General features: G+C 73.0%; 177 protein-coding genes and 1 pseudogene (1 of these 178 only partly in view). 80 read left to right on the top strand and 98 right to left on the bottom strand.

Translation table 11 applies throughout. The features are described from left to right. On the bottom strand, positions 1-306 hold the start of the coding sequence (locus ISP_RS17060; RefSeq protein ID WP_013225014.1) for a UbiA family prenyltransferase. Its footprint begins 594 nt before the window's first position; 306 of the gene's 900 nt are visible here — the first part of the coding sequence; its start codon is at positions 304-306; its stop codon lies off the left edge, out of view. 411 nt (positions 307-717) lie between these two features. On the opposite strand from ISP_RS17060, the gene ISP_RS17055 reads away from it, so the two are divergent. Further along, positions 718-1,542: an AfsR/SARP family transcriptional regulator gene (locus ISP_RS17055; protein ID WP_235190565.1), complete on the top strand. Its 825-nt coding sequence runs from the start codon at positions 718-720 to the stop codon at positions 1,540-1,542. Positions 1,543-1,594: 52 nt separating this feature from the next. Here the strand turns inward: ISP_RS17055 and ISP_RS17050 are convergent, their stop codons facing one another. Further along, positions 1,595-2,800 carry a serine/threonine-protein kinase gene (locus ISP_RS17050; protein ID WP_013225012.1) on the bottom strand — a complete coding sequence of 402 codons (1,206 nt, stop codon included), beginning with the start codon at positions 2,798-2,800 and terminating at the stop codon, positions 1,595-1,597. Between the two features lie 202 nt (positions 2,801-3,002). Here ISP_RS17050 and ISP_RS17045 point away from each other — a divergent pair, with 202 nt between their 5' ends. After that, complete coding sequence (locus ISP_RS17045; RefSeq protein WP_013225011.1) at positions 3,003-3,743, top strand: ribonuclease activity regulator RraA; 741 nt, start codon at positions 3,003-3,005, stop codon at positions 3,741-3,743. Positions 3,744-3,752: 9 nt separating this feature from the next. Here the strand turns inward: ISP_RS17045 and ISP_RS17040 are convergent, their stop codons facing one another. The 3 genes from ISP_RS17040 to ISP_RS17030 all read right to left on the bottom strand — a co-directional run bounded on the left by ISP_RS17040 (position 3,753) and on the right by ISP_RS17030 (position 8,210). Continuing rightward, complete coding sequence (locus tag ISP_RS17040) at positions 3,753-5,762, bottom strand: ABC transporter permease (protein WP_013225010.1); 2,010 nt, start codon at positions 5,760-5,762, stop codon at positions 3,753-3,755. Next, positions 5,759-7,183, bottom strand: coding sequence for an ABC transporter substrate-binding protein (locus ISP_RS17035; RefSeq protein WP_013225009.1), 1,425 nt, complete (start codon positions 7,181-7,183; stop codon positions 5,759-5,761). The genes ISP_RS17040 and ISP_RS17035 overlap by 4 nt, the downstream gene beginning before the upstream one ends. Positions 7,184-7,463: 280 nt before the next feature. Beyond that, entirely contained in the window at positions 7,464-8,210 is a 747-nt protein-coding gene (locus ISP_RS17030) for a FadR/GntR family transcriptional regulator (RefSeq protein ID WP_230468799.1), read from the bottom strand. Positions 8,211-8,284: 74 nt separating this feature from the next. Between ISP_RS17030 and ISP_RS17025 the strand changes: the two genes are divergently transcribed. From ISP_RS17025 to ISP_RS16985, 9 genes are all read left to right on the top strand, one after another. After that, positions 8,285-9,442 (top strand): mandelate racemase/muconate lactonizing enzyme family protein, encoded by a 1,158-nt coding sequence (locus tag ISP_RS17025; RefSeq protein WP_013225007.1) that lies wholly within the window; start codon positions 8,285-8,287, stop codon positions 9,440-9,442. Positions 9,443-9,616: 174 nt separating this feature from the next. Then, positions 9,617-10,378, top strand: a complete 762-nt coding sequence (fabG, locus tag ISP_RS17020) for a 3-oxoacyl-ACP reductase FabG (protein ID WP_013225006.1) — start codon at positions 9,617-9,619, stop codon at positions 10,376-10,378. Positions 10,379-10,382: 4 nt separating this feature from the next. Then, positions 10,383-10,835 carry a MaoC family dehydratase gene (locus tag ISP_RS17015; protein ID WP_013225005.1) on the top strand — a complete coding sequence of 151 codons (453 nt, stop codon included), beginning with the start codon at positions 10,383-10,385 and terminating at the stop codon, positions 10,833-10,835. Between the two features lie 126 nt (positions 10,836-10,961). Then, positions 10,962-11,987 (top strand): phosphotransferase family protein, encoded by a 1,026-nt coding sequence (locus tag ISP_RS17010; protein ID WP_013225004.1) that lies wholly within the window; start codon positions 10,962-10,964, stop codon positions 11,985-11,987. Next, a complete protein-coding gene (locus tag ISP_RS17005) occupies positions 11,988-13,211 on the top strand; it encodes an acyl-CoA dehydrogenase family protein (RefSeq protein WP_013225003.1) in 1,224 nt (407 codons plus the stop codon). Next, positions 13,208-14,392 carry an acyl-CoA dehydrogenase family protein gene (locus ISP_RS17000; RefSeq protein ID WP_013225002.1) on the top strand — a complete coding sequence of 395 codons (1,185 nt, stop codon included), beginning with the start codon at positions 13,208-13,210 and terminating at the stop codon, positions 14,390-14,392. The genes ISP_RS17005 and ISP_RS17000 overlap by 4 nt, the downstream gene beginning before the upstream one ends. Beyond that, on the top strand, positions 14,389-15,495 hold the full coding sequence (locus ISP_RS16995) for an acyl-CoA dehydrogenase family protein (RefSeq protein ID WP_013225001.1): 1,107 nt from the start codon (positions 14,389-14,391) through the stop codon (positions 15,493-15,495). Before ISP_RS17000 ends, ISP_RS16995 begins: the two co-directional genes overlap by 4 nt. A 144-nt stretch (positions 15,496-15,639) precedes the next feature. Then, the gene (locus ISP_RS16990; RefSeq protein ID WP_013225000.1) at positions 15,640-17,154 is read left to right on the top strand and encodes a hypothetical protein; all 1,515 of its coding nucleotides are present in this window, start codon (positions 15,640-15,642) and stop codon (positions 17,152-17,154) included. A gap of 137 nt (positions 17,155-17,291) precedes the next feature. Then, entirely contained in the window at positions 17,292-18,170 is an 879-nt protein-coding gene (locus ISP_RS16985; RefSeq protein WP_013224999.1) for an alpha/beta fold hydrolase, read from the top strand. A gap of 314 nt (positions 18,171-18,484) precedes the next feature. Here ISP_RS16985 and ISP_RS16980 read toward each other — a convergent pair whose 3' ends face one another. The 4 genes from ISP_RS16980 to ISP_RS16965 are packed head-to-tail and all read right to left on the bottom strand — an operon-like array spanning position 18,485 to position 21,825. Beyond that, positions 18,485-19,111: a TetR/AcrR family transcriptional regulator gene (locus tag ISP_RS16980; protein ID WP_013224998.1), complete on the bottom strand. Its 627-nt coding sequence runs from the start codon at positions 19,109-19,111 to the stop codon at positions 18,485-18,487. 14 nt (positions 19,112-19,125) lie between these two features. Continuing rightward, positions 19,126-20,106 carry a phosphotriesterase family protein gene (locus ISP_RS16975; RefSeq protein ID WP_013224997.1) on the bottom strand — a complete coding sequence of 327 codons (981 nt, stop codon included), beginning with the start codon at positions 20,104-20,106 and terminating at the stop codon, positions 19,126-19,128. A 4-nt stretch (positions 20,107-20,110) separates the two neighbouring features. Next, entirely contained in the window at positions 20,111-21,217 is a 1,107-nt protein-coding gene (locus ISP_RS16970) for a class I adenylate-forming enzyme family protein (RefSeq protein WP_013224996.1), read from the bottom strand. Then, positions 21,214-21,825 (bottom strand): AMP-binding protein, encoded by a 612-nt coding sequence (locus tag ISP_RS16965; RefSeq protein WP_013224995.1) that lies wholly within the window; start codon positions 21,823-21,825, stop codon positions 21,214-21,216. Before ISP_RS16965 ends, ISP_RS16970 begins: the two co-directional genes overlap by 4 nt. A gap of 343 nt (positions 21,826-22,168) precedes the next feature. On the opposite strand from ISP_RS16965, the gene ISP_RS16960 reads away from it, so the two are divergent. Beyond that, positions 22,169-23,002: a hypothetical protein gene (locus ISP_RS16960; protein ID WP_013224994.1), complete on the top strand. Its 834-nt coding sequence runs from the start codon at positions 22,169-22,171 to the stop codon at positions 23,000-23,002. Positions 23,003-23,045: 43 nt separating this feature from the next. Here the strand turns inward: ISP_RS16960 and ISP_RS16955 are convergent, their stop codons facing one another. After that, complete coding sequence (locus ISP_RS16955) at positions 23,046-26,120, bottom strand: glycoside hydrolase family 2 TIM barrel-domain containing protein (protein ID WP_176742150.1); 3,075 nt, start codon at positions 26,118-26,120, stop codon at positions 23,046-23,048. 171 nt (positions 26,121-26,291) lie between these two features. Between ISP_RS16955 and ISP_RS16950 the strand changes: the two genes are divergently transcribed. Both ISP_RS16950 and ISP_RS16945 read left to right on the top strand, forming a co-directional pair. Further along, on the top strand, positions 26,292-27,071 hold the full coding sequence (locus ISP_RS16950; RefSeq protein ID WP_013224992.1) for an enoyl-CoA hydratase-related protein: 780 nt from the start codon (positions 26,292-26,294) through the stop codon (positions 27,069-27,071). Between the two features lie 55 nt (positions 27,072-27,126). Continuing rightward, positions 27,127-27,672, top strand: coding sequence for a dihydrofolate reductase family protein (locus ISP_RS16945; protein ID WP_013224991.1), 546 nt, complete (start codon positions 27,127-27,129; stop codon positions 27,670-27,672). A gap of 80 nt (positions 27,673-27,752) precedes the next feature. On the opposite strand, the gene ISP_RS16940 is transcribed toward ISP_RS16945, so the two are convergent. The 3 genes from ISP_RS16940 to ISP_RS16930 all read right to left on the bottom strand — a co-directional run bounded on the left by ISP_RS16940 (position 27,753) and on the right by ISP_RS16930 (position 30,347). Beyond that, positions 27,753-28,523, bottom strand: a complete 771-nt coding sequence (locus ISP_RS16940) for an SDR family oxidoreductase (RefSeq protein ID WP_013224990.1) — start codon at positions 28,521-28,523, stop codon at positions 27,753-27,755. Next, positions 28,520-29,272 (bottom strand): SDR family oxidoreductase, encoded by a 753-nt coding sequence (locus ISP_RS16935; RefSeq protein ID WP_013224989.1) that lies wholly within the window; start codon positions 29,270-29,272, stop codon positions 28,520-28,522. Before ISP_RS16935 ends, ISP_RS16940 begins: the two co-directional genes overlap by 4 nt. Before the next feature lie 112 nt (positions 29,273-29,384). Further along, on the bottom strand, positions 29,385-30,347 hold the full coding sequence (locus tag ISP_RS16930; protein ID WP_013224988.1) for a quinone oxidoreductase family protein: 963 nt from the start codon (positions 30,345-30,347) through the stop codon (positions 29,385-29,387). Positions 30,348-30,479: 132 nt separating this feature from the next. Between ISP_RS16930 and ISP_RS16925 the strand changes: the two genes are divergently transcribed. Continuing rightward, complete coding sequence (locus ISP_RS16925; protein ID WP_230468798.1) at positions 30,480-31,088, top strand: SGNH/GDSL hydrolase family protein; 609 nt, start codon at positions 30,480-30,482, stop codon at positions 31,086-31,088. A gap of 43 nt (positions 31,089-31,131) precedes the next feature. Here ISP_RS16925 and ISP_RS16920 read toward each other — a convergent pair whose 3' ends face one another. The 3 genes from ISP_RS16920 to ISP_RS16910 are packed head-to-tail and all read right to left on the bottom strand — an operon-like array spanning position 31,132 to position 33,080. After that, complete coding sequence (locus ISP_RS16920; RefSeq protein ID WP_013224986.1) at positions 31,132-31,863, bottom strand: metallophosphoesterase family protein; 732 nt, start codon at positions 31,861-31,863, stop codon at positions 31,132-31,134. After that, positions 31,860-32,669: a nucleotidyltransferase family protein gene (locus ISP_RS16915; RefSeq protein WP_013224985.1), complete on the bottom strand. Its 810-nt coding sequence runs from the start codon at positions 32,667-32,669 to the stop codon at positions 31,860-31,862. Before ISP_RS16915 ends, ISP_RS16920 begins: the two co-directional genes overlap by 4 nt. Before the next feature lie 30 nt (positions 32,670-32,699). Next, positions 32,700-33,080, bottom strand: coding sequence for an STAS domain-containing protein (locus ISP_RS16910; RefSeq protein WP_013224984.1), 381 nt, complete (start codon positions 33,078-33,080; stop codon positions 32,700-32,702). Between the two features lie 114 nt (positions 33,081-33,194). Between ISP_RS16910 and ISP_RS16905 the strand changes: the two genes are divergently transcribed. From ISP_RS16905 to ISP_RS16880, 6 genes are all read left to right on the top strand, one after another. Further along, a complete protein-coding gene (locus tag ISP_RS16905) occupies positions 33,195-33,659 on the top strand; it encodes an SRPBCC family protein (protein ID WP_013224983.1) in 465 nt (154 codons plus the stop codon). An 8-nt stretch (positions 33,660-33,667) separates the two neighbouring features. Next, positions 33,668-34,495, top strand: coding sequence for a MerR family transcriptional regulator (locus ISP_RS16900; RefSeq protein ID WP_013224982.1), 828 nt, complete (start codon positions 33,668-33,670; stop codon positions 34,493-34,495). A gap of 78 nt (positions 34,496-34,573) precedes the next feature. Beyond that, on the top strand, positions 34,574-35,527 hold the full coding sequence (locus ISP_RS16895) for a hypothetical protein (protein WP_230468797.1): 954 nt from the start codon (positions 34,574-34,576) through the stop codon (positions 35,525-35,527). After that, entirely contained in the window at positions 35,527-35,955 is a 429-nt protein-coding gene (locus ISP_RS16890) for a phage holin family protein (RefSeq protein WP_013224980.1), read from the top strand. Before ISP_RS16895 ends, ISP_RS16890 begins: the two co-directional genes overlap by 1 nt. Further along, positions 35,952-36,563 carry a DUF3618 domain-containing protein gene (locus ISP_RS16885; protein WP_013224979.1) on the top strand — a complete coding sequence of 204 codons (612 nt, stop codon included), beginning with the start codon at positions 35,952-35,954 and terminating at the stop codon, positions 36,561-36,563. Before ISP_RS16890 ends, ISP_RS16885 begins: the two co-directional genes overlap by 4 nt. 87 nt (positions 36,564-36,650) lie before the next feature. Further along, positions 36,651-37,457, top strand: a complete 807-nt coding sequence (locus tag ISP_RS16880; protein ID WP_013224978.1) for an MBL fold metallo-hydrolase — start codon at positions 36,651-36,653, stop codon at positions 37,455-37,457. A 226-nt stretch (positions 37,458-37,683) separates the two neighbouring features. Here the strand turns inward: ISP_RS16880 and ISP_RS16875 are convergent, their stop codons facing one another. Beyond that, the gene (locus ISP_RS16875; protein ID WP_071831616.1) at positions 37,684-37,968 is read right to left on the bottom strand and encodes a hypothetical protein; all 285 of its coding nucleotides are present in this window, start codon (positions 37,966-37,968) and stop codon (positions 37,684-37,686) included. Between the two features lie 407 nt (positions 37,969-38,375). On the opposite strand from ISP_RS16875, the gene ISP_RS16870 reads away from it, so the two are divergent. The 3 genes from ISP_RS16870 (at position 38,376) to ISP_RS16860 (ending at position 40,601) form a co-directional block, all read left to right on the top strand. Further along, entirely contained in the window at positions 38,376-39,035 is a 660-nt protein-coding gene (locus ISP_RS16870) for a lytic polysaccharide monooxygenase auxiliary activity family 9 protein (protein WP_013224977.1), read from the top strand. 101 nt (positions 39,036-39,136) lie between these two features. Continuing rightward, positions 39,137-39,727 carry an HD domain-containing protein gene (locus ISP_RS16865; protein WP_013224976.1) on the top strand — a complete coding sequence of 197 codons (591 nt, stop codon included), beginning with the start codon at positions 39,137-39,139 and terminating at the stop codon, positions 39,725-39,727. A gap of 1 nt (position 39,728) precedes the next feature. Next, positions 39,729-40,601, top strand: coding sequence for an NADP-dependent oxidoreductase (locus tag ISP_RS16860; protein WP_013224975.1), 873 nt, complete (start codon positions 39,729-39,731; stop codon positions 40,599-40,601). Here ISP_RS16860 and ISP_RS16855 read toward each other — a convergent pair. From ISP_RS16855 to ISP_RS16845, 3 genes are all read right to left on the bottom strand, one after another. Further along, positions 40,585-41,361 (bottom strand): sugar phosphate isomerase/epimerase family protein, encoded by a 777-nt coding sequence (locus ISP_RS16855; RefSeq protein ID WP_013224974.1) that lies wholly within the window; start codon positions 41,359-41,361, stop codon positions 40,585-40,587. The two genes, ISP_RS16860 and ISP_RS16855, sit on opposite strands and share 17 nt — an antisense overlap. 238 nt (positions 41,362-41,599) lie before the next feature. After that, a complete protein-coding gene (locus ISP_RS16850; protein WP_013224973.1) occupies positions 41,600-42,409 on the bottom strand; it encodes a hypothetical protein in 810 nt (269 codons plus the stop codon). A 43-nt stretch (positions 42,410-42,452) separates the two neighbouring features. Continuing rightward, a complete protein-coding gene (locus ISP_RS16845) occupies positions 42,453-43,013 on the bottom strand; it encodes a CGNR zinc finger domain-containing protein (protein WP_013224972.1) in 561 nt (186 codons plus the stop codon). A gap of 72 nt (positions 43,014-43,085) precedes the next feature. Here ISP_RS16845 and ISP_RS16840 point away from each other — a divergent pair, with 72 nt between their 5' ends. Then, complete coding sequence (locus ISP_RS16840) at positions 43,086-44,243, top strand: MFS transporter (protein ID WP_013224971.1); 1,158 nt, start codon at positions 43,086-43,088, stop codon at positions 44,241-44,243. A 151-nt stretch (positions 44,244-44,394) separates the two neighbouring features. Here the strand turns inward: ISP_RS16840 and ISP_RS16835 are convergent, their stop codons facing one another. Genes ISP_RS16835 through ISP_RS16810 form a run of 6 tightly spaced genes read right to left on the bottom strand, consistent with a single transcriptional unit; the run spans position 44,395 to position 86,410 of the window. Next, positions 44,395-45,600: a cytochrome P450 gene (locus ISP_RS16835; protein WP_013224970.1), complete on the bottom strand. Its 1,206-nt coding sequence runs from the start codon at positions 45,598-45,600 to the stop codon at positions 44,395-44,397. Then, positions 45,597-46,850, bottom strand: a complete 1,254-nt coding sequence (locus ISP_RS16830; RefSeq protein WP_013224969.1) for an MFS transporter — start codon at positions 46,848-46,850, stop codon at positions 45,597-45,599. Before ISP_RS16830 ends, ISP_RS16835 begins: the two co-directional genes overlap by 4 nt. Then, positions 46,847-66,787: a non-ribosomal peptide synthase/polyketide synthase gene (locus ISP_RS16825; RefSeq protein WP_013224968.1), complete on the bottom strand. Its 19,941-nt coding sequence runs from the start codon at positions 66,785-66,787 to the stop codon at positions 46,847-46,849. Before ISP_RS16825 ends, ISP_RS16830 begins: the two co-directional genes overlap by 4 nt. Positions 66,788-66,837: 50 nt before the next feature. After that, a complete protein-coding gene (locus tag ISP_RS16820; protein WP_230468796.1) occupies positions 66,838-68,196 on the bottom strand; it encodes a serine hydrolase domain-containing protein in 1,359 nt (452 codons plus the stop codon). Between the two features lie 53 nt (positions 68,197-68,249). Then, the gene (locus tag ISP_RS16815) at positions 68,250-68,450 is read right to left on the bottom strand and encodes an MbtH family protein (RefSeq protein ID WP_013224966.1); all 201 of its coding nucleotides are present in this window, start codon (positions 68,448-68,450) and stop codon (positions 68,250-68,252) included. Positions 68,451-68,482: 32 nt separating this feature from the next. Next, positions 68,483-86,410 carry a non-ribosomal peptide synthetase gene (locus tag ISP_RS16810; RefSeq protein WP_013224965.1) on the bottom strand — a complete coding sequence of 5,976 codons (17,928 nt, stop codon included), beginning with the start codon at positions 86,408-86,410 and terminating at the stop codon, positions 68,483-68,485. A 2,206-nt stretch (positions 86,411-88,616) separates the two neighbouring features. Here ISP_RS16810 and ISP_RS16805 point away from each other — a divergent pair. Together ISP_RS16805 and ISP_RS16800 are read left to right on the top strand one after the other, a co-directional pair. After that, a complete protein-coding gene (locus tag ISP_RS16805) occupies positions 88,617-89,015 on the top strand; it encodes a histone-like nucleoid-structuring protein Lsr2 (RefSeq protein ID WP_013224964.1) in 399 nt (132 codons plus the stop codon). Between the two features lie 254 nt (positions 89,016-89,269). After that, positions 89,270-90,682: an alpha/beta hydrolase gene (locus ISP_RS16800; protein ID WP_013224963.1), complete on the top strand. Its 1,413-nt coding sequence runs from the start codon at positions 89,270-89,272 to the stop codon at positions 90,680-90,682. Positions 90,683-90,688: 6 nt separating this feature from the next. Here ISP_RS16800 and ISP_RS16795 read toward each other — a convergent pair whose 3' ends face one another. From ISP_RS16795 to ISP_RS16775, 5 genes are all read right to left on the bottom strand, one after another. After that, complete coding sequence (locus tag ISP_RS16795; RefSeq protein WP_013224962.1) at positions 90,689-92,704, bottom strand: AMP-binding protein; 2,016 nt, start codon at positions 92,702-92,704, stop codon at positions 90,689-90,691. 218 nt (positions 92,705-92,922) lie between these two features. Continuing rightward, complete coding sequence (locus ISP_RS16790; protein ID WP_230468795.1) at positions 92,923-93,804, bottom strand: substrate-binding domain-containing protein; 882 nt, start codon at positions 93,802-93,804, stop codon at positions 92,923-92,925. A 261-nt stretch (positions 93,805-94,065) separates the two neighbouring features. Then, on the bottom strand, positions 94,066-95,088 hold the full coding sequence (locus ISP_RS16785) for a LacI family DNA-binding transcriptional regulator (RefSeq protein ID WP_037374328.1): 1,023 nt from the start codon (positions 95,086-95,088) through the stop codon (positions 94,066-94,068). A gap of 615 nt (positions 95,089-95,703) precedes the next feature. Next, a complete protein-coding gene (locus tag ISP_RS16780; protein WP_013224959.1) occupies positions 95,704-96,255 on the bottom strand; it encodes a TetR/AcrR family transcriptional regulator in 552 nt (183 codons plus the stop codon). Next, positions 96,252-96,671, bottom strand: a complete 420-nt coding sequence (locus ISP_RS16775; RefSeq protein ID WP_013224958.1) for a nuclear transport factor 2 family protein — start codon at positions 96,669-96,671, stop codon at positions 96,252-96,254. Before ISP_RS16775 ends, ISP_RS16780 begins: the two co-directional genes overlap by 4 nt. A gap of 175 nt (positions 96,672-96,846) precedes the next feature. Here ISP_RS16775 and ISP_RS16770 point away from each other — a divergent pair, with 175 nt between their 5' ends. Then, on the top strand, positions 96,847-97,560 hold the full coding sequence (locus ISP_RS16770) for a FadR/GntR family transcriptional regulator (protein ID WP_013224957.1): 714 nt from the start codon (positions 96,847-96,849) through the stop codon (positions 97,558-97,560). A 46-nt stretch (positions 97,561-97,606) separates the two neighbouring features. Here the strand turns inward: ISP_RS16770 and ISP_RS16765 are convergent, their stop codons facing one another. The 7 genes from ISP_RS16765 to ISP_RS16735 are packed head-to-tail and all read right to left on the bottom strand — an operon-like array spanning position 97,607 to position 106,463. After that, positions 97,607-99,856, bottom strand: coding sequence for an alpha-L-fucosidase (locus tag ISP_RS16765; RefSeq protein WP_013224956.1), 2,250 nt, complete (start codon positions 99,854-99,856; stop codon positions 97,607-97,609). A gap of 50 nt (positions 99,857-99,906) precedes the next feature. Continuing rightward, positions 99,907-100,764, bottom strand: coding sequence for an aldo/keto reductase (locus ISP_RS16760; RefSeq protein ID WP_013224955.1), 858 nt, complete (start codon positions 100,762-100,764; stop codon positions 99,907-99,909). Further along, positions 100,764-101,789: an ABC transporter permease gene (locus ISP_RS16755; RefSeq protein ID WP_013224954.1), complete on the bottom strand. Its 1,026-nt coding sequence runs from the start codon at positions 101,787-101,789 to the stop codon at positions 100,764-100,766. Before ISP_RS16755 ends, ISP_RS16760 begins: the two co-directional genes overlap by 1 nt. Continuing rightward, complete coding sequence (locus tag ISP_RS16750; protein WP_013224953.1) at positions 101,782-103,281, bottom strand: sugar ABC transporter ATP-binding protein; 1,500 nt, start codon at positions 103,279-103,281, stop codon at positions 101,782-101,784. Before ISP_RS16750 ends, ISP_RS16755 begins: the two co-directional genes overlap by 8 nt. A 25-nt stretch (positions 103,282-103,306) precedes the next feature. After that, on the bottom strand, positions 103,307-104,374 hold the full coding sequence (locus ISP_RS16745) for a sugar ABC transporter substrate-binding protein (RefSeq protein ID WP_013224952.1): 1,068 nt from the start codon (positions 104,372-104,374) through the stop codon (positions 103,307-103,309). Further along, complete coding sequence (locus ISP_RS16740) at positions 104,371-105,144, bottom strand: SDR family NAD(P)-dependent oxidoreductase (RefSeq protein WP_013224951.1); 774 nt, start codon at positions 105,142-105,144, stop codon at positions 104,371-104,373. Before ISP_RS16740 ends, ISP_RS16745 begins: the two co-directional genes overlap by 4 nt. After that, the gene (locus ISP_RS16735; RefSeq protein ID WP_013224950.1) at positions 105,141-106,463 is read right to left on the bottom strand and encodes a mandelate racemase; all 1,323 of its coding nucleotides are present in this window, start codon (positions 106,461-106,463) and stop codon (positions 105,141-105,143) included. The genes ISP_RS16740 and ISP_RS16735 overlap by 4 nt, the downstream gene beginning before the upstream one ends. Before the next feature lie 183 nt (positions 106,464-106,646). Between ISP_RS16735 and ISP_RS16730 the strand changes: the two genes are divergently transcribed. The 6 genes and pseudogenes from ISP_RS16730 (at position 106,647) to larE (ending at position 111,500) form a co-directional block, all read left to right on the top strand. Beyond that, complete coding sequence (locus ISP_RS16730) at positions 106,647-107,498, top strand: fumarylacetoacetate hydrolase family protein (RefSeq protein WP_013224949.1); 852 nt, start codon at positions 106,647-106,649, stop codon at positions 107,496-107,498. Continuing rightward, positions 107,495-108,337 carry an amidohydrolase family protein gene (locus ISP_RS16725; protein WP_013224948.1) on the top strand — a complete coding sequence of 281 codons (843 nt, stop codon included), beginning with the start codon at positions 107,495-107,497 and terminating at the stop codon, positions 108,335-108,337. The genes ISP_RS16730 and ISP_RS16725 overlap by 4 nt, the downstream gene beginning before the upstream one ends. Continuing rightward, complete coding sequence (gene larA, locus ISP_RS16720) at positions 108,334-109,614, top strand: nickel-dependent lactate racemase (protein WP_013224947.1); 1,281 nt, start codon at positions 108,334-108,336, stop codon at positions 109,612-109,614. Before ISP_RS16725 ends, larA begins: the two co-directional genes overlap by 4 nt. Further along, positions 109,611-110,282, top strand: coding sequence for a nickel pincer cofactor biosynthesis protein LarB (gene larB / locus ISP_RS16715; protein WP_013224946.1), 672 nt, complete (start codon positions 109,611-109,613; stop codon positions 110,280-110,282). Before larA ends, larB begins: the two co-directional genes overlap by 4 nt. After that, a pseudogene (larC, locus tag ISP_RS16710) lies at positions 110,279-110,686 on the top strand (nickel insertion protein); the annotation flags it as partial. The gene larB and the pseudogene larC, both read left to right, overlap by 4 nt. 25 nt (positions 110,687-110,711) lie before the next feature. Continuing rightward, on the top strand, positions 110,712-111,500 hold the full coding sequence (larE, locus tag ISP_RS16705) for an ATP-dependent sacrificial sulfur transferase LarE (protein ID WP_013224945.1): 789 nt from the start codon (positions 110,712-110,714) through the stop codon (positions 111,498-111,500). A 19-nt stretch (positions 111,501-111,519) separates the two neighbouring features. Here larE and ISP_RS16700 read toward each other — a convergent pair whose 3' ends face one another. Continuing rightward, positions 111,520-112,503, bottom strand: coding sequence for a helix-turn-helix transcriptional regulator (locus ISP_RS16700; RefSeq protein WP_013224944.1), 984 nt, complete (start codon positions 112,501-112,503; stop codon positions 111,520-111,522). Positions 112,504-112,615: 112 nt separating this feature from the next. On the opposite strand from ISP_RS16700, the gene ISP_RS16695 reads away from it, so the two are divergent. Continuing rightward, positions 112,616-113,080, top strand: a complete 465-nt coding sequence (locus tag ISP_RS16695) for a VOC family protein (protein ID WP_013224943.1) — start codon at positions 112,616-112,618, stop codon at positions 113,078-113,080. A 63-nt stretch (positions 113,081-113,143) separates the two neighbouring features. Here the strand turns inward: ISP_RS16695 and ISP_RS16690 are convergent, their stop codons facing one another. Continuing rightward, the gene (locus ISP_RS16690) at positions 113,144-113,653 is read right to left on the bottom strand and encodes a hypothetical protein (RefSeq protein WP_013226264.1); all 510 of its coding nucleotides are present in this window, start codon (positions 113,651-113,653) and stop codon (positions 113,144-113,146) included. A gap of 337 nt (positions 113,654-113,990) precedes the next feature. Here ISP_RS16690 and ISP_RS16685 point away from each other — a divergent pair, with 337 nt between their 5' ends. The 5 genes from ISP_RS16685 to ISP_RS16665 are packed head-to-tail and all read left to right on the top strand — an operon-like array spanning position 113,991 to position 118,879. Next, positions 113,991-114,569, top strand: a complete 579-nt coding sequence (locus tag ISP_RS16685; RefSeq protein ID WP_013226265.1) for a papain-like cysteine protease family protein — start codon at positions 113,991-113,993, stop codon at positions 114,567-114,569. 2 nt (positions 114,570-114,571) lie between these two features. Further along, a complete protein-coding gene (locus ISP_RS16680) occupies positions 114,572-115,333 on the top strand; it encodes a hypothetical protein (protein ID WP_034285439.1) in 762 nt (253 codons plus the stop codon). A gap of 49 nt (positions 115,334-115,382) precedes the next feature. Beyond that, positions 115,383-116,441, top strand: coding sequence for an Lrp/AsnC family transcriptional regulator (locus tag ISP_RS16675; protein ID WP_235190571.1), 1,059 nt, complete (start codon positions 115,383-115,385; stop codon positions 116,439-116,441). A gap of 35 nt (positions 116,442-116,476) precedes the next feature. Next, positions 116,477-117,592, top strand: coding sequence for a serine hydrolase domain-containing protein (locus tag ISP_RS16670; protein ID WP_013226268.1), 1,116 nt, complete (start codon positions 116,477-116,479; stop codon positions 117,590-117,592). A gap of 33 nt (positions 117,593-117,625) precedes the next feature. After that, positions 117,626-118,879 carry an FAD-binding protein gene (locus ISP_RS16665; RefSeq protein WP_013226269.1) on the top strand — a complete coding sequence of 418 codons (1,254 nt, stop codon included), beginning with the start codon at positions 117,626-117,628 and terminating at the stop codon, positions 118,877-118,879. A gap of 129 nt (positions 118,880-119,008) precedes the next feature. On the opposite strand, the gene ISP_RS16660 is transcribed toward ISP_RS16665, so the two are convergent. Then, a complete protein-coding gene (locus ISP_RS16660; protein ID WP_013226270.1) occupies positions 119,009-119,992 on the bottom strand; it encodes a LacI family DNA-binding transcriptional regulator in 984 nt (327 codons plus the stop codon). Between the two features lie 301 nt (positions 119,993-120,293). Here ISP_RS16660 and ISP_RS16655 point away from each other — a divergent pair, with 301 nt between their 5' ends. From ISP_RS16655 to ISP_RS16590, 14 genes are all read left to right on the top strand, one after another. Further along, entirely contained in the window at positions 120,294-121,490 is a 1,197-nt protein-coding gene (locus ISP_RS16655) for a Gfo/Idh/MocA family protein (RefSeq protein WP_014467111.1), read from the top strand. Between the two features lie 211 nt (positions 121,491-121,701). Beyond that, entirely contained in the window at positions 121,702-122,994 is a 1,293-nt protein-coding gene (locus ISP_RS16650; protein ID WP_230468906.1) for an ABC transporter substrate-binding protein, read from the top strand. A gap of 3 nt (positions 122,995-122,997) precedes the next feature. Further along, positions 122,998-123,972 (top strand): carbohydrate ABC transporter permease, encoded by a 975-nt coding sequence (locus ISP_RS16645; RefSeq protein ID WP_013226273.1) that lies wholly within the window; start codon positions 122,998-123,000, stop codon positions 123,970-123,972. After that, positions 123,969-124,814 (top strand): carbohydrate ABC transporter permease, encoded by an 846-nt coding sequence (locus ISP_RS16640; RefSeq protein WP_013226274.1) that lies wholly within the window; start codon positions 123,969-123,971, stop codon positions 124,812-124,814. The genes ISP_RS16645 and ISP_RS16640 overlap by 4 nt, the downstream gene beginning before the upstream one ends. Before the next feature lie 4 nt (positions 124,815-124,818). Continuing rightward, the gene (locus ISP_RS16635; RefSeq protein ID WP_013226275.1) at positions 124,819-125,436 is read left to right on the top strand and encodes a DUF624 domain-containing protein; all 618 of its coding nucleotides are present in this window, start codon (positions 124,819-124,821) and stop codon (positions 125,434-125,436) included. Further along, the gene (locus tag ISP_RS16630) at positions 125,433-126,566 is read left to right on the top strand and encodes a Gfo/Idh/MocA family protein (RefSeq protein WP_013226276.1); all 1,134 of its coding nucleotides are present in this window, start codon (positions 125,433-125,435) and stop codon (positions 126,564-126,566) included. Before ISP_RS16635 ends, ISP_RS16630 begins: the two co-directional genes overlap by 4 nt. Then, positions 126,566-127,798, top strand: coding sequence for a Gfo/Idh/MocA family protein (locus ISP_RS16625; protein WP_014467112.1), 1,233 nt, complete (start codon positions 126,566-126,568; stop codon positions 127,796-127,798). Before ISP_RS16630 ends, ISP_RS16625 begins: the two co-directional genes overlap by 1 nt. After that, positions 127,795-128,736 carry a DUF6807 domain-containing protein gene (locus ISP_RS16620; RefSeq protein ID WP_013226278.1) on the top strand — a complete coding sequence of 314 codons (942 nt, stop codon included), beginning with the start codon at positions 127,795-127,797 and terminating at the stop codon, positions 128,734-128,736. Before ISP_RS16625 ends, ISP_RS16620 begins: the two co-directional genes overlap by 4 nt. 10 nt (positions 128,737-128,746) lie before the next feature. Further along, entirely contained in the window at positions 128,747-130,033 is a 1,287-nt protein-coding gene (locus ISP_RS16615) for a pectate lyase family protein (RefSeq protein WP_013226279.1), read from the top strand. A 238-nt stretch (positions 130,034-130,271) separates the two neighbouring features. Next, positions 130,272-131,042: a pectate lyase gene (locus tag ISP_RS16610; protein ID WP_013226280.1), complete on the top strand. Its 771-nt coding sequence runs from the start codon at positions 130,272-130,274 to the stop codon at positions 131,040-131,042. A 67-nt stretch (positions 131,043-131,109) separates the two neighbouring features. Next, positions 131,110-132,138 carry a pectinesterase family protein gene (locus ISP_RS16605; RefSeq protein WP_013226281.1) on the top strand — a complete coding sequence of 343 codons (1,029 nt, stop codon included), beginning with the start codon at positions 131,110-131,112 and terminating at the stop codon, positions 132,136-132,138. Positions 132,139-132,273: 135 nt separating this feature from the next. Beyond that, on the top strand, positions 132,274-133,260 hold the full coding sequence (locus tag ISP_RS16600; protein ID WP_013226282.1) for an arabinan endo-1,5-alpha-L-arabinosidase: 987 nt from the start codon (positions 132,274-132,276) through the stop codon (positions 133,258-133,260). 44 nt (positions 133,261-133,304) lie between these two features. Then, positions 133,305-136,193, top strand: coding sequence for a beta-galactosidase (locus tag ISP_RS16595; RefSeq protein WP_013226283.1), 2,889 nt, complete (start codon positions 133,305-133,307; stop codon positions 136,191-136,193). A 161-nt stretch (positions 136,194-136,354) separates the two neighbouring features. Continuing rightward, positions 136,355-136,717: an STAS domain-containing protein gene (locus ISP_RS16590; protein ID WP_013226284.1), complete on the top strand. Its 363-nt coding sequence runs from the start codon at positions 136,355-136,357 to the stop codon at positions 136,715-136,717. Here ISP_RS16590 and ISP_RS16585 read toward each other — a convergent pair. Further along, positions 136,704-138,824 (bottom strand): AfsR/SARP family transcriptional regulator, encoded by a 2,121-nt coding sequence (locus tag ISP_RS16585; protein WP_013226285.1) that lies wholly within the window; start codon positions 138,822-138,824, stop codon positions 136,704-136,706. The genes ISP_RS16590 and ISP_RS16585 overlap by 14 nt on opposite strands. Positions 138,825-139,015: 191 nt before the next feature. Here ISP_RS16585 and ISP_RS16580 point away from each other — a divergent pair, with 191 nt between their 5' ends. Next, a complete protein-coding gene (locus tag ISP_RS16580; protein ID WP_013226286.1) occupies positions 139,016-139,459 on the top strand; it encodes a DUF6294 family protein in 444 nt (147 codons plus the stop codon). 121 nt (positions 139,460-139,580) lie between these two features. Here ISP_RS16580 and ISP_RS16575 read toward each other — a convergent pair whose 3' ends face one another. The 3 genes from ISP_RS16575 to ISP_RS16565 form a co-directional block, all read right to left on the bottom strand. Further along, positions 139,581-139,760 carry a hypothetical protein gene (locus ISP_RS16575; protein ID WP_155258931.1) on the bottom strand — a complete coding sequence of 60 codons (180 nt, stop codon included), beginning with the start codon at positions 139,758-139,760 and terminating at the stop codon, positions 139,581-139,583. Positions 139,761-139,851: 91 nt separating this feature from the next. Then, a complete protein-coding gene (locus ISP_RS16570) occupies positions 139,852-140,274 on the bottom strand; it encodes a hypothetical protein (protein ID WP_013226287.1) in 423 nt (140 codons plus the stop codon). A gap of 61 nt (positions 140,275-140,335) precedes the next feature. Further along, on the bottom strand, positions 140,336-141,196 hold the full coding sequence (locus tag ISP_RS16565; protein ID WP_013226288.1) for a universal stress protein: 861 nt from the start codon (positions 141,194-141,196) through the stop codon (positions 140,336-140,338). A gap of 319 nt (positions 141,197-141,515) precedes the next feature. On the opposite strand from ISP_RS16565, the gene ISP_RS16560 reads away from it, so the two are divergent. Beyond that, positions 141,516-142,295 (top strand): prepilin peptidase, encoded by a 780-nt coding sequence (locus ISP_RS16560; RefSeq protein ID WP_013226289.1) that lies wholly within the window; start codon positions 141,516-141,518, stop codon positions 142,293-142,295. A gap of 4 nt (positions 142,296-142,299) precedes the next feature. On the opposite strand, the gene ISP_RS16555 is transcribed toward ISP_RS16560, so the two are convergent. The 11 genes from ISP_RS16555 to ISP_RS16505 are packed head-to-tail and all read right to left on the bottom strand — an operon-like array spanning position 142,300 to position 151,512. Next, a complete protein-coding gene (locus ISP_RS16555) occupies positions 142,300-144,309 on the bottom strand; it encodes a hypothetical protein (RefSeq protein WP_013226290.1) in 2,010 nt (669 codons plus the stop codon). Further along, a complete protein-coding gene (locus ISP_RS16550; RefSeq protein ID WP_013226291.1) occupies positions 144,306-144,932 on the bottom strand; it encodes a prepilin-type N-terminal cleavage/methylation domain-containing protein in 627 nt (208 codons plus the stop codon). The genes ISP_RS16555 and ISP_RS16550 overlap by 4 nt, the downstream gene beginning before the upstream one ends. Further along, positions 144,926-145,396, bottom strand: a complete 471-nt coding sequence (locus ISP_RS16545) for a type IV pilus modification PilV family protein (protein ID WP_013226292.1) — start codon at positions 145,394-145,396, stop codon at positions 144,926-144,928. The genes ISP_RS16550 and ISP_RS16545 overlap by 7 nt, the downstream gene beginning before the upstream one ends. Beyond that, positions 145,396-146,601, bottom strand: a complete 1,206-nt coding sequence (locus ISP_RS16540) for a type II secretion system F family protein (protein WP_013226293.1) — start codon at positions 146,599-146,601, stop codon at positions 145,396-145,398. Before ISP_RS16540 ends, ISP_RS16545 begins: the two co-directional genes overlap by 1 nt. Then, positions 146,598-148,127 carry a GspE/PulE family protein gene (locus ISP_RS16535; RefSeq protein WP_013226294.1) on the bottom strand — a complete coding sequence of 510 codons (1,530 nt, stop codon included), beginning with the start codon at positions 148,125-148,127 and terminating at the stop codon, positions 146,598-146,600. The genes ISP_RS16540 and ISP_RS16535 overlap by 4 nt, the downstream gene beginning before the upstream one ends. Continuing rightward, a complete protein-coding gene (locus ISP_RS16530) occupies positions 148,124-149,212 on the bottom strand; it encodes a type IV pilus twitching motility protein PilT (RefSeq protein WP_013226295.1) in 1,089 nt (362 codons plus the stop codon). The genes ISP_RS16535 and ISP_RS16530 overlap by 4 nt, the downstream gene beginning before the upstream one ends. 60 nt (positions 149,213-149,272) lie before the next feature. Next, positions 149,273-149,611: a competence type IV pilus major pilin ComGC gene (locus ISP_RS16525; RefSeq protein ID WP_013226296.1), complete on the bottom strand. Its 339-nt coding sequence runs from the start codon at positions 149,609-149,611 to the stop codon at positions 149,273-149,275. Positions 149,612-149,653: 42 nt separating this feature from the next. Beyond that, complete coding sequence (locus ISP_RS16520) at positions 149,654-150,082, bottom strand: hypothetical protein (RefSeq protein WP_013226297.1); 429 nt, start codon at positions 150,080-150,082, stop codon at positions 149,654-149,656. Next, complete coding sequence (locus ISP_RS16515) at positions 150,079-150,558, bottom strand: hypothetical protein (RefSeq protein ID WP_013226298.1); 480 nt, start codon at positions 150,556-150,558, stop codon at positions 150,079-150,081. Before ISP_RS16515 ends, ISP_RS16520 begins: the two co-directional genes overlap by 4 nt. Further along, a complete protein-coding gene (locus ISP_RS16510; RefSeq protein ID WP_013226299.1) occupies positions 150,555-151,004 on the bottom strand; it encodes a hypothetical protein in 450 nt (149 codons plus the stop codon). The genes ISP_RS16515 and ISP_RS16510 overlap by 4 nt, the downstream gene beginning before the upstream one ends. A 55-nt stretch (positions 151,005-151,059) precedes the next feature. Then, on the bottom strand, positions 151,060-151,512 hold the full coding sequence (locus ISP_RS16505) for an LEA/WHy family protein (protein ID WP_013226300.1): 453 nt from the start codon (positions 151,510-151,512) through the stop codon (positions 151,060-151,062). Between the two features lie 464 nt (positions 151,513-151,976). Here ISP_RS16505 and ISP_RS16500 point away from each other — a divergent pair, with 464 nt between their 5' ends. After that, positions 151,977-152,951 (top strand): TIGR01777 family oxidoreductase, encoded by a 975-nt coding sequence (locus tag ISP_RS16500; RefSeq protein WP_013226301.1) that lies wholly within the window; start codon positions 151,977-151,979, stop codon positions 152,949-152,951. A 173-nt stretch (positions 152,952-153,124) separates the two neighbouring features. On the opposite strand, the gene ISP_RS16495 is transcribed toward ISP_RS16500, so the two are convergent. Further along, complete coding sequence (locus ISP_RS16495) at positions 153,125-154,147, bottom strand: helix-turn-helix domain-containing protein (protein ID WP_013226302.1); 1,023 nt, start codon at positions 154,145-154,147, stop codon at positions 153,125-153,127. A 512-nt stretch (positions 154,148-154,659) separates the two neighbouring features. Here ISP_RS16495 and ISP_RS16490 point away from each other — a divergent pair. Beyond that, the gene (locus ISP_RS16490; RefSeq protein ID WP_013226303.1) at positions 154,660-155,619 is read left to right on the top strand and encodes an alpha/beta hydrolase; all 960 of its coding nucleotides are present in this window, start codon (positions 154,660-154,662) and stop codon (positions 155,617-155,619) included. A gap of 19 nt (positions 155,620-155,638) precedes the next feature. On the opposite strand, the gene ISP_RS16485 is transcribed toward ISP_RS16490, so the two are convergent. Continuing rightward, on the bottom strand, positions 155,639-156,676 hold the full coding sequence (locus ISP_RS16485) for an NADPH:quinone reductase (RefSeq protein ID WP_013226304.1): 1,038 nt from the start codon (positions 156,674-156,676) through the stop codon (positions 155,639-155,641). 168 nt (positions 156,677-156,844) lie between these two features. Between ISP_RS16485 and ISP_RS16480 the strand changes: the two genes are divergently transcribed. Next, the gene (locus ISP_RS16480; protein WP_014467116.1) at positions 156,845-156,994 is read left to right on the top strand and encodes a hypothetical protein; all 150 of its coding nucleotides are present in this window, start codon (positions 156,845-156,847) and stop codon (positions 156,992-156,994) included. A 110-nt stretch (positions 156,995-157,104) separates the two neighbouring features. After that, positions 157,105-157,236: a hypothetical protein gene (locus ISP_RS16475; protein WP_014467117.1), complete on the top strand. Its 132-nt coding sequence runs from the start codon at positions 157,105-157,107 to the stop codon at positions 157,234-157,236. A gap of 6 nt (positions 157,237-157,242) precedes the next feature. On the opposite strand, the gene glgC is transcribed toward ISP_RS16475, so the two are convergent. The 4 genes from glgC to ISP_RS16455 all read right to left on the bottom strand — a co-directional run bounded on the left by glgC (position 157,243) and on the right by ISP_RS16455 (position 161,717). Next, entirely contained in the window at positions 157,243-158,460 is a 1,218-nt protein-coding gene (glgC, locus tag ISP_RS16470; RefSeq protein WP_014467118.1) for a glucose-1-phosphate adenylyltransferase, read from the bottom strand. Next, positions 158,457-159,611, bottom strand: a complete 1,155-nt coding sequence (glgA, locus tag ISP_RS16465; RefSeq protein WP_013226306.1) for a glycogen synthase — start codon at positions 159,609-159,611, stop codon at positions 158,457-158,459. The genes glgC and glgA overlap by 4 nt, the downstream gene beginning before the upstream one ends. Positions 159,612-159,828: 217 nt before the next feature. Then, positions 159,829-161,217 (bottom strand): MSCRAMM family protein, encoded by a 1,389-nt coding sequence (locus tag ISP_RS16460; protein ID WP_230468908.1) that lies wholly within the window; start codon positions 161,215-161,217, stop codon positions 159,829-159,831. A gap of 125 nt (positions 161,218-161,342) precedes the next feature. After that, the gene (locus ISP_RS16455; protein WP_013226308.1) at positions 161,343-161,717 is read right to left on the bottom strand and encodes an STAS domain-containing protein; all 375 of its coding nucleotides are present in this window, start codon (positions 161,715-161,717) and stop codon (positions 161,343-161,345) included. Positions 161,718-162,050: 333 nt separating this feature from the next. Here ISP_RS16455 and ISP_RS16450 point away from each other — a divergent pair, with 333 nt between their 5' ends. After that, a complete protein-coding gene (locus ISP_RS16450) occupies positions 162,051-162,923 on the top strand; it encodes a MerR family transcriptional regulator (protein ID WP_013226309.1) in 873 nt (290 codons plus the stop codon). Positions 162,924-162,978: 55 nt separating this feature from the next. Here the strand turns inward: ISP_RS16450 and ISP_RS16445 are convergent, their stop codons facing one another. Further along, positions 162,979-163,413 carry an SRPBCC family protein gene (locus tag ISP_RS16445; RefSeq protein ID WP_013226310.1) on the bottom strand — a complete coding sequence of 145 codons (435 nt, stop codon included), beginning with the start codon at positions 163,411-163,413 and terminating at the stop codon, positions 162,979-162,981. Between the two features lie 227 nt (positions 163,414-163,640). Between ISP_RS16445 and ISP_RS16440 the strand changes: the two genes are divergently transcribed. The 4 genes from ISP_RS16440 to fusA all read left to right on the top strand — a co-directional run bounded on the left by ISP_RS16440 (position 163,641) and on the right by fusA (position 173,126). Further along, the gene (locus ISP_RS16440) at positions 163,641-167,222 is read left to right on the top strand and encodes a discoidin domain-containing protein (protein WP_013226311.1); all 3,582 of its coding nucleotides are present in this window, start codon (positions 163,641-163,643) and stop codon (positions 167,220-167,222) included. A 217-nt stretch (positions 167,223-167,439) separates the two neighbouring features. After that, on the top strand, positions 167,440-169,068 hold the full coding sequence (locus ISP_RS16435; RefSeq protein WP_013226312.1) for a hypothetical protein: 1,629 nt from the start codon (positions 167,440-167,442) through the stop codon (positions 169,066-169,068). Between the two features lie 52 nt (positions 169,069-169,120). Next, the gene (locus ISP_RS16430) at positions 169,121-170,761 is read left to right on the top strand and encodes a PucR family transcriptional regulator (protein ID WP_014467119.1); all 1,641 of its coding nucleotides are present in this window, start codon (positions 169,121-169,123) and stop codon (positions 170,759-170,761) included. Between the two features lie 409 nt (positions 170,762-171,170). Then, positions 171,171-173,126 (top strand): elongation factor G, encoded by a 1,956-nt coding sequence (gene fusA, locus ISP_RS16425; protein WP_013226314.1) that lies wholly within the window; start codon positions 171,171-171,173, stop codon positions 173,124-173,126. A gap of 335 nt (positions 173,127-173,461) precedes the next feature. Here the strand turns inward: fusA and ISP_RS16420 are convergent, their stop codons facing one another. Both ISP_RS16420 and ISP_RS16415 read right to left on the bottom strand, forming a co-directional pair. Then, positions 173,462-174,661: a cysteine desulfurase-like protein gene (locus ISP_RS16420; RefSeq protein ID WP_013226315.1), complete on the bottom strand. Its 1,200-nt coding sequence runs from the start codon at positions 174,659-174,661 to the stop codon at positions 173,462-173,464. A 99-nt stretch (positions 174,662-174,760) separates the two neighbouring features. Next, positions 174,761-174,979 carry a hypothetical protein gene (locus tag ISP_RS16415; RefSeq protein ID WP_013226316.1) on the bottom strand — a complete coding sequence of 73 codons (219 nt, stop codon included), beginning with the start codon at positions 174,977-174,979 and terminating at the stop codon, positions 174,761-174,763. A gap of 96 nt (positions 174,980-175,075) precedes the next feature. Here ISP_RS16415 and ISP_RS16410 point away from each other — a divergent pair, with 96 nt between their 5' ends. Next, positions 175,076-176,326 (top strand): glycosyltransferase 87 family protein, encoded by a 1,251-nt coding sequence (locus ISP_RS16410; protein ID WP_230468909.1) that lies wholly within the window; start codon positions 175,076-175,078, stop codon positions 176,324-176,326. Here ISP_RS16410 and ISP_RS16405 read toward each other — a convergent pair. Continuing rightward, on the bottom strand, positions 176,277-176,711 hold the full coding sequence (locus ISP_RS16405) for a DUF4383 domain-containing protein (protein ID WP_230468910.1): 435 nt from the start codon (positions 176,709-176,711) through the stop codon (positions 176,277-176,279). The genes ISP_RS16410 and ISP_RS16405 overlap by 50 nt on opposite strands. Positions 176,712-176,799: 88 nt before the next feature. Between ISP_RS16405 and ISP_RS16400 the strand changes: the two genes are divergently transcribed. Further along, entirely contained in the window at positions 176,800-177,261 is a 462-nt protein-coding gene (locus ISP_RS16400) for an SRPBCC family protein (RefSeq protein WP_013226319.1), read from the top strand. Here ISP_RS16400 and ISP_RS16395 read toward each other — a convergent pair. Then, complete coding sequence (locus tag ISP_RS16395) at positions 177,231-178,430, bottom strand: FAD-dependent oxidoreductase (protein ID WP_013226320.1); 1,200 nt, start codon at positions 178,428-178,430, stop codon at positions 177,231-177,233. The genes ISP_RS16400 and ISP_RS16395 overlap by 31 nt on opposite strands. Beyond that, entirely contained in the window at positions 178,427-178,870 is a 444-nt protein-coding gene (locus ISP_RS16390; RefSeq protein WP_013226321.1) for a nitroreductase family deazaflavin-dependent oxidoreductase, read from the bottom strand. Before ISP_RS16390 ends, ISP_RS16395 begins: the two co-directional genes overlap by 4 nt. 54 nt (positions 178,871-178,924) lie before the next feature. Between ISP_RS16390 and ISP_RS16385 the strand changes: the two genes are divergently transcribed. Beyond that, positions 178,925-179,383, top strand: coding sequence for a MarR family winged helix-turn-helix transcriptional regulator (locus ISP_RS16385; RefSeq protein WP_013226322.1), 459 nt, complete (start codon positions 178,925-178,927; stop codon positions 179,381-179,383). A 25-nt stretch (positions 179,384-179,408) separates the two neighbouring features. Here ISP_RS16385 and ISP_RS16380 read toward each other — a convergent pair whose 3' ends face one another. From ISP_RS16380 to ISP_RS16365, 4 genes are read right to left on the bottom strand one after another with little or no spacing between them, the layout of a single operon-like run. After that, a complete protein-coding gene (locus ISP_RS16380) occupies positions 179,409-180,860 on the bottom strand; it encodes an MFS transporter (protein WP_013226323.1) in 1,452 nt (483 codons plus the stop codon). Beyond that, complete coding sequence (locus ISP_RS16375; RefSeq protein WP_013226324.1) at positions 180,851-185,116, bottom strand: type I polyketide synthase; 4,266 nt, start codon at positions 185,114-185,116, stop codon at positions 180,851-180,853. The genes ISP_RS16380 and ISP_RS16375 overlap by 10 nt, the downstream gene beginning before the upstream one ends. Then, the gene (locus tag ISP_RS16370) at positions 185,113-186,834 is read right to left on the bottom strand and encodes a fatty acyl-AMP ligase (RefSeq protein ID WP_013226325.1); all 1,722 of its coding nucleotides are present in this window, start codon (positions 186,832-186,834) and stop codon (positions 185,113-185,115) included. The genes ISP_RS16375 and ISP_RS16370 overlap by 4 nt, the downstream gene beginning before the upstream one ends. Before the next feature lie 18 nt (positions 186,835-186,852). Then, complete coding sequence (locus ISP_RS16365) at positions 186,853-187,521, bottom strand: hypothetical protein (protein WP_013226326.1); 669 nt, start codon at positions 187,519-187,521, stop codon at positions 186,853-186,855. 386 nt (positions 187,522-187,907) lie between these two features. Between ISP_RS16365 and ISP_RS16360 the strand changes: the two genes are divergently transcribed. The 3 genes from ISP_RS16360 to ISP_RS16350 all read left to right on the top strand — a co-directional run bounded on the left by ISP_RS16360 (position 187,908) and on the right by ISP_RS16350 (position 191,219). Then, positions 187,908-188,912: an alpha/beta hydrolase gene (locus tag ISP_RS16360; protein WP_230468912.1), complete on the top strand. Its 1,005-nt coding sequence runs from the start codon at positions 187,908-187,910 to the stop codon at positions 188,910-188,912. Beyond that, complete coding sequence (locus ISP_RS16355) at positions 188,909-189,739, top strand: SDR family NAD(P)-dependent oxidoreductase (protein WP_013226328.1); 831 nt, start codon at positions 188,909-188,911, stop codon at positions 189,737-189,739. Before ISP_RS16360 ends, ISP_RS16355 begins: the two co-directional genes overlap by 4 nt. 265 nt (positions 189,740-190,004) lie before the next feature. After that, a complete protein-coding gene (locus ISP_RS16350) occupies positions 190,005-191,219 on the top strand; it encodes a glycosyltransferase (RefSeq protein WP_013226329.1) in 1,215 nt (404 codons plus the stop codon). A gap of 12 nt (positions 191,220-191,231) precedes the next feature. On the opposite strand, the gene ISP_RS16345 is transcribed toward ISP_RS16350, so the two are convergent. After that, a complete protein-coding gene (locus ISP_RS16345) occupies positions 191,232-192,221 on the bottom strand; it encodes a YdcF family protein (RefSeq protein WP_013226330.1) in 990 nt (329 codons plus the stop codon). 77 nt (positions 192,222-192,298) lie between these two features. Between ISP_RS16345 and ISP_RS16340 the strand changes: the two genes are divergently transcribed. Then, positions 192,299-192,658 carry a DNA polymerase ligase N-terminal domain-containing protein gene (locus ISP_RS16340; RefSeq protein WP_230468913.1) on the top strand — a complete coding sequence of 120 codons (360 nt, stop codon included), beginning with the start codon at positions 192,299-192,301 and terminating at the stop codon, positions 192,656-192,658. On the opposite strand, the gene ISP_RS16335 is transcribed toward ISP_RS16340, so the two are convergent. The 6 genes from ISP_RS16335 to ISP_RS16310 all read right to left on the bottom strand — a co-directional run bounded on the left by ISP_RS16335 (position 192,640) and on the right by ISP_RS16310 (position 198,935). Next, the gene (locus ISP_RS16335; RefSeq protein ID WP_013226332.1) at positions 192,640-193,341 is read right to left on the bottom strand and encodes a DUF998 domain-containing protein; all 702 of its coding nucleotides are present in this window, start codon (positions 193,339-193,341) and stop codon (positions 192,640-192,642) included. The genes ISP_RS16340 and ISP_RS16335 overlap by 19 nt on opposite strands. Positions 193,342-193,451: 110 nt before the next feature. Further along, positions 193,452-194,318: an NAD(+)/NADH kinase gene (locus ISP_RS16330; RefSeq protein WP_013226333.1), complete on the bottom strand. Its 867-nt coding sequence runs from the start codon at positions 194,316-194,318 to the stop codon at positions 193,452-193,454. A 33-nt stretch (positions 194,319-194,351) separates the two neighbouring features. After that, positions 194,352-195,827: a flavin-containing monooxygenase gene (locus tag ISP_RS16325; RefSeq protein ID WP_013226334.1), complete on the bottom strand. Its 1,476-nt coding sequence runs from the start codon at positions 195,825-195,827 to the stop codon at positions 194,352-194,354. After that, the gene (locus ISP_RS16320) at positions 195,828-196,688 is read right to left on the bottom strand and encodes an SDR family NAD(P)-dependent oxidoreductase (RefSeq protein ID WP_013226335.1); all 861 of its coding nucleotides are present in this window, start codon (positions 196,686-196,688) and stop codon (positions 195,828-195,830) included. A 67-nt stretch (positions 196,689-196,755) separates the two neighbouring features. After that, entirely contained in the window at positions 196,756-197,646 is an 891-nt protein-coding gene (locus ISP_RS16315; RefSeq protein ID WP_013226336.1) for an alpha/beta fold hydrolase, read from the bottom strand. After that, entirely contained in the window at positions 197,643-198,935 is a 1,293-nt protein-coding gene (locus tag ISP_RS16310; RefSeq protein ID WP_013226337.1) for a cytochrome P450, read from the bottom strand. The genes ISP_RS16315 and ISP_RS16310 overlap by 4 nt, the downstream gene beginning before the upstream one ends. Positions 198,936-199,019: 84 nt before the next feature. On the opposite strand from ISP_RS16310, the gene ISP_RS16305 reads away from it, so the two are divergent. Continuing rightward, positions 199,020-199,607: a TetR/AcrR family transcriptional regulator gene (locus ISP_RS16305; protein WP_013226338.1), complete on the top strand. Its 588-nt coding sequence runs from the start codon at positions 199,020-199,022 to the stop codon at positions 199,605-199,607. A 149-nt stretch (positions 199,608-199,756) separates the two neighbouring features. On the opposite strand, the gene ISP_RS16300 is transcribed toward ISP_RS16305, so the two are convergent. The 6 genes from ISP_RS16300 to ISP_RS16275 form a co-directional block, all read right to left on the bottom strand. Beyond that, positions 199,757-202,078 (bottom strand): helix-turn-helix domain-containing protein, encoded by a 2,322-nt coding sequence (locus ISP_RS16300; RefSeq protein ID WP_013226339.1) that lies wholly within the window; start codon positions 202,076-202,078, stop codon positions 199,757-199,759. A gap of 108 nt (positions 202,079-202,186) precedes the next feature. Next, on the bottom strand, positions 202,187-202,465 hold the full coding sequence (locus ISP_RS16295) for an HPr family phosphocarrier protein (RefSeq protein WP_013226340.1): 279 nt from the start codon (positions 202,463-202,465) through the stop codon (positions 202,187-202,189). A gap of 11 nt (positions 202,466-202,476) precedes the next feature. Continuing rightward, positions 202,477-203,928, bottom strand: coding sequence for a PTS fructose transporter subunit IIC (locus ISP_RS16290; protein WP_013226341.1), 1,452 nt, complete (start codon positions 203,926-203,928; stop codon positions 202,477-202,479). A 2-nt stretch (positions 203,929-203,930) separates the two neighbouring features. Continuing rightward, positions 203,931-204,383 carry a PTS sugar transporter subunit IIA gene (locus ISP_RS16285; protein WP_013226342.1) on the bottom strand — a complete coding sequence of 151 codons (453 nt, stop codon included), beginning with the start codon at positions 204,381-204,383 and terminating at the stop codon, positions 203,931-203,933. Beyond that, positions 204,380-205,324 carry a 1-phosphofructokinase gene (gene pfkB, locus ISP_RS16280; protein WP_013226343.1) on the bottom strand — a complete coding sequence of 315 codons (945 nt, stop codon included), beginning with the start codon at positions 205,322-205,324 and terminating at the stop codon, positions 204,380-204,382. Before pfkB ends, ISP_RS16285 begins: the two co-directional genes overlap by 4 nt. After that, positions 205,321-206,082 (bottom strand): DeoR/GlpR family DNA-binding transcription regulator, encoded by a 762-nt coding sequence (locus tag ISP_RS16275; protein WP_013226344.1) that lies wholly within the window; start codon positions 206,080-206,082, stop codon positions 205,321-205,323. The genes pfkB and ISP_RS16275 overlap by 4 nt, the downstream gene beginning before the upstream one ends. Positions 206,083-206,185: 103 nt before the next feature. On the opposite strand from ISP_RS16275, the gene ptsP reads away from it, so the two are divergent. Next, positions 206,186-207,754, top strand: coding sequence for a phosphoenolpyruvate--protein phosphotransferase (gene ptsP, locus ISP_RS16270; protein ID WP_013226345.1), 1,569 nt, complete (start codon positions 206,186-206,188; stop codon positions 207,752-207,754). Between the two features lie 43 nt (positions 207,755-207,797). Here the strand turns inward: ptsP and ISP_RS16265 are convergent, their stop codons facing one another. The 5 genes from ISP_RS16265 to ISP_RS16245 form a co-directional block, all read right to left on the bottom strand. Next, on the bottom strand, positions 207,798-209,525 hold the full coding sequence (locus tag ISP_RS16265) for a ThiF family adenylyltransferase (protein ID WP_013226346.1): 1,728 nt from the start codon (positions 209,523-209,525) through the stop codon (positions 207,798-207,800). 78 nt (positions 209,526-209,603) lie between these two features. Next, complete coding sequence (locus ISP_RS16260) at positions 209,604-210,440, bottom strand: Asp23/Gls24 family envelope stress response protein (protein ID WP_013226347.1); 837 nt, start codon at positions 210,438-210,440, stop codon at positions 209,604-209,606. Between the two features lie 233 nt (positions 210,441-210,673). Then, complete coding sequence (locus tag ISP_RS16255) at positions 210,674-211,903, bottom strand: SGNH/GDSL hydrolase family protein (protein ID WP_230468914.1); 1,230 nt, start codon at positions 211,901-211,903, stop codon at positions 210,674-210,676. Then, positions 211,900-214,197 (bottom strand): beta-xylosidase/alpha-l-arabinosidase, encoded by a 2,298-nt coding sequence (locus tag ISP_RS16250; protein WP_013226349.1) that lies wholly within the window; start codon positions 214,195-214,197, stop codon positions 211,900-211,902. Before ISP_RS16250 ends, ISP_RS16255 begins: the two co-directional genes overlap by 4 nt. Before the next feature lie 48 nt (positions 214,198-214,245). Then, the gene (locus tag ISP_RS16245) at positions 214,246-215,256 is read right to left on the bottom strand and encodes a LacI family DNA-binding transcriptional regulator (RefSeq protein ID WP_230468915.1); all 1,011 of its coding nucleotides are present in this window, start codon (positions 215,254-215,256) and stop codon (positions 214,246-214,248) included. A 134-nt stretch (positions 215,257-215,390) separates the two neighbouring features. Between ISP_RS16245 and ISP_RS16240 the strand changes: the two genes are divergently transcribed. From ISP_RS16240 to ISP_RS16225, 4 genes are read left to right on the top strand one after another with little or no spacing between them, the layout of a single operon-like run. Then, positions 215,391-216,686: an extracellular solute-binding protein gene (locus tag ISP_RS16240; RefSeq protein ID WP_013226351.1), complete on the top strand. Its 1,296-nt coding sequence runs from the start codon at positions 215,391-215,393 to the stop codon at positions 216,684-216,686. Next, positions 216,683-217,654, top strand: a complete 972-nt coding sequence (locus ISP_RS16235) for a carbohydrate ABC transporter permease (RefSeq protein WP_013226352.1) — start codon at positions 216,683-216,685, stop codon at positions 217,652-217,654. Before ISP_RS16240 ends, ISP_RS16235 begins: the two co-directional genes overlap by 4 nt. Then, positions 217,654-218,478: a carbohydrate ABC transporter permease gene (locus ISP_RS16230; protein ID WP_013226353.1), complete on the top strand. Its 825-nt coding sequence runs from the start codon at positions 217,654-217,656 to the stop codon at positions 218,476-218,478. Before ISP_RS16235 ends, ISP_RS16230 begins: the two co-directional genes overlap by 1 nt. Positions 218,479-218,493: 15 nt before the next feature. Next, the gene (locus ISP_RS16225) at positions 218,494-221,526 is read left to right on the top strand and encodes a glycosyl hydrolase 115 family protein (protein ID WP_013226354.1); all 3,033 of its coding nucleotides are present in this window, start codon (positions 218,494-218,496) and stop codon (positions 221,524-221,526) included. A 179-nt stretch (positions 221,527-221,705) separates the two neighbouring features. Here the strand turns inward: ISP_RS16225 and ISP_RS16220 are convergent, their stop codons facing one another. Beyond that, positions 221,706-222,776 carry a LacI family DNA-binding transcriptional regulator gene (locus ISP_RS16220; RefSeq protein WP_013226355.1) on the bottom strand — a complete coding sequence of 357 codons (1,071 nt, stop codon included), beginning with the start codon at positions 222,774-222,776 and terminating at the stop codon, positions 221,706-221,708. Positions 222,777-222,889: 113 nt separating this feature from the next. Here ISP_RS16220 and ISP_RS16215 point away from each other — a divergent pair, with 113 nt between their 5' ends. Further along, on the top strand, positions 222,890-223,873 hold the full coding sequence (locus tag ISP_RS16215; protein WP_230468916.1) for an endo-1,4-beta-xylanase: 984 nt from the start codon (positions 222,890-222,892) through the stop codon (positions 223,871-223,873). Here the strand turns inward: ISP_RS16215 and ISP_RS16210 are convergent. From ISP_RS16210 to ISP_RS16180, 7 genes are all read right to left on the bottom strand, one after another. Continuing rightward, positions 223,863-224,405 (bottom strand): polysaccharide deacetylase family protein, encoded by a 543-nt coding sequence (locus tag ISP_RS16210; protein ID WP_013226357.1) that lies wholly within the window; start codon positions 224,403-224,405, stop codon positions 223,863-223,865. The two genes, ISP_RS16215 and ISP_RS16210, sit on opposite strands and share 11 nt — an antisense overlap. A gap of 79 nt (positions 224,406-224,484) precedes the next feature. Next, positions 224,485-225,417, bottom strand: coding sequence for an acyl-CoA desaturase (locus ISP_RS16205; protein WP_013226358.1), 933 nt, complete (start codon positions 225,415-225,417; stop codon positions 224,485-224,487). A 329-nt stretch (positions 225,418-225,746) separates the two neighbouring features. Then, the gene (locus ISP_RS16200) at positions 225,747-225,950 is read right to left on the bottom strand and encodes a cold-shock protein (protein WP_004558414.1); all 204 of its coding nucleotides are present in this window, start codon (positions 225,948-225,950) and stop codon (positions 225,747-225,749) included. Positions 225,951-226,050: 100 nt separating this feature from the next. After that, positions 226,051-227,346: a class I SAM-dependent methyltransferase gene (locus tag ISP_RS16195; RefSeq protein WP_014467127.1), complete on the bottom strand. Its 1,296-nt coding sequence runs from the start codon at positions 227,344-227,346 to the stop codon at positions 226,051-226,053. After that, positions 227,328-228,734: an FAD-binding oxidoreductase gene (locus tag ISP_RS16190; RefSeq protein ID WP_013226360.1), complete on the bottom strand. Its 1,407-nt coding sequence runs from the start codon at positions 228,732-228,734 to the stop codon at positions 227,328-227,330. Before ISP_RS16190 ends, ISP_RS16195 begins: the two co-directional genes overlap by 19 nt. A gap of 100 nt (positions 228,735-228,834) precedes the next feature. After that, positions 228,835-229,374: a DivIVA domain-containing protein gene (locus ISP_RS16185; protein WP_013226361.1), complete on the bottom strand. Its 540-nt coding sequence runs from the start codon at positions 229,372-229,374 to the stop codon at positions 228,835-228,837. After that, the gene (locus tag ISP_RS16180; protein ID WP_013226362.1) at positions 229,371-229,808 is read right to left on the bottom strand and encodes a DUF6292 family protein; all 438 of its coding nucleotides are present in this window, start codon (positions 229,806-229,808) and stop codon (positions 229,371-229,373) included. The genes ISP_RS16185 and ISP_RS16180 overlap by 4 nt, the downstream gene beginning before the upstream one ends. A gap of 201 nt (positions 229,809-230,009) precedes the next feature. Here ISP_RS16180 and ISP_RS16175 point away from each other — a divergent pair, with 201 nt between their 5' ends. Continuing rightward, the gene (locus ISP_RS16175; protein WP_013226363.1) at positions 230,010-230,450 is read left to right on the top strand and encodes a DUF6292 family protein; all 441 of its coding nucleotides are present in this window, start codon (positions 230,010-230,012) and stop codon (positions 230,448-230,450) included. Positions 230,451-230,686: the final 236 nt, after the last annotated feature.

Raw genomic sequence — 230,686 nt, 5'->3', positions numbered from 1 at the left:
CGACAACGCCCCGACGATCGTGCTCGCCGACCGCCGGGACAGCTCGCCCCGCGCGATGGGGCGCACCTGGCCGTTCGCGCGGTCTTCGACGACGTCCGCGATCCCGTTCAGCAGGTAGACGGCCCACGTCGCGGCGAGCCAGCCGAGCGCGGCCTCCAGGAGCGCGGGCCGGTTCACCGCGCCGTACGCACTGCCCGCCGCACCCAGTGCCGCACCCGCGGCGAAGCGGAGCAGGAAAATGATCTGGACCACCGGCCGCGCCTCCCGCCACGCGAGGCGCATCCTGCGCAGCAGCAGATCCGGCACGGACCGGGCTGCGGGAAATCGGAACGAACCACTCGGAATCATCATCGAAGTCATCGGCACCTCCGTTCGGCCGGGTATTCGGCGGAATGCGGCAACAACCGAAGATTCTGCGGCCCGTGAACGAGCGGCGACTCCGCCGGAAGCGGAAAGCGGGCTACGACGTTCGTGACACGACCCGTCGACCATCGTCGCGAACCGGTTCGTCGTTGGCGGGCCCGGCATTGAACGGCGGGGAACGGCCGCTTAGCGTGGAATCGCGCATCGAGGTAATGGTTCTTCGTGGTCGGATGGGGGGACGGCAGCATGCGAAACGACGATACGGAGCCGGAAACCCGGGGTGGCCGGAACAATGATACCGCGGTCGTGGTCCGGTGTTTCGGCGCTTTCGAGGTATCCGTGGGCAGTGCCGCGGTGACGTCCTGGCACGCGGGCAAGGCGCGGCAGCTCTTCCAGTACTTGCTGCTCAACCGCGGCCGGATCATCCGGCGGGAGAAGCTGTTCGAGACGTTGTGGCCGGGTGGGGCGTGGTCGCGATCGTCGAGTTCACTGAAGGTGGCGGTGCACGGCCTCCGCCGGACGCTCGAGCGGGCCGCCGGCGGCGCACCGGACCTCCGGCCGGTCGAAGTCGTCAGCCGCGAGCACGGCTACCAGCTCGACGCCACCGGCCTGTGGCTGGACATCGACGAATTCGACCGGGCCCTGCGCGCGGCGCACGCCGCCGAGGCGCGGGGAGCGCGAGCCGAAGCCACGGCCTGCTACCGGCGGGCCGCCCGGCTGTACACCGGCGACTTCCTGGCCGGGGAGGACGGCGACTGGGTCGACGAACAGCGGGCGTACTACCGGACCCGGGCGCTGCACGCGCTGACCTGTCTGCGCGCCGACGCGCTGCTGCGGGGCGACCACGCCGAGGCCGTCGACGCGTGCCGCCGGATCCTGGAGATCGATCCCTACCAGGAGGAGGTGTACCAGACGCTGATGGTCCTGCACGCCCGGCGCGGCGAGCTCGGCCAGGTGCGCAGCTGGCACCGGATGTGCGTGCGACGCCTGCAACGCGACCTGAACGTGCCCCCGGCCGAGACCACGCGGCGCATCTTCATCAGGGCCGTCCGGGGCGAACTCCGGGCTCCGGAGGCGAGGACGACGCGAACCGACGGCGCGCGCCGCTGCCCGGCACCGCGGTCGAGGCGCCCACCCGGCGCGCGGCCCGCACCCCGCATCGTGCGGCCACGCCGCTGAGCCGCCCGGCGGGAAACCGGGAAACCGCCCGCCGTCCTCGATCGCGGCGCGGTCACCGTTTCCCCGTTGTCCTTCCGGGTCCCTTGTCCTTCAAGGCGTCCGGGCCGCGGCGTGGACCGCCGTCCTGCTTCGCGGCGGGGCCGCCGTCGGGCTTCCCCGGGCCGCCTTCGGGCTGCACCGGGCCGGTCCTGGCCGGTCCCACCACCCCCACCGTCACCGGCTTCTCGGCCCGCGCCGAGGCCGGCACGGCGACCGGCGCCGGGGACGAAGTGACCTGCGGCGGTACCGCGGCGGACGTGGCGGGCGGGGCGGCCTGGGGCAGCCGCGCCGGGGAGGTCCCGGGAGCGGCCGGAGTGCCGAGCACCACCGCGAGCACGGCCGTCGCGGCCGCGGTCACGAGGACACCGGCCGCGGCCTGTACCCGCCGCCGTCGCGGAGCGGCCGGCGGGACCGCCGCGGTGACCGCGTCGGCGGGCTCGCGCAGCAACTGCGGCAGCAGCTCGGCATCCGGCCGGTCCCCGGGTTCACGGGCGGTCATCCGGCGCAGCGTGTGCGCGAGCGGATCCGGTGTGCCGCCGGGAATCCGGGGCGCCCGGTGCAGCCGGGCCATCGCCGACTCCGCCAGGGTGCCCGGGAACTCGCGCTGCGCGGTCAGGCACTCGAGCAGGATCAGCCCGAGCGCGTAGACATCGGCGGGCGGGCCGGCCGGCTCCCCCAGGATCTGCTCCGGCGCCAGGTACGCGGCGGTGCCGGTGACCAGGCCGGTGCCGGTGAGGTGCGTGGAGTCCAGTGCGTGCGCGATGCCGAAGTCGGTGATCAGCGGGCCGTCGGGCCCGAGCAGGACGTTCGCGGGTTTCAGGTCGCGGTGCACGATGCCGCGCGCGTGGACGTGAGCCAGGGCGTGCGCCAACCGGACCCCCAGCTCGCCGACCTCCGCCGCGGTGAACGGCCCGGCGCACAACCGTTCGGCGAGGTTCTCCCCGTCGACCAGCTGCATCACCAGGTACGGCCGCTCCCCCTCGGTGCCGCTGTCGAACAACGCCACCACCCCGGGGTGGTGGACGCTGGCCAGCAGGGCCTTCTCCCGCGCCCGGCGCAGCTGCTCCACGGCCACCGCGTGCCGGTCGTAGACCTTCACGGCGACCGCCCGCCCCAGCTCCCGGTCCACCGCCCGGTAGACCCGCGCGGTGGCCCCCTTGCCGAGCAACGGCCCGACTTCGTAGCGCCCGGCGAGCACGTCCGGCACTTCGTTCGTCATCCGCAGGCACCCCGTCCACCTCGTGGTCCTGACCCGGTACCCGGAAGGCGGCCCCGCGCAAACGCGACATTCGGCCGGCCTCGGCGAGCGGGCCGGGCAGCGCCACTGGCCGAGGCAGTCCGAGCCGGGCTAGGCTCGGAGCAAGATTTTCCCGGAACTCTCCGGCAGTCACGTCAGCGCCGACCCGAGGGGGCTCACCGACGTGGTCGAGTCGCACGACATCGCCCGCCCGCCCGCCGAGCTCAGCGCGGCCCTCGCGGCCATCGGCAGCGCGACCGCCAGCGGCGAACTCAGCCGCCTGGGCATCCGCAGCGCGTTCATCCGCGGCCCGGTTTCGGTGACCCCCGGCGTGCGCGTGGCCGGCCCGGCGCTGACGCTGCAGTTCCTGCCCAAGCGCGAAGACCTCTACCCCGTCGACGAGTACGAAGAACCGGAAAAGCAGCTGCACCGGCACGTCATGTACCACGCCCAGGCCGGCGACATGATCGTCGTCGACGCGCGCGGCGACCTGGGCAGCGGCGTGTTCGGCGAGATGATGCTGACCTACTTCAAGGGCCGCGGCGGGGCCGGCGTGGTGGTCGACGGGTGCCTGCGCGACATCGGCGAGGCCAAGCAGCTCGGCCTCGGGCTGTGGATCCGGGGCGCCACCCCGAACTTCCACGCCCAGACCGACATCGTCCCGGCCGCCGTCAACGTGCCGGTGGCGTGCGGCGGCACGCTCGTCGAGCCGGGCGACCTCGTCGTCGCCGACGACGACGGCGCGGTCGTCGTGCCGGTCAAGCTCGCGCCCGCGCTGGTGGCGGCCGCCCGGGAACACGCGGAATGGGAAGAGTTCTCCCGGATCCGGCTGGCCGAGGGCGGCGACCTGCGGCGGTACTACCCGCTCTCGGACGAGGCCCGGCCCGAGTACGAGCGGTGGCGCGCCGAACAGGGCCGGGACTGACGGGCGCGCTCATCCCTTCACGGCCCCCGCGGTGAGGCCCTCGGTCAGGAAGCGCTGCCCGAACCCGTACATGAGCACCACCGGGATACTGATCAGCAGCGAAGCCGCGGCCAGCTGGCCCTGCGGGACGACGTCCCCGAAGATCATCGACTGCATGCCGACGGGCAGCGTCTTGTAGTTGTCCTTGGTGATGAACACGAAGGCGAACAGGAACTCGTTCCACGCGTTGGTGAGGGTGAACAGCGCGACCGCGAGCAGGCCCGGTTTGGCCAGCGGCAACACGATCCGGAGGAAGGCCCCGAACCGCGTGCAGCCGTCGACCAGCGCGGCTTCTTCGAGGTCGGCCGGGATCGACTTGAAGTAGCCGACGAGCAGCCACGTCGCGAACGGCAGGGTGAACGTCGGGTAGGCGAGCACGAGCGACCACAGCGAGTCGTTGAGCCCGATCGCGCTCATCAGCTGGTAGAGCGGGATGAACAGCAGCGCGCCCGGCATCACGTAGGTGAGCAGGATCGTCACCGTGAAGCTCTCCGAACCCCGGAACTTCAGCCGCGCCAGCGCGTAGCCGGCCAGCGCCGCACAGACCAGGGCGATCGCGGTGGACGCCACCGACACCAGGATCGTGTTGACGTACCAGGTGCCGAACGCGTGGCCGGTGAACAGGTTGGTGAACTGCTCGGTGCTCCACGGGGTCGGCCAGAGGTCGTCGGTGCGCGCGACGATCTGGTCGTCGGACTTGAAGGCCGTGACCGTCATCCAGTAGATCGGGGCCAGCACGAAACCCAGCAGGCCCACCAGTGCGACGCCCGAGCCCGTGCCGGCGACCAAGCGGGCGGCCAGCCGGTTGCCGCGCACGGCCAACACGGAGACGATCCGGCCGACGGCGGCCGCGAGCACCACGAACACGCCCAGCACGAGCGCGGCCTTCCCGACGATCTGCGGCGACGCCCAGGCCAGCACGAGCACCGAGGCCGCGACGATCACCCACGGCAACGCCTTGCGCTGAACGGGAGTCAGCCGCCGACGTCCCGGATCGGCCGCGCCGGGCAGATCGCTGCGCCGCATCATCCGCACGAGAATCACCACGAGGACGGCGATGACCGGCAGCATCACCAGTGTGACCGCGGCGCCCGCGCCGAGCTGCAGCTGCTGGATGGCCTTCGAGTAGGCCACCATCACGTACGGGGCGGTGGCGTCCCCCGGTCCGCCCTGGGTCATCAGCCAGATCAGGTCGAAGTTGTTGAACGTCCAGATCGACGACAGCAGCACCGTCACGATCATCACCGGACGCAGTCCCGGCAGCGTGATGTGCAGGAAGCGCTGCCACGGCGAGGCGCCGTCCACCATCGCCGCCTCGTGGAGGTTGCCGTCGATGGCCTTGAGCCCGGCGAGGAACGTCACCGTGAAGAACGGGATGCCCTTCCAGACGTTGACCAGGATGACCGCCGGCATCGCGAGCGCGGGATCGGACAGCCACTCCGCGGGCCACTTGTCGACGAGCCCGATCGCCGCGAGGCCGGGCCCGATGCCGGAGTCGGTGAGCAGGACGTTGACGCTGCCGAAGATCGGGTCGAGCAAGGACCGCCAGGTGAAGGCGGTGACGACGGTCGGGATCACCCACGGCAGCAGGATCACCCCGGCGATGAGCGCCCGCCCGCGGCGCATGTGGTGCAGCATCAACGCCGCGATGAGCCCGAAGGTCACCTTGAAGATCTCGGCGTAGGCGGTGAAGACGAACGAATTCAGCACGCCCTTGTGGAACAGGGCGTCCTTGATGAGCGCGGTGTAGTTGGCCAGCCCGACGAAGACCGTCTCCGCGCCGTGGCGCTCCGTGGCGCTGGTGAAGACCGAGCTGACGATCGGGACCAGGATCAGGCCGGCGACCAGCACCAGCGTCGGCCCGATGAACACCGCGGCGAGGCGCCAGTCGCGGCCGAGCCGCCGCTGCGCCGGCGTGAGCGAAGAGGACGCGCGCGGCGCCGGACGGGCCGGCGCCGGGCGCGGACGCAGGACGGTCACTGCCGATAGCCCTGCTGCTCGAAGATCTGCACGATCCGGGCGTGGGTCGCGGCGACGGCGTCGGCCGGCTTGGTGCCCTGGATGACCGACTGCATCATGTCGGTCAGCAGGTAGGCGGCGGTCGCGGCCTGCTCGCCGGGGCTCGGGGTCTGGGGGAACGCGTAGCCGGTCTTGGTGGTCACCGGGAGCTGCGCGCGGGTCTGCTCCCGCAACGCCGGGAAGGCCGGGTCACCGCTCGTGTAGTACGGGTCGGAGTCCCACACCTTGCTCCACGACGGGTTGACCAGGCACGGTGCTTCCTTCGCGACCCCCAGCAGCGCGGTTCCGCCGACCATGAACTTCGCCACCAGCTTGGCCAGGTCGGGGTTCTTCGCGCCCTTGAACACGACGAACGAGTTGGACTCGCCGAACGCGAGCGGCCGGTCGAGCGCCGGCCCGGTGGCGCCGTTGAACACGTGCGTGTTGGCGTAGACCGGGTTCTTCTTGGTCTTCGAGTCGGCGTAGACGCTGAACTGGTTGAGCGTGAGCCCGAGGATCTGGGCCAGCCAGTTCTCGTTGTTGCTCGAGTCGGTCCAGCTCCCGATCCCGGGCGGCAGCATCGGCCGGTACTTCGAATTCGTGTAGATGTCGCCGATGAACGTGACGGCGGCGACGGTCTCCGGCGAATTGAACATCACCTTCGTGCCGGTGTTGTCCGCGATCGCCCCGCCGTAGGTGTTGATGACGTTCGCGATGAAGCCGTTGGCGTCGCCGGATCGGTTCACCGTAAGGCCCCAGCCGAAGCGCCGCTTCGCCGGGTCGGAGACCGCCAACGCGTTGTCGCGCAGCTCTTCCCACGTGTAGTGGGGCTTGAGCGGGAGCCCCTTCTCTTGATACCAGTCCTTGCGCAGGTACATCCCGGTCGCGATGAAGTGGTACGGGATCGCGAACCAGCGCCCGTCGAACACGCAGTAGTCGTTCGCCTCGGTCGCGGGGTCCCCGTAAAGCGCTTTCATCTCCGTGACCACGTCGGTGACGTCGGTGAGGGCGCCGAGGTTGTGGAGCTGGCCGACGAACCGCCGGTCGCTCAGGAAAGCCAGGTCGCGGTTGGTGCCCGCCTTCACCTCGGCGTCCATCTTCGCGACCATGTCGCCGGCGTCGCCGGACACCAGGTCGTTGCGGATCGTGGTGCCGGTGGCCGAAGCGAACACCTGCAGCGACTTGTCCAGCGCCTTGTTGGCGGCTTCGGAGTACAGCTTCTGCGAGAGCATCCCCACCGACCCGCCGCGCAGCCTGGAAGCTTCATCGAGCAGCGCCTTGGGGACCTGGACGTCGACCTGCGGTGCGGGGGCGGGGCCGCTCCCGCACCCGGCGAGCCCGAGCACCCCCAGCGCGCTCAGCCCGAAGAACGAGCGTCTCGACCAGTCCCTGTTCTCTTCCATGACCACTCCTCTCGCGTCCGATCGGGCGGACGCGTACCGACGGGGCGACGTTGCAACCGGCGGGACAGCGAGGCGAGTGCCGCGCTGCGGGTCTTTCCAAGCTGTGGGTCTTCGAAGCCGTGGGTCGTTCAAAGCTGTGGGTCGTTCACGCGGCGAAGACCGGCTCGCGCGCGGGGTCCCCCAGGGGACCGGTCAGCCCCGGCCGGATCGGCGGGATCGCGGGTGCTGCCATGCCTTTTCCGTCCTGGTCAACGGTTGGCGGATCTCGGTCGTGCCGTGCCTAGCGCCGCCGGGCGGCCCGCTTGCTTCGCTGCTCCTTCTCCGCGAGGAGCGTGGAGTAGTTGTTGCTCAGGTGCTTGCGCATCGCCGCACGGGCGGCGGCCGGATCGCGCGCGACGAGCGCTTCGTAGATCTCCGTGTGCTGGGCGGTGGCGCGGCGCAGCCCGGCCGGCGCCTCGTTGGTGAGACGCCGGCTGGCCGTGCCGAGCCAGCGGGCGGAGTACATGATCCGGTCGAGGATGCGGTTGTCGGCCGCCCGGCAGATCTCCATGTGGAATTCGTGGTCGACCTCGAGGTAGGCCTCGGGGTCCGTTTCGAGCGCCGCCATGCGGCCGATCTCGTCCCCGAGCCGGGCCAGCGTCTCGTCGGTGATGCTGGCCGCGGCCATGGCGGCCAGTTCGGGCTCGAGCAGGACGCGCATCTGGTGCAGTTCCTGCAACAGCTCGTCGACGCTTTCGGTGGGCAGCCACTCGATCAGCAACGGGCTCAGGTAGTCCCACTCCGCGCGGGGCCGCACGACGACGCGGCGGCCCTGCGCGACGTCGACGATGTCGAGCGAGGCGAGGATCTTGAGCGTCTCCCGTGCCACCACCCGGGAGACGCCGAACTCACTCGAGATCTCGAGTTCCGACGGGGCCCGGCCGTCCTCGATTTCGCCGCTGACGATGCGCCGGGTCAGGTGGGCCGCCACCTGCACCGGAAGAGTCCGGACCTTGACAGCGTCCGGAGACTCTTGTCTCCTTGGCATGTCATCAGCTTATAGGACAAGTTGGACCTCGCGACAGTCCCCGTTCATCTGCGTGACCCGGCGGCGGGAGAGCAATGCGGATCGTGAACGTCACGACGGCGGTGGTGGCCTACCACGGTGAAGCCACGCTGGTGCGGATCGACACCGACGAAGGCCTCAGCGGGTTCGGCGAGGCCAACCCCGATGCCGGGGCGGGCGCCGTCGTCGGGATGATCGCCTCCCTGACACCCCTGCTGATCGGCGAGGACCCGCGCAACGTCGAGCGGTGCTGGGAAAAACTGCGCCGCAGCAAGGTTTTCGCGGGCCCCCAGGGCGGGGTGTTCGTGATCGCCCTGTCCGGGATCGAGCTCGCGCTGTGGGACCTCGCGGGCAAGGCCGCCGGGCAGCCGGTCCACCGGCTGCTCGGCGGGAAGTTCCGCGACCGCATCCGCCTCTACGCCGACTGCGGCGACGGCGACGACCCGGCCGGCTCGATCGCCGGGTGCGTCGACCGGGCCCAGCGGATGGTCGCCGAAGGCTTCACCGCCCTCAAGTTCGACATCGACGACCTGCGCCACCCGGCCAAGTTCGACACCTTCAACCACACGGTCAACGCCGCCGAGGTGCGCTCGATGGTCGAGCGCGTGGCGGCGGTCCGGGAAGCGATCGGCCCGGACGTCGACCTGGCCATCGACCTGCACGCCCGCTACGACGTGCCGAGCGCCTGCCGGATCTCGTGGGAGCTCGAGCCGTTCCGCCTGATGTGGCTCGAGGAGCCGCTGCCGGCGGAGAACGTCGACGCGCTGGTGCGGGTGCGCGCCCAGACCCGCACGCCGATCTGCGCCGGAGAAAACCTTTACTTGCGGTGGGGCTTCCGCGAGCTGCTCGAACGCGGCGCCGTGGACGTCATCGAGCCGGACGTGCCCAAGTGCGGCGGCCTCGCCGAGGCCAAGAAGATCGCCAACCTCGCGGAGCTGCACTACATCCCCTTCGCCCCGCACCTGGTGTCGACGCCGCTGGGCACGATGGCCACGTCGCACCAGTGCGCGGCGATCCCCAACTTCTTCGTCCAGGAATGGCACGCCCTGGAGGAGCGGGCGGTGTGGGACAGCTACGTCCACGCCCCCGACGGAAGCGGCTCGATCGTCAAGGACGGCTACATCACCCTTCCGGACACGCCCGGCATCGGGGTGGAACTCGACATGGACGGCGTCCGGGCCCACGCCGTCGCGGGCTACGGAGTGTTCGAGTAACGGAGCCGAACCCCGTTCCCCCATCCGGAGCAGGCGGCTTCACGCGGCCGACACGGCTAAGATCCTGCGCGTGCTTACGTCACATCGGAATCTCCTCCCGCGTATCGCCGAAAAAGCAACCGCTTAGTAGGCTCGCGGGCACGAGCCCGTTTCTCAACGACGAGGAGGTCCCCCGTGACCGATTCCCCTTCCCGTGTCGCCGTGGTCACCGGTGCCGGCCGCGGCATCGGCGCCGCCGTGGCCGCGCGGCTGGCCGATGACGGCTTCGCCGTCGGACTGCTGGACCTGGACGAGGCCGGCGTCAAGCAGGGCGCCGAGGCGATCGTCGCCAAGGGCGGCAAGGCCGTCGGGGTCGCCCTCGACGTCAGTGCCGCCGAGCAGGTCGAGGCGGCCGTCGCCCGCGTCGCCGACGAGCTCGGCCCGCCGGTCGTGCTGGTCAACAACGCCGGCATCACGCGCGACAACCTGATCTTCAAGATGACCGAGCAGGAGTGGGACTCCGTGCTCGACGTGCACCTCAAGGGCTCCTTCCTGATGACCCGCGCGGTGCAGAAGCACATGACCGAGCAGAAGTACGGCCGGATCGTCAACCTGTCGAGCACCTCGGCGCTGGGCAACCGCGGGCAGGTCAACTACTCCGCCGCCAAGGCCGGCATGCAGGGCTTCACCAAGACCCTCGCGATCGAGCTGGGCAAGTTCAACGTGACCGCCAACGCGATCGCGCCCGGCTTCATCGCCACCGACATGACCGCGGCAACCGCCGAGCGGCTCGGCATGAGCTTCGAGGACTTCAAGGCGGCGGCCGCGTCGCAGATCCCGGTGCAGCGCGTCGGCACGCCCGAGGACATCGCCAACCTGACGTCGTACCTGGTCAGCGAGGGTGCCGGGTTCGTCTCGGGGCAGGTCATCTACGTCGCCGGCGGACCGAAGGACTGAGCACATGCGCGTATTCGGCACCCTCGACGAGTTCGCGGCCGCGGCCGGCGAGCACCTCGGGTACAGCGAGTGGCTGACGATCACCCAGGAGCGGGTGAACCAGTTCGCCGACGCCACCGACGACCACCAGTGGATCCACGTGGACGAGCCGATGGCGGCCGCGGGCCCGTTCGGCGGCACCATCGCCCACGGCTTCCTGACGCTGTCGCTGCTCTCGGCGTTCGGCCCGAAGATCTACCGGGTCGACGGCATCCGGATGGGCATCAACTACGGCCTCAACAAGGTCCGCTTCCCGCAGCCGGTGAAGGTCGGCTCGAAGGTGCGCGCCGGGGCGGAGCTGGTGGAGATCACCGACATCCCGGGCGGCAAGCAGGCGGTGTCGAAGTGGACCGTCGAAATCGACGGCGAAGCGAAGCCCGCTTGCGTCGCCGAGTGGGTCACCCGGTTCCTGGCGTGACCACCCGGCCGGGGTGATCCCCGGCGGGGCCACTGTACGACATACCGACTAGTCGGTACGCTATCCGGCAGTGTTGTCCGGGGCTCCGCCACCCGGACCCCCGAAAGCAGAGTGTGAGGAGGCACGATGAGCCGCACCGACCCGCCGGGTCTCGACCTGGGCCGCCTGCGCGCCCACCTGGACGCGCACCGGCCCGGCCTGGCCGCCGGCGAGCTGACCGCGGACGTCGTGGAGGGCGGCCGGTCGAACCTCACCTACGTGGTAGGCGACGGCCGGTCGCGCTGGGTGGTGCGCCGCCCGCCGCTCGGGCACGTGCTGCCCACCGCGCACGACATGGGCCGCGAGTTCCGGGTGATCTCCGGGCTGCGCGACACCGCCGTGCCGGTCCCCGAAGCGCTGCTGCTGTGCGAGGACCCCGAGGTCATCGGCGCGCCCTTCTACGTGATGAGCTTCGTCGAGGGCACGCCGTACCGGACCGCGGACCAGCTGAGCGAACTCGGCCCGGACCGCACCCGGGCGATGGCCGACGCGCTGGTCGGCACGCTCGTCGACCTGCACGCCGTCGACCCGGCGCAGGTCGGCCTCGGCGACTTCGGCCGGCCCGAGGGTTTCCTCGAGCGGCAGCTGCGGCGGTGGAAGAAGCAGCTGGACGCGTCCCGCAGCCGCGACCTGCCCGGCATCGAAGAGCTGCACGACCGGCTCGCCGCGGCGGTACCGGTGTCCGGGAAGCCGTCGATCATCCACGGCGACTACCGGCTCGACAACGTCCTGGTCGACACAAACGACGAGATCTCGGCGGTGCTCGACTGGGAGATGTCGACGCTGGGCGACCCGCTCACCGACCTCGCGCTGCTGGTGGCCTACGCCGAGCGCGACAAGGTGTCGCTGCCGTTCGTGTCCAACGCCAGCTCGGCGCCGGGCTACCCGGGCACCGACGAGGTCGTCGCCCGCTACGCCGAGCTGTCCGGGCGGGACGTCTCGCAGCTGGACTGGTACGTCAGCTTCGCGTTCTTCAAGCTGGCCGTGATCCTGGAAGGCATCTACTACCGCTTCAGCAAGGGCCAGACGGTCGGGGCGGGCTTCGAAGGCGTCGGCGCCGGGGTCGCGCCGCTCATCGCGCACGGCAACGAGATTCTCAAAGAGGAGAAGTAAATGGACTTCGCGTTCGACGAGAAGACCGAGGAGCTGCGCGGGCAGCTCCTCGAGTTCATGGACTCGCACATCTACCCCGCCGAGCCGGTGTTCGAGCAGCAGCTCGCCGAACGCGACGACCCGTGGGCCATCCCGCCGGTCATGGACGAGCTCAAGGCCGAGGCCCGCAAGCGCGGCCTGTGGAACTTCTTCCTCCCCGGCGACCACGGCGCGGGCCTGACGAACCTCCAGTACGCGCCCCTGGCGGAGATCACCGGCCGCAGCATCCGGCTCGCGCCGACCGCGGTCAACTGCGCCGCCCCGGACACCGGGAACATGGAAGTGCTCTCGATGTTCGGCACCGAGCAGCAGCAGAAGCAGTGGCTGGAACCGCTGCTCAACGGCGAAATCCGTTCGGCCTTCGCGATGACCGAGCCGGACGTCGCCTCCTCCGACGCCCGCAACATCGAGACCGCCATCCGCCGCGACGGCGACGAGTACGTCGTCAACGGCCGCAAGTGGTACATCTCCGGCGCGATGAACCCCGCGTGCAAGATCTTCATCGTGATGGGCAAGACCGACCCGGACGCCGCGCCGCACAAGCAGCAGAGCATGATCCTGGTCCCCCGCGACGCGCCGGGTGTCACCGTCAAGCGCGGCATGCACGTCTTCGGCTACGACGACAGCGACCACGGCGGCCACGCCGAGGTGCTCTTCGAAGACGTCCGCGTGCCGGTCGAGAACCTCATCGCCGGCGAGGGCGACGGGTTCGCCATCGCCCAGGCCCGGCTCGGCCCGGGCCGCATCCACCACTGCATGCGCGCCATCGGCATGGCCGAGCGCGCGCTGGAACTCATGTGCCGCCGCGCGATCTCGCGCGAGGCGTTCGGCAAGCCGATCGCCCAGCAGGGTGTCGTGCAGGACTGGATCGCCGAATCGCGCGTGAAGATCGAGCAGCAGCGGCTGCTCGTGCTCAAGACCGCCTGGCTGATGGACACCGTCGGCAACCAGGGCGCGCACACCGAGATTCAGGCCATCAAGATCTCCACCCCCAGCACGGTCGAGTGGATCCTCGACAAGGCCGTGCAGGTGCACGGCGCGGGCGGCGTCAGCCAGGACTTCCCGCTGGCGGCCATGTGGGCGGGGAACCGCACGCTGCGCCTCGCCGACGGGCCGGACGAGGTCCACAAGCGCTCGCTGGCCCGGCGCGAACTGAAGAAGTACCTCTCGGAGGGCGCGAAGTGACTGTCACCGCCGAAGACCTGACCCGCCAGGCGACCGAGTTCCTCGCGTCGCACGACCCCGCGTCGACCGACCGCATGGAGTTCCTGCGGGCGCGGTTCGACGCCGGGCTCGCCTGGATCCACTTCCCCGCCGGGCTCGGCGGGCAGAACGCGCCGCGCGCCCTGCAGTCCGTTGTGGACGAAGTGTTCACCGCGGCGGGTGCGCCGGACAACAACCCGCGCCGGATCGGCATCGGCCTCGGCATGGCCGCGCCGACCATCCTCGCCTTCGGCACGCCGGAGCAGCGCGAGCGCTTCCTGCGTCCACTGTGGACCGGCGAGGAGGTGTGGTGCCAGCTGTTCTCCGAGCCCGGCGCCGGCTCCGACCTCGCCGCGCTCGGCACGCGGGCAGTGCGCGACGGCGACGACTGGATCGTCACCGGCCAGAAGGTGTGGACCTCCGGTGCACACGAGTCCCAGTGGGCGATCCTGGTCACCCGCACCGACCCGGACGTGCCGAAGCACCAGGGCATGACGTACTTCCTGTGCGACATGACCGCGCCCGGTGTCGAGGTGCGGCCGCTGCGCCAGATCACCGGCGAAGCCGAGTTCAACGAGGTGTTCCTGACCGACGTCCGCATCCCGGACACCCAGCGCCTCGGCGCGGTCGGCGAGGGCTGGAAGGTCGCCCAGACGACGCTGATGAACGAGCGCGTCGCGATCGGCGGGTACGTCCAGCCGCGCGAAGGCGGGCTGATCGGGATCGTCGCGAAGACCTGGCGCGAACGGCCCGAACTGCGCACGCCGGAGCTGCGCGACCGCCTGGTCCGGCACTGGGTCGAGGCGGAAACGCTGCGGCTGGCCGGCACCCGGCTGCGCCAGCAGCTCACGGCGGGCGCGCCCGGGCCGGAGGGCTCGGCCATGAAGGTCGCCTTCTCCGAGCTCAACCAGGCGCTCACCGGCCTGGAGGTCGAACTGCTCGGCGAGGAGGGCCTGGCCTACGACGACTGGACGTTCCGGCGGCCGGCGATCGTCGACTTCATCGGCCGCGAAGCCGGTTACCGCTACCTGCGCGCGAAGGGGAACTCCATCGAGGGCGGCACCTCGGAGGTCCTGCGCAACATCATCGCCGAGCGCGTGCTGGGGCTGCCCTCGGAGCCGCGCGTCGACAAGGACGTCGCCTGGAAGGACCTCCCCCGATGAGTCAAACATCGCCTGACCTGCTGTATTCCGACGTCGAAGAGGACCTGCGGGCTTCGGTCCGGGACCTGCTCAAGGCGAAGGCCGACGCGCCGGCGTTGCTCGCGCGCATCGAGACGGCCGAGGGTTACGACCTGAAGCTGTGGCGCACGCTGGCCGACGAGGTGGGCGTGGCCGGGCTGGCGGTGCCGGAGGAGCTGGGCGGCCACGGCGCGTCGGCCCGCGAGGTCGCCGTCGTCGCCGAAGAGCTGGGCCGCAGTGTCGCGCCCGTGCCGTTCCTCGGCAGCGTCGTGCTGGCGACGACGGCGCTGCTGCACACGGCCGACCGCGACTTCGTCGGCCGGCTCGCGGCGGGCCAGGCGATCGGCGCGCTGGCGGTGCCGCTCTCGACGGCGCCGGGCGCGGGTTTCCCGGCGTCGGTGACGGTGTCGGCGTCCGGGACCTTGAGCGGCCGGGTGGGCACGGTCGCCGACGCGTCGGTGGCGGACCTGCTGGTCGTCCCGGCGGCGGGCCCCGACGGGCCGGGTCTGTACGTCGTCTCGGCGGCCGACGCGACGGTGACCGAGCTGGTGTCGTTCGACCTGACGCGGCGGGTGGCCGACGTAGCGCTGGACAACGCCCCGGCCACGCTGGTCGCCTCGGGCCCGGAGGCCGCCGCGGCGCTGGAGCAGGCGCTGCTGTTCGGGGCGGGCATCCTCGCCTCGGAGCAGACGGGCGTCGCCGAGTGGGCGCTCACCGAGACGGTGACCTACCTCAAGGGCCGGTACCAGTTCGGCCGCCCGGTCGGCGGGTTCCAGTCGCTCAAGCACCGGCTGGCGAACCTGTACACGGACCTGGTGCTCGCCCGCGCGGCGGCCCGCAACGCCGCGGACGCGCTGGCCACCGGCACCGACGTGCCGATCGCGGTGGCGGTGGCCCAGGCCCGCAACGCCCCGATCGCCGTGCACGCGGCGGAGGAGGCGATCCAGCTGCACGGCGGCATCGGGATGACGTGGGAGCACCCGGCGCACCTGTACCTCAAGCGCGCCAAAGCGGACGAGCTCGCCCTCGGCACCCCGGGCCGGCACCGGGCCCGGCTGGCGGAGCTGATCGACCTGCCCGCCTGAATCCCTCCATCCCCCTCGATGGAGGGCTTCGCGCTGCGTTGTCCCGGAAACGGCCCGTTCCCGCCGGGGAACGGGCCGTTTTCCGCGTTTCGCAACACATTCGGCCGTGCCGGGCGGTGCACCCGCTGCCGTAGGCTGACTCCCATGGCCCAGGCCATCCAGCTGCACCTCAACCAGGCCCTGATGCGCATTCCCCGGCGGGCGGAAAGCGCCGACCGATCGACACTGGCCGCGACCTACGTCGCCGCCGGATCGTTTTCCGCGATGATCAATTCGGCCGACCACCAGATCCTGTTCGGCCGCCGCGGCACCGGGAAGACGCACGCGTTGCTGCACCTGCAGGACCTCGCCGAGCGCACCGGGGACCTCGCGATCCACCTCGACCTGCGGACGATCGGGTCCACGGGCGGCCTGTACGCCAACACCGCGTTGAGCCCCGCCCAGCGCGGCACGCAATTGCTGGTCGACACCCTCGAGGCCGTCCACGACCGGCTTTTCTCCTACGCCGTCGACGGCAGTTCCCCGGACCAGGACGCCCTTCTGCGCGGTCTCGACGCATTGGTGTCCGCCGCCACCGAAGTGGAAGTCATCGGCGAAACCGAACAGGAACAGACTTTCGGCGACGCTCGGGAACGGGAATACACGGCGGAATTGTCGGTGACGCCGAGAGGCGGCGCTCGGGCTTCCGCACGGCACAAGACGTCGGCGACGGCGTCGAGCCGCCGCAAGCGCACCGGCGTCGAGCAGCACCGGGTGCTGTTCGGCCCGCTGAGCCGCGCGGTCCAGGCCGTGGCCGACGGCGTCCGGCCCGCCCGGCTGTGGCTGCTGCTCGACGAGTGGAGCAGCGTGCCCGTCGACCTGCAGCCGTTCCTGGCGGATCTGCTGCGGCGCAGCGTCCTGCCCGCCCGGGGTGTCACCGTGAAGATCGCCGCGATCGAGCACCGTGCGCGCTTCTTCGTCCCGCTCGAGAACGACTACCTCGGCATCGAGGTCGGCTCGGACGCGGCGTCCGCCGTCAGCCTCGACGACGCCCTGGTCTTCGACCAGTCGCCAGAGGCGGCCCAGGGGTTCTTCCGGGAGCTGTTCGCCAGCCACGTCCGGCCGATCCTCGCCTCGATGCTGCCGGCGGCGGTGCCCGGTGACTTCGTCGACGCCGCCTTCCGCAGCGGCGCGTTCCCCGAGCTCGTCCGGGCGGCGGAGGGCGTCCCGCGCGACGCGATCAACATCGCGGCACTGGCCGCCCAGCAGGCCCACGGCGGGCGGATCACCCTCGCGCACGTGCGCCGGGCGGCGCGCGACTGGTACCTGCGGGACAAGCAGTCCGTCATCAGCCGCGACACCGAAGCCGACCGGCTCCTCGGTCTCCTGGTCGACGAGGTGATCGGCCGGCGCCGGTCCCGGACGTTCCTGCTGCCGACCGGGGACCGCCCGGCGGCGGTCGACACGCTCTGCGACGCGCGGCTGCTCCACATCCTCCGGCGCGGCGTCGTCGACCCGCGCCGCCCGGGCCGGCTGTACGACGGGTACGCGATCGACTACGGCTGCTACGTCACCCTGCTCGGCGGCGGGGCCACGGACTCGACGAAGCACCTCCCGGCCGACGTCTTCGCGGTCGACAAGGCCGTGGTCGACCTCCAGCGGCTATGCGCGAATTCATGAAGAAAATTCAGTTTCGTTCGGAATCTCGCTCACCTGAGCGAAAATTTTGTGAGCAAGGCCACTTCACGGGTAAAGGGTGACAAAAATGCCCTACTTCCCATGGTTTTCCCCCGGCCCCCGGATCTAGCCTGTGCGCCATGGAAACAGCCGTCGCGCCGGCCGACGCCGGTGCGCTGGAGCAATTGACCGTCACCATCGGCGGTCACCACCACAGCGCGCTCGCGGCCGGACCGGCCTCGGGCGAACTGGTCCTGCTGCTGCACGGCTGGCCCGAGTTCGCCGACGCGTGGACCGAGCAGCTCCACGCCCTCGGCGAGGCCGGCTACCGCGCCTTGGCCGTCGACCAGCGCGGTTACGCGGCGGGCGCGCGCCCGGACGGCGTCGAGCACTACACGCTCGAGCACCTGGTCGGCGACGCCCTCGCGTTCGCCGACAGCCAGGGAGCGGACCGCTTCCACCTCGTCGCCCGCGACTGGGGCGGCATGGTGGCCTGGGCACTGGCGGCGGCCCACCCGGACCGCCTCCGATCCCTGACGGTGCTGTCCACGCCCCATCCGGCGGCCCTCCAGCGCGCGGTGGCCACCGACGACGGCCAGTCCCACGACCTCGGCTACATCCGCTTCTTCCGCCGCGAGGCCGGCAAAGCCGAGAAATACCTCTTACGCGACGAAGCCGCGCAATTACGGGCTGTTTACAGCCGCCGTATTCCGGAAGCAATCGTCGAACGCGCGGTGACCCGCCTTTCCGAACCGGGCGCCCTGACGGCGACGTTGAATTGGTACCGCGGAGCGACGAACGACGAGTTCGACATCCCGGCGGGCCGCATCAAGGTCCCGACGCTGTACCTGTGGGGCCGCGAAGACCCCTACCTCGGCCAGAGCGCGGCGGAACAGACGGTCCACCACATCGACGCGGAGTACCGCTTCCAGATCATCGAGGGCGCGAGCCAGTGGATGGCGATGGAGGTGCCCGACGAGGTGAGCGCCCTGCTGCTGGACCACTTCCAGCGGCACTAGCGGGTGCTCACAAGTCGCTGAGCGAAATCCCGGTGACGCCTCACCTGCCCCGCCTCGGCCGCCGCGTCCCGGGCCGGCGCTGGAGGAACACGTCGCCGCGGGCGCAGCAAGGCGCCGACCGCGGCATGGCCGGCGGTGCGCTGGAGCAGCAGCAACGGGTCGGCCGGGACCGCACCGGCCTGCGGCTTACCGGTGACCTGCTCCCGCCGCACCGGCTGCCGAGGCTGCCGCTGGTGCCCGGACGTCCCGTCCACCCGGCCGGTGTGCGGAGCCGGGTCCGGGGCGGAAAAGCCTTCATCCGGCTGACCCGGGCACTAGCCCACCGGCGGCCGCAACGCATCCAGCAGGAGGTCCGCGTAGTGGTCGCCGATCTGGCGGGCCGTCAGCGACCCGCTCCGGCGGTACCACGACCCCAGGTGGTGCACGGACCCGAAGAAGAAGTCCACCACCACGTCGGCCGGCTTGTCGGTCCGGAATTCCCCGGAAGCCTGCCCCTCTTCGACCAGCCCGCGGAACCGCTCGTGGTACTTCCGGCGCTCCGCCCGCACCGCCTTCTGCTTGTCCGGGGACAGCTGGTGCATCGACTGCAGGAAGATCGTGTTGTCGTCGAGGTTGTCGATGCTCGACACCACGACGTCGGACGCCGCCGCCGCCAGCCGCTCCCGCAGCGGCGCGTCCGACGAGGCCACGCTCTCCAACTGGCGGGTCTGCTCGCGCAGGACCCGCGCGTAGATCTCGTAGAGCAGGTCGTCCTTCGAGCCGAAGTAGTGGTACATCGCGCCCTTGGTGACGCCCGCCGCCTCGACGATCTCCTGGACGGACGTGCGGTCGAAGCCCTTCTTGGCGAACAGCTTCGTGGCGTGTTCCAGCAACCGCCGGGGCACGGCGGCCTGGTCGTCGCCGGTGGCCTCGCCCGGCTTGCGGGTGCTTGCTCGAGTCACCGCAGGACCCCCTCTCAGGACGCACCAGGATAACGCCACGACAGGAACCGCCGCGGGTTGTCCACGAGCATCGTCGTGATGTCCGCTTCGGACACCCCCCGCTCGCGCAGGGCCGGCAGCACGTCCCGGGTGATGTGCAGGTAGTGCCAGTTCGGCGCGAGCGCCGGCAGCTGCGCGGCGGGCAGCCAGTCGATGTAGCACGACGCGTCGTGCGAGAGCACCATGCTGCCCGCGTAGCCGCGTTCGCACAGCGCCGCCACCGTGGCCACCCGCTCCTCGAACGGCAGCAGCAGGTCGAGGCCGAAGCGGTCCATCCCGAGCAGCGAACCGGCGTCGGCCAGGTCCGTCAGATAAGACAGGTCCGTCGAATCACCCGAGTGCCCGATCAGCACCCGGGTCAGGTCGACGCCTTCGGCCGCGAAGATCGCCTGCTGCTCCAGTCCGCGCCGCGTGCCCGCGTGCGTGTGGGTCATGATCGGCGCACCCGTCTCGACGTGCGCCTTCGCCACCGCGCGCAGCACCCGCTCGACGCCGGGTGTCACTCCCGGTTCGTCGGTGGCGCACTTGAGCAGGCCGGCCTTGACGCCGGTGCGCGCGATACCTTCGCGCAGGTCGCCGACGAACATCCCGACCAGCGGGTCCTCGCCCTGCAGCAGGGTGCCGGGCCCGCGGAAGTGCAGGTAGTGCGGAACGTCGTGGTAGGTGTACAGCCCGGTTGCGACGACGATGTTCACCTCGACCTCGGCGGCGACCCGCTGCACGCGCGGGAGGTACCGGCCGAGGCCGATCACCGTCGGGTCGACGATCGTGTCGATCCCGGCGGCCTTCAGCTCCTTCAGGCGCCGGATCGCCTCGGGGACGTGCTCGTCCTCGCGGAACCCCTCGTGCTCCGGGTAGTTCTCGGCGAATTCCGGGCTCAGCACGAAAAGGTGCTCGTGCATCAGCACCCGGCCCAGCGCTTCCGGCGCGATCGCGCCGCGGACGGTCTCGACCACGGCGTTACCCCCGCGCCCGCAGCTCGCGGCGCAGGATCTTGCCGCTCGTGGTCTTCGGCAGCTCGTCGAGGACTTCGACGGTGCGCGGGTACTTGTAGGCGGCGAGCCGTTCCTTGCACCAGGCCACCAGCTCCGCGGGGTCCGCGTTCGTCCCCGGCGCCGGACTGACGTAGGCCTTGACCGTCTCGCCGCGGTAGGCGTCGGCGATCCCGACGACGGCGGCCTCGCGGACCGCCGGGTGCGTGTACAGGACGTCTTCGACCTCGCGCGGCCAGACCTTGAAGCCGGACGCGTTGATCATGTCCTTCTTGCGGTCGACGACGTAGACCCAGCCGCGCTCGTCCATGAAGCCGATGTCGCCGGTGAGCAGCCGCCCGCCGGGCAGGGCCTCCACTGAAACAACCGGGGCTTCGCCCCGGGCCGGGGGCTCCGCCACCCGGACCCCCGGACCGATTGCGGTGGCGTCCGGGCGGTTCCAGTACCCCGAAACGACCATCGGGCCCTCGACGGCGATCTCGCCCGCCTGCCCGGGCGGCAGCTCCTCGCCGTTCTCGCCGAGGATCCGGACGATCGTGTCCGGCACCGGCAGGCCGATCGAGATGGTGCCGGACTCCGGGTCGATCGGGGCCTCGAGGGTGCCGGGGACGACGACGCAGCCCGCCGTGGTTTCGGTGAGCCCGTAGCCGTTGTGGATGTAGTGCCCGGTCTTGGCCCGGAAGGCCTCGACGACCGCGGGCGGCAGCGCGGCGCCGCCGGAGTACAGCAGCGCGAACGAATCGAAGTGCTCCCGGCTGAACGACGGGTGCGCCATCAGCGCCATGTAGGCCGTGGACGGCCCGACCGTGTACGACGGCTGGTGCTCGAGGAACGCGTCGAGCACGACCCCCGGTTCGAAGCGGTAGGCCAGGGCGAGGGTGCCCTCGATGTCGATCGCGGAGCCGAGCTCGCAGACCATGCCGGTGATGTGGAACAGCGGCGCGAGCCCGAACAGCGTCGAGCCGGCGGGCAGGCCGCTGAACGAGCCGAGGCCCGCGGCGTTGGTGCCGACGTTGCCGTGCGTGTTGGTAGCGCCCTTCGGCGTGCCGCTGGTGCCGGAGGTGTAGCTGATCAACGCGGTGTCGTCGAGGGCGAAGGCGGGTTCCGGGGCTTCGGCCCCGGCGTGGCCGCGGCGTCGAGGAGCTCGGTCGCCCCCGGCGTCTCCTCCCGCTCGACCTTGGCCAGGACGCGCTCGTCGTCGCGGGTCTGGAACTCCAGTTCGCTGGTGGTGAGCGCGATGCCGACGCCGGTGGCCGCTGCCGTCTCGCCGATGCAGGCGTTCCAGCCGCGCTGCGAGCAGACGACCGCCTTCACGCCGGCGTCGGTGAACACGTGGGTGAGCTCGCGTTCGCGGTACATCGGGTTGACCGGCACGACGATCCCACCGGCCTTCCACGCGCCGAGCAGGGCGACGACGAACTGCGGGATGTTCTGCAGCACCAGGGCGAGCCGGTCGCCGCGGGCGAAGCCGTGGGCGCTCAGGTACCGCGCGACGCCGTCGGAGAGCTCGTCGACCTCGCGGTAGGTCAGCCGCGCGTCGAAGTAGGCGATCGCGGCCCGGTCCGGGACGTGGTCCACGGCCCGGCGGAACGACTCGGGCACCGTCGTCGGCTGCGCCGGTCCCGCGGCCCGCACCTGTTCGTCGTAGCTCGCGAGCCAGGGCTTCGCGTCGTACCAGCTCATCCCGTGACCTCCATTGGACACCGACCGGTCGGTATGTCGAAGCTAGGAGAACACGGTGGCCCACGTCAAGCCCGGCCGGGCACGCCGGAATTGCGCACGACAATTCTTGTGCGCAGAAACAATGCAGCCAGATGCCGCCGTCACAGGGGTACACGTACCCCGGTTCGAAATGGTTCACATCTTCTTTTTCAGGTGGATCACACTGGACAAACCCCTGATGGAGAGGCCACCATGGCGTCGGCGACCAGATTGGTCCGCCCCATCAGAAACCCCGCCGTATCCCCCGAACACGGCGGAGTACCCATATGTTCACGCTAACTCACGCACGAAAACGGAGTCATTCATGCCTTCTTCCGGTGGACGACACCGCCTATCCCGGCGGACGAAGATCGCGACGGCGGCCCTCGGCCTCGCGATCGCGGGCGGGGCGCTGGCAATCGCCACGACCTTCGGTGACCCCGGCGCCGCCAACGCCGCTTCGGGCGGTCAGGCCGCGGTCGGCCAGATCAGCTGCCCCGACGTGGCGAGCAAGCTCCCGGCCATCCCCGCGCAAGCCCAGGCCGAGGTGCAACGCAACCTGGACCTGCTCAACACCCAGATCGCCGAGGCCAACAACCGCCTGAAGACGACGGTCGGCCAGGGCGGCCCGAACTTCGTGCAGAACGCCATCCTGGGCCCGCTGGCGGACAAGCGGAAGTCCACGATCGACCGCATCGCCATCTCGATCGGGCGCCGGGCCGAGAAGCCGCAGGGCCTCGACGGCCTGGCCACGTGCTCGGTCGGCGGGCAGGCCGGTGCGGGTGCCGCTCCGGCGGCCCCGGCGGCGCCCGCCCAGGGCACGGGTGGCAAGGGCAACGCCGGGCAGAACGGGAACACCGGGAACGCCGCGGCCGGGCAGATCAGCTGCCCCGACGTGGCGAGCAAGCTCCCGGCCATCCCCGCCCAGGCCCAGGCCGAGGTCCAGCGCAACCTGCAGCTGCTCGACACGCAGATCGCCGAGGCGAACAACCGCCTGGTGACCAGCGCCGGGGAGGGCGGCGCGAACTTCGTGCAGAACGCCATCCTCGGCCCGCTCGAGGACAAGCGCGTGGCGACGATCAACCGGATCGCCACCGCCATCGGCCGCAACGCGGCCAAGCCGCAGGGCCTCGACGCGCTCGCGCCCTGTAGCCGGTGACCACCGGGGTCCGGCGGGGGGTGCGCCCCGCCGGACCCGCGCCTCAGCGGGCCAGCAGCGCGCTGATCCGCAGGAAGCCGTGCGCGGTCATCGTCACCCGCACCTCCGTGGTGACGACCGGATCGAATGCGAACGACGTCGGGTCGTTCGAGCCGGTCCCCCACGTGATCCGCAGGTTCCGCACCGGCTCGAAGCCCCGGGCGGTGCGGCAGGCGACTTCGACGGCGACCGGCAGCGCCAGCTTCGCGTCCACGACGAAGTTCGCCGTGACGGCACTGATCCGCTGCGCTGACGGCCAGGCCAGGGACACCCAGTCCGCGGCTCGCGGCCTGCTCACCGCGTTCAGCGTCGCCGTCGCCGGTTTGACGTAGTAGTTCGACCAGCCGGTGGCCGGATTCCCGTCCAGCATCGCCGACGGCAGCGCGTCCGGGGCGCCCGAGTAGCTCGCGTCCGCCGTCGAAGCGGGCGGGACCACCGGGGTCTCGACCGCGCGCGCTCCCGGGCCGTGGCGCTGTCCGAGGGACGAGCCGGGCAGGGTGAGCTTCCCCGGCGCCAGCCCCGGAGCACTCGCCGTCACGGTGATCGGGCCGCGCCCGCCGGTCGCCGCGACGACGGCGACGGCCAGCCCCTTGAACGCCGGGATCGCCGGCTGCTGGTAGCCCTGGGCGAGTTCCTGCCGCCCGTTGTCGACACCGGCGACCCGGCCGGGCCCGGCGACGGTGAACCGCAGCACCGGCCCGTCGCCGGGCACGACGACCCCGTGGGCGTCCACGACCGACGCCGTCACGAACGTCATCGCCCCGGTCACCACCTCGCCACCGGGCGCGTCCACGCTCAGCTCGACCGCGCGCGGCGGCCCGGCCGTGACCAGTTCGTCGCGCGCCACCTCGCGGCCGCCGGCCCGGGCGACCGCGGTCAGCGTGCCGGGCTCGAAGGGCACGGTCCAGGTCAGGTGCAGCTTGCCGGCGCTGCCGTTCGGGCTGGTGTAGCTGCCGGAGGGATCGTTCTTGTCGTCGCCGGCCGGCTCGGTCGTCTCCAGGTAGCCCCGGCCGTCCACAGTGGTCTTGCGGTCGAACTTCCTCACGCCCAACGACTTCCCGTTCAGGAGCAGCTCGACCGTGTCCACAGTGGAATAGACCCGCACCGCGACTGGCTCGCCCGGCCGGTGGTTCGTCCAGTCCATCGGGGTCAGGTGCACCATCGGGGCGGTGGTCCACTGGCTGCGGAACAGGTGGAAGGCGTCCTTGGGCAGGCCGGCGCTGTCGATCGCGCCGAAGAAGGACGTCTTGACGGGGAAGACGTCGTACGGCGTCGGCTCGCCGAGGTAGTCCTGCCCGGACCACAGGAACTGGCCCTGGCAGAACTTGCGGTCCCGGTCCTTCTTCAGCGAGTACTCGCCGCTGAAGGTCCACGAGGCCAGGTTGTTGTCGTAGGACGACGTCGCCCGCTTGCCCGGCGTGTGGTTTTCGCCGGTGTTGAGCAGCTCCGGTTCCTGGTAGACGCCGCGCGTCGAGGTCGCCGACGACGACTCGGACTCGAAGAAGAACTTGTCCGGGTACTGCTTGTGCAGCCCGTCGATCGACTGGGCGGTGTTGTAGTTGACGCCGAGGCCGTCGAGCTGCTTGAGGATGAGGTCCTGCGGCGAGCCCGGCGCGGGCACACCGCGGTAGCGGTCCGAACCCATCACGATCGGCCGGGTCGGGTCGATCGCGCGGACCGCGGCGATCAGGCCCGCGGCGATCTCCGGGCCGCCCGCCATCGACGCGTCGGGCACCTCGTTGCCGATCGACCAGAGCACGACCGCGGGCGAGTTCTTGGCCGCGTGCACCATTTCGGCGATGTCGCGCCCGCTCCACTCGTCGAAGTCGCGGTGGTAGTCGTATTCGAGCTTGCCGGTCCGCCAGCAGTCGAACGCCTCGACCATCATCACGATCCCGAGCCGTTCGCAGACCGTCACCAGCTGCGGGTCCGGCGGGTTGTGCGCGGTCCGCAGCGCGTTGACGCCCATCGCGAGCATCAGCCGCATCTGGTGCTCCAGCGCAGCCGGGTCGATCACCGCGCCCAGCGCACCCTGGCTCGCGTGCAGGTTGACCCCGCGCAGCTTCGCCGGCTTCCCGTTGAGCGAAAATCCGTGGTCCGGGTGGAATTCGGTGTAGCGGAAGCCGAAGTCCGCGGTGGTCGTGTCGAGCACGCGCCCGGCCACGACGACGTCGGTGCGCAGCCGGTAGAGCCGGGGGGTCTCGAACGACCACAGCAGGGGACGCTCGACCCGGGTTCCGGTCACCGCCGTCACCGTCCGCCCGGCCGGTACCGCGACGTCCGTCGAGCCGGTCGCCACCACGCGACCCGCCGGGTCGGTGACGGTCGTGCGCACCTGCGCGGTGACCGCGGCGCCGGAGTCGTTGACGACGTCGGTGGCGACCCGCACCGTGCCGCGGCCGGCGGCGATGTCGGGCGTGGTGACGAACGTGCCGTGCCGGGCGACGTGCACCGGGTCGGTGACGACCAGGCGGACGCGGCGGAAGATCCCGCTGCCGGAGTACCAGCGGCTGCTGGGCAGCGGGTTCGTCGCGCGCACGGCGAGGACGTTCGGCGTCCGGCCGTCGGTGTGCAGCCGTCCGGTGAGGTCGAAGGCGAACCCGGTGTAGGCGTACGGGTGGTGGCCGAGCAACTCGCCGTTCAGGTAGACGTGGGCGTCCGAATAGACGCCGTCGAACTCCACCGACACGCGCTTGCCCGCCGGCGAGGGCGGCAGCGTGAACATCTTGCGGTACCAGCCGAGCCCGCCGCGGAAGAAGCCGGACCCGCTGCTGGTGCCCTTGCCGGTCGGCGGGAGTTCGATGCTCCAGTCGTGCGGGACGTCGACCACCTGCCACGCCGAGTCGTCGAAGCCGGGCTTCGGGGCGTCGGCGAAGCGACCGCCGGGATCGGTGACGCCGTCGGGGTTGGCCAGGGCGAACCGCCAGCCGGCCGTGAAATCGCTTTCTCGCGCCTGGCCCGGCGGCGTGAGCGCGTCGGCGGCCCGGGCGACCGGCGTGACGGCCGACGCGGCGACAGCGGCGCCGACCCCGCCCAGCACCACCCGTCTGCGGAGACCACTCGGTTCTGCTTCCGGCATCGGGTGAGCCCCTTCCAGCGCGGCGTTGTGCGGGCGGAAAGCACTATGGCACAGAGGTTTCCGGACAATCAAAGGGTTCGATAATTTCGAACTCGGCGCCCACCCGCCCGTCCGGCGCGTGACTTCTCCCCAAGCGACCGCTTAGTATGGGTCGACCCCGAGGAGGCGGCGATGTCCACTGTGGATGGCGTGCGGTACGAGGCGGACGGCCCGGTCGTGACGTGCACCTTCGACAAGCCGGACCGCAGCAACGCGATGGACGTGCCGATGCAGGCCCGCTACGGCGCCCTGCTGCGGCAGGCCGACGCCGACCCGGAGGTCCGCGCGGTCGTCGTCACGGGGGCGGGCCGGGCCTTCTGCCCCGGCGCCGACCTGGGGTTGCTCGGCACGATCGCCACGCGGCCCCCGGTCGAGGACAACTTCCGGGACGTGCTGGCGGCGGCCTCGGTGGGTGTCCCGGTGGTGGCGGCGGTCAACGGCGGCTGCGCCGGCCTGGGGTTCGTCATCGCGTGCTCGGCGGACGTCCGGTTCGCGGCCGCGGGCGCGAAGTTCACCACCGCGTTCGCCCGCCGGGGCCTGATCGCCGAATACGGCATCGCGAAGCTGCTGCCGGAGCTCGTCGGCCAGGGCCGGGCCCGCGACCTGCTGCTGTCCGGGCGGACGTTCACCGCGGAACAGGCGCTGGACTACGGCCTGGTCCAGGAGGTGGTCCCGGCCGGGGAGCTGCGGTTGCGCGCGCACGCGTACGCGACGGAGCTGGCGACCTACAGCGCACCGCGGTCGATGGCGGTGATGAAGGAGCAGTTCGCCCGGGAGGCGCTGCTGCCGCTTTCCGAAGCGGCACGCTCGGCCACCGAGCTGATGATCGAATCGTTCGGCCGGCCCGAGCTGACGGAGGGGCTGGCGAGCTGGAACGAGCGCCGTCCGCCCCGGTTCCCGCCCTGCCGATGAGTTTCCGCGGCCCCGGCCGTCAGTACCTGCATCCGACATCACTGAGGCAGGTCCCATGGCCAAACTGCTCTACGCGTTCAGCTGCTCGGTCGACGGTTTCCTCGCCGGCCCCGGCGGCGACATGTCCTGGTTGACGCCATACCTGGGCCCCGACCCGGCGGTCGACGCGCTCATCCCCCGCATCGGCGCCCTGCTGGTGGGCCGCACCACCTTCGACGGCGACGACCCGCACCGGGGGTCGCCGGGGGAAGGCAAGGCGTTCGGGGGCGGCTGGGAGGGGCCTCAGTTCGTGCTCACCCACCGGCCTCCGGCACCGGTTCCCGGCGTCACGTTCGTCGGCGACCTGGCTTCGGCGGTCTCCGCGGCCCGGGAGGCAGCCGGGCAGAAGTACGTCAACGTCCTGGGTGCCGACGTGGCCCGGCAGTGCCTCGAAGCCGGCCTCCTCGACGAGATCCTCGCGCTGCCGGTCCCGGTCCTCCTCGGCGACGGCGTCCGGATGTTCGACCGTCCCGGCGGTGGCACGATCGGACTGGAACGCCTGCACCCGAACTGGTACCGGGTGATCCACCAGTGTCGCAAGTCGGCCGCGGCGATGCAGTGAATGACTCATTCCTGGCGTCGGACGCCAGGAATGAGTCATTCACTGCATCGGACCACCACCAAGGCCACCGGGGTGACCGCTCACAGCTTGCCGACGGCCTCCTCGACCTTGCGCTGCAGCTTGTTCATCCCGCCGAGCCAGCGGTCGGTCTCGGTGGCGCGCGCCACGTAGTAGCCCGCGACCTCGGGGTGCGGCAGCACCAGGAACCGCTTTTCCGCCATCGCCGCGAACAGCGCGTCGGCGACCTGCTCCGGCTCGATCGCCGACGCGCCCATCAGCAGCTGGCCCGCCGTGCCGGTGCTCTCCAGCATCGCCGTGCGCACGCCCTGCGGGCAGATCGCCTGCACCGTGATGCCGCGGTGGCGGTAGGTCGCCGACAGCCATTCGGCGAACGCCAGCGCGCCGTGCTTGGTCACCGAGTACGGCGCCGAGCCGAGGCTGGTCAGCAGGCCGGCCGCCGACACCGTGGCGATGAAGTGGCCCCGGCCGCGCTCGAGCCACGCCGGGAGCAGCAGGTTCGCCGCGCGGACGTGCGACATGACGTTGACCTCCCACGTGCGCGCCCACACCTCCTCGCCGCTCTCCGCGCCGCCGAAGGGCGCGATGCCCGCGTTCGCGCAGAACACGTCGATCTCGCCGAGCGTCGAACGCGCGCTGTCGATCAGCTTCGTCACGCCGTCCAGGCTCGCGACGTCGCCCGCGAACGCCGTCCCGCCGACTTCGGCCGCCACCTCCGCGGCCTTGTCCCCGTCGAGGTCGGCCACGACGACCCGGGCGCCGTCGGCCGCGAAGCGGCGGGCCAGCGCGGCGCCGATCCCGCCGCCGCCCCCGGTGACGACGACGCCGGTCACAGGCCACCGCCGAGGGTCACGCCACCGTCGAGGACCATCGTCTGGCCGGTGATCCAGCCCGCGTCGTCGGACAGCAGGAACGCCACCGCGCCCGCGATGTCGGCCGGCACGCCGAGCCGCTTCATCGGGTACGCCGCGGCGACCTCCTCCTCGCGGCCCTCGTACAGCGCGGTCGCGAACTTCGTCTTGACCACGGCCGGCGCGACGGCGTTGACGCGGATCTTCGGCCCCAGCTCGGCGCCGAGCTCGACGGTCAGCCGGATCAGCGCCGCCTTGCTGACGCCGTACATGCCGATCCCCGGCGAAGCGCCGAGGCCGGCGACGGAAGCGACGTTGACGACGGCGCCGCCGTGCTCCCCCATCCACGCGTCGCGGGCGCGCTTGGTCCAGCCCAGCGGCGCGAGCACGTTGACGCCGAGGATCTTCGCCGCGGCGGCCGGGTCGATGTCCAGGGTGGGCCCGTAGGCGGGGTTGATGCCGGTGTTGTTGACCAGGTAGTCGAGCCGGCCGAAGGTCTCGATCGTCTTGGCGACCGTCTCGTCCTGGTGGTCGGTGTCGTCGGACTTGCCCGCCACGAACATGGCGACGTCGGGACCGCCGAGGGAGCTGACGGCCTCCTCCAGGGCTTCCGGCTTGCGAGCGGTGAGGCAGACCTTGGCGCCGCGCTCGACGAGCGTCTTCGCGATCCCGAGGCCGATGCCCCGGCTGGCGCCGGTGACGATCGCGACGCGGTCCTTGAACGAGTTCACGGCAGGCTGTCTCCTTCGGGTGTGGTGCGCGGCACATACCAAGCAGTCGGTCAGGGGCCATTATGCGCGATGCGGCCGAGGTCTCAAGGCGGATACCCGTCACACCCGCGGGTCACCGCACGCGGAGCACCAGCTTGCCGGTCGTCGAACCCGATTCGATGCGGCGGTGCGCGGCCGCCGCGTCGGCCAGCGGCAGGGCTTCGACGTCGACGCGCAGGGTGCCGTCCGCGACGGCCGCGACCGCGCGGCGCAGCGCCTGCCCCACGGTTTCCGGCGCCACGGCGGAAACCCCGGCGAGGTTGAACCCCGACACGGTCTTGGTGGTGAACCACAGCTCGTTGGCCGAGACGCCGACGTCCTCGGCGCCCGAGGCGTTGCCCATGACCACCAGGCGCCCCAGCGGGGCGAGCCGGTCCAGGCTTGCGCGCCGCGCCGGCCCGCCGACCATGTCCACGACGACGTCGAACTCGCCGGTGCCGGCCACGTCGTCGCGCAGGACGACCTCGTCGTAGCCGAACGCCTTCGCGGCGGCGATCTTCGCTTCGCCGCCGACCGTGCCGACCACCCGGCCGGCGCCGAGCAGGCGCGCGACCTGGCCCAGCTGGCTGCCGACCCCGCCGGCGGCGGCGTGCACCAGGACGCGTTCGCCGCGCGCCAGCCGGGCCACGCGTTCGAGGACGAGGAAGGCGGTGGTGCTGTTGGACGGCACGGCCGCCGCAATCTCCAGCCCGGTCCCGGACAGCGGGGCGACCAGGTCGGCCGAGGTGGTGACCACCTCGGCGTAGCCCCCGCTCGCCACGATCGTCAACGCGGCGACCGGCTCCCCCACCGAGAGGCCCTCGACGCCTTCGCCCAGCGCGCGGATCCGCCCGGAGACCTCGATGCCGGGGACGAAGGGCAGCGGGACGTCCACGACCCCCTGCCGGTAGAGGACCTCGGCGAAGTTGGCACCGGCGTAGGCGACGTCGATCGAGACCTCGCCCGGCCCGGGCTCCGGCACCGCCACGGTGTCGAGCCGCAGGACCTCGGCCGGACCGAATTCGGGGATGGTGACCGCTCTCATGCTGTTCGTCATGGCCCCGATCCTGCGGCGGCCGCGAGCACCGGGCCAGGCCCGGCCGGACCTGGGTCTGCCAGGACCAGGCAGACCCAGGTCCCGGCAGCCCCGGCGGGAAACAATGACGCCGCGGCCACGTTGTACCCCGTGATGAGCGCTCCACTGAGATTCTGCGTCCTCGGCGACTCGCTGGCGGCGGGCGTCGGCAGCACCCGCGAGGACGACACCCTCGGCCGGCGGCTCGCCCGCCTGCTGCGCGAGGCGGGCCACACCGTGCGCCTGCGGAACTTCGGCGTACCCGGGGCGCGCTCGGACGACCTCGAACGCCAGGTCGGCGTCGCCCTGGGCGAGGGCGTGGACCTGGCCCTGATCGTGATCGGCGCGAACGACCTCGCCGGATTCGTCTCCCCCGCCGTCGGCGCGCGCCAGCTGCACGACGCCGTGGCACGGCTCGTCCGCGCGGGCGCCCGCGTCATCGTGGTGCCGGCGCCCGACCTGGGGATCGTCGCGCGGGTCCCCGGCCCCTACCGGCAGCTGGTGTCGGCGGCCAGCGGTCACTACGCACAGGCCCAGGCCGAAGCCGCCATCCGCGCCGGGGGTGCGGTGGCCACCGCCGGCCCCGAACTCGCCGCCCGCTTCGCCGCCGACCCCGCCCTCTTCTCCGCCGACCGGTTCCACCCGTCCTCGGCCGGCTACGGCGTGATCGCCGAGGGCCTGGCGCCGCACGTCCTGGCCGCGGCCGCGCAGCTGGCCGCCTGAGCGGTTTGCCCGGCAGCCGGCACCGGCCCACTCGGTAACCGCGTCAGTGGCGCGTGGACAGCTCCGCCGGGTGCAGGTCGTAAAGCGCATACGCCTTCCGGATCACCGGCTGCGCCACGTTCCGCACCCGCACCCCGCCGGGCGTCACGCCCTGCTCGCACCCGAAGTGCGCGTGGCCGTGCAGCGCCAGGTCGGCGCCCACCTCGTCGATCGGCTCGCAGAGCAGGTACGAACCGAGGAACGGGTGGATCTCGGGTGGCTCACCGTGCAGGGTGCCGGAGATGGGGGCGTAGTGGGTCAGCGCGATGACGACGTCCGTGTCGAGGGATTGCAACGATTTGCGCAGCGAATCGGCCGACGCCATCGTGTACTCGACGAAGTCCTTCATCTCGCGCTCGCCGAAGCGGCTGGCGCACTTGCCGGCGAACCCGCCGCCGAAGCCCTTGACCCCGGCGACGCCCAGGGAGCCGTCCGGCAGGTCGAAGCGGACCGCGTCGCCCTCCAGCACCTCGACCCCGGTCTCGCGGAGCAGGTTCGAGATCATCTCGCCGAGGTCGCTGTGGTGGTCGTGGTTGCCGAGCACCGCGGCGATCGGCACGCCGAGGCCGGCGAGCTCGTCGGCCACCACGCGGGCTTCCTCGATGGTGCCGTGCCGGGTGAGGTCCCCCGCCAGCAGCAGGACGTCGGCGGTGCCCGCCAGGTGCTCCAGAGCCGGCCGGAGCAGGCCGCGGGAGTCCTCGCCCAGGTGCACGTCCCCGACCGCGGCGATCCTCATCGGCCGATCTCCTCCGCGCTCGCCGGTTCGCGGACGTCGGCGACCCGGATGTCGTTGTGCACCAGCTCCCCGGTCAGGTACTCGCCGACGACGGTGTCGACCTCCTCCTTGCGCGCGGCGCAGGTGACTTCGCCGCTCAGGTGGACGTGCTCGCCCCGCACGGTGACGTGCACGCCGAGCTCGGCGGTGCGGGGGTCTTCGGCCAGGGCCCGGCTGAGCCGGGCGACGAGGTACTGCGGTGGTTCGGGCACGAGTGCCTCCTTCGGGTCGATCACGGCCAGGTCGCCGAGCAGCGCCAGGAACGCCCGGGCGTACGGGGACGCCGACACCTGCACGGCGACGTCGGTCCAGTCGACCTGTTCGCGCAGGTCGCGGGCGATGCGCAGCAGCGGCGCGAAGTCGCACCGGTGCGCGCTCAGCACGAGCAGCTTGTCCACCAGCAGGTCGGTGCCGGAGACGACCGGCGCCGCCGTGGACCCGATCCGCATCAGCGCGGCGCGGTCGAGCAGCTCGTCGGTCACCGGCCGGTGGTTGGGGCCGTGGATGAGGTCCACGAGGATGTCGCCGTCGTAGACCTTCGTCAGCCAGTCCTCCGGCGGGTGCACGCGGCGCAGGCCCGCGGCGGTGAGCACCTCCGCGGCCCGGTCGGCGTCGCCGGGCTTGAGGAACAGGTCGACGTCGTGGTCCGACGGCGGTCCGCCGCGGGCGTACACGGCCAGACCGCCGGCGACGGCGAACCGGATGCCCGTGCCGTCGAGGGTGGTCACGACGCGGCACAGGCTCTGCAGCAACGCCTCCGCTTCCATGGCGGAGGACTACCCGGGACGGGGCCGCCCCTAACCGCCGTTCGCGGGCCGCTGCCGGATCCACGCGCGGGCGCCGTCGACCGTCGGGTGCAGCGCGAGCGTCCCGTCCAGGCGGGTGACCTGCAGGGAGCGCAGCACCGGGCGCCCGTCGGCGACCACCGCGAACGGGAGGTCCGCGACCGCGGTCTCGGTGACGAGCTCGGCGAGCACCTGCAGCCCCGCCGAGCCGCAGAAGGTGATCGCGCCCAGGTCCACGATGAGCGCCCCCGGGGCACCCGCCAGCGCGGCCTTGGCCCGCGCGCGCAGCACCGGCGCGGTGCCGAGGTCCAGGTCCCCGGCCGCCGCGACGACGACGGCTTCGGGCACGGTGCGCACGCGCACCGTCAGTACGGGCGGCCGGTCATCGGTCACGGGGAGCTCCCTTCGCTGCTGCCGACTTTAGAACGGTTGCATCGTTTTGTCATCGATTTGCCGGGTAATCGGGGAGGAGAGCAACCCGACCCCGCGCAGAGAGGACAGGCTTCGATGAGCACCGTCACCGAATCCGTCGACGTCGAGACCGACGTCACCACCGCCTACAACCAGTGGACGCAGTTCGAGTCCTTCCCGCACTTCATGGAGGGCGTCGACGAGATCCGGCAGCTCGACGACACCCACACCCACTGGAAGATCAGTGTCGGCGGGCAGACCCGCGAGTTCGACGCGACGATCACCGAGCAGCACCCGGACGAGCGCGTCGCCTGGAAGGCCGACTCCGGCCCGACGCACGCGGGCGTCGTGACGTTCCACCGCCTCGACGACCGGCACACCCGGGTCACCGCCCAGCTCGACATCGACCCGGACGGCTTCGTCGAGAACGTCGCCGACAAGCTCGGCATCCTGGACCGCCGCGTCAAGGCCGACCTCGGCCGGTTCAAGACGTTCATCGAAGAGCGCGGCGGCCGCGAAACCGGCGCCTGGCGCGGTGACGTCGCCCGACCCGGGAACTGAGCCTGCCGGTGAACCGCCCCGCGGCCGCCCCCGCCGTCACCTGGACGGCGGGGGCGGCCGCACGCATGCTGGGCCTGCCCGCCTCGACGCTGCGTGCGTGGCACCGGCGGTACGAGCTCCCGCTGTCCGCGCCGCAGACCGGCACCCACCGCCACTACGGGCGGGCGGACATCGAGGCGCTGCTCCGGATGAAGCACCTGATCGGGCAGGGACTCAGCGCGGAAGCCGCGGCGGCGCAGGCGTTCCGGGCGCGCGCGACCGACGTGGACACGCTGCTGGCCGCCGTCCGGGGTCTGAAGATCGACACCGCGGCCGCGCTCCTCGACGCGCACCTCGCCGACCGCGGTGTCCTCGGCACCTGGGACGAGCTCTGCCGCCCGGCGCTGACCGCCCTCTGCGGCCCCGACGCCGATCGCTGCATCGACCTCGTGCACGGGCTGTCCTGGGCGATCGCCGCGGCCCTGCACCGGATTCCCACGCCCACCGGTGCCGGGCCCGCGGTGCTCCTGGCCTGTGTGGACGGTGAGCGGCACACGCTGCCGCTGGAAGCCCTCCGAGCGGCGCTGGCCGAACACGGCCGCGCGGCGCTGTTCCTGGGCGCTTCGATCCCGGAATCCGCGCTCCGGCACGCGATCGACCGGGTCCGGCCCGCGGCGGTCGTGCTGTGGAGCAGCCGCCCGGCCACTCCCCCGCGCGGGATCCCGGTGCCGCGCCTCGTCTTGGCCGGGCCCGGCCGGCCGCCGGGGACCGGCGCCCCGGACAACCTGCGTGACGCGGTGTCGCTGCTGACGACGAGCCGCGCCGGCGCCCGGTTTATCCCCCGACCGCCCGGGTAGCCAGCCGCCCTACCAGGCCGATGGTCCGCCACCGGCACCCACATAGGCGCGGAAGTGCCTCTCCCCCAGGAGGTCGGGATGACTCAGGGACCCGGTGGTCAGTCACCGCCGCAGCACGCCCCCGGATCGCCGTCGATGCCGGAAACCGCCAAGGGCGAAGCCCGCGAAGTGGCTTCCACCGCCGCCGACCGGGGTGGCGAAGTCGCCCAAACGGCCGCGGACCAAGCGAAACACGTGGCCGCGCACGCCCAGCGGGAAGCGCGCGACCTGGTCCGCGAAGGCCGGGAACAGCTGCAGGCGCAGGCCAAGGACGGCCAGCGGAAGGCCGCCGAGAGCCTCCACCAGCTGGCCGGTCAGCTCGAGCGGATGGCGGAGCAGACCGACTCGCCCGGCCTCGCCGGCGACGTCGCGCGCCAGGTGTCCGACCGGACGCGGTCGGTCGCCGACTGGCTCGAGCACCGCGAACCCGGCGATCTGCTGGACGAGGTGCGGCGCTTCGCCCGCCGCCGTCCCGGCACGTTCCTGGTCGGCGCGGCCGTCGCCGGTGCCCTCGTCGGACGGCTCACCCGGGGCGTCGTCGCGCAGCAGAAGGAAGAAAGCTCCCCGAACGGCCGGGCGGGCGCTCCGCAGCCGCACGCCGGCCCCGCCGCGACCCCGCCGGGTGACGCCGGATACCCCGCCCCGCAAGGGCTTCCGCAGCCGGGCGGTACCGGATACGCGGCCCCGGGCGGGTACGCCGCACCCCAGCCGGGCCATCAGGGCGCGGCCCCGGGCGGGTACAACGGACCCCAGCCGGGCGGCGGCCTCCCCCAGCCGTCGGGCCACCAAGGCGCGGCCCCGGGCGGATACAGCGCACCGCAGCCGGGCCACCAAGGCGCGGCCCCGGGCGGGTACAACGCACCGCAGCCGGGCGGCGGCCTCCCCCAGCCGGGCCAGCCGGGCGCGGCGCCCGGCGGGTACCCCGCGCCGCAGCCGACGGAAGACCTTCCGCAGCCCAGCCCGCGCTTCTCCGCGCCGGGGCAGGTGCCGTGATGACGCACGCACCCGGGCCCGCGCCCCGCGCCGGTGAACCCGTCGACGTCGCCGACACCTCGGTCGGCGAGCTGATGTCCAACGTGCTGAAGGACCTCTCCACCCTGGTGCGGCAGGAAGTGGAGCTGGCGAAGGCCGAAGTGAAGGCCGAAGCGGGCAAGGCCGCGAAGGGCGCGGGCATGCTCGGCGGGGCCGGGTTCGCCGGCTACATGGTCGTGCTGTTCCTCTCCATCGCCCTGTGGCAGGGCCTCGCGAACGTGATGGACGCGGGCTGGGCGGCGCTGATCGTCGCGGTCGTGTGGGTGATCGCCGGCGCCGTGCTCTACGCGACCGGCCGGCGGGAAGTCCGCCGGGTCAACCCGAAACCCGAACGCACCGTCGAGACCCTGCAGCAGGTCCCGGACGCAGTGAAAGGCGAACGACGATGACCGAACCGGAGCGCATCCGCCGCGAAATCGAAGGCACGCAACGCCATCTCAGCACGGACGTGAACGCCCTCACCGAAAAGGTGACCCCGGGCCGGATCGTCGAACGCCGCATCGGCCGGATGCGCTCGGCGGTGGGCCACGCGCGGGACCGTGTCATGGGCACCGCGTCGGACCACGCGTCGACCGCGGGCGACAAGGTGGGCTCGGTCGCCTCGGCGGCCGGCGACAAGGTGAATTCCGCCGCCGACGCCGTCAGCGAGGCGCCGCAGTCGATCCGCCGCGGCACGCAGGGCAACCCGCTGGCCGCCGGCCTGATCGCCTTCGGCGCCGGCTGGCTCGTGTCGTCCTTGCTGCCCGCGAGCGAGCCGGAGCGCCGGCTCGCCGGCCAGGCGGCCGACCTCGCCAAGGAGCACGTGGCGCCGGTGGCCCAGCACGCGGCCGAGGAACTGAAGGAAAACCTGCGCGAGCCCGTGCAGCAGGCGGCCGAGTCGGTGAAGTCCGAAGCCGCCGACGCGGCGTCCACGGTCAAGGACGAAGCGCGGTCCGCGACCGGCGACGTCACCGAGCGCGCCCAGGAAGCCGGGGAGAACGTGCGCTCGCAGAGCTGAGGCGGGGAGTTCCGGGGCGCGGTCCGCCCGGCCGCGCCCCGGCCCGTGTCATCCGGTGCTTCGCCCCGAGCCGGGAAAGGACTTCCGATGCCCGCCTACGATCCGCCCGGCGGCGACTCCTTGATGTTCGTCGGAACCGCGACGACGGTGCTCCGGCTGGGTCCGTTCACGCTGCTCACCGACCCGAACTTCCTGCACCGCGGCCAGTGGTCGTACTTCGGTCAGGGCCTGTTTTCCCGGCGCCGCACCGAACCCGCGCTGCAGCCGGCGGACCTGCCGCCGCTGACCGCGGTGCTCCTGTCCCACCTGCACGGCGACCACTTCGACCGGATCGCCGCGCACGAACTCCCCCGCGACACCCCGATCCTCACCACCGAGCACGCCGCCACCCGCCTGCTGCGGCGGGGTTTCCACGCCCCGCTCCCGCTGCCGACGTGGACGACGGAGAACTTCTCGGACGGCGACGCGCGGCTGGCGGTGACGTCCGTCCCGGCGCGGCACGCCCCGGGCCCGATCCGGCGGCTGCTCCCGCCGGTGATGGGCAGCGTCCTGGAGTACCGCGCGACGCCGGAGGCCGATCCGCTGCGGATCTACGTCAGCGGCGACACCGTGCTGCACGACGAACTCCGGACCATCCGCGACCACTTCCCCGGCCTCGACCTCGCGGTGGTGCACCTGGGCGGCACGCGAGCGTTCGGCGTGCTGGTCACCCTCGACCACCGCGGCGGGGTCGACCTGCTCAACCTGCTGGAGCCGAGGCGGGCGGTCCCGGTGCACTTCGACGACTACGGCCTGTTCCACTCGCCGGTGTCGAACTTCCTGGAGGAGGTCCGGCGGCGCCGTCCGCCGACGCGGGTGCACCTGCTGCAGCGGGGCGAATTCCTTTCCCTGTGACTCGCGGAGCGGTCCCGGTGCCGGCGGCCGGCACCGGGACCTGCGGAGGAACCAGCGTGTCGAAACCGTTGTCCTGCGCGAACTCGACGGCTCCCGGCACGCCGGCGTGGCTGCCGCGGGGATGCGCCTGGAGGCGCGGTGGCCGGGCCTGCAGAGGTCCTACCGGCCGCTGTCGGGGCAGGCAGCGCACGCCGGCGCCGAAGGAAACCCGGGCGCCGTCACGGCATCACTCCCCTTTCCTCGATCTCGGTTCGCTTCGCGTCCGCAGCCGCGGAGGAGCGCGCTCCCGCCGCGGGCACTTCCCGGCGAGCAGCCGGGCACCCGGGCGCCGGCGCGGCCGGCCCGCGACCGGTCGGGGCACCCCCGGACGGCGGCGGGCAGCGGGAACCGGTGGTGGGGGCGGCCCGAAGTTCGCGGCCACGATCGCGTCGAACTCCGCTCGGACCCACTCGGGTTCGGCCAGCACCAGCTCGGCGAACCCGTCGCCCGCACGCGTGCTCCGGTCCGGCATCGTCGTTCACTCCCCGGATCGTCTCGCGATGTCACCAGGTCATGTCCTGCTCTCCCCTTGTTTTTGTAGCACCGGACGGAGATCGCTTCAAGTCCTTTGAGGACTCGCCGGCCGCGGGCCACCCCCGGCTCGCCCTCCGGTGAGAATTTTTCCGGATGCACCCGCGCGGAGCAGCCGGCCGGCCCCGCCTTCACGCGGCGTTCCCGGGCCGGGACCGATCGGGCGGCCGAGAGCTCGCGGCTTTCCGCCGTTCAGTGCCCGTTCAGTCCGGCAGCGTGCCGGAAACCGTTGCTCCGCAGGACTTCGGCGGAGATCGCGTGGTGGCCGGGGGCGCGCACGGCCGCGTATGGTCGTCCGGCACGACCTGGGAGCGCTCCCCGAATCCGGCCCCGACGAAGGAGGACAGCGTGGTTCCCCGACGCAAGACCTTGCTTTCCCTGCTGGTGACGGCCGTGACCGCCGTGCTGCTGGGCGGCGTGCTCACCGGCGTCGCCGACGCGCACGGCTCGGCCACCGACCCGCCGTCGCGCAACTACGGCTGCTGGAACCGCTGGGGCAGCGACTTCCAGAACCCGGCCATGGCGACGAAGGACCCGATGTGCTGGCAGGCCTGGCAGGCCGACCCGAACGCGATGTGGAACTGGAACGGGCTCTACCGCGAAGGCGTCAAGGGCAACCACCAGGGCGCGATCCCCGACGGGACGCTGTGCAGCGGCGGCCGCACGCAGGCGCCCCGGTACAACGCCCTCGACACGGTCGGCGCGTGGCAGATGGCGAACAAGGACAACCGGTTCACCCTCACCGTCACCGACCAGGCCCACCACGGCGCCGATTACCTGCTGGTGTACATCACCAAGCAGGGCTTCGACCCCGCCACCCAGCCACTGGGCTGGGGCAACCTGGAACTGGTCGCCCAGACGGGCCGCTACGCGCCCGCCGGGCAGTACCAGGTCGCGGTGAACGCGGGCACCCGGACGGGGCGGCACGTCGTCTACACCATCTGGCAGGCGAGCCACCTCGACCAGTCGTACTACTTCTGCAGTGACGTGAACCTCTCCGGCCGCTGACCGGGTTCCCGGGCCGGGCCGCGGATCCCACCGCGGCCCGGCCCCTTCGGCGTAAGTTACGTTACATACATTGCTCGTAATGTAAGGCGTAAGCTCGGGCTATGGAACTCACCTTGCCGGGTGGCCCCGCCTGCGAGCACGCCACCGAGGTCGCGTCGGCCTACTCGGCGCCGTCCCTGCTCAACCATTCGATGCGGGTGTACGCCTGGGCGGCCGCGCTCGGCGGCGTCCACCACGTCGGCTTCGACCCCGAGCTGCTGTTCGTCGCGGCCATGCTGCACGACATCGGGCTCGCGCCGGAGTTCGACAGTCACGCCAAGCCGTTCGAGGTGGCCGGCGGCCACGTGGCTTGGGTGTTCGCCGCCGGCGCCGGCTGGCCGCCCGAGCGGCGCGCGCGGCTGGCGGAGGTGATCGTCCGGCACATGGCGGCGGAGGTCGACCCGGCCGAGGACCCCGAGGGGTTCCTGCTGTCGAGGGCCGCCGCGGCCGACATCGCCGGGCGCGACGTCGCGGACCTGCCCCCGGACCTGCGCAGGGAGGTCCTCGAGCGCTACCCGCGGCTGGATCTGGTGGAGGAGTTCCTCCGCTGCTTCGGCGACCAGGCGGCCCGCAAGCCGGAGAGCTCCGCCGCGGCCGCGATGCGCAACGACCTCGCCACCCGCATGGCCCGCAACCCGCTCGAGGAGAATTGACGTGCACGCCATCACCGTCGCCGGCCGGGCCGCCGAACCGGCCCTGACCGAACTGCCGTACCCCCACGCCGCCGAGAACGACGTCATCGTGCGGGTGCACGCGGCCGGGTTCACCCCCGGCGAGCTGACCTGGCCGGCCACCTGGACCGACCGCGCCGGCCGGGACCGGACGCCGAGCGTGCCGGGCCACGAGCTGTCGGGCGTCGTCGCGGAGCTCGGCTACGGGACCACCGGGCTGACCGTCGGCCAGCGGGTCTTCGGCATGGCCGACTGGGCCCGGAACGGCTCGCTGGCCGAGTACGCGGCCGTGGAAGCGCGCAACCTCGCGCCGCTGCCGGCCGACGTCGACCACGTCACCGCCGCGGCCCTGCCGATTTCCGGGCTGACGGCGTGGCAGGCGCTGTTCGACCACGGCCGCCTCACCGCGGGCCGGACCGTCCTCGTCCACGGCGCGGCCGGCAGCGTCGGGTCGCTCGCGGTGCAGCTGGCGCGCGAGGCGGGCGCCCGCGTGCTCGGCACCGGCCGGGCCGCCGACCGGGACACCGTGCTCGGGCGCGGCGCGGAAGCGTTCTTCGACCCGCTCTCTCCGGACATCGGCCCGGTGGACCTCGTGCTCGACGTCCTCGGCGGCGAGGTCCTCGACCGCTCCGCCGAGCTGGTGCGCGACGGCGGCACGCTCGTCACGATCGCCGAGCCGCCCCGCGTCCGGCCCGGGATCTTCTTCGTCGTGGAGCCGGACCGGGCCCGCCTCGCGGACCTGGCCCAGCGGGTCCGCGACGGACGTCTCCGCCCGCGGATCGACACGGTGCGCCCGCTCGCCGAAGCCCCGGCGGCGTTCGGCGCGCGGGGCCGGACGGTCATCCGGGTGGCGTGAGGTACCGGGCGTACCAGGCCGCGGCGGCCCGCAGCGGGACGTCGACCGGCGCGAGGTCGGGGTACCAGGCCTTTTCCCATTCGAGTGACACCCAGCCGGACCACGAGCGCAGCAGCTCACCGCACTCGCCGAGCGGAACGGCGCCCTCCCCCGGCGGTACGGGCGTCGGCGACTGACGGCTCGCCACGTCCTTGACCTGGAAGTAGCCGAGGTAGGGGCCGAGCACCTCCTTGGTGACGGCCGGTTCCTCACCGGCGCGCCACGGGTGGACGGCGTCCCACAGCACGGCGGCCAGCTCCGGTGCCCCGAACCCGGCGACGAGGCTCCGGGCGGCGGCCCCGGTGGGGTGCGAATCGTGCGTCTCGACGAGCAACCGCACCCCGGCATCCCGCAGGTCCTCGAGGACGGCGGCGATGCGGGGCCGGGCGTTCCCGTCCCCGCCGGGGAAGACGCGGATCGCGGGTGCACCGATGCGGTGCGCGAGGGCGATCAGAGCCCGGAGTTCGTCGACAACGGGCCGGTCAGCGCCGGGAGCGGCGACTTTGGCGTACCCGGCGAGGCACGAGAGGGCCAGGCCCTCGCCGTCGAGGAGCGACCGGACGGCATCGGTGGCGGCACCGGAGAGTCCCAGGTGGACTTCTTCATCGGGGTGCACGCGCAGTTCGAGACCGGCGCAGCCGTGGGCGCGCGCGATGCGGGCGGCTTCGCGGACCGGGAGGCCGGGCATACCCAGCGTGCTCACCGCGAACTGCCACCCCATCGATGACCTCCCCCGCTCGGCTGGGGCAATTGTAAGCGTTTTCAGAAGGGGCGGGAAACGGCGGCTGGGCTTGTGCTGACTCGCGGCCATGGGGCCCTGGCAGGTTCGCGCGCAACGAGCACTCCGACTTGGTGGGCCTCACTCTGCCTCAACCCGCAAGCGGCCGTTCGCCCGCCTTGTCCGGGCGTGCCGGTGCCCGCGCCCGTGATCACCTCGGGCGCGGGCACCGGTGCGTGGCCTAGTGGGCCTTGTTCTGGCCGCGGCCCGCGGGCGCGCGGCCGTTCGCGCCGTCGGCGGCCTTGGCCGCCTGCTGCGCGGGCTTCTCAGCCGACGCCGGGGTCGGCGTCGCCGCCGGCTTGGCCGCCGGCTGCGAGGCCGGGGTCGGCGGCTGTGTCGGCTTGGCTGCAGCCTCCGGCTTGTCCGCCGTCGCCGCTGCAGCCGGCTGGGTGGTCGCGGCCGGCGGAGTCGGCGCGGTCGCCGGGGTCCCCGCCGGCTTCTCGCCCTGCTGGGCCGGCGTGTTCTCGGCCAGCGGGTTCGGCCGCCGGATCTGGACCACCGCCACGATCGCCGCCGCCACCGCGCCCATCGCCACCAGCCACGGCCAGCGGGCGCGCTTCGTGCGCTCGCCGCGGGCCACGCTCTTGGCCTCCTGGAGCGCCACCGCCAAGTCGCGCTTCGCCGTGGCCACGGCCTTGCGGCGCTTCCGGCCGGACTCGCCCGCCGAGCTCACCACCGTCGCCACCGCCTGGGCCGCCTTGCGGCCCGGGTCGCGCAGCTTCGCCGCGCGGGCCAGGACCTCGTCGCGGGCCACGCCGGAGTTCGTCAGCACGTCACGGCGCGACGATCGGGTGCTCTTGTCGAGGTCCTTGGTCGCGGCGCGGCCGACCTTCGCGAGTTCGTCCTTGCCTTCGGCCAGCTTCCGATCGGTGATTTCGACCGCCCGCGCGGCCGCGGCCGCCCCCACCCGCGCGGCCTCCGCGGCGAGATCCCGTACGCCGGCCGCCGCCGTCTTCACCGATCGCCCGACCGGGGCGTCGCCCTGGCTCATGTGATCACCTCTCACTCGTCGCAGCAGGCATCACCTGCTCAGCTCACACCAGTGGGCTACCCAGTGAAGGCGCATCCGGAACCTCGACCACCCGACGGCGCTGCCGGTACCCCGCGGACTTGACCTTGGTGCCGCACGCGGTCATGTCGCACCAGCGGCGACGGCCGGCGTGCGAAGCGTCCAGGAACAGGCGGCTGCAGTCCGGGTGCGCGCACTCGCGGATCCGGGCGGCGTGCGAGCCGGCGAGCAGGTCGACGGCGTCGCGGGCGAGCGTCGAGAGGGCTTGGCCGAGGTCGCCGTGGTACTCGACCGCCGTGCCCGTCCAGTACGGCACCAGCGGCGGCGGCGCGGCGAACGCGTTCAGCTGCGCGCGATCGCCGTCCCTCCCGGCCCGGCTGCACAACCGGTGGACGGTTTCCCGGAGCGCGACGGTCCGGCGGAGCCCGGCGTCGTCGACGGTGATGCCGGCGCCGTACCGCGCTTCGGCCAGCCAGCGCGTGACGTCGGCGGGCGCGGTCAGCAGCTCGCGGGGGTGCTCCCGGTGCCGGACCTGCAGCGTAGTCGTGAGGTCCAGGCAGGGGCGGCCGCTGAGGAAGGTAAACACGTCACCATATTGACCGGTGACGGGGTCACCTGCCAAGGTGGCGTCACCAGACAATGGGGTGACGGGGGTGCGATGTCCGGGTTGGCGCGGTACCTGACGGCCGCGGTGCTGGTCCGCGGCGCCGACAGCGGTGCCTCGGTCGGGCTGCTCCTGCTCGCCGCGGACCGGCACCAGTCCGCGGCCACCGGCGGGCTGCTGGTCGCCGCGCTGACCGCGCCGCACCTGGTGGGCCCGTGGCTGGCCGTCCGCTTGGACCGCGCCCGCGACCGGCGCCGGCTGCTGGCGCTCGCGTACCTGGTGTACGGGGTCGCGCTGACCGCGGGCGCGCTCGCGGCCGGCAGGCTGCCCACGGCCGCGGCACTCGCCGCGGTGGCGGTCGCCGGCGCCTGCGGACCGCTGCTGACCGGCGGGCTGAGCAGCGTGCTGGACGACCTCGGCCCGGGCCGCCGGGGCCGCGGCTGGGACGCGCTGACCTACGGCCTCGGCGGCACGGCCGGCCCGGCGACGGCCGCGGCGCTCACCGCGCTGGCCGGTCCGCTCGAGGCGGTGCTCGCGCTGGCCGTCGCGGCGGTGGCCGCGGGGGCGCTGGTCGTGACGCTGCCGGTGGCGGGCCGGGCGCACCCTGGGGAGGCAGCGGGCCTGCGCGCCGGGCTGGCGGTGCTGGTGCGGCGGGGGCCACTGCGCCGGGTGACGCTCCTGACGGTGCTGGCGGCCGTCGAGCTGGGGGCGCTCCCGGTCGTCGCGGTGCGCTTCGGCGCGGAACTGCACGGCACGGCCGCGGCGGGCGCGACGCTGACCGTTTCCTACGGCGCGGGAAGTCTCTTGGGCTCGGCCATGGTGACGGCGTGGCCCTTGCGCGGCGAGCCGGAGGTGCTGGCGACCCGCCTGTTCGCGGCCATGGCGGCGGCCACGGCGATGTCGGCGTTCGCCCCGGCCTACGCGGTGGCGATCGCCGGGTTCGCGGCACTGGGCGTGCTGAACGCGATGTCCTTCACGGCCACCCTCTCGGCCCGCGGCACGTACGCCCCGGCGAACGCGCAGGCCCAGGTGTTCGTGACGAGCGCGGGCCTGAAGGTGACCTCGGCGGCGGCCGGAGCGGCGCTCGCGGGCGCGGCGAGCGGCCTGGGCGGCCGGGCCCTCTTGCTCGCCGCGGCCGCGGCCACCGGGCTGGCCGTGGTCGCGGCCTGGGTGGACGGAAAGCTCGCGCCCGCGTTCGTCCCCACGCGTTGACCCCTTCCGACCCGTTCCTCGCCCTGGGGCGCAGAACCACCACATCGTGATCCACGGTTCGTCCGAGCAGAGCACGACGTCCACGACCTGCCGAACAGCCACCACAAAGGCGCGGCGCACCCGCGGAAACCCGTGCGTGCGCCGCGGCCGGTCAGGCCCGCTCCACGGCCAGCGGCAGATGCCTGACGCTCACGATCACCGACGGGTTCTGGAACACCACCGGAGCGTCCGTCGCGACCGCCAGGTCCCGGTACCGCTCGAACAGCACCTCGAACGCGATCCGGCCCTCCAGCCGCGCCAGCGGCGCGCCGAAGCAGAAGTGGATGCCGTGGCCGAAGGTCAGGTGCGGGTTGGGGGTCCGCGCCGGGTCGAACGCGTCCGGCCGGTCGAAGAACGCCGGATCCCGGTTGGCCGCCGCCAGGTCCGCCATCACGATCGAGTTCTCCGGGATGCGGTGGCCGCCCAGCTGGAGCTCGGCGGTCGTGCGGCGGCCCAGCTCGGGGAACGGCGGCAGCAGCCGGAGCACTTCCTCGAGCGCCGCCGGCAGGCCGGCCGGCGAGGACCGCAGCGCCGCCGCCGCGGCCGGGTTGCGGTCGAACGTCACGATCGCGTTGCCCAGCAGCGCGGTCGTCGTGATGTGGCCCGCGATCAGCAGCAGCGCGACGAACCCCACGATCTCCTGGTCCTCGAGGCGCTCGCCGTTGAACTCCGCCTCCACCAGCCGGCTCGTCAGGCCCGGGCCGGGGTGGGCGCGGTGGTGCCGGATGTGGTCGAGGATGTAGGCGTTCATCTCGCGGATCGTCGGGGCGATCGCGTCGAGGGCGCGCTGGATGTCCGCCATGTCGGCCGACTCACCCAGCTGGTCGCCGCTGAAGAGGACCTGGGCCCAGCGGGTGAACAGCGGGCGGTCCGCCACCGGGACTCCGAGCAGCTCCGCGATCACGATGATCGGCAGCGGGTAGGCGAGCGCGTCGACGACGTCGAAGCGGGACTCCCCGGCGACCTCGTCGAGCAGTTCCCCGGCGATGGCCCGGATCCGCGGCTCGAGGCCGGCCACCACCCGCGGGGTGAACGCCTGGCTGACCAGGGTGCGCAGCTTGCGGTGGTCCGGCGGGTCCATCCCGACGAAGTTGCCCTTGCGGAAGGTCTCGAAGTCCTCCTGGACCGGGGTGAGCCCGCTGAAGTCCGACGAGAACACCGCCGGGTCGGACAGCACGCGGGAGACGCCCGGGTGGTCGAGCACCCGCCACAGCCCCCGCTCTTCGTCGTGGTGCACCGGGCCGCGCTCGCGCAGCTCGGCCGAGCGCGCCAGCAGGTCTTCGAAGGCGAAGGCGACGCCCGATTCCTGGGTGGTCATGACGTTTTCTCCTCGGTGGTCGTCGGCTCGGGTGCGGGGACGAGGGTGTCGCTGCGGGGGAACCGGCGCAGCGTCGGGCTGACCGTGACGACGAGGGTCACCAGGGCGATCCCCGCGGCGCACAGCACGACCGCGCCGGTGCCGGGGAACGCCTGGACCACCAGGCCGCCGAAGGCCGGCCCGGTCGCCGCGGACACCCCGCCGATCACGCCCATCACGCTGGTCAGCCGGCCGCGCAGCCGGTCCGGGGTGAGCAGCAGCTGGTAGGTCCCGATCGTCGTGTTGGCGGTCGGCGGGAGCAGGGCCATGGCGACGAACAGCGCGCCCAGCAGGTAGCCGTCGTGGATCACGGCCGCCAGCGGGGTCAGCAGGGTCAGCACCCAGAACACGCTCATGATCGACATGTAGGGGCTGAGCCGTCGCTGCAGGGAGGGCGCGATCAGCGACCCCACGACCCCGCCGACCCCGAGCATCGCGGCCATCACGCCGATCTCGCCCGAGGTGACGCCCCGCTCCTTGGCCAGCACGATGATGACGATGTAGTAGGCGCTGAAGAAGAAGTTCAGGCTGACCGCGCACGCCACCGTGACGCGCACGTGCCGTTCGCTCCACACCCAGCGCAGCCCCTCGGCCATCTCCCGGCCGAGGTGCCCGCCCTCCAGCCGGGCGGCCTCGCGGCGCGGCGCCCGGACGAAGGTCAGCGCGACCAGCGAGATCAGGTGCAGGAGCACGTCGAAGGCGAACGGGACGGCCCGCCCGATGCCGTAGAGGAACCCGCCGACCGCGGTGCCCGAGAGCTGCCCGAGCGCGCCGCGCGCGGAGTTCATCGCCAGGGCCGTGGGCAGCTGGGCCGGGGGCACCACCCCGGCCAGCATCGCGCCTTCGGCCGGGCCGAACAGCGACCGGCAGCAGCCCATGACCGCCGCGACCGCGATCAGGTGGGGGATGCGCACAACGTCCCACCAGATCGCCGCCACCAGGCTCGCCACCGCCACCGCGTACGCCGCTTCGCAGCCGAGCAGGATCTTCTTGCGGTCCCACCGGTCCGCCAGCGCGCCCGCGGGGAGCCCGGCGACCAGCTGGGCCATCGCGTCCACGCCGAGCACCAGCCCGGACAGCGCCGGCGAGCCGGTCACCGCCAGCACCAGCAGCGGCAGCGCGATCATCGACGCGCTGAACCCGGCCTCCGACAGCGCCTGGCTGCCCCACAGCAGCCCGTAGTTGCGGTTGCGCGAAAGCCGCGTGGTCACCGCCGCTCCTTCCGGCGGGCCGGGGCCTGGCAGTCGGCGGCGATCCGCCGCAGGGCGCCCGCGAAGTCGCCGGCCACCGCTTCGACGGTCCGCCGGTCGTGCCGGCCGGGCTGGTAGATCAGCGAGAACACGAGCTCGCCGTCCTGGACCGCGCCGACCAGGTCGAGCAGGTGCGGGTGGTGCTCGGCCGGGTCGTGGTCGCGCCCGAGCGAACCGCGGACGGCGGCGTAGAGGCTTTCGGACGTCGTCCCGGCGCCCCCGGAGCCGTCCCACTGGCCCAGGTAGTTGAACGAGATCTCCGGCTGCGGCCCGGTTTCCGCGAGCTGCTTCCGGACGTCCGGGTCGCCGAGGTGGCGGAGGGCGCCGTAGCCGAACCCGTTGCCGGGCATGGCCCGCAGCTGCTTGCGGACGGACTTGACGAGCGTCCGCCAGTCGGGGGTGCCGGTGTCTTCGACGGACAGCGCGACCGGGAACAGCGTGGTGAACCAGCCGACGGTCCGGTTGAGGTCGACGCCGTCGAGGATGTCCTCGCGGCCGTGGCCCTCCAGGGCGATCGACACGTCCGGGCGCCCGGTCCACCGGGCCAGCGCCCAGGCCAGCGCGGTCAGGAGGACGTCGTTGACGCGCGTGCGGTAGGCCGACGGCGCCGACCGCAGCAGGGCGTCGGTGTCGCCGGCGTCCAGGGCCACGGTGACTTCCGCGGTGCCGGTGGGAGTGCCGGTGCCGGTGCCGTCGTGGTCCACCGGCAGCGCGCCCGAGGCGGGCAGTCCGGTCCAGTACGCCCGTTCGTCGTCGAAGCCGCCGGCGCGGACGTGGTCACGCAGGCGGTGCGCCCAGTCCCGGAACGACGTCGTCCGCGGGCCGATGTCGATCGGGACGTCGCGGGCGGCCTGGCGGTAGGCGGTGTCGAGGTCGTCGAGCAGGATCCGCCAGGAGACGGCGTCGACCACGACGTGGTGGGCGGCCAGGAACAGCCGCGGCCGCCACGCCGGATCGGCGGTGACCAGGACGGCCGCCAGCAGCGGGCCTTGCGCGAGGTCGAACCCGGCGTGGACGGTGTCGGCGATCCGCTCCAGCGCGGCCGCCCGGCCGGACGCGGGTATGGCGGTCAGGTCCTCGCGGTGCAGCACGGGCACCGGCTCGACGCCGGCGTTGTGCTGGCGCCAGCCCTCTTCGGTGCGGGTGAACCGCATGCGCAGGGCGTCGTGGTGGGTCCACACCGCGGCCAGCGCCCGCTCGAGCGCGCCGGCGTCGAAGCCGTCGGCGAGCTCGACCAGCATCGACTGGTTGAAGTGGTGCGGGTTGACGGTGTGGGTGGCGAAGAACCAGTCCTGGATCGGGGTCAGCGGGACCTCGCCGACCACCGGCCCGTCCGCCGCCGCTTCCTCGGCCACCGCGACGGCTTCGGGAGCCAGCGCGGCGACGGTCTGGTGCAGGAAGATGTCCTTTGTGGACACCCGCAGCCCGGCCTGCCGGGCCCGGGACACGACCTGCATGCTGAGGATGGAATCGCCGCCCAGCTCGAAGAAGTTGTCGGCGGTGCCGACCCGGTCCAGGCCGAGGACCTGGGCCCAGATCTCGCAGAGCGCGCGCTCGGCCGGGGTCACCGGCTCGACGTGGCGGGCGGCAGGCTCCGCCGCGGCGGCGACCACGGGCAGGGCGCGGCGGTCGACCTTGCCGCTCGGCCCGAGCGGCAGCGCGGGCAGCTCCAGCATGGCCGAGGGCACCAGGTGCCCGGGCACCGACCGGCTCAGGAACTCGCGCAGTTCGCCGGCACCGACCGGGTCGGTCCCCGGTTCGGCGACGAAGCAGGCGACCAGGCGCTTGTGGCCCGACTCGTCCTGCTGGACGGCGGCCACCGCGGCGGCGACGCCGGGGTGGCGGGTCAGCGCCGCCTCGACTTCGCCGAGTTCGATGCGGAAGCCGCGGACCTTGACCTGGTCGTCGGCCCGGCCGGTGAACTCCAGTTGCCCGCCGGCGGTCCACCGGACGACGTCGCCGGTGCGGTACATCCGCTCCCCCGGCGCGCCGAAGGGGTTGGCGGTGAACCGGTCGGCGGTCAGGCCCGGCCGGTCGAGGTAGCCGCGGGCCAGGCTCGGCCCGGCGACGTACAGCTCGCCGGGCACGCCGACCGGCACCGGCTGGAGCGCGGCGTCGAGCACGTAGCCGCGGGTGTTCGGGATGGGACGCCCGATGGGGGGCGGCGTGCCCGGTCGCAGGGGGTCGCTCCAGGTCGCGACGATCGTCGACTCGGTGGGGCCGTAGGCGTTGATCATCCGCCGGCCGGGTGCCCACCGGTCGACGAGCTCCGCCGGGCAGGCGTCGCCGCCGACGACCAGCGTGCGCAGGTCCGGCAGGTCGGTGGCGGGCACGGTGGCCAGCGCGGCGGGCGGGATCAGGGTGTGGGTGATCCGGTGGGCGGCAAGGAACTCGGCGAGGGGTTCGCCCAGCAACGGCTCGGGCGGGACGACGACGAGCGCGGCGCCACTGGGCAGGGCCAGGCAGAGCTCCAGGATGGAGGCGTCGAAGCTGGGCGACGAGTAGGCCAGGACCCGGTCCCCTTCGGTGACCTGGAGGTGGTCGGCTTCGGCGGCGGCGAAGGAGGCCAGCCCGGCGTGGGTGACGACCACGCCCTTGGGACGGCCGGTGGAGCCCGAGGTGTAGATGACGTAGGCCGGGTGCTCCGGCCGGACGGCGACGGGCGGGAACGGCTCGGCCGGCTCGCCACCGGACACCGGCCCGGCGCCCGACAGCCCCGAAACCACCGGCTCGGCCGGCTCGCCACCGGACAACTCCGGGCCGTCGAGTGTCAGCACCTCCACCCCCTCCGGCACCGGGGGTGCCAAGCCCTCCAGCGTCAGGACCAGGGCCGGGCGGGCGTCGGCGAGCATGAACGTGATGCGCTCGATCGGGTAAGTCGGGTCGACCGGCAGGAACGCCCCGCCCGCCTTCAGGACCGCGAGCTGCGCCACCACGATCTCCACCGACCGCGGCAGGGCCAGTGCGACGATCCGCTCCGGGCCGATGCCGCGCCCGGCCAGGACCCGCGCCAACCGGGACGCGCGGCCCTCCAGCTCGGCGTAGGTGAGGGACTCGCCCGCGATGACCGCCGGTGCGTCCGGCGTCCGCCGCGCGCGGGCCGCCACCAGCTCGGGCAGCGTGTGCGGCTCCACCGGAACCGCCGTGTCGTTCCAGGTGCCCAGGACCAGTTCGCGCTCGGCCGCGCCGATCAGCGGCAGCCGGGCCAGCGGCCGGTCCGGGTCGTCCGCGACGCCCGCCAGCAGGACGCCCAGGTGCGTGGCCAGCCGATCGATCGTGGCCGCGTCGAACAGGTCCGTGTTGTAGGTCAGCGCCGCGCGCAGGACTCCGCCGTCCGGCTGGAACTCCAGCGTCAGGTCGAAGTTCGCCGCCGTCGCCGGCTGCGGGAGCTCCTCGGTCTCCAGACCCGGCAGCCGGGTCGCTTCGCGCGGGCTGTTCTGCAGCACCACCATCACCTGGAACAGCGGCGTGCGGCTCGGGTCACGGCCGGGCTGCACCGCGTCGACGACCCGGTCGAACGGCAGGTCCTGGTGGTCGAACGCCGCCCGGACGCCCGTCGCGACCTCGTCGAGGAACGCCGTGAACGCCAGGTCCGGGCGGACCCGCGAGCGCAGCACCAGCGTGTTGACGAAGAACCCGACGAGCCCTTCGAGTTCGGGGCGTTCCCGGCCGGAGGTGACCGTGCCGACGGCCACGTCGTCCTGGCCGGCCCAGCGGCCGAGCAGCACCTGGCACGCGGCGACGAGGGTGGTGAACAGGGTCGTCTCGCGCTGCCGGCTCACCTGCTCCAGCCGCGCGGTCACCGCCGCCGGGACGACGATCTCGCGGGTCGCGCCGCGGGTGGTGCGCACCGGCGGCCGGGGCCGGTCGGTGGGCAGCTCCAGCGGGGTGAGGTCGCGCAGGCGCTCGGCCCAGTAGTCGACCTGGCCGGCCAGCACCCGCTCGGCGAGCCGGCCGCGCTGCCAGGCCGCGAAGTCCGCGTACTGCACCGGCAGCGGCGGCAGGTCCGCCGGTTCGCCGCGCAACGCCGCCGCGTAGAACGCACCGACCTCCTCGGCGATGAGCCCGTTCGACCAGCCGTCGGTGACGATGTGGTGCACCGCCACGGTCAGCACGTGCTCCTCCGGCGCGAGCCGGATCAGCTTGGCCCGCAACAACGGCCCTGCGCTGAGGTCGAAGGGCTGTTCGCCGTCGGCACGCAGGATGTTCGCGAGCTCCTCCTCGCGAGCGTCGACGACCGGCAGCGGAACCGGCGACGGCGGGTGCACGACCTGGACGCCGTGGCCGTCGGCCGAGCCGAACGTGGTGCGCAGCGGTTCGTGCCGGGCGACCAGCGCGGTGAACGCCTCGGCGAGCGCGCCGACGTCCAGTGCACCGCGCAGGCGCACCGCGGAACTGGTGACGTACTCGGTGCCGCCCGGCTCGAACTCGTCGAGGAACCACAGGCGCTGCTGGGCGAAGGACTGCGGCAGCTCGCCGTCCCGGGGCACGGCCGGGATCGGGTCCTGCGCGGTGGCCCCGACCGTTTCGATCGCGGCGGCGAGGCGGGACACCGTCGGGTGCGCGAACACCGCCCGCGGCGACAGCGACACGCCGCATTCGGCCAGCAGCCGGGACACCAGCCGGATGCTCAGGATCGAGTCGCCGCCGAGCTCGAAGAAGTTGTCCTGCGCGCCGACCCGGTCGACGCCGAGCAGCCGCTGCCAGATCCCGGCGACGGCGCGCTGGGTCGCGGTGGCCAGTTCGGCGTAGGGCCGCTGTGACGTCACCGGGCCGTCCGGGGCGGGCAGCGCCCGGCGGTCGACCTTTCCGTTGCGGTTCAACGGAAGCGCGGCCAGCACCAGCACGACGGCGGGCACCATGTACTCGGGCAGGGCCGCGGCCGCGTGGCCGCGCAACGCGGCGGAGTCCGCGGTCCGGCCGGCGGCGAGGACGACGTGCGCGATCAGCCGCCGCGTGCCGGCGGCGTCCGTGTGGATGGTCGCGACCGCCTGGGCGACCGCCGGGTGGGCGGCCAGCACGGCCTCCACTTCGGCGAGCTCGATCCGGAACCCGCGCAGCTTGACCTGGTCGTCGGAGCGGCCGAGGAACACCAGCTCGCCGTCGGGACCGCGCCGGACGACGTCGCCGGTGCGGTACATCCGCTCCCCCGGCGCGCCGAACGGGTCGGGCACGAACCGCTCGGCGGTCAGGCCGGGCCGGCCGAGGTAGCCGCGGGCCAGGCCCGCACCGGCCAGGCAGAGTTCGCCGGGCGCCCCGGCGGGCAGCGGGCGCAGCTCGGCGTCCAGCACGTACGCACGCATGCCGTCGAGCGGACGGCCGATCGGCACCGGCTCGGGCACGCCCGCCCCGCCGGTCATCCGGAACGACGTGGCGAAGGTGGTCGTTTCGGTGGGGCCGTAGCCGTCGACCACGACGAGGCCAGGGCACGCGGCTTGGACCGCGCGGACCACGGCGGGCGGGACGACGTCGCCGCCGGTCCACACCTCGCGCAGGCCGCGCAGGCCGTCCGGGGCGTCCTGGGCGAGCAGCCGGAAGAGCCCGGCGGTCAGCCACGCCGCCGTCACCCCGTGCGCGGAAACCGCGCGCCGCAACGATTCCACGGTCAGGTCGGGCCCGTCGGGCAAGACCGTCGCGCCGCCGTTGAGCAGCGGGACCCACAGTTCGTAGGTGGAGGCGTCGAAGGCCAGCGGCGAGTGCGCGAGCACCCGGGTGTGGGCGCCGCCGGCGAACCGGCCGTCCTGGGCCAGCGCGGTGATGTCGCGGTGGCGCACGGCGACCCCCTTGGGGACGCCGGTGGAGCCGGAGGTGTACATGACGTAGGCGAGGTTTTCGGGCACCACCGAAGCGTCCGGCGCGGTGCGCGAGCGCTGCTCGCCCACGGTCAGTACCGGTCCACTGTGGACGGCTTCGGCGGTCGGCACCCAGGTGTCGCCGGAAACCACGACCGACACCCCGGCCTCGGCGAGCACGGCCCGCAGCCGCTCGTGCGGCGCCCGGGTGTCCAGCGGCACGTAGGCCGCACCCGCCTTCAGCACGGCGAGTTCGGCGACGACGTGCTCGACCGAGGGCTCCAGCAGCAGCCCGATCCGGTCCTCGACGGCAACACCGAGGTCGGCCAGCCGCGCGGCCAGGTGGTTCGCCCGCTCGTCGAGGTCGGCGTAGGTCAGGGTCCGGTCGCCGGCGAGCACGGCGACGGCGTCCGGACGGCGCCGCACCTGGTCGGCGAACAGCGCGGGCACCGTGGACGGCGTCCCGGCGGCGCCCGGGCCGTGGGCGTCCGCGAGCACCCGGGCGCGCTCGGCGGCGTCGACCCACGGCACCCGGGCCAGCGGCCGGTCCGGGTCCGCGGTGACGGCGTCGAGCAGCCGGACCAGCCGGTCGGTCAGGGCCGCGGTGGTGGCCCGGTCGAACAGCGCCGGGTCGTAGGCGAGGTCGAGGGCGAGGCCTTCGTCGAGGGACGCGCGCAGGCACAGCGGGAAGTTCGTGGCGTCGGCCGAGGCGACCTCGACGACCCGGGGCGCGCCCGCGGTGGCGGGTTCGCTGATCGGGTAGTTCTCGAACACGACCATGCTGTCGAACAGGTTCTGCCCCGCCGGGACGTCGCTGAGCGGGCGCAGCCGGGCCAGCGACACGAAGTCGTGGTCGCGGGCCTCGCTCTGGGCCGCCTGCAGCTGCCCGAGCCAGCGCGCGACCGGCTGGGTGCCGTCCACGCGGACGCGGGTCGGGATGGTGTTGATGAACAGCCCGATCATGGTTTCCACGCCGGCCAGGTCGGCCGGGCGGCCGGAGACGGTGGTGCCGAAGACGACATCACGGTCACCGGAGAGCATGGCCAGCAGCAACGCCCAGCCGCCCTGCACGACGGTGTTGACGGTGAGGCCGCGGGTCCGGGCGAACTCCCGCAGCCGCAGGGTCGCGGCCGGGGGCAGCTCGATCCGGACCGAATCGGTGGACCGGGACTGGTGCGCCTCGGCCGGCGGGCGGTCGTAGGGCAACGCGGTCGGGGCGTCGAAGCCGGCCAGGGTGTCCCGCCAGAACGCGTCGGCCGCGGCCTGGTCGCGGCCGGCCAGCCAGCCGAGGTAGTCGCGGTACGGGCGCCGGGTGACCAGGGCCGGGCGGACGCCGGCGGTCGCGGCGGCGTACTGCTCGCAGGCCTCGGCGAAGACCTGCGCGGAGCTCCAGCCGTCGAACAGCACGTGGTGGGAGGTCCACACGAGGTCGACCTCGTCGCCGGGCAGTGCCCCGATCGTCAGCCGGGTCAGCGGGGCCCGGGTCAGGTCGAACGGGACGGCCCGGTCGGCCGCCAGGGCGTCCCGCAGGGCGGTTTCGCGCTCGGCCGGGCCGAGGTCGCGCCAGTCGTGGTGGGTGACCGGCAGGGTCGCGGCGCGGTCCACCACCTGCACGGGCTCTTCGACACCCGTCCAGACCAGCCGGGTGCGCAGCACCGGGGTCCGGTCGACGACCCGCTGCCAGGCCGCGGCGAGCGCGGCGGGGTCGGCGACGCCGGCGAGGCGGATGCGGACCTGCTCGAAGTAGGCCGGGGAGCCGTCGTCGACCAGGGTGTGGAACACCATCCCGGCCTGCAGCGGGGTCAGCGGGTAGACGTCCTCGACCGCGCGGCCGTCGCCGGCCACGGTGTCCAGTTCGGCCGCGCTCAGCCGGGCCAGCGGGAAGTCCGACGGCGTCCGGCCGCCGGCGTCCGGGCCGGCGCAGTGCGCGACGATTTCGCGCAGGGCCGTGAGGACCTGCTCGGCGAGCCCGCGCACGGTGTCTTCGCGGTGCACGCCCGGGGCGTAGGTCCAGGCGAGTTCGAGCCGGCCGCCGTCGACGATGCCGACGACGTCCAGGAGGGCCGTGCGCGGCCGCGCGGGGTCGATGTCGTCGCCGAGCTCGCCGCCCCAGCCGCGGTACAGCCCGTCGTCGCCGCCGGCGGCGGTCCACTGCCCGTGGTAGTTCAGGGAAATCTGCGGCACCGGGTCGTCGTGCCGCCGCAGCGCGCCGTAGCCGAGACCCTTGCCGGGGACGGCTCGCAGCTGCTCCTTGACGGCCTTCAAGGTCGATCCCCAGTTTTCGGTCGCGGGGAGGGTGAGCGCGACCGGGAACTCGGCGGTGAACCAGCCGACCGTGCGGGACAGGTCGAGGTCGTCGAAGATTTCCTCGCGGCCGTGCCCTTCCAAACCGACGAGGACGCGTTCGCGGCCGGTCCAGCGGGCCAGTACCCGGCCGAGCGCGCCGAGCAGGACGTCGTTGATCTGCGTGCGGTAGACCTCGGGGACCTGGTGCAGCAGGGCGTCGGTGGTGGCGGGGTCCAGGCGGACGGTGACCGTGCGGGCACTTCCGGCGGTGTTCTCCCCCGTCGCGTCCACCGGCAGGTCCGGGTCGACTCCGTCGAGCGCTTCGGTCCAGTACGGTTGTTCGGCGTCGAACGCGTGCCCCGCGAGGCGGTCCGCCCAGCGGAGGAAGCTGACCGGCGCCGGGCCGAGGTCGGTCGGCTGCCCGGAAACCACCTGGCGGTAGGCGGTTTCCAGGTCGTCGAAGAGGATGCGCCAGGACACGCCGTCGACCACCAGGTGGTGGACGACCAGCAGCAACCCCGGTGCCTGCCCGGGAGCGGTGATCAGCGCGGCCGCGACGAGCGGGCCGCCCTCGACCCGCAGCGCCGCCCGAGCCTCGGCCGCGACCGTGCTGATGTCCCCACCGGACACGTGCCGCAGCGCCGGGATTGCCGCGTCGGGCCGGAACTCCTGCCGCCACCCGTCGCCGGTGCGGGTGAACCGGGTGCGCAGGGCGTCGTGGCGGCCCAGCACCGCGGCCAGCGCGGTTTCGAGCGCGGGGAGCTCGACGTCGGGGTCGAGTTCGGCGAGCGTGGACATCGTGAAGTGGTCGTGGTGGCCGGTTTCGAAGAACCACCGCTGGATCGGCGTGAGGGGCGCCGAGCCGGTGAACCCGGCTTCGGGTTCGGTGGCCGCTTCGGTGCCGGCGACGAGCGCGAGCTCGGCGATGCTCTGGTGGCGGAAGACGTCCCGGGACGTCAGGCGCAGGCCGTGGCGCCGGGCCCGCGAGACGACCTGGATGCTGAGGATGGAATCCCCGCCCATGGCGAAGAAGTTGTCGTCGACCCCCGGCTCCGCGACGCCGAGGACCTCGGCCCAGATCTCCGCCAGCAGCCGTTCGGTGCCGGTGCGCGGAGCGGTCCGGCCCTCGGCCGGGGCCGGGTCGACGGCGGGCGCGGGCAGCGCGCGGCGGTCGACCTTGCCGCTGGTGGCCAGCGGCAGCCGGTCCAGGGGAACGAACACCGACGGCACCAGGTGGTCGGGCAGGGTCGACTTCAGCGCCGTCCGCAGCCGGGCCGGGTCCGCGGCGGAGCCGTCGGCGGAGACGACGTAGGCGACGAGCCGGGCGTGGCCGTCGTCGTGGCGGGCGACGACAACCGTGTCGGCGACCTCGGGCAGGGCGCGCAGTGCCGCCTCGACCTCGCCGGGCTCGACCCGGAAACCGCGGATCTTGACCTGGTCGTCGACGCGGCCCAGGTATTCCAGGTACCCCTCGGCGGTCCAGCGGGCCCGGTCGCCGGTGGCGTACATCCGGCTGCCGGGCGGGCCGAAGGGGCTGGCGGGGAAGCGGTCCGCCGTCAGCCCGGGCCGGTTGAGGTAGCCGCGGGCCAGCTGGACACCGGCCAGGTGCAGTTCGCCGGGCACGCCGATCGGTGCCGGGCGCAGCCGGTCGTCCAGGACGTAGGCCCGCACGTTCCCGAGCGGGCGGCCGATCACCTCGCGCGCGGTCTCGCCGATCCGGCAGAGGGTGGCGTCGACGGTGCACTCGGTGGGGCCGTAGAGGTTGAACGCGGTGACGCCGTCGAGGTCGCTCAGGTCGCGCCACAGCGCTTCGCCGACGGCTTCCCCGCCGACCAGCAGCACCGGCGGCCGGTGGTCGCCGAGCCCGGCGTCCAGCAGGTGCCGGACGAACGACGGCGTCGAGTTGACCAGATCGATCCCGTGGCGGGCCACGTATCCGGCCAGCACGCCCGGATCGAGCCGGGTCTCGGCGTCGATCACGTGCAGCTCGTGCCCGGCCGTGAGCATCAGCAGCACGGTCTCCCAGGACGCGTCGAACGAGAAGGCCGCGGTCAGCGCCACCCGCAGCCGGTCCTTCCCGGCCGCGGCGGTGAACCGGCCGGCGTGGTCGACGGCGAAGTTGGCCAGGGCGCGGTGTTCGACGAGCACCCCCTTCGGGGTGCCGGTGGAACCGGAGGTGTAGATCGCATAAGCGGCGTGATCCGGGGTCAACGGCGCCAGCCGGTCGGCGTCGGTGAGGTTCGTGTCCGCTTCTTCGGCGACGACGGGCTCGGTGAGGACCAGCACCGGCCGGGCGTCGGCCAGCAGCGCTTCCCGCCGCCGCGCGGGCAGCTCCGGGTCCAGCGGCAGGTGTACCGCGCCGGCCTTGAGGACGGCGAGCATCGTGACGACCAGGTCGGCCGAGCGCGGCAGGGCGACCGCCACCAGCCGCTCGGGCCCGGCACCGCGGGCGACGAGCGCCCGCGCGGCCCGGTTGGCGCGGGCGTTCAGCTCCGCGAAGGTCAGCGTCGTGTCGCCGTCGACCAGCGCGGTCGCGTGCGGGGTGCGGGCGGCCTGGGCCTCGAACAGCTCGACGACGGTCGTGTCCGGCACCGGCCGGCCGGTCGCGTTCCACGTCTCGACGACGAGGTCGCGTTCGGCGGCGGGCAGCAGCGCCAGCGCGTCGACCGGCCGGTCCGGGTCGGCCACGACGGCGGTGAGCAGCACCGTGAGGTGCTCGGCGAACCGCCGCATCGTCGCCGCGTCGAACAGGTCGGTGTTGTAGTTCAGCAGGCCGCGCAGCCCGTCGGGCCGCTCCTCGAACTCGACGCTCAGGTCGAATCCCGCGGTGGTCATCGGCAGCGTCAGTTCCCCGGCGGTGAGCCCGGCGAGGGCGGGCAGCCGGTTGCCGGCGTTCTGCAGGGTCACCAGCACCTCGAACAGCGGGGTGCGGCTCGGGTCGCGGTCGGGGCTCAGCTCGTCGACGATCCGCTCGAACGGCACTTCCTGGTGGGCGAACGCGTCCAGCACCGTCCGGCGGACGGCGCCGAGCAGCTCGCCGAAGCCCCGCCGACCGTCCACTCGGGACCGCAGCACGACGGTGTTGACGAAGAGGCCGACGAGGTCCTGGACCTCCGGGTGGTCGCGCCCCGAGGTCACCGTGCCGACGGCGACGTCGTCCTGGCCGGACCAGCGGCGCAGCACCAGCTGGCAGGCCGCCACGAGCGCGGTGAACAGCGTCGTGTCGCGGTCGTGGCTCAGCCGGCGCAGCCCGGCGAGGCCCTCGGCGCCGAGGGCGAACTCGTGCTCGGCGCCGTTCGACGTCCGGGTGGCCGGGCGCGGGCGGTCGGTCGGCAGGTCCAGCGGGCGCAGGCCGTCGAGCTCGTGGCGCCAGAAGCCGAGCTGCTCGTCGAGGAAGGCACCGGTGAGGCGCTCGCGCTGCCACGCCGCGAAGTCCGCGTACTGGACGGGCAGCGCCGGCAGGGCGATCCGCTCGTCGCCGTAGAGGGTGGCCAGCTCGCCGATGAGGACGCCCATCGACCAGCCGTCGGTGATGATGTGGTGCAGGGACAGCACGAGCGCGTGGTCGTCCGCGGCCAGCCGGACGAGCCGCGCCCGCAGCAGCGGGCCCCGGGCGAGGTCGAACGGCCGGGCCAGGTCCTCGGCCAGCAGCCGCCGCAGGTCCTCCTCCGCCGCCGGGCCGTCGACGTCGGTGAGATCGGTGAGGTCGGTGACCGGCAGCGCGAGCTGCCACGGCTCCCCCACGACCTGGCGGGGGCGGCCGTCGACGGCCGGGAACGTGGTGCGCAGCGATTCGTGCCGGGCGATCAGCGTGGTGAGCGCGCGGCCGAGCGCGTCGGGCCGCAGGGCGCCGCGCAGCCGCACGCCGAAGACCGTGACGTGGTCGGTGCTTCCGGGCGCAAAGTCGTCGAGGAACCACAGGCGCTGCTGGGCGAAGGACAGCGGCAGCTCGGCATCGCGGGCCACCGGGGTGATCGCCGCGGTCAGCGGCGTGGCGGACGCGGCGGGCAGCGCGGCCGCCAGGCCGGCCACCGTCGGGTGGTCGAACACCGTGCGCGGGGAGACTTCGACGCCGAAGGCCTCCCGCAGCGCGGAGGTGAACCGGATGCTGAGGATGGAATCCCCGCCCAGCTCGAAGAAGTGGCCGTCGGCCCCGACGCGCTCCAAGCCGAGCGTGGCGGCCAGCACCGCCGCGACCGTGCGTTCGGTTTCGGTGCGGGGTTCGGCGAACCCGGCGCTTTCCGGTCCCGCCGCGGCGGGGGCCGGCAGCGCGCGCTGGTCGAGCTTTCCGTTGCGGGTCAACGGCAGTTCGTCGAGCATGACGAACGCCGAGGGCACCATGTAGTCCGGCAGCGAGCGGCCCAGGTGCTCGCGCAGCCGCGCGGTGCTCGGCGGCTCGTCCGGCGTCGCCGCGACGACGTAGGCGACCAGCCGCTTGCGGCCGGGCTCGTCTTCGCGCGCCAGTACCGCGGCCGAGCCGACGTCGGTCAGGGCGAGCAGGGTGGCCTCGATCTCGCCCGGCTCGATCCGGAAGCCGCGGATCTTCACCTGGTGGTCGGCGCGGCCGTGGTAGCGCAGGGCACCCTCGCGGGTGCGGGACACCCGGTCGCCGGACCGGTACATCCGGGACCCGGGCGCGCCGAACGGGTCGGCGACGAACCGGGCGGCGGTCAGCCCCGGCCGGCCGAGGTAGCCGCGGGCCAGGCCGTCGCCGGCGACGTAGAGCTCGCCGGGCACCCCGGCCGGGACCGGGTTCAGGTCCGCGTCGAGGACGTACCCGCGCAGGTCGGGCAGGGCGGTGCCGATGAGTCCCGGCGCGTCCACTGTGTCCCTGTCGGACACGAGGTCGTGGTGGGTGACGTGCACGGTGGTTTCGGTGATGCCGTACATGTTCACCAGCCGCGGCGCGCGGTCGCCGTGACGGGCGAACCAGCCGGCCAGCCGGCGCGCGTCCAGGGCCTCGCCGCCGAAGATCACGTACCGCAGCGAAAGCCGGCCACCGGCTCCAGGGTCGTCTTCGTCGGCCCGGATGAGCTGGTAGAACGCCGACGGCGTCTGGTTGAGCACCGTGACACCCTCGTCGGCCAGCAGGCGCAGGAACTCCCGCGGCGAACGGGACACCGAGTGCGGCACGACGACGAGCCGGCCGCCGTGCAGCAGCGGGCCCCAGATCTCCCAGACGGAGAAGTCGAACGCGTAGGAGTGGAACAGCGTCCAGACATCGCGCGAGCCGAACTCGAACCGACCGGCGGTGGCGGCGAACAGGCGGGTGACGTTGCGGTGCGGGATCACCACGCCCTTGGGCAGCCCGGTCGAGCCGGAGGTGTAGATGACGTAGGCGGGGTGGTCGGGCGTGCAGCGCAGCGGCGGATCGGTGTCCGGGCCCGTTTCCACGTCTACGTCTTCCGGTGCGAGGACGGCGACGGGGTCGGTGTCGGCGCACATCCGCTCGACGCGTTCGGCCGGGGTGGCCGGGTCGATCGGCAGGTAGGCGGCGCCGGCCTTGAGTACGGCGAGGATCGCGACGACCTGCTCGGGCGAGCGCGGCAGGCGCAGCGCGACGAACCGCTCGGGCCCGGCGCCGAGCTCGATCAGCCGGTGCGCCAGCCGGTTCGCCCGCGCGTTGAGCTCGGCGTAGGTCAGGCAGCCGCCGTCGCCGGTGAGCGCGACCGCGTCCGGGTTCGCCGCCACCTGGGCGGCGAACAGCTCGGTGATGGTCGGCGCGGGCAACGAGGCGATCTCGGCCGCGACCAGCTGAGCGCGGTCGCCGTCCGACAGCCACGGCAGCCGGGCGATCGGGCGGTCCGGGTTCTCGGCGATCCCGAGCAGCAGGGTCTCCAGCCGGGCCGCCATGGCGGCCGCGGTTTCCTCGTCGAACAGCGCCGGGTCGGTCCCGAGCTCGAAGCCCAGTTGCCGGTCGACGTAGGCGCGCAGGGTGACCGGGAAGGTGGTCTCGTCGAGGGCGGTCACCTCGCGCAGGGTGACGCCCGCCTGCGCGGCGGCGTTCTCGTCGAAGGGGTAGTTCTCGAACGCGACCATGCTGTCGAACAGGTTCTCCCCCGGCGGGACGTCGCTGAGGGCGCGCAGCTTCCCGAGCGCGAGGAAGTCGTAGCGCCGGGCCTGGTTCTGTTCGTCCTGCAACCGCTGCAGCCACGGCAGCACCCGCTCGCCGCGGTCGATCCGGGTCCGGGTCGGGATGGTGTTGATGAACATCCCGATCATGGTCTCCACGCCCGGCAGGTCGTCGGGGCGGCCGGAGACGGTGGTGCCGAAGACGACGTCGGACTCGCCGCTGGAGTGGGCCAGCAGCAGCGCCCACGCGCCCTGCACGAGGGTGTTGACGGTCAGGCCGTGGCGCCGGGCCACCTCCCGCAGCCGGGCAGTGTCCTCTGTGGACAAATTGGCGCGGACCGTGCGCGACGAGCGCGTCCGGTGCGCCTGCGCCGGGGACCGGTCCCACGGCAGCGGGGTCGGGGCGGCGAAGCCGGAAAGCACCGCGCGCCAGTGGTCTTCGGCCGCGGTGCCGTCCTGGGCGGCGAGCCAGCCGAGGTAGTCGCGGAACGGCCGGTGCGCCGGCACCCGCGGGATCCGGTGCTCGGTGATCGCGGCGTACTGCTCGCACACCTCGGTGAAGATCTGGGCCAGGCTCCAGCCGTCGAGCACGATGTGGTGGGAGGTCCACATCAGCAGCACGCGGTCGTGGGTCAGCGCGACGATCGCCAGCCGCATCAGCGGCGCGGTGGTGAGATCCAGGCCCGTGGCGGCGTCGCCGGCCGAGAGCCGGTCCAGCTGGGCGGTCTGCTCGGCTTCGGACAGGCCACGCCAGTCGTGGCGGGTGATCGGGACGACCGCCCGGTGCCGCACGACCTGCAGGGGGTCCTCGACGCCCTCCCAGACGAGTTCGGTCCGCAGGACCGGGGTGCGGTCGGCGACCTGCTGCCAGGCCTGCGCGAACGCGTCGGGGTCGCGAACACCGTCCAGGAGCATCCGCGCCTGGTCGACGTAGGCGTCGGCGGTGGGATCGAGCAGGCTGTCACATCCGGGGCTCCGCCCCGGGCCGGGGGCTCCGCCACCCGGACCCCCCGCAAAAAGGCTGTGGAACAGCATGCCCGCCTGCAGCGGGGTCAACGGGTAGATGTCGTCGACGGTGCGGCCGTCACCGACGAGTCTGTCTACAGTGGATTGATCGAGCCGGGCCAGCGGGAAGTCCGACGGCGTGCGGCCGCCGCTGCCCGGTCGTGCGCAGTGGGCGACGATCTCCTGCAGCCCGGCGAGCATCGCCTCGGCCAGCTCCCGGACGGTGTCCTCGTCGTTGACCTGGTCGGAGTAGGACCACGTCAGCGACAGCGCGCCGGACTCGACGACGCCGGTGACGTCCAGCTGGTAGGTGCTCGCCTCCTCCGGGGCGATGTCGGCGCCCGGGCTGTCGTGCCGGCCGCGGAACAGCCCGTCCGCGCCGGCCTGGGCGTCCCAGCGGCCGTGGTAGTTGAAGCAGATCTGCGGCAGCGGGAACGCCTGCAGCGCGTGTCCCGGCGCGCCGGGCTCGCCGAGGTACCGCAGGGCTTCGTAGCTCAAGCCGCGGCGCGGGACGGCCCGCAGCTGCTCCTTGACCGCCTTGAGGGTGGCGCCCCAGTCCCCCGACGGCGGCAGGTCGAGCGCCACCGGGAACTGCGTGGTGAACCAGCCGATGGTGCGGGAAAGGTCGACGCCGTCGAGGACGTCCTCGCGGCCGTGTCCCTCGAGGGCGATCAGGACACCGTCTTCCCGCGTGCGGTCGGCCAGTGCGCGCCCGAGGGCGCTCAGCAGCACGTCGTTGACCTGGGTCCGGTAGGTGGCGGGGACGCGGTGGAGCAGCGCGTCGGTCTCCTCGGCGCCGAGGGTCACGGTCAGCGTGCGGGTGGAGCCGGTGGTGCCGGCCCCCGCGTGGTCGGCCGCCAGCGCCGCCGGGACCCGGCGCGCCACCCGCGTCCAGTGCTCGAGGTCGTCGTCGAACGCCCCGGAACGGACGTGCTGCTCCAGCAGGTGTGCCCACTGGGTGAAGGGCGTGGCGGTGGCGGCGAGCCGGACCGGCGCGCCGGAGACGACCTGGCCGTAGGCGGTTTCGAGGTCGCCGAGCAGCAGCCGCAGCGAAACGCCGTCGGCCACCAGGTGGTGCACGGCCAGGAACAGCAGCGGCGGCCGGGTGCCGCGGGCGAGCAGCGCCGCGCCGGCCAGGGTGCCGGTCGCCGGGTCCAGGCCGGCGCGCACCTGCGCGGCCGCGGCCTCGATGCCGGCGCGCTGCCCGGCGTCGCCGAGCGAGGACAGGTCCCGGATCCGCAGGACGCCGGTCGGCGGCTCCGGCGTCACCTCCTGCCGCCACTGCCCGTCGACGGTGAAGAACCGGGTCCGCAGGGCCTCGTGGTGGGCGACGATCGCGTCGAGGGCGGTCCGCAGCGCCTGCTGGTCGACGTCGTGGGGCAGCTCGAGCAGCTGCGACATGGTGAAGTGGGCCAGCGGCCCGTGGGTGGCGAAGAACCAGTGCTGGATCGGGGTGAGCGGGGCCGGGCCGGCGATCGGCCCCGCCGCCGGGCTCGGCACCGCGGCGGTCCGCACCGCGGTCGCGAGCCCGGCGATGGTCTGGTGCAGGAAGATGTCCCGCGAGGTGAGCCGCAGGCCGGCCTGGCGGGCCTGGGCGACCACCTGGATGCTGAGGATCGAGTCGCCGCCGAGGCCGAAGAAGTTGTCCTCGACGCCGATGCGGTCGTTGCCGAGCACCTCGGACCAGATCGCCACCAGCTGGTGCTCGACGGCGGTGCGCGCGGGCACGTAGGCGTGGCCGCTGTCCGCCGGGGCGTCGGGTGCGGGAAGCGCCCGCCGGTCGACTTTGCCTTGCGGGGTCAGGGGAATCGCGTCGATCGGGACGAACGCCGAGGGCACCAGGTAGTCCGGCAGCGTGGCCCGCAGGGCGGCGCGCAGTTCGTCGGCCGTGGGCGGCACCGGCCCGGCACCGACGACGTAGGCGACCAGCCGGGCGTGCCCGCCGTCGGGCCGGTGGGCGACCACGACGGCCGCGGTGACCTCGGGCAGGCGGACCAGCGCGGCCTCGACCTCGCCCGGCTCGACCCGGAACCCGCGGATCTTCACCTGGTCGTCGAGCCGGCCCAGGTACTCCAGCTGCCCGTCCGCGGTCCAGCGGACCCGGTCGCCGGTGCGGTACATCCGCTCGCCCGGTGCGCCGAACGGATGGGCGACGAAGCTCCCGGCCGTCCGGCCCGGGCGCCCGAGGTAGCCGCGGGCGAGCTGCGCCCCGGCCAGGCACAGCTCGCCGGGCACGCCGGCGGGGACCAGCCGCAGGTCCTGGTCGACGACGTAGGCGCGGGTGTTGGCCAGCGGGCGGCCCAGCACCGGACGCGTCGTTTCGCCGACCCGGCACGAGACGGCGTCCACGGTGTACTCGGTCGGGCCGTAGAAGTTGTGCGCCACGGTCACTTCGGCGTCGGCCAGTTCGCGCCAGAGCTTTTCGTCGAGGGCTTCGCCGCCGAGCATGAGGCTCTTGGGCCGGTGGCGCGGGTCGGTCAGCAACCCGGCGGGGATCAGCCGGCGCAGGTAGGTCGGGGTGAGGTCGAGGAAGTCGATCCGGTGTTCGGCGATGTGGCCGACGAGGGCGTGGGCGTCGAGCCGGACGTCGTCGCCGATCAGGTGCAGCTCGTGGCCGTCGGCCATGAGCAGCGGGCCTTCCAGGGACGTGTCGAACGACAGCGTGGCGGTCAGCGCGACCCGCAGCCGCCGTCCGGGCGCGGCGAAGTCGTGGCGGTGGTTGAAGAGCAGGTTGGTGAGGTTGCGGTGCGGGACCGCCACGCCCTTCGGGCGGCCGGTCGACCCGGACGTGTAGATGACGTAGGCCGTGTTGTCCGGCCGCAGCGGCGCGGCACGATCGGCGTCGGTGAGGTCCGCGGCGGAGTACTCGCTCAGCGCGGCCACGGTTTCCGGGGCAGCGAGCACGAGCCCGGGGACGGAGGTGGCGGGGCCGTCGTCGCGGGTGACGACGAGCGTGGCGCCGGCGTCCCGCCGCAGCAGCTCCTTCCGGTCGGCGGGCAACGCCGGGTCGATCGGCAGGTACACCGCACCCGCCTTCAGCACCGCCAGGAAGGCCACGATCGCCTCGGCCGTGCGCGGCAGCTCGAGCGCCACCACCCGCTCGGGGCCGGCGCCCAGCGCGACGAGGTGGCGGGCCAGGCGGTTGGCGAGGGCGTTGAGCTCGGCGAAGCTCAGCGCGATTTCCCCGGCGACGAGCGCGGTTTCGTCCGGGCTGCGCTGGGCCTGCGACTCGAACAGCTCGGTGACGGTGGCCGCGGGCACGTCCAGCGCGGTCGCGTTCCACTCGGTGAGCAGCCGGGTTTCCTCACCGGTGGTGAGCAGCGGCAGCTCTCCGACCGGGCGCCGCGCGTCGGCGGCGATCGCGGTCAGCAGCACGGTGAGGTGCTCGCCCAGCGCGACGGCGGTCCGCGCGTCGAACAGGTCGGTGTTGTACTCCAGCGAGCCTTCGAGCGCGTCCGCGGACGGCTGGAACTCGACGGTGAGGTCGAAGTTGGCGGCGCGGCGGGCCACCTCGACCGGCTCGGCCGTCAGCCCGGCGAAGTCCATCGGCGCGCCCGCGCTCCCGTGCAGCAGCACCATCGCGTCGAACAGCGGGTTGCGGCTGGCGTCGCGGTCGAGGCGCAGCGCTTCGACGAGCTTTTCGAACGGGGCTTCGGCGTGCTCGAAGGATTCCAGCACGGTCGTGCGGACGGCGTCGAGGAAGGTCCCGAACGCCGCGGTGCGGTCCACAGCGGACCGGATGACGACGGTGTCGACGAAGAACCCGACCGTGCGCTGCAGTTCGGGGCGGTTCCGGCCGGACACCACGGTGCCGACGGCGATGTCGTCGCGGCCGGTGTAGCGGGCGAACAGCACCTGGCAGGCCGCGACCAGCACGGTGTAGAGCGTGGTGTCGTGGGTCCGGGCCAGCTCGGCCAGCCCGGCCGCGACGCCGGCGGGGACGCTGAAGTGGTGCACGGCACCGGCCGTCGTGCGCACGGCCGGGCGCGGCCGGTCGGACGGCAGGTCCAGGGGTTCGACGCCGGCCAGCTGGGTCGTCCAGTAGGCGAGGTGCCGGTCCAGCGCCGGCCCGGCGAGCCGGTTCCGCTGCCACACGGCGAAATCGGCGTACTGGACCGCCGGCTCGGGCAGCTCGGCGGCTTCGCCCCGGACGGCGGCCGCGTACAGCGCGGCGAGCTCGCCGACCAGGATGCCCATCGACTCGCCGTCGGTGACGATGTGGTGGGCGGTGACCAGCAGGACGTGGTGCTCCTCGGCGACCCGCACCAGCAGCAGCCGCACCAGCGGGCCGCGGCGGAGGTCGAACGACCGGCCGTACTCCGCCTCCAGCACCTCGTCCAGATCGGCCGGCCGCAGCGCGGGGTCGGTGGTCAGGTCGACCGTCCGCACCGGGATCTCCGGAGCGGCGTGGACGACCTGCACCGGGGTGCCGCCGGCGTCGTCGATGGTCGTGCGCAGGGATTCGTGCCGGGCCACCAGCCGGGCGAGCGCGCCGGTCAGCGCGCTCGTGTCGAGCGGCCCGGTCAGCCGCAGCGCCACCGCGCTGTTGTACTCCGCGTCCCCCGGGCGGAACTCGTCGAGGAACCACAGCCGCTGCTGGGCGAACGACAGCGGCAGGGCGTTCTCCCGCGGCGCCCGGCCGATGACGTCGGAGCGCTCCGCCCGGCCGGCCAGCCGGCGCTTGAGCGTCTCCCGCAGTTCCGCGGGCAGCGCGTCGATGCGGCTCTTCCTCGAGGTGGTCATCGCTTTCGTGTCCTTACAACAGAAGTCGGGTGGTGCAGGGTGGCGGGAGATCAGGAGGCGCGGCGGCGGCGCCGGGCGACGCGGCCCCCGGCCTGCATGGCGCTGACGGTGCCGGTGGCCGGGTCGGTCAGGAAGCGGCCGCCGATGATCCGGCGCCCGGTGCCGGGTTCGCGCACCGAGAACGACCCGTCGCGCAGCAGCGCCAGCTCCGGGTAGACCTCGCCGTCGACGACGAGCACGGCGCCGCCGTCCGCGCGGACGTCCACCTGGTACTCCAGGTCGCCGTTGGTGTAGCGGCCGGTCAGGTCGGCGGCCGGGCGCGCGGCCCGGTCGAAGTCGCGGGGCAGCTCGTAGTCGCCGACCGGCAGGCCGTCGGCGCGCAGCGCCGCGACCAGGTCCGTCCACAGCGCCGAGCCGGTGCTCCCGTTGGTGGTGAGCGCGACGACCCGGCCGTGCTCGGCGTCGATCCGCAGGTGGCAGGAGGTGCCGTCGGCGGTGCCGTCGTGGCCGGTCCAGTCCGCGTCGGCACCGCGGTAGCCGGCCAGGCCGAGCCCCCAAGCGTCGGCCAGCCCGAACGGCTCCGCCCCCGGCACCGGGCGGCGCATCAGGTCGATCAGGTCCGCCGGCAGCGGGCCCTCGCCGCCGCAGCACATCAGGCCGAACGCGACGAGGTCCTCGGCGCTCAGCGCGAGGGCCCCGGCCGCGGCCTCGGCTGGGGTCAGGGTCTGCGCGACCGGCCGGGCGCGGCCGGTCGCCGCGTGCACGGCGTGCCCGCTGACGTGCGCCCTGGTCCGGCGCCGGGCGCCCGGCTCCACGACGAACGCGGCGTCGATGCCGAGTTCGCCGAGCAGCATCGTGTCCATCGCCTCCCACCAGCTCATGCCGGTGATGGCCTCGACCACGTAGCCGGTGAGGACGTAGCCGACGTTGGAGTAGGAGAAGCCCAGCCCGGGCGGCTGGACGAGCCCGGCGTCGCGGCAGGCCCGCAGGTACCGGCGAGCCGAGCCGCCCCCGTCCGCGGCGGCACCGAGCGCGGCCGGCAGCCCGCCGGTGTGGCTGAGCACCTGCCCCACGGTGGGTCTGCCGACCTGGGGCCCGAGGCCGTCGAGGTGCTCGCCGAGCGGGTCGTCCGGGTCGAGGTCGCCGTCGGCGACGAGCAGCATCGCCAGTGCCGCGGTGAACGCCTTGGTGATGGACCCGACCGGGAACTTCGCCTCGGCGGTGATCTCGCCTGCCGTGGCCGACGCGGTCCGGCCGCCGTCGTGGACGACCAGCTGGGCGGCCGGGACGCCGTGTTTGTGGGCGAGCCCCGCGAGCAGCCGCTGGAGGCGGCCGCCGGCGGGCGACCGCGGGTCCGGGACGTCCCGGACCACGGGTATGGACTGGGAAAACGTCGAAGGTGAGGGCATCAGGGGGGACCTTCCGCGTCGGTTCGGTGGGACGGGCGGGGTGCGCCGCCGGCTCAGCCGTCGGCGGCCATCTGCCGCTGCAGGCTCAGCGGCCGCATGTCGGTCCACACCTCGTCGACGTGGTCCATGCACTCCTGGCGGCCGCCGCGGAAGCCGTCGGCGCGCCACCCCGCGGGTACCTCGTTGGCCACCGGCCACAGCGAGTACTGGCCCTCGTCGTTCACCAGCACCTGGAATTCGGCGTCGTCCTGCATGGGTTTTTCACCTTTCCGGTAAGGGTTTTCGTTCAGTGGTCGTGGCCGGCGGCGAGCCGTTCGAGGTCCTGCAGGACCCGTTCTTCGACGAGCTCCGCCAGCGCCAGCACGGTGCCGGCGGTGAGCACGTCCCTTGGCGTGATTTCGACGTCGAAGGCCGACTTCGTCATCGACGTGATCTGCAGGCTGCGCAGCGAATCGCCGCCGAGGGCGAAGAAGTTGTCCTCGACGCCGACCCGGTCGAGATCGAGCGCCTCCGCCCAGATGGCCGCGAGGACTTCTTCGGTCTCGGTTTCCGGGGCTGCGTACCCGGCGCTCTCCTCCGGCGCGGCCGGGGCGGGCAGCGCCCGCCGGTCCAGCTTTCCGTTGGCCGTCAACGGAAGCGCGTCGAGCCGGACGAACGCGGCGGGCACGAAGTGGGCCGGCAGGGCCGCGGCGACGTGCTCCCGCAGCCCGCTCCCCGGATCGGCGCTGCCCGGATCGGCGCTGCCCGGATCGGCGCTGTCCGGATCGCCCACGAAGTAGGCGATCAGCCGCTGGCCGTCGGCGACCACGGCGGCGTCGCGGACTCCCGCGTGCTTGCGCAGGACCGCCACGATCTCGCCGGGCTCGATCCGGAAGCCGCGGATCTTCACCTGGTCGTCGGCGCGGCCCAGGAACTCGAGCGTGCCGTCGGCGCGCCACCGCGCCAGATCACCGGTGCGGTACATCCGCGTCCCCGGCGCCCCGAACGGATCGGCGAGGAACCGCGTGGCGGTCAGGCCCGGCCGGTCGAGGTACCCGCGGGCGAGCCCCGCACCGGAGACGTACAGCTCCCCCGCGACGCCGATCGGCACCGGGCGGAGGGCGGCGTCGAGGACGCGGACGCGGGTGTTGCGGATCGGGCGGCCGATCGGCGGGGTGGCCCCGGGTTCGAGGGGGTCGCTCCAGGTCGCCACCACCGTCGTTTCGGTGGGCCCGTAGGCGTTGATCATCCGGCGGCCCGGTGCCCAGCGGGCCACCAGGTCGGCCGGGCAGGCCTCGCCGCCGACGACCAGGGTCCGGAACGCGGGCAGCTCGACGTCGGGCACGCTCGCCATGGCGACCGGCGGGATCAGCGCGTGGGTGACGCCTTCGTCGCGCAGCACGGCGGCCAGGTGCTCGCCGAGCAGCGGCCCGGGCGGCGGCACGACCAGGGCGGCCCCGGCGGGCAGCGCCATGCACAGCTCCAGCACCGACGCGTCGAAACTCGGCGAAGAGAACTGCAGCACGCGGTCGCCGGGCCGGACGTCGAAGTGGGCGATTTCGGCCCCGGAGAAGCTCGCGAGACCGGCGTGGGTGACGACGACGCCCTTCGGGGTGCCGGTCGAGCCCGAGGTGTAGATGACGTACGCCGGCGCGGCCAGGGGCACCGACCGGCCGAGTGGGCCGGCCGGGCTGTGGGCCTCCGAGCCGTCGAGGACGAGCACGTTCTCCACCGGCAGCGGCGTTCCGGGCTTGGTCACCACGACGACCGGGTTCGCGTCGGCGAGCATGAACGCGATCCGCTCGGCCGGGTAGTCCGGGTCGACCGGCAGGTACGCGGCGCCGGTCTTCAGCACGGCCAGCTGCGCGACGACGATCTCCACCGAACGCCCGAGGGCGAGCGCGACGATTCGTTCCGGCCCGGCACCCCGCGCGGCCAGCAGCCGGGCCAGCCGGTCGGCGCGGGCGTCGAGTTCGGCGAAGGTGAGCCGTTCGTCGCGGGAAAGCACCGCGACGGCGTCCGGGGTGCGAGCCGCCTGGGCCTCGATCAGCCCGGTGAGGGTGACCGGCGGGACCTCGTGGCCGGTGTCGTTGAAGGTCACGAGGACCTGGTCGCGTTCGCCGGCACCGAGGACGTCGAACTCCCGCAGCGGCCGGGCCGGGTCTTCGGCGATCGCTTCCAGGAGGTGTTCGAGCCGCCCGGCCAGCCGCCGGATCGTCGCTTCGTCGAACAGCGCCGGGTCGTAGCCCAGGCCGAGCGACAGGCGCGGGCCGGGCGCAGCCACGATGCTGAGCGGGTAGTTCGTCGTCTCCATCGCCTGCAGGTCACGCAGCCGCACCCCGTGCGCGGCGACATCGTCGGCGGTGACCGGGTAGTTCTCGAACACCACGAGGCTGTCGAACAGGTTCCGGCCGCCCTCGACCCCGCTCCAGGCCTGCACCGCGGTCAGCGGCACGTGCTCGAACCGGCGTGATTCCGCCTGCGCGGTCTGCAGGCCGCGCAGCCAGCCGGCGACCGGGGCCGCCGGGTCGGCGGTGACCCGCACCGGCAGGGTGTTGATGAAGATGCCGGTGATGTCGTCGACGCCGGCCAGCCCGGCCGGGCGGCCGGACACGGTGGCGCCGAAGCAGACGTCGTCCTCGCCGCTGTGCCGGGCCAGCAGCAGCGCCCAGGCCCCCTGCACGACGGCGTTGAGGGTGAGCCGCTCCCGCCGGGCGAACGCCGCCAGCCGGCCGGTCGCCGCCTCGTCCAGGTCGCGGCTGACCCAGGTCGATGAGCTCGATTCGTGGGCGAACGCGGGGACCCGGTCGTAGGGCAGCGGCGTCGGCTCGGTGACGTCGGCGAGCTCGCGGCGCCAGTACTCTTCGGCGCCCTCGGCGGTCTGGCCGCTCAGCCACGTGACGTAGTCCCCGAACGGGCGGCGGTGCGGCAGCGCGGGCGGCGTGCCGTCGCGCAGCGCCGCGTAGGCGGTGCAGACGTCGGAGAGCACCTGGAAGACGCTCCAGCCGTCCAGCAGCACGTGGTGGAACGTCCAGACGAGCTGAACGGCGTCGCCCGGAAGCCGGGCCAGCGTGATCCGCACCAGCGGCGCGGCCGCCAGGTCGAACGGCTTCGCCCGGTCACTCGCGAGCAGCTCGCGCAGGGCTTCCTCGCGATCGCGATTCCGCCAGTCGAGCTCGGTGACCGGTACCCGTGCTTCGCGGTGGACCACGAGCAGCGGCTCGGGGACGTCCTCCCAGACGACGCTGCCGCGCAGGACCGGCGTCCGGTCGACCACGTGCTGCCACGCTTCGGCCAGGAACCGCGGCTCGGCCACGCCGTCCAGGACCGCGGTGACCTGTTCGAAGTAGACACCCTGGGATTCCTGGGACAGCCCGTGGAAGACCATGCCCGCCTGCATCGGCGTGAGCGGGTGGACGTCGGCCACGCCACGGCCGTCACCGGCGATCCGGTCCACCTGCCGCTGGGTCAGCTCGGCCAGCGGGAAGTCGCTCGGGGTGCGGCCGCCGGCACCGGGTTCGGCGCAGTGCGCGACGGCTTCGCCCAGCGCGGCCACCAGTTCCGCGGCCAGGCGCTCCACCGTGGCGGCGGTGTGCGTGCCGCGCGAGTAGTACCAGGTCAGTTCCAGGGTTTCCCGGTCCACCCGGCCGACGACGTCGAGCAGGTGCGCCCGGCCGGCCCCTTCGCCGACCGAAGAGTCGAGGCTGCCGGCGGCGCCGTCGAGCCGGCCCAGGTAATTGAAGCTGATCTCGGGCTGCAGCGCGGGCGCGGTCCCGGTCAGGTACCGCAGCGCGCCGAAGCCCGCTCCGCGGCGGGGCACCGCGCGCAGCTGTTCCTTGACCGACTTGAGCAGCGCACCCCAGTCGTCGTCGATCCGCAGCGCCACCGGGTAGAGCGAGGTGAACCAGCCGACCGTGCGGGACAGGTCGACGTCGTCGAACAGGTCCTCGCGGCCGTGGCCCTCCAGGTCGATCAGCACGCCGTCGCGGCCGGTCCAGCGAGCCAGCACCCGGCCCAGCGCGGCCAGCAGCACGTCGTTGACCTGCGTCCGGTAGGCGGCCGGGACGTCCTGCAGGAGCGCCCGCGTCAGCTCGGCGTCCAGGCGCGTGGTGACCGTGCCGGTGCCCTCCTCGGCGGCGCCGTGGTCGACCGGGAGGGCAGTGTCGATCGGCAAAGCAGGGTCGACGGCGAGCGCTTCGCGCCAGTACGGCAGTTCGTCGTCGAAGCCGCCGGCCTGGGCGTGCGCGGCGAGCCGGTTGGCCCAGTCGCGGAACGAGGTCGTCTTCGGCGGCAGCGGCCCGCCGCGGTAGGCGGTCTCGAAGTCCTCCAGGAGGATCCGCCACGAAACGCCGTCGACGACGAGGTGGTTGACCGTCAGCCGCAGGACGGCAGGCTCGAGCAGTTCGGCGGTGAGCAGCGGCCCGCGGGCCACGTCGATGCCGGCGCCGAGGATCTTGGCCGGTTCGGCCGGGGCGTTTTCCTGGCCGCCGATGGTGAACCGCATCCGCAGGGCGTCATGGTGCGCGGTCAGCGTGGCCAGTGCCGCTCGCAGCGTCCCGACGTCGAACGGTTCGGCCCGCTCGATCCGCACCGACTGCGTGAACTGGTCGGGATCGCCGAAGTGCCCGGCGAAGAACCAGAGCTGGATCGGGGTCAGCGCGGCGACGCCGGTGACCGGTCCCTGCTCGGCCACGGTGACCGCGGCCGAGCCCGCCGCGACGGCCAGCGCGGCGACGGTCTGGTGGGCGAACAGGTCCCGCGGGGTCAGCGCGAGGCCGTGCCGCCGGGCCCGGGAGACGACCTGGATGCTGAGGATCGAGTCGCCGCCGAGTTCGAAGAAGTTGTCCTCGACGCCGACGCCGGGCACGCCCAGCACCTCGGCCCAGACTTCGGCGAGCACGCGTTCGGTGTCCGTGCGCGGCGGCACGTACCCGGCCATCGGCTCCGCGGCGGGTTCCGGCAGCGCCCGGCGATCGACCTTTCCGTTGGCGCTCAGGGGAAGCGCGTCGAGCGTCACGAAGGCCGACGGCACCATGTAGTCGGGCAGGTCGCGCTGCAGCCACGCCCGGAGGTCGGCGGTGCCCGCGGTGGTGACGACGTAGGCGACGAGCCGCCGGTCGCGGGTGACGACGACCGCTTCGGCGACGTCCGGGTGGGCGGACAGGGCCGTCTCGATCTCGCCCAGCTCGATCCGGAAGCCGCGGATCTTCACCTGGTCGTCGGCGCGGCCGACGAACTCCAGCACGGCTGCGTGATTACCGGGGCTTCGCCCCGGGCCGGGGGCTTCGCCACCCGGACCCCCGGAAAGCGAGCCACCGGACCAGCGGACCACGTCGCCAGTGCGGTACATCCGCGCGCCCGGCTCGCCGAAGGGGTTGGCCACGAAACGTTCCGCGGTCAGCCCCGGCCGGCCGAGGTAGCCGCGGGACACGCCGGCGCCGGCGACGAACAGCTCCCCCGTCACGCCCGGCGGGACCGGCCGCAGCCCCTCGTCGAGGACGTAGGCGGCCATGTTGTCCAGCGGCTGCCCGATCGGCATCGCGTCCGGGACCGCGGCTTCGGGGGCCAGGACGTACCGGCTGGCGAAGGTGGTCGTCTCGGTGGGGCCGTAGCCGTCGACGACGGTCAGCCCCGGGCAGGCCGCCCGCACCTGGCGGACGGCGGCGGCGGGGACGACGTCGCCGCCGGTCCACACCTCGCCGGCGCCGCGCAGGCAGCCGGGATCCTCCTGCGCCAGCAGGCGGAACAACCCGGCGGTCAGCCAGAGCGCGGTGACACCCTGCCCCGCGACGACCTCGCGCAGGACGTCGGCGTCGACGTCTCCCGGCGGCGCGACGACCACCCGGCCGCCGTTGAGCAGCGGCACCCACACCTCGTACGTCGAGGCGTCGAACGCCTGCGGCGAGTGCAGCAGCACGCTGCGGTGCGCCTCGCCCGCGAACGACCGGTCCGACGCGAGAGCCACGATGTCGCGGTGGGTCACCGCCACGCCCTTGGGCTGACCCGTCGACCCGGACGTGTACATCACGTACGCCAGATTCCCCGGCTGCACCACGACATCGGCCGCACCGGCCGGGCCGGTCTCGTCCACCCGCACGACGGGTCCATCATGGACGTCCACATCGGACCGATCGGTGACGACCACGGAGACGCCCGCTTCGGCCAGCACCAGGCGCATCCGGCTCGCCGGCGCGCGCAGGTCGACCGGCACGTACGCGGCCCCGGCCTTGAGCACCGCCAGCTCGGCGACGACGACGTCGGCCGACCGCTCCAGCAGCAGGCCCACCCGGTCCTCGACGCCCACACCCAGCTCGATCAGCCGGCGGGCGAGCCCGTCGGCACGGGCGTCGAGCTCCGCGTAGGTCAGGTCGCCGACCGCCGGGGCGTCCGGCGTCCGGCGGACCTGCTCGGCGAACCGGCTCACCACGGTGGCCTCGGCCACCGGGTGCGCGGTGTCGTTGAACGTCCGCAGCACGCGCTCGCGGTCGCCGTCGGTCAGCAGGTCGAGCTCGCCGACCCGCAGGCCGGGGCCCGCGGCGATGCGGTCGAGGGCGAGCAGCAGCTGCCCGGCCAGCCGGTCGATGGTGGCCCGGTCGAACAGGTCCGGGTCGTGGTCGAAGGTCACCGTCAGCCGCTCGCCGGGCGCGACGACGACGCTGAGCGGGTAGTTGGTCGGCTGCAGCTCGCCTTCCTCGTGCAGGCCGATCCCGTGCGCGGCCACGGCTTCGGTGTCGAACGGGTAGTTCTCGAAGACGAGGATGCTGTCGAACAGCGTGGTGCCGCCCGCCCAGGTCTGCAGCTGGGCCAGCGACACGAAGTCGAACCGGCGCGAGCGCGCCTGGGCCGCCTGCAGCTCGCGCAGCCAGTCCGCCACGGTGTGTCCGTCGTGGACGGTCACCGGTGCGGGCAGGGTGTTGATGAACAGCCCGGCCATCGACTCGACGCCCGGCAGGTCGGCCGGCCGGCCGGACACGGTGGTGCCGAAGACGACGTCGGATTCCCCGCTGTAGCGGGAAAGCACGAGCCCCCAGGCACCCTGCACGATCGTGTTGAGCGTCAGGCCGGCGCGGCGCGCCAGCTCCCGCAGGCCGTCGGCGGGTGCCGACACCCGGACCGACGCGGCGGACCGGGCGCGGTGGGCCTCGACCGGACGGCGGTCGAACGGCAGCGGGGTCGGCGTCCGCAGCCCGGCCAGCTGGTCGCGCCAGTGGGCTTCGGCGGCCACGGTGTCCTGCTCGCCGAGCCAGCGCAGGTACTCGCGGAACGGCGGGCGGTGCCCCGGCGTCGTGGCGCCCGCGTACCGGGCGCACACCTCGCCGAACACCTGCGCGGCGCTCCAGCCGTCGAGCAGCACGTGGTGGAACGTCCACACCAGCAGGACGTCGCCGCCGGGCAGCCGGGCGAACGCCAGCCGCAGCAGCGGCGCGGCCGTCAGGTCGAAGCCCTCCGCGCGATCAGCCTGGAGGAACCGCTCCTGCTCGCGGGCCCGCTCGTCGTCGTCCAGCGCCGTCCAGTCGAGCTGGACGACCGGGACCGTGACGGCCCGCTCGACGACCTGCACGGGCTCGTCGAGCCCGTCCCAGACGACGCGGGTGCGCAGCACCGGCGTGTCCGCGACGACCGACTGCCACGCCCGGGCGAGGCGCTCGGGGTCGGTGATGCCGGTCAGCCGCAGCCGCACCTGGTTGAGGTAGGTCCCGGCCGCGCCGTCGACAAGGCTGTGGAAGACCATGCCCGACTGCATCGGGGTGAGCGGGTAGATGTCCTCGACCGTCCGGCCGGTGCCGGCGAGGCGGTCCACCGCGGCCTGGTCGAGGCGGGCCAGCGGGAAGTCCGACGGCGTGCGGCCGCCGGCGTCCGGCCGGGCGCAGTGCGCGGCGATCCCGGTGAGCGCTTCGGAGAGGGCGTCGGCCAGCCGGCGGACGGTGGCCTCGGTGTGCACGCCCGCCGAGTACTGCCAGGTCAGTTCCAGCTCGTCGCCGACGACCGCGCCGACGACGTCGAGCTGGTGCGCGCGGGTCTGCTCGGGGTGCGCGGCGCCGCCCAGGCCGCCGCCGTGGTCGAAGCGGCCCAGGTAGTTGAAGCTGATCCGCGGTTCGAGGTGCGGGGCGGTACCGGCGAGGTAGCGCAGGGCGCCGTAGCCGATCCCCCGGCGGGGAATCGCCCGCAGCCGTTCCTTCGTCGTCTTCAGGGCCTCGCCCCAGTCCGCCCGGGACGAGGTCAGCTCGACCGGGAAGATCGAGGTGAACCAGCCGACCGTGCGGGAGAGGTCGATCCCGGGGAACAGGTCTTCGCGCCCGTGGCCTTCGAGGTCGACCAGCACGCGGTCGCGGCCGGTCCAGTCGCCCAGCACGCGGCCGAGCGCGGTCAGCAGGACGTCGTTGACCTGCGTCCGGTACGCCCCCGGCACGTCGTGCAGCACCGCGCGGGTCACGTCCGCGGGCAGCCGCACGACCAGCGAGCGGGCCGAGCCGTAGGTGTTTTCGCCCGCCGCGTCGACCGGCAGGTCCGGGTCGGCGTCGATCGCCGCCCAGTGGGCGAGTTCGCCGTCGAAGAAGCCGTCGGCCGTGTGGCGGGCCAGGGTGCGGGCCCAGTCGCGGAAGGATGTCGTCCGGGCCGGCAGTTCGCCGCCTTCGAGCAGGGTTTCCAGGTCCTCCAGGAGGATCCGCCACGAAACGCCGTCGACGACCAGGTGGTGCGCGGCGAGCGTCAGCGTCGTGCCGGACAGGTCGGCACGCAGCAGCGGCCCGGTTTCGAGGTCGATCGTGGCGCCGAGGACGTCTTGGGCGTCCGGCGCGTGGTGCGGGCCGTCGGCGGTGAACCGCAGCCGCAGGGCGTCGTGGTGCAGCTGGAGCTCGCGCAGCGCGCGGCGCAGCACCGCCGGGTCCGGCGGGGCCGGCAGTTCCACCGAGACGGACTGGGCGAACTGCCCGGGGTGCACCGGCCGCGGGTCGAGGTACCAGTGCTGCACCGGCGTCAGCGGCATCCCGCCGGTGACCGGTTCGGCGTCGGCGACGGCCGCGGGCGCGGCCGGGGTGGCGGCGAGGGCGAGCGCGGCGACGGTCGGGTGGTCGAAGACCTGGCCGGGCATCAGGTCGAGGCCGGCCCGGCGGGCCCGGGAGACCACCTGGATGCTCAGGATCGAGTCGCCGCCGAGCTCGAAGAAGTTGTCGTCGGCGCCGACCCGCTCCACCCGCAGCACCTCGGCCCAGATGCCGGCGAGCAGCCGCTCGGCGTCCGTGGCGGGCTCGCGGTACCCGAGCCCGGAGACGAAGTCGGGCGCGGGCAGCGCCCGGCGGTCGACCTTGCCGTTTTCGTTCAGCGGCAGGGCTTCGAGCGGCACGAACACGGCCGGGACGAGGTAGTCCGGCAGCGAGCGCAGCAGGAATTCGCGCAGGTCCGGCGTCCCGGTCACGACGACGTAGGCCACGAGCCGCTTGGACCCGCCGTTTTCGGCCGCGACGACGACGGCTTCGGCCACGCCCGCGTGGGCGGTCAGCGCCGTCTCGATCTCGCCGAGCTCGACGCGGAAGCCGCGGATCTTCACCTGGTCGTCGGCGCGGCCGACGAACTCCAGCACGCTGTGACAACCGGGGCTTCGCCCCGGGCCGGGGGCTTCGCCACCCGGACCCCCGGAAAGCGAGCCGCGGGTCCACCGCACGAGGTCGCCCGTGCGATACATCCGCGCGCCAGGCGCTCCGAACGGGTCGGCCAGGAACCGTTCCGCCGTCAGCGCCGGCTGCCCGAGGTAGCCGCGGGCCAGCCCGGTGCCGGCCAGGTACAGCTCGCCGACGGCACCCGGCGGCACCGGCCGCAGCCCGTGGTCGAGCACGTGGGCCGCGGTGTCGTCCAGCGGCCGTCCGATCGGCAGCACGTCCGGCACCGGCTCGCCGGGCGGCAGCGGGAACCGGGTGGCGAACGTCGTGGTCTCGGTGGGGCCGTAGACGTCGACCACGGTCAGCCCCGGGCACGCGTCCGACACCTGCCGCACCGCGGCGGGACGCACCACCTCGCCGCCCGTCCACACCTCGCGGACGCCGCGCAGGCAGCCGGGATCCTCCTGCGCCAGCACGCGGAACAGCCCCGCGGTGATGAACAGCCCGGTCACCCCGTGCGTGGTGATCACGCGGCGCAGCACGTCGGCGTCGATGTCCCCCGGCGGCGCGACGACCACGCGGCCGCCGCTGAGCAACGGTACCCACAGCTCGTACGTCGAAGCGTCGAACGCCAGCGCGGAGTGCATGAGCACGCTCCGGTGGGCGGGGACGGCGAAGGCCCGCTCCCGGGCCAGGCCGACGACGGCCCGGTGGCTGACGGCCACCCCCTTGGGCGTCCCCGTCGAGCCCGAGGTGTACATGACGTACGCGAGATTGTCCGGCCGCAGCAGGACATCCGGCGCGTCGGAGGGCTCGTCACCGGATTCGCCGATGGTCACCACCGGTCCACTGTGGACGTCCTCGGCGAGCGCCCGGCCGGCGTCGTCGGTCACCAGCACGCGGACCCCGTCGAGCAGCGCCGTCAGCCGGCTGCGGGGTGCGCGGGCGTCCAGCGGCAGGTAGGCGCCGCCGGCCTTGAGCACCGCCAGTTCGGCGACGACGACGTCGGCCGAGCGGCCGAGCAGCAGCCCGACCAGGCCGTCCCGCCGCGCCCCGAGGGCGAGCAGGCGGTGGGCCAGCCGGTTCGCCCGGGCGTCCAGCTCCGCGTAGGTCAGGGTTACGTCGCCGGTGACGGCGACCGCGTCGGGAGTGCGGCGCACCTGCTCGGCGAACAGGGCGGGCACGGTCGTGTCCGGGCAGTCCTGCGTGGCGCCGTTCCCCTGGTCCAGGACGGCTTGCTGCTCGGTGTCGGTGAGCATGCGCAGCCGGGCGAGCGGCTCGTGCGGCCGGGTCGCGAGCTCGGCCAGCAGGGTCTCGAGGTGCCCGGCGAACCCGGCGACCGTCTCGGCGTCGAAGAGCTCGGGGTCGTAGCCGAACAGGAACTCCAAGCGCTCCTCGCCGGGGTAGGCGACGACGCTGAGCGGGTAGTTGGTCGTCTCCACGCCCCGCAGGTCGCGCAGCCCGAGCTCCGCGGTGACCGGGTAGTTCTCGAACACGAGCAGGCTGTCGAACTCCCCGCCCCAGCTCTGCAGGCGCGCCAGGGACAGGTGGTCGAACCGCCGGGCTTCGGCCTGGGCGTCCTGGAGGCCGCGCAGCCAGTCCGCGGCGGCCGCCCGCTCGTCGACGTCGGCGACGACCGGCAGCGTGGTGATGAACATGCCGGTGATCTCCCCGGCCCCGGGCAGTTCGGCGGGCCGGCCGGCGACCGTGGTGCCGAAGCAGACCTCCGGCCGGCCGGTGTGGCGGGCCAGCAGCACGGCCCAGGCGCCTTGGACGAGCGTGTTGAGGGTGAGCCCGAGGCGCTGCGCGGCGGTGCGCAGCGGCCCGGCGGGCAGCTCGATCCGCAGCGAGGCCGTCGATTCGACCGGGTGCGCTGGGGACCGAGGGCGGTCGGTGCGCAGGCGGGCCTGCTCGGGCCGCCCGGAAAGCCTTTCGCGCCAGTAGGTTTCCGCCGTCGGCTGGTCCTGTTCGGACAGCCACCGGACGTGGTCGCGGAACGGCGGGCGGGCCGGCAGCGTGCGCCCGGCGTGCGCCGCCGCGACGTCGGAGAGCACCTGGAAGAGGCTCCAGCCGTCCAGCAGCAGGTGGTGGAACGTCCAGACCACGCGGACTTCGGTCGCCGAGACGCGCGCGAGCAGCAGCCGCATCAGCGGGAGCTCCCCCAGGTCCAGGCCGGCGTCCCGGTCGGCCGCCAGCACGGTGTCCAGGTCCTCCGGTGCGGACGTCCAGTCCCGGTGCTCGACGGGCAGGGTGACCTGCCGGTGGACCACCTGCACCGGCGTGTCGAGGCCGTCCCAGACGACCTGGGTGCGCAGGACCGGCGTCCGGTCCACCACCCGCTGCCAGGCGCGGCCGAGCGCGGCCGGGTCGGGGACGTCGCTCATCACGAACGTCACCTGCTGGAGGTAGGCGTGCCGGCCGCCGCCGGTGAGCCGGTGGAAGAGCATGCCGGCCTGGGCCGGGGTGAGCGGGTAGATGTCCTCGACGTCGCGGCCGTCGCCGGCGAGCCGGTCCACCGCGGCCTGGTCGAGGCCGGCCAGGGGGAAGTCCGACGGCGTGCGGCCGCCCGCACCCGGCTCGGCGCAGTGCGCGGCGATCCCGGCCAGCCCGTGGACGAGGTCGTCGGCGACGGTCCGGATGGTGGCTTCCTCGTGCAGCTGGTCCGAGTAGAACCAGGTGATCTCCAGGCGGCCCTCGGCGACCCGGGCGACGACGTCGACGGCGTGCGCGCGGACGTCGGCGGGGTGCTGCGAGAGTTCGAGTTCCCGCTCGATCCCTTGGTACAGCTCGCCTTCGACCTCGAAGCGGCCGAGGTAGTTGAAGCTGAGCCGGGGCGTCACCGCGGGGGCGGTCCCGGCGAGGTGGCGCAGCACGCCGTAGGACAGGCCGCGGGCCGGGATCGCGCGCAGCTGCTCCTTGACGGACTTGAGCAGCGTCGCAATGTCAGCGTTGGGAATGTCGCTGTCCGGGGCGTCGAGCGCTACGGGGAACATCGACGTGAACCAGCCGACCGTGCGGGAGAGGTCGACGTCGTCGAACAGGTCCTCCCGGCCGTGGCCTTCGAGGTCGACCAGCACGCGGCCGGCGCCGCTCCAGCGGCGCAGGGCTCCGCCGAGGGCGGCCAGCAGCACGTCGTTGACCTGGGTGCGGTAGACGCCCGGGACGTCCTGCAGCAGCGCCCGGGTCAGCTCGGCGTCCAGCCGGGTGGTGACCGTGCGGGTGCTCGCCACCGTGTTGGCGCCGTCGGTGTCCAGCGGGATCTGGGCGCCGTCGACCGCCCGCCAGTACGGGAGGTCGCCGGCGAAGTCGTGCTCGGCGAGCCGGTTCGCCCAGTCCTGGAAGGACGTCGTCCGGGCGCTCAGCTCGCGCCCGTGGTAGGCGTGGCCGATGTCCTCCAGCAGGATCCGCCAGGAGACGCCGTCCACCACCAGGTGGTGCACGGTCAGGCGCAGCGTGGTGCCGTCCAGGTCCGCGCGCACCAGCGGGCCGCGTTCGATGTCGATCTCCGCGCCGAAGACGTCGGCTTCGCCGGGCTCGGCGTGGAACTGCGTCCAGCCCTCGGTCGTCTTGCGGAACCGCAGCCGGAGGGCGTCGTGGTGGGCGACGACGGTGTTCACCGCCGCGCGCAGGCGGTCTCCGTCGACGTCGTCGGCGAGCCGGACGCCCAGCTGCTGGACGAAGTGGTCCGGGTCGGCCGGATCGGTGTCGAGGAACCAGTGCTGGATCGGCGTGACGACCACTTCGCCGGTCGCGGGCGGCCGCTCCTCGGCGGGTGCGACCGTCCCGGCCGCCGCGGCGAGCACGGCGATCGTCTGGTGGCGGAAGACGTCCTTGGTGGTGATCCGCAGGCCGGCCTTGGCCGCCTCGGACACCAGCCGGATGCTGAGGATCGAGTCGCCGCCGAGCTCGAAGAAGTTGTCCTCGACGCCGACCTCGGGCAGGCCGAGGGCATCGGCCCAGATGGCGGCGAGGAGCCGTTCGGTCTCGGTGCGCGGCGCGACGCGGGTGGTGCCGCCCGTCCAGTCGGGGGCGGGCAGGGCGCGCCGGTCGAGCTTGCCGCTGGGGTTGAGCGGCAGCCGGTCGAGCGGCACGAACGCCGACGGCACGAGGTGCGCGGGCAGCGAAGCGCCGAGGAACTCGCGCAGGCCGGCGGGGGCCTCGGGCACCACGTAGGCGACCAGCCGCTGGTGGCCGGCGTCGGTGCGCGCGACCACCACCGCTTCGGTGACGTCCGGGTGCTGCCGCAGCGCGGCTTCGACCTCGCCGGGCTCGATCCGGAAGCCGCGGATCTTGACCTGGTCGTCGGCGCGGCCCAGGTACTCCAGCTCGCCGCTGCGACAACCGGGGCTTCGCCCCGGGCCGGGGGCTTCGCCACCCGGACCCCCGGAAAGCGAGCTGTGGGTCCAGCGCACGACGTCGCCGGTCCGGTACATCCGGGCGCCCGGCTCGCCGAAGGGGTCGGCCACGAACCGGTCGGCGGTCAGGCCCGGCCGGCCGAGGTAGCCGCGGGCCACCCCGGCGCCGCCGAGGTGCAGTTCGCCGGGCACGCCGACGGGCACGGGCCGCATGCCGGGATCCAGGACGTAGGACCGGATGCCGGCGATCGGGCGGCCGATCGGCGGGGTGCGGTCGGTGTCGTGGTACCACGCGGTTGCGTACACAGTGGACTCGGTGGGTCCGTAGATGTTGGCGATCCGGCTGCCGGGCAACGCTTTCCGGATGTCGAGCAGCGCGTGCCGCGTCAGCGCCTCACCGGCCAAGACCACAGTGGACGGTCGCAGCGACACCGCGCCCTGGGCCAGCAGCTGGGCGAACGCCGAGGGCACCCCGCTGACCAGGCCGACCGGCCGGCCGGTGTGCTCGCCTTCGCCGAGGGCCAGCACGTCCCGCACGATTTCGACGGTGGCGCCGGTCATCAGCGGCGCGAAGATCTCGAACACCGAGACGTCGAAGTTGAGCGACGTCGAAGCGACCACGGTGGACCCGGGCCGGAAGACGTCCGCGAAGTCGGTTCCGGCCCACGCCATCAGGTTCGCGGCGCTGCGGTGGGCGACCACGACGCCCTTGGGGCGGCCGGTCGAGCCGGACGTGTGGATCACGTAGGCGGGGTGGTCCGGGTTCGTGGCGCGGGCGAGCGGCGCGGCGGAGACGCCGCCGAGCAGAGCCGGGTCGTCGAACGCGAGCGCGGGGACGGACCCGGGGCCGCGGCCGTCCGGGGTGAGCAGCAGGGCCGGGCCGGCGTCGTCGAGGATCAGTTCCTGGCGGTCGGCGGGGTAGGCCGGATCGACCGGGAGGTAGGCGGCGCCGGACTTGAGCACGCCGAGCAGCGCCACCAGGATCCGTTCGGTGCGCGGCAGGGAGACGGCGACGAACCGCTCGGGCCCGGCGCCCCGCTCGGCCAGGATCCGGGCCAGCCGGGTGGCCTGCTCGTCGAGCTCGGCGTAGGTGAGCGAGCGGTCCTCGCAGACGACCGCGACCGCGTCCGGCGTGCGGGCCGCCTGGGCCTCGAACAGCTGCGGCAGGGTGGCTTCCGGCGCTTCGAGCACCGGTCCGCGCGACAGCTCGGCCAGCTGGGCCAGCTCGGCGTCGCCCAGGATCGGCAGCTCGGCCACCGGCCGGTGCGGCTCGGCGACCACCGCTTCGGCCAGCACGCGCAGGTGCCCGGCGAAGCGGTCGATCGTCGCGGCGTCGAAGAGCGCGGTGTCGTACTCGATGGCGACGCTACGGCCCTGCGGCTGGAACTCCAGCACGAGGTCGAACCGGGCCCGGGGGCGGGGCAGATCGTGCTCGCCCAGGCGGAGGGCGCCCGCCTCCCGGGGCCGGACGAGGTCCTGCTGCAGCACCAGCAGGACCTGCACCAGCGGGGTCCGGCTCGGGTCACGGGCCGGCCGCAGGTCGTCGACGACCTGGTCGAAGGGCACTTCGGCGGCGGCGAAGGCCGCCAGCGTCGTTTCCTTGACCCGGTCGAGGAAAGCGTCGAACGGCTGGGCCGGATCGACCGCGGACCGCAGGACGAGGGTGTTGACGAAGAAGCCGGCGAGCCGTTCGAGCTGGTCGTGGTCGCGGCCGGACACCGCGGTGCCGACGGCGACGTCGTCCTGCCCGGTGTAGCGGGCCAGCAGCACCTGGACGAGGGCGGTCAGCGTCGTGAACAGCGTCGCGCCGGTGTCGTGGCCCAGTTCGGCGAGCCGGCCGGCCAGCTCCGCCGGCAGCGCGTACCGGCGGATCGCGCCCTCGCCGGCGCGGACGGGCGGACGGGGCCGGTCGGTGGGCAGGTCCAGGGGCTCGAGGCCGGTGAGCTGCTCGCGCCAGTACGCCAGCTGCCGCTCGCGCAACGGCCCGGTCAGCCGGTCGTGGTGCCAGCGGGAGTAGTCGCGGTAGCCGATGTCCAGCGGCGCGGGCTTCTCCCCCGCGTAGAGCGTGGCGAACTCGTCGACGAGCAGGCCGACGGACCAGCCGTCGGTGATGATGTGGTGCTGGCAGAGCAGGAGCAGGTGCTCGTCCGGGCCACGGCGGATCAGCGTGGCCCGCGTGAGCGGTCCGGCGGCCAGGTCGAAGGGACGGTCCAGTTCGGCCGCGAGCTGCGCGTCCAGGTCCGCCTCGGCGTCGGCTTCCCGCAGCGGGATGGTGCCTTCCTCGGCGACGACCTGGACGCCCTCGCCGTCGACGGTCGGGAACGTCGTCCGCAGCGACTCGTGGCGCGCGGCCAGCCCGTCCAGCGCGGCGAGCAGGGCTTCGCGGTCCAGCGGGCCGGAGAGGGTGAGGCCGACCCCGGCGTTGTATTCGGTGCTGCCGGGGTTCTGCTGGTCGAGCACCCAGAGGCGGCGCTGGACCGGCGAGAGCGGCACCACGGCGTCGTGAGCGACGGGCTCGATCCGGCCGGCCGGGGCACTGGATCGAGCCGGCAGCAGCTCGGCGAGCTTCGCGATGGTGCGGGCGTCGAACACCACCCGCGGGGACAGCTCGGCCCCGAAGCGGGCGCGGATCCGGGCGAGCGCCTGCGCGCCGAGGATGGAGTCGCCGCCGAGTTCGAAGAAGTCCGCGTCGACGCCGATGTCCGGCACGCCCAGCACGTCCGCCCAGATCTCGGCGAGGGCCCGCTCGGCGGGTGTCCGGGGCGCGGTGTGGGCGGCCCGGACCTGGGCGGCCCAGTCGGGTTCGGGCAGGGCGTCGCGGTCGAGCTTGCCGTGGTGGGTCAGCGGCATCGCCGCGAGCGGGACGAAAGCGGCCGGGACCATGTACGGCGGCAGCCGGTCGGCCGCGGCGGCGCGCAGGTCGGCCGGATCGGCGTCCCCGGCGACGTAGGCCACCAGGCGCTTGACGCCGGGCTGGTCCTCGCGGGCGACGACGACCGCCTCGCGGACGCCCTCCTGCTCGCGCAGCAGTGCTTCGATTTCGCCCGGTTCGATCCGGAACCCGCGGATCTTGACCTGGTGGTCGGTCCGCCCGGCGAACTCCAGCTCGCCCCCGGCGGTCCGGCGGACGACGTCGCCGGTCCGGTACATCCGGGCGCCGGGCTCGCCGAAGGGGTCGGCCACGAACCGGCTCGCGGTCAGCCCCGGCCGGTCCAGGTACCCGCGGGCGAGTTCCGGACCGGCGAGGTAGAGCTCACCGGTGGCCGCGGGACGCAGGGCCTCGTCGAGCACGTACGCGGTGGCCTCCGGCAGCGGGTGGCCGATGGGCGGGGTGCCCCCGGGGACCAGCGGGTCGCTCCAGGTGGCCACGACGGTGAATTCGGTGGGACCGTAGGAGTTGATCATCCGGCGGCCGGGCGCCCAGGTCCGGACCAGTTCGGGCGGGCAGGCGTCGCCGCCGACGATCACCGTGCGGAAGTCCGGCAGCCCGGCCGCGTGCTCGGCGGACAGCGTGGCCAGCGCGACCGGCGGGATGAGGGCGTGGGTGATCTTGTGCTCGGCCAGGACGTCCGCGAGCCGGTCGCCCAGCAGCGGGCCGGGCGGCGGCACGACCAGCGCCGCCCCGGCCGGCAGCGCCATGCCGAGCTCGAGGATCGAGGCGTCGAAGCTCGGCGAGGAGAACTCCAGGACCCGGTCGCCGGGCCGCACGTCGTACTGCTCCCGCATCGCGGCGAAGAAGCCGGCCAGGCCGCGGTGGGTGACGAGCACGCCCTTGGGCACCCCGGTCGACCCGGACGTGTAGATGAGGTAGGCCGGGTGGTCGAGGTGCAGCGGACGCGTCCGATCGGCGTCGGTGGGGTCGGTGTCGGCCAGGCCGTCGAGCAGGCCGGGTTCGCCGAGGTCGAGGGTGGCTTTGGCGTTCCCCCTGCCCACGACGAGCACGGGTTTCGCGTCGGCGAGCACGAAGGCGAGCCGCTCGGCGGGCTGGTCGGGGTCGACGGGCAGGAAGGCGGCGCCGGCCTTGGCCGTGGCCAGCTGCGCGACGACGAGGTCGGCCGACCGCGGCAGCACGAGCGCGACGACCTCTTCCGGGCCGGCGCCGTGCCGGATCAGCAGCCGCGCCAGCCGGTTCGCGCGGGCGTTGACGGTCGCGTAGGTCAGCGTGCCGTCGGCGCCGGTCAGCGCCGGTTCCGCCGGGGTGCGGGCGGCTTGGGCCTGGACCAGCCCGGCAAGGGTGGATCTGTCGTCGTCCGCGGCAGGAACCGAGACGTCGTATCGCGGCATTGCTGAAACCTTTCGAGCACGGGTGAGGTCAGCGCAGGGCCGTCCGGGCGCTGGGAGATGACACGCAGAGGGGGCCCGCGACCAGGAAAATCGCGAGAAAAGGCGGCCGGATCCGGGCGTTCGTCCCCTCGCGGCCACCGGCTTTTTGCCACTCGTTCAACAAATCGGCCCGGCGTGCCACACACCGGGCAAACCCGCAGGAACGAAGGCGAGACACATTGATCCTTTCCAGCGTGCAGCCGCGCGGCAACGTCCGGAAACAGTTCCGATTTCGACGGCGCCCCCGCGGAGCCGATTAGGCTCCAGCGACCGTCGAACGTGCGCGACAACCAGCGTTCTTCGTGCAACAGGTCCGGTCATCCGGCAGTCAAGCACCCCCAAGACCAGCCGGATTGGCATCACGCTACCCAGTGAACGCCTTACTCGTACCGCCGAACGGAGCATTGCCGAAAAGGTTCAAAAATCGCGGTGGTTTGCCCAGACAGCGAGTAGTACAACGTCGATTATTGTTCACTCTTCTGCCGGAAAATGTTACCTCGATTGGGAGGTTTGACTTTACGGCAGAGCGCTCACCAGCGCAGACGCACCGCCCTCCGAGTGACGACCGCGCCTCGGCAACCGAAGTAAGCAACTTTCGAAGTTGTGCTTCAGCTTACGACACATCACCCGATTGGCGGGTAACGCGGAAGGGGCGGGGACATCGGTGAAATAGTCGATCAACACAGATACTCCCCGCGTCCCGGCAACCGGGCAATGCCGACGCCGGAATGCAACGATGTCCGATTTCGTCGGGGTGAACGGCGTTCAAGGGGAGTGCTGGTGCAGTCGGTGCCGGCCGGGTGCCGAGGCGGGGCCGGGGTGCCTCGGCACGGGGGTGGTGATCGCGGCTGCGGCCTCGGCGGTGGTGATGGGCGCGGGGCCGCGCGGACCAGGTCCGGCTCGCTTGCCTTGCTGCTTCGAGCGCGACTGGAGGCCGCGCTGACGGAGACTACTCGACCAGACCCGCCGACGGATGCGGTCCGGCTCAGCCACCCCACCGGCTCATGCGCGACCGGGATCAGCCGGGCCGGAGACCGCACCCGCCGACGGACCCGACCCAGCTCAGCCCCCACCACCCACCCCAAGCGCGGCCGGGCCGCCTGCCGGAAACACCGCCCAGACCCACCGACGAATGCGGCCCGGCTCAGCCAGCCCCCCACTCAAGCCCGACCGGGACCAGCTCTGCGGAAACCACCCGACCGCACCCGCCCGACCGAGCCGACCCAGCTCAGCCGACCCACCACCCCGAGCAACCGGAACCACCCCCGCCGCCAGCCGGCGCGCCGGGGACCCGTATTGCCGGAGACCGCTGAGAGCCGAATCTGCCGACCGCGCCCATCCAGCTCAGCCGGTCTCACCTCCCGGGACCCCGCAGCGGCGAGCGCAACCGCCGCCGGCTCTCGAGCCCAGCCCAGCGGGCGAGCCGCGCTGCCTCCCCCGGCGTGCGCGCCCTTGATCGACACCGGCCGGCACCGCGGCGACCGCGAGCGGGCGGGCGGGGGCCGTGAGCGCACCCGCCCTCCCTCCGTCCCGCGGGCGGTCGCGAACCCGGCGAGCCGCGCCCCAGCCCGGCGGACGAGCCGCACCCGCAGCGGCCACCTCCAGCGAGGCGCCAGGGCGGCCGATGTCACCCATCCGACGAAGGCCCCCTTGATCAGCGCCGGAGCGAGCGCAGGCACTTTCCGGCGCCAGCGGGGTACAGCAGCCGCGGCCCCGGCGAGCCGCCACAGCCACCGGCTTTCCCGCCCCGGGCTTTCGAACCCACACCGACCCTCCCGCGGCGAGCATTCCGGGAACACGTTCACCACCGAACCGGAAACCGCAGAACGGCCACGGCCGTCCGGAAAGGACGTCCACAATAGACCGCGCGCCGCCCCTACCAGGCGACCTCCTCGCCGTCGCCACGTCGCGGCCGACCCGCCGGTAACCCGACCGAAGTCGTTCTTCACCCATTGAGGCGACACCGGCCCCATTTCCACCGACCGGCCCGGCCTTGCCCCGGCCGCCTGCTTCCTGGCCCGATGCGGGCAATTACGCCGAACGGACCCGGGCCGTTTCCCTGCGAGTTGAATTCCCTTTCGCGCCGGTTGTCGATACACTTCGCGGCGAACGCTGCGCATTGTGCTGTTCGCGTTCTCGAGCGCACATCCACCGGAGGAGCACCCAAGTGGCCCAGAAAGTCTCCGTCGAGATCCTCGACGACATCGACGGCAGCACCGCCGCCCAGACCGTCCAGTTCAGCCTCGACGGCGTCACCTTCGAAATCGACCTTTCGGACCGGAACGCGAGCGCCCTTCGCCACGAACTGGCCCGCTACATCGGCGCCGGCCGGCGCGTCGGCGGGCGCAAGGTGCGGGTGGCCACCGGCCAGTCGACCACCGCCTCCGATCGCGAGCGCAACCAGCGGATCCGGGCCTGGGCGAACGCGAACGGCTTCGAGGTCTCCGAGCGGGGGCGCCTCTCCTCCGAAGTCGTCGCCGCCTACGAGCGGGTGCACGACGCCGACACGGAATCGTCAGTGCCGTCGCCGCGAAAGCGTGCTCCGCGCAGGAAAGTCGCCGCCTGACTTCCGATTACCGCAGGTTTTGCCGCTCCGAAGACTGTTTCTCCGCCGAATCGGCGCACCCCCGAACTCGGGCGCCGAACAGGAATGTCCGAGCACCCGGACCGGCGATCCGGCCGACGCCGGGTGCTGCGGTCGCAGGTGGACGATCGCCGGCTGCCCGCCTCCGGGAGCGCGGCGCCTGATCGGCTCTTGTGGTCCAGACCCGGGCACCCTACGGTCGGCGGGGTCCGGGTCGTCGCGGGGAGGAGCCTCGGGTGCTGGGAACCGTTCTGGCGAGCGCACTTCTGCTGACCGGCGCCACCCCGGCCGTGGCCGCACCGGCGGTGGCCGAAACCGGCTGGACACCGGCCCCGATCGTCTGGACGCCGTGCCCGGACGACCCGGACAGCCCCACTCCGGCCGACGGCGAGTGCGGCACGCTGCAGGTGCCGCTGGACTGGAACTCCCCGGGCGGCCCGTCGATCTCGCTCGCGGTGGCCCGGCACCGCGCCACGGATCCCGCCCACCGCATCGGCGTGCTGCTGGCCGACTTCGGCGGCCCCGGCTCGTCGAACGCGGAACTCGCCGCGACCCCGAGCGTGTTCAGCCCCGAAGTCCGGGCCCGGTTCGACATCGTGGGCTTCGACGTGCGGGGAACCGGCCGCAGCGAATTCATCGAATGCCCGGTCACGGGCGAGCCGCCGGGCGACGAGCCGGCCGGGCCGGCCGAGTTCGCCGCGCTGCGGACCTCCAGCGAGCAGGCGGTTTCCGCCTGCCGCGCCCGCAACCTGCCCGTCTTCGACCACGCCGACACCGGCGTCAACGCCCGGGACATGGACGCGGTCCGCCGCGCGCTGGGCGAAACGCGGATCAGCTTCGTCGGCATCTCCTACGGCACGCTGCTCGGCCAGCAGTACGCCGAACAACACGGGGACCGGCTGCGGGCGATGGTGCTCGACAGCTCCGTCGACCACAGCGCCGGCATCGAGCGGTTCCTCGGCGACCGGGCCGCCGCCGCGGACGACGCGTTCCGCGAGTTCGCCGCCTGGTGCGACCGGACGACCACCTGCGTGCTGCACGGCCAGGACGTTTTCGCCGTCTGGCGGAAAGCCCTCGCGGTGACCGCCGGGACACCGCGGGCGCAGAGCGAGCTGCGCAACTGGGTGCTGGCGGACATGTACCACCCGAACTGGGACGACCTGGGCCGGGCGATCGCCGACACCGCGGCCGGGAACCCGCCGGTGACCGCGCAGTTCACCTACAACTACGACTCGATCCGCCTCGCGGTCGTGTGCCAGGACTTCGACCTCCGGATCCGGAACTTCGCCCAGTACACGACCTTGCACGCCGAAGAGCTGCGGCGCGGGCCGCTCATGCGCGGCAGCACGCTGAGCCACGGCGAAGCGATGGCGTGCCTGGGTGTCCACGGCCCGCCGTCGAACCCGCCCCACCGGCTGAGCATCCCGCGGGCGCCCCGGATCCTCCTGATGAACTCCCGCCACGACCCGGCGACCCCGTACGCGTGGGCGCTCGCGATCCACCACCAGGCCCCGGCGAACACGACGTTGCTGACGTACGAGGGCTCAGGACACGGCGTCCACGACAAGAACGCCTGCACCCGGTCGGCCATGGACCGCTACCTGCTGACCCTGGCGGCACCGGAGCACGACGTCAGCTGTCCGGCCTGACCGCCGCTACCAGCGGTAGTTGCGGCGCAGGGCCCGCTTCACGACCTTCCCCGTCGCGTTGCGCGGCAGCTCGTCGACGAACACGACGTCCCGCGGCACCGCGAAGCGCGCGAGACGTTCACGCACGTGGGACCGCACCGTGTCCGCGTCCAGCCGGGCACCCGGCACCAGCACGAGGTAAGCCGCCAGGCGCTGGCCGTACTTGGGGTCGCGGACGCCGACCACCGCCGCTTCGCGGACCTCCGGCAACGTGAGCAGGACTTCCTCCACCGGGGCCGGGGCCACGTTTTCGCCGCCGGACACGATCATCTCGTCCTCGCGGCCCTGGACGAACAACAGGCCGTTCGCGTCGACGTACCCGCGATCTCCGGTGTCCATCAGGCCGTCGCGGACGTCGAGCTGCTCGCCTTCGGTGTACCCGTCGAACAGCAGGCGGTTGCCGACGTAGAGCCGGCCGGTCGTGCCGGGTGGCACCGGGGTGCCCGCGCGGTCCAGGACGCGGATCGCGGTGCCGATCGGCGGGCGGCCCGCCGTGCCGCGGGCCGCGCGGAGGTCGCGTGGCCCGGCGATCGCCGCCCACGACACCTCCGTCGAGCCGTAGAGGTTGTAGAGGATGTCGCCGAAGGCGTCCATGAACTCCTCGCCCAGCCGGCCCGGCAGTCCCGCGCCGGAACTGGCCACCACGCGCAGCGAGGAGAGGTCGTAGCGGGCCCGCGTCTGCTCCGGCAGGTCCAGCAGCCGCCGCAGCATCGTCGGCACCGCGAACAACGCCGTGCACCGCTGCCGTTCGACCATCGACAGCGTTGCTTCCGGGTCGAAGCGGCGGGGCAGCACCAGCCCCGCCCGCAGCGCCATGCCGAGTTGCAGCGCGGCCAGGCCCCAGGTGTGGAACAACGGGGCGGCGACCAGGATCGGTTCGCCGGCCCGCAGCGGGATCTCCGACAGCACCGCGGCGGCGTCCGCGACGCTGTGCGGGGTCGGCCGGCGCGCACCCTTCGGCGGGCCGGAGGTGCCCGAGGTGAGCACGACGAGCCGGCCGGGCTTGCCCGGCGGGGCGATCCGGGCGGGCGGCTGCGCCTCGATCAGTTCTTCGATGGTCGGACCGTGCCACCCGTCGCCGGGCGGCCACGTCCACAGCTGCGGGATCTCGGCAGGCAGCTGCCCGCGCAGGGCGGCGAACTCGGCGTCGGCGAGCACGAGCTGGGAGCCGTGCCGCAAGGCGAACTCGGCGGCCTGGCCCAGCGCCAGCCCGGTGTTCATCAGGGCCACGTCCGCACCGAGCTTGCTGCAGGCGATCATCGCCTCGACCATCGCGTTGTGGTTGCGGCACATCAGCAGGACCCGCGACCCCTCGGTGATGTCGTAACGCTTCAGCACCGCGGCCAGCCGGGTGGTGCGGTCGTCGAGTTCGCCGAAGGTCCGTTCGGACCGCTCGTCGCACAGCGCGAGGGACTCCGGCGCGCGGCGCGCCACCGCCTCGTAGCCGCCGGCCAGGGTCGAGCCCCAGCGGCCCACCGACCTCAGCTGCCGCAGCGTGCCGGTGGGCTGGGCCGGGGTGAGCACCCCGGCCTTGACCAGGATCCGCGCGAACTCGCGCTTGGACGGGCGGGGCGGCAGCGAATCCGCCGCGGGGACGCCGCCGAGGTGGTCGCTGATCGCCGCGATCGCGTCCAGGATCCGCTGGCGGATCCGCGGGGCCGCCACCGAGCGGCCGTCGAGCAGCGTGAGCAGGACGGTGATCGCGCAGCCTTCGGACGTCGGCCGCAGCACGACGGACATCCGGTGCTGCCGGCCGGACCAGGCCAGGTGCTCGTTCCGGCGGTGGACGAAGATTTCGGCCTCGCCCTCGCCTCCGGCGCGGTAGCGGTAGCGGGCGCCCCGGCCGGTCGCCTCGGAAACCGGCTCACACGAAGTGATTCCGCGGACGAACCGCGGGTAGAGGTGCGGGCTGCCGACGATCGTCCACACCGCCGCGGGCGCGTGCGGCACGGTGACGGTGATTTCGAGGAGTTCCGGCTCCATCAGGACGCAACGGGAGGTTTCGCCGGCACGGTGGTCATGACTCGGCTCTCTCCCTTTGTCGCTCCGGGGTTCGGCCTTTCGGCCGGTACGCCGAGCATCCGTTTGCGCCGACCGCCCTGTCAACACACGGTCGCACGTTTCGATGTATTCAACCGTGAAGAGCAAGGGAAAACCGGTGAACCGCGAAAGTCTTCACACCCTGCTCACGCCGGCGCGGATCACCACGGCGGCGGCCCGGTACTGCCCCGGACCACCAGCGACACCGGCACGCGTTCGAGCGTCGCCGTCCGCACCCCGGACCTGAGCTCGCCGAGCAGGGTCCGCACCACCTGGCCGCCCAGCTCGGCGAACGGCTGGCGGATCGTGGTCAGCGGTGGCCAGAAACTCGCCGATTCCGCCATGTCGTCGAACCCGGCCACGCTGACCTCGCCCGGCACCGAACGACCGGACTCGTGCAGAGCCCGCAGCAAGCCGAGAGCCATCTGGTCGTTCGCCGCGAACACCGCCGTCACCGCGGGTTCGTCGGCCAGCACCCGGCCGAGCGTGTAGCCGGATCCGGCCGTCCAGTCCCCCACCACCGGCAACGGGACCCGCCGGTCGAACCGGGTGAGCGTCCGGCGCCAAGCGCGTTCCCGGTGCTCGGCCGCGCACGAATCCGACGGTCCCGCGATGTGCCAGACGGTCTCGTGGCCGAGCTTGAGCAGGTGCTCGGTCGCCAGCACCGCGCCCTGCGCTTGGTCGGCGTCGACCGTCGGATACCCGGCCCGCGCGTTCGAATCGACGACCACCACCGGGACGCCTTGCGGGAAAACGATTCCCGGCCAATCCAGGGCGTATTCCTCGACGAGGACGACGAGGCCGTCGACGTCGTGCGTCCCCAGTTCCCGGAACGCGTCGGTCACCGCGTCGCGGGTCGGTTTGCCCACGGACAGCAACGTGATCGTGTACCCCTCGGCCGCGGCCGCCTGCGCAATGGCGTCGAGCGTCCGGCTGTTGCCGAGCGTGGCCAGTGTCGAGGTGAGCACGCCGATCGACCGCCCCGGGTCCGGCAGCACGACCGCGGTGCCCCCGCGGAGGTGCCCTCTGGTCTGCTCTCGCACGCTGCCCACCCTCATCGGTCACGCCCGCGAAGAGTTCGCGTCGCGTCGAGGTCACCACACTGAGGAGCAATGTTCACCTTGACGTCGGCGACACCCCTGTTCGCGACGCTCGTCAGCCGCCCGCCATCCGCCGGCGGATGCGGCTCCCACCTGGGCGCCTTCGCTCCCGGACGGCACCGCCGGGCGGCGGCCCGCGCGACGGGTCCGTGAACAAGGTCACTAAGCGCCCGCTCAGTACGCCGCGGGCACTCCGGCGCCCGCTCACGCCGATTCCCGCACCACCAGCGTCGTCCCGAGCACCACGCGGTGCGGCTGCGCGGCCGTTCCGTCGATCACCGCGAGCAGCTCGCCCGCCGCCCGGGCGCCGAGCGCCTCGACCGGCTGGCTCACCGTCGTCAGGGGCGGGTCGGTGGTGCGCGAGATCGGCGCGTTGTCGAAGCCGACGACCGCAACGTCGTCGGGCACGCGGCGCCCGGCGCGGCGCAGGGCACGCAGCACGCCCAGCGCCATCACGTCGGACGCCACGAACACCGCGTCCAGGTCCGGTCTCCGGTCGAGCAGCCGCCGCATGGCGTGCTCGCCGGACGCCTGGCCGAAGTCGCCGTGGGCCACCGATCCCGGGTCGACGACGCCCGGGCCGCCGATCGCGGCGACGTAGCCGGCGAGCCGGTCCCGGCCCGGCGCCATGTCCTTCGGGCCGGCGACCGTCGTGATCCGCCGCCGCCCGGCGGCCTGCAGGTGCCGGACGGCCGCCGCGGCGCCCCCGCGGTTGTCGACGTCCACGTAGGTGTAGCGGGCGGGGTCGGCGACCATCGGCCGGCCGGCGCTGACGAGCGGGAGCTCCGCCCGCGACAACGCCGTGGTGCAGCGCGTGTGCGTGCTCACGAACAGGGCCCCGTCGACGTGCCCGCCGGCCAGGTACCGGAAGGTGGTGGCCTGGTCCGCCGCCTGCATCATCAGCACCACGACCTGCACGCCGGCCGTGGTGAGCTCCTGGTGGACGCCCCACATGATGCGGCCGAAGAACGGGTCGGAGAACAGCCGCGGGCCGTCCTCGCACAGCACGACGGCGACCGTGCCGGTCCGGGGCCCCTCGCCGGCCCGCGGCGCGCGTTGCCGGACGTAGCCGAGGGTGCGCACGGCCTGTTCGACCTGGCGCCGGGTCTGGGCACGCACTTGCGGGAATCCGTTGAGCACCCGCGACGCCGTCGCCGACGAGACACCGGCGGCCCGGGCCACGTCGGCCAGGGTCGGCCGCGGATCGGAAAGATCGAGAACGGTCATGGTCATCTCCGTGGGGACAGCACGCACCAAGGGTAGTGTTAGCGCTAACACTTCAGCGGAAAGCGAGCCGGACCGCCGATCGGATCGCCGACGGCCGCCGTGTGCACCACGGACTAGGGGGGATCGGCGCAATGGGCGCCGGAATACCGGTTCTCGGTCACGTCCGCACATCCTTGGGCGAGAGTGGTTCGAACGGGTGAGCCGCGGCCGCCGTCACGCATCCGGTGATCTTTTGACCGCTTCTCGGCAGCATTGATGCTGGAACCCGGCGCCCGATGTGTCAACCGGCTGCCGGAAAGTACCCGGAAATTTGTCACCATCGCCGCGGTGGGCGACCGCTCACCGGTACCGCGGGCCGATTCCGGCGGCGGCGCCCCACCCCTCCGGCTCAGTTGACTCGCCCGCCTGCCGCGCGACCGCCCGTTCCCGGGTCACCGAGCCCGACGAAGGCGTGCGCGGTTCCAGCCACGATCCGGTTCGTCGGTGGATCCACCGACGACCGGCAGGACACTGGAGGACCGACGTGCCGTTCACGCCGAGGTTCAGGCCGGAGTGGTGGTCGTTGGGTTCAACGGCGGCCAGGTCGACGGCGCGAACAGCACGCACCCGGCGCCGTCAGGAGTCGACGGGTGGGTCGGCCAGGTCGAGGATCCACGCGCTCCACGCCGTGTCGGCGCGCTGCTCCGGCAGCTCGAGGGCGGTCGACACCGTCTGGACGAGGCCCGTGGCGAAGAACGTCCGCACCCGCAACGCGTCCGCGCCCGTCAACCGGGCGATCGAGTCCATCAGGGCGAGGTGCCGGCGGCGGACCGCCTCGCGGACCGGCTCGTCCGCCGCCGCCGCGTAGCCCTGCAGCACCACCAGGCCGACCGTCGGATCGCTCTGCAGGAGCCGCACGTACGCCCCGCCGAGCGCGGCCAGCTTCGGCTCGGCACCGGCGAACGCCGCTTCGATGCGGTCGTAGGCGGCGTGCACGACTTCGAGGAACAGCTTCCGCTTGGAGCCGAACATCTGCACGATCCGCGGGTGCGAGATGCCGGCCCGGCCGGCGATGGCCTCCAGGCGGGTGCCCGCCAGCCCGTTCGCGGCGAACTCGGCGTCGGCCGCTTCGATGATCCCCGCCCGGCGCACCGCGGCGGGCAGGCGGGCCGGGCCGGCGTCGCTCACTGGTTCCCCGCGCCGCCGCCGAGCTGGCCGAGCACGAACTGGTTGTCGTACAGGCAGCGGTACGCGTGGATCAGCCCGTCCTCGCCCAGTTCCAGCCGGTCGTCGCCGTGGAACTCGACGCGGCTGCCGGTCTTGGCGAACGTGCCGGTGAAGCGCCAGGCGACGAGCACGGCGCGGCGGGTCACCTCGGTGTAGAGCCCCGTGCGCGTGAACGAGTAGTCCGGGTAGGCGCGCGCCATGTGCGTCACGAACTCGCGGATGGAATCGGGCCCGTGCGCGGTCTGCGCCAGCGCCGGTTCGTCGTAGACGAGGTCGTCGGCGCACATCGCGGCGACCGCGTCGGCGTCATGGCCGTTCCACGCCTTCTCCCACTGGTCGCACAGCGTTTCGGCCTCGTCGGCACTGAAAGTCGTCATGCGTTCTAACTTACAAGTAAGTAAGGAGTTACCACAAGACATCACATGTCTCACTGCCCGCACATCATCGAATTTGGCGAATCAGCCAATATTATGCAACTTCGATGTCTCCTTCGCAGCTATACATCATATGAATGCTAGACTGATTTTTCAGGTGCACTGTCCGAGGAGGACCATGGCGAGGTCGTTGACCGACGAAGCGATCGACCGGATCCGGGAGTTCGTCCGGTCCGGCCGGTTCCCGGCGGGCGCCAAGCTGCCCCCCGAACACGAGCTGGCCACCGAGCTGGGGATTTCCCGCAGCCCCACGCGGGAAGCCGTGAAGGCGCTCGCGCTGGCCAGGGTGCTCGAAGTCCGCCGCGGCGACGGCACGTACGTCACCAGCCTCGCGCCGAGCCTGCTCCTGGAGGGCCTCGGCAACGCGGTGGCGCTCATGCAGGACGGCAGCATCCTCGAGCTCACCGAGGTGCGCCGGCTCCTGGAGCCCGCGGCGACCGGCCTGGCCGCCACCCGGATCACCGACGCGCAGCTGCGGGCCGTCGGCGAACTGCTCGACGCGATGCACGACGCGGTCGAGGACGTCGAGCGCCTCACCGTGCTCGACGCCGCCTTCCACCGGGCGGTCGTCACCGCGGCGGGCAACGAGACCCTCACCGCGCTGCTGGACGGGATCTCCTCGCGCACCCTGCGCGCACGGGTCTGGCGCGGCACCGTCGAACGGGGCGCGACGCACGTGACGCTGGCGCAGCACAAGGCCATCTACGACGCGCTCGCCGACCGCGATCCCGCGGTGGCCACCGCCGCCGCGCTGATGCACGTCGACACGTCCGAACGCTGGCTGCGCGCGCACCTGGCCGAGGTCCGGGAGCTCGACGGCCGGGTGCCGTGACCGGAAACCGGTCACGGCACGCGGAATTCCGTCGAACAGAGACATCTCAACCAACGGAGAACGTCCACCGGAGGTTGGCGCTGCCGTCGTCGGACCACACCTTGAGCGGGGAGCCCGAGGGCACGGACCCGCCGCCGTCGAGGACCAGCCCGCTCGCCCGGTTCGCGATCACGCAGACACCGCCGCCGGTGTCGGTGATCGACCACTGCTGGCTCGCCGCGCCGGTGTAGCCGGACTGCACCGGGTTGCCGCCCGCGGTGGTCGCGCCCGCGCCGTCGATCACCAGGCCGTCGGTGCGGTTGGTCAGCTTGACGAACCCGTCGCCGGTGTCCTCGATGCCGAACTGGAGGTTCGTGCTGCCGTCCGGGGTCCAGACCTTCAGCGCGCTGCCCGCCGCGACCGCGCCGCCGCCGTCCACGGCCAGGCCGCTGGTGACGTTGACGATGCGGAACCACCGGGCGGGGTCGAACGCGATGCGCAGCGAGACGATCGTGTCGTTGAACCCGGAGGTGCGCAGATCCGGCGTCGCCGTCACGTACTTGCGCGGGGTGCCGGTGAGGTTGTCGCCGGGGTAGCCGATGGCCTGGTAGCCGTCTCCCGGCCAGATCGCGGAAATGGTCCTGGGCTGGATGTTCCTGGCCAGCAGCTGAGCCGCGGTGTAGCTGCCGGCCCCCAGCGCCGCGCTCGCGCCACGATAACCGACGTCGGCGAACACGGTCGCGCCGGACGCGGGGCCCACCGCCGGGATCCGGCCGTCGAACGTCAGCTTCAGCACGTAGGCGGGTGATTCGAACGGCTTCGCCGCCGGCAGGGTGACGTGCAGCGCGCTCGCGTCCTGGGTGTGCTTCAGCGCACCGGGAGCACCGAGCAGTTCGACCCGCCGCAGGCTGCTCAGGTCGATCCGCTTGCCGGACAGCGTGGTGATGTCCGCCGTGGCCCCGGGCCAGGCCAGCACGGTCGCGTAGAGCACACCGCCTGCCTTGTCGCGGGTGAACCGGAAGTCCTTGGCCGTGCCCACCTTCGGCGAGACGAACGAACCGCCGCCCATCTTGGTCGGGCCCTCGCCGTAGACGTCCCAGACGCGCGTCGAGTAGATCGACTCGCCGACGCGCCCGAGGTAGGTGCCGAAGTCGGCGAGCACGGCCCGCTGCTCGGCCGGGATGGTGCCTTCGAGCGTCGGCGAGATGTTGAGCAGCATGTTGCCGCCCTTGCTGACCCGGTCGATCAGCGCGTGGATCATCTGGGTGCTGGAGTAGTAGCCGATGCCCCGGGTGTAGCTCCAGCTGCTGCTGCTGATCGCGTCGTCGGTGAGCCAGTACGGCGTGACGATGTCGGCCGGCCCGCCGCGCTCGTAGTCGGCCACCTCGCCGGCGGTGGTGAACCCGTGGTCGAAGTGCTTGAACGTCGAGACGACGTCCTTGCCCCAGGTCTGCGCCTGGTTGTAGTAGTAGGCCAGGAATTCGAGGCGCTGCTGCTCCCCCACCGCGCACGGGCCGCTGTTGATGCAGTAGCCGGGTGAGTTCAGCGAGAAGTCCTGCCAGAGGATGTCCGGCTGCGCGCGGTCGATGACTTCCTTGAGCTTGGCCAGCCAGAGCGCGTCCTCGTCGGCGCGGGGCAGCTGGCCGTAGAGCTTGCGCAGGCTCGGGGTGGACTGTGGCGGCGCGAAGTCGTAGAAGCCGTTGTAGTTGAACGCGTGGTGCATCGCGACCAGCAGCTTCAAGCCCTGCCCGCGGATGGCCTTGCCGAACAGGTCGAGCAGGTTCAGCCGCGGCCCGCGCGCCACCGAGTTCCACTCGTTGACCGTGCTGTCCCACATCGAGAACCCGTCGTGGTGCTCGGCGACCGGGCCGGCGAACTTCGCCCCGGACGCCTTGACCACCCGTGCCCATTCCTCCGGATCGAACTGCCCGCCTTGGGAAACCAGCTTCGGCGCGAACTGCACGTGGTTGCCGGCCACGTCGGTGCCGCCGTCGATGAACCGGTCGTAGCCCCACACCGCGGGGTCGCCGTAGGTCGCCTTGTGGTGCTTGTTCTCGCCGCTGTCCGGGATGTACATGTTCCGGCCGTACCACTCGCTGCCGAACTCCGGGGTGGTGAACGCGCCCCAGTGCCAGTAGATGCCGAACTTGGCGTCCTGGAACCACTCCGGCGCGGGCGGGTGCCGGTCGACCGACGGCCAGGTGGGCTGGTACGGCTCGCCGGGTGCAGCGGCGGCCGCCGGGCCGGCCAGCGCGGGCGGCACGGCCGCGGCCGCGAGCCCGGCCGCCGCGAGCGCACCGAACTGCCTGCGGGACAACGGATTCTGGGTAGGGGGCGTCATTGCACTCTCCAGAGGGTGATGGGGAGCTAACCGGAAATCAGGCGGAGCAGCAGCTCGGACGGCACCTCGCGGCGGAAGGCGTCGAGGTTCGCCCGCAGTTGAGCGGCGCTCGTGACGCCGGCCAGGACGGAGGTGACGGCGGGGTGCGCGGCGGCGAACGCGAGCGCGCACGCGGCCAGGTCGTACCCCGCCGACGCGGCGACCTCGCGCATGGCCCGCGCGCGGGCCAGCAGGTCCGCCGGCGCCGGGGCGTAGTCGAACCACACGCCCGGCCGGGGGTCGATGAGCAGGCCGGAGTTGAACACCCCGCCGAGCACGACGTCGACCCCGCGCTCGCCGCAGAGGTCGAGCAGCCGCTCACCACTGCGGTCGAGCAGCGTGTACCGGCCGGCGAGCAGGACGACGTCGACGTCGAGCCGCTCGACGAACCGGGCGGGCATCTCCCACTGGTTCATCCCGACGCCGATCGCGGCGACCACGCCTTCGTCGCGCAGCCGGCACAGTTCCGGCCACGCCTCGTTCGCGGCTTGCTCTTCGTGGTCGTCGGGGTCGTGCAGGTACACGATGTCGACGCGGTCGAGGCCCAAGCGGTCGAGACTGCCCTCGATTCCCCGGCGAATGGCGTCCGCGGAGAAGTCGAAGACGCAGCCTTCGCCGGTCAGGGTCCGGCCCACCTTCGTCGACACCGTGAACGAACCCGCGGGCAGCCGCGCCAGCGCCCGGCCGAGCCGGCGCTCGGCCAGCCCGAAGCCGTAGTAGGGCGCGGTGTCGAAGTACCGGATCCCCGCATCGGCCGCCGCGGCGATGACCTCCGCAGCGGCTTCGTCGTCGATCTCCTCGAAGACGTTGCCCAGGCCCGCGGTGCCCAGGCCGAGGTCCGCCATCAGGTCTGCCGCTTGCCGCTGGTGATGCGGGACATCACCAGCGCGATGAGGATGATGGCGCCGTTGAGCGCGCCGATCCACTGGGCGGGCACGCCGGCCAGAGTCAGCACGTTCTGGATCATGTACAGCAGCAGGATGCCGGTGAAGGCACCGAAGAGCGTGCCCCGGCCGCCGTTCAGGCTCACCCCGCCGATCACGGCGGCGGCGAACACCGTGAAGATGTAGCCGTTGCCCTGCGCCGCGGCCACCGACGCGAGCCGGCCCGAGAGCAGCAGCCCGCCGAGCGCGGCCAGCACGCTGGCCCCGATCAGCACGATCCACACGATGCGGTCGGTCCGGATGCCCGCGGCCTTCGCCGCGTCTTCGTTCCCGCCGATCGCGTACAGGCTGCGGCCGAACCGGGTGTAGCCGAGCAGGACGATCCCGCCGGCGAACAGCAGCACGCAGATCCAGATCGACGCCGGGATCCCGGCCCACAGCGTGGTGCCGAGGTAGAGCACCGAATCGGGCAGCCCGAAGAACGTCTGGCCGCCGGAGATCCCGGTCAGCAGGCCGCGCAGCACGATCAGCATGCCGAGCGTAACGACGAACCCGCTCAGCCCGAACCGGACGATCAGCAGGGCGTTGAGCGCCCCCACCACCACGCCGACCAGGAGCACCACCGGCACCGCCGTCCACGACGGCAGCAGCCCGAGCGAATGACCGCCGCCGATCGTCAGCCAGGCCGCCACGCCCGGTGCGAGGCCGAAGGTGGATTCCAGCGAGAGGTCCATCTTGCCGACGACCAGGACCATCGTCTGGGCGAGCACCAGCAGGGCGATCTCCGACATCGTCTGCAGGATGTTGATCACGTTGTCGTACTGGAGGAACACCGGGTTCACCAGCTGGCCGACGACGGCGATCGCGATGATCCCGGGCACCAGCGCGAAGTCGCGCAGGCGGGCCAGTGCGATGCGCCGGGGCGGCCGGGCGGTGCCGGATCCGGTCCGCGGCGGGACGTCCACCGCGGCGGGGCTTTCAGGCATCGAGGTCGACTCCTTCCATGGCGGCCACGACCTCGCGGTCCTGCCAGCCTGCGGGTATTTCGGTGGCGAGCCGGCCGTGCACCACGACCAGCAGCCGGTCGCACACGCGCAGGTCGTCCAGTTCGTCCGAGGCGATCAGCACCGCGGTGCCCGCCGCGGCGGCCTCCGCGACCTTGCCCAGGAGGAACTCCTTCGACCGCACGTCGACCCCGGCGGTGGGGGTGATCAGCACGAGCAGGCGGGGATCGCCGGCCAGCGCCCTGGCCATGACGACCTTCTGCTGGTTGCCGCCGGACAGCGCGGACACCGGCAGCTCCGGGCCGGGGGTCTTCACCGCCAGCCGCGTGATCAGCTTCCCGGCGAGCCGGTCGCGCAGGCCCGACCGGACGAAGATGCCGGGGCCGAGCCGGTCCATCACGCTCATCGTGGTGTTGTCCGCAATGGACATCTCCGGCACGAAACCCTGGTGGTGGCGGTCTTCCGGGACGAAGCCCACGCCCGCGGCCAGCGCGGCCGGGACGTCGCCGGGCCGAGGTCGGGAGTCCCCGACGAAGACCGTGCCGGAGGTGGGTTTGCGCAGCCCGGCCAAGGCCTCGGCGAGCTCGGTCTTGCCGCTGCCGCCCGACCCGGCCAGCCCGACGATCTCCCCGGGCGCGACGTCGAACGACACGTCCGCGAAGTACGGGGCGAGGCTGAGGTCGGCCACACGCAGCACGGGTTCGAGGCCGTGGCGGGCCGAGGACGTCCGCTCCTGCACCGTGACGGCGTTCTCCCCGGTCATCGCGGCCACGAGGTCGGCCTTCGGCAGCTCGGCGACCGGCGCGGTGAGGACGTGCCGGGCGTCCCGGTACACCGTCACCGTGTCGCAGATTTCGTACACCTCCTGCAGGTGGTGGCTGATGAACAGGAACGTGACGCCTTGCCGCTGCAGCTCGGCGATGTGCCCGAACAGCCGGGTGATCGCGGCCCCGTCGAGCTGCGCGGTCGGCTCGTCGAGGATGACGAACCGGGCGCCGAACGACAGGGCCCGCGCGATCTCCACGAACTGCCGCTGTTCCACGCTCAGCTCCCGCGCCGGCCGGTGCACGTCGACGTCCACCGACCAGCGCTCGAGCAGCTCGGTGGCCGAGCGGCGCAGCGCGGCCCAGCGGACGAACCCGCCGCGGGTCTCCTGCCGGTTGAGGAACAGGTTCTCCGCCACCGACAGCTCGGGGATGATCGTCGACCGCTGGTACACGCAGGCCACCCGGGCGCGCCAGGCGTCCCGGTCGGCCAGTGCCGGAGCCGGTTCCCCGTCGAGCCGCACGGTTCCGGCGTCCGGCTCGGTCAGTCCGGTGAGGACGGACACCAGGGTCGACTTGCCGGCCCCGTTGCGGCCGACGAGTGCGTGCGTCTGTCCGGGTAGGACAGTCAGGTCGGCCTCGTCCAACGCGACCGTGGCGCCGTAGCGCTTGACCACCTGACGGGCCTCGACGACCGGCACGGTGTTCATGTTCGGTTCCTCTCCGAAAACCGCCTCAGCTCTTGCTGTTGCCCCACAGGGACTGGTCGTCGACCTTGACGCTGCTCACCGGCCCGAACTTGGCGCCGTCCGCGGTGACCAGCGGCGCGGCCAGCTGGTCCTCCATCAGGCCGTCGCGGACGGCGATGATGGTGCTGTCGTGGTCGGTCTTGCCCGCCGCCGGCGTCTTGCCGGCGATGGCGTCCTTGACGTACTGCAAGGCGTACTTGGCGAACAGGTCCGCGGGCTGGGACACGGTCGCGTCCATCTCGCCGGCCCGGATCTTCGCGAGTTCCTCGGGAATGCCGTCGTTGGACACGATGAACACGTGCTTCGGGTCGCTCGCCGGAACCGCCAGGCCGCGCTGCTTGAGCAGCTGCAGCGTGCCGGACAGGGCGAAGCTGGACTGCATGTAGACGCCCTTGATGTCCGGGTTCGCCGTCAGCCGGGTCTGCAGCTTCTGGGCGGCGGTGTTGGCGTCCCAGTTGGTGGCCTCGCCGAACACGGTGATGCCCGGGAAGTTCTTCTTCATGCAGTCGTTGAAGGCTTCGGTGCGGTCCCGGCCGTTGATCGAGGCGAGGTCGCCCTGCAGCATGACGACCTTGCCCTGGCCGGCGAGCTTGGTGCCGAGGAACTGGCAGGCCTTCTCGCCGTAGGCGCGGTTATCGGCCCGCACGACCATGTAGACGTTGCCTTGGTCGGGGCGGGTGTCGACGGACACGACCGGGATCTTCTTGCCCGCGAGCTGCTGCAGCGTCGGGATGATCGCCGCGGTGTCCTGCGGCGCCATCACCACGCCCTTGACGCCCTGGCTGATCATCGTCTGCACGTTGGCCGTCAGGTTCGCGACGTCGTTCTGCGAGTTCGTGGTCTTGAGGTCGAGCCCGAACTGGCCGGCGAACTGGGGCACGTACTTGATGTAGGCGTTCCAGAAGTCGGTGTCCGAGCGCGGGTAGTCGACTCCCACGACGGTTTTGCCGCCCGGAGCGGCGGTCGAACCGCCGCCGCTGCAGCCGGCCAGTGCGGCCGCGGACAGGACGCCGGCTGTGACGACAGCGGCGGCACGCAGGTGCTGGAACTTCATGACCTCTCCTCGTTGACAGGTTTCGGGCGAAGCCGCAGGCCGGACATCCCGCCGTCCACGGCGAGATCGGTGCCGGTGGTGGCGCCGGCGTCCGGGCCGGCCAGGTAGCAGATCGCCGCGGCGACCTCGTCGGCGGTGACGAGCCGCCCGGTGGGCTGGCGCGCGGCGAGCGCGGCCAGCTCGGCGTCGGGATCATCGGCCGTGGCCAGCAGCCGGTCGATCCACGGGGTGTGCGCGGTGCCGGGATTCACGCAGCAGACGCGGATCCCCTCGGCCAGGTGGTCGGCGGCCATCGCGCGGGTGAGCGCGAGGACCGAACCTTTCGTGGCGCTGTAGAGCGCTCGTTGCGGCAGCCCGGCGGTCGCCGCGATCGAGCAGGTGTTCACGATCGCCGCCGCGGGCGACGCGCGCAGGTGCGGCAGGGCCGCACGGGTCACCCGCACCATCCCCACCACGTTGACGTCGAACACGCGGTGCCACTCCGCGTCGTCGTTGCCCTCGACGGTTCCTTGCGCGCCGATCCCGGCGTTGTTGACCAGGACGTCCAGGCCACCGAGGTGGTCCACCGCGGCGGCGACCGCGGCTCGCACCGAACCGTCGTCCGAGACGTCGGCCCGCACCCCGGTCAGGGGTTCTTCGACCTTCTCGTTCAGGTCGAGGCAAACGACCTGTGCGCCCCGCCGGGCGAGCATCCGCGCGGTGGCGAGCCCGATCCCGGAGGCTCCGCCCGTCACGAGCGCCCGGAAGCCGTCGAACTCCCCGCCGCTCACGCGACCACCACCGCGTCGCGCTGCCAGACCGGGCCGTCGGGAAACCGGTACCGGGCCACGGATTCGGTGTGCAGCCGCGCCCCGAGTCCCGGTTCGACCGGGGCCAGGTAGCGGCCCCGCTCGATCCGCACCGGGTCGACGAAGTGCTCGTGCAGGTGGTCCACGTACTCGATGACCCGGTCGGTCTGGGTGCCGCTCACCGCGACGAAGTCGAACATCGCCAGGTGCTGCACCATCTCGCACAGCCCGACCCCGCCGGCGTGCGGGCACACCGGGACGCCGAACTTCGCGGCCAGCAACAGGATCGCGACGTTCTCGGTGACCCCGGCGACCCGGCTCGCGTCGAGCTGGAGGACGTCGATCGCCTCCGCCTGCAGCAGCTGCTTGAACATCACCGCGTTGTGGGTGTGCTCGCCGGTGGCCACCTTGATCGGCGCGACCGCCCGGCGGATCGCCGCGTGGCCGAGCACGTCGTCGGGCGAGGTCGGCTCCTCGATCCAGTACGGGTCGAACTCGGCGAGCGGGCGCAGCCATTCGATGGCCTGCCCGACGCCCCAGGCCTGGTTGGCGTCGATGGCGATCCGGACGTCCGGCCCCACGACCTCGCGCGCCAGCCGCAGCCGGCGGACGTCCTCGTCGAGGTCGGCGCCGACCTTGAGCTTGATCTGGGTGAACCCGTCTTCGACCGCCTCCTTCGCGAGCGCCGCCAGCTTCTCCGGCGAGTACCCGAGCCAGCCGGGAGTCGTGGTGTAGGCGGGAAAACCGGAGTCCAGGAGTTCGGCCTGGCGCGCCGCGCGGCCCGGTTCGGCACGGCGGAGGATGTCGAGGGCTTCGCCAGGGGTCAGCGCGTCCTGCAGGTACCGGAAGTCGACCAGGCCGACCAGTTCCTCCGGCGGCATTTCGGCCAGCAGCCGCCACACCGGCTTGCCTTCGCGGCGGGCCCGCAGGTCCCAGGCCGCGTTGACGATCGCCGCGGCGGCCATGTGGATCGCGCCCTTGTCCGGGCCCAGCCACCGGAGCTGGCTGTCGCCGGTCAGCCGGCGGGAAAAGGCGCCGAGGTCGGCGAGCGCGTCGCTCACCGGCATCCCGACGACCAGGGGCACGAGCGCCCGGACGGCGGCGACCTCGACGTCGTTGCCGCGGCCCACGGTGAAGGCGAGCCCGTAGCCCTCGTCGCCGTCGCTCGTGCGGATCGTCACGTAGGCCGCCGAGTAGTCGGGTTCCGGGTTCATCGCGTCCGACCCGTCCAGGCTCAGCGAAGTCGGGAAGCGCACGTCCACGGCGTCGATCGCGCTGATCACTTCGGCCAACGGGTCCACCTCTCATTCGGCGCAGACAACATATGTATGGCTACGCGCTGACCCATGGATTGTCCAGAGCAGGTCCGTAACACGGCAATAACTTGGACTTACAGTGATTGTCTACTACGCAACGTGATTTAACGTATGATGACTTCACCAACCTTTGAAAGAGACATCATACGTCTGCTACGGTCCGAGGCCATGCGCTTCCAACGCCTCGGCGACCGCGGCCACGAGATCCCCGTCGTCCTCGACGAAACCGGTGCGGCGCGGGACCTGCGGTCGCTGACCCCGGACGTCGGCGGCGCTTTCTTCGCCGCCGACGGCGTCGCGCGGGCGCGGGCGGCGCTGCGTGAGGGCACCCTGCCCGTCCTGGACGCCACCGGCTTGCGCGTCGGCGCCCCGGTGGCCCGGCCCGGCCTGCTCGTCTGCATCGGGCTGAACTACTCCGACCACGCCGCGGAAACCGGCGCGCAGCCGCCCGCCGAGCCGGTGGTGTTCCTCAAGGCCACCAACACGATCGTCGGCCCGCACGACACCGTGCTCATCCCGCGCACCAGCACCCGGACCGACTACGAGGTCGAACTCGCCGTGGTGCTCGGCGGCCGGGCGCGGTACCTCTCGACGCCGGAAGACGCCGACGCGGTCATCGCCGGGTACGCCGTCTCGAACGACGTCAGCGAGCGCGACTTCCAGCACGAACGCGGCGGCCAGTGGACCAAGGGCAAGTCCTGCGAGACGTTCAACCCGCTCGGGCCCTGGCTGGTCACCCCGGACGAGGGCGGCGACCCGCAGGACCTCCGCCTGCGGCTGGCCGTCAACGGGCAGCCGCGCCAGGACGGCACCACGCGGAACATGCTCTTCGGGGTCCGGCACATCGTCTGGTACCTCAGCCAGTTCATGGTGCTCGAGCCGGGCGACGTCGTGAACACCGGCACGCCGGCGGGCGTCGCCTTCGGTGCCAACGACTTCCCCTACCTGTCCGAAGGGGACGAAGTGACGGTGGACATCGACGGCCTCGGCCGTCAGCACCACGAGATCGGCCGGGCGTGACCGGCCGGCGCGTCGACGCGCACCACCACCTGTGGCAAACCTCCGTCCGCCGCCACGCGTGGCTGGACGGTGACGACACCGCCGCGATCCGGCGCGACTTCACCCCGGACGACCTGCGCGCGGCCGCCCTGGGGATCGACGCGACGGTGCTCGTCCAGGTCCTGCCGGACTTCGAGGAGTCCGTCGAGTTCCTCGCGACCGCGGCCGCGGAGCCGCTCATCGCCGGCGTCGTCGGCTGGATCGACCTCACCGGCTCGCCGTCGGAGGACCTCGAACGGCTGCGATCGGCGCCGGGCGGCGAACTGCTGGCCGGCATCCGCCACCTCGTCCAGGCCGAGCCCGACCCCCGCTGGCTGGAACGGGAAGACGTGCTGGCCGGGCTCGCGGCGGTGCGCGACGCCGGGCTGGTGTACGACCTGCTCGTGCTGCCCCACCAGCTCCCGGCGGCCACCGCGGCGGTCCGGGCGCTGCCGGAGCTCACCTTCGTCCTCGACCACCTCGCGAAACCGCCGATCGCCGCCGGGCAGCTGGAGCCCTGGGCGACCGGGCTGGCCACCCTGGCCCGGGAACCCAACGTCGTCGCCAAGCTGTCCGGTCTGGTGACGGAAGCCGGCCGGCCGTGGCGGGTCGAGGATCTGCGGCCGTACGCGGAAACCGCGCTCGCCGCGTTCGGCCCGGACCGGCTGATGCTCGGTTCCGACTGGCCGGTGTGCCTGCTCGCGGGGACGTACGCGCAAGTCATGGACGCCGCCGACAGCCTCCTGGACGGCCTGACACCGGCCGAACGCGACGCCGTCCGCGGCCAGACCGCGAGCCGCGTCTACGGGCTGGCGCCATGACGGCCCGGACCGTCCGGCTCGCCTACGGTGAAACCGGTCTCGAGCTGGCCATCGATCCGGCGGTCACCACGGTCGTGACGCCCGTGCACCACCCGGTCGCCCAACCCGCGGACGTCCTGCTGCGCCGGGCGCTGCGGGAACCGGTCGCCGGGCCGCCGCTGCGCGACCGGGTGCGGCCGGGGCAGACGGTCGCGATCTCGGCGTGCGACGGAACCCGGCCGCAGCCACGGGAACTGATGATCCCGGCGATCCTCGCCGAGCTCGACGGCATCGTCCGTCTCGAAGACGTCGTCGTCCTCGTGGCCACCGGCACCCACCGCGGCAACTCCGCCGCCGAGCTGCGCGCGATGTTCGGCGACGAAATCGTCGACACCGTCCGGATCGTGAACCACGACGCCCGCGACCGCGCGAGCCTCACCTGGCTGGGCCGCCACGGCGACGACGTCCCGGTGTGGCTGAACAGCGAGTGGGTGGCTGCCGACGTCCGGATCACCACCGGGTTCGTCGAACCCCACTTCTTCGCGGGCTTTTCGGGCGGCCCCAAGCTCGTCGCACCCGGGCTGGCGGCCCTGGAAACCGTGCTGGTGCTGCACGACGCCCGCCGGATCGGGCACGCCAACGCCACCTGGGGGGTCACCGAAGGCAATCCCGTGCACGACGACGTCCGCGCCATCGCCGCGGCCACCGGCGTCACCTTCGCCCTCGACGTCATCCTCAACCGTGACAAGGCGGTCATCGGGGCCTTCGGCGGCGACCTGCTCGCCATGCACGCGACCGCGGCCCGCGCCGCCCGCGACGTCGCCATGCGGCCGGTACCGGCGCCGTTCGACGTGGTGGTGACGACCAATTCCGGATATCCCCTCGACCAGAACCTCTACCAGTCGGTCAAAGGGATGTCGGCGGCGCACCGGATCACCAAGCCGGGCGGGACGATCGTGTGCGCCGCGGAGTGCCGGGACGGGTTCCCCGACCACGGTTCCTACCGCGAAGTCCTCGCCTCGGCGAGTTCCCCGGCGGCCCTGCTCGCGGAGATCGCGGCCCGCCGGGAGACCGTGCCCGACCAGTGGCAGGTCCAGATCCAGGCGAAGATCCAGGACGACTGCCGGGTCGTCATGCACACCGGCACGCTCACCGAAGCCGACCTCGCGACGGCGCACCTGACCCGGACCACCGACATCGCGACCACTGTGGCCGAGGCGCTCGACCGGGCCGGGCCGGGCGCGCGAGCGTGCGTGCTCCCGGAAGGCCCGCTCACGATCCCGTACGTGCCGGCATGAGCACCGCCGACCTCGGGTTCGCGCGCGTCGACCTGGACCGCGAACACCGTCAAGGACTTCCGGAAGTCGTTTACGGGCCGGGGAAGACCCCGGCGCAGATCGCGGCCATCGTGCGGACCCTGCTCGCGCACAACACCGGGCCGGTGCTGGTCACCCGGGTCGACGAGGAGCCGGCTCGTGCGGTGCTGGCCGAGGTCCCCGGCGGCCGCTACGCCCCCGGCGCGCGGCTGCTGGTCTGGCGCCCGGCCTCGGCGACCGCCTTCACGGTCGCGGTGGCCGCCGCCGGCACCTCCGACGGGCCGGTCGCCGACGAGGCCGCCGAAGTCGCGGCGGCCATCGGTCTGGACGTGCGGACGGTCATCGACGTGGGCGTGGCGGGTATCCACCGTCTGCTGGCCGAAACGGAACGGCTGCGCGAGGCCGACGCGGTCATCGTCGTCGCGGGCAAGGAGGGCGCGCTCGCCTCGGCCGTCGGCGGGCTGGTCGCCTGCCCGGTGATCGCCGTTCCCACCTCGACCGGGTACGGCGCGGGCCTCGAAGGCGTGACCGCGCTGCTCGCGATGCACGCCTCCTGCGCGGCCGGCATCACCGTCGTCAACATCGACTCCGGGTTCGGCGCCGCCATGGCCGCGTTCCGGCTCGCCCACGTCCTGCGGAGACCCCGATGACGATCTGCGTCATCACGCCGTTCACCGGCCTGGCCGGGGACATGCTGCTGGCCGCCCTGGTCGACGCCGGCGCGCCACTGGAGCGCATCCGGGCCGCCGTCGCCACCAGCGGGCTGACGGGGTGGGACCTGCGCGTGGAGTCCCTGCTCACCCACGGGCTGACCGCGGCTCGCGCGCTCGTGGCCGTCGCCGACGACGCGACCAGCCGTTCCGCGGCCGAGCTGATCGCCATGGCCGGGCGGGTCGAGCCCGCGCCGGTCGCGGAACGAGCCGTTGCCGCCCTGCGCGCGATCGCCGAAGTGGAAGGCAGGCTGCACGGGGAAGCGCCCGAGCGCGTCCACCTCCACGAACTCGGCGGCCACGACACGCTCGTCGACGTCATCGGCGTCTGCGCCGCGCTCGACGCCCTGGAAGTGTCCACTGTGTACTGTGGCGCGCTCCCCCTCGGCACCGGCACCGTCCGCGGTGGCGTTCTCCGGAGGCACCGACTCGGCGCTGGTGCTCGCGGCCGCCGTCCGCGCCCTCGGCCCGGCGGACGTGCTCGCCGTGACGGCGGATTCCGCGAGCCTGGCCGCGGTCGAATTGGCCGGCGCGCGGCGGATCGCGGCCGAGCTCGGGGTCCGCCACCTCACCCCGGAGACCGGCGAGCTGGCCGAGCCCGGGTATGCGGCCAACGGGCGTCAGCGCTGCTACTTCTGCAAGACCACGGTGCTCACGACGATCGCCGAAGTGGCCGTCGCCCACGGGTTTCCGGCGCTGGCCACCGGCACGAACGCCGACGACGCCGTCGACCCGTTCCGGCCGGGCATCCGCGCGGGGGACGAACTCGGCGTGCACACGCCGCTGCGGACGCTCGGTCTGTCCAAAGAGGACGTCCGGGCCATCGCCCGGCGCTGGGGGCTGGCCTGGGCGGACAAACCGGCCGCGCCCTGCCTGGCGAGCCGGGTCCGCTACGGCATCCCGATCACGACGGCCACGCTGGCCCGGATCGAGCAGGCCGAATCGGTGGTGCGCGCGGCCCTGGACGAGCGCGGCCTGCGCTACCGCGACGTGCGGGTCCGCGACCTCGGCGGCACGGCCCGGATCGAGCTCGACGCCGCCGTGGCCGCCGAAGTCCACGACGATCCGCGGCTGCTCGATGCCGTGCGGACGCTCGGTTTCACCGATGCCGCCGTCTCGTCCTTCCGCTCCGGCGCCCTCAACCACGAGCCGGACTGACCTCCGGCCGAGCGAGCGGTCAGGCGCCGTGGTTTGCCGCGCGGGTGGCCCGTCCCGCCAGTTCCGCGAAGGCCGCCCGCAACTCCGGTGGGCCGACCACCTCGATCTCGCACTCGAAGCGCAGCAGACCAGCGGCGAGCGCCGGCCACGACCAGGAGCCGGTCAGCAGCCGGGTCTTCCCGAAGGCGACCTCCTCGACGACCCCGTCGCCGGCGAACGGCGCCACGTAGGCGGTGGGAAGGTCGAGGACCACTTCGCCCCGGCACGGCCAGACGTCGGCGGTGGCGGAGCCCTTGAACCGGGCGGCGAGGAACGTCGCGACGTCACCACCGGGCACCTCCCGCGGGGTGAACCGCGGCCCGTTCGGCACGCGCAGCCGCAGCCGGTCCACGCGGTAGGTCCGCCAGTCCTCCCGGACCGCGTCCCAGCCGATCAGGTACCACCGTCCACTCCGGACGACGAGGTGGTGCGGCTGCACCCGCCGGGGCGGCCGGGGACCCGGGTCCGCCGCCGGTGCCTCGTAGTCGAACCGCACTTCCTCGGTGGCCCGGATCGCCAAGCTCAGCGCGAGCAGGATGTCCGTGTCGACCTGGACCGCGGAACCGCCGGCCGCGGCGATCTCGAGCACGTCGACGCGCTGCCGCAGCCGCGACGGCATCACCTGCCGCACGGTGGCCAGCGCCCGCGCGGCGGCTTCCTCGATCCCCGCACCGGTCCCGACGGCGATCCGCAGCGCCACCGCGAGCGCGACCGCCTGCTCTTCGTCGAACAGCAGCGGCGGCATCTGTCCCCCGGCTTCGAGCCGGTAGCCGCCGTCCGGCCCCTTGACCGCCTGGACCGGGTAACCGAGCTCGCGCAGCCGGTCGACGTCCCGGCGCACGGTCCGCTCGCTGACACCCAGCCGGCCGGCCAGCAGCGCGCCTGGCCAGTCGCGCCGGGCCTGCAGCAGGGACAGCAGCGAGAGCAGGCGACCCGAGGTCGCCGTCGAGGAAGCGACCGGCATGACTTCCATGGTGCCACGAGAAGCGGACGTTCCCTGGCCGCTACTGCTGCGATCGTGGCCTGGTCGCCGGAACCCCTCCGGCGGCGGGACACCTCGAAAAGGACCGGAACACATGTCGCTCACCGCAGTCGCCCACCTCAACTTCACCGGCCAGGCCCGCGAGGCGCTCGAGTTCTACCGGTCGGTCTTCGGCGGCCAGGCCACCGTCGTCACCTACGGCGACTTCGGCATGCCCGCCGGGCTGCCCGACGCGGACAAGGTGGTGTTCGGCCAGGTCACCGCGGACAACGGCTTCAGCGTCATGGCCTACGACGTCCCCGGCACCGACGGCCCGGCCACCCCGGCCGCGCCCACCACCCGCCGCGAGAACGGCACGACGATCACCGAGGAGCCGTTCTTCCTGTCCGTCCGCGGCGCCACCGTCGACGAGGTCTCCCCCGTGTGGAAGAGCCTCGCCGAGGGCGCGACCGTCATCGAAGAATTCGGGCCGGCCCAGTGGGCCCCGGCGTTCGGCATGCTCGTCGACCGCTTCGGCGTCACCTGGATCATCGACGTCGCCGCCGAATACCAGGGCTGATCCTTCCCCGGCGGGGGGGGGGGGGCGGCCCCCCCCCCCCCCCCCCCCCCCCCGACCGCACTCTCAGTTGCTGTTGCCCGGCTTCCAGCCGAGGTAGTTCGCGAAGTAGCCCTGGCGGGCGTGGCCGATCGCGCCGTTCACGCTGGTCGCCCAGACTCCGCCGCTGCCGTCGGCGATGCCGACGTGGCCGTACGACGAGATGTTCCAGAACACGAACGCGCCGCGGGGCGGGGTGCCCGTCGTGTGGCGGGCGCCGTCCGACGAACGCCAGTGGTCGATCGCGCTCGCGTGGTGGGTCACGCGGTCCCACGCCAGTCGGACCGCCTTCTCGCAGTAGCCCTGGTAGGCCGTGCTGCCGGTGCGGCTGGAGAACCAGGCGATCGCCTGGCTGGCGGTCCGCGCCGCGGCCAGGTCCGCCGCCGAGTCGGTGATCACCGCGCCCGGGTCGGCGATGTCCGCGGCCGTGACCTCGGAATAGACCTCCGACGGTGCGGCGGTGGCGGCCGAAGCGACGGTCGCGCCGCCGAAGAGCAGGGCGGCCGACAGCGCGGCCGCCTGGCAGATCATTCGCATGGGTGTCTCCCTCAGTAGGCCGGGGCGGGCGTCCCGGCGTCGACGGGGAGAACCCTGCGCGCCGCCGCTACACCGCCACTACACCGCCGCTCTCGCGTCGCGCGGAGGCTCCGCCCGCCGGACCAGGACGCCACCCCTCGGCGCGACGACCGGGGCCGCCGGAATCCGTCCGGCGCCCCCGGGCCGATGCCGGAATCCGGCGTCCCGGAACTGCCGGGATCCGCCGGAATCGTTTTCCGCCAACGCAATCCTCCCTTGGTAGGTACCGGATGACCGTGCCGGGAGCGGAGTATTCCGTGCCACCACGTCGAATCGTCACCGGCTGGAGGAGTATTTCGTGAAATCCATCTCAGGAGTCCTGTGTGGACTCACCGCGCTCGCGGTCGTCGGGCTGTCGGCCCCGGCGCCTGCCGTCGCGGCCGCGGCGCGAACCGATCTCGGGATCACCATGCAGGCGCAGCAGAAGGACCAGTGGTGCTGGGACGCCAGCGGCAACACGATCGCCGCCTATTGGGGATACTCCCTGACCCAGACCCGGTTCTGCCAGGTCGCGCACAACGAATCCGGCAGCGACTGCGCCAACAACCAGGGCTACCTGTCCGACCAGCAGCGCGTGTTCCGCTACCTCGGCTTCACGAACGCCGGGACGTACAACTCGAGCGGCCGGACGCTTTCCTTCACCGGCGTCAAAACCCAGATCGACGCCGGGAAGCCGGTCGGCACGCGGATCGGCTGGCGCTCCGGTGGGGGCCACATGCACGTGCTCTACGGATATGACAATTCCAGCGGCACCACCCGCGTCGAATACGGCGACCCGTGGCCCGGCAACAGCCGCTACAACTCGATGAACTACGACACCTACCGCTCGAACAGCCAGTTCCAGTGGACCCACACGCTGTACGGGATCGAGGGATGAGCATGCTGCGGAAAGTCTTGGGCGTGGCCGTTCTGGCCGGCGCCGCAATGCTCACCACGGACGGCGCCGCAAGCGCGGCAAGCGGGCCCGACGGCGCGCCGACCGCCGCCGACACCGCGGCCATCGGCCAGGTCACGAGCGGCCCGGCCACCCTCGGCCGCCTGGCGACGACGAAGTTCCCCGGCAGCCACGCGGCGGCCGCGGCGGGGCAGCAGACCGCCGACCCGGGGATGCAGGTGCCGGTCTTCGAGCCGACCGCGGCGTTCGTCACCGGGAAGTCGGACGTCCCCGCCGCCCTCGCCTACGTCGCGGTCCCGGCCCGAACCGGCGACGGCACCGCCGCCACGGTGTGGGCGGAGCGGCAGGGCCCGGCCTGGACCGTCGTGAACGTCGCCTCCGGTGACTACGAGCGGCAGTACGCCCAGGCCGCGGCCGGCGGCTACCTCCTGCACGAGCCGCAGGTCAACGCCTGGTACGCGGTGCACGGCGACGCCGTGACGGTGCTGGACGGCTCGGTCACCGGCCTGGCCGCGGGCACGAAGGTGTCCCTCGGGCAGTACCGCACGGCGCTGCACGAGCGGTACGCGGACAAGCTGCCGGGCTCGGCCTACGACCGCGACGGCGCCGGCGGTGGGTACGGCGGCCGCGAACGCGCGGTGCCCGCGGCGGACCCCGCCGACGTGCCGGTGCTGCCGTTCGCGCTCGGCGGTGTCCTCGTGCTGGTGGCCGGCGCGGCCGTGGTGCCGCGCCTGCGGCGGCGGTAGGGACGACGAGGGGCCGCCGGACCCACCGGCGGCCCCTTGGCAGCCGATCATGACCAGGTCACAATGCGCCATGCCCGTTTCGCCCGGTGCGCCGCCGGAAGCGGCGCGCCCGGGGCTGAGCGCGTCGGACCTCGCGCTGGTGGAGGCGCTCCAGCGCGACCCCAGGGCGCCGTGGACGCGCATCGCCGCCGCCGTCGGCACCGACGCGACGACGGCGGCCCGCCGCTGGGAGCGGCTGCAGACCGCCGGGCTGGCCTGGCTCACCGCCTACTGCACCCCGCCGACGACCACCGTCGGCTACGTCGACCTCGCCTGCCGCCCGGACGCGCTGAGCGCCCTCACCCACGAGCTGTGCGGCTGGCCGTCGGTGTTCAGCGTCGAGCGCACGACCAGCCGGTTCGCGCTGTTCCTCGGCCTGTCCGCCCGCGACCTCGACGCGCTGGACGCGCTGGTCACCGGCCGCATCGGCGCCCTGCCCGGGGTGCGGGAAGTTCGCCTCGCCGTCGCGACCCGGGTCTACCGGGAGGGCAGCGGGTGGCTGGTCGACGCGCTCGCCCCCGAACAGCGGGCGGTGCTGGACGACACCGCGGTGCAGGCCCGGCTGGTCGTGCCGCAGCAGTGGAACGACCAGGGCCTGCGCGCGCTGGTGGAGTCGCTCGGCGAGGACGGGCGGCGCAGCTACGCGGTGCTGGCCCGCGACTGCGGGATGAGCGAGTCGGCGGTGCGGCGCACGCTGGCGCGGATGCTGCGCAACCACGAACTCGACTTCCGGTGCGACCTCGCGCACGTCCCGGCCGGCTGGCCGGTGATCGCGGGCTACCGCCTCGACGCCCGCGCGACGGAGCTCGACCGCGCCGGCACCGCGATCGCGCAGCTGCCGGAGACCCGGCTCGCCGCGGCGGTGGTGGGGGAGGGCAACCTCGTCGTGTCGGCGTGGCTGCGGGTGCCGGCCGACTGCACGGCCTACGAGACGCGGCTGGTGGAAGCCGCGCCCGGCGCGCGGGTCCTCGACCGCGCGATCACGCTGCGGATGCCGAAGCGAATGGGCCGGCTGCTCAGCCCGCACGGCCTGGGCGGCCCGCACCAGGCGATCATCCCGGCCCGCTGAAGTATCGTCGGCCGGACCGGCCCTGGGGGAGGATCATGAGCCTGCGCGAGACCCTGCACGGCTACGTCGACGACGGCACGCTGCCCGGGGCGGTGGCGATCGTGGACCGGGGCGGCCGGCGGGAGGTCGTGACCGTCGGCTCGGTCGACGCCGAGGGCAGCCGCCCGATGGCCGAAGACACGCTGTTCCGGTTCGCGTCCATCACCAAGCCGATCACCGCGGCCGCGGTGCTGGTGCTGGTGGACGACGGCCGGCTCGCCCTCGACGACCCGATCGGCCGCTGGTTGCCCGAGCTGGCCGAGCCGAAGGTCGTGCGGACGCCATCGGGCGCGCTCGACGACGTCGTCCCGGCGAAGCGGCCGATCACGGTGTTCGACGTGCTCACCGGCCAGGCCGGCTGGGGCTTCCCGTCGGACTTCACGCTCCCGGCCGTGCAGGCGCTGTTCCCCGTGCAAGGCGACGGCCGGGAGGTGCAGAGCTTCCCTGAGCCCGACGTCTGGCTCGCGCGGCTCGCCCGGGTGCCCTTGGTCTACCAGCCCGGGGAAGCCTGGCTGTACGACACCTGTTCGACGATCCAGGGCCTGCTCGTCGCCCGCGCGTCCGGACAGTCCTTCCCCGGCTTCCTCGCCGAACGGATCTTCGCCCCGCTGGGCATGACCGACACCGGCTTCGTGGCCGCACCCGGCCGGTCCACCGCGTTCTACAAGAAGACCGCCGGCGGCCTGGTGCTCGCCGATCCGCCGGACGGCCAGTGGCGCACGATGCCGGCGCTGCCGCTCGGCAACGGCGGCCTCGCCGGGACGGCGGGGGACTGGGTCGCGTTCGGCCGCATGCTCCTGGCCGGTGGCGCCGGCGTGCTCACCCCCGAGGCCGTCCGGCTGATGACGACCGACCACACCACCGCGGCGCACCGCGAGATCGGCGCGCTCTTCCTCGACGGCCAGGGCTGGGGGATGGGTGGCGCGGTGGACATCGCCGTCACCGAGCCCTGGCACGTCCCGGGCCGGTACGGCTGGGTCGGCGGCACCGGCACCACCGCGCACGTCGTCCCCGCCACCGGCACGGTGGCCGTCCTGCTCACCCAGGTCGGTGCGGACGACCCCGTGCCGCCGCGCTGGATGCGGGACTTCTGGCACGCGGCGGCCGCGTAGGGTTCGAGACGAAGATCGGGCACGCGGAAGGACATGCGGGTGGGCGAGTCGAACTGGGCCGGGAACCTCACGTACGGCGCGGATGCGGTGACGACCCCGCGGACGGTCGACGAGGTGCGGGCCGCCGTCGCACGCGCGACGCACGTCAAAGCCCTCGGGAGCCGGCACTGCTTCAACGACATCGCCGACTCCCCAAGCGGGCTGCTGCTGGACCTGCGCGCCCTCGACGCCGTCGACGGCGGGGTGGAGTTCGGCGACGGCACGGTGACGGTCGGCGGGTCGGCCCGGTACGGCGACTTCGCGCAGCAGCTGCACAACGCGGGATTCGCGCTGCCGAACCTGGCGTCGCTGCCGCACATCACGGTGGCGGGCAGCGTCGCGACCGGCACCCACGGCTCCGGGCGGCGGCAGCCGGGCCTCGCCGCGGCCGTCTCCGGCATCGAATTGGTCATCGCCGACGGTGAGCTGCGGACCTTCACCCGCGCCGACGCCGAGTTCCCCGGCCTGGTCGTCGGGCTTGGCGCGTTCGGCGTCCTCACCCGGCTGACCCTCGATGTGGTGCCGGCGTTCGACGTCCGCCAAGACGTCTTCGACGACCTGCCGTGGGAAGCCGCGTACGAGCATTTCGACGAAATCGAAGACGCCGGCTACAGCGTCAGCCTGTTCACGAACTGGGCGAACGACCGGATCGACCAGGTGTGGGTCAAGAGCCGCGTCGACGATTTCACCGAGCGCGCCGGCCTGTTCGGCGCCGTGCCCGCGGACGGCCCGCGCCACCCGGCGCACGCCGCCGGCATCCCGGCGGACAACTGCACGCCCCAGCAAGGGGTGCCGGGCCCGTGGCACGAGCGGCTCCCGCACTTCGCGCTGGCGTTCACCCCGAGCGTCGGGGACGAGCTGCAGTCGGAGTACTTCGTGCCCTACCGCGACGCGGTGGCCGCGATCCGGGCGGTCCGCGAGATCGGCGACCTCGTCGCGCCCCTGCTGCTGGTCTCGGAAATCCGCGCGATCGCGGGCGACGACCGCTGGCTGAGCCCCTGCCACGGCGGCGACCGGGTGGCCCTGCACTTCACGTGGCAGCCGCGCCAGCCCGAGGTGGAGGCGGTGCTGCCGGTCATCGAGGAGCGCCTGGCCCCGTTCGGCGCCCGCCCGCACTGGGGCAAGCTCTTCCACGGCATTCCGGGGGAGTACCCGCGGCTGGCCGAATTCCGGGCGCTGGCGGAGAGCCTGGATCCGCAGGGCAAGTTCCGCAACCCGTTCCTGAGCCGCAACGTCTTCGGCGCCTGACCACCCGGCGCAATGAATGACTCATTCCTGGCGTCCGACGCCAGGAATGAGTCATTCATGACGCTCAGCCGGGCCCGAGCGGGGGGTCAGGCCGGCGGCGGGCGTGGTGGGACGGGCGGCCGACGTCGCTCAGGCCGACGGCGGGGCCGTGGTGGCGCGGACGATGAGGTGCGTGTCGAGCACCTGCGTCGTGTGCTCGTCGGCCTCGCCGTCGAGCAGGCCCAGCAGGATCGTCACCGCCGCGCGGCCCGCCGCCTCCGTCGGCATCGCGATCGTCGTCAGCGGGGGTGCCGAGATCGCCGCGAAGACCAAGTCGTCGAAGCCCACCAGGCTGACCTCGTCGGGCACCGGCACCCCGCGGGCGTTCAGGCGCGCCAGCGCGCCGAAGGCGACCAGGTCGTTGTAGGCGACGATCGCCGTCACGTCCGCCGCCAGCGCCAGGTCCGCGCCCTGCAGGCCGCCCTCGAACACCGGGGGGAACGGGCCGAACTCGACGACGTCCGTGCCGTGTTTCTGCGCGGTCTCCGCCAGGCCCAGCCTGCGGGTCCGGTTCGCCCACGACGCCCGCGGCCCGCCCAGGTAGGCGCAGCGGCGGTGGCCCAGCGCGGCCAGGTGCTCGATCACCTGGCGCATCCCGTCCGCGGCGTCCATCACGATCGACGGGATCCCGGGGACCTCCCGGTTGAGCAGCACGAGGGTGGTCTGCTCGGCGAGCGCGCGCAGCTGGTCGTCGGTCATGCTCGGGCTGCACAGCACCACGCCGTCGACCTGCTTGGCCATCCGGCGGACGAGGTTCTGCTCGGTCGCCGGGTCCTCGTCGCTGTTGGCGAACAGCACCGCGATGTCGTCTTGGCGCGCGCGGGCCTGCACGCCGTTGAGCACGCCGGTGAAGAACGGGTTGCCCAGGTCGGAGACCACGATCCCGATGTGCCCGGTGCGGACCGCGGGCCCCGGCTGCGGCGCGCCTGCCGCGTGGTAACCCAGCTCGTGCGCCGCGGCCAGCACCCGGGTGCGGGTCTGCTGCCGGACCAGGTCGGGGGACGTGAACGCCCGCGAGACGGTCGAGATCGACACGTTGGCCCGGCGGGCGACGTCGTGAATCGTCACGGTCACGGCAACTCCTCGGCAGGCTCCCCCGCAACATCATGGAAACTCCCCGGGAGCGTTGTCAACAAATCATGCAAACCGGTCTTCATCGCTTGCAGCCGGAAGTGGTCTATTCCAGTAAGCGCTATCTCGAAACGCCGACCGCCATTCGGAGCATCGGCGGTTCGATGATTTCGACGCGGCTGTCCTGATGATTGACACGTTTGTCGCGCACACCCTACGGTGGCGACCGGAAGTTTCTCCCAACGTCTGACCCATTCGTCAGTTCCGCGCGGGTGCCCCCACCGGCCCCGCCGATCGGAGATCCATGTCGGGGAGCCGGAGCCGCACCGTGGCGGACCCGCCGAGGCTGGCGGTCGTCGGCACGTCCGGCTACGCCTTCAGCTACCTGCACCGGGCGCGGATCCTGCACGACGAAGGACTGGTCCGGTTCGCCGGCATGGCCGACATCCGGCCCCCGTCGGCCGCCGCCATCGCCCTGCTGCCCCCGGGCGGTACCGCGCACCCGAGCGTCGACGACCTGCTCCGCCGCTGTCGCCCCGACATCACCGTGGTCGCCACGCCGCCGCACGCGCACGTCCAGACCGGCGCCGCGGTGCTGCGGGCGGGCAGCGACCTGCTGCTGGAGACCCCGCCGGTGCTCGACCTCGACGGCTTCACCACGCTGACGCGGCTGGCCGCGGAGACCGGAGCGGCCTGCCAGACCGGGTTCCAGAGCTTCGGCTCGCCGGTGCTGCCCGTCCTCCGGGCGGCGATCGCGGCCGGGAAGCTCGGCGAGGTCGTCGGTGTCGGCGCGGCCGGGGCCTGGATCCGCACCGACGCCTACTACCGCCGCAACCCGTGGGCCGGGCGCCGCTGGCTCGACGGCGAGGCCGTCGTCGACGGCGCCCTGACCAACCCGTTCTCCCACGCCGTGGCCACCGCGTTGCTGGTCGGCGGGGTCGCCGGGCGCGATCCGGCCGAGATCGCGCTCGAGCTCTACGGCACCCGCGACATCGAGGCCGACGACACCGCGTGCCTGCGGATCCGGTTCGGCGACGGGCCCGAGATCGTCGTCGCCGCGTCGTTGTGCGCCGAGCAGGACCACGAGCCCTACGTCGTGGTGCACGGCGAACGCGGGCGCGCGAAGTTCTGGTACAAGAGCCACCGCCTCGAAATCGACGACGAGCGGTTCCACCTCGGCGAACCGGGCGACCTGCTGCGCAACCTGATCGCCCACCACCTCGACCCGGACGGCGTATCGCTGCTCGCGCCGCTGTCCGGGACCCGGGCGTTCGCGTCGGTGGTCGAAGCGGTGCGGGACGCGCCGTCGCCGTCGCGGATCCCGGCGGGCTGGATCCGCACCGTCGGCGAAGGGGCGAGCCGGCACCCGGTCGTGCGGGGGATCGGCGAAGAGGTCGCCGTCGCCGCGGACCGGCTGGCGCTGTTCTCCGAGATCGGCGTCCCGTGGGCGAGTGCCGCGCGGCGACGGCCGGGCGGCGCGGCCGCCGAACGCACCGGATAACGCGCACCGGTGCGCACCAGCGCTGGCAGCCCGGGCATCGCCGCCGTTGCTGTAAGCGCTTTCTCGGCATGTCCGCTGAACAGTGAAGACGTTGGTACGCAAGGGGTATTGCCGCCGTTTGCCCGTTGACACCGGTGTGGCGCACTGCCTACCGTGAGCGCGCTGACAGCGTTTTCAGAAAAGTGCTGACCGGCTGAGGACGGAGAGTTCGATGGGGCGGACAACTGAGCGTAGGACCAAGGGGCGAGGTGTCGCCGCGCTGGCCGTGGTGGTCCCGCTGCTGCTGACCGGGGTGGCCGCCTGCGGCTCGGACTCCGGTGGCGGCGGCGACGTGACCATCAACTTCGTCTGGTGGGGCAGTGACGGGCGGGCGAACCTGACGAAGAAGGCCGTCGAGCTCTTCCAGCAGAAGAACCCGAACATCAAGGTGCAGACGTCGTTCTCGGCGTACGCGGCCTACTGGGAGAAGCTGGCGACGCAGACGGCCGGGGGCAAGCCGCCGGACGTGCTGAACGTCGACAGCCGCTACCTGGCCGAGTACGGCGGCCGCAACGTCCTGGCCGACCTGAACTCCGGCGCGGGCAAGGCGATCTCCCTCGCCGACGTCAACCCGGAGCTGGCGGCCACCGGCGTCTACCAGGGCAAGCGCTACGCCGTGCCGTGGGCGCAGAACACCCCGGCGATGATCTACGACCCGGCCGCGTTCACCGCGGCCGGCGGCGACCCGGCGAAGGGGATGAGCTGGGACCAGTTCGCCGAGGTGGCCCAGAAGGTCGGTGCGGCGGGCTCGGCCCGCGGCGTGACCGACTTCGGCATCCTCGACACGACGCTGGAGATCTGGCTGCGCCAGCAGGGCAAGCAGTTCTACACTCCCGAGGGCAAGCTCGGCTTCACCGCTGACGACCTGCGCGGCTACTGGCAGCTGGCGAGCAAGTTCCGCGAAACGAAGGCCGCTTCGCCCGCCGACGTCACGGCGTCCTACAACACCTCGCCCGAGCAGGCCCCGCTGGGCAAGAAGCTGACCAGCTCGGAGTTCGCCTACGACAACCTGCTGCCGGCGTACCAGAAGGCGAACGGCAAGCCGCTGAACGTGGCGCCGTACCCGACTGGCGCGAACGGCGACACCGGGCAGTACCGGCGACCGTCGATGTTCCTCGCCGTGTCCGCGCGCAGCTCGCAGCAGGCGGCGGCCGCGAAGCTCGTCGACTTCCTGGTCAACGACCCGGAGGTGGGCAAGATCGTCGGCACCGACCGCGGCCTCGCGCCGAACCTCAAGGTCCGCGCGCAGCTGGCGGCCGGCGCGAAAGGCAACGACAAGACCCTCTACAACTACGAAGCCGCCCTCGAACCGAAGCTCGGGGCCGCGCCGCCGGTGCCGCCGAAGGGTGCCGGCGCGATCCAGAAGCTGCTGCAGCGCACGTACGAAGAGGTCGCGTTCGGCCGGATGAGCATCGACGACGCGGTCAACCGGTTCATGACCGAAGCCCAGAAGGGACTGTCCTAGCCGATGACGACCCTGCGCACCCCGGATCCGCCGGTCGCGCCGGTGTCGGCCGCGCGCGTCCGGCGCCGGGACCGGCCGGCCGGGCGCCGCCGCAAGAGTCAGCCCGAGGCGTTCGCCTTCCTGACGCCGTGGCTGCTCGGCGCGGTGGCGCTGACCGTCGGTCCGATGGTGGTCTCGCTGTACCTGTCGTTCACCGACTACGACATGTTCACCTCGCCGAAGTGGATCGGCTTCGGCAACTTCGCGCACATGTTCACCGGCGACGACCGCTACCTGCAGTCGGTGCAGGTCACGCTGATCTACGTGCTGGTCTCGGTGCCGCTGAAGCTGACGGTGTCGCTGCTGGTGGCGATGCTGCTCAACACGCGCCGCGGGGCGAACGGCTTCTACCGGGCCGCGTTCTACGCGCCTTCGCTGCTGGGCGCGAGTGTCGCGGCGGCGCTGGTGTGGCGGGCGCTGTTCATGGGCGGCGGCCCGGTGAACGAGGTCCTCGCGTTCTTCGGCTGGCACACCCCGAGCTGGGTCGACGACCCGCAGTTCAGCCTCGCCTCGATCGTGCTGCTGGGTGTCTGGCAGTTCGGTGCGCCGATGGTGATCTTCCTGGCCGGGCTGAAGCAGATCCCGGCGGAACTGCACGAGGCCGCCGCGATCGACGGTGCGGGCGCGTTTCGCCGGTTCCGGCACATCACGCTGCCCATGCTGTCGCCGGTGATCTTCTTCAACCTGGTGATGGAGGCGATCCACGCCTTCCAGGCGTTCACCCCGGCGTTCGTCATCGGCGGCGGCCGCGGCGGCCCGGCCGACGCGGACCTGTTCTACACGCTCTACCTGTTCGAGGTCGGCTTCCAGGACTTCCGGATGGGCTACGCGTCGGCGATGGCGTGGGTGCTGCTGGTGGTCATCGCGATCGTGACGGCCATCGTGTTCCGGACGGCGAAGCTGTGGGTGTTCTACGACGACGCGGAGGATCGCAAATGACCGTGCTGCCGCGCACGGCGCGCTCCTTCGGCTGGCACGTGCTGTGCCTGGTCATCGTCGCCGTGGTGCTGTACCCGCTGGTGTGGCTGGCGTTCGCGTCGGTGAAGCCGCCGGACGAGATCCTTTCGCGGCTGGCGCTGCTGCCTTCCCGGTTCGTCTTCGACGGTTACACGAAGGGCTGGGAGGGCGCGGCGGACGTCGGGTTCGGCCGCTTCTTCCTCAACTCGTTCCTGGTCGCCGGCCTCTCGGTGGCGGCGAACGTGCTGTCGTGCTCGCTGGCCGCGTTCGCCTTCGCCCGGCTGAAGTTCCGGTTCCGCGGCGCGCTGTTCGCGTTCATGATCACGACGCTGATGCTGCCCTACCACGTCACGCTGATCCCGCAGTACGTGATCTTCCAGCAGGCCGGGCTGGTCAACACCTTCGTCCCGCTGATCCTGCCGAAGCTGCTGGCCACGGAGGCGTTCTTCGTGTTCCTCATCGTCCAGTTCATGCGGGGCATCCCGCGCGAGCTCGACGAAGCGGCGATCATCGACGGCTGTTCGGTCTACCGCACGTTCTGGCACGTCGTGCTGCCGCTGTCGAAACCGGCACTGGTCACGACGTCGATCTTCACGTTCATCTGGACGTGGAACGACTTCTTCACGCAGATGGTGTACCTGAACGACACGGAGAAGTTCACCGTGCCGCTGGGCTTGCGGCTGTTCGTCGACACCAGCAGCGAGTCGAACTTCGGCGCGATGTTCGCGATGTCCGCGCTCGCGCTCGTCCCGATCGTGCTGTTCTTCCTCGCCTTCCAGCGCCTGCTGGTCGAAGGCGTCAGCACCAGCGGCCTGAAGGGGTGAACGGATGCGGACGCTGAAGCGATCGACAGAGTGGCGAACCGGTCTCGGTGACTTCTCGGACTGCCTGCTGGCGGGGTTGCTCGTCGCCCTCGCGTCGGTGCCGGTGGTGACGGCGGCGCCGGCGTTCGTGGCGGGCTGCCGCGTGCTCGACCGGACCCGGCGTGACGTCGGAAGTCCACTGTGGACGAGGTTCTGGGCGGACTTCCGCGAGGCCGCGCGGGGTGGCGTGCCGTTCGGGCTCGGCTGCCTGGCCGCGGTGGTGCTGGTCGCGGTGGACCTGGAGGTCGTGGCTTCGATGCCGGGGGCCGGCGTGCTGAAGCCGGCGTTGTGGGTGCTGGCGGTCGCGGGCACGGTGGTGGCGCTGCGCACCTGCGAGCTGGTGGCCACCGGCGGTGGTTCGGCCGGGCGCCGGGAGACCGGGGCGCCGCTGCCGGGCGGGCGCGCCTGGCTCCGGGCCGTGGTGACCGCGGCGCGGGAAACCGCCGCCGCGCCGGCGAGGGGCCTGCTGCTCGCCGTCGCCGCCGGTCTCGCCGTCCTGCTGGTCTGGATGCTGCCGATCCTGGCGCTCGTGGTGGCCGGGCCGCTCGCCCTGGCCGCGGTCGCGACCGGCGGCCGCCGATGACGCCGGAGGTGGTCGTCTTCGGCATGGCCGGCTACGCGGGGCAGCACCTGCGCCGCGCCCGCGCCCTGCACGACCGCGGCGAGCTGGTCCTCGCCGGGGCGTGCGACATCCGCGAGCCACCCGAGGCGGCCCGCGCGCTCCTGCCCGAAGGGGCGGTGATCACCCGGGACGCGGCGGAACTGCTCGCCCGCACCACCCCGGCGATCGCCGTGGTGGCGACCCCGCCGCACACGCACCTGCCCCTGGCGAAACTCGCGCTCGCCGCCGGCTGCCACCTGCTCGTCGAGAAACCGCCGGTGCTCGACCTCGCGGCCTTCGGCGAACTCACCGAACTGGCCCGCGGCCGCGCCTGCCAGACCGGGTTCCAGAGCTTCGGCTCCGCCGCGGTGCCCGTCGTGCGGGCGGCGATCGAAGCCGGCGAGATCGGCACGGTCACCGGGGTCGCCGCCGCCGGGGCGTGGATCCGGCGGGACCGGTACTTCGCGCGCGCCGAGTGGGCCGGCCGTCGCCGGGTCGGCGGGCAACCGGTCGTGGACGGGGCGCTGACCAACCCGTTCGCCCACGCCGTCGCGACCGCCCTGCTGGTCAACGGCACCGCCGAGGTCCTGCCGGAGCGGACCGCCGTCGAGCTGTACCGGGCCCGGGACATCGAGTCGGACGACACCGCCTGCGCGCGGCTGAGCTTCGCCGGAGCGCCGGACGTCGTCGTCGCGGCCACGCTCGACGCCGAAGCCGACCACGACCCGTACGTGCTGGTCCACGGCACCGAAGGCCGGATCCGCTGGCACTACAAGACCGACCTCGTCGTCGTGGGCGAGGCGGAAACACCGGTCGGGCCGCCGCGGGACCTGCTGGCCAACCTCGTCGCGCACGTGCGCGACGGCGAGCCGCTGCTGGCCCCGCTGGCCGCCACCCGCGCGTTCACCGCGCTGGTCGAGGCGGTCCGCGACGCGCCCGAACCGCTGCCGCTGCCCGCCGAATGGGTGCGGGCCGTGGGGGCCGGGCCCGAGCGGCACTTCGTCGTGGCGGGTGTCGACCGCGACGTCGACACGGCGGCCGAGCGGCTCGCGCTCTTCTCCGAACTCGCCCTGCCCTGGACCGGCGCGGCTTCACCGGAACGAAAGAGGTGATGGCGGTGCGTCGCCACGCAATCGTCGGCCTGGGCTCCCGGGCCCAGCTGTTCGCCCGGGCACTGGCCGCGTCGCCGCGGGCCGAGCTCGCGGCCTTCTGCGACCACAACGAGACCCGCATGCGGGTCCACAACGAGTGGCTGGGCACGGAAATCCCCGGCTACCGGCCGGCGGACTTCACCGTGATGCTGGCGAAGGAACGCATCGACGTCGTCGTGGTGTGCACGCCGGACCACACGCACGCCGAGTACGTCGTCGCCGCGCTGGAGGCCGGCTGCGACGTCGTCACGGAAAAGCCGATGACCACCGACGTCGAGGGCGCGCGGCGGATCCTGGCGGCCCGGCGCGAGACGGGCCGGTCGGTGCGGGTCGCCTTCAACTACCGGTACAACCCGGTGCACCGCCGGGTGCGCGAGCTGCTCGCCGGCGGCGCGATCGGCGCGATCGGCTCGGTCGAATTCAGCTGGCTGCTCGACACCGCGCACGGCGCCGACTACTTCCGCCGCTGGCACCGGGACAAGGCGAACTCCGGCGGATTGCTCGTGCACAAGTCCGGCCACCACTTCGACCTCGTCAACTGGTGGCTCGGCAGCGATCCCGAGACGGTGTTCGCGCTGGGCCGGCTGTTCTTCTACGGCGACGAAAACGGCCGGCGGCACCGCACGGCCGGCGACCGGTTCGCGCTGGACCTCGACGCCTCACCCAAGCTGCGCGCGCTCTACCGCGACGCCGAGCGGGAAGACGGCTATGTCCGGAACCAGGACGTGTTCGCGCCCGACGTCACCATCGAAGACGACCTGTCGGTGCTCGTGCGCCACCGCGGCGGGGCGGTGCTGAACTACCACCTGCACGCGTATTCGCCGCGGGAGGGCTACCGCGTCGCGTTCTCCGGCAGCGAAGGGCGGCTGGAACTGGACGTCCGGGAGAACGAGTACGCGTCCGGCGCCGAGCCGGTGCCGAAGCGGGGGCGTGCCCGGCTGACGCTGCAGCGGCTGTGGTCGCCGTCCGAGGTCGTGCTGGACCAGGAGCTCGGGGAGGGGCACGGCGGCGGCGACGAGCGGATGCTCGCCGAACTGCTCGGCGACGCCGAACCGGACGCGCTGGGCTGCGCGGCCGACCACGACGCCGGCCTGCAGGCCCTGCTCACCGGGCTGGCCGCGAACCGGTCGCTGGTGACCGGCCGGGCGGTGTCCGTCGACGAGCTGCTGGGGGAGATCGGGGAACCGGCGTGAGCCGGGCCGCGGTGGGGGACGGCACGCCGGAGGCGACCGAAGAGGGCGACGGGCGGGTGTGCGTGCGGCTCGGCGACGTCGTGCTGGCCGAGTACGTCGTCGAGCCGCCGACGCCGGCCGGGGACTCGCCGAAGCCGTACCTGCACCCGCTGCGCACCACCGCGGGGGAGATCGTCACGGCGGTCCGGCCGCACGACCACACCTGGCACAACGGCCTGCAGTTCACCATGGCCCACCTCTCGGGCGAGAACTTCTGGGGCGGGCGCACCTACGTGCGCGGCCGCGGCTACACCCCGCTCGACAACAACGGCACCGTCGGCCACGTCCGCTGGGAAGGCATCGACGACACCGGCGGGCACTGCACACTGCGGCACGAGCTGGCCTGGCGCACCGCGGCCGGCCGGCGCTGGCTCACCGAACACCGGACGCTGCACTTCGGCGACGTCTCGCTGCGCGGCGGGCACTGGACGCTCACCTGGTCCAGCCGGCTGCGCAACACCAGCGGCCACGAGCTGCGGTGGGGGAGCCCGGTCACCGAGGGGCGGGACACCGCCGGCTACGGCGGGCTGTTCTGGCGCGGGCCGCGCTCGTTCGTCGGCGGCACGGTCCGGACGTCGGACGGGAAGCCCGCGGCCGAGGCGATGGGGCACCGGGCGCCCTGGCTCGCCTTCACCGGGCAGCACGACGAAAGCCTGCGGACCTCGACGCTGCTGTTCGCCGACAGCCCGGCGAACGCGGCCCACCCGACGGCCTGGTACGTCCGCGCCGAGCCGTTCCCCGTGGTCAGCTTCGCCGCGACCTACCACCGGCCGTGGCTGCTCGAACCGGGCGAGGAGCTGACGCTGACCCACCACGTCGTCGTCATCGACGGCGCCCCGGACGCCGCCGGGCTCGCCCGGCTCGCGAAGCGGGTGCTCACGAGACCGGACACCGACTAGAGGAGCCGACATGCGCTGGAAAGCTTTCGCGGGGTGCCTCGCCCTGCTCGGTTTGACGCTCACCGCCGCACCCGCCCAGGCGCACGGCCGCGATCCCGGCCGGGTCGTGCTCGGTGCGCACGACGGCTGGGCCGCCGCGACCACCGGGACCACCGGCGGGGCAGCCGCCGCCCCCGCCGACGTCCACACGGTGACCAAGCGCTCCGAGCTCGCGGCCGCACTGGCGGCGCACCCGGGCGCCCCGAAAATCATCTACGTCCGCGGCACCATCGAGGGCAATGTGGACGCCGCGGACCGGCCGGCGAGCTGTGAAAGTTTCGCCGACCCGGCCTACAGCCTCCCGGCGTACCTGGCGGCGTACGACCCGGCGACGTGGGGGAGAGTGCCGCCGTCGGGGCCGCTGGAGGAGGCTCGCGCGCGGTCGCAGGCCAACCAGGCGAAGCAGGTCGTGCTCGACGTCGGCCCGAACACCACGATCGTCGGGCTCGGCGGCCACGCCGTGCTGCACGGGCTGACCCTGCGCGTCACCGGGGACAACGTCATCCTGCGGAACCTGAACTTCGCCGATGCCCACGACTGCTTCCCGCAGTGGGATCCGCTCGACACCGCCGACGGCAACTGGAACTCCGAGTACGACAACCTCGACCTGGTCGGCGCGACGCACGTCTGGGTGGACCACAACGAGTTCAGCGACGGCGGGAACGATCGGCAGCCGTCCTACTACGGGCGCAAGTACGAGGTCCACGACGGGCTGCTCGACATCGTGAACGGCTCGGACCTGGTCACGGTGTCCTACAACCGGCTGCACGACCACGACAAGACCATGCTGATCGGCAACACCGACAAGCCTGCTTACGACGTCGGCAAGCTGCGGGTCACGCTGCACCACAACCTGTTCTCCGAGATCGGCCAGCGCGCGCCCCGGGTGCGGTACGGCCAGGTGCACGTCTACGACAACCTGTACCTGGTGCCGGATCCGGCCGCCTACACGTATTCGATCGGCGTGGGCGTGGAGTCCCGGATCTACGCGGAGAACAACTTCTTCCGGATCCCCGCCGGACTGCCCCTTGGCCAGCTCGTGCACTACTGGAAGGGAACCGTGCTGCACGCGACCGGCACGCTGGTGGCGGCGGGAAACCAGTGGCCGCGGCCGGTGGACCTGCTGGCGGAGTACAACGCGGCCAACGATCCGGATCTCGGGCCGGACGTCGGCTGGACGCCGAGCTTCGTCGAGCGCCTCGACCCCACGTGGGCGGTCCCGGCGCTGGTGCTCGCCGGTGCCGGACCCGGGCGCTGAAACCTTCGACAGTTTCGGCGTTTTCTGGCCGTGTTTTCTGGCCGTGTTTTCTGAAAACGCGCCGCGGGCGGCGACCATCCGGGCGACATGCGCAGCGCTGCGGTGAACGACATTGACACGGCGTGGCCACAACCCGAAACTCGGGGGCGAGAAAGCGCTTTCACAACCCGGTCGGACGTTTTCCATCAGCGCCGATTGAAGCTCAGGACCAGGGAGTGATGAAATGTTTCCCCCAGCGATGTCCCGGACGATCCGGGTGGCGGCGGTCGCCGCGCTCGTCGTTTCGGCGGCGATCGGCACCGGCGCCACCGCGTCGGCCGCCTCGTGGCCGAACCCGAGCACCAGCGTGCCGGTGCCGAAGACGATCAAGGTCACCAGCGGCACCTACGACGGCGGGCTCAAGCGGTTCTACGGCACCGGCGACCTCGGCACCGGCGGCCAGAGCGAGGACCAGAGCCCGATCTTCGAGCTCTCCAACGGCACCACGCTCAAGAACGTCGTCCTCGGCAGCCCGGCCGCCGACGGCGTGCACTGCCTCGGCACCTGCACGCTGCTCAACGTCTGGTGGGAGGACGTCGGCGAAGACGCCGCGACCTTCAAGGGCACCTCCGCCTCCCAGACGATGACCATCGACGGCGGCGGCGCGCGCAAGGCGTCGGACAAGGTGTTCCAGCACAACGGCCCCGGGACGATGTACATCCGCAATTTCCAGGTCAACGACTTCGGCAAGCTGTACCGCTCCTGCGGCAACTGCAAGACGCAGTACAAGCGCAACGTCGTCGTGGACAACGTCACCGCCACCGTGCCCGGCAAGGCGCTGGTCGGCATCAACACCAACTACGGGGACACCGCCAAGCTGACGAGGATCACCATCGTCGGCGATTCCAGCCGCAAGATCGAGCCCTGCACGAAGTACCAGGGCGTGACCAGCGGCGAGCCGACGAAGATCGGCAGCGGCCCGGACTCGACGAACTGCCTCTACACCGCGGCGAACATCACCTACAAGTAACCGACCCGCGCCGGGGGTGGCGGCCGCCGTCCGGTACCCCCGGCGCGTTCCACTCCGTGGAGGCGTCATGTTCAAGACCCTGCTCGTCGCGTCGGTCGTCGCCGGGGCGTCGCTGGCGGCCACTGCGACGACGTCAGCGGCCGCGGCGGCGAACGTCGTCGTGGCCAAGGACGGCTCGGGCAACTACACCACCGTGCAGGCCGGGATCAACGCGGTTTCGGCGGGCGGCACGATCTCGGTCAAACCCGGGACCTACCGCGAAGTGATCACCGTGCCCTCGGGCAAGACCGGGATCACCATGCGCGGGACCACCGGGAACGCCGCCGACGTCGTCGTCGACTACAACAACGCCAGCGGAACCAAGAAGCCCGACGGCTCGACCTACGGCACCTCCGGCAGCGCGACCGCGACGATCGCCGCGAACGGCTTCACCGCGACCGCGCTGACCTTCCGCAACTCCTTCGACCGCAAGGCGCACCCGGAGATCACCGACACGCAGGCGGTCGCGGTCAAGACCACCGGCGACCGGATGGTCTTCGACAACGTCACCTTCCTCGGCCACCAGGACACCCTGTACGCCGACACCGCGGCCGTCGGCACGGTCGGCCGTCAGTACTACCGCGGCTGCGCGATCAGCGGCGACGTCGACTTCATCTTCGGCCGCGCCACCGCGGTCTTCGACCGGGCGACGATCACCGCGCTCGACCGCGGTTCGAGCAGCAACAACGGGTTCCTGACCGCGGCCAGCACCCGGCGGTCGAACCCGTACGGCTTCCTGATCGTCGGCAGCAAGGTGCTCAGCTCGGCCGCCAACGCGAGCTTCTACCTGGGCCGCCCGTGGCACCCGTCCGGGGACGTCGACGCGATCGCCCAGGTGCTGATCCGCGAGACCTCGCTGCCGGCGGCGATCAAGCAGTCGCCGTGGACGGACATGTCCGGCTTTTCGTGGAAGGACGCCCGGTTCGCCGAGTACCGCAACACCGGCCCGGGTGCGGGGACCGGCACCGACCGGCCGCAGCTGCCCGCCGCCCAGGCCGGAAACTACACCGCCCAGAAGTACCTCGCGGGCGGCGACGGGTGGAACCCCGTGCACTGACGACGTCGTCGAGGCCGGCCGGGGAGACCCTCCGTCCGGCCCTTGACGCACCGGCCCGTGACCACCGACCATTTCCCGGTCAGACGCTGTTAGCGTTAACAGCGTCTCGGATCAGCGTCGACCCCGAGGACACCCATGAGCCTGCGCCGCCTCCCGGCCATCATCGCCGTCGCCGCCGCCCTGCTGAGCGCCCCCGCCGCGCAGGCCGCGACCTACCCGGACCCCGGTTACGTGACCGGGGACATCGAGGCGGTGCACGACCCGTCGATGATCCGCGCGGCGGACGGCAGCTACCTGCTGTATTCGACCGACCAGTACCTGCAGATCCGCCGCTCGACCGACCGGATCCACTTCACGAAGATCGGCTCGGTCTGGCCGAACGGCGCCCCGTGGACCGCGCCGTTCACCGACCCGGCCAAGCCGGAGTACCTGTGGGCGCCGGACATTTCGTTCCACAACGGCAAGTACTACCTCTACTACGCGGCTTCGTCGCTCGGCTCCCGCAACTCGGCGATCTTCCTCGCCACCAGCAGCACCGGTCTGCCCGGCAGCTGGACCAACCAGGGGATCGTCGTGCAGACGAGCACGAGCAACGACTACAACGCGATCGACCCGAACCTGTTCGTCGACTCCGCCGGCCGCTGGTGGCTGAGCTTCGGCTCCTGGTGGACCGGGATCAAGATGATCCGGCTCGACCCGGCCACCGGCAAGCGCAGCACCAGCGACACCGCCCTGCGCGGCATCGCCCAGCGCACCGGCAGCACGTCGGCCGAGGAAGCGCCGTACATCATCCAGCACGGCGGCTACTACTACCTCTTCGTCTCGTGGGACCTCTGCTGCCAGGGCACCAAGAGCACCTACCGCGTGATGGTCGGCCGCTCGACGTCGATCACCGGCCCGTACGCCGACCGCAACGGCGTCCCGATGACCGCCGGCGGCGGCACGCAGATCCTGGCGAGCCACGGCGCGATGCACGGCCCCGGGCACGTGGCCGTCCTGCACGACACCGACGCCGACGTGCTGATCTACCACTACTACTACTCGGACGCGACGCCGCTGACGGGCAAGCTCGGCATCAACCTCATCGGCTACGACAGCGCGGGCTGGCCGTACGTGTACTGATCCGTGTATAACGACCTATACGTCGTCGATCGGAAAGATGACCCATGCGCCGGTTCCTGTCCGCCCTGCTCGCCCTGTTCGCCACCACGGCGCTTTGTGCCGCGCCGGCGTCGGCCGCTCCGGCCGCGACGCCGAAGCACCAGGTCACCTTCGACAAGTATTCGCTCATGCTGGACGGCCGCCGCCAGGTCGTCTGGTCCGGCGAGTTCCACCCGTTCCGGCTGCCCAGCCCGGACCTGTGGCGCGACGTCCTGCAGAAGATGAAGGCCACCGGCTACACGGCGGTCTCGATCTACTTCGACTGGAACTACCACTCGCCCGCGCCCGGGGTGTACGACTTCACCGGCGTCCGCGACATGGACCGCGTGCTCGACCTCGCCGCCGAAGCCGGGCTGTACGTCATCGCGCGACCCGGCCCGTACATCAACGCCGAGGTCACCGGCGGCGGCTTCCCGGCGTGGCTGAGCACCCAGGCCGGCCGGGCCCGCAGCGACGCGCCGGACTACCTCGCCGCGGCCGACGAATGGCTGTCGCGGATCGACCGGATCATCGGCCGTCACCAGTACACCGACGGCCGCGGCCCGGTGATCCTCTACCAGATCGAGAACGAGCTCTCCGCGACCGGGACGGCGCAGCGCAACTACATGGCGCACCTCTACGACAAGGTGCGGGCCGACGGGATCACCGTCCCGGTCTTCCACAACGACAAGGGCCGCAACGGCATCTGGGTGCCGCCCGGCTCCGGCGTGCCCGGCACCGTCGAAGGCAAGGTCGACCTCTACGCCTTCGACGGCTACCCCGGCGGCGCCTGCCGGACCGACGCGACGCCGGGCAACCCGAACACGGCGCCGGACTGGGGGACCTACGGGCCGGGCGGGGCGAAGGGCGGCGCGAGCGCGTCGCCGAACACGCCGGGGTTCGCCGCCGAGTTCGGCGGCGGCTGGTTCGACTACTGGGGCAGCAACGGCACCTACCCGTGCACCGCGGTGCGGCAGGGGCCGGGCTACGAGCGCGTCTTCTACGGCACCAACCTGGCGAACGGCCTGACCATCCAGAACTTCTACATGACCTTCGGCGGCACGTCGTGGGGCGGGCTCCCGGCGCCGGTGGTCTACAGCTCCTACGACTACGGCGCGGCGATCGACGAAGGACGTCAGCTGCGGCCGAAGGCGTTGACGATGAAGGAGATCGGCGGGTTCCTCGCCACCGTCCCGGATCTGGCCAAAATGGACCGCGGGGCACCGGTGACGCCGTCGTCGGCCGCGGTGAAGGTCTACCACAACGTCAACCCGGACACCGGCGTGCACTTCTACCTGCCGGTGCACTCGCCGTCGAACGCCACGACGGACGACACGTTCACCTTTCCGCTGTCCACATCGGACGGTGAATACACCGTGCCGGTCCGGCTGCACGGGCAGGACGCCAAGTACCTGGTGGCGAACTTCGACGTCGCGGGCCAGCACCTCGTCTACTCGACCTCGGAGCTGATGGCCCAGGCCGCCGGCACCGTGCTGCTGCACGGCCGGCCGGGCGAGGACGGCGAGACGGTGCTGCGGTACGCGACGCGGCCGCGTGTGGACGTCCTCGCCGGGGACGTCACGGCCACCTGGTCGGGCGGCGACCTACGCCTGAACTACCGGCACGCCGGGCTCGCGCGGGTCCGGATCAGCGGCGGCGGCCGCCCGGCCGTCACGCTGCTGCTGGCCGACGACGCGACCGCGGACACGTTCTGGCCGGTCGGCGGCCTGCTCGTGCGCGGGCCGGACCTGGTGCGGACGGCCCAGGCCGGGTTCGTGCTGACCGGCGACACGAAGGCGCCGAGGGACCTCGAGGTCTGGGGTGCCCGCAGCCCGCTGCTGTGGTGGAACGGCGCGCCGGTGCCGGCGCGGCCCACGGCGTCCGGCAGCCTGCTCGCGCTGCGGCCGTTGCCCGGCCCCGGGGACCCGCGGCTGCCCGAGCTCACCGGCTGGCGCTCGGCGCCCGGGTCCCCGGAAGCCGAACCGGGGTACGACGACTCGGCGTGGCCGTCCGCGGACCGGACCACGACGAACAGCACCACTCCGCCGCCGGCCGGGCAGCCGGTGCTGACCGCGGACGACTACGGCTTCGGCGTCGGCGACGTCTGGTACCGCGGCCGGTTCACCGGGACGCCGGGGGAGCAGGTCAGCCTCCGCTACGGCGGCGGGGGCGCCGGGATGCTCCAGGCGTGGCTGGACGGGCAGTACCTCGGCGAGCACGTCCTGCCGTCGGCGCTGGCCGCCCCGCCGACGACCGGCACCGCGGCCTTCACGGTGCCCGAAGGCCTGCGTGGCGACGGTCCGCACGTGCTTTCGGTGATGGTGCGGAACAACGGCCACAACGAGGACGGCGGCGTCAACGACGCCCACAAGGAAGGCCGGGGGCTGATCTCGTCGTCCCTGACCGGCGTGGTGTGGAAGCTCCAGGGCGGCTCGGCGGACCCGGTGCGCGGCCCGCTGAACAACGGCGGTCTCGCGGGCGAACGCGCGGGCTGGCACCTGCCGGGCTTCCCGGACCGGGCCTGGGCGCCGGCGGCGGTGCCCGCAGCGACGGCCGACCCCGGGACGACGTGGTACCGCACGACGTTCTCCCTGCGGATCCCGCGCGACCAGGACACTTCGGTGGGCCTGACGATCGGCGATCCCGCAAAGCCCCGCTCCGGCGGCCGCTACCGGGTGCTGGTGTTCCTCAACGGCTGGAACGTCGGCCAGTACATCGGGGACGTCGGGCCGCAGCACACGTTCGTGCTGCCGGCCGGGATCCTCGACCCGCACGGCCGCAACACCCTGGCCCTGGCGGTGACCAGCGACGGCGGCCCGGGCAACGGCCTGGAGAAGGTCGCCCTGACGGACCTGGGCACGGCCCGCGGCGGGGTCCCGGTCCGGCCGGTGTTCTCACCGGGGTGGCGGCGGTGAGAGGGGACTTGGCCGGCCGCTGCTCGCCGTAGCGCGGCCGGCCCGGGGGCAGCGGGCTTCGACCCAGCCTGGCAGAACCGGCCGACCGAAGTGTTTGGTGTCCGCGGCAGTGGGGTAGGAGTTGATCACTCACCGCTGATTTCCGTGGAAGGAGCACCTGAATGAGCGCCCCCGACCTGTCCGCGCTGCTGCTGACCGCGACGACCGCGCAGCCCCGTCCGGGAACGCTGCGGGTCACGGTCACCGGCGAAATCGACATGGTGACGTGCCCGCGCCTCGACGAGGAACTCGGTCGCGCGCTCGCGGCGGCCCCGCAGCGGCTGGTGGTGGATCTGCTGGGCGTGGGTTTCTGCGGCGTGACGGGCGTGGCGTCGCTGGGCCGGCTGCGGGCTCGCTGTGCCGATGCCGGGATCGACCTGGCCTTGAAGCCGTCCGGCGTGGTGCGGCGCGCCTTGGACCTCGCCGCGGTCGCCCCGCTGTTCCGGCTGGAGGGCCGGCCGGAGCCGCAGCTCATCGCCCGGTGACGGCCGGCCCGGTGAACGTCCGCGCCTCTTCGTCCGCCGCGGCCAGCTCCCGGTCCGCCGCCGCCGGGTCACCCGGACCTCCGCGGCGAAGCAGCGCCTCGGCGTGCCGGCGGCGCGAAAACACCACCGCGGGCCAGTGGGCCAGCGCGAGGTTGTGCCGGACCGCGGCTCGCAGGTGCGTCACCGCCCGGTCCGGGTCCCCGGCCGTCAGGGCCGTGGTCCCGAGCGGGTGGTGGACCGAGCCGAAACACGCGATGCCCAAGCTCGCCATCGCCGGCAGCTGCGCGAACGGTGCCAGCAGCTCGTGGATCCGCGCCGCCGTCGCGCGATCGTCCAGCAGGTAGGCCGTTTCCGCGGCGCCGCACAGCGAAGTCAGCCAGGTGCTCGACCGCGGCAACGCACCCAGGTCTTCGCCGCACAGCCGGGCCAACGCGCCCGCGGCCGTGCGGCGGTCCCCGGCCGATGCCGCCGCCACGGCGAGCGCCGCGTAGTACGAGTTGTCGATCGGGCTGAGCGTCGGCGAGTGCATCAGGCCGTCCAGCACCGGCACCAGCTCGCCGAGCCGGCCCTGGAACCACCGGATCGCCACCAGTTGCGCGCCGTACCAGCCGAGTGCGTCGAAGTCGCCCGCCGCCTGGCCGACCTCGGCGCAGGCTTGCGCCCCGGCTTCGGCGTCGCGGAACCGGCCGGCGCGGATGGCCAGCATGACCTTGAGCGCGTCGGCCACGAAGCCCGCCGCCAGGTGCTTGCGCTCGGCGAGCAGGTCGTCGAGCTCGCCGAGCCGGCGCTCGGCGTGCGGGTCGCCGGCCAGGAACAGGTCGACGGTGTCCCACAGCACGCCCATCACCAGGTCGGTGCGGCGCCCCGAGCGGCCGCTCACCCCGACCAGCTCCGTCGCGAGGGCGTGCCGCAGCCGCGTGTGGTCCGGGCCGAGCAGGCAGTGGTGGGCCACGCTCAGCGCCTCGGCGTGCGCGACCGGGTCGCCCGCCGCCCGCGTCCGCTCGGCCGCCGCGAGGACGCGATCGTGCGTGCCCGCTTCGTAGTCCAGTTCGGCCGCGAGCCGGGCTTGGAGCCGATGGCCGAGCGTCGATTCGGGATCCACCTGCGCCAGCGCGTGCCGCAGCCGGGTCAGCAGCGACGCCGCCGCGACGGCCGTCCGGTGCTCGTGCACCCACACGCCGCCGAGGCCGAGGGCCGCACGGGCGAGCGCGGTGACGTCCCCGGCCTCCTCGGCCCGGACGTAGGCGGTTTCGAAGTGTTCCCGGCTGGTCCGGAGGTCGCCGTCCTCGAGCAGCGCGTGTTCGCCCGCGGTGAGGTCGTCGTCGGGGGTGGTCACCACCGCGGTGGCCCGGGTGGCGAGCAGCGCCGGGTGGTGCGCGAGCACCCGGCGGTGCACCTGCGCCAGCACCGGCGACGGCTCCACCCCGGACGCGGTGATCAGGCCGTGCCGGGCGCGGCGGAACGCCTCCAGCGCGTCGCTCTGCCGTCCGGCCCGGTAGAGCGCCGTCATCAGCTGCGCCCACAGCCGTTCGTGGCCGGGGTACGCGTCGGTCAGCGCCTCCAGCTCGGCGATCAGCCCGGTGTCCTCGCCGGTCGCGAGATCGGCGTCGATCCGGTCCTGCACGGCGTTGTGGCGCAGCCGGTCGAGCCGCATCCCTTCCGCGGCCAGGGTCTCCACCTCGCCGAACTCCTCGTAGGCGGCGTGGCCGCGCCACAGCGCCAGCGCGGCGGCCAGGAGCTCCCGGGCGGCGGCGGGTTCCCCGGCGGCCAGCACCCGCCGTCCGTCGGCGGCGAGCCGTTCGAACCGCGCGGCGTCGAGGGCGTCGTCCGCCAAGTGCAGCACGTACCCCGGCGGCCGGGTCACGATCACCCCCGGCCCCACTGTGCCGCGCAGCCGCGAGAGGTACGTCCGCACGGTCCGGCCGGCGGGCGCGGGCGCCTCCGCACCCCACAGCGCCCGGCCCAGCGCGGCGACGCTGACCACGCGGCCCGCCTCCGCCGCCAGCACCGCCAGCAGGGTCCGCAGGCGCGGGCCCCCGACGTCCCGCGGCTCGCCGTCGAGCCGCACTTCGAACGGTCCCAGCACCCCGAGGTCCACCCCGCCCATGCCTGCCCCTCCGCGCGCGGGTATCCCGCCCGCTCCGGCGTACAGGAGCGGGCTGGGGTGGCTCCGGATACGTCCGACGCCGAAGTAAACCTCCGTCGACGAGTTGTCGACCGATCGTCGACGGGCGCTGCGAGGCTCGCTCGGCGCGGACCGGGAGGGTCCGCGGCCAGCGGTTCTTCGGGAGGAAGTCCATGAAACGCATGATTCGGGGTCTCGCACCGGTTTTCGCCCTCGCGGCGACGGGGGCGGCGGTGCTGGCCGGTGCGCCGGCGGCCACCGCCGCGCCGGCGCACAGCGCGGCGGTCCTCGAGGTGAAAAGCGCGACCTGGGGCCAGTTGCACGTCGGTGACTGCGAGCAGGACAACGGCACGATCATCATCCGGTCGAACGGCACGGGGGACTGGAGCGCGACGACGCTGACGTTCCAGACGCACTCCGGCGACGTCTGGCACTCCAGCTTCGACTTCAAGACCACGGCCGGAACGCAGCTGTTCTCGGCGGGCACGTTCGACAGCCCGCGGATGAACGACGGCAACCCGCCGCCGCGCTACCCGTGGGGCAAGCACTTCACTTACGACGCGTCGCTCTTCAGTGCTGTCAACATCTTCAAGACCATCCAGCACTCGAGCTGCTGAGCGGGGGAGAGAAAACCGCCCTGGGTCACGGTGCGCCGGGACCCGGGGCGGTGCCCGCGACGGCGGGCAGCTCCACGCCCACCGCACGGTCCCCGGCGGCTGAACGCGCTCAGCGTGACCATCACCGTGTCGGGGTGCCGGTCCGGTCGCCGGGGACGTCCCGGTACTTCCCGAACCAGCGCGCGCTCCTGCTGGCGGCGTACCCGGAGATCCAGGACGACGCGGGCCTGCTGCCCCCGGACGCACCCGCCGACCCGGCCGCCCGCCTCGGCTTGGTGATGCGGGCGTTCGTCGAGTTCACGCTTGCGCTGGGAGCCCCAGCCGTCCCCGCGCGGCCGAGGTCCTGGCCGGTTCGGCCCGCGCCATCCTGCGCGCGGCCCTCGAGCCGGCGGCTAGCTGATCGGCACCGTCGCGGTGCAGGACGCCGCGCCGTTGTCGAACGTCGCCGCCGCGGTGCCCATGCCCGTCAGCGGCACGGTGGTGGTCGTCGGCACGGTGAAGGTGGTGTGCCCGGTCGTCGCCGACGTCTGGGAGTACACCGTGTGCGTCGTCGATCCGCTGCGGTAGGCGATCCGCAGGGAGACGGTGCCCGCGACGTCGCCGATGTACGGTCCCGACGCGGTGTAGCCGCCGGTGATGCGGAAATCGAAGCCGACGGACTCGTACTGCAGGGTGAACCTGCCGCTGAAGTCTCCCGAGTGGCAGACGGCCGTCCGCTGGAACGTCGTCGCCGCCCCGGCCGGGGCGGCCGCTACCGTCGTGCCGGCCAGCAGCGCCCCCAGCGCCACGAGCCCGGCCTGTATCGCAGTCTTCATCCTTTTTCCTCCCTCTGGCTTCCCGTCATCCTGCCCGGTGCCGCTTCCGTTCCGCTTCCCTTCACGCGGTGGTGCGCACGAGGTGGACCGGGCAGGCGGCGTGGTGCAGGAGCGCCTGCCCGGTGGAGCCGAGCAGCAGGCCGGGGAAGCCGCCGCGGCCGCGGTCGCCGAGCACGACCAGCTGGGCGGTGGCGCTGCGCTCGACCAGTTCCTTGCGCGGGTGCGCGTGCACGACGACCTGCTCGACCGCGACGTCGCCGGTGTCGTGGGCCAGCACCCGCTCGCCGAGCAGCCGGCGTCCCGCCTCGGTGACGCACCGCGGGTCCCGGTGCGGCGGCGGGCTGTCCGCCCACGCATGCAGCACGACGAGCGGCGCGTGGCGGGCGCGGGCTTCGGCGAGGGCGGCCGCCAGGACCCGGGCGCCGGCTTCGCTGCCGTCGACGCCGGTGACGACCGGCCGCTCGGCCGCGCCGGGTTCGTCCCAGCTGTCGCCGCGGACGACGACGGTGTCGCAGCGGGCGTGGGTGCCGACGGCCGCGGCGACCGACCCCGCGAGCAGGCTGGTGAGCCTGCCGTGCCCGGTCGACCCGACGACCAGCAGCGCGGCTGACCGCGACGCCTCGATCAGGGCTTGCGCGGCGCGGTCGGGATCGAGCCGGGTGGCCGCACTGGGAACCCCCTGCGCGGCGGCGAGCTCCTGCGCGGTCCGCAGCGCACGCCGCCCCCGGGCGCGCAGCGCGTCGACCATCTCTTCGGGCGGCGGCACGACCCCGCCGGCGAGCAGGGCCGGAACGTCGAGGGCGTGCACGATTTCCAGCGGCGCCGCCCGCAGCCGGGCGGTCCGCGCGGCCCAGCGGACGGCATCGAGCGACTCGGCCGACCCGTCCACCCCGGCAACGATCGGCAATCCGGCGGCGGTCATCTCCAAGACTGTAGGCGCGCCCGCCCGCCCCGGACCCCGATTTCCACGAACGACCACGACCCACCCACTCGCCCACCGCCCCCAGAGGGTCGCCTCACGTACCCGGACGGACGACTCGCGTACCTGGCGGGACGACTCGCGTACCTGGACGGACGACACGAGCAGGCCTGCGGCCGGCCGGCGTGTCGTCCGCCTGGGTACGCGTGTCGTCCATTGCGGTACGCGTGTCGTCCGGCTGGGTGCGTGGGGCGTCCGGTCGCGGGGGCGGGCGGGGTCGGGCAAGATCTGCGGTAGTCGCCCCCGAGTCCGAAGGAGCCCGATGGCGGTGCTGGTCGTGGCCGCGGCGGTGCTCGGCCTGCTCGTCGGATCGTTCCTCAACGTCGTGATCCACCGGGTGCCGCGCGGCGAGTCGGTGGTCCGCCCGCCGTCGCGCTGCCCGGATTGCGGGCAGACGATCAAGAACCGGCACAACGTCCCCGTCTTCGGCTGGCTCGTCCTGCGCGGCCGGTGCGCCGGCTGCGGTGCCCGGATCAGCGTCCGGTACCCGCTGGTCGAGCTCGGCACCGCCGTGCTGTTCGCGCTGCTGGCCCTGCGGCTCGACCCACCGGACCTGCCCGCGTTCCTCTACTTCGGCGCGATCGGGATCGCACTGGCCCTGATCGACCTCGACTGCCGCCGCCTGCCGAACGCCATCGTCCTGCCGTCGTACCCCGTCCTGCTCGTCCTGCTGACGGCGTCGGCCTGGTGGCGCGGCGACTGGTGGTCGCCGGCCCGCGCCGGGATCGGCGGCGCCGCGCTGTTCGGCTTCTACCTCCTCCTGGCGCTGGCGTACCCGGCGGGCATGGGCTTCGGTGACGTCCGGCTCGCGGGCATCCTCGGCGGGATCCTCGCCTACCTGTCCTGGCCGGCCCTGCTCGTCGGGGCGTTCGGCGGGTTCCTGCTCGGCGCGGTCGCCGGGGTCGTCGTGCTGGCGACCGGCAAGGGCGGCCGCAAGACGGCGCTGCCGTTCGGGCCGTTCATGATCGCCGCCGCGCTGGTGGCGATCTTCGCGGCCGGCCCGCTCGGTCAGGCCTACCAGCGGCTGACCGGCCTCGCCTGAGCGGTCACCGGTTCCCCGACCAGCTCAGCACCGACACCTGACGCGCCCCCGCCACCGGATTCGTCGGGTCACCGTCCACATAGGCCACCCGCGCCCGTGCCACCGGCGTCCCGGACAGTGGACACGGCCCCGCGCCGGGACACACGTAGGCGGACAGGTAGACGCCGAAGACGAAGCCCGGGGAGTCGTCCGGGACCTCGATGACCGCCCCGGTGAACGTCACGCTCCCGGTCTCCTTCACCCACAACGACCGCGCGACGACGCCGAAGCGGAAGATCGGTTCGGTCGCGTTGTTCAGTGTGACGTCCAGGACGGCTTTCGGCGCGTACGTCGTCCCCTGCACGTAGAACCGGTTGCCGGAGTTGTTGACCGCCGTGACCAGCGCACACGCCGCAGGACTCGTGTACATCAGCTGGGTGCACCCGCTCTCGGCCCGCAGCGCGGGCGGGGTGTAGGTGAGCTCCAGCTGAAGCGCATCCACCAGTTCCGTGCCGTCGTGCTTGACGTCCACGGTGTAACCCAGCTGCCCACCGGCGAAGGTGCCGTCGTACACCGCCTGCGCCAGCTGGCTGGTCACGTCGGTGACATCGGTGGTGGCCGAGCCGTCGTTGGGGGTGGACAGGCTCAGCGGGATCGGCGAGCCCCCCGTCGGCGTGAACTGGGCCGAGCGCGAATCCTTGCTCGCGCCGTGGTCGTTGCCGTGGACGACCCGCACCTTCGCCGAAGTCAGGATCGTCCCGGCGGGCGGTGCCGCGGCGGGGGAGAAGCCGGCGGCAGTCAGGGTGGCATGGCCGCCGCTCTTGTCGGGAGCGGCCCACGTCACCCCGCCACCATCCACTTTGGACAGCGAGGCGGCCGTGCCGGTGAAACCGCCCGTCACGGAACCGGGCACGAGCGTCGCCGTCACCGGTGACTCCGCCCCCGAGGTCAGCCCGTAGACGGCGACCGGCGGCCGTTCCGCGCTGTACGTCCCGCAGATCTCCGCCTGCCCCGCCTTCACCGCCAGCCGGCTGTCGCCGCCGAAAACGAACTGGACGCCGACCGCCTTCGCGTCGTCGATCGGGTTGTCGCAGGCCCCGGGGATCTTCGCCGGGACCGGCGGCTTGGCGATGATCCGCCCGCTGTCGTCCACAGGCGTGCCCGCGACCAGGAAGCCGTTGTCGACCGTCCACACGTCGTCGCCGCCCGGCAGCGACGACGGCCGGACCGCGGCACTGTTGTGGAAGTCGAAGTAGTACGTGCCGGGGGTGAACCACCAAGTGCTGTCCTTGCACTTGCTGCTGCTCGACATCATCGCCGACAGCCCGGCAGCATCGTCGTAGAAGCCGGGCTGGAAGGTGATCAGCGAGCCGGACTTCGTGCAGGTGGGCAGGTTCTGGTGCGGCGGAACGGACGTCAGCGCCGGGGCGTAGCCGGGGTCGGCGCCGAGAGCCGATCCGCCGTAGCCGCACGCGGCCGCGGGCGCGCTCCGGATCGTGCCCGCGCAGGCACCGCGCGCGTACACCGCGGTGTTCGTGTCGAGCGAGCCGTTGACCACGCGGATGTTCGAATTGGAATACACGACGCCGTGGACCTTGAACGACGACCCGGTCGGCTGCTGGATGTTGAGCCCGTCTTCGCCGCCGGTGCCGAGGGTGAGGATCGCGCTGCCCGGCCGGTTGCACAGGCTCAGGGACGGGCACTGGATCTGGACCTTCGCCGGATCGGCGGTGCACGTCACCGCGGCCGAGCCGGCGCCGCCGAAGTTCGGCAGGCTCAGCGTGTCGGAGCCGCCGAAGCAGTGCTCGCCGGGCGCGCCGGTGAACGTGCTCGTGCGGATCGCGTTGATCCCCGCCTGTAGCGCGCCGTCGGCCGTGTAGGCGGACGCGGCCTGGTCGCGCAGGTTCACCGTGGTGCGGACGCTGGTGTCGGCGAAGGACAGCAGCGCGCCGAGCACCACCGCGACCACCGTGACCAGCAGGAGCACCATCGGCAGCGCGGCCCCGGTGTCGTCGCCCTTCCACCGGCGGTTCATGTCTGCCTCCGTTGCCCGAACAGCGTGATGGGGTAGGGGTCGGCGTTGCGCGCGACGGCGGTGAAGGTGAACTTCACCCACAGCGGCACGGCGGCGTCGGTGCACGCGCTGGAGCAGGTGACCGCGGGAGTGCCCGGGGCGACGTTGTGCGCGACGACCGAGTCGGACACCGGCGTCGTCGAACCCAGGCAGCGCAGGCGGTGCAGTTCGGTGCCGGCCAGGTAGTAGGCGACGATCGCGGTGCGCCGGGTCGCGGCCGGGGTGCTGGTGTCCCAGTCGTCGGACAGCAGCCGCAGCACCGAAACCGGCGTCGCGGCGGTGCCGCAGACCTGCCCGCCGCCGTCGTACGCGGCGCCGAGCTGGATCGACGGCGAGTACGGCACCTTGCCGTTCGCCACCGCGCCCGAGTAGTCGCGCAGGCCGACGGCGGCGACGTCCTGGGCGAAGAACGCCGCGCTCTGCTGGGCGTCGTGCGACACCGCCAGCCGGGCCGACGTGGCGTCGGTGTTCTTGATCGAGACGATCACCGCGTTGGCGATCGGCGCGGCGACCACCCCGAGGATGACGACGACGATCAGCAGCTCGATGAGCGTGAACCCGGCGTCGGACCGGCGGCTCAGCACAGCGCCTCCCCGAGCCCGCAGCGCTTGCGCACCACGACCTCCAGGCGCTCGCTCGCCCGCCCGTCACCGCTGGCGACCTGGAGGGTCAGCTGCTGCAGTCCGCTGTCGGTGCCGCAGGACGCCGACCACGCCGAGCCGGTCCAGTACTTCACCGACGACACCGAGCTGGTGAACCCGGGTGGCACGGTGAACCCGGCGGGAGCGGCGTACTTCGCGGGCGCGGCGCACGCGAAGTAGCCGCCCGCCATCACCTGGTTCTCGACCGCCTCGCCGAAGTCGCGCACGCCGGCACCGGCCGTGGCCTGCTTGCGGTGGACGTCGGACATGAACACGCTCACGCCGATCCCGCCGACGATCGCGATGACCGCGACACCCAGGATCGCCACCGCGACCAGCAGTTCGAGGAGGCTCTCGCCCCGGTCGTCGGTGCTCACCAGGCCCGTGCCCACCGGACCCGTGCCCATCAGACGTGCACCTGGCCGAAGATCCCGTACATCGCCGAGACGAGCGCGACCGCGACGAACCCGACGACCAGGCCCATCACCACGATGACGGCCGGCTCGAACAGTGCGGTGAGCTTCTTCAACCGGTAGTCCAGCTCGCCTTCGTAGTACTGGGCGGTGATTTCGAGCTGCGTGTCGAGGGTGCCGGTGTCCTCGCCGACGCGGATCATCTGCGCGGCGGTCACCGGGAACAGCCCGGAGCCGGTGAGCGGCCGGGCCAGGCCCTCGCCGTTGAGCACCGCCTGCCCCACCCGGGCCAGCGCGCGCATGAAGACACGGTTGCGCAGCGAGTCCGTCGCGACCCGCAGGGCCTCCGGCAGCGGGACCCCGGCGCTCACCATGGACGAGAGGATCCGGCAGAAGCGCTCGACCAGCGCGTGCCGCACGGTCGGGCCGATCGCCGGCAGGCCGAGCAGCGCGCGGTCGCGGGCGTACCGGCCGCCGGGCGTGCGGACGGCGAAGGAGTACAGCGCGATGAGTGCGACCAGCCCGGCCAGCAGTGCCCACCACCACGCGCCCAGGAAGTCCGTGATGGCCAGCAGCATCCGCGTCGGCAGCGGCAGTTTCGCGTTCAGGCTGGCGAAGAAGCTCTTGAAGCGGGGCAGGACGAACGTCGCGAGCACGACGACGGTGACGACCGACATCACCGCGATCATCGCGGGGTAGATCAACGCGGCCTTGATCTTGCGCCGGGCTTCGAGATCGCGTTCCAGGTAGTCGGCCAGCTGGTCGAGGACGACGTCGAGCTGCCCGGTGAGCTCCGCCGAACGCAGGATCTCGCGGTAGAACTCGGGGAAGATCTTCGGGTGCCGGTCGACGCAGTCCGAGAGCCGGTCGCCCCCGCGCAGGCCCTGCTCGACCGAGCGCAGCATCCGCGCCACCGAGGAGTTCGCGGCCTCTTCGCCGAGGATCCGGACCGCGTCGATCAGCGGCAGCCCGGCCCGGACGAACGCGCCGAGCTGGCGCGAGAGGTGCATGACGACCTCGCGCTTGACCCGGGGCGCGGTCAGCTCCAGGCTCAGCACGCTCTTCTTCTCGGTGACCTCGATGTCCCGCAGTTCGCGCTCGTACAGCGCCAGCACGGCGGAGTCGGCGTCGGCGGCCTTCTGCACCCCGTGGGTGCGCAGCCCGTCCGGGCCGGTGGCGACGTAGGCGTACCGGTTCATCGGGCCCCTCCGGTGAGGTAGATCGACCGCAGCACCTCGGCCGGGGTGGTGACGCCCTCGGCGACCAGCCGCAGCGCCTCGTCCTGCAGCGTCCGCATGCCTTCCTTGCGGGCCAGTTCGTGCACCTCGCGGTGCGGCGCGCTGTCCAGCACCAGCGTGCGGATCCCTTCGCTGACCGGCATCAGCTCGTAGACGCCGGTGCGGTCCAGGAATCCCGTCTGCGCGCAGAAGTTGCAGCCGGCCCCGCGGACGAACCCGCCCGCCGGCTCCTCGGCGCCAAGAGAGTCCATAAAGGACAGTTCTTCGGCGGAGGGCGCGTAGTACTCGCGGCAGCGCAGGCAGATCCGCCGGACGAGCCGCTGGGCGAGCACCGCGGTGACCGAGGAGGCCACGAGGAAGTTCTCGATCCCCATGTCCAGCAGCCGGTGCAGCGCCGAAGCGGCGTCGGTGGCGTGCAGCGACGAGAGCACGAAGTGGCCGGTGAGCGCGGACTGCACGGCGATGCGCGCGGTGTCGACGTCGCGGACTTCGCCGACGAGGATGACGTCCGGGTCCTGGCGCAGGATCGACTTGAGGCCGTCGGCGAAGGTGACGCCGGTCTGTTCGTTGATCTGGATCTGGTTGATCGAGGACATGGTGTACTCGACCGGGTCCTCGATGGTCATGATGTTGCGCTCGCTGCTGTCGAGCTCGCCGAGCGAGCCGTAGAGCGTCGTCGTCTTGCCGCTGCCGGTGGGCCCGGCGCAGATCACCATCCCGTAGGGCGACTGCAGGACCGCCGAATAGCGCCCCGCCATCTCGGCGGGCATGCCCAGCTGCGGCAGCCGGAACAGCGGGCGGCTCTTGTCCAGCAGCCGCAGCACGACCTTTTCGCCGCCGACCACCGGCGTGCTCGCCACCCGGATGTCCACCGGCCGGTCCTCGACGTCCATGCTGATCTGGCCGTCCTGCGGCCGCCGGCGCTCGACGATGTTCATCCCGGCCAGGATCTTGATCCGGCTGGTCACCGCGGGCCCCATCGAGCCGGGCAGGTCGAGGACGTCGTGGAGCACGCCGTCGATGCGGTAGCGGACGCGGATTCGCTCGGCCTGCGGCTCGACGTGGATGTCGGAGGCCCGGTCGCGCAGCGCCTGCTTGATCATCAGGGCGACGACGTGCACCACCGGCGCATCGTCGTTCGCGGTCGCCGGCGCCTCGGCGCGGGCCGCGTCGCGCCGGACGGCGTCCCGGGCTTCGAACGCCTTGACCTGCCGGTCGACGCCGGTGAGCGCGCGGTAGGTGCGGCCGATGGTGGCCAGGATGTCCGCGCGTTCGGCGACGGCGACGGTCACCGGGCGGCCGAGCGCCGCCTGCAGCGCCGGGGCGGTGGCCGGGTCGGCCACCGCGACCAGCACGGAGTCCTCGCGGACGGCGAGGGGGATCGCGCAGAGTTCCCGGGCCTTCGCCTCGCCGAGCAGGTCGGCGGCGGCGCGGTCCGGGGTCACCGTGCGGAGGTCGACGGTCCGGGGCTGGGTGCGAAGCCTCATGCCGGCACGCTCCGGGGCCGCGGCCGTGGGTCGATGTCCTGCGGGTGGAGGCTGCGGGCGGCCGCGTCGGCGGGCGAGACCAGCCCGGCGGCGACGAGCTCGGACAGCGACTGCTCGAGCGTCACCATGCCCTCGCGCCGCCCGGTCACCAGTGCGTTGCGCAGCTGGTGCGGCTTGCCTTCCTTGATGAGGTTGCGGACGGCTGTGTTGGCCACCAGGACCTCGAAGGCGGCGACGAGCCCGCCGCCGATGCGGGGGAGGAGCCGCTGGTGGACGATCCCGGTCAACGCGGCGGCGAGCTGCACCCGCACCTGCTCCTGCTGTCCGGCCGGGAAGACGTCGATCATCCGCGCGAGGGACTGCGCGGTGTCGTTGGTGTGCAGGGTGGCGAAGACCAGGTGCCCGGTTTCGGCGATGGTCAGGGCGAAGCGGATCGACTCCAGGTCGCGCATTTCCCCGACCAGCAAGACGTCGGGGTCCTCCCGCAGGGCGCTGCGCAGCGCCGCGGGGAAGGAGTCGGTGTCGGTGCCGACTTCGCGCTGGTTCACCGCGGAGCGCCGGTGTTCGTGGACGTACTCGATGGGGTCCTCGACGGTGAGGATGTGGCACGCGCGTTCGCTGTTGATCCGGTCGATGACGGCGGCGAGCGTGGTGGATTTGCCGGAGCCGGTCGGCCCGGTGACGAGCACGAGTCCTTGGTGCCGCCGCGCGAAGTCGGCCAGCACCGGCGGCAGCCCGAGGTCGGCCATGCCGGGGATCCGGCGCGGGATCATCCGCAGCGCGACGACCGTCTCGCCGCGCTGGGTGAAGGCGTTGCCGCGGACGCGGGCTTCCTCGCGCCAGCCGAAGGAGAAGTCGAATTCGCGGGCGGTGCGCCAGGCGCAGGCTTGGTCGTCGGTGAGGAGCTCGGCGAGCAGGGCGCGGGTGTCCTCGCCGGTGAGGACGGGGTGGCCGGGGACCGCGGAGAGGTCGCCGTGCACGCGCAGCTGGGGCGGCAGTCCGGCGGTGAGCAGCAGGTCGGTGCCACGCGCCTGCCACAACGCCTCGAGCAGGCCGTCGACGCGGCTGCCGATCTGGGTGGGCATGGTTTCCCTCCGGGGCGAGGTCGTCCGTGGGGGTGGATCACCCACCCCCACGGAAGTGGTTCAGTGGGTGCAGGCGCCGGCGGCCTTGACGAGACCGGCTGCGTCGATGGAGATCGTGTAGCCGTTGGTGGTCGACGGTTCGTCCTTCAGGTAGCCCTTGGTCTTGAGCTCCAACGGGTTGGCGGCGTAGGCGCTGGTCTTGGCGTAGAGCGCCTCGTTGGCGGTCTCGACGGCCTTCCAGTCCGCGTTGCACGCGGCGGCCTTGCCATCGCCGTTGAACGCCTGCACGGCGAACACGACGACCCCGGCGAGCACACCCAGGATCACGACGACGATGAGCAGTTCGATCAGGGTGAAGCCGTCCTGGTTGGCGCGGGCGGCACGCAGTTTTTCCAGCATGGTGTTTTCCTTTGCGTTGCAGGGTTTCAGGGTGTTCCGGAGTCAGCAGGCCTGCGCCTCCGGGGATCGCGTTCCCTTCCAGGTGCCGGCGGTCGCACGCACGCTCACGTACACCTTGTTGTTGCTGGGCAAGGGGATGGTGGCCGAAGTGGTCGTGGCCGTGCCCGCGGTGGTGACGGGGCCGCCCGAAGTGGTCGCGGTGAAGAGCTCGAACCCGGGTGGCAGCGGTGTCGGGTAACTCCAGTGGAGCGTGGCCGAGGGACCGCCGCTGCCGTTGTTGCACCTCGCCGACTCGACGACCGGCTGGCCGGGCGTCTGCAGCTTCAGCCCCGCCGCGTATCCCGTGCCGGGACCGGGTTTCAGCCAGGCCGCCTCGGCTTTCGCCGCGCCCACCGCGACCAGGCCGCTGATCACCGTGGTCCAAGCCGCCACGACCAGTACGGCCGCGAAGGCGATCCGGGGCGTGCTCATCCGCTCACCACCGTGACGGTCACCGGGATGGCGAACAGCGCCCCCTGGCAGCCGTCGTCCGAGGCCGTGCTCATCGACACCGCGCCCGTCAGGGTGAGGGTGGTGCTGCCGTTGGCGGCCACCGGCGTGTTCGGCGACTGCGCGGTCCAGCTCACGCCGGTCGTCGTGCAGGTGCCGGTGCCGCCGGACCCGGTCGGCGTCCCGTTCGCCACGACGCTGCTGACCTTGACCGGGTAGGGGTTCGGGTTGTTCACCAGGATCTTCGCATCGCCCGCCGGCCCGCCGGGGTAGAGCAGGCCGCTGGTGAACGCCGACGCGAGCAGCGCCGTGGTCGTCGGCGCGGCCGCCGTGCCCGCCTTCGCGTTCGCGGCACCGGAGCCGGAGCTCGTCCACGCCGCGACGGCGATCCCGCCGCCCAGCGTCGCGCCGACCACCGTGGTGACCACGAGCACGCGGCGCAGGGTCGGGTTCTTCATGGCTTGACCGCCGTTCCTGTGTACGTCAGGGGAAAGGTGACCGACCGGCACGCATCGGGTGTGCCGGGCAGCATGTGGGTGGTGAGGACGGCGTCGGCGGTGCCGTTGCCGGGGACCGTCACCGGCCTGGTGAGCGCGTCGACCCGGACCGAGGACGCCGGGCAGGCCGGGACCGGATGGCCGCTGCTGTCGGCGGGTTTGCCGACTGTGGCCGTCACGGTCTGGACGAGGATGGGGAAGTTTTCGGCGTTGGCCAGCCGGATCCACCGGTTCCCGGTCGCGCCGGGAACCAGCGCGGTGGCCCGGCCGGGCACGTCGGCGATGCCGAACTGCTTGATGCCGTTGCCGTTCGCGGTGTTCGCCACCGGCGCGGGGCCGATCACGAACCACGTGAGCACGACGGCCGCGAGCGCGCCCGCCGGAACACCGATCCGCCACCTGGACATCGAGGTCCTTCCGGGGAAGGGCGGGGCGGTGGTTGGCGCACCGCCCCGCCGCGGATCAGGAGGCGTTCGAGACGAGGGTGGCGGTGAGCGGCAGCACGAAGGTCTGGCCCTTGCAGGCGTCGGCGGCGTCGGCGTTCATCGTCGCGTGCAGGGTGTAGGTGCGGGTGCCCTTGGCGGCGATGGTGCCCGAGGTGCTCGTGGACGCGGGGCTGGTGACCGTTCCGGCTGCGCAGCCGCCGACCACGTTCGAGGAGCCGGCGCTGATCCCGGTGACCACGACGGGGTAGTCGTTCGGGTTGTCGATCGTGACGGTGAAGTCGGTGCCGCCACCCGGGTAGAGGGCGCTGCCCGAGCTCGCGGACGTGATCGCCGAGTTGACCGAGGTGGTCGACGAGACCGAGCCCGAGCCGGCGCCGCTGCTCGTCCAGGCCGCGTAGGCGACACCGGCGACGACCACCACTCCGGCGGCACCGAGGACGATCGCGGCCCGCTTGCTGATCTTGCGCATGGGGTTCTCCTGGAAGCTGGTTCATTCGGGAAGCCGGGCTCGGTCGCGATCCGGCTGGTCCGGTCGGACCGTCACGAAGAGTGTGCGAATTCCGCGGCGATCTTCACCCCGGGCGACCGGCCTGACTGCGAAGGTCCGAGGTCCCTTGTGATCGGCAGCCGGGCGTGTTACGCGCGCGGGATCGAGCCGCGGCGCCGTCGTTTCACCTGGTAAAAACTTCCGACGCCCGAACCGTGACCTGCGGCTTTTGCGACCCGTTCGGCCGAATGGCGGAGACCGTCCCGTGATCTTCGGCCGGGCGTTCGCCGATCTCGGACGGCCTCCGCGGCGACCTTCGGGCGGCTTGGTGTGCTCCCGTTCAGGTGATGACTATTCGTGACAATTCTCCACGTGATGAGTAATTTTTTGAACGTGTTCAACTCCTGCGGTACCGTGATGGCGGGGCGAACTGTGAAGGGGGTTGCATGAAGATTGTGATTCCGGGCGGCACCGGGCACTTGGGGCGGGTGCTGGGCCGCGCGCTGATCGGGCAGGGGCACGAGGTCGTGGTGCTGACCAGGGGGGAGGTACGCCCGGAGCCGGGGGTGCGCCACGTCCACTGGGACGGCCGCGGCCCGGGCCCGTGGACGGCGGAGATCGACGGCAGCGACGTCGTGCTCAACCTGGCCGGCCGGTCGGTGAACTGCCGCTACACCCCGGCGAACCTGCGCGAGATGCTGAACTCCCGCGTCGACTCGGCGAGGGTGGTCGGCGGCGCGATCGCCCGCGCGGCCCGCCCGCCGAAGGTGTGGCTGCAGATGAGCACGGCGACGATCTACGCGCACAGGTTCGACGCGCCGAACGACGAAACCACGGGAATCCTCGGCGGCGACGAGCCGGACGTGCCGGCTTACTGGTCCTCCAGCGTCGACATCGCCAAGGCATGGGAGCGCGAGCAGCGCCTGGCGGCCACCCCGGACACGCGCAAGGTGGCGCTGCGCGCGGCCATGGTGATGAGCCCGGAACCCGGCGGAGCGCTGGCGATGCTCCTGCGTCTGACACGCCTGGGCCTGGGCGGCCCGGTGGCGGGCGGCGGCCAGTACATGTCGTGGATCCACGAGGAGGACCTGATCCGGGCGATCGGTTTCCTCATCGAGCGGGACGAGCTGAGTGGGCCGGTGAATCTGGCGGCGCCGGAGCCATTGCCGTACGCCGACTTCCTGCGGGTTCTGCGAAGGGCGGCGGGAGTGCGGGTGGGTCTTCCGACGACGAGGTGGATGGCGGAGATCGGGGCGTTCGTGCTGCGCAGCGACACGGAGCTGCTGTTGAAGAGCCGCCGCGTGATCCCGGGGAGGTTGCGCGAGGCGGGGTTCCAGTTCGGGTACCCGGAATGGCCGGCCGCGGCCGAGGACTTGGTGCGGCGGTCACGGTCAGGGGAGCCGGTGAAGGCGGTCGGCTGAGCCCGGCATGCTTTGGTTCGCGCGCGGGTGGTCGGTTCACGTGCCTGGAGGGTCGGCTCGCGTGCCTGGGCGGTCGGCTGGCGTGCTCTGCGGGGCGGCGAACAGGCCGCAGCAGTCTGACAAGGCCGGGTCATGACTGCACGGGGGAGACCACCCGGGTCCACTCCGGACGGTCAGCCGGGGTCGGCGTTGTCGCGCAGCCGCCGCAGCACCAGGGCCAGGTGGAGGCGGAAACGGCCGGCCGGCGAGTCGATCTCGAAGCCCAGCACCGACTCCGCGCGGGCCAGCCGGGCCGGCATCGTGCTGTGGTGGCGGTGCAGGGCCGCGGCTGCTTTGCGGGCCGAGCCCGTTGCGCACAGCGCGTCCAGGGCCGCCAACGTGTCCGCGCCGTGAGGTTCGGACGCCAGGCGGTCGAGCGCCCGGACGTCGGCCAGCTCCGTGAGTTCCGCCGGCGCCAGTTTGCCCGCGAGCGCGGCCAGGCCGCCCAGCCGCTCCCACCACACCACCGGCTCCGCCGCCGAGGTGAAGCGCAGGGCCGTCCGGGCCGCCGCCCAGGAACGGGCCACCTCGATCGCCGGTCCCTCCGGGCCGATGCCCGCGCGGGCCCCGGCCGGCAGCGAGGCCACCTCACCCGGCAGCAGGACCGCCCGCACCCCGCCCAGCCGCGCCGAACGGCCGGCGAGCGCGTCGACGCCCGTCCCCGCGAGCACCCGCAACCGGGCCGCCGGGCCGAAGCCGAGCAGGTGCAGGGCCCGTGACCGCTCGGCCGTGCCGGTGTCCTCGGACAGCACCAGCTCGACCAAAGCGGGATCCCCGAGCTCGGGCCGCGGCACGCCGGAGTGCTCCAGCAGGATCGCGGCGGCGATCGCGAACCGTTCGAGCAGCATGTCGTCGAGCGGGACGGCCGCGCCCGCCCGGGCCACCCACACGACCACGCCGCCTTCGAGCGTCCGCGTGGCCGCCCCCGCGGGCGCCGCGCCCGGGATGACGACGCCGGCACCCGGCGAAGCCCGCAGCGACAGGCCTTGGCCGGGAGCGTGCACGCCCACCGGGCAGCCGGCCAGGTCCGCCGTACTCCGCACGAGGACATCCAGACCCGCGCGGCCGGTGATCAGGCGGTCGAAGAACCCGATCACCCGTACGGCGTTCTCGGCGTCGGCGTCGAGCCCGGACAGCCGCAGCAGCAGCCCTTTCATCCCGCCACGATAGGCGCGCCCGCCACCGGATGGCGAGCATCGGCCCGGCAACGCCGCAGCCGGGTGCGCGGGTCGGCCCGGCAACGCCGCGGCGGGATGGCGCGAGTCGACTCGCCAACGCCGGCCGGGGCGGCCTGGCAACCTCCGCCCGCCGGATGGCGCGGGTCGGGAACCCCGCAGCCGACCCGCGTGGGCCGGCCTCGGCAACGCCGCAGCCGGGTGGTCCGGGTCAAGTCGGCAATCTCGCAGCCGGGGCGCGCCTGGCAACGTCCGCTCGCCGGATTGCGTGGGTCGGCAACGCAGCAGCCGCCCGGCCCGGGCCGCGCACACCGCTGCCGGACCGCGCGACCCGGCCCAGCACTGCCCTCCGCAGAATGCCCCAGCCCGGCAACCTCACCGCACGGCAACCCCGCCGCACAGCAACCGGCCGCCGCCGGGTGGCGAGGATTCCGGTCGCAACCGCCGCCGCGTGGCGGTGGCCCCGGTCACCCCCTGCGGCCGATCATCGGACCATGACCTACGCGATCGATCCCGAGCTGCTGCCCTGGCTGGACATGCTCCCCGCCGTGACCCTCACCGACCACGAGTCCCTGCTGGCCGCGCGCTCCTCGATGGCGCAGCTCCGCGAAGTCCTGCCGGCTTACGAACCCGCCAACCCCGTCGACATCCGGGACGTCGACGTGCCCGGGCCGTCCGATGCCCCGGATGTCCCGGTGCGCGTCTACGCCCCGGCGAACCGCACCACCGCGGTGCCCGGCCTGCTCTACATCCACGGCGGCGGGTTCGTCCTCGGCGATCTCGACACCTTCGACACGCACGTGCTGCGCCTGGTCGACGAACTCGGGATCGTGATCGTCTCGGTGGGTTACCGGCTCGCCCCCGAACACCCGTTCCCGGCGCCGGTCGAGGACTGCTACGCGGCCCTGACCTGGGCGGCGGCCAAGGCGGACGAGCTCGGCATCGACCCGGCCCGCCTCGGCGTCGCCGGCGAAAGCGCCGGCGGTGGCCTCTCGGCCGCCGTGGCGCTGCTGGCCCGCGACCGCGGCGGCCCGCAGCTGTGCTTCCAGTACCTCGGCATCCCGGAGCTCGACGACCGCCTGGACACCCCGTCGATGCGGGCCTACACCGACACGCCGATCTGGAACCGGCCGAACGCGGTGCACAGCTGGACGAGCTACCTCGGCACGGAACCCGGCGGCCCGGACGTCTCGCCCTACGCCGCCCCGGCCCGCGCCGCCGATCTGGCCGGGCTGCCGCCCGCGTTCGTCACGACGTGCCAGTTCGACCCCCTGCGCGACGAAGGAATCGCCTACGCGCAGCGCCTCGCCCATGCCGGTGTGCAGGCCGAGCTGCGGCACTACCCGGGGACGTTCCACGGCTCCGGCATGGTCGAGACGGCGGAGATCTCCCGCCGCATGTTCGCCGACGAGCTGGACGCGTTGCGGCGCGGCCTCCGCATCACCGCCGGCTGAGCGCGCGCGGCCCGGCGGCTCAGTCCGCCGGGCCGACGTCGATCAGCACCTTCCCCGTGATCCCGTCCTCCGAGGCCGCGTGCGCCTTCGCCGTTTCCGCCAGCGGGAACCGGTGGATCGGCACCCCGCGCTCCTCGCCGAGCCCCAACGCGCCGTCCGCCAGCGCCGCCGTGATGTCCTCGGCGGCCGCGCGGAGCTTGTCCTCGCCCACCGTGTACAGCACCAGGAACTGGTAGCGCGCGTTGAGCATCAGGTTCGGCCCGAATTCCAGGCTCACCGTCCCGGTGCCGCGGTCGTCGCCGTAGGTGGCGACCGTGCCGCGGGGGCGCAGCACCTCCGTGTGCAGCTTCGCGTTGACGCCCATCGCGACCTCGACCACCAGGTCGACACCGTCGGGGGCGACTTCGCGGATCCGCGCGCCGAGCTCCGGATCGGGGTAGCGCAGCACGTGCTGAGCGCCGGCCGCCCGGGCGAGTGCGGCCTTCTCCGCGCTGCTGACCGTCGCGATCACCGTCGCCCCGGTCCAGCGGCCGAGCTGGATCGCCGCGTTGCCGACCGCGCCCGCCCCGCCGCTGACGAGCACCGTGCGACCGGCCAGCGCGCCGGAGGAGAGCCGGGACGGGCCGTCCTCGGCGACCGTGAGCGCCCGGTGCGCGGTCAGGGCCGGGATGGCGAGCCCGGCGCCCTCGTCGAACCCGGCGCCGTCGGGCAGCCGGACCAGCTTCGAAGCCGGCAGGACCGTGTACTCCTGCGCCGTGCCGGACGCGGGCCCGTAGGCGGCGGCGAGGAGCAGCCACACCCGGTCGCCGGGTGCGAAGCCGGTGACGTCCGGGCCGACCGCGTCGACCACGCCCGCGCCGTCCTGATTGGGCACCGTGTCCGGGACCTCCGCCCCCGGTTCGGCGCGCAGGCCGCCGCGCGCCTTCCAGTCCGTGGGATTGACCGCGGACACCACGATCCGGACGCGGACTTCGCCCGGTCCCGGGTCCGCGACGGCCCGCTCCGACAGCTCCAGTACTTCGGGTCCGCCGTGGCGGCGGTAGACGACTGCCTTCATGCCGGGTGCAATCCGCGGACCGGCCGGGATATTCCCGCCGGTCCGCGGAAATGGGCGACGGGAAATCGTTTTTCGACGCCGGGAAAGCGTGAAAACGAGATCCCCCGGGCGGGCGATTTTTGGTACTCGCGTCAGCGAAATCGGCGGCCGTCGCAGAAACTGGGGCGCGTGGGAGAGGAAAAGAGCACTCCGGGGGACCAGCGGCCGAAGGGCGACGACGGTGAGCCGACGCCGATCTTCGACGCCGTGTTCAGCGCGACGCGCGCGCAGGCGAAAACGCCGAATCCACCGCGGGAACCGGACGAATCCGGGCGGTGACCGGGCCGGGCAGCGGCGAGCGGACCGCCGACGTGCAGCAGGTTGTTCGACGTCCGCGACGAACATGTAGCATCCCGGGTGCCCGAACACCCGGGGCCGAGGAGTGAACCGTGACCGGCGTCGTCAACAGCATGATCGCTGCCGAGTACGCGGCGGGAGCGTCGATCTCCGAGCTGGCCGAGCGCTGGGGGATCGACCCCCGGCAGGTCGTCGAGCGGATCTCGGCGGCCACCCGCAGCTGAGGCGGCTCAGATCGCGCGTTCTCCCTTGCCCAGCACGACGATGCCGCCCTCGCTGACGTGGTAGTGGCCGCGGTCGCGGGCCAGGTCGACACCGATGTGCGCCCCGGGCGGGACCACGACGTTCTTGTCCAGGATCGCCCGCCGCACCACCGCGCCGCGGCCGACGCGGGCACCGTCGAGCAGCACCGAGCCCTGCACCACCGCGCCCTGCTCGACGAGGACGTCGGGGGAGAGCACCGAGTCGACCACCTGGGCGCCGGAGATGATGCAGCCGTTGCTGACGATCGACTGGTTCGCCGAACCGCCCTCGACGAACTTCGCCGCCGCGCGCTGGGCGGGGTGGGCGAGGATCGGCCACCGCCGGTTGTAGAGGTTGAAGATCGGGTGCGTCGAAATCAGATCGGTGTGCGCGTCGTAGTAGCTGTCGATGGTGCCGACGTCACGCCAGTAACCGTGGTCGCGTTCGGTTTCGCCGGGCACGACATTGGTGTTGAAGTCGTAGACGGCGGCTTCCCCCGATTTGACCAGCGCCGGGATGATGTCGCGGCCCATGTCGTGGTGCGACGCGGCGTTTTCGGCGTCGGAGTGCAGGGCCTCCAGCATCACCTTCGTCGTGAAGATGTAGTTGCCCATCGACACGAACGACTCCTCGGGGGAGTCCGGCAGGCCCGGCGGGTCGGCCGGCTTCTCCATGAACGCGTCGATCATCAGCCCGTCGGTGGTCCGGATGACGCCGAACGAACTCGCCTCCGCCCGCGGGACGCGGATCCCGGCCACCGTGACGCCCGCCCCGGACGCGATGTGGGCGTCCAGCATCTGCCGGGGGTCCATCCGGTAGATGTTGTCCGCGCCGAACACCGCGATGTAGTCGGGGTCCTCGTCGTAGACCAGGTTGAGGCTCTGGTGGATGGCGTCGGCGCTGCCCTGGTACCAGCGCGGGCCCAGCCGCTGCTGCGCCGGCACCGGCGTGACGTACTCGCCGGTCAGCGCCGACAGGCGCCACGTCGTCGAGATGTGCCGGTCGAGCGAATGCGACTTGTACTGCGTCAACACGCACAGCCGCCGGAACCCGCCGTGCACCAGGTTCGACAGCACGAAGTCGACCAGCCGGTGCACCCCGCCGAACGGCACGGCGGGTTTCGCGCGGTCGGCCGTGAGCGGCATCAGGCGTTTGCCCTCGCCGCCCGCGAGGACGATGCCCAGCACATCGGCTCCAGTTGTCACAACGACCTCCCGCACGCTTCGTAGAGGGCGACCGTCCGCTCGGCGATCGCCTTCCAGCCGAACTCGCCGACCGCGCGCTCGCGGCCGGCGGTACCCATCGCGGCGGCCTGGTCCGGGGAGCCGACCACTTCGTTCAGCGCGGCGGCCAGGCCCGCCTCGAACGCTCGCGCGTCCTGTTCGTCGTAGTGCACCAGCAGCCCGGTACGCCCGTCGTCGACGACCTCCGGAATGCCGCCGACGTCGCTGGCCACCACCGGGGTGCCGCACGCCATCGCCTCGAGGTTCACGATGCCGAGCGGCTCGTAGACCGAGGGGCAGGCGAACACCGCGGCGTGGGTGAGCAGCTGCACGACCTCGTCGCGCGGCAGCATCTCCGGGATCCACCGGACGCCGGTGCGGGTCTTCTCCAGCTCGGCGACCAGCCCGCGGAACTCGGCGTCGAGTTCGGGGGTGTCGGCGCCGCCCGCGCACAGCACGAGCTGGACGCCCGGGTCCAGCGAAGCGCCGGCCCGGACCAGATGCGGGACACCCTTCTGCCGGGTGATCCGGCCGACGAACAGGACGTACGGCCGGTCCGGGTCGATCCCGTGCTTGGCCAGCGCGCCGGTGCCCGGGTCGGGGCGGTAGAGCGTGGTGTCGATGCCGTTGTGGATCACGTGCACGCGCTCGGGCGGCACCACGGGGTAGGCGGCGAGGACGTCCCGGCGCATGCCGCCGCTGACGGCGACGATCGCGTCCGCGGCTTCGTAGGCCTCGCGTTCGATCCACGACGAGACGCGGTAGCCGCCGCCGAGCTGTTCGGCCTTCCAGGGCCGCAGCGGCTCCAGCGAGTGCGCGGTGACGACGTGCGGGATGCCGTGCGTCATCTTGGCCAGGTGCCCGGCGAGGTTCGCGTACCACGTGTGGCTGTGCGCGAGGTCGTGACCTTCGAGCGCGTTCGCCATCGACACGGCGATGTCCATGGTCGTGAAGGCCGGCTGCCGGTAGCCGTGCGGATCGGTGTGCCCGGTGGCGTCGGGCCGGTCCGCGCCCCAGCAGTGCACGTCGAGGTCGACCAGCGGTCGCAACTCCCGGGCGAGGAACTCCACGTGGACCCCGGCCCCGCCGTAGACCTCCGGCGGGTATTCGCGGGTGAGCAGGCCGACCTTCATGATGCGAACCCTAGGGCCTGACGGGCCCGTGGCGCAGTCTGGCGGACCGGGGAATTCCGCGAGTTTTCCGTCACTGCCCGGGTGATCCCGGGCGCCGTCCACCGCCGCGGAGCGGACCAGCCGGTGCGTCCGGTCCGCTCAGCTGTGGGTTCGCCGGCCGGTCCGCTCCACTGTGGACGACCCGTGGCCCGGCGCGCGGCCGGGCCACGGGCCTGCCTCAGCGCTGGTACCGCAGGGCCCAGTCCTCCCCGCAGGTCCCGCAGCTGCCGACGAAGAGGGCCCCGCTGTCCGCGTCGGCCGGGTGCCAGCCGTCGACGCGCACGCTGTACGGGCCGGCCGGGACGGTCCCGAACGCCACGTGCCCCTCCGCGTCCGACACGGCGGTCGCGGTGACCGAGCCGTCGACGAGGTCGACCAGCTCGACCGGCGAGCCGGCGATCGCCTCGCCCGCGTCGGCCGTGTAGTTGCTGTTGTCGTCGTGGTAGATCACGCCGCCGGTGGGGCCGGGCGGGCCCGGCACGTGGCCGAAGACGTCGAGCTCGGGCCGCCCGGTCAGCGGGCCGGGGTCGATCCCGAAGTCGCAGGCCGCGTAGAAGCCGCCGTAGCTCGGGGCGGCCGAGGGCACGGTGCCGGTCTCGGTGAACGTCCGCGTCTCGCCCGCGGCCAGGTCGATCGCGCCCGGGGCGGCGACGGCCCAGGCCGGCCACCCGAGCAGGTGGTCGGGGCCGCCGAAGCGGTCGCACCCCGAGGTGATCCCGTGCAGGTCACCGCCGCTGACGTTGGTCAGCGTGAAGGTGACCTGGACGGTGTCGCCCACCTGGTAGGAGCCGCGGTCGAACGAGCCGGTCACGTGCAGCTTTTCGGAGAACGGCCGGACCGCGCCCAGCTGCACCACCGGTCCGGGATCGCTGCCGTCGACGTCGACGTACTGCTCGGCGGCGGACTCGTAGATCCAGCCGTCCGGCAGGGTCCGGGTGGAGATCGAGTAGCGCCGGGCCGGCAGGTCGGTGATGGTGAACCGCCCGTCGGCGTCCGTGGTGACCTCGATCGGGTTGCCGGAGCCTGCGCCGTACAGGCGGGCGACGGCACCGGGCAGGCCCTCGCCCGCGTCGAAGGCGCCGTTTTCGTTGCGGTCGCCGTAGAGGACACCGGACGCCGGCCCCCGGGTCGTCGTCGGGTCGACGATCGGGACGGCCAGGTCGGCGCCGTCGACGCCGGGCCCGTGGAACCGATCGTGCGGCTGGCCGTTCCAGGTCCAGACGGTGGCGGTGATCGTGAACGACCGGGTGGCGCCCGGGTCGAGCGTCACGCCGGCTTGCGGGCTGCCGCCGAGGTTCGCCCAGTCCTGGATCGACATCCAGGAGCCGGAGAGGTGCTCGTCCCACAGCGTGACCTTCGTCAGCAGCTGGTCGGTCGTGTTGGTGAGCGTCAGCGTGATCGGGAACGGCTTGGCGATCAGGTGCGGCCCGGCGTCGACCGAGGCGGTGATGATCAGCGACGGCCCGCCGTCGGCGTGGGCGGCCGGCACGGTGAGGGCGCCGGTGGTGAGCACGGCGGCGAGCACGGCGAAGAGCCGTCTCACCCCGCGCTGGGGTGTTCTGGACAAGGTGTATCCCCCTGGAACGGCCGGGCCGGCGGCTCCCCGCGGCGCCGCCCGGCGATGGCGCAGAAAACTGCGATCACCGTCAAGCTAGCGAACGCGGAGGCGCCGGACCAGGGCCGAGGGGGTGATCAGGACTCGTGCGCGCGGCCCGCGACAGCCGCCCGGGCCGCGTCGGACCCGCTGTGCAGCGGCAGCAGCCGGTCCAGGCCGAGGAGCTGCAACGGCCGGGCGACCGCGGTCTCGTCGGCGGCGATGGCGTAGGGCACGTTCCGCGCGGCGGCTTCCCGGTAGGCCTCGACCAGCACACTGAAGACGGTCGAGTCGCAGAAGGTCGTCTGGGTGAGGTCCACGACGACCCCGCGGGCACCGGCGACGATGGAACCCAGCAGGGCGTCCCGCAGCTCGCTGGCGCTGTGCAGGTCCAGTTCGCCCGCGCAGCGGACGGTCACGACGCCGGCGTCGGTCGTGACGGCGAGGCCGGACGCGCGGGGGTGTTCGGTCATCGGTTCCCTCCTTTTCGGGCACCCGGACCCGGATACCCGACGCGGCGGGAGATCACTCGCGGAGCCCGTTGCGGCATCCGAGGGAAGACGATGCACAAGCGTTGCGAGACGGTATAGCGTGGTTCCCCGGCACGTCACCGGCCGCGGCGGTTGCCACACCGCGCGGCCGGCGCGATCCGGCCGACGCGGGCCGGATCGCCGGCGCCGGAGGGGACGCGGCCGGCCATCGCCCCGCCGCCGCGTCCCCGCCGCGGCCTGCGTGTCTTCGCCGTTCGGCCGCCGGGAACATCGCTAAACTTCGGCCGTTCGCGGTCAGCTAGGCGAAGGGGCACGGTGGAACCCGACAACGACGCGCTACCGGTCGCCGGGGCCTGGGCGCCCGGCAAGGTGGCCGAGCTGCTCGGGGTGTCGCCGGTGACGCTGCGCAGCTGGAGCGCGCGGTACGGGATCGGCCCGCCCGCCGGCGCCGGGCGCCACCGCCGCTATTCCGACGCCGACGTCCGCCGCCTGCAGCACATGCAGCGGCTGGTCGGACGGGGGATGCCGGTGCGGGAGGCGGCGGAAGCGGCGTTCGGCCGCGCGCCCGCCGGGCTCGAGGTGCCGGCGGCCCGCCGCGTGCGGGAGCTCGCGGACGCGGCGGAGGAGCTGCGGTACGCCTCGGTGGCGGGGCTGCTCGACGAAACGCTGAGCACGCTGGGCCCCGCCGCGGCCTGGACCGAGGTGCTGGCACCGGTCCTGCGCGGCTTGGGCGACCGCTGGCAGCGCGGCGACGTGTGTTTCGCATCCGAGTGGGCGCTGACGTCGGAGATCTCCCTGGCGTTCGAGCGCTTCAGCCGCCGGTTCCCGGCGGCGGTGCCGGGCCGCCCGGTGCTGCTGGCCTGTTGCCCGGCGGAGCGGCACTCGCTGCCGATCGAGGCGCTGCGGGCCACCCTGGCCGAAGCGGCGGTCCCGGTGGCGTACCTGGGCCAGCTGGTCCCGGCCGAAACGGTGGCGGACCTGGCGGCCCGGCTGGACCCGGTGCTGGTGCTGCTGTGGTCGACCGCCCCGACCACGGCCGACGACCTCCTGGCGGCCCGGCTCCGCGCGTCGGGCTGCGAAGTGGGCACGGCCGGTCCGGGCTGGGTGCACCTGGGCGATCGCGGCTTCCGGTGGGTGAACGACCTGGCCTCGGCGGTGGAACTGGCGGTGGAGCACACGGAGGCCTGAGGGCCGGCCCCTCCTTGCGGAGGGCCCGACGAGATTCGACGCTGCCGCGGGGCGGTCAGCCCAGCTCGTCCAGCACCCGGCGCAGTTTCGGCACCACCTCGTCGCCCAGCCGCTCGAACTCGCGCTTCAGCAGCGGGCTCGCGAGCTTCGCCCAGCCGTGGAACACGATCGTCGCGCGGTACCGGACCGTCGTGCCGTCCGGGCCGGACGTGAGCGTGAAGTCGTCGGTCGAGGTGGCGGTCTTGTTCTCGCCGACGAAGGTCACCTTGCCCGGTTCGCGGCGGGTCAGGCGGTAGTCCAGCTCCGTCTTCCGGCCGCGGAACTCCGAAACGTTGTGCCACCGCGCACCCACCACGATCGGCCCCGGGTCGGTGCGGGTGCACGAGATCGTGCCCGGGTCCCAGTCCTCCGTGTGCGCGAAGTCGGCCAGGTACTGCGCCACCGCGCCGATCGGCGTCGCCACCCGGACCGTGCGTTCGACTTGGACCACTCGGGCCTCCCAAGATCGCTGCAAGTTCGTTGCAACCCTACCGCGTCCCGCTCAGTGGGGCTGGTCGGCGACATCGATGTCAGCGTTGCGGATTCTTGTCCTCCTTGTCTTCTTGACGGTGTCGGCGACCGCGACGGAAGCTTCCTGGCAACGTTGTCAGTCCCCGGCGCCCCACCCCGCCAGGTCCCGGTTGCCGCTGGAAGAACCGCTTGGAGAAGGGAATCCGCATGGCGGAGGAGAACGAGGTGGCCGCCCTGTCCCGTCGGCACGTCCTGACCGCGGGGACCGGGCTGCTGGCCGGGTTCGGGCTGGCGGCCGTCCTGCCCGGTGTCGCGTCGGCAGCACCGGCCGCACCGGTCGCGCCCGAGAGCCGCAAGAGCGACCTCGCCCTGTTCCGGCCGGTCCAGGTCTCCTCGACGGCCTACGCCGCCACCCCGGCCGAGTTCGCCGTCGACGGCCTCGCCCAGACCGGCGTCCGCGGCTCCGGCTGGCGCGCCGCCGGCGGCGACGACCAGTGGATCGTCGTCGACCTGCAGGCCCCGTGCGCCATCGAATCCGTGGTCCTCACCTTCGAGGCCCGGCCCGGCGACCCGGCTTTCGACGCCGGCGCTTCCCGCTCTCGCACCAGCGGGTTCGAGATCCAGTCCAGCTACGCGACGGCCTTCGACCTCGACGTCTCCGGCGACGGCAAGGCCTGGCGCACCGTGCACCACACCGACGCGGGCACCGGCGGGGTCGTCACGATCCCCCTGGCCGTCACCGCACGCTGGGTCCGCTTCACCGCGAGCCGCCGCTCGACGACGAACCCGCTGGGCCTCAACGGCTTCCAGGTCTTCGGCACCAGCCGCGAGGCCCGGCCCGCGGTCCGCGGCTGGACGAGCTTCCCGGTGCGCCCGAACGACGACCCGCCCGCGCCGGCCGTGGCGGCGGACGGCACCGTGCCGCTCGAATCCGGCTGGGTGCTCACCATGGACGACTGGGCACCCAGCGGCGACGGCCAGGTGCTCTCGGCTTCCACTGTGGACACCCGCGGCTGGCTCCCGGCGACCGTGCCCGGCACGGTGCTGGCCTCGCTCGTCGAGCAGGGACAACTGCCCGACCCGGTGGCCGGGATGAACACCCTGCACGTCCCGGAAGCGCTTTCGCGCCACGCCTGGTGGTACCGCCGCCGCTTCGCCCTGCCCCGTGACCTGGACACCGCCCCGGGTCGCCACGTCTGGCTGGAGTTCGACGGCGTCAACCACGAAGCGCAGATCTGGCTCAACGGCGCCGAAATCGCCACGCAGACTCACCCGTTCGGCCGCGGCGTCCACGACGTCACCGCCGCACTGCGCCGCACCGGCGAGCAGGTCCTGGCCGTGAAGATCTCGCCGATGCCGCGGCCCGGCAGCCCCGGCGACAAGGGGGCCGACGGCAGCTCGTGGGTCGACGCGGGCGGCACGATGTTCGACAACTCGCCCACCTACCTCGCCGTCTCCGGCTGGGACTGGATGCCCGCGGTGCGCGACCGCGCATCGGGCCTCTGGGACCACGTCCGCCTGCGCTCCACCGGCGCCGCCGTGCTCGGGGACGTCCGGGTCGACACGAAGGTGCCCGACGGCAAGACCGCCGAGGTCACGCTCACCGTCCCGGTGCGCAACGCCGCCGCGACCGCCCAGCGCGTCAAGGTCACCGCCGCCTTCGGTCCGGTGAACCTGGCGAGCACGGTGACGATCCCGGCCGGGCAGAGCACCGACGTCGTGTTCCCGAAGCAGCGGGTCGAGAACGCGAAGCTGTGGTGGCCCAACGGCTACGGCGACCCGAACCGCTACGACCTGACGCTGACCGCGGCGATCGGCGCCGCCACGAGCGACCGCCGGGCGGTCAAGATCGGCCTGCGCGAAATCGGCTACTCCTACGACCTGCCGATCGTCATCGCCGACGGCCGCGCCACCCAGACCGTCGAGCTCGCGCCGCAGAACACCCGGTTCGTCCGCATGCAGGGGCGCAAGCGCGCCACCGGCTGGGGCTTCTCGCTCTGGACCATGTCGGTGATCGACAGCGGGAACCCCGGCACCGACCTGGCACAGGGCAAACCGTCGGCCTCCCAGTCGGTGGCCGACGGCAACCCGCCCGAGCGCGCCTTCGACGGCGACCCGAACACGCGCTGGACGTCGGCCTACAGCGACGACCAGTGGCTGCAGGTCGACCTCGGCGCCACGACGGCGTTCGACCGTGTCGTGCTGACCTGGGAAACCGCCTACGCGGCGACGTTCGAGATCCAGGTGTCGCAGGACGGCGACACCTGGACCACCGCCGCTTCGGTCGACAACAGCCCGAAGCCGCTGACCTTCCTCGTCAACGGCGTCAAGATCTTCGCCCGCGGCGGCAGCTGGGGCTGGGACGAGCTGCTGCGCCGGATGCCGGCCGAGCGGGCCGACGCCGTCGTCGCGATGCACCGCGACATGAACTTCACGCTGATCCGCAACTGGGTCGGCTCGTCGTACCGGCCGGAGCTGTTCGACGCCTGCGACAAGTACGGCATCCTGCTGTGGAACGAGTTCTGGGACGGCTGGTCGACCGACCCGGCCAACCACGACATCTTCCTCGCGCAGGCGAAGGACACGGTGCTTCGCTACCGCCACCACGCGTGCGCGACCGTCTGGTTCGGCTGCAACGAGGGCACCCCGCCGCCGGCCATCGACAACGCGCTGCGGGACCTCGTCCACACGCACACCGACCTGCTCTACCAGGGCAATTCGGCGGGCGGCGTGATCACCGGCGACGGGCCCTACTACTGGCAGGACCCGAAGCGGTACTTCTCGGGCGAGGCGACCGGCGGGAAGTACGGGTTCTGGAGCGAGATCGGGCTGCCGACGGTGTCGGTCGTCGAAAGCATGCGCAACCTGGTCGGCGCCGGTGACCCCGGCTGGCCGATCGGCGCGTCGTGGTTCCTGCACGACTGGTCGACGGGCGGCAACCAGTCGCCGCAGAGCTACCTGGCGGCGATCGACGCCCGGCTGGCGCCGTCGACGAGCCTGGCCGAGTTCTGCCGCAAGGCACAGTTCGTCAACTACGAGAGCATGCGCGCGATCTTCGAGGCGTGGAACGCGAAACTGTGGAACGACGCCACCGGCGTGCTGCTGTGGATGTCGCACCCGGCGTGGCACAGCACGGTGTGGCAGACCTACGACTACGACCTCGACGTCAACGGCAGCTACTACGGCGCGCGCAAGGGCTGCGAGGCCCGGCACGTCCAAGCGGACCTCACGACGTGGCAGGTGCGGGTGGTCAACCACACCCCGGCGGCGCTGGCCGGCGTGACGGCCACCGCGCGGCTGTACGGCCTCGACGGCGCGGCGCTCGGCCAGGCCAAGGAGCAGCAGCTCGACGTGGCGCCGGTTGCGGCCGCGGCCGCGTTCACCGTCCCGTTCGCCGACGGCCTGCCGGACCTGCACCTGCTGCGGCTGACCCTGACCGACGGCCGGGGCACGGTGCTGTCCGAGAACACGTACTGGCGGTACCGCACGGACGCGGCGATGCGCGCGCTCAACCAGCTCCCGGGCGCGCGCTTGACCACGTCGCTGCGACCGGACGGCGACGCGTACACCGCGACGGTCCGCAACGACGGGCGGACGGTCGCGGCGATGATCCGGCTGTCGCTGCGCGAACGCAACGGCACCGACCGCGTGCTGCCGACCCGCTACGGCGACAACTACTTCTGGCTGCTGCCGGGGGAGAGCCGCACGATCCGCGTCGAGCCGCAGCGGCGGGTGCCGAACGCGAAACTGCTGGTGGAGGCGTACAACGTGGCCGCGAAGCTGAGCTAGCCGCGGTTCTTGTCGGACCCCGTCGCTACGCTGGCGGGGCCTGCGAGCGGGGAGTTCCGGTGCGTGGCTGTGGGTCGCGATCCGGAGCGAGTGGAGGGGTGGCGCGTGTTCCCCTCACCGTCCGCCGACGACCAGCCCGGAGCCGATCCGGGTCTCGGTTCTCCTCGTTCGCGGGCCGCACGGGGGAGGGGCGATCATCGAAGAGCTGTACCGGACGGTGCTGGCCAGGGCGGCGTACCAGGACGCGTTCTTCGCGTGGCCGCGTTCGGAGAGGGAGCGGTACGTTTCGCTGCTGCGGGCGGCGGATCCGGGCTGGGCGCCGGGTTTCCTGCGCTGGCTGCGCGTCGAGACCCCGATGCGTTACGCGGCGCTGGTCGGGGCGGCGGCGTTCGTGACCGGGCGGCTGGAGCGGGGTGAGCACGGGCTCTCGCGGCAGGTGATCGCGTCGGTGTTGTGCCGCGCCGACGACCCGGGGCACGTGCTGGCCTATTGGGCTTTCGCGTACGGGCCATCGCTGCCGAAGCCGGTGAAGCGCGGCGTGGCCGACGCGGTGACGCGGTTGTACGACGAGCCGGCCCTGCTGGCGTACGACGACGGCGGCCACCACTTCGAGCTGGGCTTCGTCCGCGCCGACCTGCCGTGGCTGGGCGGCATCGGCACGCCCCGGCCCCTGCGTTTCGGCGAGGTGATCAGGCTCGTCCATCCCCGGGCCCGCGACAATGCCCAGGGCGACCTGTTCCGGCACGCACTGGCCCGGCGGCACGGGAGGGTACGGACGGTTCCGGAAACGTTGCCGCTGGTGCGAAGCTGGGCCGGGATCCCTGGTCCGGAAGACGGAGTCGTTGCGGCCTCGGCGGGGGACTTCGATCGGCTGGATGCTTCCGGGCTCCCGCCGGCTGCCGGGGTGGTCGGTGCCGGAGGCGAGGAGCAGACAGAGCCGCCGCGGCGGGGCCATGTGGCAGTCCGGCCGGGACAGTCGACCACTGCTCACCCGGCGCTGGCCGGCCCGCTGCACCTGCTCGCCCGGCTCCGTTCGGACTACGGCCACCCGCCGCCCGGGCAGTGGCTTGCCCAGCTGCGGCGGGCCACCACCCCGGCGCAGACCGAGATCCTCCTCGCGGCCCTCCCCGTGGCCGACCTGCTGGCCCGGCCCGGCGGCCTCACCCGGCTGGAGCCGCTCATCCCGCACCTGCCCCTCCCCGTTCTGCTCGCCCACCTGCGCCGGTTCGACGCCGCCGGGATCGGGTTCGAGACCGCCATGGCCGTCGCCGCGCGGATCGGGGATCGCGGGGAAGTCCGCGCGTCCGGGGCGGGGCCGCTGCGGTTCGCCGCGGCCTGGGGCGGGGTGGACAGCCGGCGGTGGGAACCCGCCCTCGCCGCCGGCGCGCGGCACAGCCTCGGCGTCGTCCCCCGGCTGCGTGGGCGCACCCTCGTCGTGGTCGAACCCGGCAGCGACACCCGGATCGTCTTCGGGCTCGCCCTGGCGCAGCGGTGCGACGACGCCGACGTCGGCCTCCTCGGCGGCGGGCGGTTCCCGCTCGAGCCGGGGGAGTCGCCGCTGCACGCCCTGATCCGCTGGCACTCCACCGACCTGCGCACCGCCGCGCCCGCCGCCACCGGGCACGATCGGGTCGTGCTCGTCACCGAGCAGTACCACGAGACCCCGGACGTACCCGCCGGTGTCCCGCTCTACGTCTGGGAGACCCGGCGGTACAGCCGGCACGAACACGAGCCGGAGTTCGCGCACGGCTCGCCGCGCGGGTTCTTCCGCGGGCTCGGCGACGCCTCCTTCCGGCTCATCCCCCAGTGGGAGGAGTTCGTCGCGAAGAACCAAATCAGCAGCTGATTCCGTCCGCTCCGACGAACTAGGCTGACGGCGTCGCGCCTAGCTTCGGGAGGTGCTCGTTTCCGTGAACCTGCGCCCGCACGCCGGCCTCGCCCGCGTTCTCGACGACCTGGGCGGCACGCTCCTGGACCTGGTGCTCGGCGACGGCGACCCCCCGGGCAGCATCGGCGGCGTCGCCATCCACGATCCGCTCGACGAGCCCGCGCTGCCGCAGAACGCCCTGGTGCTGGGCGTCGGCCTCGCCGACCCGGACGAGGTCGTGCGGCAGCTGCGGACGCTGGCCCGCCGCGACGCGGCCGGGCTCGTGCTGCGCGCCCCGGTCACGGTGACCGCCGCGATCACCGCCGCCGTCGAGGAGACCGGCGTCGCTCTGCTGAGCCTGGCCCGGGGCGCGTCCTGGACCCAGCTCGCCGCGATGCTGCGGTCGCTGCTGGCCGAGGGCGACGTCGGCGACGCCCGGCGGGAGACGCTGGCCGGGCTGCCGTCGGGCGACCTGTTCGCCGTGGCCAACGCGATCGCCGCGCTGATCGACGCGCCCGTCACGATCGAGGACCGGCGGTCGCGCGTGCTGGCGTTCTCCGGACGGCAGGACGAAGCCGACCCCTCGCGCGTCGAGACCATCCTGGGCCGGCAGGTACCCGAGCGGTTCGCCCGCATGCTGGCCGAGCGCGGCGTGTTCCGCGAGCTCTACCGCAGCGATCAGCCGATCTACGTCGACCGGCCGGCGGGCAGCCCGGCCGGGTTCATGCTCCCGCGCGTCGCCGTCGCGGTCCGGGCGGGCGAGGAGATCCTCGGCTCGATCTGGGCCGCGGTGAGCGAGCCGTTGACCCCCGACCGCGCGCAGGCGCTGCGTGACGCGGCCCGCCTGGTGGCCCTGCACCTGCTGCGCGTCCGCGCCGGCGCCGATGTCGAACGGCGGCTGCGCGCGGACCTGCTGAGCACGGCCCTCGAAGGCGGCCCCGCCGCGCGCGAGGCGCTGAGCCGGCTCGGCCTGGCCGACCAGCCGGTCGTCGTGCTGGCCCTCGCGGTGCTCGAAACCGGGGCCGCCGACGCCGAGCTCGCGGCCGGCCGCCAGCGCCTCAGCGACGGGCTGGCGATGCACCTGAGCGCGGTGCACCCGCGGTGCGCCGCGGCGCTCGTCGGCGACACGGCCTACGGGCTGGTGCCGGTGACCCGCGACACCGACGCCGAGCAGCGCGCCCTGCGGATCGCCCAGGACTTCCTGGACCGGGTCGGCGACCGCGTCCGCGCGGTGGTCGGCATCGGCCCGGTGGCGCGCAGCGCGGCCGAGCTGCCGGAAGCCCGCGGCAGCGCGGACCGGGCGTTGCGGGTGCTCCGGTCGGGCAGCGGCGCCGGCCGCCGGGTCGCCCTGCTGGCCGACGTGCACGTCGAGGCCCTGCTGCTGGAGCTGCAGGACCTGGTTGCCGCGCGCGGCGACCGCCCGACCGGCGCGGTCGCCCGCCTGCTCGACTACGACGCGCAGCACCAGGCCCACCTCGTGGAGACGCTGCGAGCCTGGCTGGACGCGTTCGGCGACGTCATCGCGGCGTCCGCGGCGGTCCACGTGCACCCGAACACCTTCCGCTACCGCCTGCGCCGCCTCGCCGAGGTCGGCGGCTTCGACCTGACGGACCCGGAAGCGAGGTTCGCCGCCATGCTCCAGCTCCGCGTGGTCGCCCCACCTCCTTCCTGACCGCGTGACCGGGGAGCCGACACGCGTGATTGAAGGGTCGACACGCGTGATTGAAGCGACGACACGACGGGCACTCGGGGCGTCCGGCGTGTCGACCGTCCAAACACGCGAGTTGACCTTTGAATCACGCGAGTTGACTCCTCAGTCACGCTGATGCCGCGAAATTGCGTTGGCGGCCGAGCCGGGCGTCGCTACTGTTCCCCGGAACCTGTCCACCGCGTCGAACGAAGGGAGCCGGTCGTGCGTCGCCGCATTGCTGTCGCTTCCCGTCCGCGGTCCGAGGTGATCCTGGTGTCTTCGCGTCCCCGGTGCCTGCCGCGCGGCTCGCACCGGACCCCGTGACGCGTTCCTGAACCCCGTCGCGGGGAATCGCGCCGTCCCGATCACTTCGTCCACAAAGGACCGTGTCGTGCGCAACCGACCCCTGACCACCGTCCGCAACCTGGGCATCCTCGCCCACGTCGACGCGGGCAAAACCACCGTCACCGAACGGATCCTGCACCGCACCGGCGCCACCCACAAGACCGGCGAGGTCCACGACGGCACCACCGTCACCGACTTCGACCCGCAGGAACGCGACCGCGGCATCACCATCTTCGCCGCGGCCGTCAGCTGCACGTGGAACGGCCACCGGCTCACCCTCATCGACACTCCCGGCCACGCCGACTTCACCGCCGAGGTCGAGCGGTCGCTGCGGGTGCTCGACGGCGCCGTCGCCGTGTTCGACGCCGTCGCCGGGGTCGAGCCGCAGAGCGAAGCCGTGTGGCGGCAGGCCGACCGGCACGGCGTGCCGCGGATCGCGTTCGTCAACAAGCTCGACCGCGCGGGCGCCGACCTCGACGCCGCCGTCGCTTCGATCCGGGCGCGGCTGCACCCGGCGCCGCTGGTCGTGCAGCTGCCGATCGGGCGCGAGGACGGCTTCACCCGTGTCGTCGACCTGCTGCGCCTGCGCGACGAAGACGTGCCGGACGAGCTCGTCGCCGAAGGCCGCCGCCGGCGCCGCGCGCTGGAGGAGGCGGTCGCCGAGCTGCACCCGGTGGCCCTCGACGAGTTCTGCGCCACCGGCACGGTCTCGGCGGAGACGCTGGAGAAGGCGCTGCGGGAGCTGACCCTCAGCGGCGACGGGCTCGTCGTGCTGTGCGGGGCGGCCTACCGCGACCGCGGGATCGAGCCGCTGCTCGACGCCGTCGTCGCGTACCTGCCGTCGCCGGCGGACGTCCCGCCGGTGCGGCCCGACCGGCCCGCCGACCCGGCGGCGCCGCTGGCCGCGCTGGTGTTCAAGGTCATCTCGACGGCGACGGGACGGCTCACGTACCTGCGGGTGTATTCGGGAACGCTGCGGAAGGGAGACCAGGTGACGGACGCGGGACGCACCGAGCGCATCGCCCGCGTCCTGCGCGTGCAGGCCGACCGGCATTCCGAAGTGGACAGTGCGACGGCCGGCGACATCGTCGCGGTGGCCGGGCCGAAGGCGGCGCGCGTCGGCGCCACCCTCGGCGCGCCCGGCGACCCGGTACTGCTGGAACCGCCGGTGACGGCGGACCCGGTGGTCTCGGTGGCCGTCGAACCCCGGCGGGCGGGCGACGGCGAGCGGCTGACGGCGGCCTTGGCGCGGCTGGCCGAGGAGGACCCGTCGCTGGTCGTGCGGGTCGATCCGGAGACCGGGCAGACGGTGCTGTCCGGGCTGGGTGAGCTGCACCTGGAGGTGGCGGTGGAGAAACTGCGCCGCGACCGTGGCCTGGAGGTCGCGGTAAGCCGTCCTTCGGTGGCGTACCGCGAGACGGTGGTCAGCGGCGTGACGGGGCTGGTGTACCGCCACGTCAAGCAGGACGGCGGGGCGGGCCAGTTCGCCCACGTCGTGCTGGACGTCTCGCCCGCGCCGGAAGGCTTCGAGTTCGCCTCGGCCGTCGTCGGCGGCCGGGTGCCGCGCGAGTACGTCCGCGCGGTCGAGGCCGGCTGCCGGGACGCGCTGGCCGAGGGGCCGCTGGGCGGCCACCCGGTGACCGGCCTGCGGGTGACGCTGACCGACGGGGCGACGCACCCGAAGGATTCCTCGGACCTGGCGTTCCGCACGGCGGGCCGGCTCGGGCTGCGCGAGGCGTTGCGCTCGTCGGTCCTGCGCCTGCTCGAGCCGGTGGCCGAGGTGGCGGTGACCGTCCCGCCCGACGTGGTCGGCGGCGTGCTCGGCGACCTGGCCGCCCGCCGGGGCCGGGTGGCCGGCTCGGCGGTCCGGCCGGGTTCGGCGGTGGTGACGGCCACGGTGCCGGTGGCGGAGCTGTTCGGCTACGCGAACCGGCTGCAGAGCCGCACGCAGGGCCGCGGCACGTTCACCGCCCGCCCGGCGGGGTTCGCGCCGGTGCCGTGAGGTCGCGGGTGAGCCGGGAGCGGATTCCGGCTCACCACCCCGGGAACGGCCGGCGTGCCGACCCGCCGAGCACGCGGGTCGGGCGCCCACCACGGCGGCGGCCGCCGCCTCACCGTGGGCGGCCGCCGGGCGGCTGGGTCGCCGGGCTACGGGGGCGTCGGGCTGCTGGGGTCGCCGGGCCGCGGGGGCGCCGAGCCGCTGGGGCCGCTGGGCCGCCGAGCCGCTGGGGCCGCCGAGCCGCCGAGTCGCCGGGCCACCGGGGCCGCCGAGCGGCCAGGGACGCCGAGCCGCCGGGGCAGCCGCGGGGGCCGCGAGCGGCCGGCGCGGCGATCGCCTCACCCGCGCGGCAGCGACTCCACCCCGGCCAGCAGCCGATCCACGTCGTCCTCCGTCGTGTACGGGGCGATCCCCGCCCGGACCGCTCCCGTGTCGCCCAGCCCCAAACGCCGCGAACACTCGATCGCGTAGAAGCTCCCCGCCGGAGCGTTCACCCCCTGCGCCCCGAGGTGTTCGTACACCGCCTGCGAAGCGACTCCCTCCACCGAGAACAGCACCGTCGGAGTCCGGTGCCGCCCCGGCGCGCCGTACCGCGTGACTCCCGGCAACGCAGCAAGACCGTCGTCGAGCCGGGCCAGCAGCGCGTTCTCGTGCGACTCCAGCGACGCCATCGACGCCCTTAGCCGCGCCCGGCGCGAGCCCGTCCCCGGCGCGAGCCCGGCGAGGAAGCCGATCGCCGCGGTCGTGCCCGCCAGCAGCTCGTACGGCAACGTGCCGAGCTCGAACCGTTCCGGGACCGCGTTGGCCGACGGCAGCAGCTTGTCCGGGTGCAGCGTCTCGAGCAGGGCCGGCGCCGCAGCGACCACGCCGAGGTGCGGCCCGAGGAACTTGTACGGCGAGCACGCGTAGAAATCGGCTCCGAGCGCGGTGACGTCGACCGCCGCGTGCGGGGTCAGGTGGACTCCGTCGACGTAGAGCAGCGCGCCCGCGTCGTGCACCTCCGCCGCGATGGCCGGCAGGTCCGGGCGGGTGCCCAGCAGGTTGGACGCGGCCGTCACCGCCACCAGCCGCGTCCGCTCCGACAGCAGGCCGCCGATCGGGGCGAGTTCGCCCGTGGCCGGGTCGAAATCCGCCCAGCGCACGGTGGCGCCGGCCGCCGCCGCGGCCTGGACCCACGGGCGGATGTTGGCGTCGTGGTCGAGGCGGGTCACGACGACTTCGTCGCCGGGACCCCACTTCTGGGCCAGCGTCCGGGAGAAGTCGTAGGTCAGCTGCGTCATGCTGCGGCCGAAGACGACGCCGGCCGGGTCGGCGGCGAGCAGGTCGGCGACGGCCTGACGGGCTTCGGCGACGACCGCGCTCGCCCGGCGCTCGGCCGCGGTGACGACGCCGCGGTTGGCGATCGCCGCGCACAGCGTGCCGGCCACCGCTTCGCCGACGACATCGGGGACCTGCGAGCCGCCCGGTCCGTCGAAGTGGGCGGCGCCGCCGTCGAGGGCGGGGAAGTGCGCTCGGATCGTCTGAACGTCGTAGGTCACGCCGCCAGCATGCCGAACCGCGGCCACCGGCCTCAAGATCCCGGCAGCGGCGACGACCCCGCGCGGCCGCCCATCCGGCCGTGGCGCTTGCCCCGGACGTCACCGGTTGCGGGGGTGCTCCCGCGCCCGGCGCTCGTTGCCGTGCTTGTAGTTGCCGGTCACCCGGGCCATCAGCAGCTGCTGGTCGTCACCGCGCGCCACCGCGGCCAGGAACCGGGCGGCGGCGGCCCCGCGCAGCGTCCCCGCCGGGCGGCCGTGGTGGGTGATCGTCACGGTCCCGCCCTCGTCGCGGTAGGCGAAGCCCTCCGGTGTCCCCATCCGCTCAGGGTGGCACGGGCGGCAACCGGTTTTCCCGGGGTCGGTTTCGGGGGTTTCCCGGATGGTGCCCGGGCCGGGACCCGACAGAATGCCAGGGTGACCGGAGGGGGCGCAGGGGTGCGGGCGAGGCTGGGGAACAAGTACGTGCTGCTCGGGGCGCAGCTGCTGGTGCTGGCGGCGGTACTCGTGTCGTACAACGGCGGCCGGTGGCGGTTCCCGGCCTACCGGGTCGACCTCGACGTCTACCGGCTCGGCTCGGCGGCGCTGCTGCACGGCCAGGCGCTGTACGGCACGCTCCCGCCGACCGGCGACGGCCAGTTCCTGCTCTTCACCTACCCGCCGTTCGCGGCGATCGTGCTGGCCCCGCTGGCGCTCCTGCCGTACTGGGCCGCCTGCCTCGCGCTCACCCTGCTCACGCTCGGCGTGCTGGCGGTGGTCTTGGTGACGGTGCTGCGCGCGCTCGGCGCCAGGTGTGACTGGCCGCGGGTGGCGGCGCTGCTGCTGGCCGCCGAGGTGCTGGAGCCGGTGCTGCGCACGCTTTACGCCGGGCAGATCGACCTGCTGCTGCTCGCCCTGGTCGTGCTGGACGTCCTGGTGGACACCCCGCGGTGGCCGCGTGGCCTGCTGATCGGCATCGCCGCCGCGGTGAAGCTGACCCCGGCGGTGTTCCTGCTGTACTTCCTGCTCCGCCGCGACCGCCGGGCCGCGGTGACCGCCATCGTGACGTTCGTGGCCGCGACGGCGCTGGGCTTCCTGCTCGCCGGCGCGGACTCGGTGCGGTACTGGACGGGCGCGCTGTGGGACACCGGCCGCGTCGGCGAGCCGACCTACGCCGGTGACCAGTCGCTGCTCGGGCTGCTGGCCAGGGCCGGGGTGCCGCCGCAGGCGCGGACGGCGTGGTGGCTGCCGCTGGTGGCGGTGGTGCTCGTGCTGACGGCGCTGGGCGTGCGGCGCGCGCTGGCCGCGCGGGAGACGACCGTCGCGCTCGGCCTCAACGCGATCGGCGGGCTGCTGGTCTCGCCCATCTCCTGGACCCACCACTGGGTCTGGGCCGCGGTCGTCCTGCTCGGCTGGGCGGAACTCGCCCGCCGCACGCGGCGACGGGGGTTCGCGGTCCTGGCCGGGGCGGGCGCGGTGCTCTTCGTCGCGGGACCACAGTGGTGGTGGCCGCACGGCGGAGAGGTGGAGCGGCAGTGGAACTTCCTCCAGCAGCTCACCGGCAACGGCTATGTCCTTTTCGGACTCACGGTGCTGCTGACGGCGGTGCTGGTGCGGTTCCCGGAGCGAACCGGCCCGGTCAGCGCCGCCGTGCCGGCCCGCGCCGGAGCCAGCCCGCTCCCAGGATGAGCATCGCCGTGCCGAGCGCCAGGTCGAAGCAGACGCTCGCGGTGTTCATCGGCAGCGCGTCGGTGATCGCGTGCGGCAGCGGGAGCAGCCCGGCGAGCCCCACCACCGCGTAGCAGGCGCCGGCGACCAGGAGGAACCGGGCGGCCCAGCGCGAGGAGCGGGTGCAGAACACCGCGGTCGCGCCGGTCAGCAGGTGCACCAGCGTCCACACCCCGGAGACGGCGAGCACCCCGAACAGCACGCGCGGGCCGCCGCCGGCCGGCACCCCGGCCATCAGCTCCAGCGCGGCGAGGACGAGGAACAGCAGGCCGATCAGCATGCCCATGCCCTGCACGGGGGCGGGACCCCGCCGGGGCGCCCGGGCCTCGGGTTCAGTGGCCGTCATGCCTTCGGGGTTCCCCGCCCGAACCCTTTTAAAGCACCACTTCACGGGTATCCGGGCACGATTCGGGCCGCCGACGAGGAGTGAGACGATGACCGAGTACCGCCACAGCGCGACCGCCGACATCCCCGCGGACGAGCTGTTCGCGTTCCTGAGCCACCCCGAGAACCTGCCGCGGTACTTCCCGGAGATGAAGGTCGCCGAGCCGACGGGCGGGGACAGCGTCCACGTCGAGGCCGAGGTGCACGGCAACCGCGTCGCGAGCGAGGCGTGGCTGCACACCGATCCGGCGACCCGGTCGCTGAAGTGGGGCGCGGAGGGTCCGGACGACTACCACGGTGAGCTGCGCATCCGCGACGACGGCCCGGCGTCTTCGGAAATCATCGTCACGCTGCACAGCGTCCGGGAAGCCGACGGGGACGAGGTCCAGCAGGGCCTCGAACGCACGGTGGCCGCGATGACGCACGCGGCGACCGCCGACGCCGACGTCGAGGCGGCCGAAGGCCAGGGCGGCTGGACCTCCTACGACGACAAGAGGGATTCGTCGAGCTGAGGCGGGAACGGCCCGTAGGCGTTGCCGCGGGCGCCCCAGGTGCGCACCGCCGGCACGGCGAACAGGTACTTCAGCAGCTTCGGGGGTGCGGTGCCACGGCCGCGGGCCCGGGCGGCGGCCGCCCGCCGTTCGACCCGCACCTGGTCGGCCTGCACCCGCTCGATCGCGCGGATCCGGTCGGCCTGCACCCCCGCCAGGTCCGCGGCGGTGACCCCGCCGCGGCGGAAGGCGGGGACCAGCCGGTTCGCCGCGGCGACGGCGTCCTGGATCGCCATCAGGATGCCGTTGCCGCCGACCGGGGAGATGACGTGCGCCGCGTCGCCGAGCAGCAGCAGACCCGGCCGGTGCCACCGGTCCACGCGCGAGATGTCGACCGACAGGAGGGTGGTCTGCGAGAAGTCCGCGAGCAGGTGGGCCCGGTCGGCCAGCCACGGCACGCGCTCGCGCACGAACGCGCGGATCGGTTCCACCCCGCGCTCGCGCAACGCCGGATACGCGCCCTTCTCGATGCTGTAGCCGACCTGCCAGTCGCGGACGCCGCCGAGGACGCCGACGTAGGCGTCGCGCCCGAAGTAGAGGTCGAGGTCGGCGTCCGGCGGGTCGCCGGGGGAGCGGGGCAGCCGGAACCACAGCAGGTCGGTGGTCGCGCCGAGCGACCGGGCTGCCGGCCCGGCCGGCCGACGCACGGTGGAGAACCGGCCGTCGGCGCCGACGACGACGGACGCGGCGAGTTCGCCGCCGCGGTGGCGCACGCCGGTCACCGTGCCGTCGCCCGCTTCGAGCAGGCCGGTGACCTTGGCGTTGGTCCGCAGCGTGAACGACGGCAGGGCGCTTGCCCGCTCGGCGAGGAAATCGAGGAACCGCACCTGCGGCATCAGGGCGACGTAGCCGTACGGGCTGCGGAGGCGGTCGTAGTCGGCGGCGCGGTAGACGCCGGCCGGGGTGTGGAAGCGGAACGAGCGGGCCTTGAAGTGGTCGAGTTCGAGCAGGTCCTCGGCCAGGCCCAGCCGGTCGAGCAGTTCGAGGGTGTACGGGTGCAGCGAGTCGCCGCGGAAGTCGCGGTCGAAATCGGACCGCGACTCGAGCACGGTGACCTCGATGCGAGCGCGGGCGAGCAGGTAGCCGAGCAGCAGCCCGCCCGGGCCGCCGCCCGCGATCGCGACGCTCACCGCGTGTCCACTGTGGACAGGCGGAACACCGCCATGCCCGGCAGGTGCTCGAGGATCTGCGCGGGGGTGGCGTCCTGGGGGACCGGGAACGCCCGGATCGCCCACGGCACCGACATCGCGGCCAGGTAGGCGGCGACCACCCCGGCCGCCTCTCCGCCGCCGGCCGGGTCGGCCCGGCACTCCTCGCGACGGCCATCGGAGAGCAGCGCGCACTCCGGCGTGGCCAGGAGGTTTTCCACCCAGTCGCGGTCGCGGACCGGGGAGACGAGGTACTGGCCGCCGTCGCGCGCGACCACGGCCAGCGGCACCCGACGCGGCTCGCCGGTGCGGCGTCCGCGCGTCTCCACGACGCGCAGGGCGTACCCGCCCTCCGGTGGCGGCTCGGCGGGGGCATCGATCAGCTTCGCGGTCATTTCGGCGTTCATCGCTCGGACGTCCACGCGCTCCACGGTAGCAAAACTAGCTAGATTGTCTAGCTAACCTAGAATGGGCGCGTGGAAGACAGTCCGGTCGCGCTCCGGGTGAACCTCGCTCTGCGGGAGCTCCTCGCCCTCGCTCACGACGTCCAGATCGCGCTGGCCCGGCGCCTCGGCCTCGGCGCGACCGACGTGCAGGCGCTGCAGCACCTAGCGGCCGGCACGCCGATGGGCACGGTCGACCTCGCGCACGCGCTCAAGATCCGGTCCGCCTCGGCCACGGTGCTCGTCGACCGCCTGGAGGCCGCCGGGCACGTCCGCCGCGACCCGCACCCGCGCGACGGGCGGCGGGTGACGCTGGTCGTCAGCGAGGCGGCCCGCGTCGAGGTCCGGGCCGCGCTCGCTCCGCTCGTCGACGCCATCACCCGGTTGACCGACGGCTTGGCACCGGGGCAGGCGGAGGTGGTGGCGCGGTTCCTCGGCGACACCACGGAGATCCTCCGTGCGTACGCTGCGGAGCCGCCGGACGCGGGTTAGCCGGCACTCCTGCTCGTATAACGACCTATACGGCGGCTCTTCGTAGTATCGAAAACAAAGCCACGACGGCGAAAAGCCCGCAAACGACGGCCGCCGCCACCTGGACGCTCGCCGTGCAAGCCGACCGGGCGGCCGTGAGCAGCTCGGTGGCCGCCGCGAAGCCGTGGGCCGCGGCTTCGGCCTGTGCCGGTCCGGCCGATGCCAGCCGTGCCGCCGCCTCGGGCACGCCGGGCGGTACCACCAGGTGGGCCGCGTAGACGGTCGCCGCCAGCGAGCCGAACGCCGTCGTGCCCAGGCCGGCCCCCAGCTCGTAGCCCGTCTTCTCGACCGCGGCCGCGCCGCCCGCTCGGTCGGCTGGGGCGGCCGACAGCAGCGTGTCCGTGCTCGACGTCAGCGCGAGCGCCATGCCGAAGCCCGAACCGGCCAGTGCGCCGCCCAGCCACCACGGCGACGCCAGGCCGCCCGCCGCCGGGATGCCGAGTGACGCCGCCGCCAGTGCGAACCCCGCCGTGCGGACGTGGGTGTGGCCGAACCGCTCCAGCAGCGCCGGAGCCACCACGCTGCCGGCCGCGGACGCGCCGAGCACGAGCAGCAGCCGGGCGGCCGCGGCGGTCGGCGAAAGGCCGAGCACCACCTGGAGGTACTGGGCGAGCAGCAGGCCGAGCCCGACGAGGGTGCTCATCACCAGCAGGACCCCGGCGGCCGCGGACGGCACCCCCGGCCGCCGGAACAGGGCCAGGTCCAGCAGGGGTGTTTCGGCCCGCCGCTGGCGGCGCACGAAGAGCGCGAGCAGGACGCACCCGGCGGCCCCCGCCGCGAAGCCGCCACCGGACGGCCCGACGGCGGCCGCGATCCCGAGCACCCCGCCGGCCGCGAGCACGGCGCTGAGCGCGTCCCACGGCTCACGTCCGGGCGGGCTCCTCGGCAGCCACCGCAGCGTCGTCGCGACCGCGGCGAGGATGACCGGCGGGTTGACCAGGAACGTCGCCCGCCAGCCCCAAGTCTGGACGAGCAGCCCGCCGAGGACCGGCCCGAACACCGAGCCGGTCCCGGCGATGCCGCTGCACACCGCGATGGCCGTCCGTCGCCGTCGCCGGTCCGGGAACAGCTCCCGCAGCAGAGCCATCGTCACCGGCATGATCAGCGCGCCACCCACGCCCAGCGCCGCGCGGGCGGCGAGCAGCGCGGGGACGCCGGGGGCGAGCGCGCAGCCGAGCGAGGCCACCCCGAACACCGCGTACCCGGTGACGAGCACGCGTCGCCGTCCGAAGCGGTCGCCGAGCGTGCCGAAGGGCAGGAGCAGCGGCGCCGCGGCGAGCGGGTAGCTCGCCACGATCCACACCTGCGCGGCCGCACCGGGCCGCAGCTGCCGGACGAGGTCGGGCAGGGCGACGTGCAGCACGGTCGCGTCCACCGCGACCAGGAAGAGGCCGGCGCCGAGCACGGCCAGCAGCGGCCCGGTGCGGGTCACGGCCACAGCTGGTCCGCGAGGTGCCGCGCGATGACGTCGACGTGGGGCGGATCGACGACCGAGAGGTGGTGCGCGGCCACCGGGACGATTTCGAGCCGCGGGCACAGCGCGGCCCAGCCGGCGGCGAGGTCCGTGCGGGAGTAGCGCGGTTCCATCGCGAGCCCGGCGGCATACGGTTCGGTGGCCCGGTACAGCACCACGCGGCCGTCGTAGGGCCGCGGCGTCCCGCGTTCGGCGGCCAGCGTGTCCGAAAAGGACTGGTGCTGGTGCCGCAGGACGCCGGGGCTGAGCAACCCGGCTTCGGCGACCCGCCGCATGGTGAGCTCGATTTGTTCTTCTTCGGGCAGCGGCGCGAGTTCGTCGTGGCCGAGGCGGACGGTCCGGCCGTAGGTGCCTTCGACGTAGCCGGTGAAGCGCAGGAACCGCCGGGCCGACGACGCGCGCGGGTCGAGGTCCGGTTCCGGCAGCGGCAGCATGGTGTCGATGAGGGCGACGAGCTCGACCGGCTCGCCCTCGTCGGCGAGCCGGGTGGCGACGCCGTAGGCGAGGGCGCCGCCGAACGACCAGCCGGCGAGGCGGTAGGGCCCGTGCGGCACGCGGGCCCGGACGAGCGGCAGGAGTCGTTCGACGCGGTCCTCGATGGCGGCGCCGGGCACCCGTTCGAAGCCGACGCAGGGCACGCCGGCGGGCAGGCGGTCGAGCAGCGGGCGGTAGACGGTGCAGGTGCTGCCGCCGGGGTGGAACAGCAGCAGGGGTGAGGTGCCGGCGTCGCCGGGTTCGAGCAGGTGCACGGGCCCGCGTGCCTCGCGTGTGTCGAGGAGAGCCCGTGCGACGTCGGCGACTGCGGCGAGGGAGTCGTGGCGCAGGAGGTCGGCCGGGTCGACGGGGGTGTCGAGTTCGGTGGTGAGGTCGTCGGCGAGCAGCTGGGCCAGCTGCCGCGGTTGCGAGGTGCCGGTGAGGCGGACGTGCAGGCCGGCGGCCTCGGTGCCGGTGTGCTGCCGCCAGAGCCGGAGGACGAGGCGGTCGGCGGCGTCCCAGGCCCGGCCCCGGGCCGCGGGTTCGTCGCCGCGGGGAGCGAGATCGCGGTTGAGGTCGGCGAGGGTGGCACCCCGGAGGACGGCGGCGGCATCGGGCGCGGCGCCGAGTTCCCGCCGGACGGTTTCGCGGATCCGGTTCGCCATGAGCGAGTCGAGCCCGAGTTCGACGAGCGGGACATCGGGATCCAGCCGATCGGGGGACAAGCCCATGATCGCGGCGACGATGCGGGCAAGCCGCTCACCGGCGGCGGGCGCGGCCGTGCGATCCGGCGCCGCTGTTTCGGGTTCGGCCGGGAGCGCCGCCGCTTCGGCCGGGCGGATCCCGACGCCGCCGGTGTCGGTGTACCAGTGCCGCTCGTGGCGCCATGGCATCGGCGGCACGTCCGTGAGCCGGGCGCCGTCGTCCGGGGTGGTCGTCGTGATGCGGGTGCCCGCGCAGTACAGCGTGCCCGCGGCCGCCGCGAAGGCGCGGGCCTCGTCCTGGCCGCGGCGGAGGGTGCCGGTCACCACCGCGTCCGTGATCCCGGCCGCTTCGAGGGTGCGGGTCAGCGAACCGCGCAGGATCGGGTGGGGGGACACCTCGACGAACACGCGGTGGCCGTCCGCGGCCGCCGCGGTGACCGCCTGGCGGAACCGGACCGGGCGGCGCAGGTGCGCGGCCCAGTAACCGGCGTCGAAGTCCGGGAGCTCGCGCGGGTCGGTCAGCACCGTGTCGTACCAGGGCACCAGCGGCCGCCGGCCGCCCAGCTCGGCGAGGGCGTCTCGCAAGGCGCCGAGGACGGGCTCGACCCCGACCGAATGCCCGGCGACCCCGACGGGCAGCCGCCGCGCGCTCCGCCCGGTGGCCTCGAGTTCGGCGACGAGCCGGTCGAGCACCAAGGCGTCCCCGGCGACGGTCACCTGCCCCGGCGCCGAGTCGACCGCGAGCTCGACACCGGGGTGCTCGGCGAGCTCGTCGGGTGTCAGCTCGACCGCGGCCATCGCGCCGCCCGGACCGGCCGTTTCCAGCAGCCGGGCGCGGGTGACGACCAGGTGGACGGCCTCCTCGGCGGTCAGCACCCCGGCCACGACGGCCGCGGCCGCGGACCCGAGCGAGTGCCCGAGGACGGCGGCGGGCCGGACCCCGAGCGCCTCCCACCGCGCGGCCAGCGCGACCTGCGTCCCGAAGATCGCCGGCTGCGTCTCCGCCAGCGTCCGGGGAGCGGTGCCGGTGAGGAGCGAGCGCAACGACCGTCCGGTGTGCTCGGTGAAGGCATCGCCGAGCTTGTCGACCTGGGCGGCGAAGGCGGGTTCGACGGCCAGGAGGTGACGGCCCATCCCGGCCCACTGGGACCCGTGCCCGGAGAAGACGAAGACGGGCCCTTCCCCGGCGACGGCGACACCGGTCACGGCACCGGCGGGCAGGGGGTCGGCGCGGTCACCGACGCCCCGCAGCAGCGCGGCGAGTTCCCGGTGGTCCGTGGCGACGAAGGCAGCACGGTGCGGGCCGGCGTTGTCGCGCCGGAAGAGGGTGTGGGTGACGTCGGCGAGCGAGCTCCGGCGCCCGGCGGGGGAGTCCAGCCAGGCAGCGAGCTGCGCGGCCCGCTCGGTGAGACGGTCGCGGGTCCGGGCGGAGAGCAGGCCGATCCGGACGCCGCCGCCGGTCCCGGCCGGCTGGGCACCGTCCCGCCCCGAAGCGCCACTGCCGAGCCGGCCGCTCTCCCGACCCAGGCCCGGTGGCGCGGCCTCTTCCAGCACCACGTGCGCGTTCGTCCCGCCGAACCCGAACGCCGACACCCCGGCCGTCGCGCGGCCGGTGTGCCGGGGCCACGGCGTCGGCTCGGTGACCACCCGCAACCCCAGCGAGCCGAACGCGATGTGCGGGTTCGGCGCCGCGAAATGCAGCTGCGGGGGCAGGGTGCCGTGCTGCATCGCGAGCACCACCTTGATCAGCCCGGCGATCCCCGCGGCCGCTTCCGCGTGGGCGATGTTCGTCTTCACCGAGCCGATCAGCAACGGCGCTCCGGCCGCACGTCCCGCGCCCAGCACCGCCCCCAGCGCGCGCGCCTCGATCGGGTCGCCCAGCAGCGTCCCGGTTCCGTGCGCCTCCACATAATCCACAGTGGACGGATTGGTTCCCCGGTACGCCTCCCGCAGCATCGCCTGCTGCGCCAGCGGGTTCGGCGCGGCCAGGCCGTTCGAGCGGCCGTCGGAATTGACCGCCGAGGCCCGGATCACCGCGAGCACCCGATCGCCGTCGTATTCGGCGTCGGCGAGGCGCTTGAGCACCACGACGCCGCAGCCCTCGGCGCGCGCGATCCCGTCCGCGGCGGCCGAGAACGTCTTGCAGCGGCCGTCGCCCGCCAGCAGGCCCGCGGCCGCGAACGCCGCGGTCGGGCCCGGGAGCAGCATGAGGTTGACCCCCGCCGCCAGCGCCAGGTCCGCGTCGCCGTCGCGCAGCGCGCGCACCGCGTGGTGCACGGCGACCAGCGACGACGAGCACGCGGTGTCCACCGCCATGCTCGGCCCGCGCAGGTCGTAGACGTACGACAGCCGGTTGGCCGCGATGCTGCCCGCCGCACCGGTGGCCGTCCACAGGTCCGGCTCGCCGCCGGTCATCGTGAGGTGCCCGTAGTCGTGGGTCGCGATGCCGGTGAACACGCCGGTCCTGCTGCCGCGCAGCGACGCGGGTGCGAGGCCGGCGTGCTCCAGCGCCGCCCAGGTGACCTCCAGGAGCATCCGCTGCTGCGGGTCCATCGTCGCCGCTTCGCGCGGCGTGATGCCGAAGTGCTCGGCGTCGAACCCGGCGACGTCGTCGAGGAATCCGCCGAGCACCGGGGCGGCCTCGGCGCTCCAGCGGCCCGGCGGCGCGGTCCGGACGACGTCGCGGCCCTCGCGCAGCAGGTCCCAGAACTCGGCGGGCCCGTCCGCGCCGGGGAACCGGCAGCCCAGGCCGACGACGGCGATGGGATCGGTTCGGCGCCGGTCCGTGCCGCGCGGGACGTCCGGCTCTTCGGCACCGGTCAGGCTGCGGACGAGGTGGTCGATGGTCGGGCTTTCCCACAGCAGCGTCGCCGGCAGCCGCCTGCCGAGCCGTTCCTCGAGGTCGGCGGTGATGCCGACGGCCTGGCGGGAGGACAGGCCGTAGTCGCCGAGCGGCCGGTCGGGCTCGGCCGTGACGCCAGTGTGCTCGGCGACGGTGTCCAGGAGCCAGCGGCGCAGGGTGTCGGTGGTCGGCTCGCTCATCGCGCCAGTGCCTTTCCGTAGTCGCCGGCTTTTCCGTAGTCGCCGGCGAGGTAGCGGTCGCGGCAGGCGCCGCGCGCGATCTTGCCGCTGGACGTGCGCGGGACCCGCCCGGGCGGCACGAGCAGCACGTCCCGCAGCGCGAGCCCGTGCGCGTCGGAGATCAGCCGCCGGATCGCGGCGGCCAGCGCGCGCTCGGCGGGTCCGGCCAGGTCCGGGTGGCCGCGGTGTTCGGCGACCACGACGACGGCTTCGGTGTCGGCGCCCGGGATGGCGAAGGAGGCGACGCTGCCGGGGCGGATCGCCGGGTCGGCCGACGCGGCGGTCGCTTCGACGTCCTGCGGGTAGTGGTTGCGCCCGTCGACGATGATCAGGTCCTTGATCCGGCCCGCGATGTACAGCTCGCCGTCGTGGCGGACGCCGAGGTCGCCGGTCCGCAGCCAGGGCCGGTCGTCGCCGGCCAGCCGGGCGCCGAACGTTTCCGTGCTCTCGACGGGTTTCCGCCAGTACCCCGCGCCGACGTTGGGCCCGTGCACCCAGATTTCGCCGACCGAGCCGTCGGGCCGCACGACCCCGGTGTCCGGGTCGACGAGGGCGACGAGCTGCCCGGCCGGGGCACCGCACGCGACGAGCCGGACGCCCTCCTCGGCCGGCCGCGCGGTGCCCGTGGCGAGGGCGCCGCGGTCGAACGTGGTGACGCGCGGGGTCGCGGCGGGGCCGGTGGTGACGAAGACGGTTGCTTCGGCCAGCCCGTACGCCGGGCGGGTCAGCTCCGGCCGGTACCCGGCGGCGGCGAAGGCGGTGTGGAACCGGTCGAGGACGTCCGGGTTGATCGGCTCGGCGCCGTTGACGATCGCGGCGACCCGGCCGAGCCGCAGCCGCGCGCGGTCGGCCTCGCGGATCCGGCTCGCGCAGTAGTGGAAGGCGAAGTTCGGGGCCGCGCTCCAGCTGCCCGCGTGGTCGCCGAGCAGCTCGAGCCAGCGGACCGGACGCTCGATGAAGGCCAAGGGATCCATCAGCACCGAGCGCAGGCCCAGCGCCAGGGGGGTGAGCAGGCCGAGGACAAGACCCATGTCGTGGAACAGCGGCAGCCACGAGACCGTCGTGGCCGCGGCTGGGTCGAGGCCGAGGCCGCGTACGGCCTGGGTGACGTTGGCGAGCACGTTCGCGTGGGTCAGCACGACGCCGGCCGGGCTGCGGGTCGAGCCGGAGGTGTATTGCAGGTACGCGACGTCGTCCGTGGCCGCGGTGGGTGCCGGCCACGTTCGCACCGGTTCCGGCCGGTCCACCGTGACGACGGTGGTGTCCTTGCCGAGGAACTCCACCACGCCCGGCCGGGCGCCGGCCGTGGTGACGACGGCCGACGGCGCGCAGTCGGCGAGGACCGCGGCGAGCCGTCCCGCGTGGCCGGGCAGCCCCGGATCGAACAGGGGCACCGCGATCGCGCCCGCGGTGATCGCGGCGAGGAACCCGATGACGTAGTCCGGGCCCTGCGGGCAGAGCACGGCGACCCGGTCGCCCGGCGACACCGGCAGCGCGCCCGCGGCGGCGCCGACGCGCTCGGCCAGCTGCCGCCAGGACAGCGTGCGCCGCCGCCCCGCGGGGTCCTCGGCGAAGTCGGCGAAGGTGAGGGCGGGGGCGTCGGGCGTGGTCGCCGCCCAGTGGCGCAGGCACGCGGTCAGGGTGTCGCCGCCCACCGCCGGGAAGTTCTCCTGGAACATGGGTTCTCCTTGCGGGTGCTAGCGGCCCAGCCGCGGGGCCGCGTGCTGCCACGCGGCGACGGCCAGGGTGTCGAGGTCGAGGTCGGTCGCTCCGGCGTCGCGGAGCAGGACGAGCACGCCGTCGGCGGCGATGGCGACGGTGCGCAGGCGGAGGCCGGGCAGCCCGGCCGGCTGCCCGGGCAGGGTCAGCACCTGCTGGTAGGACAGGGTTTGCGCGCCGGGAACGGTGGGTGCGGTCGTGACGGTCGTGGCCGAGACCGTGGGCAGGTCCTGATCGTCGGCGGTGACGCGGGCGCAGCGGCGCGCCTGCGCGGCCCAGGCGGTGAGATCGGGTGGCTGCGGGGTGCGGGCGACGAGTTCGGACAGCTGCCCGCCGGGTACCGCGGTCTGGAAGCCCTGGCCGGTGACCGCGCCGGGGCGCAGCAGCCGGCCGTGGACGACGTCGGCGCACTCCCCGCCGGCACTCCGGTCCGAAGTGGACAGTGCGGTGGCGACGTCGAAGACGTCGCGCGCCGCGGGCGGCCCGGGGATCGTCTCGGCGGGCAGCAGCGCGGCCGGGGGCACGGCGGGCGGCCCGGAAACCGGGACCGCCGTGGCCGGTTTTGCGGGGGAAATGGTGGCCACGGCGGCCGCGGCGATCAGCAGGACGGCGAGGCGGGCGGGGGGAAAGCGAATTCGGGCAGCCATGAAGAACCCTTCCGGGAGCATTCTCGGGGAGGTGTGGCCCCTGCGCTGGAACCCTTCGCCGGGGACGTCTCGAGCGACGTCCGATCCGGCGGCACGGCGAAGGCTACGCGGGGAAATCGGTTACCGGAACCACCTCAAGACGGCGTAAACATCCTCGGGTACAGCGCGTGAGCTGCTGGATTGCAGGTTACTGGCGAGTTCTGGGCTGGGTTGTGGCACGGGCGTCCGAGATTGGTCACCCTGCGCGACCGCTGCCTCACCCGCGCGGGGGAGTTTGTTTTCCCGGTATTCACATTGTCCGCTCACATCGTGGACAGGACAATTGCTTTTACCGGCGTCGTTCCTTTAGCTTGGCCGAACCTTCGAGCGACCGGGAAAGGAAACGCATGCGCCCTTTTGTGAGGTGGTTCACGGCACTGGTGACGGCGGTGTGCGTGCTGCCCGGTATCCCGGCCTCGGCCGCGGCCGGCGCCCCGGACGTCCGGGCCGACGACGGCTCGCACGTCGTCGCCGAGACCATTGTGGACGGTGACGCGCGGGTGCTCGACCTGACCGTGCGCTCGGCCGGTGCCGGGGCGTACACGATGGTCCGGCTGATCTTGCCCCGGAACTGGGCGGCCGAGCCGGACCGGCGCTGGGCGGCGGTCTACCTGCTGGCCGGCGAGACCCGGCTGCAGGACTACCGCGGCTGGAGCGCGAACACCGACGTCCGGCAGCTCGCCGACGACGCCGGCGTCCTGGTCGTCATGCCCGGCGCGGGATCCGCGGGCTTCTTCAGCGACTGGTGGAACTACGGCAAGAACCTCGCGCTCAACCAGTGGGAGACCTTCACCGCCGTCGAACTGCCGCAGCTGATCGACCGCGGCTACCGCGGGAACGGCAGGCGCGCGGCCGCCGGCCTCTCCCTCGGTGGGTACGGCGCGTTCGAGCTCGCCGCCCGACGGCCGGGGGTGTTCCGGTACGCGGCCTCCTTCAGCGGCAACCTCAACCCGGCCGGCGCCGGCGGCGAACTGCTGACGAGCGCGATCGTCGCGTCGGCCCACCTCGACCCCGAGGCCCTGTGGGGCGACCGGCGCCGCGAGGCCGCGCGCTGGGAAGCACACGACCCGCTGGTGAACGCGGATCGCCTGCGCGGCACCGAGCTGTACCTCTCGGCGGGCAACGGGCTGCCGGGCCCGCTCGACGCCAAGCTCCCGATCGACGTCCTGCCCGGCGCGATGCTCCTGGAGTTCCTCTGCGGTGCCCAGACGACGGCGATGGCCGGCCGGCTGCGCGAGCTCGGCGTCCCGGTGACGGCGGATCTCTACGGCCCCGGCACGCACCAGTGGGCGTACTGGCAGCTGCAGCTGCACAAGACGTGGCCGCGGATGCTGCAGGTGCTGGCGTCGTGAAACCCTCCTACGTGGTGACCGGGGCGGCGGGCGGGATCGGCCGCGCCTGCGTGGCGGAGCTGATCCGGCGGGGCGCGCACGTGTGGGCGAGCGTACGCACCGACGCGGACGAAGCGGAACTCGAGCGGGCGTACGGCGACGCGGTCACCGTGCTGCGGATGGACCTGCGCGACGCGGATTCGGTCGCCCGGTGCGGAGAGCGCGTGGCGACGGCGGGACCGTTGCGGGGCTTGGTGAACAACGCCGGTGTCGCGCGGCCGGGGCCGCTGGAGCACGTGCCGCTGGCGGCGTTCCGGGAACAGCTGGAGGTGAACGTCACCGGTCAGCTGGTGGTGACGCGCGCGATGCTGCCGGCGTTGCGGCGCGCGGAATCGGCGCGCGTGGTGACGATCGGCTCGATCGGTGGGCGGATCGCGGGGCCGATGGTCGGGCCGTACCACACGTCGAAGTTCGCCCTGGTCGGCTTGACCGACAGCCTGCGCGCGGAGCTCGCCCCGGAGGGGATCCGGGTGGTGCTGGTCGAGCCGGGAGCGGTGGCCACGCCGATCTGGCCCCGAGCCCGAGCGGCGGCGGAGGAGGTCCGCGAGCGGCTGCCGCCGGCGGCCTTGGAGAGGTACGGCGACCAGCTGGCGGCGGCGGAACGCAGCGCGGCCCGCTCGGCCCGGACGGGCGTGCCACCGCGCCGGGCGGCGGAGACGGTCGTCCGGGCGCTGACGGCCCGCCGCCCGGCTCCGCGTTATCTGGTGGGCAGAGACGCCCGGCTGGCGGCGGCGCTGGCGAACTTGCCGTTCCGGTGGCGCTACCACCTGACGGCGGCGAAGCGATGAGGCGCCGGCGTGGGTGGCGGGGGCCGGCCGGGGCGGTGCTGCGTCGGCACGGGGCGGCCGGCCGGGTCCTTCCGCCGCTCCGGTGTCGGAGCGAAGCGGGAGTGGCTGGGGTTATGCGGCGGTGGTGTGGCGAACGGCCGGGCGAGTCTGCTCCGCCGTCCCGGTGTCGGAGCGAAGCGGTGAGGCGGTCGCCGGAGCAATGCAGCGGTGGTGCGGTGAACGACCGGCCGCGGCCGCCGCGCCGCTCCCATGCCGGAGCGAAGCGATGAGCCGCCTGGTCGTGATCGTCGCGCCGGGGTCGCGTGGTGATGTTCAGCCGTGTGTGGCCCTCGGCCGCGGCCTGGCCGCCGATGGTGATCGCGTCCGCTTGCTCGCCGCGCCGGGCTTCCGGGCGCTGGCCGAAGCTCACAGTCTCGGCTTCGCGTCCCTCTCGGCCGATCCCGCCGCCCTCCTCGGCTCGGCCGCCGGGCGAGCGTGGACCACCGGAAGCCGCCGGACTTTCCTCTCCGGGCTGCGGGCCGTCCTGCGGCCGGTCCTCGACGGGCTTCTCGCCGACGTCCACGCCGGCGCCGCCGGGGCCGACCTCGTGCTCGCCCCCTCGCTCGGCTTCCTCGGCACGCACCTGGGCGCCCACCTCGGCGTCCCCGACGTCGAGCTGCACTACCAGCCCAGCGTGCCGACGCGGGCCTTCGCGCACCCGCTCCTGCCGCAGGCCGCCCGGCTCGGTCCCTGGGGACGGCACCTGAGCTTCACCGCCGTCGACGCCTTCGCCTGGCAGGTCCTGCGGCCCGAAGTCGACCGCTGGCGCGTCGAGACGCTCGGCCTGCCGAAGGCCGGACGACGGGGGCCGCGGCGGCGTTCGCCCGTGCTGTGCGGATTTTCCGACGCCGTCGTGCCGCGGCCGCCCGACTGGCCCGCCCGCGTGCACGTCACCGGCTACTGGTTCCTCGACACCGCGCACCCGCGCCCGGACCCGCGGCTGCGCGACTTCCTCGCCGCGGGACCGCCGCCGGTCTACGCCGGCTTCGGCAGCATGCAGCCCGCCGACGCCGAGCGGACCTACGACATCGTCACCACGGCGTTGCGCCGGGCCGGGCTGCGTGGCGTCATCGGCACCGGGGCCGGTGCCGATGACCTGCTGATCGCCGGGGACGTCCCGCACGACTGGCTGTTCCCGCGCACCGCCGCCGTCGTCCACCACGGTGGCGCCGGGACCACCGCCGCCGGGCTGCGGGCCGGAGTGCCGGCGCTGGTCTGCCCGGTCTTCTCCGACCAGCCCTACTGGGGCGATCGGGTGTCGCGGCTGAGCGCCGGTCCGAGACCGTTGCCGCTGGAGGACCTCGACGTCGGATCGCTGACCGCCCGGTTGCGGGAGCTGACGGAGAACCCGCTGTTCCGCCGGGGCGCGCAGTACGTCGGCGCGCGCCTGCGGGCCGAGGACGGGGTGGCCCGCGCCTGCTCGGTCCTGCGTGCAGGCTAGGTGGCCCGCGGTTCAGGCGAAGATGGCCAGCAGGACGCCTGCGCCGACGATCACCACGCACGCCGCGATCGTCGTCCGGCGGTAGTGCAGGATCAGCGCCGCGAACTCGCGCAGCAGCGCGCTCGGCAGGAAGTACCGGGCCGTCGGTGCGCCCGTCGCGTGGAACGGCAGGCCGAGCCGTCGGCACTCCACCGCCGCCCGGAACACGTGGTAGCTGCTGGTCACCGCGACCACGCGCCGCGCGCCGGCCGGGAGCAGGTCCGCCGAGAAGCGGAGGTTCTCCTCGGTCGTGCGGGCGCGGTCCTCGCGCCGGATGTGGTCGTCCGGAATACCGCGGTCCCGCAGGTAGGCGTGCATCGCTTCGGCTTCGGAGACCGTCTCGCCGGGGCCGCGCCCGCCCGAAACGACCAGCAACGGCGGCTCCGGCTCCCGGTCGTGGAGCCGGATCGCGCGCTCGAGCCGCCCGGCGAGCAGCGGCGGCACGCGCTCGCCGTCGAGGCCGCAGCCGAGCACGATGATCGCGTCGAACCCGCCGCGGCGACCGATCCGGCTGTACACCACGGAATAGACCAGCAGCGACAGGAAGAGGAACCCGAAGTAGCCGCCCAGCACGACGGCGATGGCCACCAGCGCCGAACCCCACCGGCCGAGCGGCGCGAAGGCCAGCGCCTCCAGCGTGACCAGCCCGGCGCCGAGGCCGAGCGACAGCAGGTTCCCGGCGCTGCGGCCTTCGCGACGCCACATCCGCACGCCGTTGACGATCAGCGCCGCCGGCAGCACCAGGGCGACGAGCACGGCCACGACGGCCAGCAGCCCGACCAGCACCGGCGTCAGCCACTCCAGGTGCAGTGCCGCGCGCAGCAGCCACAACGCGATCAGCAGCAGCGCCACGCCGAGCCACACGGCGTTGCCCAGCCGCCGCGGTTCGCGGGCCAGCCGGACGGCGAACACGACGAAGGCCACTCCGGCGGCGCCGGGCAGCACCGCACCGGTGACGTTCACCCGGCCTCCCTGGAATCCCCTGTGGGTCCCAACCTAGCCGGACTTACCCGGACGGGTGATCTGGCATGGTGAACGCCGTGAACGATCGGCGACCGGCGTTCGTGCTGCACGAGCACTTTCGGCCACGGCACCACTTCGACCTGCGGCTGGAGGAGGACGGCGTGCTGCGCTCATGGGCGGTCCCGCGCGGCCTCCCGCCGGATCCCGGCGCCGACCGCCTCGCCGTCGCCGTGCCCGACCACGCTCTCGACCACCTCGACTACGAGGACGAGACGAAGAAGATCGCCGACACGGGCTGGTGGGAGGAGCACGACCGGACGGCCAAGCGCATCCTGTTCACCCTGCACGGCCGGGTGGGCTCGGTGCGGTACGCCCTGATCCGCACCGCCCGCGACTGGCTCCTGCACCGCACCCGCGATCAGCCGGGCGACACCTGAGCACGCGGCCGGAACCGGACCCCGGTCGGCATCGCCCGGTGCGCCCAGTGGCCCAGGACGCCCAGCAGGGCGATCTCCAGGACCATCATCAGCCGCTCGACCAGGCCGGTCGCCACGGTGGGCAGGTGACCGCCGAGGACGACGTTCACCGCGAACGGGACGATGAACGGCAGGTAGAACGGGATCGCCGCCAGGGCCAGCCGCCGCGACCACGTCGCGAAGCGCCGCCAGCGCGGGTCGTCGCGGTGCCGCCGTCCCAGCGCCCAGCCGACCACCGGCAGGCTCAGGCAGGTCACCGCCGAGGCGTACAGGTGGATCTTGCCGGTCGCGGTGACCGCGCCGCCCTGCGGATCCTTCGCGAACACCGCGACCGCCAGGAGACTCACGCACCACAGCACCTTCGCCGCCACCAGTGCGGGGTTGGCGAGCAGGCCACGGCGGTAGAGCGCGACCAGCAGCAGCGCCGATCCCGTGCTGGTGAGCAGGAGCGCGCCGTCCCACATCCAGCGGCCCGCGCTCAGCGCGTAGTCGCTGAGCATCGTGCTGACCGGGTCGAGGGGCGCGAGCCGGCGATCGACGTGCAGCACGGCGAGCAGCACGACGGCGCCGGCGAAGGCGGCGAGGGCTCCCGGCACGAGCAGGCGGGCGCGCAGGCGGGGACGGACGGGTGCGGGACACAGCATGTGGGGAAACACTCCGGGACGGTTCGGCTGGTTCAGGCGCAGCCGGGGACGCTACCCGTGACCTTTCCGTGACCATTGCCGACGCGTCCGCGCTGTGACGCAGGACACCGTCAGTGGTCGCCGTCCTGCGGGATTTCGGCCGAATCCGTGAGCCGCAGCTTGCGCCGCGCCCGCTGGTAGAACGTCGTCATCCCGAGCCGGACCACCCGCGCCGCGCTCGGCCGGCCGCGCAGGTCGAGCCGTTCGCCGGGGGAGACGTACCCCTCGACCTGGCCGTCGACCTCCACCGCCAGCCGGCCGCTGGTCGGCAGCAGCTCCAGGGTCACCTCGTCGTGCACCGAGAGCACCACGCCCCGGCTGTACGCCGAATGCGGCGCCGCGGGCGTCACCAGCAGGGCCTCCACCGCCGGGCTGGTGATCGGGCCGCCCGCCGAGAAGCTGTAGGCCGTCGAGCCGGTCGGGGTCGCGACGACCACCGCGTCGGCCGAGTAGCTCACGAACGGCTGGCCCCCGACGCGGACGGCGACCACTGCGCTGCCGTCGCCGGGCACGCGCACCACCGCGATGTCGTTGAACGCGGTGATCTTCCGCCCCTGCAGCACCGCGTCCACGGCCAGCCGCGGTTCCACCGTGAACTGGTGGCCGTCGATGGCCGAGAGCGCGCCGGGCAGGTCGGGGACGTCGACCTCGGCCAGGAAGCCGAGCTTGCCGAGGTTCACCCCGAGCACCGGCGCCCGCTGCCCGTCGGCCAGCCGCATGGCCCGCAGCATCGTGCCGTCGCCGCCCAGGCTGACCACCAGGTCGGAGCGGCGGCCGAGCTCCTCGGGCGTCACCCCGATCGCGGCGCAGTTGAGCCGGACGATCTCGTCGGCGATGCCGAGGATTTCGATGTTCCGGTTGCTCGCCCAGCCGAGAACGGCTTCGACGGCGGCCGCGGAGTCGCGGCGGGGATGGAGCACGAGTCCCGCGGAGTGCATGTCAGCGGCCCTGGGCGGGCGAGGTACCGAGCGTCATGCGCTCAGTCTGCCCGCTCCCGCCCGCCGCCGCGAGAAACGCAGCGCGCCGTCGTCGATCCGGCCGTGCCGGAGTTTGACGACGTCGTGCGCGTAGCTCATGCCCAGCTGCCACGGCGCCCGCGAACCGGCCTTCGGGAACTCGTCGATCGACCGCTGCACGTACCCGGCGTCGAAGTCCAGCAGCGGCCGCTCGGTGACCGCCGGGTCGTCGTTGACCGGCACGCACTGGTCGTAGCCGTGCCGGTCGAGGTGGCGCAGCAGCCGGACGACGTACTCGCCGACCAGGTCGGCCTTCAGCGTCCACGACGCATTCGTGTAACCGATCGTGAACGCGAAGTTCGGCACGCCGCTGAGCATCATGCCCTTGTAGGCCAGCGTTTCCGGCAGCTTCACCGGGACGCCGTCCACCGACAGCGCGATGCCGCCGAAGGCCAGCAGCCGCAGCCCGGTCGCGGTGACGACGACGTCGGCCTCGAGCTCGTCGCCCGATTCGAGCCGGACGCCCCGCTGGGTGAATTCCGCGATCCGGTCGGTGACGATCGAGGCGTCGCCGCGGCGGAGCGACCGGAACAGGTCGCCGTCCGGGACCAGGCACAGCCGCTGGTCCCAGGGCTGGTACCGCGGCTTGAAGTGGGTGTCGACGGCGAACCCGGGTGGCAGCTGCTTCGCCGTCGCCTTGCGGATCATCGCCTTCACCACGGCCGGGCGCCGCCGGCTGAGCTGGTAGATCAGCGTGCTCACCGCGACGTTCTTCCAGCGCGCGATCGGGTACGCCAGCCGGGCGCCGAGCAGCCCGCGCAGCCGGTTGGCCAGCGCGTCCTCCGACGGCAGCGACAGGATGTAGGTGGGGGAGCGCTGCAGCATCGTCACGTGGGCGGCGCGGTCGGTCATCGCCGGGACGAGGGTGACCGCGGTGGCGCCGCTACCGATGACGACGACCTTCTTGCCGGTGTAGTCGAGGTCCTCGGGCCAGTGCTGCGGGTGGACGACGGTGCCGCCGAAGTTCTCGAGACCGGGGAACTCCGGCGTGTGCCCGGCCGCGTAGTCGTAGTAGCCGCTGCACAGGTACAGGAACTTGGCGGTGAACACGACCGGTTGCCCGTCGTGCTCGGCCTCGACCGTCCACCGTGCGTCCTCTGTGGACCATTCGGCGCGGACCACCCGGTGCCCGAACCGGATGTGCCGGTCGATCCCCGCGTCGGCCGCGGTGTCGCGGACGTACCGCAGGATCGAGGGCCCGTCCGCGATGGCCTTCGCGTCGGTCCACGGCCGGAACCGGTAGCCGAGGGTCTGCATGTCCGAATCGGACCGGACGCCGGGGTAGCGGAACAGGTCCCAGGTACCGCCGATCGCGTCGCGGGCTTCGAGGATCGCGTAGCTCTTGCGCGGGAACGCCGTGCGCAGGTGGTGGGCCGCGCCGACGCCGGACAGCCCGGCACCGACGATCAGCACGTCGAGGTGTTCGGTCATTTACACCGTCTCCGTCCGCCGGGCGCGCCGCATGACGCGCGTCAGCACGGCGTTGTAGTGGGTGGGGGTGATGCGGGCGAGCGCGTCGAACAGGTAGGCGTCCGGGCCGACCAGGATGCGGGCCTTCCCGCGGTCGACACCGGCGTGGATGATCGCCGCCGCCTTGTCCGGCGACGTCATCGTCATGGCTTCGAACTGCGCGGCCATCTGCTCCTGGGTGCGGCCCCGGCCCTCGGGGTCGCGGCGCACCCGGGCGTTGCGCGCGATGTTCGTCGTGATGCCGCCCGGGTGGACGGTGATGGCGCGGACGTCGGTGCCGCGCAGTTCCTGCCGCAGCGACTCGGTGAAGCCGCGGACGGCGAACTTCGCCGCGCAGTAGGCGCTCTGGTACGGCATGCCGAGCAGGCCGAATACGCTGGAGGTGTTCACGATCGCGCCTTCGCCCTGTTCGACGAGGATGGGCAAGAACGCCCGCGTCCCGTGGACGACGCCGCGGAAGTTGATGTCGTGCAGCCAGTCGTCGTCCTCGGGCACCGCGTCGAGCACGGTCGAGGTCACCGCGACGCCGGCGTTGTTGAACACCGCGGCCAGCGGAGCCGGGAGCCATTCGCGGACCTCGGCGGCGAACCTCAGCTGGTCTTCGGCGTCGCGGACGTCGAGGACGCGGGTCAGCACCTTGCCGGACAGTGCGGCCGCGGTGGCCTTCAAGCCGTCTTCGTCGACGTCGGCGAGGGCGACCGGCGAGCCGAGCCGGGAGAGCCGGGTGGCCAGCGCGCGGCCGATGCCGGAGGCCGCGCCGGTGATGACCACCGGGCGGCCGCTGATGCTGTGCCGTTTGCGTGCCGATCCGACGGCAGTCACGGCGGAAACCGTCGCCTCGCGCGGATCGGCTGCGGACCGTCCCCGCCTGCTTTCGGTCGGATTGGCACTACGGGGCCGGGACATCGCTGCTCCTCGCGTGCTGGTCGATGAGGTCGAGCACCGTGGACCACGCGCCTTCGGGCAGGTCGTGGCCCATCCCGCGGACGGTTTCGAGCCGGGCGCCCGGGATGGCGCGTGCGGTGGCCGCACCGCCGGTGGGGTGGACCATCCGGTCGCGGTCGCCGTGGATCACCAGCGTCGGCGCGGTGATCTTCCGCAGCAGCGGCGTCCGGTTGCCGGACTTCATGATGGCCGCGAGCTGGCGGCCCACACCGCCGGCCGTCGGGTCGCGGTCCCAGCTCGTCCCGGCCCGCTCACGGACCCGGGCCTCGTCGAACGGGAAGCCGCGCGAGCCGATGTGGCGGAACATCCGGACGGCGCTTTCGATCGCCTCCTCGCGGGACTTCGGCGGCTTCGCGCCCATCATCCGCAGCGTCGAAAGCGCCGGCCGGCCGAACACGCGCGACCCGGTCGTCGACATGATCGACGTCAGCGTGCGGATCCGCTCCGGGTACCGTGCCGCCACGGTCTGGGAGATCATGCCGCCCATCGAGACGCCCGCGACGTGGGCGGTCTCGAGGTCCAGGGCGTCGAACAGGCCGATGGTGTCGGCGGCCATGTCCGTGAGGTCGTACTGCTGCGCGGGGAACCGGCCCACGAGCATGCCGGCCAGGCTCGGCGGCCGGAAGCGCGGGTGCGTGGAGCGGCCGGCGTCGCGGTTGTCGAACCGGATGACCTGGTACCCGCGTTCGGCGAGCTTCGCGCAGAAGGCGTCCGGCCAGCTGTGCAGCTGCTGGCCCAGGCCGGCGACGAGGACCAGCGGCTCGGCGCCGGTGTCCCCGATCCGCTCGTAGGCCAGGGAAATGCCCCGGCCGGCATCGGCGATCTGGTCGGTCACGAATCTCCTCCGGTGCTCCGGCGGCGCACGATCGCGCGGCCGCCCTTGGCCGGGGCGTAGGCCACGCCCCGCGAGTGCCAGCGTTCGCCGGGCTCCTCCGTCGGGACCAGGGTGAAGTCCCGGAGCAGGGTCCGCAGCACGACGGTCATTTCCATGGTCGCGAAGGCGGCGCCGAGGCAGCGGCGGGTGCCGCCGCCGAACGGGATCCACTGGTAGAGATCCGGGCGCGCGCCGGCGAAGCGGTGCGGGTCGAAGGTGGCCGCGTGGGGGAAGACGGTGTCGTCGTCGTGGATCAGCGCGATGCTGACGAGCACCGCGTACCCCTTCGGCAGCGTCCACCGGCCGAGCCGGAAGCCGTCCTGCTTGACCTGCCGGGCGGTGAGGTCGATGACCGGCCGGGTGCGCTGGACTTCGAGGATCGTGGCGTCGAGCAGTTTTCCGTCGCCGGCTTGCAGTTCCGCCAGCAGCGCCGAGTGGCGGCGGAGGCGCTCGACGGCCCAGGCCAGGGTGGTCGCCGTGGTCTCGTGCCCGGCGGTGAGCAGGGTGAGGAGCTGGTCGGCGATCTCTTCGCGGCTCAGTCCCGTCCCGTCGTCGTAGCGGGTCTGCAGCATCATCGAAAGGACGTCGTCGCCGTCCGGACGGGCCTTGGTGATCAGCCGGTCGACGATGGCGTCGTACTCGCGGCGCATCCGTTCGAAGCGGCGCCACGGGTTGTAGCGGCCTTTCTTGGTGATCGGCAGCACGGCCAGCCGGGAGCCGAGGGTCACGAACGGCGGGAGCAGCTCGCGCAGCTCGGCGAACTCGGCCCCTTCAGCGCCGAAGACGGCGCGGAGGATGGCGTTGAGGGTGATCCGCATCATCGACGGCAGCGTGGCGAACGCCTTGCCTTCCGGCCAGCTCGCGAGTTCGCGCGCGGTTTCTTCCTCGACGATCTTTTCGTACGCGGCGAGGCGGCGGCCGTGGAAGGGCGGGATCAGGAGCTTGCGCTGCCGTTTGTGCTCCTCGCCGGACAGCGCGAACATCGACCGCGGGCCGAGCACGCGCCCGAGGTTGACCTCGAGGTTGTCCACGAGTTCGGGGCCGGAGGTGAACAGCTGCTTGATCTCGGTGGCGCCGCTGATCACCACGGCGTTGCCGAAGATCGGCACGTTCACCGTGAAGGCGTCCCCGTAGCGCTCTTTGAGCCGCCGCAAGCCGCGCAGGGGCTGCGTCAGGGCATAGGCGCCCTGCACGGCGCGGGGCGCGGTGGGCCCCGGTGGCAGTGCTGCGGGGCGTGTCATGGTCGTCATCGACCCTCCCGGAAGGTGGTACGCGAGCGTACCGGGGGTACGGTACGCCGGTGTACCATCTCCTTACAAGAGGAGGGGTATAGCGTGACTTCCGTGGACGTCGACACCCGCCCATTCCGCCGGCGCCTCCTGGACGGGCTGGCGGAGTCGATCATCGAGGCCGGCTTCCGCGATACGACGGTGGCCGACGTCGTCCGCCGCGCGCGGACGTCCCGCCGGACGTTCTACGAGCACTTCTCCAGCCGTGAAGAGTGCTTGATCGCGCTCCTGGCGGAGGCGAACCGGTCGATGATCCAGCGGATTTCGGAGGCGGTGGACCCGCGCGCCCCGTGGAAGGACCAGGCCCGCCAGGCGATCGAGACGTGGATCGCGTGCGCGGAGTCCGAGCCGGCGATCACGCTGAGCTGGATCCGGGACATCCCCGCGCTCGGCGCCCCGGCCCGCGAGCTGCAGCGCGACGCGATGGAGGGCTTCATTGCGATGACCCAGCGCCTGACGGACACCCCGGAGATGCGCGCGGCGGGTATCAGCCCGCCGTCGCGGCAGCTGTCGATCATGCTGCTGGGCGGCCTGCGGGAGCTGATCGCAACGACCGTGGAAGACGGCGGCCGCGCCGGTGACGTCACCGAGGTCGCGGTCCGGGCGTCGATCGCGCTGCTCGGCCCGGCGTAACCCCCACGGCTGGGTGGCGGCACCCGCCACCGGGTGCCGCCACCATCTCCCCCTGAAGGCAGCGTCGGCGTCGCACTGCCCAAGACCACTCTGGCCGGTGGCGACGGCTTCCGGGAGGGAGGAATCGCGGGATCCCGGCCGGCCGGAGGTCAGGCGAGCGCGGCGAGGCGGCGTTCGATCCGCTCGATGTCGGACGCCCGGTGCTGCTGCCGGAAGAGGGCGAGGGCCTCGAGCCAGAGACGCCGGGCTCGGGGGTACCGGTGGGCCGAGGCGTACACGTCGGCGAGGTCGGCGAGCACAACCGCTTCCTGCTTGGGGTCGAATGCTCCCCGCAGGAGGTTCACGGCGCGCCGGTAGTGGCGGACCGCGTCGGGGTGCCGGGCGGCCTGGTGGTCGATGTAGCCGAGGCTGTGCAGGGCGTAGGCCTCGGCGTCGAGGTACCGGAGCCGGCGGAAGAGGCGCAGCGCCGCGGTGCAGTACCTGGTGGCCTGGTCGAGCTCGCCGAGGCGCGCGTACTGCCACCCCACCGTGTTGAGGGCGTTCGCGATCCGGGCGGGCCGGCCGAGACCTTCGTACAAGGTCAACGCCTGCAGCGCCGGCGCCAGGGCACGCCGGTGATCCCCGTGCTGCTCCCAGGCCGCGGCGAGGGCCTCGTGGGCGCGGGCCTGCCCCGCGACGTCGCCGGCCTGCCGGAACAGCTCCAGCGCCCGGCCGAGGTGGGTCATCCCGGCTCCGTGATCGCCGACCATGATCCGGGCCCAGCCGTAGAGGCGGTGGACGTCCGCCTGGTCGGAGCGCCCGCGGATCTCGGTGACGGCGTCGATCGCGGGCTGCCAGACGCGGAGGTTGTCGTCCCGGCGATCATGGCGCAGGTGGTGGGTGTTCAGCGTCCACGCGATCCGCCAGACCTCCTCGACCCAGCCGCGCCGGATCGCGCACTGCTGGGCGGCGAGCAGGTTGGCGTGTTCCTCGGTGAACCACCGCACGGCCGCGGCGTGGTCGCCGAGGGCCGGCGGCGGGCATCCGGGCGGCGGGGGCGGGAGGTCGATCGACGGTCGGTGGTCGTCGAGCAGCCGCTCGGCGGCGAACGCGGTGTGCAGGTAGAAGCCGACGAGCCGGCGGATCGCCTGGTCCTGTGCGGTCTCGGACAGGTCGGTGCGCGCGCGGTCGCGGGCGTAGAGGCGGACGAGGTCGTGCATCCGGTACCGGCCGGGGCGGTGCTGCTGGAGCAGGTGGGCGTGCTCGAGGGTGCGCAGCGGCCGGCCGATCCGGGGGAGGGGCCGGCCGGTGAGCCCGGCGATGGCGGCGGCCGGGACGTCGGCGCCCGGCACCAAACCGAGGTGCCGCAACAGGTCCGCGGCTTCGTCGTCCAGCGCCCGGTAGGAGGCGGAGAACACCGAGGAGAGCCGCACCGACGCCTCGCCGGCGTCGAGCCCGTCCAGCCGGCCGGTTTCGTCGGCGAGTTCGGCGGCCAGCAGCGCCAGGGGAAAGGCCGGGTTCGAGCCGGCCCGGGCCGCGACGATGCTGATGGCCAGCGGCAGCCCGGCGCAGAAGCGGACCAGTGCGGCGCTCGCGTCGGCCTCGGCGTCGACCTTGGCGGCGCCGAGGTGCTTGACGAGCAGCTCACCCGCTTCGCCCGGGGTGAACATCGGCAGCCGCATCGCGTGCGCACCACGGGCGACGAGCCCGGTCAGGTGGTGGCGGCTGGTGACGATCACCGTGCAGCCGCCGCTGCCCGGAAGCAGCGGTTCGACCGCGGCGCTGTCCCGGGCGTTGTCGAGGATGATCAGCATGCGCTTCCCGCTGACCAGCGTCCGGTACAACGCGGCCTGTGCGGTCAGGTCGGCCGGGATCGCCGAGGGAGCGACGCCGAACGCGTCGAGGAAGCCGCGGATCGCGGTCTCGGGCGGCATCGGCGGACCGGCGGGGTCGAACCCGCGGAGATCGACGTAGAGCTGGCCGTCCGGAAACCGGTCCAGCTCGCGGTGGGCCCAGTGCAGCGCCAACGCCGTCTTCCCGACCCCGCCGGCGCCGGCGACCGCCGAGATGACCAGGACGGCACCGTCCGCCACCCGGGTGCCGTCACAGGCGGCCGAAAGCTCCTTCAGCTCGTCCACGCGGGCGGTGAACCGCAGCGGCGGCGCAGGGAGCTGGTGCGGCACCGGCGACACCGCCCGGCGCTCGGTGACCGGAGCGGCCGGGCGGCGCGAGTTGACGAACCCCAGGTCCGCGTCGGTTCGGACGTCCAGTACGGCGCGGAACGCGGCCCGGTACCGGGCATTCGGCCACCGGATGGTGCCGCGCTCGAGCTTCGCGACGTAGTTGTCGTCCAACGTCGTCCGCTGCCGGTGGTGGTCCCAGAGGTAGGCGTTGACCAGCTCCGCCAGCTCCCGCCGCGACAGGCACTCGCCGGGGTGGTACTTCGATCCGGTGCTTTCCCGGGCTGCCCGGAGCCGTTTGTTCTCCGTCACCGTCGCTGAGCTCCTCCCCACAGCTCAAGCCCACAGGGTGACCATCCGTACGCGTGTTGTCAACGCGGCCAGGCCCGGGCCCCCTTCCGGAGGGCCCGGGCCTGGTTTCTACGCGTCCAGATCCTGCGCGATCAGCTCGGCCAAAGCGTCGACGGACTCCCGGGCCGCGTCGCCTTCGGCGGTCAGCTCCACCTCGTCCCCGTGGGCCGCGCCCAGGGTCATCAACCCGAGGACGCTGGCCGCGTCGACCGGGTCTCCGGCGACGCCGGCCGTGATCTTGGCGATCTTCACCTTCGCGGCCTGGCCGGCCGCCGTGCGAGCGACCAGGCCCGCGGGCCGGGCGTGGAGCCCGACGCTGCTGGCGACGAGCGTGCGGCGTTGGTACACAGTGGACTCCTTCACGCGTTGACCGGCCGGCTGGAAACGGCGGACGAGCGCTCGGCGGCCCGGAAGCGCCCCTGCTTGAGCGCGATCACCGACCCGGCGGCGACCACCGTCCCGGCGATCAAGGCCACCAGGAACAACAGCGGGTTGCCGATCAGCGGGAGGACGAAGATCCCGCCGTGCGGGGCGCGCAGCGTTGTGCCGAAGGCCATCGACAGCGAGCCCGTGACCGCCGAGCCGAGCATGATCGAGGGGATCACCCGGAACGGGTCCGCCGCGGCGAACGGGATCGCGCCCTCGGTGATGAACGACGCGCCGAGCAGCCAGGCCGCGCGGCCGTTCTCGCGTTCGGCCTCGGTGAACAGCTTCTTGCGGACCGTGGACGCGAGCGCCAGTGCCAGCGGCGGCACCATCCCGGCGGCCATCACCGCGGCCATGATCTGCAGCGACGCCGTCGCCCCGGTGGTCAGGCCGCCGACGGCGAAGGCGTACGCGGCCTTGTTGACCGGGCCACCCATGTCGAAGGCCATCATCAGGCCGAGCAGCGCGCCCAGCAGCAGCGCGCTGACGCCGCTGAGGCTGTTGAGCCAGCTGGTGAGGCCCATTGTTACTGTCGCCATCGGCTTGCCGACCACGACGTACATCAGCACACCGACCACAATGGACCCGAGCAGCGGGTACACCACCACCGGCATGATACCCCGCATCGCCTTCGGCACCTGGATCTTCTTCAGCGCCAGCACGACGCCACCGGCCAGCAGGCCGGCGACGAGACCGCCGAGGAACCCGGCGTGGACGGTGACGGCGATCGCGCCGCCGACGAACCCGGGTGCGATGGCCGGGCGGTCGGCCATCGCGAAGGCGATGAACCCGGCCAGCACCGGCACCAGGAAGTCGAACGCCGCGCTGCCGATCTGGAACATCAGCGCGGCCCAGCCGGCGACCGAACCCGCGTCGAAGTGCTCGGTGACCTTCGGCGCGTCGACGATCTTGTAGCCACCGAGTGCGAAACTCAACGCGATCAGCAGGCCGCCCGCGGCGACGAACGGGATGAGGTAGCTGACGCCGGTCATCAGCCACTGGCGGAGCTTGGTCCCGGCCCCGTCGCTCGCGCCGACCTTCGACGTGAGCTCCGGGGCGGCCGGCGTCGCGGGTGCCGGTTCACGGGCGGCGGCCTTGGCGCGCTCGAACAGCCCGGCCGCGTCGTTGATCGCGGCCTTGACCGGCGCATCGACGATCGGCTTGCCGGCGAAGCGGTCCCGGCCCTGCACCGCGAGGTCGGCGGCGAAGATGACGGCGTCGGCGCTCGCGATGTCCTCGGCGGACAGCGGTTCGGACCCGGCCGAACCCTGGGTCTCGACGACGATCTCGTCGCCGTTGGCCTTGGCGGTCTGCTCCAGCGACTCGGCCGCCATGTAGGTGTGGGCGATCCCGGTGGGGCAGGCGGTGATGGCGACGAACTTCATGATCAGGCCACCTCCTGGCGGATGTACTCGGCGAGGGCGTCGGCGTCGGTGGCGTCCAGCAGGTGCTGCTTGAACTCCGCCCGGACGAGCCGCCGGGCGAGGGCGGCCAGGACCTTGAGGTGCTCGCTGCCGCCGCCTTCCGGCGCGGCGATGAGGAAGATCAGCTTCGCCGGACCGTCCGGCGCGCCGAAGTCGATGCCCGCGTCGCTGCGGCCGAAGGCCAGCGTCGGCGCGGTCACCGCGGCCGAGCGGCAGTGCGGGATGCCGATGCCGCCTTCGAGCCCGGTGGCCATCTGCTCCTCGCGGGCGGCGACGTCCTTGAGGAAGAGGTCGAGGTCGGTCACCCGCCCGGCGTCGACGAGCCGCTGCGCGAGGCCGCGGATGGCGGTCTGCTTGTCGGCGGCGTCGAGGCCGAGGTCGACCAGGTCGGCGGTGATCAGGTCTGGGGTGGTCATGCGGCGGCTCCGCTGAGGGTGAAGGTGGGGTCGGCGTCGAGCAGGCGCACCTGGTCGGGGTGCACGTCCTGCGGGGTGGGCATGCGGCTGCCCTCCTGCGTGACCGCGGCGGTGCCGTAGGCGACCGCGGTCCGCAGGGCTTGGGGGCCGGTTCCTCCCGCGTGGAGGAACCCGGCGAGTGCGGCGTCTCCGGCGCCGACGGTGCTGCGCACGGCCACGAGCGGGCCGAGTGCGTGGCAGGTTGCGGTCTCCTCGACGAGCACCGCGCCGCGCGCGCCCAAACTGACCAGCACGCGGCCGACGCCACCGGAGATCAGTTCCCGGCAGAACGCGACGACGTCGCCGAGCAGCGGGAGCGGGCGGCCGGCGAGCTCGGTCAGCTCGTCGAGGTTGGGCTTCAGCAGGTCGGGGCCGGCCGTGCAGGCGTCGGCGAGCGGCGCGCCGGAGGAGTCGACGGCGACCTTCGCGCCGGCTTCGTGGGCGAGTTCCGTCAGCCGCGCGTAGAAGTCGTCGGGCACGCCGGCGGGCAGGCTGCCGCAGCACACCAGCCATTCGCCGCGCGCGGCCAGTTCGACGGCGCGGCGTTCGAGCGTGGCGAGTTCGGCGGGGGAGATCTCGGGGCCCGGCTCGTTGATCTTCGTCGTGGTCCCGTCGGCTTCGACGAGCGTGATGTTGCTGCGGGTCGACCCGGCGATCGGCACGGCGACGACCGGCACGCCTTCGGGCGCGAGCAGGTCGGCCAGCCGCTCGCCGACCGCCCCGCCGGCGGGCAGCAGCGCGACGGTCGGGGTGCCGGCGGCGGCCAGCGCGCGGGCGACGTTCACGCCCTTGCCACCGGGGTCGAGCTGCACGGCTTCGGCCCGGTTGACCTCGCCGCGGCGTAGGTCGGCCAGCCGCGCGGTCCGGTCGAGGCTCGGGTTCGGGGTCACGGTGACGATCACGCCAGCACCACCTCCGGGCCCGCTTCTTCGAGTTCGGCCACCGCGCCCGCGTCGATGCCGCTGTCGGTGATCAGGACGTCGATCTCCGCCAGCCGCGCGAAGCGGCTGAGCTGGTCGGTGCCGTACTTGCTGTGGTCGGCCAGCAGCACCCGCTTGCGGGCGGCGGCGACCACGGCGGCCTTCACGGCGGACTCGGCCATGTCCGGCGTCGTGCAGCCGTGCTCGGCCGAAAAGCCGTTGGCCCCGAGGAAAGCGACGTCGACGAGCAGGCCTTCGAGCGCGCGCAGCGTCCAGGCTTCGACCGCGGCGAGCGTCGTGCCGCGGACGCGGCCGCCCAGGATGTGCAGCGTGATGCCCGGCCGGGTGGCGAGGATCGAGGCGACCGGGATCGAGTTGGTGATCACCGTCAGCTCGCGGTCGGCGGGCAGCAGCGTGGCGAGCCTGCTGGTCGTGGTGCCCGCGTCGAGCAGGATCGAGCCGCGGTCGGGCACCAGGTCCAGCGCGGCCCGGGCGATCGCGTCCTTTTCGGCGGCGTTGGTCTGATCCCGCTGCGCGACCTCGGGTTCGAAGTCGAGCCGCTCGACGGCGACCGCGCCGCCGTAGACGCGGCGGACCACGCCTTGGCGTTCGAGGACGCCGAGGTCGCGGCGGATGGTCTCGGGGGCGACACCGAGTTCGGCGGCGACGTCACCGACGTCGACGCGGCCGTCGCGTCGTGCGCGTTGCGCCAGGAGCTGGTGCCGTTCGGCGGCGTACATGCCCGTTCCTCTCCGATGTTTGCCCGTTGCCGTTTGATTGTGCCCGTTGTTACCGTACTGTCAATCCCCAGTTACGAGATCCGTTGCCCTTGGAGGTCCCGAAATGCCGTTGTCCGGAGTCGGAGTCAGCCCCGGGCGGGCCGCCGGTCCCCGCGTGCTCGTGACCGCTGACCTGCCGGAACCCGCTTCTTCGCCAGCTCCCGCCGATCTCGAGGCCGAAGCGGGCAAGATCGGGCAGGCGGCGGCAGTGGTGGCGGCCGCGTTGTCCGATCGTGCCCGTTCCGTGTCCGGAGATGCCCGGTCGGTGCTCGAGACGACGGCCGCGATGGCGTCCGATCCGGCGTTGACCGAGTCGGCGGAGAAGCTCGTCCGCGCCCGGTCGCTCCCGGCACCGCGGGCGGTGTGGGAAGCGGCGGGGGAGTTCATGACCGCTTTGCGGGCCGCCGGTGGCTATATGGCCGAGCGCGCCCGGGACGTCGCCGACGTCCGCGACCGGATCGTCGCGGCCTTGCTGGGCGTGGCCCCTCCCGGCGTGCCGGACCTGACGTCGCCGAGCGTGCTGGTGGCCCGCGACCTCGCCCCGGCCGACACCGCCGGGCTCGACCCGGACCTGGTCCTGGCGCTGGTGACGGCGGAAGGCGGCCCGACGAGCCACACCGCGATCCTGGCGCGGGCGCTGGGCATTCCCGCTGTGGTCGCCTGCGCCGGGGTGCTGGACCTGGACAGCCCGGGCCTTGCGGTCGACGGTTCGGCGGGCACGGTGACGCCCTCCGACGGCACGGTCCGGGCGCCGGCCCGGACGTCCCGCCCGACGTGGGACGGCGTCGGCCGCCTCGCCGACGGCCACCGCGTGAAGCTGCTGGGCAACGTGGGTTCCGCGGCGGACGCTTCCGCTGCCGCGACGGCCGGTGCGGAAGGGGTCGGGCTGTTCCGCACCGAATTCTGTTACCTGTCCGCGGCTTCGGAGCCGACGGAGGCCGAGCAGCGCGCGGCGTACGCGGCGGTGCTGTCCCCGTTCGCGGGCCAGCCGGTCGTCGTCCGGACGCTGGACGCCGGTTCCGACAAGCCCCTCGAATTCCTCCCGATGGGCGAGGAACCCAACCCCGCCTTGGGTGTTCGCGGCCTCCGCGTGGCGTTCGACCGCCCGGAGCTGCTGGACCGCCAGCTGGCGGCGATCGCGGCGGCGGCCGCGGACATGGGCGCCGAGCTGTCGGTGATGGCCCCGATGGTGGCCACAGCGGCGGAAGCGGCTTGGTTCGCCGAGCGCGCCCGCGCGGCGGGCATCGAGCGAGTGGGCGTGATGATCGAAATCCCGGCGGCGGCGTTGTGCGCCGAGGCGATTCTCGCGGAGGTGGACTTCGTTTCGCTGGGAACGAACGATCTGGCCCAGTACGTGTTCGCGGCGGATCGCCAGCTGGGCGCGGTGGCGGCCTTGAACAACCCTCACCAGCCGGCGTTGCTGAGGCTGGTGGGGATGGTCGCGCAAGCCGGTGCGGCGGCGGGAAAGCCGGTCGGCGTGTGCGGCGAGGCCGCGGCGGACCCCACGCTGGCGCCGGTACTGGTGGGCTTGGGCGTGACGTCGTTGTCGATGAACGCGGCGGCCCTGGCGGGCGTGGGCGCGGCACTGCGCGAGGTGGATCTGGCGGCCTGCCGGGCCGCGGCCGAACGTTAGGTCGTCGCGCAGGCGCGAGCCGAGCGCTGCACCGGAACCACCGTCAGTTCGGCGGTTGCTCGAGACCAGCCGAGAAGCGGCCGGACTCGCACGGCCGCCCCAGCAGGATCCGGCGGGCGGCTTCCTCGCGCAGCGCGCCGCCGAGCGCCGGCCGGGGACCGCTGCTCGGCGAGCTCCCCTGTTCGCCGAACCATGCCGCCAGCTCCGGGCTGATCCGGCCCGCGTCCAGCATGGCCGGGATGAGCCCGGGATCCAGGACGTCGACCGACTTCACGTCGCCGAGCAGCCCGTGCAGCAACGGGCGGTCGGGCTCGCGGTCGAAACGTTCGACGTCCAGCGGGTCGCCGCCCATCACGACCGGGATGCCGAGGTCCCGGGCGTACTCGCGGGCCGCGATCTTCGCCCACGGCGTGTCGCACTCCTCGACGAGGAGGTCGAGACCACCCGCGAAGAACCGCTCGATGGTCTCCGGCGTCAGGCCGGCCCGCTCGATCTCGATGTCCAGGTAGGGATCGATCTCGGCCAGCTGCCGCGCCGTCAGCACCGCCTTGCCGACGCCGAGGTCGTGCACCCCGCCGCGCAGCCGGTTCAGGTCGGCCGGCCCGAAGCTGCCGGAGTCGGCCAGCCGGTAGCTGCCGCCGATGCCTTCGAGCGCGAACGTCAACGCCGCGCTGTTCCCGGCCGACAGGCCGATGACCCCGATCCGCTTGCCGAACAACCGCCGCCGGTCGGGCCACGAGATGAGGCTCCGGGTGGTGCGGACCAGCCGGAACTCCTCGCGCGGCAGGACGTGCACCAGCCGTCCCGACCACGGGTACCACGCCCACGTGCCGTACTCCCACGGCTGCGCGCCGGCCGGCTGCGCCTGCTTCCCGCGCTCGATCGCGGCCCGGTCGTGGCACGCCGGTTCGCGGCAGCGGACCAGTTCGGTGAGCTGGTCGTCGATCGTGTCGTGCACTTCGCGGACTTTCCCGGACGCGAGCAGCGCTTCGAGGTCGGCCGCGGTGTGCAGCACCGGCCGCCAGGTTTCCCGGTCCGGTGCAACGAGGCCGGCCGGCGACACCCGGGCGGTGCGGCGCACCGGCGGCACGGGCAGCAGCGGCGCCGTCGTACCCGCCGCCGCGATGAAGGGGAATTCGTCGCGTAGCCGCGTGATCAGCTCGCGGTGCCGCCCGCCGCCGTCGGCGACGCGGTGCAGCATGATCACGACGTCTTCGGTGTTCTGCGGAACGTACCGGCGGGTGCCGCGGACCGGCCGGAAGCCGAACCGCTCGTGGAACCGGTCCTGGCCGTCCCTCGTGCCGGACGGGCCGATCACCGCCCGCGCGCCGAGGTGGTGGGCCGCGCCGATCGCCAGCGCGTTGAGGTGGAGCCCCAGCCCGAGCCGGCGGGCGTGGTGCTCGACGACCAGCCTGCCGTGCTCGAACACGTCCGCGGTGCCGAAGCCTTCGGCCGCCAGGAGTTCCTCGTAGCGTTCGTCGCCGAGGAAGCCGCGGGAGCGGAACCGCGCGTCCGTGTCCGGTGTGGACAGCCGGATGTACCCCAGCGGCGGGCCGCCGGGGCTGCGCCGCGCGATGAAGTGCCAGGCACCGAAGTCGAGGTCCTGGTCGTCGGTGTGGGTGCCGTGGTCGGCCCGGATGCCGGCGCGCAGGGCGCGGACGGCGTCGAGCATCGGGCGGCCGTCGTCGCCGGGCCGCGGTCCGAGGAACGCGGTGACGTGCCAGTCCGGGGTTTCCGGCGCGGGTGCGCCGGGGTGGGTCAGCGGGGTCAACTGTCGCCTTTTCTCACCGGCCGTTCCGGGGCCGGCCGGTGCCCGGTCCGGGGAACCGGAACCGGGCACCGGCGCGGATCAGCCGGCTTCCGGGAAGTGGACGTCGGTGACGTGGACGTCGACGACCTCGACGTCCAGGCCCAGGTACTGCTCGACGGCGTCGATCACCGCGACGCGGATCTGCTCGCCCACCGCCTTGACCGCGTGGCCGAACTCGACCACCACGGGGATGGTGACCCAGGCGACCTCGTCGGCGAGTTCGACCTTGATGCCGTCCTCGGCGACGCTGTGCACGCCCTCGGTCCGGCCCGCGATCCGCGTGACGATCTTGCCGACCACCCCGTCGGCCACCGTGGTGCTGCCGCGGCTGCCCGCGGCGGCCCGGGTCACGGCGGGCTCGGCGTCGGCGACCGGCTCGGCGTCGGCGACCGGCTCGGCCTCCACGGGGTCCACGCTCTCGACGACGGGCACGTCCTCCACGACCGGCGCGGCTTCATCGGCGACCGGCTCGGTGTCCGCAACCGGCTCGGCCGCAACGGCTTCGGCGACCGGCTCGCTCTCCTCGGCCGCCTCGCTTTCCGCGACCGGCTCGAGAGCTTCCTCTTCAGCGTTGAGGTCCGTGTCGTCGTCTTCGGTGTCCTCGGCGGCCGCCTCTTCGTCGGTGGCGGTGACGTCTTCGTCCTCGGTCTCGGCCTGGTCGGCGTCGACGGCTTCGTCCTCGGCGGTTTCCGCGGCGCCTTCGACCTCAGGAGCGGAATCCGCCTCGACGACATCCGCCTCGTCGGTCTCGGGAGCGCTTTCGGCCGGCGCCTCGGTGACCACCGCTACGGGCTCGACGGTGCCGTAGGGGTACCCACCCGAGCCGGCGGTTTCGTTCTTGGGGCGGCCGAAGATGCTGTTCATGACGTCGGACATGGGTTCCCTTTCCGGGAGCGACGAACACCTGTGGGGACAGCAGACGGCGACATGCTAGGGGACGGCCCGTGACGCGCGTCACGGGCCCCCTGCCTTCGAGACTCGCTTGTGTCCCAACAGATATCCGGCGCTGGCCGGGCTGATCACCGTCCGTCAGCCCGGGTTCGGCGGTCAGTGACTACCCGGGAGAAATCACGCCCGGGAATTGTGGTCTTTTCTGCGTTCGGCCATTTCTAGCCGTCGTTCCGGAAAAGGCCGGGCGGCACGCTCGAACCGAGCGCCCGGTACCCCGCCGGGTTCAGGTGCAGGTGGTCGCCGACGTCGTAGGCCGGCAGCAGCCGGGCGGGGGCCGCCGGGTCGCGGGTCACCTTGTCGAAGTCCAGCAGCGCGTCGAAGTGGCCCGGCTGCCGGATCCACGCGTTCACCTGCTGCCGGGCCGCTTCGCGGGCCGGGTCGTCGTAGGCGGTGTTGCCGCCGAAGGGCGTGATCGTCGCGCCGTACACGCGGATGTCCTGTGCGTGCGCGCGGACCAGGATCTGGTCGTAGGCGTCGATCAGCTGCTCCGCCACGTCCGGCGCCGCCGCCGGGGTGGCCGTGCCGATGTCGTTGACGCCCTCGAACACGATCGCCCACGAAACCCCGCTCGTGGCCAGCAGATCGCGGTCCAGGCGGGCCAGCACGTTCGGGCCGAGGCCGTCCTGCAGGACGCGGTTGCCGCCCGCGGCCTCGTTCACCACCGCGACGCCGTGCAGGCGCGAAGCCAGCACGTTCGGCCAGCGGTCGTTGCCGTTCGTCGTCGAGCCGCGGCCGTCGGAGATGGAGTCGCCGATCACCGCCACCGCGGCCGCCGGGGACAGCACCTCGATGCCGCTGAGGAAGTACCAGTGGTCGACCGGGGTCGCGCCCGGCAGTTCGGTGTCGGCGACGTGGTTGCCCGCCAGCAGGTACGACGTCGTGCGCGAGCCGGGGTGCGAGGTGATCGACGTCGATGCCTGGCCGTGCGCCAGGTACGCCGTCACCGCGATGTTCTCCAGCGACCGCACCGGGAAGGGCACCGGGTCCGACACGACCTGAGCGCCCTGGGGAACGACCGTCGAGGGCTTGCCGTGGAACGTCACCGAGAGGGCGCTGCCCGGGACCACGGACGAGACACCGGCCGCGCCGGAGACCGGGCGCGCCACCGACACCGCGGTCAGCGGCAGCGGTGCCCCGCCGAAGGCGTTGGAGAACCGCAGCCGGATCCGCGGGCCGCCGACGGTCACCTGCGCCGTCTCGCGCAGGGACGCGTTGTCGAGCACCCGGTCGGTGCCGGTGAACGGCGCCGGCGGCATGTTGCCCGGCTCGGTCAGCTGGGGCATCGACGTCCACGTCGCCACCCAGTGCGATGGCGCGGGACGGCCGGACGCGCCCACGAAGAGCACGGTCAGCACGGCCAGGAAGAAGATCACCAGAGGACGTCTCATAACGAGAACTCCGGGGTCAGGACCCGGTCGGCGCCGACGACGCGGCGTGGCCCGGTCAGCGTGCAGTGCAGGGTCGTGACGATCTGTTCACTCGAAGTGCCCACTCGCAGCTCGACGTCGCCGGGGTCGACCTGGCGCTGCCGCGCGCGGCCGGTGTAGGAGGTCAGGTCCGCGTGCAGGCCGATCTCCAGGACGCAGGTTTCGCCAGGGGGCAGGCAAACCCGGCGGGCCGCGATGAGCTGGCGCTCCGGCCGGGCCACCTCGGCCACCGGGTCGTGCAGGTAGACCTGCACGACTTCGGAAGCCTCGCGATCGTGGTCGTTGCGCAGGGTCACCCGCACCCGGCAGACGCCGTCGGTCGGCCAGAGCGAGCCCGTCGCGCTGACGTCCAGCCAGGTCGCCGGCGCGTAGGACAGCCCGTGCCCGAACGGGAACAGCGGCGAAGGATCCACTGTGGACACCTCGCTGCGCCGGCCGAGCGGCGCGGCCAGGTACGTCGAGGGCTGGCTCGCCCCGGCCGCCGGGAAGCTCACCGGCAGCCGGCCGGCCGGGTTGATCCGTCCACTGAGGACCCCGGCCAGCGCCGCGGCCCCCTCTTCGCCGGGGTAGAACCCGCAGACGACCGCGGCCAGCCGCGGGAGCTGCCGGGACAGCTCGTACGGCCGTCCCGAGAGCAGGACGAGCACCACCGGCTTGCCCGTGTCCAGCAGCGCGTCGAGGAGTTCCTCCTGGCGCCCCGGCAGCCGCAGGTCGGCCGCGTCGCAGCCTTCACCGGACGTCCCGCCGCCGAACAGCCCGGCCCGGTCGCCCAGCACGGCCACGCACACCGACGCCTCCGCGCACGCCGCCACGGCCTGCGCGATCCCGTCGTCGTCCCCGCCCGTGACCGGGCAGCCCAGGGCGTAGCTCACGTCGTAGCTCGAGCCCAGCGCCTCGCGCAGGGTCGGCACCGAGACGCCGAACGGGACGTCGGGGTGGTGGACGCCGACGTGCAGCGGGAAGGAGTAGCAGCCGAGCATCGCGCCGGGGGTGTCCGCCCGCGGCCCGACCAGGGCGACACCGGTGCCGGGGGAGAGCGGGAGCGTGCCGTCGTTGTGCAGCAGCACGATCGAGCGCTCGGCCACCTCGCGCGCCAGCGCCCGCGATTCGGCGTCGTCGAGGTCGATCTCTTCGGGGACCTCGGGGGCCCAGCCGGCGTCGAGCAGGCCGAGGTCGCACTTCTGGCGCAGGACGCGTTCGAGGGCGCGGTCGACGGCGGCGACCTCGACCGCGCCCCCTTCCACCGCGGCGAGCAGCGGCTCGCCGTAGCAGTCCATGGTCGGCAGTTCCACGTCGATGCCCGCGGTGAGCGCCTGTCCGGCGGCGTCGGCGCGATCGGCCGCGACGCCGTGCAGCCGGTGCAGGAACGCCACGGAGAAGTAGTCGGACACGACCGTGCCGGTGAAGCCGTAGGTGTCCCGCAGCAGCTCCGTGAGCAGGGACGGGTCGGCGGCGCCCGGGACGCCGTCGACGTCGGTGTAGGTGTTCATCACCGACCGGGCGCCGGCCCGCAGCGCCTGCTCGAACGGCGGCAGCAGGACGTCGGCGATTTCGCGCGGGCCGGCCGAAACCGGCGCCAGGTTGCGCCCGGCGCGGGAGGCGGAGTAGCCGACGAAGTGCTTGAGCGTGGCCACCACGCCGGCCGACTCGAGGCCGGCGACGTAGGCGCTGCCGATCGTCCCGACCAGGTAGGGGTCCTCGCCGATGGTCTCCTCGACCCGCCCCCAGCGCAGGTCGCGGGCCACGTCGAGGACGGGCGCGAGACCCTGGTGCACGCCCAGCCCGCGCATGGTCCGCCCGATGCGCGCCGCCATCCGCTGCACCAGCTCGGGGTCGAAGGTGGCGCCCCACGACAGCGGCGCCGGGTAGATCGTCGCCTGCCACGCGGCCAGCCCGGTCAGGCACTCTTCGTGCACCACCGCGGGAATCCCGAACCGGCCGCTCGCGACGATCTGCCGCTGGGTGCGCGCGAGGCTGTGCGCCCCGATCACCGGGTCGACCGGCCGGGTGCCGAACGCGCGGGTCAGCTGCCCGATGCCGTGGCGGACCAGGGCGTCGAAGTCGACCGCCGCGTCGACGAACTCGTGCTGGTGCGGCGCCATTTCGCCGCCGGAGTCGATGCCGACCCAGACCCCGTAGAGCTGGGCGAGCTTCTCGCGCAGGGTCATCCGGGCCATCAGGGCCCGGACGCGTTCGCCCGGGTCGGCCGCGGGGTCGCGCCACGGCTCTCCGGCCGTGGTGGGCTGCGTGGTCAAGGCTTTTCCGCCCTTCGTCTGGGGAGGAGGTGAGGAGGAGGAACCGGTTCAGGGGAGGGCGCGGGTCGAGCGCCGCACGACCAGGCCGGTGTCGAGCGTGACGTGGGTGCGGTCGACGTCGTCGCCGTTGATCAGCGCGATGAGCATGCGGATGGCCCGGTGGCCCATCTCGCGGATCGGCTGGTCCACTGTGGTCAGTGGCGGGCTGCAGAGCGCCGACTCGGGCACGTTGTCGAAGCCCACCACGGAAAGGTCGTCGGGCACGGTGAGCCCGAGCTCGCGGGCCGCGCCCACGGTCGCGATGGCCGAGATGTCGTTCGCGGCGAACACCGCGGTCGGCCGGTCCGGCCCGGTCAGCAGCGCGTGCGCCGAGGCCGCGGAGACCTCCGGATCGTAGGCGCCGATCCGGATCAGGTCCTCGTCCGGCGTGATGCCCGCGGCCGTCAACGCCCGCAGGTATCCCGTTTTGCGCAGCTCGGCCGACTGCAGGTCGGGCCGGCCCGCGAGGAACCCGATCCGCCGGTGCCCCAGCTCCAGCAGGTGCTCGGTGGCCAGCTGCGCGCCGCGCAGGTTGTCGGAGTCGATCGTCGGCAGGTGCGACGGCCCGGTGTGCGGGTCGACGGCGACGACCGGCGTGCCCGGCACGACTTCGAGGGAAACGGTGGGGGTGACCAGCACGGCGCCGTCGACGAGGGTGCCGCTCAGCCGGGAGAGGTAGCGCTTTTCCCAGCCCAGCGGATCTCCGGTGCGCCCGCCGGCGGAGTAGACGACCAGCTCGAAGCCACTGCCGCGGATGGCGTCCGCCGCACCCTTGAGCAGCTCGGTCGAGAACGGTTCGAGGTCGGCGACCAGGATGCCGATGACGTTCGTCCGGTGGTTTCTCAGGCTTTGCGCCACCAGGCTCGCTTCGTAGCCGAGCTCTTCGATCACGGCGCGGACTCTGGCGAGCGTCGCGGCGGAGACGCCGTAGCGCTCGTTGATCACCTTCGAAACCGTGGCCACCGAGACGCCGGCCCGGGCGGCGACGTCACGGATGGTCACCCTGGAACTGGGCTGCATCGGCTCAGACTAGCTTTAGAAAACGTTATCGACAACGATTGACATCGCATTTGCCCCGGGAGCAGACTCTTCGCCAACCCGGGCGCAGAGCCGCCCCGTCCAACTCGGCCGAAGTCGTCAGGAGTGGACCCACAATGTTTGTGAAACGCCGGATCACCGTTCTCGCCGCCTTGGCGGCCGTCGTCCCGCTCGCGCTCGCGGCGTGCAGCGGGGGGAGCGACACCCCCGCGCAGCCGAGCGGCCCGGTCACCTTGACCTGGTGGCACAACGGCACCACCGATCCGATCAAGTCGATCTGGGAGAAGGTCGTCGCCGACTACCACCAGGCGCACGGCGACGTCACGATCAAGGCCCAGCCGCTGCAGAACGAGGACTTCAGCACGAAGGTGCCCCTCGCCCTGCAGTCGGCCGAGCCGCCGGACATCTACCAGTCCTGGGGCGCCGGTGACCTGGCTTCGCAGCTGACCTCGGGCAAGGTCGCCGACATCACCGACTTCACGAAGTCGTGGATCACCCAGACCACCGGCAAGTTCGGGGAGAACTGGCAGGTCGACGGCAAGCAGTACGGCGTGCCGTTCGAACAGCACTTCGTCGGCTTCTGGTACCGCAAGGACCTCTTCCAGCAGGCGGGGATCACCACGCCGCCGAAGACCATGGACGAGCTGAACACCGCAGTCACGCAACTGAAGGCCAAGGGCATCGCGGCGATCTCGGTCGGCGGCAAGGACCGCTGGCCGGATGCCTTCTACTTCAACTACTTCGCCGTCCGGGAATGCTCGGTCGACGTGCTCAAGAAGTCGGTGAAGGCGGTCAAGCTCGAGGACCCGTGCTGGACGAAGGCAGGTCAGGACCTCAAGAACTTCCTGGCCACCGAGCCGTTCCAGACCGGGTTCGCCGGCACGCCCGCCCAGCAGGGCGCGGGCAGCTCCGCCGGCCTGGTCGCCAACGGCAAGGCCGCGATGGAGCTGCAGGGCGACTGGGAGCCCGGCACGATGTCGTCGCTGACCGAGGACAAGGACCTGGACTCGAAGGTCGGCTGGTTCGCGTTCCCGTCCGTCACGGGTGGCCAGGGCGACCCGAACGCGGTGCTCGGCGGCGGTGACGGGTTCGCCTGCACCACCCGTGCGTCGAAGGCGTGCGCGGACTTCCTGCAGTACCTGGGCAGCGAGCCGGTGCAGACGCAGCTGGCCGCGCAGGGCGCGGGCCTGCCGGTCAACACCGTCGCCGCGAAGTCGCTGAAGACCGACACGCTCCGGCAGGTCTACGACTACGGCACGAAGGCGCCGTACCTGCAGATGTACTTCGACCGGGCGTTCCCGACGGCGGTCGGTGCCGCGCTGAACGACGCGGTGGCCAACATGTTCGCCGGCCAAGGCACCCCCGAGGGCATCGTGACGGCCGTCAACCAGGCCGCGGCGGGCAACAAGTGACCACGGCGACGACCCCGGTGCGGACGGCCGCGAAGCCGTCCGCACCGGCGGTCACCGCCCGCAAGCACCGGCCCGGCCGGCGCAAGCGGCTCGAGCTGGCGCTGCTGCTCGGGCCCGCCCTGCTGCTGTTCACCGGGTTCGTCCTGGTGCCGATCGGGATCGCGGCGTTCTACAGCCTCTTCAACTGGAAGGGGTTCGGCCCGCTCGACGACTTCGTCGGGTTCAAGAACTACGCAGATGCCTTCGGCGGCACGGTGTTCCAGAGCGCCATCGTCCACAACCTGATCATCGCCGGGTTGTCGATCGCGGTGCAGCTGCCGCTGTCGATCGGGCTGGCGCTGCTGCTCAACCGGAAGCTGCGTGGCCGCGCGGTGCTGCGGGCCCTGGTGTTCGCGCCGTACGTGCTCTCCGAAGCGATCACCGCGGTGATCTGGGCGCTCATGCTGCAGCCGAACGGGTTCGCCGACCGGACGCTCCGGGGGGCCGGGCTCGGCGGGCTGGTCCACAACTGGCTGGCCGACCCGGGCATCGTGCTGTACACGATGTTCGCGGTGATCACCTGGAAGTACATCGGCTTCGGCATCATCCTGCTGCTCGCCGGGCTCCAGGGAGTGCCCGCCGAACTGCGCGAAGCCGCGGCGCTCGACGGTGCTTCGGCGTGGCAGACCACCCGGCACGTGGTGCTGCCGCTGCTCGGGCCGACCATCCGGATCTGGATCTTCCTGTCGGTGATCGGCTCGCTCCAGCTGTTCGACGTCGTCTGGATCATGACCCAAGGCGGCCCGGCGAACGCGTCGACGACGATGGCGACCTACCTGATCGACCACGGCTTCAAGCGCTACGAATTCGGGTTCGGCTCCGCGGTGGCGGTGATCCTGTTCGTCATCTGCTTCGTGTTCGCCCTGCTGTACCAGCGGTTCGCACTCCGCCGCGACACCCAGGGCGCCCTGACCAGGATGGTGGGCTGATGCGCTCCGGCAAGTTCGGCCTGTCGATGGGCTACCTCGCGGCGATCGTGGTGGTCGGCGTGACCGTCGTGCCGCTGCTGTTCGTGGCGCTGGGCGGGTTCCGCACCAACGCGCAGATCAACACCGACCCGGCCGGGCTGCCGGGGCCGTGGGTGTTCGACAACTACGCCTCGGTGCTCGGTTCGAGCGCGTTCTGGACGTTCCTCGGCAACAGCGCCCTGATCGCCGTGATCGCCACCGCACTGGCCGTCGGGCTCGGCTCGATGGCCGGGTACGCGCTCTCGCGCTACCAGTTCAAGGGCCGGGAGGCGTTCTACACGCTGTTCACGCTCGGCCTGCTGTTCCCGGTCGGCGTCGCGACGCTGCCGCTGTACCTGTGGCTGCGGCAGCTGGGCCTGCTCGAGAGCTTCTGGGGCGTGGCGATCCCGGAGGCGGCGTTCTCGCTGCCGGTGACGATCGTGATCCTGCGTCCGTTCATGCACGCGATCCCCGGCGAGATCGAGGACGCGGCCGTGCTCGACGGCACCACCAGGCTCGGCTTCTTCTGGCGGATCCTGCTGCCGCTCTCGACGCCGGCGTTGACCACGGTCGCCGTGCTCGCCTTCGTCACCAGCTGGAACACCTACCTGCTGCCGCTGCTGGTGTTCAACGACTCCGCGCACTTCACGCTCCCGCTCGGCGTCGCGATGTTCCAGTCCGCCTTCTCCCAGGACACCGCCCGGGTGCTGGCGTTCACCGCGTTGTCGGCGATCCCCGCGCTCGTGTTCTTCGTGCTCGCCGAACGGCGCATCGTCGGCGGGTTGACCGGATCCGTCAAGGGCTGACTCAGGAGGTCTCCCGTGCCGTCCGAGGTACACCGTCGTGCCTTCCTGCACCTGCTCGCCCTGGCCGGGGCGGGGGCCGTGGCCCTCCCGGGCCTCGCCGAAGCCGGGACCGGGTTTCCGTTGGTGTCGCGGGGAAAGGCCGCGACGATCGTGGTCGGTTCGGGTGACCTGCCCGGCGTGCGGCGGGTCGTCGGCGACCTGGCCGCCGACGTCGAACGCGTCACCGGCGTGCGGCCCGCGGTGTCGTTCGACGTCGTCCCCGCGCACGGCCCGGTCGTCGTGGTCGGCACCCTGGGCCACAGCCCGCTGGTCGACGACCTGGTCGCGGCCGGGAAGCTCGACGTCACCGGGATCGCCGGGAAGTGGGAGACGTCGCTGAGCCAGGTCGTCGACGGCCGGCTGGTGCTCACCGGCAGTGACCAGCGCGGCGTGATCTACGGCGTCTACGAGGTCTCCCGGCGCATCGGCGTCTCGCCCTGGTACTGGTGGGCGGACGTGCCGCCGCGGCGGCAAGCGGAGCTGCACCTGCCGCGCGAGCGGTTCAGCCTCGGTACCCCGCACGTGAAGTACCGCGGCTTCTTCATCAACGACGAGAACCCGGCGCTCGGCACCTGGGCGCCGGCCTTCTTCGGCCCCGGCCAGGCGCCGGGCTTCCCGAACGGCTTCAACCACCTGTTCTTCGCGAAGGTCTTCGAGACCATGCTCCGGCTGCGGGCCAACTACCTCTGGCCGGCGGTGTGGGGACGCGCGTTCGCCGAGGACGACCCGCTCAACCACGCGACGGCCAAGGAGCACGGCATCGTCATGGGCACCTCGCACGAGGCGCCGATGATGCGCGGGATCGAGGAGTGGAACCGGCACGCGGTCCCCGCGGTCCGCGACGCGGCCGGGAACATCACCACCCCGGGGCACGACCCGTACGGCGGCACGGGGGAGTGGAGCTTCCGCCGCAACGGCGAGGCGATCAAGGCCTACTGGACCGACGGCATCCGCCGGATGGTCCGCGAGGACTTCGAAGGCGTCGTCACGCTCGGCATGCGCGGCAACGGCGACGTCGGCCTGCCCGACGGCGACGGCATCGAGCTGATGCGCGAGATCATCGCCACCGAACGGGAGATCCTCGCCCGCGAGACCGGCCGGGACCTCACCACGGTGCCGCAGGTCTGGACCCTCTACAAGGAGGTCCAGCGGTATTGGGCGCAGGGCCTGCGCCCCCCGGACGACGTCATCGTCGTGTTCACCGACGACAACTGGGGCAACATCCGCAAGCTGCCCGACCGCTCCCTGCCGCCGCACCCCGGCGGGTACGGGCTCTACTACCACTTCGACTACGTCGGCGGCGGCCGCAACTACAAGTGGGTCGACACCGCGCTGCTCGCGAACACCTGGGAGCAGCTGCACCTGGCCACGGCCTACGGCAACGACCGGCTGTGGGTGGCCAACGTCGGGGACATGAAGGGCAACGAGCTGCCGCTGCAGTTCTTCCTCGACTACGCCTGGGACCCCGCCGCCCTGCCGGTCGAGAGACTGTCCACTTGGGAGTGCCAGTTCGCCTCGGAGAACTTCGGCGCGGCCCTGGCGGCCGACATCGCCGGAGTGCTGCACGACTACGGGCGGCTGCAGTCCCGCCGCAAGCCGGAGCTGCTCAACCGGCGGATCACGGTGGACGCCGCCGGCACGATCACCTACGACGACCAGATGACGCCGTTCAGCCTGGTCAACTACCGCGAACTGGACCGCGTCACCGACGAGTGGCGCGACCTCGCGGCGCGGGCGTCGAAGATCGGCGCGCGGCTGCCGAAGGCCTTCCAAGACGCCTTCTACGAGCTGGTGCAGTACGCGACCCGGGCGACGGCGAACCTGTACGCGCTGCGGCGGGCCGAGTTCACGAACCTGCTGTACGCGGCCCAGGGCCGGGCTTCGGCGAACGGCCTCGCCGCTGTCACGGAAGCCCGCTTCGCCGACGACCTCGCGCTGGCGGAGAAGTACAACACCGGCATCGCCGACGGCAAGTGGAAGGGGTTCCAGACCCAGCCGCACATCGACTACGGCGACGTTGCCCGCTACGGCCCGAACGCGCCGTGGCAGCAGCCGGAGCTGAACAACGTGGCGCTGCCGGACGTCATCTTCCCGGCGGTGAAACGCCTCGACCTGCCCACGGCGGCCGCGCTGGGGGTCGCGGTCGACGGCTCCTCGGACGCGTGGCCCGGCGCCGCGGGACGGCCGGCGTTGCCCGAATTCAGCCCGTACCAGAGCGCGCCGCCGCAGTACATCGACGTCTTCAACCGCGGCCGGACGCCGTTCCGCTGCACCGTCACGACGGGCGCGCCGTGGGTGCTGGTCGAGCCGCGGGGCGGCCGCGTGGAGGAGGAGCTGCGCATGACCGTGCGGATCGACTGGTCCCGGGTGCCGAAGGGCACCACGACCGTGCCGATCACGGTCTCCGGCGCGGGGAGTTCGGTCGCGGTGGACGCCGTCGTGCGCAATCCGGTCTTGCCGGCTCGCGGCTTCGTCGAGGCCGGCGGGTACGTGTCGATGGAGGCCGAGCACTGCAGCGCGAACGTCGGGACGGCGGACGCCGGGTGGCGGCGCATCCCGGACATCGGACGAACCGGCGCGGGGATGACCCCGTTCCCGGTGACGGCGGGGAGCCGTGCACCGGGAACGGGGCCGCGCCTGGAGTACCGGATGACGCTGTTCTCGACCGGGCCGGTGGCGGTGTGGGCGTACTTGTCCCCGCGCAGCAACGTGTTGCCCGGCGACGGGCTGCGGTACGCGGTTTCGTTCGACGACGCGGACCCGCAGGTCGTGAACATCACGAAGGCGACGGGAGCGGACGACACGTCCATGAACCGCCAGTGGGAGCGGACGACGTCGGACAACGTGAACCTGACGGCGACGCGCCATGTCATCGGGGCGGCCGGCCCGCACGTGCTGAAGTTCTGGATGGTCGACCCGGCGGTGATCGTGCAGAAGCTGGTGATCGACACCGGTGGACTGCGGGCGAGTTATCTCGGGCCGCCGGAGAGCACACGGTGGCCATGGTGAGAGCGGCGAAGGGGCGAGGCCGGGGTCCAGCCCGACGGAAAAGGCTGCCGAGCGGCCGCCCGCCGGGGGCGCCCCCCGTTTTCCACTCTACCGGCAGGCACCGACAATTCCGGGCCGCGGAAGCCGCTGACCGACCGCCGGCGCCGCGCCCGCCGGCCGGTGATCAGCTCCGATCCGTCCTACCTCGCTCCGCCGGTCAGCACCCGGTAACCCCGGTGCGCCGGGGCCGCCGTGCTGTGGCGGACCACCAGGCTCGTCGCCAGCTCCACGCGGTGGCTCTCCGGATCGACTCCCCGGGCCAGCGAAATCGCCAGCCGGGCGCCGGCCGCCGCCATCTCCTGCAGCGGCTGGCGGACCGTGGTCAGCTCCGGGGTCAGCCAGCGGGCGATCGGCAGGTCGTCGAAGCCCACCACCGAAAGGTCGTCCGGGATGCGCAGCCCCGCGTCACGGGCCGCCTCGTACACGCCGAGTGCCTGCAGGTCGCTGCCGGCGAAGACCGCCGTCGGCCGGTCGGGGAGGGTGAGCAGTGAAGCCAGTTCCCGGTAGCCGGCCCGGACGTGGAAGTCGCCGCGGCGCACCAGCGCCGGGTCGAACGCCAGCCCGGCCGTCTCCAGCGCCGTGCGGTACCCGTCGATCCGGGCCCGGCTGCACAGCACTCCCTCCGGTCCGCCGATCATCGCGATCCGGCGGTGGCCCAGCTCCACGAGGTGCCGGGTGGCCGTCAGCCCGCCCTGCCAGTTCGTGGCCCCGATCGAGGGCGTCTCCGGCCCCGGCGCGCCGGCCGGGTCGACGACGACCAGCGGGATGTCCCGGGCCCGGAGCTTCGCCAGCTGCCCGCCGGTGAAGTCCGAGCACACCGAAACGATGCCGACCGGCCGCCGGGCGAGCACGCTCTCCAGCCAGCTCTGCCCGGGTGTGTGCCGGCCCGAAGATTCTGCCAGCACCACCGCCATTCCGTTTTCGCGGGCGACGCACTCGACCCCGCGGATGATTTCCAGTGCCCACGTGCTTTCGAGTTCGTGGAACATCAGTTCCAGCAGCCGGGAACGGCGGGAACGTTCGTCGGCGCGGCGCCGGTAGCCGTATTTCCCGATGACGGCTTCGACGCGGGCGCGGGTGCTTTCGGCGACGTCGGGACGCCCGTTCAACACTTTCGAAACTGTCGGGACGGAGACACCGGTCTCGGCGGCGATCCGGGCGATGGTCACCCGGACCTCGGTGGGCTCGAGCTCATCAGACTTCGTTGTCATGACGGAGATTCTAGGTCATCGAAACCTGATTTGAAACGGTTGGAAACTTTCGGAGCACCATTGTCTCGCGGAGGGTGAAGATGTCGGGAAGAATTCCTAAGAAACATGTCCTGATGGCGGTTGCGGCCACTCTGGGTATTGCCGTGTGGCAGGCGCCTGCGGCATCGGCGTCGGTGCCGCTGCAATACACCACGAACCGTTACGTCGGCAGCGCGGTGGCCGCGGCGTACCTGGCTTCGGAAACCGATTACCGGGCGGTGCTCACGCGAGAATTCGACAACGTGACGCCGGAGAACGAGATGAAGTGGGGCACGGTCGAAGCCGTGCGCGGCCAGTACGACTGGTCCGGCGCGGACGCGATCGTCGAGTACGCGCGGACGCACCACAAGACCGTGCGCGGCCACACGCTGGTCTGGCACTCCCAGCTCCCGGACTGGGTCGGCGCGCTGCCCGCCGACGAGCTCCGCCGGGTCCTGCACGACCACATCACCACGGAAGTCAAGCGGTACAAGGGAAAGATCCGCGCCTGGGACGTCGTCAACGAGATCTTCAACGAGGACGGCACCCGTCGCGACACGGTCTTCCGGCAGAAGCTCGGCGACGGCTTCGTCGCCGACGTCTTCCGCTGGGCGCACGCGGCCGACCCGGCGGCGAAGCTCTACCTCAACGACTACAACATCGAAGGGATCAACCCGAAGAGCGACGCGGTGTACGACCTGGTGAAGACGCTGCGGCGGCAGGGCGTGCCGATCAGCGGCGTCGGCATCCAGGGACACCTGTCGATCCAGTACGGCTTCCCGGGTCAGTACCGGGAGAACCTGGCGCGCTTCGCCAGGATCGGCGTGGAGACCGCGGTCACCGAGGCGGACGTCCGGATCCCGACCCCGCCGGACGCGGCCAAGCTCGCCACCCAGGCGAGCTACTTCGGTCAGCTGTGGGACGGCTGCCACGCCGTCCGCAAGTGCGTCGAGTTCACGACCTGGGGTTTCACCGACCGGCACTCGTGGGTCCCGGACGTCTTCCCGGGTGAAGGCGCGGCCTGCCTGTTCGACGAGAACCTGCGCCCGAAGCCGGCGTACTTCCGCCTCAACCCCTGACCGGGCCGGGACGCAGTCCGCGCACGGTGAGCGCGGCGAGGATGCGGGGGACCGCATCGAGGGTGGCCGGGCGGCCTTCGTGCATCAGCACGACGCCGCCCGGCTGCACCTTCCTGGCCGCGGCGACGATCTCGTCCGCGGAACAGCCCGCCCAGTCGCGGGTGTCGACGCTCCACAGCACCTCGGTGAGCCCGTGTGCCGCCAGCAGCCGGCCGACCGAGGCGTCCGTGTCGCCGTAGGGCGGCCGGAACAGGACCGGCCGGAGCCCGGTCAGCCGGGTCAGGAGGTCCTGCGTGCGCCGGATCTCCTGGTCGCGGGCGGCCTCCGGCAGCGTGGTCAGGTGCGGGTGGGTCCACGTGTGGTTGCCGATCGCGTGGCCCGCCGCGGCGATCGCCCGGACCAGGTCCGGGTGCGCCGCGGCGTGCTCGCCCCACAGGAAGAACGTCGCGCGCGTGCCCTCGAGCGCGGACAGCAGCGCCGGCGTCGTCTCGGGGTACGGGCCGTCGTCGAAGGTCAGCGCGACCGTGTCCATCGCTCCAAGATCACCGGACCCGGGCCCTGCGGCAAGGACTTTCGGCCCGCTATCGGTCCGCTGATCATCGGCACGGTCGTCAGCGGGCCAGTGCGGCCAGCCGCTTCGCCGTCGGCCAGCGGACGTTCCACGCCCAGCCGAGCTTCTCGAACGCCCAGATCACCCGCGCCGAGATGTCGATCTGCCCGCGCTGCGCGCCGTGGCGGGCCGAGGTCGGGTCCGCGTGGTGGGTGTTGTGCCAGGACTCGCCCATCGACAGGATGGCCAGCGGCCAGAAGTTCGCCGAGCGGTCGCGGCTGGTGAACGGGCGTTCGCCGATCATGTGGCAGATCGAGTTCACCGACCACGTCACGTGGTGCTGGAAGGAGATCCGGGCCAGGCCGGCCCAGAGGAACGCGGTCAGCGCGCCCCACCACGACAGCGTGATCAGGCCGCCGAGCAGCGGCGGGAGCAGCAGGCTCACCACCACCCACACCGGGAAGAGCCGGTCGACGACGCGCAGGTCGCGGTCGGCGGCCAGGTCCGGGGCGAACCGGTCGACGTTGGTCTTGTCGCGGCCGAAGAGCCAGCCCATGTGCGCGTGCCAGAAGCCGCGGGCCAGCGCCACCGGGGACGTCCCGAACAGCCACGGCGAGTGCGGGTCGCCCTCGCGGTCGGAAAAGGCGTGGTGCCGTCGGTGGTCGGCGACCCAGCCGATCACCGGGCCCTGTGCGGCGAGGCCGCCGGCGACGGCCAGCGCGATCCGCAGGGCCCGCTTCGCGCGGAACGAGCCGTGGGTGAAGTACCGGTGGTAGCCGACGGTGACCCCGAGGGTCGAGACCACGAAGAACGCGCCGCCGATCGTGAGGTCCAGCCAGCTGACGCCCCAGCCCCAGAACACCGGGACGGCGACGGCCAGCGCCAGGAACGGGACCAGCAGGAACGTGCGGATGGTGATGAGCTCGGGGATCGTCTGCTTGCCCGAGAGCACCGGTTTCGGGGCCGGCGGGGCAGCCTTCACGGAGGCGGTCATGCACTACTCGATTCGAATTCAGCACCGCACCGGAACCGGGTCCGGGCGGGAGGCCGGGGAGCGGGAACACCCGGCGGTCAACAGTCAACGGTCTGCGGGTGGCCGGGCGCGTCACCGCTCCTGCCGGTGATCTGCCTCGGGGGCCACGAGGCGGGAGTGCGGCCGGCGGGACGCCGGCGTACGAGGTGCTCTCGCCTCCGCCCAGGTTACCGGATCGTTGTGAACGCGCAGTGTGGCCGGCGGCGGCGAGGCCGCGACACCGGGTGGCCGGCCGACGAGTAAGGCCCCCGCCCCTGGTCGGGGCGAGGGCCTTCAGGATGCCTCGTGGCTCAGATGACGCTGACGCGCTGGGCCTGCGGGCCCTTCTGGCCCTGGCCGATTTCGAACTCCACGCGCTGACCCTCGTCAAGCGACTTGAAGCCGCTGCCCTGGATCTCGGAGTAGTGGACGAACACGTCCGGACCCCCGCCGTCCTGCGCGATGAAGCCGAAGCCCTTTTCGCCGTTGAACCACTTGACACTGCCCTGAGCCATACCAATACCTACTCTTTGTAGTGAGCCTGGACGCCCCGTTCGGACACCCGGTCTCGAGGTCATTCTTCCATTGCCGGAGCGCGGAGGCCACCCCCGGTGGTCAAACTCCCCAATCGGGTCGCAGCGGCATGCTCATCCCGCCCTCGCTGTCGGTCCGGACGCCCAGGATGTGGTGCAGTTCGATCTCGCGGCGTTCGAAGGCCAGCCGGCAGGCCGCCAGGTAGAGCGCCCACACCCGGCTGCGCCCGGCACCGGCCTCGGCGACCGCTTCGTCCCAGTGTTCGTCGAGGTTGGCGCACCACCCGGCCAGGGTCTTCGCGTAGTGCTCGCGGAAGTTCTCCGAGTGCCGCACCTCCAGCCCGGCGTCGTGCATGGCGGTCATCAGCTCGCCGGGTGCTTCGAGCTCGCCGTCCGGGAAGACGTAGCGGTCGATGAACCCGCGCGAGCGGTGCGCGACGCTGGTGTCCGGGTTGGTGATGCAGTGGTTGAGCAGGCGTCCGTGCGGCTTGAGCTTTTCGGCCAGGAAGCGGAAGTACCCGGGCACGTTGCGGGCCCCGATGTGCTCGGTCAGGCCGATCGAGGAGATCGCGTCGAACCCGGTCTCGGTGACGTCCCGGTAGTCGAGGTGCCGGATCTCGGCGCGGTCGGCGATCCCGAGCGCGACGATGTTCTTCTGCGCCCACTGGGCCTGCTCGCGCGAAAGGGTGACGCCGATGGCCTCGACGCCGTAGTGGCGGACGGCGTGCGCGACCATGCCGCCCCAGCCGCAGCCGACGTCGAGCAGCCGCATCCCCGGCTTGAGGCCGAGCTTCCGGCAGACCAGGTCGAACTTGTTCGCCTGCGCCTCCTCCAGCGTGGCGTCCTCCTGCGGGAACACCGCGCACGTGTAGGCCATCGACGGGCCGAGGACCAGCTCGTAGAACCGGTTGGACACGTCGTAGTGGCTGGCGATGGCCTCGCTGTCACGCGCCTTCGAGTGCCGCAGCGCCGTCATCCCGCGCCGGAACCGGCTCGGGTGCTCCTCGGCCGGCGGCTTGACCACCCGCAGGTGGCGCGGGCCGAGCTTGCGCAGCAGCCACAGCCGGTCGGCCGGGGTGAGCTGGTCGACCTGCGTGGCCAGCGCGCGCAGCGCCGTGTAGAGGTCGCCCTTGACGTCCAGCGCACCGGCCACGTACGCGCGGGCCAGGCCGAGGTCGCCGGGGGAGGACATCAGGTAGTCCAGCGCCAGCGGCGAGCGCACCTCGATGCCCACCGCCGCGTCGGCCGGGCCGCTTCGGCTGCCGTCGTAGGCGGTGATCGAGACCTCGGCGCGGGGCCCGAGCAGCCGCTCGAAGACGGCGCCGACGGTGATGTTTTCCTGGGTCACGTTCGTTCCTTTCACCGGCGGCGGACGCATTTTTCGTAGAGGCCGAGCAGGCGCTCGCCCGGGTCGTAGGCCCGCTTGAGCTCCCGGTAGGCATCGCCGTTGTAGAGGCGCCAGAACTCGTCTTCGGTGTAGAAGCTGTCCGAGTAGAGCGACTTGTGGCCGCCGAGGCGGGTGACCTCGGCTTCGACCATCCGGTTGTGCACGCCGTCGCGCTCACCCGGGTCCAGCGGCACCGACGACCAGAACCCGAAGTTGACGTACAGCTCTTCGGGGTCCAATTCGTACAGCGGCCAGCGGACGCCGCCGGGCCGCTGGCGCAGCGGGCAGATCCAGACCGGGCTGATCGGGATCTCCCGCTCGAAGAACTCGAGGAACTCCGCGGCGCGGCCGACCGGCACCTCGATGTCCTGCACGATCGTCTCTTCCGGCGGCAGCCGCCGGAGTTTCAGCAGCCGCTCGGCGATCCGGAACCGGCGGTCGAGCGCGACGGCCTTCCAGTACACCGACGACCGCAGGAACCGGCGGCCGAGCAGCAGCCGGGGCAGCCGGTGCTGGACGCCGAACGCCCGCGAGCACCAGAACCAGTCGGTGTCCCAGCGCCAGAGGTAGTCCCGGATGGTGAGATGGTCGGTCTCGCGGCGCTGGATCGAGCGGTAGTAGATGTCGAGCCAGGTGTAGTCGCTCGTGGTGGGCGCGGTGTCGGTGAACGTCCCGAGCGTCAGGTACAGCTCGTCCGGGCCGAAGACGGTGCCGTCGACGAAATCGACGTGCTCGCCCTCGTGTTCGCTCTTCGCGCAGATCTCGCCCAGCGCCTCGAAGAACTTCCCGCGGTCGTGGTGGCGGACGTGCCGCAGCCGCACGAACGGCTTCACCGGCTCCAGGAGGATCCGCAGCCGCAGCGCGTAGCCGAGGGTGCCGTAGGAGTTGGGGAAGCCGTGGAAGAGGGCGCGGTGCTCATTGTCCGGCGTGGCGACGACGATCCGGCCGTCGCCGGTGAGCACCTCGAGCTCCAGCACCGATTCGTGCGGCATGCCGTTGCGGAACGACGAGGACTCGATGCCGAGCCCGGTCACCGCGCCGCCGAGGGTGATCGTCTTCAGCTGCGGCACGACCAGCGGCATCAAGCCGTGCGGCAGCGTGGCGTCGACGAGCTGCTCGTAGGTGACCATGCCCTCGACGTCGGCGGTACGGGCCTCCGGGTCGACGCGCAGGACGTGGCTGAACCCCGAAACGTCGAGCCCGGGGTGGTTCGCCGCGGTGCGGGAGCGGAACAGGTTCGACGTCCGTTTCGCCAGGCGGATCGTGGTTTCGCCGCTGATCGCGCTGAGCTGCTGTCTCAGGGCGTCCACGCGGGCTTCGTGCTCCGGGAATGCCGGGCCCGGACGGGCCTCGGGCACCCCGGCCTGATCGATGGTCACACCCCTGATCCTGCCTCACCGCGGGCCCGGGTGGCTCGTCGAGCACCGGAATACCGCAATCCCGTCTTGCGAACCGGTGAAACGGGTCAACCGCGGCCGGTCAGGCGACGGCGCGCAGCGGGGTCTGCCCGTCCAGGAGCGATTCCGCGTCGGCGAGGAAGGCGTCGAGCTGCCGCAGCCGATCGGCGGTGCGCCGCTCGATCGCGGCCAGCCGGTCGGCGCGGCGCCGGGCGTCGTCGACGATCCGGTAAGCCCGGGCGCGGGCGTCCGCGGTGCGCTGCTCCGCGGCTTCCTCCGCTTCCCGGACGATCGCGGCGGCGCGCTCCCGGGCCGTCGCGACGATCCCGTCGGCTTCGGCGTGCGCCAGGTCGAGCAGGTGCCGGACGCGGTCGCCGACCGCGGCCGGGTCGGCGGGCGTGCGGCACAGCCGGTCGGTGCGGGCGCTGAGCTCGGCGTGGTCGGCACGGGCCCGTTCGAGCTGCCGCGCGAGGTGCCCGGCCTCGGCGACGGCCGCGTCGCGGTCGGTGGTGAGCAGGCGGATTTCGGCGAGGAGCTCGTCGATCCGCTCGTCGACCTGCTCGCGGTCGTAGCCGCGGAACGTCAGCGCGAAGCTCTCGGGCAGGGGCAGCGGCGCCGTCATCGGGCCACGCCAGGCCGGCGCAGCAGCGCGGCGAGCGCGGCGGCGTCGCCCGCGGTCCGGAGGGGCACCGGGTCGGGCCGTCCCACAGTGTGGTCGTCTTCGTGCAGGGCGGTGACGAACCGCGCGACCCGGCGCGGCGGCGGCGCGACGGTGGGGCCGCCCAGGTAGCGCAGGACGATCAGGTCCTCGCCGGAGTGCGTCTCGATCGCCGCCGCCCAGCCGCGTTCCTCGTCCCACAGCAGGGCGACGTCACGGTCGGGGTAGTGCGGCAGCCGGGTGTCGAGGGCGACGTAGGCGGAGACGGGGCTGTCGTGGTCGAGGGTGCAGGACTCGAGGCCGATCCCGAGCTCGGCGGTGACGTCGCGGAGGTAGCCGAGGAGCGCGGGGACGGCGGGGTGCTGGTAACCGGTCGGGAGTTCGATCGATGCGGTCACGGAGGTGGATCGCCTTTCTCTTCTCTCTTCTCTCTTCGGGTACTCCGGTTCTAACATGTCATCAGAACGATGACAAGGAGATTGTCGCCGGATAGACGACATGTGCTGCCTGGTTCGCCGGGATTGATCGACACGACACCGGGGTACCCGATCGGGCGACCGCGGAGGATCCCGCGGCGCGACGGGGAAAGCGAGGCGGCGTTGAGCATTCTGATCGACTTCGGGCGCGACACGGAGTTCTCGTTCGAGCGACGGTTGCGGGGGTACGTGGGAGCGGTGGCCCGGGCCGTGGGGGTGGGCTGGGAGTCCTGCACGCTCGACGCGGGAACCCCCGCGGCGGCCTACATCGCCCTCGACTGGCGCTTGTCCCGCTTCCCCGGCCACGACCTGGCCCTGGTCTGGGACGAAGTCCACGGCTGGGCGGCGGCGATCGAAGACGCCACCGGCGAGGCGGCGACGGTCCTGGCCTACCTGGGGGGCGAAGTCCTGCCGGACCCCCGCGCGGTGGTCCGCTTCCTGGCGGCGGTCCGCGCGGGCGACCCGGACGCGGGCACGCTGGAGGCCCCGGTTCTGCGCGAGGCGGGCGACCACGAGCGGTTGCTGGCGATGGTGCCGGAGGGCAGGCCCGCCGGCCGCGGTTGAGGCCACGCTGGGGGCCATGGGGTAGGCCGTGGTCGACCGGTGGGTCCCGCGGACACCGCGCTTGTCACCGGACGGATCCCCGGGTCCGGGTGGTCCGGCCGGTGGGTGCGGATTCGTTTCCTGCCAACGCCAACGCGGCCGACACCGCCGCCGGCATGGCTAAGACCGCATCTCGTTTGGGCGTGTTGCAAGGTAGGCGATATCGTTGATCAACGATGGACGATGTGGAGAAGTGG

The organism is Amycolatopsis mediterranei, from assembly GCF_026017845.1.
GTDB lineage: Bacteria > Actinomycetota > Actinomycetes > Mycobacteriales > Pseudonocardiaceae > Amycolatopsis > Amycolatopsis mediterranei.
The sequence above is the reverse complement of the archived record's forward strand: the minus strand, read 5'-3'. Positions and strand labels throughout refer to the sequence as shown.

Coding starts and splice junctions, on each gene's coding strand:
- ISP_RS16655 (WP_014467111.1), top strand. CDS start 120,294: ATGTCGGGGAGCCGGAGCCGCACCGTGGCGGACCCGCCGAGGCTGGCG.
- ISP_RS16540 (WP_013226293.1), bottom strand. CDS start 146,601: ATGAACCGGTACGCCTACGTCGCCACCGGCCCGGACGGGCTGCGCACC.
- ISP_RS16495 (WP_013226302.1), bottom strand. CDS start 154,147: ATGAAAGGGCTGCTGCTGCGGCTGTCCGGGCTCGACGCCGACGCCGAG.
- ISP_RS16325 (WP_013226334.1), bottom strand. CDS start 195,827: ATGACCGAACACCTCGACGTGCTGATCGTCGGTGCCGGGCTGTCCGGC.
- ISP_RS16335 (WP_013226332.1), bottom strand. CDS start 193,341: ATGCTGTGTCCCGCACCCGTCCGTCCCCGCCTGCGCGCCCGCCTGCTC.
- ISP_RS16865 (WP_013224976.1), top strand. CDS start 39,137: ATGGAACTCACCTTGCCGGGTGGCCCCGCCTGCGAGCACGCCACCGAG.
- ISP_RS16905 (WP_013224983.1), top strand. CDS start 33,195: ATGAGCACCGTCACCGAATCCGTCGACGTCGAGACCGACGTCACCACC.
- ISP_RS16600 (WP_013226282.1), top strand. CDS start 132,274: ATGAGCCTGCGCCGCCTCCCGGCCATCATCGCCGTCGCCGCCGCCCTG.
- ISP_RS16520 (WP_013226297.1), bottom strand. CDS start 150,082: ATGAGCACGCCCCGGATCGCCTTCGCGGCCGTACTGGTCGTGGCGGCT.
- ISP_RS16610 (WP_013226280.1), top strand. CDS start 130,272: ATGTCCCGGACGATCCGGGTGGCGGCGGTCGCCGCGCTCGTCGTTTCG.
- ISP_RS16615 (WP_013226279.1), top strand. CDS start 128,747: ATGCGCTGGAAAGCTTTCGCGGGGTGCCTCGCCCTGCTCGGTTTGACG.
- ISP_RS16570 (WP_013226287.1), bottom strand. CDS start 140,274: ATGAAGACTGCGATACAGGCCGGGCTCGTGGCGCTGGGGGCGCTGCTG.
- ISP_RS16585 (WP_013226285.1), bottom strand. CDS start 138,824: ATGGGCGGGGTGGACCTCGGGGTGCTGGGACCGTTCGAAGTGCGGCTC.
- ISP_RS16415 (WP_013226316.1), bottom strand. CDS start 174,979: ATGGGGACACCGGAGGGCTTCGCCTACCGCGACGAGGGCGGGACCGTG.
- ISP_RS16490 (WP_013226303.1), top strand. CDS start 154,660: ATGACCTACGCGATCGATCCCGAGCTGCTGCCCTGGCTGGACATGCTC.
- ISP_RS16890 (WP_013224980.1), top strand. CDS start 35,527: ATGACGCACGCACCCGGGCCCGCGCCCCGCGCCGGTGAACCCGTCGAC.
- ISP_RS16960 (WP_013224994.1), top strand. CDS start 22,169: ATGCCTTCTTCCGGTGGACGACACCGCCTATCCCGGCGGACGAAGATC.
- ISP_RS16690 (WP_013226264.1), bottom strand. CDS start 113,653: ATGCGAATGATCTGCCAGGCGGCCGCGCTGTCGGCCGCCCTGCTCTTC.
- larA (WP_013224947.1), top strand. CDS start 108,334: ATGACGGCCCGGACCGTCCGGCTCGCCTACGGTGAAACCGGTCTCGAG.
- ISP_RS16930 (WP_013224988.1), bottom strand. CDS start 30,347: ATGACGAACAGCATGAGAGCGGTCACCATCCCCGAATTCGGTCCGGCC.
- ISP_RS17005 (WP_013225003.1), top strand. CDS start 11,988: ATGGACTTCGCGTTCGACGAGAAGACCGAGGAGCTGCGCGGGCAGCTC.
- ISP_RS16670 (WP_013226268.1), top strand. CDS start 116,477: ATGAGCCTGCGCGAGACCCTGCACGGCTACGTCGACGACGGCACGCTG.
- ISP_RS16950 (WP_013224992.1), top strand. CDS start 26,292: ATGTCCACTGTGGATGGCGTGCGGTACGAGGCGGACGGCCCGGTCGTG.
- ISP_RS16330 (WP_013226333.1), bottom strand. CDS start 194,318: ATGCACTCCGCGGGACTCGTGCTCCATCCCCGCCGCGACTCCGCGGCC.
- ISP_RS16515 (WP_013226298.1), bottom strand. CDS start 150,558: ATGAAGAACCCGACCCTGCGCCGCGTGCTCGTGGTCACCACGGTGGTC.
- ISP_RS16875 (WP_071831616.1), bottom strand. CDS start 37,968: ATGCCGGACCGGAGCACGCGTGCGGGCGACGGGTTCGCCGAGCTGGTG.
- ISP_RS16965 (WP_013224995.1), bottom strand. CDS start 21,825: ATGAGCTGGTACGACGCGAAGCCCTGGCTCGCGAGCTACGACGAACAG.
- ISP_RS16925 (WP_230468798.1), top strand. CDS start 30,480: ATGAGCGCTCCACTGAGATTCTGCGTCCTCGGCGACTCGCTGGCGGCG.
- ISP_RS16530 (WP_013226295.1), bottom strand. CDS start 149,212: ATGCCCACCCAGATCGGCAGCCGCGTCGACGGCCTGCTCGAGGCGTTG.
- ISP_RS16185 (WP_013226361.1), bottom strand. CDS start 229,374: ATGACGGCGCCGCTGCCCCTGCCCGAGAGCTTCGCGCTGACGTTCCGC.
- ISP_RS16210 (WP_013226357.1), bottom strand. CDS start 224,405: ATGGACACGGTCGCGCTGACCTTCGACGACGGCCCGTACCCCGAGACG.
- ISP_RS16605 (WP_013226281.1), top strand. CDS start 131,110: ATGTTCAAGACCCTGCTCGTCGCGTCGGTCGTCGCCGGGGCGTCGCTG.
- ISP_RS16455 (WP_013226308.1), bottom strand. CDS start 161,717: ATGACCGAACACCCCCGCGCGTCCGGCCTCGCCGTCACGACCGACGCC.
- ISP_RS16855 (WP_013224974.1), bottom strand. CDS start 41,361: ATGGGGTGGCAGTTCGCGGTGAGCACGCTGGGTATGCCCGGCCTCCCG.
- ISP_RS16200 (WP_004558414.1), bottom strand. CDS start 225,950: ATGGCTCAGGGCAGTGTCAAGTGGTTCAACGGCGAAAAGGGCTTCGGC.
- ISP_RS16625 (WP_014467112.1), top strand. CDS start 126,566: ATGGCGGTGCGTCGCCACGCAATCGTCGGCCTGGGCTCCCGGGCCCAG.
- ISP_RS16560 (WP_013226289.1), top strand. CDS start 141,516: ATGGCGGTGCTGGTCGTGGCCGCGGCGGTGCTCGGCCTGCTCGTCGGA.
- ISP_RS16885 (WP_013224979.1), top strand. CDS start 35,952: ATGACCGAACCGGAGCGCATCCGCCGCGAAATCGAAGGCACGCAACGC.
- ISP_RS16595 (WP_013226283.1), top strand. CDS start 133,305: ATGCGCCGGTTCCTGTCCGCCCTGCTCGCCCTGTTCGCCACCACGGCG.
- ISP_RS16760 (WP_013224955.1), bottom strand. CDS start 100,764: ATGGCGGACCTCGGCCTGGGCACCGCGGGCCTGGGCAACGTCTTCGAG.
- ISP_RS17030 (WP_230468799.1), bottom strand. CDS start 8,210: ATGCCAAGGAGACAAGAGTCTCCGGACGCTGTCAAGGTCCGGACTCTT.
- ISP_RS16525 (WP_013226296.1), bottom strand. CDS start 149,611: ATGCTGGAAAAACTGCGTGCCGCCCGCGCCAACCAGGACGGCTTCACC.
- ISP_RS16795 (WP_013224962.1), bottom strand. CDS start 92,704: ATGGAGCCGGAACTCCTCGAAATCACCGTCACCGTGCCGCACGCGCCC.
- ISP_RS16230 (WP_013226353.1), top strand. CDS start 217,654: ATGCGCTCCGGCAAGTTCGGCCTGTCGATGGGCTACCTCGCGGCGATC.
- ISP_RS16695 (WP_013224943.1), top strand. CDS start 112,616: ATGTCGCTCACCGCAGTCGCCCACCTCAACTTCACCGGCCAGGCCCGC.
- ISP_RS16955 (WP_176742150.1), bottom strand. CDS start 26,120: ATGCCGGAAGCAGAACCGAGTGGTCTCCGCAGACGGGTGGTGCTGGGC.
- ISP_RS17025 (WP_013225007.1), top strand. CDS start 8,285: ATGCGGATCGTGAACGTCACGACGGCGGTGGTGGCCTACCACGGTGAA.
- ISP_RS16565 (WP_013226288.1), bottom strand. CDS start 141,196: ATGACCGCCGCCGGATTGCCGATCGTTGCCGGGGTGGACGGGTCGGCC.
- ISP_RS16990 (WP_013225000.1), top strand. CDS start 15,640: ATGGCCCAGGCCATCCAGCTGCACCTCAACCAGGCCCTGATGCGCATT.
- ISP_RS16820 (WP_230468796.1), bottom strand. CDS start 68,196: ATGCCCTCACCTTCGACGTTTTCCCAGTCCATACCCGTGGTCCGGGAC.
- ISP_RS16750 (WP_013224953.1), bottom strand. CDS start 103,281: ATGAACACCGTGCCGGTCGTCGAGGCCCGTCAGGTGGTCAAGCGCTAC.
- ptsP (WP_013226345.1), top strand. CDS start 206,186: ATGCCGTTGTCCGGAGTCGGAGTCAGCCCCGGGCGGGCCGCCGGTCCC.
- ISP_RS16650 (WP_230468906.1), top strand. CDS start 121,702: ATGGGGCGGACAACTGAGCGTAGGACCAAGGGGCGAGGTGTCGCCGCG.
- ISP_RS16370 (WP_013226325.1), bottom strand. CDS start 186,834: ATGTTCCAGGAGAACTTCCCGGCGGTGGGCGGCGACACCCTGACCGCG.
- ISP_RS16545 (WP_013226292.1), bottom strand. CDS start 145,396: ATGGGCACGGGTCCGGTGGGCACGGGCCTGGTGAGCACCGACGACCGG.
- ISP_RS16995 (WP_013225001.1), top strand. CDS start 14,389: ATGAGTCAAACATCGCCTGACCTGCTGTATTCCGACGTCGAAGAGGAC.
- ISP_RS17035 (WP_013225009.1), bottom strand. CDS start 7,183: ATGGAAGAGAACAGGGACTGGTCGAGACGCTCGTTCTTCGGGCTGAGC.
- ISP_RS16195 (WP_014467127.1), bottom strand. CDS start 227,346: ATGCGTCCGCCGCCGGTGAAAGGAACGAACGTGACCCAGGAAAACATC.
- ISP_RS16920 (WP_013224986.1), bottom strand. CDS start 31,863: ATGAGGATCGCCGCGGTCGGGGACGTGCACCTGGGCGAGGACTCCCGC.
- ISP_RS16675 (WP_235190571.1), top strand. CDS start 115,383: ATGACCAGGTCACAATGCGCCATGCCCGTTTCGCCCGGTGCGCCGCCG.
- ISP_RS16730 (WP_013224949.1), top strand. CDS start 106,647: ATGCGCTTCCAACGCCTCGGCGACCGCGGCCACGAGATCCCCGTCGTC.
- ISP_RS16785 (WP_037374328.1), bottom strand. CDS start 95,088: ATGACCGTTCTCGATCTTTCCGATCCGCGGCCGACCCTGGCCGACGTG.
- ISP_RS16630 (WP_013226276.1), top strand. CDS start 125,433: ATGACGCCGGAGGTGGTCGTCTTCGGCATGGCCGGCTACGCGGGGCAG.
- ISP_RS16635 (WP_013226275.1), top strand. CDS start 124,819: ATGCGGACGCTGAAGCGATCGACAGAGTGGCGAACCGGTCTCGGTGAC.
- ISP_RS16275 (WP_013226344.1), bottom strand. CDS start 206,082: ATGTACGCCGCCGAACGGCACCAGCTCCTGGCGCAACGCGCACGACGC.
- ISP_RS16215 (WP_230468916.1), top strand. CDS start 222,890: ATGGCGGTTGCGGCCACTCTGGGTATTGCCGTGTGGCAGGCGCCTGCG.
- ISP_RS16775 (WP_013224958.1), bottom strand. CDS start 96,671: ATGACGACTTTCAGTGCCGACGAGGCCGAAACGCTGTGCGACCAGTGG.
- ISP_RS16755 (WP_013224954.1), bottom strand. CDS start 101,789: ATGCCTGAAAGCCCCGCCGCGGTGGACGTCCCGCCGCGGACCGGATCC.
- ISP_RS16640 (WP_013226274.1), top strand. CDS start 123,969: ATGACCGTGCTGCCGCGCACGGCGCGCTCCTTCGGCTGGCACGTGCTG.
- ISP_RS16245 (WP_230468915.1), bottom strand. CDS start 215,256: ATGCAGCCCAGTTCCAGGGTGACCATCCGTGACGTCGCCGCCCGGGCC.
- ISP_RS16535 (WP_013226294.1), bottom strand. CDS start 148,127: ATGAGGCTTCGCACCCAGCCCCGGACCGTCGACCTCCGCACGGTGACC.
- ISP_RS16810 (WP_013224965.1), bottom strand. CDS start 86,410: ATGCCGCGATACGACGTCTCGGTTCCTGCCGCGGACGACGACAGATCC.
- ISP_RS16645 (WP_013226273.1), top strand. CDS start 122,998: ATGACGACCCTGCGCACCCCGGATCCGCCGGTCGCGCCGGTGTCGGCC.
- ISP_RS16485 (WP_013226304.1), bottom strand. CDS start 156,676: ATGAAGGCAGTCGTCTACCGCCGCCACGGCGGACCCGAAGTACTGGAG.
- ISP_RS16745 (WP_013224952.1), bottom strand. CDS start 104,374: ATGAAGTTCCAGCACCTGCGTGCCGCCGCTGTCGTCACAGCCGGCGTC.
- ISP_RS16365 (WP_013226326.1), bottom strand. CDS start 187,521: ATGGCTGCCCGAATTCGCTTTCCCCCCGCCCGCCTCGCCGTCCTGCTG.
- ISP_RS16915 (WP_013224985.1), bottom strand. CDS start 32,669: ATGGAAGCGGAGGCGTTGCTGCAGAGCCTGTGCCGCGTCGTGACCACC.
- ISP_RS16310 (WP_013226337.1), bottom strand. CDS start 198,935: ATGACGACCATGACACGCCCCGCAGCACTGCCACCGGGGCCCACCGCG.
- ISP_RS16405 (WP_230468910.1), bottom strand. CDS start 176,711: ATGACGGCCACTGAACCCGAGGCCCGGGCGCCCCGGCGGGGTCCCGCC.
- ISP_RS16290 (WP_013226341.1), bottom strand. CDS start 203,928: ATGAAGTTCGTCGCCATCACCGCCTGCCCCACCGGGATCGCCCACACC.
- ISP_RS16665 (WP_013226269.1), top strand. CDS start 117,626: ATGCGGGTGGGCGAGTCGAACTGGGCCGGGAACCTCACGTACGGCGCG.
- ISP_RS16580 (WP_013226286.1), top strand. CDS start 139,016: ATGAAACGCATGATTCGGGGTCTCGCACCGGTTTTCGCCCTCGCGGCG.
- ISP_RS16205 (WP_013226358.1), bottom strand. CDS start 225,417: ATGACCGCCTCCGTGAAGGCTGCCCCGCCGGCCCCGAAACCGGTGCTC.
- ISP_RS16375 (WP_013226324.1), bottom strand. CDS start 185,116: ATGAGCGAGCCGACCACCGACACCCTGCGCCGCTGGCTCCTGGACACC.
- glgA (WP_013226306.1), bottom strand. CDS start 159,611: ATGAAGGTCGGCCTGCTCACCCGCGAATACCCGCCGGAGGTCTACGGC.
- ISP_RS16360 (WP_230468912.1), top strand. CDS start 187,908: ATGCGCCCTTTTGTGAGGTGGTTCACGGCACTGGTGACGGCGGTGTGC.
- ISP_RS16835 (WP_013224970.1), bottom strand. CDS start 45,600: ATGACCACCCAGGAATCGGGCGTCGCCTTCGCCTTCGAAGACCTGCTG.
- ISP_RS16500 (WP_013226301.1), top strand. CDS start 151,977: ATGAAGATTGTGATTCCGGGCGGCACCGGGCACTTGGGGCGGGTGCTG.
- ISP_RS16700 (WP_013224944.1), bottom strand. CDS start 112,503: ATGCCGGTCGCTTCCTCGACGGCGACCTCGGGTCGCCTGCTCTCGCTG.
- ISP_RS16240 (WP_013226351.1), top strand. CDS start 215,391: ATGTTTGTGAAACGCCGGATCACCGTTCTCGCCGCCTTGGCGGCCGTC.
- ISP_RS16895 (WP_230468797.1), top strand. CDS start 34,574: ATGACTCAGGGACCCGGTGGTCAGTCACCGCCGCAGCACGCCCCCGGA.
- ISP_RS16440 (WP_013226311.1), top strand. CDS start 163,641: ATGGCGGAGGAGAACGAGGTGGCCGCCCTGTCCCGTCGGCACGTCCTG.
- ISP_RS17015 (WP_013225005.1), top strand. CDS start 10,383: ATGCGCGTATTCGGCACCCTCGACGAGTTCGCGGCCGCGGCCGGCGAG.
- ISP_RS16825 (WP_013224968.1), bottom strand. CDS start 66,787: ATGACCACCTCGAGGAAGAGCCGCATCGACGCGCTGCCCGCGGAACTG.
- ISP_RS16260 (WP_013226347.1), bottom strand. CDS start 210,440: ATGTCCGACGTCATGAACAGCATCTTCGGCCGCCCCAAGAACGAAACC.
- ISP_RS17010 (WP_013225004.1), top strand. CDS start 10,962: ATGAGCCGCACCGACCCGCCGGGTCTCGACCTGGGCCGCCTGCGCGCC.
- ISP_RS16555 (WP_013226290.1), bottom strand. CDS start 144,309: ATGAACCGCCGGTGGAAGGGCGACGACACCGGGGCCGCGCTGCCGATG.
- ISP_RS16400 (WP_013226319.1), top strand. CDS start 176,800: ATGACCGAGTACCGCCACAGCGCGACCGCCGACATCCCCGCGGACGAG.
- ISP_RS16255 (WP_230468914.1), bottom strand. CDS start 211,903: ATGAGACGTCCTCTGGTGATCTTCTTCCTGGCCGTGCTGACCGTGCTC.
- ISP_RS16985 (WP_013224999.1), top strand. CDS start 17,292: ATGGAAACAGCCGTCGCGCCGGCCGACGCCGGTGCGCTGGAGCAATTG.
- ISP_RS16220 (WP_013226355.1), bottom strand. CDS start 222,776: ATGACAACGAAGTCTGATGAGCTCGAGCCCACCGAGGTCCGGGTGACC.
- ISP_RS16350 (WP_013226329.1), top strand. CDS start 190,005: ATGAGCCGCCTGGTCGTGATCGTCGCGCCGGGGTCGCGTGGTGATGTT.
- ISP_RS16880 (WP_013224978.1), top strand. CDS start 36,651: ATGCCCGCCTACGATCCGCCCGGCGGCGACTCCTTGATGTTCGTCGGA.
- ISP_RS16680 (WP_034285439.1), top strand. CDS start 114,572: ATGCTGCGGAAAGTCTTGGGCGTGGCCGTTCTGGCCGGCGCCGCAATG.
- larB (WP_013224946.1), top strand. CDS start 109,611: ATGAGCACCGCCGACCTCGGGTTCGCGCGCGTCGACCTGGACCGCGAA.
- ISP_RS16770 (WP_013224957.1), top strand. CDS start 96,847: ATGGCGAGGTCGTTGACCGACGAAGCGATCGACCGGATCCGGGAGTTC.
- ISP_RS16505 (WP_013226300.1), bottom strand. CDS start 151,512: ATGCGCAAGATCAGCAAGCGGGCCGCGATCGTCCTCGGTGCCGCCGGA.
- ISP_RS16840 (WP_013224971.1), top strand. CDS start 43,086: ATGTCCGGGTTGGCGCGGTACCTGACGGCCGCGGTGCTGGTCCGCGGC.
- ISP_RS16945 (WP_013224991.1), top strand. CDS start 27,127: ATGGCCAAACTGCTCTACGCGTTCAGCTGCTCGGTCGACGGTTTCCTC.
- ISP_RS16850 (WP_013224973.1), bottom strand. CDS start 42,409: ATGAGCCAGGGCGACGCCCCGGTCGGGCGATCGGTGAAGACGGCGGCG.
- ISP_RS16815 (WP_013224966.1), bottom strand. CDS start 68,450: ATGCAGGACGACGCCGAATTCCAGGTGCTGGTGAACGACGAGGGCCAG.
- ISP_RS17050 (WP_013225012.1), bottom strand. CDS start 2,800: ATGACGAACGAAGTGCCGGACGTGCTCGCCGGGCGCTACGAAGTCGGG.
- ISP_RS16285 (WP_013226342.1), bottom strand. CDS start 204,383: ATGACCACCCCAGACCTGATCACCGCCGACCTGGTCGACCTCGGCCTC.
- ISP_RS16590 (WP_013226284.1), top strand. CDS start 136,355: ATGAGCGCCCCCGACCTGTCCGCGCTGCTGCTGACCGCGACGACCGCG.
- ISP_RS16510 (WP_013226299.1), bottom strand. CDS start 151,004: ATGTCCAGGTGGCGGATCGGTGTTCCGGCGGGCGCGCTCGCGGCCGTC.